This window comes from Fictibacillus terranigra (assembly GCF_030412265.1).
GTDB lineage: Bacteria > Bacillota > Bacilli > Bacillales > Fictibacillaceae > Fictibacillus_C > Fictibacillus_C terrinigri.
In genome coordinates, this window is record NZ_JAUHLN010000002.1 from 230,686 (window position 1) to 461,371 (window position 230,686).

Genomic DNA, 230,686 nt, shown 5'->3' on the forward strand with positions numbered 1-230,686 from the left:
CGAGGATAGCTTTTACATCCTCTCCTCTGTAGGGATCCGGAACCCCAATGACGACAGCTTCCTGAACGGCGGGGAATTCATAAAGGACTTCTTCGACCTCCCGGGGATAGATATTGTAGCCGCTTGCGATAATAAGATCTTTCTTGCGGTCCATAATATAGACATACCCTTCCTCATCCATTCGGGCGATGTCCCCGGTATACAGCCACCCGTCCCGAAGCGTATGTTCGGTCTCCTCCGGCATGTTCCAGTATCCTTTCATGACTTGGGGACCCTTGATGATCAACTCTCCCAGCTCACCGGTCTTCACATCTTCTGTTCCGGCTGCCAAGTCCACTATGCGGTAATCAGTGGATGGGAGCCCTATGCCGACGCTTCCTTCTTTTCGTTCCGAGAACATCGGATTGCAATGTGTGGTCGGTGATGCTTCAGATAAACCATAGCCTTCTAAAATCTTTGAACCTGTCTTTCTTTCAAACTCTTGAATCAGTTCCACAGGCATCGGAGCACTTCCGCTGTTGCACACTTTTATGCTGCCAATTCCGTATTTTTCCGCTTTCGGATGGTTGGTGATCGCCACATACATGGTTGGGACTCCTGGGAAAACGGTAGGCTGTTCTTTTTTTATGGTTTGAAGAACCTCATCGATATCAAACCTCGGCAGCATGATCGATTCCGATGCGGTATAGATGGCGAGGTTCATGCAGGACGTCATGCCAAACACATGAAAAAGGGGGATGACGGTTAAATACTTCTCCTTGCCAATCTCAATGTTGAACTTAAAAAATTCATACGACTGCAATACATTAGCGATGATATTTTTATGTGTAAGCATGGCGCCTTTGGAACGTCCGGTTGTACCTCCGGTATATTGAAGGACCGCGACATCCCGTTCCGAGACGATCCCTGCAGGATCAATCCGTCCGCTGCCCAACTGTAAAAATTGAGAAAAAGAAAAATCTTGTGAAAGATCCTTTTGTTGTCCGTTTGGCTCAAGACTAACAGTGATGATGCGTTTCAAAGCAGAAGCCGGCTGCAATTTTTTTATTTGTCCATAAAGGGGTTCATACACAACAATGGTATCCGCCCCGCTGTCTTCAAGGATATGCTGCAGCTCCCGCTCAACGAGCAACGGATTAACTTGGGTAACAACAGCCCCTGCCGACAGCACCCCATAATAAGCAATTACATATTGAGGGCAGTTCGGCAGCATGATGGCTACACGATCTCCAGCTTCCACACCCGTCTGCTGCAAAGCGGATGCAAAGCGGTTTACGAGATGTTGCAGTTCCTGGTATGTAGTCTTCTGGCCGTAAAATGAAAGGGCATTTAAATCTGGATACCGATCTGCTGTCTGTTGAAGCAGCTGCGGGATGGACATATCAGGAATCTGTAAATCTGGCTGAATGGTTTCAGGATAATGGCTTTTCCAAACTTTGTTTTCGCTCATCATTCACCCTCCAGATTAATAAAATTGATGAGTTGGCTTTTCGGCAGAATTAGCATTCAAAAGATCAATCCGCCTCCATCCACCGATAAAGTGGTACCTGTGATAAAAGATGCTTCTTCGGAGGCGAGAAACAGCACGGCTGTTGCTACTTCCTCCGGTGATCCGATTCTCCCGAGAGCATTTGCGGAAGAGATGATCGGCCACTTTCTTTCATTGTTCTTCCAGTCATCGATGATGCTCGTATCGATCACTCCTGGAGCAACAGCATTGACACGGATATTATGTCTGCCATACTCAAGCGCAGCGTTCTGAGTGAGAAGGACTACACCGCCCTTTGATGCATTATACGCGGATACGTATTTTTGCCCTTTTAACCCAAGCAGACTTGAAGTATTGATGATCACCCCCCCACCAGCTTTGATCAGTTCGGGAACGCCATGTTTGATGCCGAGGAAGACTCCTTTTAAATTAATGTCAACAATGCGGTCCCATTCGCTTTCGGCGAGATCTGTGCTCTTCACTTCAGGGTTACCGATGCCGGCATTATTGAACAAAATATCCAGAGCGCTAAATTCGCTAATCGCCGCGTCGATCATCTTTTTTACCTGGATGGAGTCTGTAACATCTGTTTTAACAAAGAACGCTGATCCATTTTGCTCTCTTATGAGATGGACCGTCTCTTCCCCAAGCTCTTCGTTGACATCAGCGACAACAATATTGGCTCCTTCTTTGGCAAAAAGAAGGGCTGTCGCTCTTCCAATGCCCCCTCCTCCACCGGTTATGATAGCTGTTTTCCCTTGCAGTCTCATACGTGCCCCCTTATTGGATTCTTTACATGGCGTGTGCCCCGCCGTCCACGATCAGGACGTCGCCGGTTACATAATTTGAAGCGTTGGAAGCAAGAAACAATGCCGCACCTTTAAGATCATCTTCACTTCCAAAACGGTTAAGCGGTGTTCCACCAAGAATGGCATCCTTACCGTGCTCAATCAGCACCTTGGACATTTTGGTCGGGAAAAACCCTGGCGCAATCGCGTTAACATTGATATTGTGCTGTCCCCATTTCACGGCGAGATCCTTGGTGAACGTAATGACCGCACCTTTGCTTGTGTTGTAGCCGATCGTATCCATAAAGCGAGGATCCGTGCCTCCCAGTCCGGCAACAGATGCAATATTGATGATTTTGCCGGATTTTTGTTCAATCATCACTTTTCCAGCAGCCTGGCTCATTAAGAATGTGCCCGTCACGTTAACGTCGATGACCTTTTTCCACGCTTCATAAGGCATTTCAGCAGCGGGTGCTCCCCATGTCGCTCCACTGTTGTTCACGAGAATATCAATCGCACCAAATTCCTTCAGTGTTTGATCGACCACAGCATGAACATCTTGCGGATTTGTAATATCGCACTTTAAAGCAAGTGTCTTCGCTCCAAGATTTTTTAATCCCTCTGCTGTTTCCTCACATGCCTCCACTTTCCTGGAGCAGAGCACGATGTTGGCGCCAGCTTCAGCGAACGCTTCGGCGATCTGCCGTCCTAATCCCCTGCCTCCGCCAGTTACAATCGCTGTTTTGCCTGTTAACTCAAACAGCTTGAGTACATTCATGGTTCGACTCTCCTTTGTTGCAGAAATTTAATGGACGAGTAATTCTTGAGGATATTTTTTCAGTTCAAGTCTTGCGAGCTGAGCACGGTGGACTTCATCAGGTCCATCAGCCAGTCTTAATGTTCTTGCATTCGCCCACTGGGCTGCAAGCGTAGAGTCGTCCGACACCCCTGCCCCTCCAAATGCTTGTATGGCACGGTCCAAAACACGGAGCGCCATGGACGGAGCAACGACCTTAATCATTGCAATCTCTTGTTTCGCTTCTTTATTGCCGACGGTGTCCATCATATAAGCCGCTTTTAATGTCAAAAGCCGTGCCTGCTCGATCTCGATCCTCGAGTCTGCAATCCATTCGCGGATGACGCCTTGATCGGCAATTGGTTTTCCGAAGGCTGTACGTTTTTGAACACGCTTACATAATTCTTCAAGCGCTCTCTCCGCTGCTCCGATCAGCCGCATACAATGATGGATTCTGCCTGGGCCGAGTCTTCCTTGAGCGATGGCAAAGCCTTTTCCTTCATCCCAAATCATATTTTCAGCGGGTACTCTGACATTTTCATAAGTAATCTCTCCATGTCCATGCGGGGCATGATCATAACCGAATACCGAAAGCATCCTTTCGACCTTCACGCCAGGAGTATCCAAAGGAACCAGGATCATGGATTGCTGCTCATGCCGGTTAGCGCCAGGGTTGGTCTTTCCCATCACAATCGCAATTTTGCAACGCGGGTCTCCAGCTCCCGACGACCACCATTTACGTCCATTGACGACATAATCATCTCCATCCCTCTCGATGCGTGCTTGGATATTTGTTGCATCTGAGGAAGCGATTTCGGGCTCTGTCATAGAAAAACAGGATCTGATCGAGCCTTCTAAAAGGGGTGTAAGCCACTTTTCTTTTTGTTGTTCTGTTCCGTAACGGACAAGAACCTCCATATTTCCGGTATCCGGCGCACTGCAGTTAAAGATTTCCGGCCCGATAAGGGAACGTCCCATGATTTCACAAAGCGGGGCATATTCCTGATTGGTTAGGCCGGCACCATATTCGCTTTCAGGCAGGAACAGGTTCCATAGACCTTCTTTTCTCGCTTTTTCCTTTAATTCTTCCATGATCGGCGGAACCGCACTCCATCTGTTCTTTTGTTCATTAAGCTGCTTTTCGTAAAGCGCCTCATTTGGATAGACATACTGTTCCATAAAGCGGGTGATCCGTTTCTGCAAATCTTTCACTTTTTCTGAATATGAAAAATTCATGACCTTCATCTCCTCTCAACTTACTAACCGGTCGGTATGTTAGATTAATTAAAAGTATACTCCATCCACTCAAATAATCAAGAAATATACTTATTATTCAAAAAATTAATAAAATAGTCCTCTATATAAATTCATGTGGGTATGGGAAATACTAATGCCGGAGGTGACAGCTTTGAGCAAAATAAAAAATGTCGTTCTATGGACCGCAGCGATCTTCTTTCTTTTTTTTGCCTGGTCGGATTATGTAAAAGGACAACTAACGCTTTCAAGGCTCGAAGGACGTGTGCTGGAAAAATCTTATTCAGAATTGGCAGTTGACAGGGGGACAAATTTTGTAAGCGTGCCCCGATATACCATCCGCCTTTCATCCGGCCAGGCTGTTACTGTTTCATCACCGGATTTTCACTCGATCAAACAGGGAGACCATGTCCTGTTTATTAAACAAAATGGAAGCATAAGTCTCTATAAAAGAGAAAGCCGATCATAAAGGATCGGCTTTTATACATGCTCTTTCATTTTTTGATGCCTCACAGAGCGCAATGATGAAGGCCATTGAACCGGCAGGATTACTCAAACCAATTTCGTCATAATAGCGGAGCGTTTTAACGGGTATGTTAAGAAGCTGTGCCATCTGGCCAATAGAGAATCTGTTTTTAATGAAAACACCTGCTTATTGCATGATGTACGTATCATTGCACCAACGGATCATAGGTTTACCCCCTTCATTCCGGCTTCAGGATACCGTTCTCCGAATGCAGCTCCCAGTGGTGCAGCATCATTGATCCGGTCGAGGTCTTCTTGTTTCAGTTCAACCTTTATGGCGTCTAAATTTTCTTCTAAGTAACCGGTTTTCTTTGTCCCGGGAATCGGAACAATATCATTGCCCTGGGCAAGCAGCCAAGCGATTGCGAGCTGTGAAGTACTGCAGTTCTTTTCCAGGGCGATCTCTTTTATTTTTTCGACAAGATCTAAATTCTTTTGAAAGTTTTCTCCTTGAAACCTTGGAGAAAACCGGCGGTAGTCATCCTCGGCCAAGTCTTCAAATCTTTTGATCTTACCTGTTAAGAAGCCTCTCCCAAGAGGGCTGTATGGAACAAAGCCGATGCCCAGCTCCCGGATCGCAGGTAAAATTTGCTCTTCCACATCCCGGCTCCATAAGGAATATTCTGTTTGAACGGCTGATATGGGGTGTACCTCATGTGCTCGCCGGATGGTTTCAGGAGAAGCTTCTGATAAGCCCAAATAGCGTATTTTTCCTTCTTGAACAAGTATGGACATTGCCCCCACCGTTTCTTCTATCGGAATGCCCGGGTCCACTCTGTGCTGATAGTAAAGATCAATATATTCGGTGCCAAGCCGTCTCAAACTGTTTTCACATGCTTCCTTCACATATTTCGGATGACCGTTTACACCTAAAAATGAACCGTCTTCCCCTCTGATATTACCAAATTTTGTAGCAAGAATGACTTCTTCCCTCCGGTCTCTTATAGCTGTTCCTACCAGTTCTTCATTCCTGCCAACGCCATACATGTCAGCCGTATCCAGAAAGTTTACTCCTAATTCAAGGGCATGGTGAATGGTTTTAAGTGACTCATGATCATCTTGTCCGCTATAAAAGTCTGACATGCCCATGCAGCCCAATCCAAGGGAAGACACTTCCAACCCCTCGTTTCCAAGCTTTCTTTTTTGCATATTGTTCATCCTCTCCAAATTAGTTAAACCCATTCCTGCAATGTACCTTTACCCTGTTTTCCACTATAAAAAAACGAAGAGAAAGTGTAAGATTCTCTTCGTGCTGTAATCGGCTATTTTAACCACTTGGTGAATTCATGAAAGGATTTTCTTTTGATGGCTGCAGGAGCTTTGATTGGATAGCCAAGATAGATGAAACCAGCCATTTCACCTTTGTCTGAGAGCTGAAAATAAGACCTTACTCTGTCGTCATAACAAATGGCGCCTGTGCGCCAAACCGCCCCAAGACCTAGTGCATGGGCAGCGAGCAGCATATTTTGGATAGAAGCACTGACAGCTGCTGTTTCCTCTTTATGAATCACTTTTTGAAGAACTCCAGGCTCTACACCTACCGCAATAATGACGGGTGCACGAAGGGGTTTTTTCTTTACATTCTCCAATTTTTGCTGATCCTCTTCGGACAATGGTTCATTCATTCCGGATTTCGTGATCGCTGCCAGCAGCTCTCCAAGCTTGTTTCTCCCTGATTCACTGATCACGAAAAATCTCCAAGGATTCGTACGGTAATGGTTTGGAGCAAATGTTCCCGCTTCTAAAATTTTTTCCACCAGATGTTCGGGAACAGGATCATCCTTTACCAAACCTATGCTTCTTCTTGTATTAATCGCTTCAAAAATATCCAACCTGCATCATCCTTTTTAACTACCTTATGCTTAGCTATAGCTCCATTATAACGCCGCTCTTTTCCAGGAGCCATTGATTGTTTCTCAGTGCTCCCAGCTTGATGGATCTTCAAGCAGCAATGATCCAAATATTTGTTAGGACAACACTTTCTTGATTTAAACATCTTTCTGCAAACGTTACTGATAAGGAACGACTTCCACTTTTCCCATCTTGTACCTCTTTTATCATTAAGTATACACCGTCATACATCCAAAAAACGAATGCCTTTTTTTATTTTCGGAAACCTTAATAGACGAGCAGCAGGTCTGCTCAATTCCATGCGGGGGTGTTGTACCATGGCAAGAAACAAACTATTGGTACCTGGTTCTGAGAATGCGTTAAATCAAATGAAAGAGGAAATCGCCAATGAGTTTGGAGTGAAGCTTGGTGCAGATACGACCGCACGGGCTAACGGATCTGTAGGCGGAGAGATGACTAAACGTCTCGTTGCGTATGCAGAACAGCAGCTTGGAAATCAACCCCGTTAGTGTTGATTTCAACAAAAGAGACCCTTTATCGGGTCTCTTTTTCTGTTGGCGGTTCATTCACATCCTGCTTGAACCGAGCTACCTAAGAAATCGATTCATGTTTCGTCCAAAATATATTTCTTCCATCTCCTCTGTAATTCTTTTCGTTATGTCCGCTTGCTCCTGTTCGGTCAAAGTATCCCTTGTATAACCGAATAAGTAGTTATTAAGGTCAAATTTTTTCAGCTTGCATTTTGTATGAAAAATATTTTCCTGATAGATGTTGGTGTCAATCATATCAAATTCATTTTTAAAATCTTCACGGATAAAATTTTGTATGGAAGAAATATCATGATCAATAAAAAGCTTTTGTCCATTTATATCTCTCGTGAACCCTCTCACCCGATAGTCCACCGTCATTATGTCTGTATCAAATGACTCAATGAGGTGGTTTAATGCTTTTAACGGAGAAATTTCCCCACAAGTTGAAACATCAATATCCGCTCTGAAGGTGCTGATTCCTTCGTCCGGATGATACTCGGGATACGTATGGACGGTCAAATGGCTTTTATCGAGCTGCATAACCACAGATTCCGGCATGGCGGCCGGCGTCTCTTCTATGTTTTCTGTCGGCACTTCCACAACAGGGCCTTCAGAAACTAATAATGTAACACTGGCACCTTGGGGAACATAATCCTGTTTGGCGATATTGAGCACATGCGCGCCAATCGTATCCGACACTTTCTGAAGAATCCCGGTTAATCGCTCCGCGCTGTACTCTTCATCAATATACGCGATATAGGCTTCCCGCTCTTTCCTTGTTTTCGTATAACAGATATCGTACATATTAAAGCTTAATGACTTGGTCAGATTATTAAAACCGTGCAATTGAATACGCTGCTTTTGTGTACCGCTCATGAATGATTTCCCCTTATTAGCAAAGTATGGTCATGAAAATTTTACTCCATCAAATATTGTTAAGATACCCTCCATTCGGCATAAAAAAACAGTCCTATTGTAAATAAGACTGTAAATAGATGATTTTAAAACATACTTAGATCGTATCGTTTAGACAGCATTTCCAGAATTTTAAGGCCGGCAATGCTGTTTCCTTTCTCATCCAGGGCTGCACCAAAGATCCCGATGCCGAAACGGTTGGGAACAGCACCCATTATCCCACCTGAAACACCGCTTTTTGCAGGTATTCCAACTCTTACGGCAAATTCACCCGAAGCATTGTACATGCCGCAAGTCACCATCAACGTCTTGCAGATCCTGGCGATCTGTGTGGGGATCAACCGTTTATTCGTTAAAGGTTCAACGCCGTCCAGAGCCAGGACAAGGCCTATTCTGGCTAAATCGAGGCAATTCATTTCGATGGCGCATTGCTTCGTATAGAGATCGATAAGCTCTTCTACGTCTTCATTGATGATGCCATGCTGTTTCATAAAATAACAAAGAGACCGGTTTAAATGAGCAGTTTCAAACTCTGATACAGCAACTTCTTCACAAAAAGTGATCAAAGGATTCCCGGCCAGCTTCCTGACAAATTGAAGAAGACGATTAAACCGGTCATCTGCAGAAACGCCTTTGATCATGTGAGTAACAACGAGTGCTCCTGCATTGATCATGGGATTAAGCGGTTTGGCAGGTTTGCTGATCTCCAGCTTTACAATGGAATTGAAGGGATCTCCAGTAGGCTCATACCCGATTTTGCAGAATACTTCTTCTTCGCCGCAGTCCAATAATGCAAGGGCGAGAGCCAGCACTTTTGAAATGCTTTGAAGCGTTATCTTCAATTTTACATCTCCCGCGGATAAACAAGTGCCATCCGGATGATAGATAGCGACAGATAAGTCATCAGGATCAGCTTTTTTTAATGCGGGGATGTAATCAGCTACTTTTCCGAACTTCGTATAGCCCTTGGCTTCTAATACTAATTGATTAAGCTCTTCACTCGAACGACAAGTCATGGCAGTTCTCCGGTTGTTCAACATATGGATAGTTTGAGCAATCCAATGCCGAATCATACTGATCATAGTTCTTCAAAAGAATTTATCGTGTTTGATTAACCTCTTGCTAATTCCATTAACGTACCAGAAGGATCTTTTACAAACAGAGATTCATCAAGCTGCTGTACACCGTATCCTAAATTTCTCAGCCGGGCGCCAGCTTCATCTCTTGCTTCTGATGAGGGATATACCACTGTAAACTGTTTCAGTCCGGCATGATGTTCATCAGGAGCAGGAGCCCCCTGGCCGTTCCAGATGTTTAATCCGAGATGGTGGTGATACCCGCCGGTTGAGATAAATAATGCATGGTTGCTGTAGCGGAGAACAACTTCGAAACCTAAACCTTCACAATAAAACATTTCCGCTTCCTGTAAATTAGAAACGTGCAAATGCAGGTGGCCCATGATGGTCTCTTTTGGGAGCCCGTCAAATGATGATCCTGCGCTCTCAACCAGCAACCCTTTAGAATCAAGCGGCTCTGTGGTCATCACCACTTGTCCATTCTCCCATTTCCATTCTTCTGCATCACGGTCGGCATATATTTCAATTCCGTTCCCATCGGGATCCGCCAAATATAATGCTTCACTAACAAGATGGTCTGATGCCCCCTGAAGCGGATAGCCAATACTAATGAAATGCCGCAGGACTTTGGCCAGCTCTTTTCGGTTTGGGACGAGCAGTGCAAAGTGATACAATCCTGACGTCCGCGGCTGTTTCGGTTTTGCATTCTCCGGCTGTACCACCGACAATATTGACTTTAGGCCATCCAATGTTAAGAAGACGGCTCCTTCTTCTTCCTTAAGTACTGAAAATCCTAATATGCCTTTGTAAAAAGACAGTGATCGATCCAGATCCTCGACGATCAATTGAACGTGAGTTACAAATGTATGGGGACGTGTATGAAAGTTCATTCTATATGCTCCTTTATGTTTTGTAAGTAACTATTATTATATAATTAAAAGGAAATATCAAGTGATAAATGGATTTTTCCACCATTAATATGCATTATTAAGAGATTCTTCATCCTCCGGATTATTAATCACTACTTTCACGGGGTACACCAGCATCAGGAATTTTCCCAATCCAAGTTTACGATAGGAAGGCAGGATACAAATATCAATAACATATAATGTTGTGCCGATCGGATCATGATTCCGAATATATCCATGACCTGTTACTTGTTCCACCTACAATATCACCATCCAGTTCAATCCATAGCGCACCTTCTCAAAAATCCCCTAATAACTTCTCCCTGTTCCACCAGAGCTCTTCAGGAAATGGAAAGCTTAAATGAAAATCACGCTAATTTTTGGTGATAGATGGAAATCCTCAACTCCCTTTTTAGATGTAAAAACGTCATATAAGACAATGAAGAATCGCTCTGGTACACTTGAACTACATTAAGCAAAATGGGAGGCTGTCATGAACGCACTTGTACATAAAGAGCAAAAAGGACTTACTGGACTTGTTTATACTCAATTCGATGAAGTCGCACCAAAACCTGGAGAAGTTAGAATTAAATTAGTAACTTCAGGATTGAATCACCGCGATCTGTTTGTGATGGAAAGACACCAGCCAACCGATCCTCCTTTAATCATCGGATCAGACGGAGCTGGAATTGTCGAAGCTCTTGGAGAAGGGGTAGACAATGTGAACGTGGGTGATGAGGTTATCATAAACCCGGGCCTTGGCTGGAAAGAAAAAAGCGACGGACCACCGGAAGGTTTTGAAATACTCGGTCTTCCCTTTCACGGAACGTTTGCTGAAAAAGTTACCGTTCCCGCTGAAAACGCCGTGCCAAAGCCGGCCTATTTATCCTGGGAAGAAGCAGGGGTAATGTCTTTAGCAGCCTTAACGGCATACAGGGCCCTTTTTACCCGGGGCAGACTGAAAGAACATCAAAAGGTGCTTATCCCTGGGATAGGCAGCGGTGTGGCTACCTTCCTTCTCCAATTTGCAAAAGCAGTTAACGCGGAAGTATATGTGACTTCCCGGTCGGCAGAAAAAGGACAAAGAGCAAAAGAGCTAGGGGCGGTACAGGCAATTAACAGCAATGACGACTGGAGCGCTCAGCTAAACAACCAAAAGATGGATCTTGTCATCGAAAGTGTAGGTGCGGCAACTTTTAATAAGTCATTGGATCAGCTGCGTACAGGAGGCACTATCGTCACATTCGGTGCATCGGCCGGTGACCGGATAGAGTTTGATTTAAGGAAGTTTTTCTACGGACAGTACAGCTTTTTCGGCAGTACCATGGGGAGCAGCGAAGAATTTACAGAAATGATCCAGTTTACTGAAAAACATCAAATCAGGCCGATCGTTGATAAAATGTTCGAGTTGCATCAATTTAAAGGCGCATTTGAACGGTTGAATAATGCGGAACAATTCGGAAAGATAGGATTTAGAATCAGCAGCGAATCACATTAAAAAAGAAGCTCCGGATTTTTCCGGGGCTTCTTTTTGTTAACCGTCTTCTATTGGAAACCTACCTGGTGTATTGATGGTGGCCTGCCAGAGAGGGTCAGGTATGATTCAGAGGCCCTTCCTTCTTCGATCTTTTGAACCCAATCAGGATCAATGATCAATTCTCTTCCCAACGCGATAAAAAGGCAAACCGATTTTATCGCTTTTAACGCTTCCTCTGCTGTATAAATGGATCCGACTCCAATCACAGAACCTGTTTACCGGCTCGTTCCTGGATGATCTCGATACGCGGCCGAATATCGTCTACTCCCCTTCGTGGCACAGACCAGAAATCCATGAATCGAGCTTCCTTTTAACGAGTTCATCCACTAAAACTAAAGTTTCGTCCATCGTAATCCCAGGTGTTTCAGGCTCATCAGGTGAAAATCTGTAGCCCACAAGGAACGGCTCCTTGGCATACATCTGGACAGCCTGTTTCACTTCATCGATGACTGCCATCGGGAAAGCCAGCCTTTTTCCACACTTCCCGCCATTGGTCCTCCCTTTGGTTAGAATGCGGTGAAAAGAACTGAATTAAATATCCGTTTGCTCCATGGATTTAAATTCCAACGAACCCTGCTTCAATCGCTCTTCTTGCGGATTCTTCAAAGTCCGGGATGATGTCTTTGATCCGGGCTGAACATACTTTACGAGGCACAGGCTGTTCACCAGTGGGTGTCTTTTGTTCCGGAGGGACAGCACTGGCACTCACTACTAAGCCTCTAATAATTTTTGTATTTGTCGTTCATTTTCCTGCTCTTTTTTGCTTCCTTTTCGCAGCTAGAATTACATGACTTTGTATGCCTTTCCTATTTCGTGAAATACTAAAAACGTTTTAAGAAAATCAACTAAAGATGAAAAGGAGAAGTCTCAGTGAGAAAAGTATTTCCAATAATGATGGCCTTCTTATTTATTCTTGTTTTCAGCAGCGGATGCAATAATATGAAGAAGAATGAGCTTGGCCAAGATCAACCGCATAAAAGAATGGCAAATAAAAATTTAATGAAGACAGGAAATGGATACCTGACAAAAGAAAACATACCCTACCAATCGAAAGCGGGGCACAAGAACGAAAAAGCCCAAAGACAAAACATTTCCTACAACAATCCGGATATGACCATGGACAACAACCCGAACCTTAATGGAACGGTGCCTCCGGCGGCCCCTCCTTCTGGAAATCAGGGATACAGCCAGGAGATGATCCAGAAAGTTGTAGATCTGACGAATCAGGAACGAAGAAAACATGGGCTTTCCGATTTAGAGTGGGACCCTTCATTAACCAACATGGCGCAAGTCAAAGCGAACGATATGGAGAAAAATGATTACTTCTCCCATAACAGTCCCACACATGGGTCCCCATTCGACCAAATGGAGAAAATGGATATTTCGTACAGTTCTGCCGGAGAGAATATTGCTGTCGGCCAGCAGTCCCCTGAACAAGTGGTCAATGACTGGATGAACAGCGAAGGACACCGGAAGAACATCCTGAATCCAGATTATACACATATAGGTATCGGTTACACGGATAATGAGGATTTTTGGACACAGGAGTTTATAAAAAAATAAATAAAAGAACAGCCCATCGGCTGTTCTTTTATTACGAAGACGTTTGGATTTTATCATCATGCCTGCACATTCTGGTGGGATAGCCTCGTTCATCTGTGCACCAGGACTGGGATAAGAAGGCAAGAAAGATCGCCGTCCACTGATCCTCGAATTGCAGGAACAATGAACCGTCGTGCCATGTTCCATTATCATCTGCCCAATCTCTCTCATTTGGCTTGTCTTCATTGCCCTGGTTCATGTGGATATTGTGCATCCCATTGGTCGGCTGAAAACCAAACACTTTATCAGGCTGTGATTCCGGGCCAAATTTGGATCCATAAACATAGATTAATGCTTTTTCAGAAATCGCTCTCTGAACGTATTTATCAAGCATATCATTTAAATCGTTGTCTGGTCCTGTTGCGTCGCTTGGCAGCGGTGTCATTAAAGAGGGTTCAAAGAGTCCGTCCCTGATGTAATCGATAGCTAGTTCCCTGTTTTCATCCCCCAAAGCCAAATAGCTTTCAGGAAGCTGGGCTAATTTTTCGGTAAGGGATGAAGCAAAGTTTTCATTAACCAGGTATAAAACTTCGGAGTCTTCTGAGCTGGACATGACGTTAACTGCAATCCGATAATGCACGCTGTTTTCGTCCACCACATGAATCTGATAATGAGGAGTATCCAAATCCCTCTCCATTCGGGACTCTATGACCTTTCCCTTCAGCAAGCCGTAATTTTTAACTGCCATTGAGAAACCTCCCGCCTCTTGGGCTGTAAATTTAGATCTTTTAATCCTTCGCCAATCTCCGTGCAATCCCTTTATTGATGAAACAAATGCCAGCCTTACACGTATGTGTACGGCTGGCTCTTTCCTTTTTATTGGATACGGCTGAATGCATCCGTTAAAACGGGAACGATCTGTTTCTTTCTGGATACTACACCTTTAAGTACCGCAGTATTATCTTGCAGGTTAACATTATAAGCTTCTTCGACAGCTCCAGCTTTGCTTCCGATAGCAAGTCCAGTTGAGTCGTTCGTTAAAATGTCAGTTACAACAAATAAGAACAGATCCAATCCTTTTTCTCGGACAACTTGGCTGATCTCATCTTCAATTTCTGCTTTGCGTTCGAATACTTCGGCTGTATCAACCGTATTTACTTGTGCGATTTCGACTTTGCTGTCACCCATCTGAAATTCCTTGGCATCCAGGGTGATAAGCTGGCTTACTGATTTGTCGCTTAAATCTGCACCAGCCTTTAGCATTTCCAAACCATAGCTTTCAGCATCTACGCCAGCGATCTCCGCAAGCTCCTTTGCTGCAGCAATATCTTGCTCTGTACAGGTTGGAGATTTAAATAGAAGGGAATCAGAAATAATGGCCGACAGCATAAGCCCGGCGATGTCTTTTTCCACAGGGATTCCATGCTCTTTGTACATTTTATTTAAGATGGTCGCTGTACAGCCTACAGGTTCAGCGCGGTAGTACAATGGATCACTAGTTTCAAAGTTTGCGATCCGGTGATGGTCAATGACTTCAAGCACGCGGACTTTATCGATATCAGATGCACTTTGCTGACGCTCATTGTGGTCGACAAGAATAACTTGGCTTGTTTCATTTGCTACGGTTTCTACCAGCCGAGGCTTGTCCGCTTTAAAATGCTCAAGCGCATACTGTGTTTCACCGTTTATTTCTCCTAAACGCACAGGTTCTGCATTCAATCCCAGCTTCGTTTTGAGATCAGCATAGACGATTGCTGAGCAAATGGTATCGGTATCCGGGTTTTTGTGTCCAAAAATCAAAACTTTTTCCATAATCCTTCTCCTTTATCAACAAAATAAGTCTTTCCTTTTTCGCTTTTTATTTTAGCATTTACTCGCGTTTGGGTAAAACAGAACTTGTATAGGAGTTTAGTAGTGTTTCAAAATAATTCTATAACAGTTGTTGACTATTTTTATCTGTTATAATACAATAAATTCAATTCAAAAACAGGAGGTAATGCTGAATGTTGACGTTGGAATTTTATCGTAATTTACCAAAGAAGCAATGCCGGGAATGCGGAAAAACGATTGAGGAACAGCATGAATCATATGTTTATGAATGTGAAAGATGTATGGGAAAACATGAAGCATAGGTGATCGTCAATGAATAATTTAAGCAACAACTAATACCCTGTTTGCCGTGATTAGGTGAACAGGGTATTATCTGTTATAAAACAGTTTCTTGACAACAAATTTGTTAGAGAAAAACCGTCTCCCTTATGAGGAGACGGCCTCTTAACCTGGATGAATTATACCAACACTGTGCTTCCCATTAAATATTTATCGACTTCACGGGCGGCCTCTCTGCCTTCCTGGATCGCCCAAACAATTAAGCTCTGCCCTCTTCTGGCATCGCCAGCGGCAAACACGCCATCAATATTGGTTCTATAATCTCCATGTTTGGCTGCAATTTTTTGGTTTTCGGTGTTGACGCCGAATTGCTGAAGCAGCGGCTGTTCAGGTCCTTCGAAACCAATCGCGATAAACACGAGCTGAGCTGGCCATACTTTTTCAGTGCCGGGAATTTCTTTCAGTTCGGGTTTTCCTTGTGCATTCACTGAATATTGCATTTGAACCGTATGAAGCTCTTTTAAATTCCCTTCCTCATCAGCCACGATTTTTTTCGTTTGAACCGTATATTGCCGTGGATCTTCACCGAATTTTGCCTGTGCTTCTTCATATGCATAATCCATTGTAAAAACGTTAGGGAGTTCCGGCCACATGTTATCAGGTGTTCTGGCTTCGGGTAGTTTAGGATACTTTCCGAACTGTACGATGCTTCTGCATTCTTGCCGGAGAGCTGTTGCAACACAGTCTGCACCTGTGTCGCCTCCTCCAATTACGATTACATCCTTGTCTCTTGCATCAATAAATTCTTCATCGGACGGATGCTGATTCAGGAGACGCTGTGTTGATTTTGTAAGATAGTCCATAGCGAAGTGGACACCATTCGCTTCGCGGCCTTCGAGATCCAGATCCCGTTGTTTTTGAGCACCGACACAAAGGATAACAGCATCATACTGATCTTTAAGTTCTTCGGAAGTGATGTCTTTTCCAATCTCCGTATTCAGCACAAAGTCAATTCCTTCTTGAGAGAGTAATTGAATTCGGCGTTCTACGATCTCTTTTTCAAGCTTCATATTTGGAATGCCATACGTCAGCAATCCTCCAGCGCGTTCTGCTCTTTCATAAATTGTGACAGAATGCCCGGCTTGGTTCAGCTGATCTGCGGCTGCCAAGCCTGCTGGGCCAGAGCCGACAACAGCAATCTTTTTGCCGGTTCGTTTGCCGGGGATCCGTGGTGTGATCCAGCCGTTCTCAAATCCTTTATCTATGATGGCCTGCTCGATGTTCTTAATGGTAACGGCAGGTGACGAAATCTCCACTGTACATGATCCCTCGCAAGGAGCAGGACAGACTCTTCCGGTAAATTCGGGGAAATTATTTGTTTTTAGTAGCCGGTCAAGAGCTTCTCTCCATCTGCCCCGGAAAACCAGGTCGTTCCATTCAGGAATAAGGTTATGGATGGGACAACCGGAGGTCATCCCTCCGATCTCCATCCCAATATGGCAAAACGGTGTTGCGCAATCCATGCACCTTGCACTTTGGCGGTGAAGAGTCTCCTCACTCATGGGTTCCGTGTGTTCTTTCCAATCTTTTAAGCGTGTGAGAGGATTCCGTTCTTTAGCTTCTTCTCTCGAGTATTCCATAAATCCTGTTGTTTTTCCCATTGGTCCTCTCCCCTTCCTAATTATGAATTAACTGAGTCTTCTTTTTGCGCGGGGTACTTTTTTTTACAGATGTTTTTTCTAAAAACGCAGTCATGACGGCCTCATCATGCTTTAAACCTGCCTCTTTTTGCTCGTCGATCCGATCGATCATCTCTTTATAATCTTTAGGGATTACTTTTACAAATTGAAGCCTGTATTCCGACCAGTTGCTAAGGATTAAAGCCGCTTTTGAGCTGAGTGTATAATGATAATGATTCAAAATCATCTTTTGGAGTTCTTTTTCCTCATGATCATCCTGCAAACTTTCAAGTTCAACACTGTCCTTGTTGCAAAGGGAAAGGAAGTGTTCTCTCTCACCGGCTAGAACGTAGGCAGTTCCTCCCGACATGCCAGCAGCGAAGTTCTTTCCGGTTTCCCCCAGAATTACGACTCGGCCTCCTGTCATATATTCGCACCCATGATCACCGATGCCCTCAACAACAATATCTGCCCCGCTGTTTCGGACAGCAAACCGCTCTCCGGCTGCTCCGTTAATATAGGCTTCACCGCTAGTTGCGCCATAAAAGGCAACATTACCGGCGATGACATTCGTGTCCGATAGAAAATCAGATTCCTTTGGCGCCGAAACTGTAATTTTACCTCCTGAAAGTCCTTTTCCTACATAATCATTTGCATCTCCTGTTAGGTAGAGAGACATTCCTCTTGGAATAAAGGCACCGAAGGATTGGCCCGCTGAACCGGTAAACTGCAGATTAATGGTATCTTCAGGAAGCCCCTCCTCTCCATATATCTTGGAGATTTCGCTTCCTGAAATGGTACCTGCTACACGGTTTGTATTATTTAAAGTAAAGGAGAGATTTACTTGCTCCTGATGCTCCAATGCCTGAGAAATGGCCGGAACTATTTCTCTCATATCCAAGGATTCACCGATCTTATGATTTTGCGGGGTCTGGAACGTTCTGACAGAACCCTCGACTGTATGGGTCAGATTGGCTAAGTTCAATTGTTTCGCTTTCCAATGGTTCTTCGTCCGTTCTGAAACTTTAAGGATTTCACTGTGTCCAATCATTTCATCCATCGTCCTGAAACCAAGTTCAGCCATGATCTCACGAACTTCCTGAGCTACAAAGCGCATGTAATTGACAACATGATCAGGATCACCCATGAATTTTTTTCGAAGCTCCGGATTTTGAGTCGCTACACCGACAGGACATGTATCCAGGTGGCAGGCACGCATCATAACACAACCGAGAACGACAAGAGGAGCTGTGGCAAAACCGTATTCTTCCGCTCCCAATAAAGCAGCCAGAACCACATCCTTCCCTGTCATCAGTTTGCCGTCAGTTTCAAGTACCACCCGGTCACGCAAACCATTCAGCATTAACGTCTGATGGGCTTCCGCCAAACCAAGCTCCCAGGGAAGCCCAGTATGCTTGATGCTTGTTTTTGGTGAAGCTCCAGTTCCTCCATCATAGCCGCTGATCACTATGACATCGGCAGCTCCTTTAGCCACACCGGCTGCAATCGTTCCTACCCCTGCTTTCGCAACGAGCTTAACTGAAATTCGCGCATGATGGTTGGCGTTCTTCAGATCGTGAATCAGCTGTGCCAAGTCTTCAATCGAATAGATATCATGATGCGGAGGCGGCGAAATCAAACCAACCCCTGGCGTTGATCCTCGAACATCTGCGACCCATGGGTATACTTTGTTCCCGGGCAGCTGTCCGCCTTCACCCGGTTTCGCTCCCTGAGCCATTTTGATCTGCAGTTCATCGGCGTTCACAAGGTAATGGCTTTTCACACCAAATCTTCCTGAGGCGATCTGTTTGATCGCACTTCGCCGTGAATCACCGTTCTTATCCAGTTTGTAGCGTTTTGGATCCTCTCCGCCTTCCCCGCTGTTGCTTTTGCCTCCTAGACGGTTCATAGCGATAGCCAATGCCTCGTGTGCTTCTTGGCTAAGTGAGCCGAACGACATCGCGCCCGTTTTAAACCGGCGGACAATGTTTTCAACAGACTCGACTTCTTCAATTGGCACTGCTTGCTCCCCAGATGGGAAAGAGAATAAATTTCTTAAAAAGTTAAGTCGTTCTTCATTTGCAGCTTGTGAATACTGTTTGAAAAGGCTGTAATCATTTTTTCGGCATGCCCATTGCAAAGTATGAATCGTTTTTGGGTTGAACGCATGATGTTCCCCCGTCTTGCGCCATTGAAAATCACTGCCGGATTCAAGTGTTTCATCAAGCGCCTCCTTAAACGCGTCCGAATGCCGCTGCCGAGCTTCAAGTGCAATGGTTTGAAGATCGATGCCATCAAGCTGTGATGCCGTTCCTGTAAAGTAACGGTCAATGACACCTTGGCCAATTCCGACGGCTTCAAAGATTTGAGCTCCACGATAGCTCTGGATCGTCGAGATACCCATCTTAGACATGACCTTAACAACACCGTCTGTTACTCCTTTAATATAGCCTTTAACCGCTTGATCATAAGAGACAGACAGATGACCATCCAGTATTGCCTGCTGGTATGTGGCAAATGCAAGGTACGGATGAACCGCGTCTGCTCCATAACTGATGAGCGCTGCAAAATGATGGACTTCTCTTGTTTCCCCTGAATCGGCGATTAGGCTTACTTTCGTCCGAAGACCTTTGCGAACAAGGTGATGATGGAGTGCACTCGTTGATAAAAGAACTGGCATCGGAATGTTTTTACCATTCATTTCACGGTCTGAAAGGATTAGCAGCGTGTGCCCTTCTTCAATCGCTCTTTCTGCTTCGCTAAACAGTTCATTTAAACTGCGTTCCAAATCTTCAGAAAAAAGAGTTTGCAAGGTCTTGCTGGAAAACTCAGGCCAGACATTTTGCTGTAATTGGTTGAATCTCCCGGTTGATAAAATTGGTGTATCCAGCTGAATGCGCCGGCAGCTTTCAGCATTTGCTTCAAGCAGATTCCCTTCTGCGCCTAAATAACTGATCGTTGAGGTGACGACCTGCTCGCGGATCGAATCGATCGGAGGATTCGTTACCTGCGCGAAAAGCTGCTTAAAATAGTTAAACAGTGATTGAGGACGGTCTGACAGCACAGCTAAAGGTGTATCATTTCCCATCGACCCCACCGGATCTTTTCCTTCGGTGATCATAGGAAGCAAATATTTATGAATATCCTCATGCGTATAGCCGTACGCCTTTTGCCGCAGTACCAGCTGATCGACTTTTTCAGCACTCTCATGATAAGACCCGTTGTCCAGATGGATCAGGTTTTCATCAAGCCATGAGCGATATGGCTTGGCATGTGAAAGCTCAGTTTTAATTTCTTTATCGGAAATGATTCTCCCCTTTTCTAAATCGATCAGGAGCATTTTCCCGGGGCTTAAACGATCCTTGTAAAGAATGTTCTCAGGCTCCACATCAATGACCCCAACCTCTGATGAGAAAATAATATAGTCATCCTTCGTTACATAATACCGTGCGGGCCGCAAGCCATTTCGGTCAAGGATGGCGCCGATTTGACGGCCGTTGGTGAAGGAAATGGCTGTTGGGCCATCCCACGGCTCCATGAGACAGCTATGATATTCATAAAATGCTCTTTTCTCTTCTGTCATATGGGGATTCTCTGACCAGGGTTCCGGAATCAGCATCATCGCTGCATGTGCCAGCTCCCTTCCTGCCAGTACAAAAAATTCAAGTGCGTTATCGAGAACAGCCGAATCACTGCCCTCAGTATCCAGAATAGGAAGAAGTTTATCCAAGTCGTCTCCGAATGCCTCTGAAGCAAATTGCTGTTCACGCGCTTTCATCCAATTAATATTTCCTCTCAGCGTATTAATCTCGCCATTATGGATGAGGTATCGGTTTGGATGAGCCCTTTCCCAGCTCGGAAATGTATTTGTGCTAAAACGGGAATGCACTAAAGCAAATGCCGAAACAAAAGAAACATCATTCAGGTCAACGTAAAAAGCATCGACTTGCTCAGGCGTCAATAGCCCTTTATAAACGATGGTAGATGAAGAAAGACTGGAGAAATAAAAGTCGATCTGATTTTCTTTTCCCCACTTCTCCGCTAGTTTCCGGATGATATACAATTTGCGCTCAAACGCCGGTTCATTCTCAATAGAATCAGAAGCTTTAATGAATACTTGATGGATGGAAGGGCAGCTTTCTTGCGCGAGTGTTCCGATTTTTCCGTCAATTACAGGTACACTTCTCCATCCTATGAGGCCTTGGCCTTCCTGTTCAATGAAATGCTTTAGTTTATTTTTCACGGATTGCTGTTCGTTTTCGTCTTTAGGAAGAAACATCATGCCGACCCCGTATCTTCCTTTGGCAGGCAGATCGAATTGAGGGCATGCTTTTTTAAAGAACTCGTGAGGAAGCTGCACCATTAGTCCAGCACCATCCCCGGTAAGCGGGTCGCTTCCCTGTCCTCCCCGGTGATCCAATTGGCAAAGCATGCGTAGACCTTTTTTTACAATATCATGGGTAGCTAATCCTTTTATATGGGCGTATAAGCCAATACCGCATGCATCATGTTCAAATTCGGGACGGTAGAGGCCCTGTGGTTTTGGTAATTGATTGAATGTCATTGTTCGCTCCCCCGTTTCAAATGTCTTTTTTATAGTGTAGGTTTTATAATTCATCCAAACAATATATAATTTAGATAAGATTAATCTATTTTTGAGATAATTATTGGAGGGATTCACCGTGGAGATACGTCAATTGCAATATTTTATCGAGGTTGCAGAGCGGGAACACGTGTCCGAGGCGGCGCAGCATCTGCATGTCGCACAATCTGCAGTCAGCAGGCAGATCGCCAACCTGGAGGCAGAGCTAAATGTGGAATTGTTTGAAAGAGAAGGAAGAAACGTAAAGCTGACTCCTGTCGGAAAACTATTTTTGACCCATGCATCATCCGCATTAAAAGCAATAGATTTTGCCAAAAAACAAATAGATGAATATTTGGACCCGGAACGCGGTACCATCAAAATCGGTTTTCCGACGAGCCTCGCCAGCCATCTTCTTCCGACCATCGTGTCAGCGTTTAAAGAAGAACATCCTAACATCGCCTTTCACCTCAGGCAAGGATCTTATCATTTTTTAATCGAAGCTGTGAAGACCGGCGATATCGATCTCGCATTTTTAGGGCCTGTTCCAGTCAATCAATCAGAAGTAGAAGGCCATATCCTCTTCACGGAAAGAATATCGGCGCTGTTACCCGCCAATCATCCACAGGCAGAGAAAGGGAGTTTGGTGTTAAGCGATTTAAGAAATGATCGATTTGTCCTGTTCCCTGAAGGTTATGTACTGCAGGAAGTAGTGATCAATGCCTGTAAAGAAGCTGGCTTTTCGCCGCTAGTCTCCTCGGAAGGAGAAGATTTAGATGCCATCAAAGGATTGGTTTCGGCAGGGATGGGTGTAACTTTATTACCCGATAGCTCATTCTATGAAACCACTCCCCGGTATACCGTAAGAAAACCGATAGACTTACCGATCGTCCAGCGCACAGTAGGTCTGATTACCCCTAAGAAGCGGGAGCTGGCACCTGCAGAAAACGTGTTTTACGATTTTGTCATTCATTTCTTTTCAAAGTTAGAACAATATCAATGAAAAAGCTGCATACAAGGCAGCTTTTTTTAACTCGCTCTCTGTTCTTTTTGAAGCAGGGCAACAGCGTACAAAAGCAAGTATCTCTCACGGGGAGTCAGTCTGAGCCAATCTTTTACTTTGTACTTCATGCCTTTACCTCCTCTTTCAGTAAATTGAAAATGCATTGCATCTATTAAACGACCATTATTGTTTAGTGTATCTATATATTACCACCGCTTGACATTCGCAAACGTATTCCAACTGTTAAATTTTCTCTTTTATTCTATCTAAATCTACAAAAAACAAAAAAGAATTCAAAATTCTTAACAAAAAAGAATAAAATTTCACACTAAGGAGGAAATAAAACAAAAGATTGTCGATAATTTATAGGTTTATCTTTATACTCGCAACTAAATAAGCATGCTGGACCGGATTGAGTCCGCATGCTTTCATGTTAATTTTCCAAACTTCCGGTCGGTGCTTTTAATGATTCTATACCTTGTTCCACATCGAGAGCGGTCGAGATGTTTTTCAAGGAGATTCCCATCTCGTTCAGCGTAATGGCTACAGGTGGCTGTACTCCCGTTAAAATGACCTTGGCTCCCATCAAATCAGACATATTAACGATATCAACTAGAATTTTAGCTATAAACGAATCGACGAGCTCCACTAATGACATATCGACCACAATCCCTGTCGCATTAGCGGATTGAATTTTGTTTAAAAGATCTTCCTGTAGCTGTAATGCCGACTGGCCGTCCAATACTTCCTGAATGGATACGAGCAAAGACTCGTTGATCTTTAGAATGGGGATACTCATTTGAAAAACCTCCTATAGTTTTAATGGAGCACCATTGTATTTTTTTGAGGTTCATATTCCAGCTCCACATTTCATGCACGTTCGTTCATCATCTTGCACCTCCTAGATCCTCACAAAGGAAACCTATTCTTCACACCTTTTATAGCAAAAGAGCGAGGAATCAAAATTCATCCTCGCTAATCAACGTGTAAAATGTTGTATTAATAAATTTATATTTGGTTTGAAATATTTAACAATTATAATAAAAACCAGCCCCTGTTGGACGGAACTGGATTCGTTTTTACGATGAGTCATTACCTTTTATCTTCGTATTGATAATTTGTGCCTACAAGGATTAAAATCTTGCCTGCTTCCAGTTCTGGTGCATAAGTCATGGCTTTGTTCTCTGGCAAACCTAAGCCTGCCAATTTGTTCTCAAAATTATTGGTATACGAGTCATTGGAAAATAAATTTTTTATTTTTTTCAAAAACGTTTCTTCTTGATTAACAATATCAACCGCAGCTCCGGTTTTGGTTTCAAGCTTACGTTTGAAACCTTCATGATTGATGACAAAAGAGATCTCATCGATATCATAACCATCTGACTTTAATTGCTCTACGGCACTTACCGCTTCTTCATCATAGTGATATACACCAAGGACATCCTTACCCATTCAAGACGCCTCCTTATAAAAGCTTTTGGGTCTTTACTTACCCGGGCACAAGCTTTATAAACGTATGACAAAGGGATATAATGAAAAATGGTCCTATGGTAGGGCTTTTAGCCATTCCAGACGATCTTTCCGGATTTGCTTTCTTCATCCAAATGAACAGAAAAACGGTGCTTTTCGTAAAAATGAACCAACCGGTTTACATGATCCCAGTCTCTAGGGGCGATGTCACCTCTAATATAGGGGATGTTCTGGTCCTTTGCTAATTCTTGTAAATATTGAATACATATTGAACCGTAGCCCCTATTGGCTGGGCCCCGTATGTCTCCTATAAAAATACTGTCACTGTCTTCATATATAGCATCGATGGAAAAATCCCAAATCCCTTGAAAAGAAGTGGAGCAGTCATTCAGCATGATTTTACATTGGTGCTTGTTTTCTAATTTGTAAACAATGGTCAAATGTTCATCTTTTGTCTGTTCGACACCAAGGATATCCCACTTTTTGGCGATTTCTTTTAAATCGTTTTGCATTCGAAGCACTTGAAATTCTAAGCTTTTTCGTCCTTTATCAGCTGAAAGAGATTTTCTTTCCATTACGTTCTGCATCATGACCCTCCTTTCTCTTCGGCCGATCCTCTTCACACAGTTTGCCATTTTACTAAGAATTACAATGTTTTTCAACCCAAATGACGCTGTAAATTTTGCCAATATAAAAAAACCCTGAACCAAGTTCAGGGAATCATCACATCACATTTTGTTTTTTTATCGCTTGCTCCAGCCTAGTCAAGCCTTCTTTTAATGTCTCCAGCGGACAGGCGATATTGATCCGTTCAAAGCCCTCTCCTTCTTTACCAAAGATATAACCTTCATCGAATGCCAGCCTTGCTTCATTTTGCATAAAGCTTTCCAGCTTTTTATGATCCATTTTCAAATGAGTGAAATCAAGCCACACTAAATATGTTCCTTCAGGCTCAATGATCTTGATTTCCGGGAGCTTCACTTTTACAAAATTTTTCAAATAGTCAAGGTTGTTCTCTAAATATTCCATTAACCTTTCCAGCCATTCCTCACCATGCTGATAGGCGGCTTCCGCGGCGATGATCCCTAATGAGCCCGGGGAAAAAAATCCGACCGTTGCTAAGTATTCATTAAATCGAGTTCTTAGCTTTTTATTTGGAATAATGATGGTCGAAAATTGGAGTCCTGCAAGGTTAAACGTTTTGCTAGGCGCTATACCGGTAATCGTTTTGTCCTGAATCTCCGGTGATAATGCAGAAAAAATCGTATGTTTATACTTCTTATAAATGAGATCAAAGTGTATATCATCAGAGAACACCAATACATCGTATTGAATACAAAGCTTCTCTAATTTTTCCAGCTCCTCTTTTGTCCAGACCCTGCCCACAGGATTATGCGGGTTGCATAGCAGCATCAGTTTAATGGAATTCTTCTGAAATTGACGCTCAAGATCTTCAAAATCCATTTCATATGTGCTTCCATTATACCGCAAAGAATTGTTGAATAATTTTCTATTGTTCTTTTTCACCATGTCACCAAAGGGATAATATACCGGACTTTGAATCAGTACTCCATCATTTACCTCAGTATAGGTGTGGATCGCTGCGGAAAGAGCAGGAACGACTCCTGGTGTAAAAACGATCCAATCGCTTTGGATATCCCAGTTATGCCTTCTCCTCAACCAATCCATGACAATTTGCTTTGTCTCTTGTGTAGCCATGGAATAGCCAAAAATCCCGTGATCGATTCTTTTTTTCATGGCATCAATGACCGGCTGAGGCGCTTTAAAGTCCATGTCCGCGACCCACATGGGCAAAAGATCTTCTTTACCAAATATCTCTGCCGCGTGATCCCACTTCACAGAGTGAGTGTTCATCCGGTCAATTTTTTCATCAAATGCTTTCATCCCTGCTGAGTTCCCCCTTTATTGTTGCGCTGCAGAACGAAGTCTTTTATGAATCCAAATTGCAGCCTGAACACCATCTCCCATGGCGATGGTGACCTGTTCGGAATGGGCGACCACATCACCGGCAGCCCACACATTTTCAATATTGGTTTCTTTTGTTCTTGCATTAACAACGATATGTTTCTTCTCCAACTGTACCCCTAGCCTTTCTGCGAGTTCAGAATGTACTCTGTTCCCTCCGAAGGCGACAAAACCACGTTCGCCCACTATTGTTTCTCCACCTTGCAACCGTACGCCCTTGAATATGGATTCGTCCTCCACTATAATTTCCCTGATGGGTTTGGGTATATGATTAATTCCCAATTCCTTAAGTTCCTGCAGTGTTGATTTGTCCAACTCTTTCTGTTCATGATTTATAAATATGATGTCTTTTGTCCAGTAATTCAGGGTGATCGCCATTCCGGCTCCTGCCTGACCTGAACCAATCACAATCACCTTTTTATCTTCAACCTCATAACCGTCACAATCCGGACAGATAAACATCGTTTCCCCAAGACAATTTTTTAAATTTGCGATATCTGCGGGCAGCCTGTCCATAACACCGGTCGCAATCAGTACAGTTTTTGCTTTCAGTCGTTCCTCTTGATCGGTTGTAATCACCAAAACACCGGCATTCTTATCCATCGACAAAGCCTTTTGCACCTTGAATGCAACACCTACTCGTTCAGCCTGCACTCTTCCGTTCCGCCTTAACGTTTCTCCGCTGACTCCTTCTGGCCAACCCAAAATGTTCCGATAATTTTTGCACAAATTGGATCTTCCGTTGTTGGAATCAAGAACGAGCGTTTTGTGTTTATACCGGCCGAGCTGAATCCCAGCTTGTAAACCTGCGATCCCGCCTCCAATAATAATGCAGTCATATATGTCTGCCATAGTATCCCCCGATCTTTTCCAAAAGATTTTGTTGTTCCATTTTTTTCACTGCACAAACCATGTTGAAACCTGATTAGCGATTTCTCTTCACATGATCATTAGTTTAACCTGATTTAAGGCAAAGCATAGGAGTCAACATCAATGTTTGGAGGAGGAAATCTTGAAAAATTACTTCTTAACATCTTCAGCCAGACGGATACCGCTGAACTGCCACCTTTTCTCCGGCTGAAAGAAATTTCGGTAGGATAGCCGAAAATGAGAGGAAGATGTAGCACAGGATCCCCCTCTTAACACCATTTGGTTACACATAAATTTAGCGTTGTATTCTCCAAGGGCTCCATCATACGGTTTGTTCCCAGGATAAGAAATGTACGGGCTTTTTGTCCACTCCCACACATCCCCGAATGCTTGATAAAAAGGACCTGCTTCCTTTAATCCGAAAGGTACCGGATGATAATTTCCATTGTCCGCAAAGTTGCCGTTTGTTTCTTGGCCCGCTAGGGCATGTTCCCATTCCTGTTCGGTAGGAAGGCGTTTCCCTGCCCACCTGGCATAAGCATCCGCTTCAAAATAGCTGACATGGCATACAGGTTCCTGCGGGTCAAGCATCTTCTCCCCTCCAAGTGTGTAAACATGCCATTCCTCATCCCGTTTAAACCAATATAACGGAGACTCCCATTGGTATTTACATACTGTATTCCATCCATCCGACAGCCAGTATTGCGGTTTTTTGTAGCCTCCATCATTCATGAACGCCAAATATTCTTTGTTGGTCACAAGATGTGAACAGAGTTTATAAGGCTCCAGCCACACTTTATGAAGTGGTGTCTCATTGTCAAAGCAAAACACTTCACCACTGTGTCCAATCTCTATGAGCCCGCCTTCTACAGGAACAAAAGAAGTAGTTCGAGGTGCAGGTATATTTTTCGTCAACGGTTCTCGATAAGACGGCAGAAATGGGTTTTGAGACAAATTATGCTTAATATCTGTCAACAGGAGTTCCTGATGCTGCTGCTCATGATGTAAACCTATTTCCAGAACGCTGACCAGCTCTTCTTTCTTATCTTCGAATACGCTGGATGCAAGAAGATCGGCCATATGTAAATCTACATGCCGGCGATATTCAAGGACTTCTTCAACGGAGGGGCGGGTGATCATCCCTCGTTGAATTCTTGGATGAAACGGGCCAATTGTTTCATAGTAAGAATTAAATAAATAATCAAACTGATCATTAAACCCCTTATAATCATCACCGAATGCCTTTAAAATAAATTTTTCATAAAACCAGGTGGTATGAGCGAGATGCCATTTAGGGGGACTCGCATCTTCCATCGATTGAATGTTAAAATCCTCCAGATTGAGCGGCTGTACCAGCTGTTCACTGAAAGCTCGAACCGTTCGATAGCTCTCAAGCATGTTGTTCGTTTTTGTGGTATCGATTTTCATTCCTATACCTCCTCATGACCTTTCGATGGTACATTCCCTTCCTGTAAAGAAAAATAACGTTTTTAAATGGACTCGGGTATAGGCTTGTCCATTTTTTCCACGGGGACAAAATATCTGCTTTTCCTGTAGGCTAGAGCTTCCATTGAAGCGATGAGCTCACCTTCACTTTCCACCTTGATGTTATACCAGGACGTTCTGTTATTTTTCTTTTCTTCCAACGCAACGGCTTTTAATTTACTGCCGGCTTTTCCTGCCGCCATAAAATTTACCGTGGTAGAAAGTCCGACTGATGTTTTGCCATATGAATTACAGGCAGCGGCGAACACGAAATCAGCCAATGCAAAAATGACAGCTCCATGAGCCGTGCCGTGGGAATTTAGCATGTGAGGCTGAACCTGTACCTCAGCAGCTGCTGTTCCTTCTCCAATGTCAGTTAACTTGATGCCTAAAAACTTCGCGTACGGTTCATTTTCGAAGATCTCAAAAATTTCTTTCCTAAACGTTTGGTGAATACGTTCGTCCGATATTTTCTGATCCATGATATCCTCCTTTAGTGTGTCTGCCTTTAGTATACAGAAAAGTCCGAATCGCATAAAAATTTTACGCACATCAAAAAACAGCCTGCTCTGCAAGAATCAGACTGTCTGCTTTATATTATCCTTTTACTGAACCTGCCAAGAGGCCTTTGACAAAAAACTTTCCAAGAAAAATATAGACAAGAAGCGTTGGCAGCGCTGCCAATAATGCGCCGGCCATCTGCACATTCCACTGTACAATCTGGCTCCCTGATAGATTTTGAAGGGCTACCATGATGGGCTGCTGCGAGGAAGTTGTAATGGTGACCGCAAACAGGAACTCGTTCCATATATTGGTGAACTGCCAGATCCCTACTACAACAAACCCAGTAATGGAGAGGGGCACAATGATGTGCTGATAAATCTTAAAAATGCCAGCTCCGTCAATCTTAGCGGATTCGATCATCTCCTCCGGTATGCTGGCGTAAAAATTTCGGAACATAAGTGTTGTAATCGGGATGCCGTATACGACATGAACAAAAATCAGACCAGGGATGGTGTTATAAAGACCCACCTCACGCAAAAATTGAATGAGAGGTATCAATATGCTCTGATAAGGAATAAACATCCCGAATAAAATGGCAGTGAAGATCCAGTCAGCTCCTTTAAACTTCCACTTAGAAAGCACATAGCCATTTAACGAGCCTAATAGTGCGGACAAAAGAGTGGCCGGAACGACCAGATAAATACTATTCATAAAATTGGGAGAAAGTCTTTCAAACGCCTGCTGATAGCTGCTGAAGTCAAGTGAATGCGGCAGTTCCCACATTTGGGACAACGTAATCTGGTCAAGCGGCTTCAGGCTCGTAATGAGCATGACATAAACGGGCATAAGATAGAAAAGACTTAAGATGATCAGCAGAGCGTAAAGCAGCGACCGGTAAACAGAACGTACTGCCATTATGATTCACCCTTTCTGCTTGAAATAAGGTAAGGCACGATAAAGACGGCGACGGTTACAAGCATGATGATGGAGATGGCAGCACCATTTGCATAATAATTGCCCCTGAAAGTGGTCTCAAACATATAGACACCAGGAACATCTGTCACAAAATTGGCTCCAGGCCCTGTCATGGCGTAAATCAGATCAAAGATCTTCAGCGAAATATGCGCCATAATGATGATTACACTTACAGTGATCGGTGCAACAATGGGAAAAATGATTTTACGATAGATCTGGAGTTCGGAGGCGCCGTCCATCCGTGCCGCTTCTCTGATTTCTTCAGGGATGGCTCTCAAACCTGCTAAATACATAGCCACTGAAAACCCGGTCATCTGCCATGCTGCGGCGATGACGACTGCGATAACCGCAACAGGTACACCAAACTGAATTTTCCCCCATTCGACTCCAGGAATAATTTTTACCGAAGTGTACCAGAGGGAATCGAGACCTAATTTCTTCAAATAGAGGTTGACCCCTGTGGCCGGATTGAGCAGCCACTGCCAGATGACACCAGTGACGACAAAAGATAAGGCCATCGGAAAAAAGAAAATATTTCGGAAGAGTCCTTCCCCGCGAATCTTTTGATCAAGGAATACAGCAAGCATCAATCCCATGACGAGAACAGCAATGATAAAAAATACCGTAAAGAACAGCGTATTCCTCAAATCGGCCTGAAACCGAAAGTCTTTAAATAGGAAGAGGTAGTTCTTAAAGCCTGCAAACGATAAATCTGGAACAAGAGAGTTCCAGTTGGTCAATGAAACATAGCCTGACCATGCGATGAATCCGTAGACAAACACTCCTATCGCTAAAATGGAAGGGAGAATAAAAACAATAGACATTAGCTGATCTGCATTTCTTCTTTTCCGTTTCTTTGCTGAAACGGCTAATGAAGAGCCTGATTGAAGAGAAGGCAATATTTTGGGTTCCATCCAACCGTTCCTCCTTAATTTTTAGTTGATATTAAGAAAAGAGGAAGGGATGTCCTCCTCCTCTTTTCTCTCATCCTTACTTTTTAAGTTCGCTGCTCGCTTGCTTGAACGAATCGATCAGCTGGTTGACGTTCTTTTGTGTGACAAAAATATTGACCGCCTGGTTCGCTTTTGTGACAAATCCTTCAGGAGCGGCTGAACCATGTGCCAGGCTGGCAGCCAGCTTGGCGGCTTTAAACTCTTTAATGGTCTGTTTTCCGTATTCATCATACTTGGAAACATCTGCGTCTGTTCTTGCAGGAATAGAACCTTTTAATGGATTAAAAGCATCCTGGCCATCAACTGACCCCAAAACAGACAGGAACTGTTTAACATCCTTAGCATTCCTGACACCTTTAGGCAGCCCGAACGTATCGGTGATGATCATAAACTGATTGTCTGTTCCAGGTGTCGGAACCCACCCGAAGTCTTCGTTCACTTTTAGCTTAAGATCATTCACAAAATAGCCTTTAGCCCAGTCTCCCATAATGTTCATCGCTGCATCACCTTTGGCGACCATTTGAGAAGCATCCTGCCAGTTTCTTGAACTGTGATCAGAATTAATGTAAGAAAGCATCTTTTTGAACGTTTCAGCCGCCTTCTTCACTTTAGGGTCGTCAAACTTCATTTCGCCTTTCCATAATTTCTGATAATCCTCATTTCCCAGCGTTCCAAGAAGGATGTTTTCATAAATCATAGTCGCTGTCCACGGCTCTTTATCCCCTAGTGCAAGAGGTGTGATACCTTTTTTCTTTAATTGGTCAGCCACCTTGAAAAACTCATCAAACGTTTTTGGAGCCTGAAGATTGTTATCAGCGAAGATTTTCTTGTTGTACCATAAAACGTTTCCGCGGTGGATGTCTACAGGTACAGAGTAGATTTTTCCGTCCTTGCTGACCATGTCGATCAGCTGTTTGGGAAACTTGTCATTCCATCCTTCTTTGTCATACAGATCATTCAAAGGCTCCATCTTGCCTGCTGCAACCCATCCGTCGTTCAGTTCAGAACCGCCATGCACCTGGAAAGTAGCAGGAGGATCATTCCCTTGCATTCGGCTTGCCAGTACGGCTTTAGCGTTCGTTCCTGCTCCACCGGCGACAGCCGCATTCTCGATAGGGATATCAGGATTTTTTTCTTCAAACAGCTTAATAAGAGCTTTTAATCCGTCCTCTTCACCGGCTCCTGTCCACCAGCTGAAGATCTCCAGCTTGCCTGAATTTTTCTTTTCGTCTGGCTGGCCAGAGCTTGATTGGCTGCAGGCTGACAGGATCAGACTGAGAGCCAGTACAGCATAAATCCATACTTTCTTTTTCAAGTGAACCTCCCCCTTCATTTGCGTTGATACCGCTTACATTATTAGTATAAAAAGGATCAGCGGGTTCTTGTTCGCCAATTTTCTGTACTTTTTTATCTTTATCTTCACTTTTTTATGATTTGCCCACATCTGCTTTTTGCCGGACATATTGCTTAGGGGAAAGAAGGTATTGCTTCTTGAATACACGGCTGAAATAGTTCGGATCTTTATAGCCGACCATGTAACTGATCTGCTTAAGGCTGTATTGATTTTGATTCAGCAGTTTCAGCGCTTTTCGAAGGCGGATCTCGGTAAGAAATTCTATGAACGTCATGTCGGTTTCTTCTTTAAACAATTTTGTAAAATAGGTCGGGCTCAATCCAGCCATTGCAGCTACCTGCTCTAAAGATATGGCCTCGTGGTAGTGATCATCGATATATTTCTTTGCCAGCTTCACCGGATCCTTTGCCTCTTTGTTGTCACTCCATTTTCTGCATGCGTTCCAGATCAGCTCCATCCACCCCTTTCTATTTTCAGGGTAGGAAAAATCACTGACATCGATTTCTTCCTGAGCCAATCTTTCCCTCAGTAAAATATATAAATCCAATGATTGTGAAGATGATATTTTTCCACCCAGCATGCTATTCGCTCCATTTGGATCGTTATTGCAGATTGCCTCAACGATTTCAGTGAGACCGGTATCTTTTGAAGGGTTAACCTGGGAAATATGAGCAAAGCGCCCGTTGTTCTGCTTTTTTAGAAAATAAACAGTCTTAGCCGCTTCCTCATAAGAGTGCCGAATCTCTTTCAAATCCGTATAAGGCTTCCCCACCCCCATCCATAATTTTCCAAATACTTCCGCTTGAATTCTCTTTGCCAGTTCCAAAGAATTGTTGATAGGGTTACTCACGTGGCTCATAAAAAGCAATACAAGCTGATTTCCATATGGCAGGGAAATAAATGGAAATGGAGATCTTTTATGAAGCAGAGAAATCACTTGCTCTGATGGCAGGCTCTCCTCACATTCCACGACAGAAATAAAGGAATTCTTCATATTTGGAAATAAGACAGCCAAAGGTTCAAGAACCGTATCGTTATGCTCATACTGCAGAATCTTTAATAGAATATTTTCTAAAACAATCTCTGTTGTAGCAGAATAGCGGTTTTGTTTATCCCGCTCTTCAGAAATGGACTGGCAAACTCTTTGAATCGCTTGGACCGTTTCTTTTGCAGTGCTGGGCTTTAGCAGGTACTCTCTTACCCCCTCCTTCATCGCTTCTTTTGCATATTGAAAAGATTCATAGGCCGTTACCATGATAAATTGCATCGCTGGATGCTGTCTTTTGATCGATTGAATGGCTTCTATTCCGTTCAAGCCGGGCATTTTAATATCCATCAGCATAAAATCAGGTTTGTGTTTTCTGGCCAATTCAACGGCTATTCTTCCATTGGAAGCTTCCCCTGCAATCGTGATATCGGGAAAGTGATCTTCGATTATCCTTCGTAACGCTTTCCGTTCCAGGCTTTCATCATCTGCTATGATTACTTTCAATAGAAGCACCGTCCTTCTTGGGAAATAGAAGTTTAACCGAAGTACCAGACCCGGGGCTGGAATGGATCTTTACAAGTTGATCGGCTTGATAGAAAAGCGCCATTCGTCTCATCACATTTTCCAGACCAATGCCGGTTGAATGGCCCACATGAACCGTTCCTGTCTGTTTCTTTAATGCACCGGCTGGCATTCCCGCTCCATTATCTTTTACTTCTGCTATGATTGTTTCTCCTTCATCATAAATGGACAAGCAGATCTCTCCCCCTTCCTCCATGCTCTCAACCCCATGGATAAACGCATTTTCAACAATGGGTTGGAGAATCAGCCTCGGAACTAAGATGTTCGTACACCCTTCATCAATGTCGGTGTGAAAGGCGATCCTGTCGGAAAACCTTGTCTGCTGAATATGAAAATACTCAATGACTACCTTTACTTCTTCACGCAAGAGAACAGATTGATTGATATCGTTTAGACTGTATCGGAGCAGCGTGGATACAGAATGAATGAGTCTCGACGTTTCGTCTGCCTGTTCAAAATAGGCCATCCTTGAGATGGTATTCAACGTATTGAATAAGAAATGAGGATTGACCTGATTCTGAAGATGTTTCAGCTCAAGCTCTTTAAGCAGGGAATCAAGCTCGGACTTTTCTTCCATCTCAGAGATGTACTGACGGATGTTTTTGCGCATCAGATTAAAGGTTTCACCGAGCAGCTTCAGCTCATCGTTGGACTGGATCAGTATGGGCTTCCCATCAAGCTTTCCGGCCGAGACTTCTGTAGCGGCTTTCGATAGAATTTGTACAGGTTTATTGATTCCTCTGGAGAACCAAAGGGCAAAAAAGATGGCAAGCAAGACCGTCGTATTAAATAGAAACAAAGTAAACCACTTGAAAGATTCACTTCTCTTTTCGAGGTCTGCATAAAATGATTGATAATCCGTCAGTTCAAGATCGATCAGTGACAAGGTGGTGTCTTGAAGATAAGAAGAAGTGTTCCTCGCTTCCTTTAAATGCAATGAATATTGATCGATGTCATCTTGAATAGCAAATCCGATCGATAACTCGCATTCTTGTATTAAGGTTTGCACCATATGGATATAGGTTTGCAGCTGAATACGGTCAAACCCTTTCTGATCCTGTTGGAGCAATCCTGTCTTTTCGTTTAATTTATATCGTAATTTGTGAAACTCATGGATTACTTTTTTGTTTCTTTCCACCACATACTGGTTGGCTTTATCATAGAGCTGATCTGAAGTCTGTGAGATTTCGTTCAGAAGGAGTAATTGCTTAAAGCGAGAATCATACTCCAACAAGAAGGATCTGCTGCTGAAAAAAACGGAGATGGAAACCACGTTAAAAAGAAGGACAAACACAAAAAAATAGAGTAATAGCTTGCTGCGGATCGTTTTCACCTTGAGTCCCCCCACAGCATTGCTGGTTTCGTTTTTTTAATGATATCGGTCTTAGTATATTGGAGCGGTTGAGGCAGCTTTCCTTTTTTCAGCGACAAAAGAGTTCGGACGGCCATTTCGCCCATTTGATAAGGATACTGCCCGACGGTTGAATTAATTTGTTCGGCACGGATAAGAGCCATGGTCCCGGGTAAAGTATCAAAGGATATAATGAATGGTTTTTTCTTGCTTTGATATTGTGAAGTGACCTGGCTGATCCCAATGCCATCCAAAGCGCTCGTCCCAAAAAAGGCAGTAATATCCGGATCATTCTTGAGTAATTCATAGGTAGCCTGCAGTGCCCCACTTTTTGTGATGTTCGATTCTTGAATCCCGACGACCTCTAATCTTTTATGTTTGGCAAGAACGTCTTCAAATCCTTTTACCCGCAGCTGCTGATTGGACGCGTCAAGCCGGCCCGTTACAATTCCAACCTTTTGTCTGCCGCGCGTATTTCTCACCAGTTCTTCTCCTGCAAGCTTGCCTGCCCTGTAATTGTCAGAACCTACATACACCTGGCGTTCACTCTCCGGGGCATCGGTATCAACCGTAAGGAGCGGGATTCCTTTTTGTACGGATTTATTAACGAGGTAGTTAAACTTTTCATTGGAGACACCCTGGGTCATAATACCATCGACCTTGCCTGCAATGGCTTTATCGATAAAGGTAAGCTGTTCTTCATTGTTCGCCTGCTTTGGCCCCAGATAGTCCAAGTGAATATGACGTTTTGCTGCTTCTGCTTTCGCTCCTTTTTCTACAAGCCGCCAATATTCATTATCTATTTCCTCGGATATGAGGACAAAATGATAAACATATTTTTGCGAGTGTGCAGCGGAGGGCTTTACCTGAAACGTTTCTCTTCCGAAAAAGAGCATATAGCCGGCGTTTAAACAGAATACGGCTGTAAATATGAATAGGCCTATTTTTTTCAATCCCATATAAAACCTCTCTTGGAAGCGTTTTATATTTATCATAATGGATTGCAAAAAGATTGGATAGACCGATTTCCGGAAAGTTTTACTGTACAGATTGATTCGGAGCCTGCTCCTTGTTACGTTGTTTCTTCCTAAACCATGCAATAAGAAGTAACAGAACTGGAATCAAAGTCATTAACAATGTCCCATAAAAAGGATAAATGGTTACGAGAAAATGGTTGAGTTCTTCGAAGTTAGGAGCAACCCACTGACAGCCAAGCACAGTCAAAAGAAAACCAAATGGAAATACGATTGGTCTGTAGTCGGAAAGGTTTAACCATTGGGACGTTCCTAGAACCAATGCATAATAGAACATTGATACTTTGATAAATATGCCCATAATCCATATGGCGATTGCGACTGATTCAAGGTGCTCAAAGAAGGTTGATACAGTGATGTACCGGATAGCGGTAAACAATGGAAAGGCATAGCCACTTGCAGATCCTCCAAATAAGAATATAGCTGTCAAATTGGTAATAACAAAGTTAACCATTATTCCTATCACCAAAATCATACTCCATTTCATTCCTTTATCACGATCAGATAAAAATGGAAGAATCAAAGTGATGAGGAAAGTCTCCCCAAACCATACCTGCGGTGCAGCTGCGCCCATAATCACAGGCAAAGAACCATGCTCCATAATGGGTAACATATGCTTTGGGTCGAAATCCTTCAAAAGGAGTATGGCTGTAATTAGCGGAAGAAGGAATACAATTGGAACGAACAGGTTTGCGGTTCTTCCAAGCACTTCAATTCCGCCGCTTACAGCAAAAGCACAGACCAAAATCATTCCTCCAATGATTACAAACGGCGGTGTTTTTTGCAGGAATGAAACACTAACAAATGTTGAATACTCTCTTAATATAATGCTGCCTAAATGGAGCAAAAAGAACAGATAGACAAAACCAAGTATCTTTCCAAAAAATCGACCGATAATAAGTTCAACATATTGAATGAGAGATTCCTTTGGATAGATCCTGTGTAACTGATACAGGATAAAAGCTGTAAAAAATCCATTAACGGATCCTAGAATAGGCGATATCCACATATCACGCTCTGCATAAGAACCTGTAATGCCAGGAACGGTCAGGAGAGCGGTTGCTGCAATCGTTGGATACATAATAAGTGCCATTTGAAAGGAGGAAATTTTACCTTTTTCAATCATTGATCTACCCCATTGCATTTTTTCTTTAGTATTTCCACACAACCATAAAAACAGACTTAATAGGTTCTAAGTCCTTCTATACCTTTTTCGAATTGCTGAAATGACCAATAAAATAAACGGTATGATGATCTGGAGTGGCACATGTAAAAATAAGGGGACCTTCTTCAGTCCAATTTCTACATGTTCCATAAAGGAAGTTGCAATGATAAGTGACAATGGTACGACGATCGCACCAAACAGAACAACCAGCGAACGGGCGCTTACCAATTTAAACAACTCAGCAGCTCCGATTGCAGCACCATAGATAAACGACCCAACTTTAAAAAATCCGCCTATGATCATCGTTATAATCACAACGGCATCAATTCTTTCAATGAAATTTCCTACCGATGCCAGCTTGACCACCGTAAGCAACGGATAGGTTCTGTCGCTTATCCATTTAGGTCCTATGACAGAAATAACGTTGATCATATTAACAGTCAATAGAATTCCTGAAACAAGAACAACCATCATTCCTAATTTTTTCACTTTCCTTAAATCATGTAACATTGGCCAAAACATCATAAAAAGCACCATCTCTCCAAATGGAAACGTAACAACTATGGGAAATGCGGCCCTCCAAACCGTTCCGATTCCTGTTTCAAATATAGGCGTGATCCGCGCTATATCAAAAATTTGTGAGCTGTAAACGATAATCCAACTTGCTATGGCTATGAGAAACAGAAAAGGAAGCAATATCTCCCCCGTACGCCCGAACACCTCGATTCCTCCGCTTAAACAATAAACAATAACAGCGATAAAACCACCGATCACAACAAGCATTGGGGTTTTTGGCAAAATAGTCCCGGCTACAAGTTCACCAAAATCTCTCGCCACTCGTGAGGCTAGATAGATAAAATAAAGAACATAGATGGCATTCAATGGGTAGCCAATATATCGGCCCACAATTTTTGGAATCATTTGGGTAAGGGTATGTCCTGGGTAGTGTTCAAACAACTTTGTATAAACCCACATTAAAACCAGGCCGCAAAACATCCCCGCCAGGATCGCTAACCATGCATCTTGTTTGGCTTCTGCCCCTAGACCGAAAATAACAGTGCTTCCAATTTCAAAACCCAACATGATATAAAAAAGCTGAATAAATCCTATCTTTTGCTGCATTGATCGATTGTCCCGTTTTTGATCATACTTTTTTTCTCCTTGTGATTGCTCCTAAACATGATCCTCCTATTTCTCAAGCAGCTTACCCAATGGACTGAAAAGGCTGTCGATCATCTGCGTAGGACCCGGTAAGTCCGGAAAAAAAAGAAGAAGAATGGCGAGAAGCCACCCCATTGCTGTAATGGTAACAAAAGCCTTTTTCTCCTTCTTCTGATGTTGATCCATTTTTGGCCATTCATAAAAAGTAAGCAGAACGACCACTATTGTTATCCCTATGATTGTCGGCCATTTCATTTCTCTTTTATCTCTTCTTTCTTTAACCCGGCCGGTGTGGTAGATAAGCCAGGCCGGCGTATCCGCATACGAATATCGGTATTGACGACCACTTTCGGAAGGACTTTATCCCAATGATCTTTCACTTTCTCCCATTCTTTCGGGTATTTGCGGTGAAAAGCCTCAGCAAAACCAAACACGTCTACATTCATTCCTTTCTGAACCTGGCTTAAGGACTCATTAATTCGCTGATTCAGTGCTTTATTTGCTTTATCTTCAATCTGTTTTACAACGTCAAGACTCATCGCATCAAGATGGGTTCCATTTTCTACAATTGTATTTTCTGAAGTGATCTTGGCCGTGATCGTCCACTTTCCATTCTTGATTTTAGGGACCAGTCTTGTTTTTTGCCGTATAGGATCCAGCGCTATGGTTTGTCTTCTCTTCGGATATACGGTGATCGACAACACTTTGATTTCATCTCTTAACCATAATAATCCTCGTGTTACCCTTGCATTGATTTGACCGATCATTTTATCTTTCTTAAAGATCGCAGTACCTGCGATGTATGCCGATGTTTCTTTTTTTTCTTCCCCATGCAACCGGGGCAGTATCTTAATCAGGGGCAAGATTGCCCCACCCGCATCGCCTGTTAACATCTCTTCAAATTCGTTAACTGTAACCGCAGCACCCGTACGCATCTGAGCTAGCCTTCGGAGTGCTTCTCCCTCGTATTGATCCAGTGGCGGCATTAATTCCATAACATCAGCTGCCTTCCCATCACTGACAAACAAATGGGCATTTTCCCGAGGCTCGGGATGACGCAATAAAAAATCAATCTCCGGATCAAGCCCACCCTGTTTAGCCAGCTTCTTCCCAAGAATAAAAATTTTGCAGTGTCCCCAGAAGATTTGACGTGATATTTTTGTCTGAAGCTTTGACGCTGCATCTGCCATATTTTTTCCAACCGCCGATCTCACTGAAATGATGGATCCCCGACCGCCAGTTCCCTGCTGTCCATTGCTCACGTTTCGGGGATTCAAAGTTTGGATGGTAAGCTCAATGCTGTTTTTCCCCTTGCTTTTATCGATGGCAGCTCCCAATACCATTGCCATATCATTGACCTCTTTTCTGTCCCAGCAACCCGTAAGAAGGAAACTAGATGAAAGTAAGAGAAGAGAAGTGAGCGTTATTATGAATTTTCGTGATAGAAAGAGATTCATTTCTTTGGTCCTTCCCTTTAGGTCTATACTCTATTTTTCCTCTTTACTCGGACTCGTTTTTTTCCAGGAGGCTTTCCGGTAAGTATCGAATTTGCCAGTTAAATGGGGCCGGGTGTTCATCATCCACCAAGGAGCACGGAAGAAGGTATCTTTCAATTCACGACCTTGCAAAGGGGCGATTGGTGTTAAGTATGGAAGCCCAAATGAACGCAAAGTACATAAATGGACGATGATCGTGATAATCCCCAGCATAATGCCAAGTAAACCAAGCGTAGCGGCGAGAAAAATCAACGGAAAGCGCAGGAGCCTCAATGCCAACCCTTGTGTATAGTGGGGCATCATAAAAGATGAAATACCCGTAATAGCAACAACAATGACCATCGGGGCTGAAACCAGACCGGCTGAGACAGCGGCCTCACCGATGACCAGCGCGCCTACAATACTGACAGCAGCCCCTATTTGTTTGGGAAGCCGCACCCCCGCTTCGCGCAACGCTTCAAAAGTAATTTCCATCAATAACGCTTCCACAAACGCAGGAAAGGGAACGGATTCTCTTGAAGCTGCTACACTAATCAGCAACGATGTGGGCACCATCTCCTGGTGGTAGGTAGTAACCCCTACATAGAGCGCAGGCAATACAAGAGATAGCCCCATAAACAGCATACGCAATAAGCGGATGCTTGAACTAACCAGGGCACGCTGATAATAGTCCTCTGGCGACTGGAGTAACGAAAAAAAGCCAATGGGGGCAATCAGGGCAAAAGGAGTACCGTCCACCAAAATCACTACCCGCCCCTCCAGGAGGTTAGCAGCGGCTGTATCTGGCCTTTCCGTATTAATAAGTTGAGGAAAAGGAGAACGAGGACTGTCTTCGATCAATTCCTCGATATATCCGCTTTCCAATACACTGTCAATATCAATGCGCTTCAATCGGTTTTCGACTTCTTTAATGAGGGATTGATCCGCCAGTCCTTCTACATATGCAATCACGATATCCGTACTGGTATAGCTTCCAATTTTCATTGATTTCATTTTGAGGTCAGGACTTTTGATTTTTCGCCGGAGCAAGGAGGTATTGACTCCCATCGTTTCAACAAAACCTTCCCTTGGCCCTCTTACAAGGCTCTCTGCAGTCGGTTCTTCCACCGATCTTTTTTCCCACTTGCCAAGCCCCAAGGCAAGACCTGTTTCCGCTTCATCCAACAAAAGTACAGGATTGCCGATTGAAATATTTTCTATACAATCCGCAAACGTCTTCACTTCATTCAGTTTTGAAATGGTCATTTTTTCCCGCAGAGCCGACTGTGGACTATCAATTTCCCCTTCTGTTTCTTCCATTAATGAGCCGAGTACATGGTCATTGAGTTCCTCAATATTGGATAAGCCCTCTATGTATACAAGAACTGCCTTTGTTTTTCCACCCATCAAAAGGGTCCGAAAGACCACATCGAAACAATCCTGATACATGGAGCGGAGAACCTGAAGATTGTCATTTAAATCTGAAGAAAGGACTTGTTGCTTCAATACCTGTTGCGTATTTAGATTGTCTAGCTTTTTAAACCTTTTTCTTCGAAACAACTTAAAAAGCTCCCTCCCTTAATTTCATAATCTGTTTATTTTATTATGACCATGAGCGGCGCTGAATATCTGTTTTTCAATCATTCGACTGCCTTTGTAATTGAAAACACAACTAATGTTCGGATAAGATCATATTAAGATCAAAAATGCTTGGCAAACTTATTCATGATAGGAGAATGTAAATCGATTAAACCCTATTTAATGTTTAACAGGGATTGCGAAGAGGCTTTTCATTTATATCAAAGAGCGTTTCAGGGAGAAATGGTTGCTATACAAAAATACGGTGAAATGCCTCCAAATCGTGAATTTCCTTTAGCTGAAGATGACAAAAAACTTGTATTGCATGCACAATTGAAATTAACGGAATCAGGATATGTGATGGGTTATGATGGGAATAGAGACATTCAAAACGGTGAAAAGGTCTGCATAAGTGTGGAGATTGACTCAGAGGATCGTGCTAGAAACGCATGGAATTTGCTTAAAGAAGGCGGAAGCATTCATATGGACCTTCAAGAAACCTTCTTCTCCAAACTTCACGGTTCCTTAAAGGATCGTTATGGAGTTACCTGGATGTTCACCGTAATGTAAATATAGAAAATCATATTCTAATGTCATGAAAAAGAGCTGAGTCCTCAGCTCTTTTTTTCAATCACATCCATTTAATTACGGTACATGAAATTATCAACCATGAAAAAACCGGCTCATAATTGAGCCGGTGATCTGCAGTGATCGTACTCTATTCTTGATCGGAAAGATACACGCGGTGATCTTTAAAAAACTCTCCAAGGTCTTTCCCGGTTTCTCTTTCCATGATGGTGACGAAATCTTTCGTCGTCGTCACACCAAACTTTTTCTCTTTAAAGTAGACTTTCATCGCTGAGTAGAATGCTTTGTCCCCTACTTTTAGACGGAGATCATTAAGAGTGCGGGAACCGTAGCCATAAATCATTTGATAGTAAGCGCTAATCCCTGAGTCTCCGTCCGCTGTAAATGTTGAGACTGGAGAGGAAAGATGATATTTACTATTTGATACGGCCGGTGTGGTGAGCTGATTTAACTCATTGTCATGTAAAGCTGCTGAATAGGTTGCAAAGGATTCATCCAGCCAAGGCTCATCATATTCGTTATCTCCAATAATCCCATAGAACCATTGATGCCCGATCTCGTGCGCGGTCACCGATCTTACCCATTCTTGAGAACGTTGTCCTGCTATACTGATCATGACGAGCTGAGGATATTCCATTCCGCCGAACCAGCCTTCCATTCCAACGATATCAAGTTCAGGCCATGGATAGGTGCCAAAATGATCGCTGAACAAATCGATGCTCTTCAGGCCGGACTTCAGCATGGAGTCGGCATAAGCGGCTTGTTCCGCTGTATAGTAAACATTGATTTTAACGTTGTTGACCAGCCCTTTTTTAACTTTGTAGGTGGGGTCCATCTCCATTGCAAAATCTCTGACATTATGGGCTTTATAACGGTGTACGGCCAAGTTTCCTATCGTCTGCGGTTTCCCTGCCTCAGTACCTGTGGCTGCGATGACTTGATTTTTGTCAGTGGTTACTGTAACATCATAGTCTCCTGTTAAAGAATAGAAGGATTCACCGGCATGGAAGTACGGGTCTACATTCCAGCCTTCATTGTCATAGACAGCAAGAATTGGGAACCAGTTTCCGAGCGATACCGTATTTTTGAACCAGCCGAAGCGGTCCTGCTGCTCAGGAACGTTCACCGTAAAATTCATGCTGACAGTGGCTGACTTATCTTTTTTAATTTTTACAGAGGGAATATGCAGCGCGGTTCCATCAACGTTGTAAACTGAACGTTTGCCATCTACTTTCACATTGCTGACGTCCATGCTGCCTCCATTTTCTGCAAACATGTCGGCGTTCCCCCAAAGATTGAAATAGAGCTCATCTAAGTTTTTCTTCAAATTGTTCTTAAACTTTACAGATAGCTTCCCTGAAATTTGATGCTTAGCTGTGTCATAGAACACGTTCATCTTGTAACTGGGTTTGGAAGGTCCCATCACATTTAAGCTGCTGCCTTGTTTTGCACGGTCCTGAAAAGGAGTTTTTGCTGTCTGACTCGATATTTGCATTGGATGGTAGCCGCCTTTCATTACATGCGGCGGAGTGATGGTTTGTTTACCTTGAGCAGCGGCTGCAGCAGACCCCGTAAATAAACCTGCTGCAAGCAAGGCAGCTGTTGTGATCGTCACGGCTTTTTTTGCTGGTTTTCTCATGATATATCCTCCTTTAGTTTACTCCCTTACCTATTTCTGGATACAAAAGTCCGTCTCCTTGCGACAAAAGGCTCAATCATTCGACACAGATGGAAAAATAAAGGGAATATTCTCATGGGTCGATTGGATGAAATTGTAAAATATCATAATTTTTTGAAAATATGTCGGGACTTCAAAGGATTACGAAAAGGGAATAATGGAAAGCGTGACGAAACTAGAAGGAATGATCGCATTCTATCTATAGGGGGACAAAATGAAGATTAAATCCAACTACATACCAAAAACGAAAGTAACGTACGTCACAGAGAACACATCCATCAGCGAGAGCAGAAGACAGCTCACTCAGTCCGGTTATCGATGTATTCCCGTTCTTGATGAAAAAGCAGAAAAGTTTCGTGGGCTGATCTATAAAGAAACAACGTCCGATTACATCATTGATGACGCAGGCTCTACATCTGATCCAGTAAGCAAACTGATACAGGATAAGGACAGCTTCGTTTTTGAGGACACTCCCTATTTTAAAGTCTTGTTTTCGATCCGGCGCCTTCCTTTCATGGCTGTTATTGATGACAACGGCTATTTTCAAGGAATTGTTACCCATTCAAAAGTGATGGATATTCTTGAAGATTCCTACGGCATCAAAAAAGGCGGATATTCGCTCACTGTTTCTACAACAGAAGGAAAAGGATCCTTGAAAAAGCTGTTTTCTTCCATAAATGATGATTATAACATTGAAGGAGTATTCACTCAGGATGCAGGCAAACAGTTCGTGCGCCGGATCATCATTACATTTAACCGCTCTGTGTCAAAAGATCAAGTGGAGCAGCTCGTTCACAAGATTGAAAACAGCGGGTTTAAAGTGGCAGAAATAGAAGATTTAAGAGAGTTTGAGAATGCTAATCTATAAGCAAGCCGAAAAAGACGCATAATATCAATCCATGCGTCTTTTTTATTGTTATGGGTCTTATTTTGATAACGTAATCACCAAAGGGGCATACTGCAAATACAAAGATAAAGGTGAAAGGATTTTCCTATGAACAAAGCCTTCCCGATCATCGTGATTCCAGTCTCAAGTGCCGATCATAATGGAACACACAGCAGTATTTTACACCAAAAATACAGTGAAGCCATTATTCAAGCGGGTGGTCTTCCCGTCTTGCTGCCATCTGTAGACAAAACGTTGACTGAACAAATGATCAAGCAGTGTGATGGGATTGTATTGCCTGGAGGAGATGACGTTGATCCCTTCTACTATCAGCAGCATCCCAAGCCAGAACTTGGCACCGTAAACAGGATGCAGGACGCATTCGAAATCCATGCTGTAAGGTTCGCTGAACAGAACAAAAAACCTCTGTTAGGCATATGCCGCGGAATGAACATCCTCAATGTTGCCTTTGGAGGGACACTGATTCAGCACATTCCCGCTGAGGCGCAACAGGCAATTAAACATAAACAGCAGGCGCCGCGAAATGTTCCCACACATGAAGTTGTGATCAAGAGTAATTCATTACTGTACGAACTGACAGGAACAACGACTGTTCAAGTGAACAGCTTCCACCATCAATCCATTAATTCTGCAGCTCCGCCTCTTCTTCCCTGTGCTTTTGCCCCGGATGGAATCGTGGAAGCCATTGAAGGCAGGAACAGGGACCATTTTATTCTCGGTGTTCAATGGCATCCTGAAGAGCTTACCGCTTCTCCTGAGATGCTGAACCTATTTCAAGCTTTTATTAATGCAGCAAAAAGTGGCTTCCAATAATATAAGGAGGCCACTTTTTTCTTTTTGATCTATTGATCCAGTTTCTCCAGCGGATCTTTTGCTGGACCTTCAACAACTTCTCCTTTATAAGAAAAACGTGATCCATGGCATGGACAATCCCATGAGCGTTCGGCATTGTTCCACTCAACTTCACAACCCATGTGAGTGCAGGTCGTATCAAGAACATAGAGCTTTCCTTCAGGATCCTTATAGGCGCCTGCCCTTTTACCATTAAAGGTCACTGCAGCCCCTTCATCCGGGCCCAAATCTGCTGGTGTTTTATCCGGCATTTCGAGTTTACCTTCAATAAGATGCTTCGCCACATCCGCATTTTCCCTTACTAGGGTTTTCAGGCTTGGATCAGCCTTAAATCTTGAAGGTGTAAAAACATCAGCATAAAGATTCCTTTTTTCTAAAATAATGTCTCTTAAAATGAGGGCCGCAGCGGTTCCGTTTGTCATCCCCCATTTTCTATAACCAGTCGCGACAAGGATGTTCTCACGATTTTCACTTATTTTCCCAACATAAGGGATTTTGTCCAAAGTGATTAAATCCTGTGCTGACCATCGGTACGGAATCTCAGATATTCCAATTACCTTTTCACTGAAATCATGCAGAGCTTCGTAATGTTTGCTTGTACAAAAGTCCTGTCCAGTCTGATGGCTTTCTCCTCCTACAATAATCAACTTTTCACCATTATCATCTGTATATCTTAGAGAACGAGTAGGACTGTCCGCACTCAAATACATGCCCCCTGGATATGGATGTACAGCCTTCACTCCTATGGCATACGACCTTTCAGGATGCATTCTTGCAAAATAAAATCCCGCACCGTCATAAAAAGGAAAGTGGGAGGCTACAACGGCGTATTTGCAGGAAATTTTATGTCCTTCCCTTGTAACTACCCGCAGCTGATTATTCGCCTCGATATCAACTGCTGTTGTTCCCTCAAAGATTTTGCCCCCATTCTTTGTAATTTCCTGTACGAGGGCCGTTAAATACTTAACCGGATGAAATTGCGCCTGGTTTTTCATCGCAACCGCTCCGTGTACAGCTAAATCCAATGCGATCCGATCTGAATATTCGCTTTTAATGTTGAGTTTTTGATAAGCTTCATATTCTTTTTGAACTTGGTTGAGATAGGATTCGGACTCTGCATAAATGATCGCATCTTCTTCCGAAAAGTCACAGTCGATCTGATGGTCTTCAATCATGGATCTTATAAATTTCAGACCATCATGATTCGCTTCATAGTAGAGCTTTGTTTGTTCAATTCCAAAATGCTGGATCAACTCGTCATAGATGACGCCGTGCTGGCATGTTATCTTTGCGGTCGTATGGCCGGTCGTTCCGTTTAGAAGTTTGCCGCCATCGATCAATACGGCTTTAACCCCTTCTTTAGCCAGGAGATAAGCAGTTGTAATTCCAGTAATCCCACCGCCTATTACCACAGCCTCTGCTTCCAAATCAGATGTTAAAGCTTCATATTCGGGTATCTGGCAGGAGTCTCTCCAATAAGACTCTGAAAAATCCGGCAGTTTACTTTTTTTCATAAAATAGGGATCCCTCCTCGTTACTTCCTATATTTCCCTCTTGTTCATTTTTCATGTGATATTGTGTTCCATCCATTACTTTTATACCCAAATAAGGATCAATTTAAATAAAAAAACCAGAACAACGAGTACGATGTTCTGGTTTTTCCGTTATTAGATTCTTTTAGCCCCTAGATACTTTGGTGCCCAATATGTATTGCTCATGGAAGCTATGCTTACTCCTTGTGAGGAAGTAGCTGAAATAAACTGGTTGTTTCCAATGTAGATACCGACATGTGAAGCTCCCGACTGATACGTTTGAAAGAATACCAAATCTCCAGCGCTTAATGCAGTCACCTTTGTACCTTCCTTATATATATCTGCCACTGTTCTTGGCAGTGTGATTCCCGCCGATTTTTTAAACACGTAATCGACATATCCGCTGCAGTCAAAGCCTGATGGTGTTGTACCTCCCCACACATATGGGGCGCCCAGGTAAGATTTGGCGGTGGAAACAAGTTGAGATTTGCTGTAGGACGGATAGATTCCAAGCGCCTTAAAAGTGGATGGCCCTGCAACTCCGTCAGCAGTCAACCCTTTTGCTTTTTGAAAGCTTTTCACAGCATTCAAAGTATAAGTACCAAAATAGGTTGTAGTCGTACTGTATGTAAAATAACCTTTCGTTTTTAACTTTGCCTGCAGATCTTTTACTTCTGTATGCGTCATTCCGTATTTTAACGTATGATCTCCCAGTGCTGCCTGTCCCACTACAGGATTAGCAGTTAAAATGCCTGCGATCCCCAACCCCATAAGTAATCTTTTCAAGTTGCTCTTTCCCCCTAAAATTTTCTTGCGATACCAATAAATTAATCATATAAAATATTTATAACAAAAGTATTTTAGGGAGATTACATTAATATTACAAAATACTATTTTATTCTTCTTTTTCTAACAAAAAACTGCGTTTGATAGATTAACCATTTGTGGATAGGACCGTTATTTTTTATTTACAGCAGGTTTTTCAGGATTGATGTATAATTAAGCTTTGTTCCGTTTTATTTGGAATGTTTCTACTCTTGTCTTTTGTTCAGAAAGGAGATCGTATGTTTAATCTAGCTCAACAAATTTTAGAAAGACACTTTGGCTATTCCTCTTTTAGACCAGGACAAGAACAAGTGATCAAAAGCATCTTTCAGCATCAAAACACGTTGGGAATTATGCCGACCGGTGGGGGTAAATCCATCTGTTATCAGGTCCCTGCAATGCTTCTCAATGGTGTGACCCTGGTCATCTCCCCTCTAATTTCATTAATGAAGGATCAGGTGGATTCTCTTGAAAATGCTGGTATTCCTTCTACATATATTAATAGTTCACTTTCTGATGATGTGATCCAGGACAGAATACAGCAAGCCGCAAACGGAGCCTATCAACTCATCTATGTTGCGCCTGAACGTTTAGAATCTCCAGCTTTTCGGCGTCTTCTTGCTAAAATGAATATTTCCATGATCGCCATCGACGAGGCTCATTGTATCTCTCAATGGGGCCACGACTTCCGTCCAAGTTATTTGCGCATCAAAGATATGCTTGCTTCCCTGTATCCTCGCCCCATCATCGTTGCGCTGACAGCCACAGCTACCAAGGAGGTAACCAAAGATATCTGCAGGCTGCTTGATATTCATCCGGAAAACACGTTTGTTACGGGTTTTGCAAGAGATAATTTAACCTTTTCTGTGATCAAAGATGAGGTTAAACGAGAATACCTGCTGCAATATGTAAAGAAAAACAGATCGAATTCTGGTATTATCTATGCTTCCACTAGAAATGAGGTTGATCAGCTGCATAGTTATTTAACAAAAAATGGATTCGCGGTGTCAAAATATCATGCAGGCCTGTCTGAGGAAGAAAGACGGGAATCTCAAAATCAATTTATCTTTGATGATACAGCGATCATGATTGCGACCAATGCTTTCGGCATGGGAATCAATAAAACGAATGTCCGTTATGTCATTCATTATAATCTTCCTCGCAACTTAGAAGCATATTACCAGGAAGCAGGACGTGCCGGCCGGGACGGTGAACCGAGCGAATGTATCCTTTTCTTCTCCGCACGGGATGTCCAGCTTCAGAAATTTTTAATCGAACAAGGAAATATGGATGAGACTAGAAAAGGGAATGAGTATAAGAAGCTTCAGTATATGACGGACTATTGCCACACCGAACAATGTCTGCAGCGTTTTATTGTAGAGTATTTTGGCGATGAATCATCAGCAGATTGCGGAAACTGCGGAAATTGTACCGATGAGCGTGAACAAACAGACATTACCACGCAAGCCCAGATGGTATTTTCCTGTGTAAAGCGCATGAATCAGCGATTTGGAAAAACAGTGGTAGCACAAGTACTGAATGGTTCTAAAACAAAGCGGATTCATGAACTGGGACTCACCTCTCTATCAACGTACGGTCTAATGAAAGACCGACCGCAGAAGGAGATCATGCAGCTGATTGATTATTTGACGGCAGAGGGGCACCTTCAGTTATCTGACAGCCAGTATCCTGTCCTCATGCTGGCCCCAAAAGCTCTATTCGTCTTAAAAGGAGAAGAGAAGGTATATCGAAAAGAGAAACGAAAAACGATTACCAGCTTTACTGAAAATAATGAACTGTTTGAACGTCTGAGGGACTTGCGCAAGGAACTCGCAGACAGGGAAAGTGTACCGCCCTATGTCGTCTTTGCGGATAGTGCATTGAAAGAAATGAGCGAAAAAATGCCGGGGAACGAAGAAGAAATGCTGGAGATCAAAGGAGTCGGAAAAGTAAAATTTGACCGTTACGGACAAATTTTCCTCGACACTTTAAAGGAGTTCAACTCTGCAGCCGCTCATTCAATGAAAAAGCAAGGGAACGCTGATTCTCCTCAGAAGGACAGCCATCTGGAATCTTACCAGCTGTTCAACGAAAACCAGAATATTTCTGAGATTGCCAAACAACGGAATTTATCGGTACAAACGGTTGAAAACCATCTCCTCCGTTGTGCAGAAGAGGGCATGCCGCTAAACTGGGATAGAATAATTCCAGAAGGGCAGGAAGCGATCGTCCTAAATGCAATTGAACTTCTTGGAAGTGAAAAATTAAAGCCACTAAAGGAAGAAGCAGGTGAAGAGATTTCCTACTTTACAATTAAAGCGGTCCTTCAAAAAAACAAGAGACAGCTCGTTCATAAGTAAATGGAAAGGCATAATCAAAGGACACTCTAGTCAGAGCGTCCTTTGATTTTTTCATATGCGCGGATATGTCCTGCAGCCTCCCGCAGATCAGCTGCCAGGAAGTCGGCTTCCCCTTGTTCACCACCGATTTTAACAGTAGTGACACCGGCTTTCCTTCCTGCTTCAACATCCGTTTCGCGGTCTCCGATCATAAAGCTGTTCGTCAGATCGATATTATACCGTTCCGCAAGATCCAATATCATTCCTGGGCTTGGTTTTCTGCAGGAGCACCCTTCATGCGGCTTATGGCAGCAATAGGCGATATCGTTTATCACCCCGCCCGCCTTTTCTGCTTCAAGCACCATCTTTTCGTGAATTTTCTTGAGCATCTTTTCCTGAAGAAATCCCAGACCGACTCCTCCTTGATTGGTTACAACGAATAAAGAAAAGCCCATTTCGGTAAGCTCCCTTAATCCTTCGAGAGCACCGTCCAGGAAATAAAAGCTGCTGGGATGATTTACATGCTTGACTCTTGATGTCATAACTTCGTTAATGACACCGTCCCGGTCAATGAAAACAGCTTTGGTCATTCTGTGCATCCCCTCTATTTCCCATCGGTTTAATTACCAGGATCCTGGAAGTACTCTTTATAAAATCCTCCAACTCTGCCTGAATTATCTACCACAAAATAGAATTCTTCTGTTTCGTTCTTTACTTCGTACGTTTTTCCTTCGGTGAGCACTCGGTCTACCATATACTTTGCTGCATTTGTATGGATACAAGTAACTGTCTTGATCGTTTTTTTGTCTTGCCAGGATTGGTGGATCATGATTTAGCCTCCTATTTTTGTTTATCTTTTATATTTTAAAGGAATCTTTCATTTTTTAAAAGAGACAAAAGAAAACCCTGATGATCAGAGTTTTCTTACTCAAAGTCATCCGGGTTAGCATCTTCTGTTCTTCTGTTTGACTTTTCAGGATCTCGCTGAGGATCAATATCTTCGTGTCTTTTTTCCTTTTCTTTTTGTTCCAAGGATTCATTGTTGCCTTCTTTTTGTTTGTTCATGAATATCCCTCCTTAATCCATAAATTACTGTTCCCTTTATTTCTTCATTTAAACAGGATGGCTCAGCAGACATGGCCCCATATAAAAAAGCGCCAACTTGGCGCTTTTATTATGCCGTTCTTCCCTGTGATTTTAGTTCAATATAGGCTTCCTCGCTTTTTTTCTCGTCAAATTCATTCTCACTCTTAGAAACTACGATCGTTGCGATTCCGTTGCCGATCAAATTGACGATCGCTCGTGCCTCACTCATGAAGCGGTCGACCCCAAGCAGCAAAGCCAGTCCCTCAACAGGGATGACCTGCATGGCAGAAAGCGTTGAGGCCAGTACTATAAATCCGCCGCCTGTGACAGCTGCTGCACCTTTTGACGTTAACATCAGGATGGCAATGATGGTTAGCTGCTGTGTAAGGCTTAAATCGATATTAAAAACTTGTGCGAGAAATACGACGGCCATGGAAAGGTAGATGGAAGTACCATCTAGATTAAAAGAATAGCCGGTAGGTATCACGAGTCCGACTACAGACTTTGAACATCCGAACCGCTCCATCTTATTCATCATCCTCGGAAGAACAGATTCGGAGGAGCTCGTTCCAAGAACAATAAGAATTTCATCTTTGATAAACTTCAAATATTTCCATAAACTGAAACCGTACATTTTACAGATGATGTTCAACACAATGATGACGAAAAGAAACATGGTCACATAGACGGAAATCATCAGCTTCCCTAAGGGCAGCAAGGATGAAAGCCCAAAGTTTCCAATGGTGAACGCCATTGCTCCAAAAGCTCCTAATGGCGCTGCTTTCATGATATACCCTACGACATTAAAAAAGATGTTCAGAAGCTTATCGAAAAATTCGATCACTGGTTTCCCTTTTACTCCCAGAGCCGTTAATCCCACTCCAAACAGGATAGAGAAAAACAGGACCTGCAGGATATCTCCCTTAGCGAATGCGTCAACCATATTCTCGGGAACAATATGAGTAACGAAGTCTACCCAGTTGATTCCTCCATCTCCACCGCCAGAGGTATATTGAGAAACATCCCCTTTTTGAAGCTTGTCAAAGTCCAGCCCTGCCCCAGGTTTAATGATATTGACAATGATCAACCCGATGATCAGAGCAAATGTCGTGACGATTTCAAAATAGATAAAAGCTTTTCCTCCAACCTTGCCTACTTTTTTCATATCCCCCATTTTAGCAATTCCGAGAACAATGGTAAGAAAAATAATAGGTGAGATGACCATCTTAACGGCATTAATGAACGTATCACCCAGCGGTTTCATGTTCTTTCCGGCTTCGGGCCATAGCAGCCCCACAGTGATACCCAGAATAATAGCAATGATGACTTGAAAGGTCAGGTTCTTAAACAGGGGTTTCATGTTCTTCCTCCTTTTATAGTGAATAACAAACTGAAAGCGCTATCACCCTTAGAATTGATGATAACGCTTTCTGAATATTTAGTGAATATTTAGGTTATATTGTCCTTTTTGGTCTTTTTGGTCTTTCCATTTGCCAGTTATCTTTAGTCGTTTTTCATAAGATACCGGTTAACTGGCCGTCCTACTCCTCCATACTGCATATCCAATTTGATTTCTCCCCTTTTTTCAAGATACTCTAAATACCTTCTTGCTGTCACACGGGCGATCCCGACCCCTTCAGCTACTTCCTCTGAAGATTTGCCGCAGGATTGCGCCCGAAGATAAGCCATAATCTGTTTCAGTGTGATTTGATTTAATCCTTTCGGGATTTCCTTTCGATCCTGTTCAAAATGCGGTGTATGTATTCCGGATAATAGCGTATCCACTTCCTTTTGTGACATTTCACCGTCTGGGGAAAATTGCGTGTAATAATCTTTATACCGTTCCAGTGCCTGCTTGATTCTATCAAATTTAAACGGTTTGATGATATAGTCCATGGCGCCCTGTTGGAGCATAGTCTGTATTGTGTCCCTATCATTGGCTGCAGATATGATGATCACATCAACTTTTATCTTGTTTTTTCTTATCTGATACAGTGTTTCAAGCCCATCCTGCTGGGGCATGAAAATATCGAGGATGACTAGATCTGGTTGGAGTTCCAGAATGGTTTTAACCCCTTCCACTCCATTGCCTGCGGTTCCGTTCACCTCAAAGCCGCTCACTTTTTCAATAAATGTTTTATTCACTTCCTGCACCATCGGATCGTCTTCGATTAAAACAACTGAAATGGTTTTTCGGTTCATGAATGTCTCCTTCCGTTCATTGGGAACGTGATGTAAAAGCTCGTCCCTCCATTGGGATAGGAAGATAGTTTTATGTCCCCTTTGCCTTTATCCACAATCTCTTTAACTAAATATAAACCAAGTCCCAGTCCTTTTTCCCCTTTCGTAGTGACACCCTTGTCAAAAATGTATGGTTTGATATGTTCAGGGATTCCTGGACCATTGTCTTCGACCAACAGAGCACAGATTTCACTGTCCTGTTCAATACTGATATCGATATGTTTGTCCGGTGAATCTGATTCGTTTAAGGCATGTATGGAATTTTCTATTAGATTCCCGAGGATCATTACGATGTCATGTTCATTCAGCGGATAGGGAAGCTCCTCCAAACGGCTCAGGCTGTCGATCACTACATTGATTTTCAATTCTTTTCCTCTGCTCACTTTGCTTATGAGCAGTCCGGCAATACTGTCATTTTTTATATTTTTTGTCACGAAACGCGTGAGACTTTTCTGTTGCTCCGAAATATCAAAAACATACTGAAGGGCCCGCTCGCCCTTGTCCAGCTGAATAAGTCCTGCTATTGTATGCAGCTTGTTCAAATGCTCGTGATTTTGAATGCGGAGAGCTTCTACGAACGCTTTTACCCCCGTTAGTTCTTCCGCCATTTTAGCAACCTTTGTCCGGTCCTGAAAGATCGCAACTGCTCCTATCACGTTATGATTATCTTTTATCGGAATTCGATTGCTCATAATGATCTTACCGCTTACATTAATCTCTTGATTGTAAACCGGCTTTCCAAACTGAATGATTTCAGGAAGCCTCGTGTCCGGGATGACCGATCTTATCGGTTTACCTGTAAGGCTGCCTTCCACCTGAAAAATTGATTTTGCCTTTTCGTTGAAGATAGTGATGTTCTCTTTCACATCGACAGCGATCACCCCTTCATGCATTGCATGGAAAGCAGCTGTACTCTCCTCATACATCCGCACGATCTCATGCGGTTCCAGCTGGAACATCTGCTGTTTAATATGCCTGGCCAGCATCCACGAACCAAGAAGGCCAAAGAGTAACGTTAAGAACATAATAAGGGCGGCCTGTGCTTTTAAACTTTGAAGAATTTCGAGGTACCCCGGAAGTATGTTTCCGACAATAACGACACCAACTTGTTCCAGTTGTGCATTCTTAACAGGCATAAAAGCACGGACAGCAATCCCAAGATCTCCTTTTGCCTTGGATATGTAGGTATGGTCTGCAAAGGCCGGTCCCTCGTCTTTTCCGGCTGATTTCGTTCCAATGAGCCCATAAACTGGATGAGAGTATCTGTAATGATCCATGTTCAATACAACGATGTAATCTGCATTATTAATGACTCTTATTTTTTCCACAATCGGATTGATGACATCAGCCCCATCCTTCTTTTGGATCTGCATCTGTACTTCAGGAAGCTCAGCCACCGTCCGGGCAGTAATCATGGCACGGTTGCCGAGTTCCTCTTCCCTCATATCCACAATTTTGCCAGTAATGATGATGCCTCCAATTAAAAGGGAGAAAAGAACGATTCCGAACGATAAAATGATGATTTTCCAGCGGATGGGCAATCTTATAAATTTCATCTGGCCAAGCCATTCCTTCCATTAAATTCTGTGTAATATTGTAACATGGTTTTTAAGTTATGCTAGACTTAATGGAAAAAGAGTACAAAAGAGGCTGAACATGAAACAAATCTTAGGAATATCCGTTTTTCTCATCACTGGTTTATTGCTTTCGTTTTATATAGGCTTTCATCTTAATCATAAAGAACAACAGATGGCTTTTGATGATGATCAATCAGGCATCCAAAAACAGATCGTCATTAAATTCAGCCATGTGGTGGCTGAGAACACACCTAAAGGACTTGCGGCACAAAAATTTGCCGATCTGGTGGAGCAAAAATCCGATCACAGAGTAAAGGTAGAGGTGTTTCCTAACGGCAGTCTGTATACCGATAAAGAAGAGCTGGATGCCTTAAAGAGTGGTAAGGTACAAATGATTGCTCCTGCTACATCAAAGCTGGGGGGAGTTTCATCAAAGTGGCAAGTTCTTGACCTGCCGTTCGCGTTTCCTACAGAATCAGCGATCAATGAGGGATTGAACGGAGACATCGGAAAATCATTGCTTGCATCTCTAGAGCAACAAAACATTAAAGGCCTTGGTTTTTGGGTGAACGGTTTAAAGCAAATCACCAATAAGGACCATGCAATAATCAAACCGAATGATTTTAAAGACGAAAAGTTTCGTATCATGTCCAGCGTGGTGCTGAAAAAACAGTTTGAACTTCTCGACGGGCAAAGCAAACCAATCGATTTTAATGAAACCTACCGAAACCTGGAATCAGGAAATGTAACTGGAGAAGAGAATACGATCTCTAACATCTATTCAAAAAAATATTACCGTGTTCAAGATTACATGACGATCAGCAACCATGGGTTTTTAGGATACGCCATATTGATGAATGAAGATTATTGGCATAGCCTGCCTTTGAAAGTCAGGGTGCTCATACAGAATTCCATTAATGAAACGGTCCAGTGGAACCAGGACCATTATCGAACCATGAACAAAGAACAGCTGCGTCTCATAAAAAAAGAATCAAATATACAGATACATGAGCTGACACCGTATGAAAAACAGAAATGGATTGAGAAGCTCAATCCTATGTATAAACAATATGAACCGATTGCGGGCAGAAAATTGATCTCCGATATAAGACATCTTCAACGAAAATATGAGAGACAATCGTTTCGCTAGCAGACACGGTTGTATAAAAGTAAAACGCCTCTAAGTCTAGAGGCGTTTTAGCTGGAAACCGGATGTTTTGCCGTTTTTAAAAATTGGATGGTTTGTTTATCGGTTGACGTAGGCAATTTAAAGGATTGTTTGTATGTTTCCTGCCCTTTTCCTGTAATGAACACCCAGTCGCCATCCTTTGCCTTATCCCATGCATGCTGAATCGCTTTGGTGCGGTCGGGTATAATCTCGGCGCTTCCGTCCGCAAATTCGTTGTTCAATTTTTTTAATTCATCTACCATTCTGTCCTTCGGGACTCCATTTAGGTCATCCAAGGTTAGTATGAGTTGAGAGCAAACATCTGAACAAAGGGAGACGATATCTTTTCTTTTGGCAGAATCCCTTTTTCCTCTGAACCCTAAAATATGAACTATTCTTTCAGCGTTCTCACGTTTTGCCGTTTGATAGCAATATTCGATGGCATCCTCTGTATGGGCATAATCCACAATAAATGTTGCTCCTTCTGGATGGCTGAACGTTTCAAAACGTCCGGGAACCCCTTTAAATGTTGATAGGTGACGGGCAGCTTCCTTTATTGATATCCCCATTTTTTCAACGGTCAAGAGTGCCCCAAGAGTGTTCCATACGTTATGCATGCCAGGCAGAGGCACCTGGATCTTTTGTGTTGATTTACCATGCCTCACTTTGATGACAGGAAAATACTCTGTACAAACGTTGATCAGCTGCATTTCGTCATCGGTTCGATTTCCGAATGTGAACACCTCTTGAGCGGAATCAGCTAATTTGTATTGCAGCTTCCGCCCCCATTCATTGTGGGAGGCAATAATTGAAGTTCCATGTTTTTTCATCCGTTTAAAAAGCCTGGACTTCACATTAAAATACGCTTCAATGCTTTCGTGATAATCCAGGTGATCATTGCCTAAATTCGTAAAAATGGCATAATCAAAGTATATGCCCTCAATCCGCTGCTGCTCAATTCCGTGTGAAGAAACTTCCATAATGACTACCTCGTCTAAGCTTTCTGCGAGTAGTGACTGTATTTCGAGCGGGTCCGGAGTCGTGTTTTTCGACTTGATCACCTGATTATTTATAATGTTATTTACCGTGCCGATCATTGAGCACGTTCTACCTGACTGCTCAATGATATGTTTCAATAAGTACGCGGTGGTTGTCTTTCCGTTTGTGCCCGTAACCCCAATCATAATATGTTTTTTACACGGATGGCCATAAAAGTTGCTTGCCATTCTTGCCAGCGCTTTCCTTGAATCTGAAGTTTGGTAATATGGTACCTCTAACCCCGCTATTGGCTGCTGACCGACGACCGCTATTGCTCCGTTTGCAATCGCTTGATCGATAAACCGATGTCCGTCTGCACTAAATCCATCAATGGCTACGAATAAATCCCCTGGCACAATTTTCCGGGAATTGAACTGAATCCCTGTAATCGGCAGCAAAGGGTCATGGTTTTCAGGTTTTGTAACTGTAATCCCGTTTAAAAGTTCATCCATTATCATGACAGCGTGCGCCCCTTTTTCATCAAATTGAGCTGTACACATATCATTTCGTAGGACGAAGCCATTTATCGTACTTCGATTCGACATAATTCGATAGTATTTTTTGTTATTAATTCACAGTGTTGAGGTCGATTAATTCGTATGTGATTTCTGTTGCTCCCTCTTTCCATGTCAGTTCGCAGATTTTGGCAATGGCCACAGGTTTTGTTTCCCTCGTCTTCCGAATTTCAAGCGGGATATCAAGAGGATACAGCCGGTAGCCATCTTTTCTTAATTTATAAAAGTTGGACGACTCCAAACGGGTTTCTTTGTTTTTTGTAACAATGATTGTATTTAATTCCAACGGCATTCCCATTTTTCTCAGCCCTTTCTTTTCTTTATCGTGATCCTCCCTTTATTTTAAAGGGAAACGATCAATTTGCCTACATCCCGGAATGGATTTAATCATAAAAAAACCAGGGAAATTCATTCCCTGGTTTTAAAGTAATTACCCTTGTAATAATAGTGATTCTGGGTCTTCAAGCATTTCTTTCACTTTAGCAAGGAAGCTCACGGCTTCACGTCCGTCAACGATACGGTGGTCATAAGAAAGGGCGATGTACATCATCGGACGATTTTCCATTCTTTCTGCATCGATGGCTATTGGGCGCATTTTAATGCCATGCATTCCAAGGATCCCTACTTGAGGCGCGTTTAAAATCGGTGTAGACATAAGGGAGCCAAAGATTCCGCCATTTGTGATCGTGAACGTTCCGCCTTGAAGCTCTGAAAGCGTCAATTTATTTTCTCTAGCTTTTTTGCCAAGGGACAGGATTTCTTTTTCAATACCGGCAAAGCTAAGCTTGTCAGCGTCTCTTACGACAGGAACAACTAAACCTTCTTCAGCTCCTACTGCAATTCCAATATCATAGAACTTTTTAAGAAGGACTTCGTCTCCCTGAATTTCAGCATTAAGCAGCGGGAATTGTTTGAGCGCTCCTACAACTGCTTTCGTAAAGAAAGACATATATCCAAGCTTTACGTCATTCTGCTGTAAAAACGCATCTTTTCGGCGTTTACGGATATCGTTGATCGCTGTCATATCCACTTCGTTGAACGTTGTAAGCATTGCTGCAGTCTGCTGGACTTCAACAAGGCGTTTAGCAATCGTCTGGCGGCGGCGCGAAAGTTTCATGCGTTCCACCGGCTTTCCTGGTACGTCCGCTGATCTTGGGGTGCTCTCTTGTTTTTTCTCAGGTGCTCTAGCAGCTTTCTGTTCAGGCTGGCTAGCTGGTTTTTCGGAAGCTGCTTTTACATCCTCTGGACGAACTCGGCCAAGGGGATCGCGCGCTTCTACTTTAGAAAGATCGATTCCAAGCTCACGGGCAAGTTTGCGTGCTGCAGGTGAAGCTAAAGGACGGTCAGTTTCTTTTCTTTGCTCTGATTCTGCAGCAGGTTTGTTTGGTGCGGCTGCCGGAGCTTCAGCAGCTGGCTGAGCAGCCTGTTGATGACTTACAGAAGGAGCTGGAGCTTCGCTTGGAACATCCCCTGCACCCTCACCATTCTCTTTAAGTACAGCGATAATATCCCCGACTTCTACTGTATCGCCTTCTTCACGGAGAACTTCTTGAATAATCCCATCGTAGTCCGCGCTGATTTCAATGTTTACTTTATCCGTTTCCAGTTCGACAATGTTATCGCCTTTTTTTACGTTGTCACCTACATTTTTAAGCCATTGTGCAATTGTGCCCTCTGAGATGGATTCAGCTAGTTCAGGTACTTTAATTTCAATCACGTTCATTGCCTCCCTCGGAAGTTATCGTTTTGGTCTGGTCTGCTCGCAGAGCGACAGATACAATACGTTCTTGTTCTTTTTTATGAATGTCAGGGTCTCCGCCTGATGGACTGGACCGGTCTGGACGTCCAATATATTTTACACTGGCACTTTCTGGAGAGACAGCGCGCAGCTTAGATTCGATAAAGGCCCATGATCCCATGTTTTTCGGCTCTTCTTGAACCCATGCCACTTCCTCTAAATGAGGGTAGCGGTCAAGAATCTCTTTAATCTCGTTTTTAGGGAAAGGATACAGCTGTTCGACGCGAAGGATATGAAGATGTTTCAACTCCTCCGTTTTTCCTTCAGCTTCAGCCGCTAAATCAATAGCAACTTTCCCTGTGCAAAGAACGACGCGTTTGATCTGTTCCGCATTTTTTCCTAACCCATCCTGCTCAAGAACCGGTTTGAATTCCCCTTCTCCAAGCATGTTTCCTGCTGAAGATGTTCTTGGATTCCTTAAGAGGCTCTTCGGCGTCATGATGACGAGCGGCCGAACTTCTTCCTTGTCCAGGATTGCTGCCTGGCGTCTTAATATATGGAAGTACTGTGCGGCGCTGGTAAGGTTAGCCACTGTCCAGTTATTCTCCGCAGCAAGCTGAAGGAATCTTTCAATTCGTCCGCTTGAATGCTCGGGACCTTGTCCTTCATAACCGTGTGGAAGAAGCATGACCAGACCAGATTTTTGACCCCATTTTGCCCGACCAGCAGAAATAAATTGATCAAAGATTACTTGTGCAGCATTTGCGAAGTCGCCATATTGTGCTTCCCAAAGAACAAGTGTCTCTGGTGCAAAAACATTGTATCCATATTCGAAACCTAGAACAGATGCTTCAGAGAGCGGACTGTTATGGATGCCGAAGGCTGCTTTTGCCTGCGGAATCTGATGGAGCGGTGAAAACAGCTTGCCATTTTGGCTGTCATGCAGGACAAGGTGTCTTTGAGCGAATGTCCCGCGCTCAACGTCCTGTCCGGTAATGCGGATCGGCGTGCCATCACCAAGGATGGTGGCAAACGCAAGCGTTTCAGCAAGTGCCCAGTCAACTTTGCTGCCCTCATCAAGAGCATTGGCTCTTCTTGCGAGGATTCTTTCCAGTTTAGGATAAACCGTAAAGCCTTCAGGTCTTTGTAGAAGAGCCTGGTTGATTTCTTTCAGCTCATCCAATGAAACAGATGTATCTACAGCAGGGAACCCTTTAACGTAGTCAGGAACCTCTACATCCTTTACTTCCCCGTCTTTAGTCACGCCTTTCACTTTTTCATATTCTTTCTGCAGCCTCTGCTGAACGTCCTTGTCCATTTCGTCCGCCTGTCCTCCTTTAATGACACCTTCAGCTTCCAGCTGTTTGGCAAACAATGCCCGTACCGTTGGATGGCTGTTTACTTTTTCATAAGTTGCAGGCTGTGTCACTGCAGGATCGTCCATTTCGTTGTGGCCAAAACGGCGATATCCGACCAAGTCGATCAAGAAGTCCTTTTGGAAACGCATACGGTATTGATATGCCAGTGTAATGGCAGCGATACACGCAATCGGATCATCTGCGTTTACGTGTACGATCGGAATTTCAAAACCTTTCGCAAGGTCACTGGAATATCTGGTGGATCGTGAATCAGAGCTTTCAGTCGTAAATCCGATCATGTTATTTGCGATAATGTGAACGGATCCGCCAGTCTGATATCCTTTCAAACGGCTGAGGTTAAGAGTCTCAGCAACAATTCCCTCGCCTGGGAAAGCCGCATCACCATGGATTGAAATCGCGAAGGATTTATTTACATCCTGCTGCGGATATCCAGGCTCTGTACGAACCTCTTGTGCAGCACGTGTATATCCCACGACTACGGGATTAACAAACTCAAGGTGAGACGGGTTATTAGCAAGTGTTAATGTCGCTCTAGCTGTGTTTTCTTCGATAGAACGGTCTGCTCCAAGGTGATATTTCACATCACCCGTCCAGCCAAAACTAATCCCTCTTGAACCTTCAGAAGGAATCAGCTCCTTGTTTGGCGAATGATGAAATTCAGCGAAAATTTTCTCGTAAGGTTTTCCTAAAGTATGAGCAAGTACATTCAGGCGACCACGGTGTGCCATGCCGATCATGACATTGCTTGTTCCCCCTTTAACGCTCTGGTGAATCATCTCATCGAGCATTGGAACAAGGATATCAAGACCTTCGATGGAGAAACGTTTCTGTCCGACAAATGTACGGTGCAGGAATTTTTCAAAGCCTTCAACTTCTGTCAGGCGCTGCAATAATGCGATCTTTTCTTCGTTTGTCATTTCAGGATAGATGTATCCTGACTCTACCATGTTATTCAGCCAGTTGTGTTCTTCTTCAACGTGGACATGGCTGAACTCATAGGCCATAGATTTGGTATAAATTTCTTTTAAGCGGTTAATCGCTTCCCATCCATTCTGGACATCTCTTGGCGCCTCAGCCCAAATCAAAGAGGCTGGAATCGTTTTCAAGTCCGCCTCGCTCAGCCCATAATGGGATGGATTCAGTAACTTAATGTCTTTTGACACTTTTTCAAGGGGATGAATTTCGGATGCCAAATGGCCGTAAGTACGGATGTTTTCGGCTAGGTTTGATGCAGCAACGATTTTTTGGACTGAAACTCCGGATGGAGTTTGCTGGGACAGACTGCTGCGAGCATCTTGATTTGCTTCATCAGAAGATGGTGGCGGACCCCACTCTTCAAACTGTTTTCTTAGTTCCTCGTCTACTGAATTGGGATCAGCTGAATACTGTTCGAACAATTCAATGACATAACCAAGGTTCGGTCCGTAAAATCCCTGCCATGGTGAATCCTGGCTTGGACGGTTTGTGCTCATTGGTTGATACCCCCTGCTGCGATTTAATAGCAAATATTAACAACTTAAATAGGAAGTTCTCAAAGTTCCTGTTTTTATAGCAAAAGCAAATTTATCATCATTGAAATACATGCCCTGAATGCTCAACAATAAAACGATTTTTTTGCAAATCACGGTAATTTCATTCTTTTGCAATAAAGCGAAAGCAGATCGGAACTTCTTAATTAAACGTTTTCATGGTTATTTTAGCACAGTATGGGCATAGGTCAAAAGTTAACTTTCAAGAAAATTGGCGATAAACGGCGATTTCCGGCGAAAAATACTTAAGTACCGTATGTTTTGTGCTTATTTTTAGGCTGTAACCGAGCCATCCACCTTGTTTTAGAAATTGAGAAGATTACCAGAGCCATCCAAATTAAAATAAAAGAAAAAAGACGGGTGTTTGAAAAATCTTCATGATAGAGGAAAACCCCTAATATGAGCATGATCGTTGGTGCGATGTATTGCAGAAATCCAATCATAGATAAAGAAATCCGCTTTGCGCCCTGTGCGAAGCATAATAAAGGAATGGCGGTGACTACCCCCGCTCCGACCAGCAGCAGGGTCACTGTGGTGTTTTGAGTGGCAAAGGCTTCTGTACCCTTCTGATGGGCAAAAACAACATAGATAAGGGCCAGAGGGGCTGCAAACATCGTTTCATAGGTCAGTCCAAGAATCGAATCATAGCTGCCCATTTTTTTTGTCAGCCCATACAAACCGAAGCTCAAAGCAAGGGATACCGCAATCCATGGGAATTTTCCATATTGGAAGGTTAACAGACCGACCCCGATGAGAGCTACCCCAAATGATGCGATCTGCCAAGAATTTAATTTTTCTTTCAGAACGATAATGCCCAACAACACGCTGACCAGCGGGTTAATGTAGTAGCCCAGACTGGCTTCAACCACATGATTATTATTTACTGCCCAAATATAAATGAGCCAGTTGGCGCTGATCAAGAGGGATGAGGCCAAAACAGCGAGAAAATTTTTCTTTTGAAAAAAAAGATTTCTAAGATTGCTGAAGAAATCTGAAGTCTTGTTCATCAAAAGAATCACGGCGATCATAAATTCGAAAGACCAAAGGATCCGATGAGCTAGGACATCACCCGATTCCACGGAATGAAGAGGTTTCCAGTATAGTGGAAGAAATCCCCACATCAAATACGATAGTGCTGCGTACCAGATTCCGATAGACTGTTCATTTTGTTTTCCCATCATTGTGTACCTCAATTCTCTCAGTGTTTCCTTTCTTAAGTCCATTATAAGGGGGGCCCAATTTATGACAAAATAGTTTGCCTGCACAACAAAGGAGAGCAGCTCTTCTTTGTTGAGCTGCTCCCTAAGCCATTCTTATAAAAGATTCTTAAGTTCCTCTTTTACGCTTTTATTGACTGATTCCCATAATGCTTGGTCAGTTGTCATCCGAGCTTTGAAATTTTTGTACATCTCTTTTTGTTTTTCATCAAACGAAGGGTCTTCCTTTGCTGGCAAAGTGCTTCGTTCACTCATGATCAGAGTCTGCACCTCTGGTGATCGAGGCCCCCAAACCGCTTTCTCATTTCCTTCCTGATCGATAAAAATGAATTTTGGAATAGCGCGGGCTGTACCGTTCGTTAGGTATTGGTCCATAAGTTCAAGATTTTCATCACGGACTAAAAAGCGCAGCTCGATCCCGGCATATTCTGCGATTCTCTGTATGATCGGAACACAAAGAAGTGCATCACCGCACCAGTCAGCCGTCAGAACCGCTGCTTTTAGTTCAAGAAGAGGAAACTGCTGATAAAAATCCCTGTCCTCATCAGAAAGTGTAAAGCTGTTGTAGATGGCCAGCAGCTCTTCCTTGTTGACTTGCATGCTTTCAAAGTATTCGTCTTTCGTTAACCCCTTTTGAAACCATTCGTTTAAATTTCCCACCCTGCTCACCTCTTTCAATCTATTGTAAAACGAAGCGCCTGGTTTTGAAAGCTTTGACTCTTAGCAAGTTAAAAAAACCGGCATCCACACTTAACGAATAAAGGTCTAAAAGTGAGAGTGTACGTTTTAATTTCTTTATGTAGACAGGCTCGCTTACCCGTGCTGCAGACGTTGAATACCCTCTTTCTTGAATGCATCGTTAATCTTTTGTGCAAAAGACAGAGCATGCTCCCCGTCACCATGGATACAAATGGTCTCTGCTTTAATTTCGATTTCTCCAGCTGGGGTGCCGACCTTGTTGTGCTTTACCATTTTTATCACTTGGCCGACGGCTTGGTGATCATCCGTCAGCAAGCTGTCGGGTTGGCTTCTCGGCGTCAGTGTGCCGTCTGGCTGATACGTCCTGTCTGCAAAAACTTCACTGCATGTTTGTAGGCCGGATGCTCTGCCTGCTTCTATCAACCGGCTCCCTGCCAAGCCATACAATATAATTTCTGGGTCTAGTTTATATATGGCTTCAGATATGCCCCGCGAAAGGTCTTTATTAATGGCCGCCATATTGTATAAAGCTCCATGAGGCTTGACATGACGCAGTCTTCCTCCTTCTGCGCGTACAAAAGCTGATAAGGCGCCGACCTGATAAAGCACGTAATCATATGCTTCTTCAGGGGTTATATTCATCATCCGGCGTCCGAACCCGGCCAGATCCGGCAGGCCTGGGTGAGCACCAATGGCGACCTGTCTTTCCAGTGCAAGTTTGACCGTATGTTTCATTATTGAAGGATCTCCTGCGTGAAAACCACAGGCGATATTGGCGGATGAAATATAATGCATCATCTGTTCATCATAGCCAATTTTATATCTGCCAAAACTTTCTCCCATATCACAATTGAGGTCTACGGAATACTTCATCGTTTAATCACTCCCTGTTCTTCAGTCTGATCCCGGCTTTCAGGTAGTCCAGCTCTATCTTTTGTATGATGTAGCTGATTTGTGCTTCCTCTTCCGTGATTTCTTGAAATACAATCGAGTCTCCGGGTTTTGCTTGTGCCAGCTTAGGCAAGTCAACATAAGCCACCTGTGCTATTTTCGGATATCCGCCTGTCGTTTGGCGGTCTGCCATCAGGATGATCGGTTTACCCTCTGACGGAACTTGAACGGTTCCAAACAGAACAGGTTCGGACAGGATCTCTTTTTGTTGTTGCAGCTTCAGTTCAGTTCCCTCTGCCCGGTAGCCCATTCTGTCCGATTGAGTAGATATTTTGAATTTTTCATTGAAGAAAGCCGTTTGGCTTTCCTTCGTAAAGAGGTCAAAATGCCTGCCTTTAACTGCACGGATGGTATTCATATCAAGATACATGGCTCTCGGTTCATGGCTGATAAACCAATTGAAAGACGTTGGATGAAAGCCGTTCCCGTCTGAATTCACCGGGAGTGTATCCCCTTCTTTCAAAGCTCTTCCTTGATAACCGCCCATTCCAGCTCGCAAATACGTGCTTTTGCTTCCCATCACACGGCCCGTATCATAACCCCCGGCTACAGCGATGTATGCTCTGCATCCCCACTTGCAATTGCCAAATTCCAGCACATCTCCTTTTCTTACAGAGATCGTTCTCCAGTTTTCAATCGCCTTTTCATTGAGTGACGGTGTGAGATCGGCACCGCAGATGGCAATAAACGTATCGATCCCAAACGTTAGTTTAGGACCGGTGAGTGTGACTTCAAGTGTAGCTTCTCCTTCTGAATTTCCAACTAAAAGATTGGCTGCAGTATGAGCAAAAGGATCCATTGACCCGCTTACAATCACCCCATACTGCTGATAGGTATAGCGGCCGAGATCCTGAAGGCTGGTCAGCATCCCCGGTTTGTTAATCATTATGGCCATGGTCAGCCTCCCAAGAATGGTATTCTTCTAATGTGATTTCGTAAAACTTAACTTGATCTCCTGCTTCTATCAGGGTCGGGGGATTCAGGGATGGCCTGAACAGTTCTAATGGTGTACGGCCGATCAATTGCCAGCCGCCTGGCGTTTCAATCGGATAGATCCCCGTCTGTTTGCCTGCTATTCCGACACTTCCCTTTGGAATGGATAGACGCGGGGAAGAAAGCCTCGGTGCGGAAATGCGAGAGGACATTCCACCTAAGAACGGAAACCCGGGAGCGAAGCCGAGCATATAAACATAGTAGGTGTTCTCGGTATGTATTTTTATTACTTCTTCCGGGGACAGACTATTCAATTTTGCTACGTTTTCCAGATCAGGGCCAAAGTCACTGCCGTAACATACAGGTATTTTAATGACATGTCGTGAGGAAGCTTCTTCTTTAGGCATGGATTCCATTCGCATTTTGACCCGATTTTTGGCGAGTTCAAAAGCTGATTTTTCAGGGTGTGCAAATTTCATAGGATCATAAAGGACTGTAAGTGTGTTGTATGCGGGAACCGTTTCGATGAACCCATCAAAGGGGTTTTCATTAAGCCATCTGGAGATATTATGGATTTGCTGATTCATGTCGACAGAAATCCCATCTCCAAATTCCAGTAAAATCCCTGCTTCCCCGAAGCGATAGTATTTAATCTCTTGGAACATTGCAGCTTCCTTTCTCATTAATATTATTCACACTATACAAAGAATCAATTGAAAAAACAAGGAAATCCAGACCATAATAAATTTTTCTACTATACTAGTGAATTCCTAAATATCAAGTATAGTACGATGACCTCAGAGGAATATGGACTATTTGTACCAGCAGACTAAAATTCAATGAGAGAAAGGAACGGAACATGTCCCTTTCAATCAACTGGCATGTTTGAGTCTCACTTTTTAGAGACAATAAAAAAAAAACGGCCTGCCCGGCCGTTTTTTTTATTGATACATTTTTTCTCTTTGTTTTTGAAGATCTTCGTTTTCAAGGAATTCATCATACGTCATTTGTTTATCAAGAAGACCGTTCGGTGTGATCTCAACAATTCGGTTGGCGATGGTTTGAACAAACTGATGGTCATGAGATGTAAACAGGATAGAGCCCTTATAGCTGATCAGTCCATTGTTTAGCGCCGTAATTGATTCTAGATCCAAGTGGTTTGTCGGGTCATCAAGCAGCAGCACATTGCTCCCGCTAAGCATCATTTTTGAGAGCATGCAGCGGACCTTTTCTCCTCCGGAAAGCACTTTAGATTTTTTAAGCACTTCTTCACCTGAAAACAGCATGCGCCCTAAGAAGCCGCGCAAAAAACTCTCTGATTGGTCGACCGGTGAGTATTGGCGCAGCCAGTCAACAAGGTTCAGATCGTTATTTTCAAAGTAGGAAGTATTATCTTTAGGGAAATAGGCCTGAGAAGTCGTAACTCCCCATTTAAAGCTGCCGCTGTCCGCTTCCATCTCACCCATCAAGATTTTAAAGAGAACCGTTACTGCGTTTTCATCTTTTCCGACAAACGCAATCTTGTCTCCTTTATTCATGGTAAAGCTCACGTTGTTTAACACTTTTTCACCGTCAATCGTTTTACTGAGGTCCTTCACCATAAGAAGGTCGTTGCCGATTTCACGGTCTATGGAAAAGTTAACGAAAGGATAGCGGCGTGTGGAAGGCCGGATATCATCGAGAGAAATCTTTTCAAGGAGCTTTTTCCTTGATGTTGCCTGTTTTGATTTGGAGGCATTCGCACTGAATCGGGCTACGAAGTTTTGAAGTTCCTTAATTTTTTCTTCTTTCTTCTTGTTTTGTTCCTGTGCCATTTTCAATGCAAGCTGGCTGGACTCATACCAGAAATCATAGTTTCCGACATAGAGCTGGATCTTTCCAAAATCCAAGTCAGCCATGTGAGTACAGACTTTATTTAAGAAATGACGGTCATGAGATACAACGATAACCGTGTTTTCAAAATTAATTAAAAACTCTTCAAGCCATTGGATCGCGCGCAAATCCAAGTGGTTCGTCGGCTCATCCAGGAGGAGGATATCCGGCTTGCCAAATAGGGCCTGAGCAAGCAAAACCTTTACTTTTTCCGATCCTGACAGGTCAGCCATCTTTTTATAATGAAGATCCTCTCCGATTCCTAATCCTTTCAAGAGGATAGCGGCCTCGGACTCTGCCTCCCACCCGTTCAGCTCCGCAAATTCACCTTCAAGCTCCGCAGCTTTAATGCCGTCTTCATCTGTGAAATCGGGCTTCATATAGATCGCGTCTTTTTCCTGCATGATCTGGTATAGACGGGCATGACCCATAATCACTGTTTGCAATACTTCATTTTCTTCATATTCAAAGTGATTCTGTTTTAAGACGGCCAGACGCTCGCCAGGGGTTATATGAACATCTCCGGTTTGCGGTTCGATTTCGCCGGACAAAATTTTAAGAAACGTGGATTTCCCAGCCCCGTTAGCGCCGATCAAGCCGTAGCAGTTACCTGGAGTGAACTTTATGTTCACATCTTCAAAGAGCTTACGATCGCCGTAGCGCAGACCTACATTTGTTACTGTAATCATAGTTTTATTTCTCCTTCGCTAGTTCCATAATCTCAATGATTGTATCATACCATATCAACAGTGCAAACGTGCATACAAGATTATGGAGAAGCCGTTCTTCTTTATTAAAAAAGCGGAGAGCCGGTTTGGCCTCTCCGCAGTTTATGCTGCATGTTAAATTTTTTCTACTTTATTGTGTGTACAAATTAAACACCGATGTTTTCGTTTTGAAGTTTTTCTAGCTCTCCAAAAAATCCAGGGTATGAAACGGAAACAGCATCACTGTTCAATAGTGTGGTTTCTCCTTCACCCAGGCAGGACGCAACGGCCAGCATCATTCCGATCCGATGATCTCCGTGGCTGTCAACCTCTGCTCCTTTGAGAGATGACGTTCCTTTTATGATCATACCATCAGAGGTTGCTTCAATTTCCACACCCATCTTTTGCAGTTCATGCACGACCGTATCAATTCTGTTTGTTTCTTTCACTTTTAGTTCTGCCGCGTCTTTAATCACCGTTGTCCCTGTGGCTTGCGTGGCAGCCAGCGCTATAATGGGGATCTCATCGATCAATCGTGGAATGATCGAGCCGCTGATCTCAATCCCATTCAGTCTGGAGGTCTTGACTGTAAGATCAGCGTATGGCTCCGCATCTTCTCCTTCAATATGAGAAACGGTGATGTCAGCGCCCATCTCTTTTAATACGTCGATGATACCCGTCCGGGTAGGATTCATTCCTACTTTTTTCAAAGTGATCTCGCTGTTGGGAATGATGGAGCCGGCTACAAGGAAGAAGGCAGCAGAGGAAATATCTCCGGGTACTTCAATGTGGGTCCCTGTTAATCCTTGACCGCCGTTTATGCTTGCTGTATTTCCGTCCACATCTACTTTGCATCCAAACGCTCCAAGCATGCGTTCTGTATGATCACGGGATTTGAAAGGCTCTGTAACGGAGGTTGTGCCTTCTGCAGATAGTCCTGCAAGCAAAATGGCTGACTTTACCTGTGCACTCGCGACGGGGGAATGATAATCGATCCCTTTGCATTGTCCTCCGCGTATGCTTAAAGGAACATAATTTCCTTGATCTCTGCCTTCAATGGCAGCCCCCATCTCCCGCAACGGGTTCGTTACCCTCTTCATTGGGCGTTTGGCAATGGATGAATCCCCAGTCATGCAAGAGTGAAACGGAGTGTTTGCAAGGATGCCGAGCATCAATCGGATCGTTGTACCTGAGTTTCCGGCATCGAGTATATCCATCGGTTCCTTCAGGCCCTTTAAACCTTTTCCTTCTATTATAACTGTATCTTTTTTCTGTTCGATGCTGACTCCCATTTTTCTGAAACAGTCTACGGTGCTTAAACAGTCATCTCCAGGTAAAAAACCCGTTACCGTTGTACGTCCGTCAGCGATGGAACCAAACATAACGGCCCTATGGGAGATGGATTTATCTCCGGGAATTTGAATGGTCCCGTGAAGACCGGAAACTGGCTTTAATCGTTTTGACATGAAATTGGCCCCCTTTGCTAAATGGCAATATATGTGGTGAATTGAAGGTCTTCAAGACTCTCTTTTGCGTTCTGGCGATCTTCTTCCGATTGGAAACTCACTCTCAGTACGCCGTAAATATCCTCTCTGGCCTCAATTACCCGGATATTTGTAATACTGATTCGTTTCTCAGCAAGTATAGAGGTAACACGTGAAATCACCCCAACATCATCTATGATGTCGACGTACAGGTCGTAAAAGGATGTGATGGCGCCTTTTGCTTTAATCGGCAGAGCATCCCGGTATTGCTTCGCACTGGAAAAGTACTCAAGGAGACCTTCGTCGCTTCCGCTTTTAACAAGATCCTTTACACTTTCCATTTCCATGATCCATTCATCGATAAAGGTTAAAATATTTTCCTGATTGTGCTTGATAATATCCTTCCACATGACGGGACTGCTTGATGCGATCCTTGTAATATCCTTAAATCCTCCGGCAGCAAGATCGTTGACTTGATTGTAGTTTTTGGAATAGTGCTGTACTTGGCGAACGAGGCTCGCTGCCACTACGTGTGGAAAATGGCTGACCACCCCTGTCAGGAGATCATGTTTTTCAGCCTCCATAACGATAAATTTTGCATGTGTCCCCTTCAGCCAATTTTTTAATTCTTCTATTCTTTGGTCCGGGGTTCCTGGTCCAGGTGTTATCATATAGAACGCATTTTCAAACAAATGGGCTTTGGCACTGCCGGGTCCTGACTTGTGGGAACCGGCCATCGGATGCCCTCCGATAAATGTAATGCCTTTTTCTCTTAAATAAGAAGCTTTCTCCATAATTTTTGATTTTGTGCTGCCTACATCTGTGATGAGGGCAGCCGGAGGCTGGGTAAGGGACGCAAACCAATCCAAAAGTCTTTCCGTTTCCTCCACCGGAGTAGCCAATACGATCAGATCCGCCATCTCAGTTTCCGTTTGGAGATCAGTACAGATTGAGTCAATGATGCGCAGCCGCATTGCTAGATTGGCATGATCGTCTGAAATATCATGTCCGATGATCGTGCAAGAATGTTCTTTTTTAATAGCCATTGCGATGGATCCGCCAATAAGGCCCAATCCAATCAGCAGTACCCGTTTATTCACTGTTTTGCTCCTTGTCTGCCATGATAAATTCTTCTAGAGAGTCCAATAGGAGGGTGTCATTCACTTCTTGAACACAGGCTTGCCCGATCTCCTGGAGCAGAACCATTTTCACATGGCCCATTGTCGACTTTTTATCTCTTTTCATTGTTTCAAGCAGCGCTTCTGCTTCAAGCTGAGGAGGTATTACAGGATAGCAAAACTTGCGAAACCATTTATTGATCGCAATATAATGAAGGTTTTTGCCGGAGATGGATTCGCTGAGCTTCAGTGCGAACCGCATTCCGATGGACACCGCGTCGCCGTGGGAGATTGCACCGTACCCTGCTTTGCTCTCTATCGCATGGCCAAGTGTATGCCCGAAATTTAAAATCGCCCGAAGTCCACTTTCCCGCTCATCCTGGGCTACTACTTGTGCCTTTATTGCTATCGCCGTCTTCAAGATATAGGCTAGTTTTTCATCCGGTATTTTTTGTATTTCGGTAACTTCATTTACTAACCAATGATAGAATGCCTCATCAGCAATAAGGGAATGCTTGATGACTTCTGCAAACCCTGATCTCCATTCTTCTTCTGCAAGAGATTTCAAAAAGGAAGTAGAATAAAACACAGCTTCAGGCTGATGGAAAACGCCGACCATGTTTTTCCCAAGTGGATGATTGATCCCTGTTTTACCGCCTACCGCACTGTCGTGAGCTAATAGAGTCGTCGGGAGCTGTATAAAACGGATGCCTCTCATATACGTTCCTGCTACAAAACCGGCCAGGTCCCCGATCATCCCCCCGCCTAGGGCAATAATCAGTGAATGTCTATCCAAGCCCCTCTCAAGGGCAAAAGTAAGACACTTATAATAATTATCAAATGATTTTTCCCTATCTCCGCTCGGTATCACGAAGGAATGAAGAGATCGGCTGATACTTTCAAGTTTCTCTGCTGTTCCTTGAAAATAAAGGCGGTTTACCGTCTCATCAGAAATGATTAAGATACTGGTCACTTTTGGAGACAGATCCTGTATAAATGGAGCCAGGCCATCGAGAACAGTATTTCCAATGAAAACGGGGTATTTCTTGGATTCCGTGTTAATCTGCAGTGTTTCCATTAGAACTCACGCGCCTGAAGGTTATGCCGTTGAATGTTTTCTTTGATTCTTTCCAGGTTATCTGCACCGAACTGTTCCACGATCGCTGCTGCAAGCTCCCAAGCCACTACAGCTTCAGCCACTACGCTGGCCGCAGGAACAGCACAGCTGTCTGATCGTTCAATACTGGCCTGGAACGGCTCCTTAGAATCGATGTCAATACTTTGAAGAGGCTTGTAAAGAGTTGGGATGGGTTTCATCACGCCTCTCACGACGATCGGCATCCCGGTCGTCATACCTCCCTCTAACCCGCCAGCGTTATTGGTTCGTCGTGTATAACCCTCTTCTTCATTCCAAAGGATTTCGTCATGGACGAGGCTTCCTGGTTTATGAGCGGCTTCAAAACCGATGCCGATCTCTGCACCTTTAAATGCGTTGATACTCATGATGGCCGCTGCAAGCTTCGCATCAAGCTTCCGATCATAATGAACATAGCTTCCAACCCCTATCGGCATGCCCTCTACGATCACTTCAACGATGCCTCCTATTGAGTCACCCTTCTCCTTCGCCTCGTCAATGGCAAGCATCATTTTCTTTCCAGCCGCTTCATCCAAACAGCGTACAGGAGATGCTTCAGTTCTTTCCTGAAGGTCTTTTATGGATTCAAAGGAAAGCTCCTCCGCCACGACTCCTCCAATTTCAATCACATGGCCGCCTACTTTTATCCCAAGCTCCCTCAGAAGCTGTTTTGCCACTGCCCCTGCTGCTACTCTCACTGTTGTTTCCCTGGCGGATGACCGTTCCAGGACATTCCTCATATCTCTATGGTTATACTTGATGGCCCCGTTGAGATCAGCATGCCCCGGTCTAGGCCTTGTGATCTGGCGTTTTACTTCATCACTGTCCTCTTCCAGAGGTTCAGCTCCCATGATCTTTGTCCAGTGTTTAAAATCCCGGTTCTCTACAGTCAGGGTAATCGGAGACCCGAGAGTATAGCCGTGCCGGACGCCGCTGTTAATAATCGCCTGGTCCTTTTCAATCTGCATCCTTCTTCCCCGTCCGTGGCCTTTCTGCCTGCGGGACAGTTCTTCGTTAATCTCTGCTGCTGTCAGCGGCAGTCCTGATGGAATGCCTTCTAGTATAGTTGTGAGTTGTGGTCCGTGTGATTCTCCGGCTGTTAAATACCTCATGATTGTGCCTCCTTAAATTCTTTAGAAATACAAAAAAGCCCCTGCTATTAATAGCAGGGACGAATTCATTCGCGGTACCACCCTCATTGCGGAACACATGGAACCTTCCGCCACTTCATTCATGGATAACGGTATAAAACCGTCCTTCTCTACTGATCCCGTTACCGGACCGTTCAACAAGGAAGCTCGAGGGTGTAATTCGCATTCTCCTTTGTACTGGTTCGCACCGTCCACCAGCTCTCTTAAAAACAGGGAGAAGAATACTACTGTTGCCTGTCATTGCGATCGTTTAATTGTATTATATCAATTTTTAACACGGTTAGAGCCGATTGTAAAGGGGGACGGACCAATTTTTTGAAAATTAACAAAGACTTTGAATAAATCTGAAAATAACCCCTTGACAAGATACACTATCGTGCTTTAAAGTAGCAAACAATACTCAAAAAATTATTCGGAAAAGGGGCCGGCGCCGCCCCGATGAAAGAAGCAATTTTGAAGGAGTAAACACATATGAATCATGAGGAGGAGCTTAGGATGTCAAAAGAACTGGTTGAGCTACGCAGTGAGATTGAAGCCGTCGATCAAAAGATTCTAGACCTGTTAAACGACCGTGCTTCCATCGTACAAGAGATTGGAAAATTAAAAGAAATGCAGGGTGTTAAGCGTTTTGACCCTGTTCGTGAACGCAAGCTTCTTGACTTGATTGCAGACCGTAATAAAGGGCCATTCGAAACGTCTACCCTTCAATATATTTTTAAACAAATCTTTAAAGCCAGCCTGGAGCTTCAGGAAGATGACCACCGTAAAGCGCTGCTGGTATCACGTAAGAAGAAACCGGATGATACGATTATTAACATAAAAGGCGAGCTTATCGGAACCGGTGAACAGCATTTTGTGATGGGGCCATGTGCGGTAGAAAGCTATGATCAAGTTAAACAAGTGGCGAAAGCAATAAAAGATCAAGGCTTGACCCTCATGCGCGGCGGAGCGTTCAAACCGCGTACTTCTCCTTATGATTTCCAAGGTCTTGGCATGGAAGGACTTAAAATTTTACGACAAGTAGCCAATGAGGAAAACCTGGCGGTCATCAGTGAAATTTTGAACCCGAACGATCTTGAGGAAGCTCTGGATTATGTGGATGTCGTCCAAATCGGTGCCCGTAATATGCAAAACTTCGAACTATTAAAAGCTGCAGGTGCCATCAACAAACCAGTATTATTGAAACGCGGCCTCTCAGCAACAATTGAAGAGTTCATGTATGCCGCCGAATACATCCTTGCTCAAGGAAATGACCAGATCATCCTCTGTGAGCGCGGAATTCGCACCTATGAAAAAGCGACGAGGAATACGCTTGATATTTCAGCCGTTCCGATTCTTAAAAAGGAAACCCACCTCCCCGTTATGGTGGATGTCACTCATTCTACTGGAAGAAGAGATCTATTGCTTCCTGCGGCAAAAGCAGCACTTGCGATCGGAGCTGACGGTGTAATGGCTGAAGTCCATCCAGACCCGGCTGTCGCTCTATCTGACTCTGCACAGCAAATGAATATTCCACAATTCCACGATTTTATGAACGAACTGAAGAAACACACAGCTGTTCATACTTCCTAACTCTATGAAGATGGTCCATTTGGGCCATCTTTTTTATTTATCCAACCATATCTTTCATCATTTGAAAATAAAATAACCTCGCTTCGTCGTCCATATGATATAATTTCCATTATTACAGATTTGGAAAAGGAATGCGATATGGAATATGGAACAAACTCAAACGATCCAGCAAAAATTCTTATTGTTTATAAAATTAGTGCTTCCTTTATTGGTTACACAGATCGGATTATATGCGATGAATTTTCTGGATACCGTGATGTCCGGGCATGCAGGCCCAAAACAGCTGGCTGGTGTGGCGATCGGCTCAAGCATCTGGGTCCCTGTTTTCACGGGATTAAGCGGGATATTAATGGCACTCACTCCCATCGTTTCCCAATTGAATGGTGCTGGAAAACGGGAAAAAGTACCCTACTCTGTTATCCAGAGCATCTATCTTGCGTTTGCACTGTCATTTGCAGTAGCCGCTATTGGATTCTTGCTGCTTCGCCCTATCTTAAATGCCATGGATTTGGATCCTCAAGTCAGAGAAGTCGCATATGGATACCTAAGAGCGCTTTCGTTCGGTATGATTCCTCTGTTTTTATATAACGTACTTCGCTGTTTTATTGACGCACTCGGCAGTACGCGGGTTTCCATGCTGATTACGTTAACGGCTCTTCCCATTAATGGAATATTCAACTATCTTTTCATTTTTGGAAAATTTGGATTTCCGGAATTGGGCGGTGTCGGTTCAGGCTATGCTTCTGCCTTGACGTATTGGTTCATTACATTCATGGCGATCTATATCATTCACAAAAAACAGCCTTTTTCTGAATATCAGGTTTTTGGAAAATTTTATCCACTCTCACTTGCAGCCTGGAAAAGCCAGTTGAAAATCGGTCTGCCCATCGGATTTTCCATCTTTTTTGAAACGAGTATCTTTGCAGCTGTAACATTGCTGATGAGTTCATTCAACACAGTGACGATCGCCGCACATCAATCAGCTTTGAATTTCGCTTCCTTTCTTTATATGCTGCCTTTGAGCATTTCCTTTGCCCTTACCATCGCAGTCGGGTTTGAGGTCGGGGCGAACCGCTACAAGGATGCTAAGCAATACAGCTATCTTGGTATTGGAACAGCAGTCATTCTTGCCTTGCTCTGTGCGGGGGCACTGCTGATTTTCCCTAGCCAAGTGGCCTTCATGTACTCCAACGATTCAGAGGTCATACATTTAACCAAGCATTTTCTCCTTTATGCGATCTTTTTTCAACTCTCCGATGCGATAGCTGCTCCCATCCAAGGAGCGCTGAGAGGATATAAGGATGTGAACGTTACTCTCGTATTGTCCTTAATCTCATATTGGGTGATCGGACTCCCGGTCGGCTATGTGCTGGCAAACCACACTTCGCTCGAAGCCTTTGGCTATTGGGTTGGATTGATTTCAGGCCTTGCGATGGGGGCGGTGACTCTTTACTTCAGGCTTGCACATATTCAGAAAAAACAAACCAAAACAGCCTCCAGCCAATAAAAAAATCCAGGAAAACCTGGATGCACCGTGATGCTTGAAATCTTATTTTCGAGTATGGGACGGGATAGCCGGCGCAACTATTTAGTGAACCAATGAAGAACCTTAAAAGCGTACGGAGATTAGCTCGCATATCCCCGTACGCTTTTCATTCGGCTCTTCAATCACATTTATGCAATTTTAAATAGCAGCTTGCGCAGGACAGGAACTAAATAACTGACAAGTTCTGCTGCGCTCGGCACGACAACTTGATGGCTGCCATATATATTTTTCATTAAGATTTGTGCTTCCTCCGTTACTTCTCCGTTAGAAATATACATACCAAGCGTATCGATTCCCATTTTCCGTGTGTTCACTACCGCTTCATACGTATCAAGGATGCCATGGCCCTCATAATCAAACGCAGCCGGTTCTCCATCCGAAAAAACAAGTAAAAACTTTTGTTTTTCCTTCCGTCGAAGCAGATCCTCTGCCGCTTTGCGGATGGAATAACCGTCCCGGTTATCCTCCTGTGGCTCCAACTGCAAAATTTCCGCTCCAGACTGATTTTTTAAAGAGCTTGTGAACGAGATCACTTCCTGAAAATAGTTTGGCTGACTGTCTTTTTTTGCATCAGAAGCATCTTCCCAAAAGCCTGTGATGGAATGTGGTATCCGCACCGCTTTCAAGGTCTCATGAAAAAGGACGATGGCCTTGTGTGTTTCTTCCATTTTGTCGAACATAGACGCCGAGCAATCGACGAGCAAAGTAAAGACGGCATCCAGCTCCTGAGGCGACTCCGCTTTTTTAAAGAACAGTCTTGGGTTTTTATCCGTTAAAAGACGTGTCAGCCTTTTGTTCAACCTGCCAAAATGAAGATCGTGGTTTGGCACGTTTTTTTTATGTTCAATGGTCTTCAAAAAGCTTTGCTTTAACAGGCTGACAGACGATTGAACAGCAGATTTAATCTGCTGATAATCCTGCATGTCCTGAAAGGAAGGGTTCTTTGGAAAAACTTTTTTTTCCACCGCAAAACGATTCATCTGTCCGTACGGATATAGACCTTGACCCGATCGCGGGGATGCATCGTCTACACCTGCACCGGTTTCCCCTTTAAAATCGTTGCCTTTTGAATCTTTTGCCCCAGCCTGTACGGCACCGAAAGCCTGGTCACCTTCTTCAGCTTTCCTTCCCCCTTCACCGAGCAAGTCGGTTGATGTACCTTGATCCAGGTCGAACTGAAGAAACGAATCAGACGGAGAAGACGTTTCGTTGTGCCAGCTTGGCATCTCCTCCCGTGCCGTTTCTTCGCTACTTTCATCTTCTGATCCGGTCATTGAATGAGGGGTTTTCGCTTCATTCTCTCTTGTTATGTCTTTGAAATGAAGGGAATCCGACTCATAGAACGAAAGATAGGAACTCGTCATGTCCCCTTCTTTAAAAGCTCTTAATGCTATTTTTATATCATGAATCTCTGCAATGATATGTGCTGTGCTCTCAGCAGTGTTTAATTTCACCAGGGAAGGGCGGAGTTCACCATACCATTCTTTGAGCGGTGTGTGAAGCTGAACGAGACGGTGGTTGGCCAATAAAAATATACTGCAGTAAAATGCGTCCATCCACCTTCTTTGCTGAATGTGCTGGCGATACTGCCTTTGAAAATGGGTGAGAAGAATTCTCTTCCTTTCTGAGAAAGCGGCCGACATCCCCGGCCGCTTGGATATACAAACTTTTTCGAGCCGGTAATCTTCAGAGAAAAGGAGCAGATGCTTAAGGAATTGAAAATGTTCTTCAATCTTTAACGATTGCATGGCCTCATGAAGCACGTCATGGTCAGAGAAAAAGAAATTTCCAAAGCTTCTTAAATACACTTCGCTTTTTAACCCATCCAGCTGAACAGAGCCGGGATAGGTCATCCAGAACTGGCTGACATGAAGCACATGGCCTGGTTTATTCAAATACGAATGAAATGAGAATTCCACATCCATCTTAGGATCTTTAGAAAGTGTCTTCGCTAGATCAATCAGCTGCATATGCAAAAAAGGATCGATTTTTGTATCTGCAAATGTTAGAAATTTCATCGGTCATGCCACCTCCCGGACATCCGCTTCTATACAAACAGCGTGTCGGCAATGTTATGGATTAATGTTTTTTCACGAGCATCTTCTAATTTATCCGCGACCGCCCGCTGTATGGCCCGCTTTGGAGGCATATATGCCGACAGGTCTGCAGCATCAAGCAAGGCACGGATGGAGGCAGCATCTTCCGATAGCTGCCCTGTCTTCGTCTGCTGGACCAGATCTGATGAAAATTGAACGAATTGATATAAAATATCGCTGTCTTTCTGCTCAGATTGGAATTGAAGCATCTTGAATAGTGTTTCTCCCTGAATATATGGAACTTCAATCACAACAAACCGGTTTTTTAATGCTTCGTTCAGTGGTACGGTTCCGATATATCCCTCATTGATCGCTGCGATGACACTGAAACCTGCTGCTGCTTTAACAATGTCACCTGTAAAAGGATTTGTCACGGTTCTTCGATAGTCTAAGATCCCGTTCAGAATCGGAAGTGTCTCAGGCTTTGACACATTGATTTCGTCAATGTACAAGAAATGGCCGAATGTTGCGGCCTTTGTCACGGGGCCTGGAATAAACTCAATTTCAGAATGCCCTTTTTCATAGGAGATTGTCTTGTGCCCCAATAACGCTTCCGCATCGAGATCGACGGAACAGTTGATGGAATGGAGAGGCTGCTGAAACAAAAATGACAAGTATTCAGCTAACTTCGTTTTCCCCGATCCTGTCGGCCCTTTCAGCAGTACGTTCTTTCCCATCAACAGAGCAATAACTGCATCTTTTACAATCTCAGGATCTCCTGCTGTATACCCTTCAGCACCAATAAGACCTTTAAACTCAGGTATTGTCGTTTCCTTCCGCCTGTTTCTTTCGTCATTTAATTTTTCAGCAAGTGCGTTCGGTAATCGCAATTGATCTATGGTCATATAAATATCCCTTTCATCATTAAAACTATAAAAATCTATTATATAGTATATCTCATCTTCTTTCCTTTCAACTGCCTGGTTTAGGGTCCTGCATTGACATTCGGAAGGAACCGCCTTAATATTAGGACCAGGTACTAAATGCAGAATGTGATAAAGGACGTGTTTTTGTTGACGAAAAAAGTAGCTCTGATAACAGGCGGTACAAGAGGCATCGGAAAAGCGATCGCTTCCAAATTTGCCTCCGAAGGTTATGACCTCGTGTTAAATTTCATGAGAAAAAAGAAAGATGCAGAATTGACAAAACAAGAATTTGAATCCCAATACGGAATCAAGGTTCATCTGGTGAAAGCAAATGTCGGTGACCTTGGCCAGATCAAAGCTTTATTTGCCGAAGTAAAAGAAACCTTTGGACGGCTTGATGTGTTTGTAAACAATGCGGCTTCTGGAGTTTTGCGGCCCGTGCTGGAGATTGAGGAAAGCCACTGGGATTGGACTCAGGACATCAACGCAAAAGCTTATCTGTTTGCCTCTCAGCAGGCAGCCATGCTTATGGCAGAAAAAGGATCAGGCGCTATCGTTGCCCTCTCCAGCCTCGGCTCGATCAGGGCGCTTCCAAATTATGTGGCCGTTGGCGTATCAAAGGCATCAGTTGAAGCCATCACCCGTTATCTTGCAGTAGAACTAGCATCTAAAGGAATTGTGGTGAATGCGGTGTCCGGTGGGGCAGTCGATACGGATGCACTTAAACATTTCCCGAACCGTGAGGAGTTGCTGAACGAGGCAAAACAAAAAAACCCGGCGGGACGTATTGTTGAGCCGAACGATATCGCTGAAACTGTATTTTTTCTATGCACACCAGCTGCCAGCATGATCAGAGGACAGACGATTATCGTAGACGGCGGTTTGTCATTGCTTGCTTAAATACAGTGAAAAAAACGCTCAAAAATATGAGCGTTTTTTTAAAATAAAAAGATTGACTGACTGGTCATATCAGTAATATAATGATTGAGTGTTATTTAGTTAATAAAGTTAAATAAACAGAATTTTCACTGGGGGATCATGCTGGGAAGGTGATTAAAACGAATCGTAAAAAGATAAAAATCATTGAAAGCGGACTAACTTTATTTGCAAAAAAAGGATATGAATTCACCTCGATACAGGAAATCGCCACAGAAAGCAATATTTCCAAAGGCGCCTTCTATCTTCATTTTAAATCCAAAGAAGAACTGCTCCTGTCGATCTTTAAATACAACCATGAAAACATGAAGGCTCAAATTACAGCAGTGGATAAATTGAACATGGACCCGAGGGAAAAATTCAAACAGCAGATTCTTGTACAACTGAAACAAATCGCAGAACATAAAGATTTTATAATTATGCATTTTCGGGAACAAGCCGTCGCCATGAATGAAGATATTCACCGCTACATGAGAAAGATGCAGATGGAAATGAAGACGTGGTATGAAGGTACCCTCATGGAGATTTACGGGTCTGAAGCTGCCCCTTACCTGTATGATCTCTCCCTATTGTTGGACGGAATACGAACGATCTTTGTGAAATTGATGATTGTCAGCCAAATACCATTGGATATCGAGCGGCTCCCTGCCTATATTCTCAAGCGGATGGATCATTTGGTGGACGGAATTCTGCTTGAGGGTGGTCCTCCTTTAATGGAAGAAACAATGGTGAAGGCTTACTTTTCCGACCATTCCAGCTGCGCTGATGATGTCTTGAGGGAAATCGTCGCTAACATGAAGGATCAGCTCGATATACTCGGAATGGATGAAGAGGATTACGACTTACACCTCAAAGCCATTGATTATTTAAAAAGATGCCTTGAACAGAAGGCACCCGATCGATTTTCCATTCAAGGAGTACTCGCCAATCTAAAACAAGTTTCTGAGTTGAAACCGTATTGTAAAGAAATAGCACAGCACTTAAAGATTCAAATAGTATAAAAAAGAACGGAGAAGAACTATCCTATGAAAATTGAACAACAGAAACCTATCAACCGTAATATGGTCTTATTAGGCCTAATTATCGGAATGTTTTTCAGTGCAATGGAACAGACGGTCGTCGGTACTGCGATGCCTACCATTATCGGCGAACTAAATGGTTTTTCCATTTTTGCCTGGGTAACAACCGCCTATTTAATCACTTCGACTACGATTATCCCGATCGTCGGGAAGCTTTCAGATCTATACGGGCGCCGTTCACTTTATTTAATCGGTACCATCATTTTCGTCATTGGTTCCGGCTTATGTGCAACGGCTGCCTCCATGGAACAATTGATCTTCTACCGAGGGTTGCAGGGTCTAGGCGGCGGAATGATCATGCCCCTTTCCCAAACCATCATAGGTGATATTTTCACAGCGGAACAGCGTGCAAAATGGCAGGGTGTTTTTGGAGCAATCTTTGGGTTAAGCTCCGTCATCGGTCCGTTCATCGGTGGATTTTTAGTCGACACGATCAGCTGGCACTGGATTTTCTTAATTAATGTACCGTTTGGTATCCTGTCTGCCATCCTTATCTTCGTTGGGATGAAAAATGAATTGGTAAGACCAAAAGACGAAGTCCATATCGATTATCTTGGAATCATCACACTGATTCCAGCCATCGTCCTGTTGCTGCTTGGGTTAACGTTTGGCGGAGATAAATTTGAATGGGTTTCAATGGAAAGCGGATTGATCTTCGGCTCTTCCATCGTTCTCATGATCGTTTTTGGATTTGTAGAAAAGAGAGCAAAAGAGCCTGTACTGGATCTCTCCTTATTTAAAAACCGTGTGTTCGCAACAACCAACGCTTTAGGTTTCTTGCTTGGTTTGGGGATGTTTGGCGCGATCATGTTCGTGCCGATGTTTATGCAGGGGATCCTGGGTGTCACACCAACACAAGCAGGCTCCACCATGACACCTATGATGATCTCTCTTATCCTCGCAAGCATCATCGGAGGAAGACTTCTATTGAAACTTCCTTACCGAACCGTACTGACGGTCGGTATGATTATTACAGCTGTCGGGTTCTACTTGATGAGTACGATGGGTGTAGATTCTAAGGAATTAACAGCCTATGCTTACATGATTGTTATGGGATTAGGAATGGGTCTCGTCATGCCGACCTTGATGATCGCTATTCAAAACGAATTTCCAAAATCAAAACTGGGAGCTGTAACGTCCGCTTCTACGTTCTTCCGTTCGATCGGAGGTACGATTGGTATTACTGTCTTAAACGTAGTAATGAACCACTCCTTAGAGACAAAAATGAATGATGTCGTAAGTGAACAATCGAACCCGATGCTTCAAGGGATCTTTCAAAAACTCGCAGGTAAAACGGATGCTCTGTTCAGCCTTTTAATCCATCCCGACCTTCTTAAACTGCCTGGCAGCATTAAAAATACGGTGATTCACTCCATACAGACTGCCTGGAGCAATTCATTCACCACCGTCTTTTTAACGGGCTTGATTTTTATTGGCGCGGGTATATTGGTCGCTTTATCTGTCGGTGGCGGGAGAATCAGCCGCCAGCGGCCAGAACAATCTGCACCGGCTGATAAGTCGATGGTTGTTGAAAAACCAGCTGTTGAATAAACCACTAAATAAAGACATGAGGAATTTACCTCATGTCTTTATTGTTTCTCTCATAAAATTCGCGAACAGGTTTCCCCACTTATCAAACTCGGTCAAAAACCCATCGTGGCCAAACATTGTATTTACCTCTTGAAAACGTGCTTCTTTATTTCCTGATTGGACCAAAAGAATAAACTCCTGCATCGAATCAACCGGGTAAAGCAGATCCCCGGAAAACCCAACACATAGCATAGGTACATTATAATTTTGTGAAGCGGCAGCTACTCCACCTCTTCCCCTGCCAATATCATGAGTATCCATCGCTTTTAATAAAGTGAGATAACAGTTCGCATCAAATCGGTCGGCTAATTTATCCGCCTGATAATGAAGATAAGATTCCACCGAAAACACAGCTTTCTCCTGTATGGTTTCCCAATTTCCGGTTTGTTTCCTCTGAAAACGGTGGTCGAATAAACGTCCTGAACGGTAGGTGAGCATACCGATCATGCGGGCAATGCCGAGCCCTTTTCTTGGCCCGCAATCAGGGCTGTATCTCCCGTTATTCCATAAAGGATCACTTATGATGGCCGATCTGCCGGCCGCGTTAAAGCCAATCGCATAATCACTTAGTGTCGGTGTCACGGCAATGGGAATTAAGCGCTCCATATAATCTGGATACAGCAAGCCCCACTCCAGTACCTGCATGCCTCCTAGCGATCCGCCGATTACAGCCTCCAATCGTCTGATCCTGAGAACATCTAAAAGTTTTTTTTGCGCATGCACCATATCTCTAATCGTGATGACAGGGAAATCCGGTCCGTACGGCACACCTGTGTCGGGATTGATGGAAAGTGCTCCTGTTGAGCCATCGCAGCCACCGAGCACATTTGTAGTAATCACCTGGTATCGGTCCAAATCAATATATTCCCCGCTTCCTAATAACCCTGTCCACCATCCTTCTCCTATCTCGCTGTCTAATGTATAGTGATTGCCTGTCAGTGCATGGCATACGAAGATCGCAGGCGCGTCCTCTGCACCAATCCGCTGGTAGGCGATATGTACATCGTTCAGCACCTTACCCGATTCTAATGTTAGTTCTCCTATTGCTGCTGTATGATTGACAGCAGGCAGCTTTGTATTTTCCAACAGATATCCCCCCAATTTATATAACAAAAAAGCACCTCTCTAAAAGATTCAGAGAGGTGCAATCAACCGTTTGGGCGTGACCTTCTCTTATCTCTCAAAGCTTTTTGCCTTGCAGGATTTGGCACCTGTTCAGAATAAAAATCTGCAGGTTGCCGGGTATCATCGGGCCAGTCCCTCCACCACTCTTGATAAGAGTTAATTATGAAATTTTCAAATAATAAATACTTTAATATGTTCCAAATTACCGTACTCTCCCACGTTTGTCAAATAAAATTTAAGGGAAAGAATTTATAAAGCATACGAAAAAGAGGGGGTTTTTATGCCATATTATAAGAGAATTCTTGTAGGTGTAGATGGATCTGAATCTTCAGAAGTAGCTTTTTACAGAGCGATTGAAATAACAAAGGAATATCATGCCCAGCTTTTGATTGTCCATATCTCTGAGGAGCGGATTCCTGCGGCTCCCATGGATTCAGGTACTGTGGATATTGAAAAGGGATCTGGCAAAAACCATGGTGGAACCCTACTCGAAGATTATGAACAAAAGGCCAGAAAACTTGGATTAAAACATGTGAAGACATTATCCAATTACGGTTCTCCCAAAACCGAAATCCTGTCATTTGCTTCGATGCATGACGCTGATTTAATTGTCTGCGGTGCAACAGGCTTAAACGCGATGGAGCGCATTTTTATTGGAAGTGTGTCACAATACATTACGAGGCATGCGACTTGTGATGTACTGATCGCCCGGAACAGCCATAAGATTGAGGTGTCGGGTCTTAGCATTAAAAGTACGAGTAAATTGTAAAACAGCCTCAATCCCTGCTGATGACAGGGATTGAGGCTGTTTTTCATTATTTGCTGAATGTGTGGTTTCCGATCACTTTATTCACTGGTTTACTGTCGAGCCAGCGGCTTACCGCTGTTGTTTTATTATAGAAGAAAAGCGAGCCATTTGTATTGTCATATCCCGCCAGTGCTTTTTCCACCGCTTTCTCAGATTGTGAAGAAGGCTTTTTCAGGTTGTTTTCCAATACCGGCTGAAACTGCCCTTTATCAAAAATGACGCCTTGAATCGAATCCGGAAAGCTGTCAGCCTCTACTCTGTTTAAAACAACAGCGGCGACTGCTGTTTTGCCTTCGAAACTTTCACCCATCGCTTCGGATTCAACGAGGGAAGCCAGCAGTCTTTTATCTGCGGAAGACGCTTTTGCCCGCTCCTGGCTAACCCCTTTAACAGCCGGTATATTTAATTGCTGACCAGGGCGGATGATATTTCCTTCCATGTTATTGTCCCTTTTAATATCCTCGTAGGAAACGTCATAAGACTGTCCAAGCTTCCATAACGTATCCCCTTCTTTAACCGTATGTGCGCTTGCAGATGTTCCTCCCGCGATCGAAAGCGCAATGGCTGTTATCCCTGTAATTAAACCGATCTTTTTATACATAAAATATTGTACCTCCTTGAATCGTTTCGTTTCGTCAAAAGCCTATGGACGATTCCTGTACACCCATTTTTTGCGGACTTGCTCAGCCCCTAAGGGTTATGTTTCGGGTTATTCATTTATTTTGTGACCATCCAATATACTGGTTATAGATCAATGACACCAGGAGGATGATAACGTGCCGTTCCTTAAAAGAATCGAGAAAATATTTTCTCCGCTCGTTTTTCCCTCTTCAGACGATTTGCTGGAGGCGATCCAAAAACTTCAGGCGGCTGAAACTGACGCCGCTCCTTTTGTGATGAATTCAGAAAATAAACCTTATGGCAGGAAATTAATTTTTAAGAGCGACTATGTAGAAATTCTGGTCATGGCCTGGTCTCAGACCTTGGATTGCTCACCGCATGACCACGGGCGGTCGTTTGGGTGGGTACAAGTGATATCTGGATCCTCAAACCACACGCTGTATAAATTGCAGCCAGGGGGATTGCCCGTGGCGGTAAAAAAGGAGATTGAAAAAAAGGGATCACTTTTGCATGTGGGAAGAGGCATGATCCATAAGATGGGTACTTATGAAAAGAAACCATTGATCACCTTGCATGTCTACTCTCCCCCCATTTCGGGTATGAAAGTATTTGACCTTGAAAAATGTGCAGCTTGCATTGTCTCCGAAGATTGTGGCGCATGGTGGCCGGATGAACAACGACAGCTGCTGAAGACGATTCTTCTTCCGCCAAAGCATGCCAAGCCATAATTTTTATTTTCGCAAATCCAGTGATTTAATAGGTTATTCTATAATTTCTTACAGCCTGTCCTATTTATCATCACTCATTCTCACTTTCTTAAGAGATTATTGCCTATAACGGACGATGTTCCATCAAAGGGTTGAAACCTCTTCTTAACATGTTAAGATAGGACCTTAAGTGAACTTAACACAGCAATAAGGAGAGGTTGCATGTTAAAAACAAAAAAAGTGCTTTTTATTGGAGCAGGTTCCATGGCCGAGGCGATTGCTGCCGGAATGGTCAATCAGGAAAAATTACCGCCCAGCAACATTGTGATGACAAACAAACAAAATGATCAGCGACGAATTGAACTAATGAAAAATTATAAAGTGGTTGCTCTTCCTTACAGTGAAGTCCAAGTACAAGAAGCAGATCTCATCATCTTGGCCATGAAGCCGAAAGACGCCGAAACAGCGCTCATTGAACTGAAACCGAAGGTAAAGGCTGATCAAATTGTAATGTCTGTTCTCGCTGGAATTTCGACGGGTTTCATGGAAGAAATTCTTCCTGAGGGACAGCCGGTCATCAGGATTATGCCGAACACCTCAAGTACCATTGGAGAATCCATCACAGCGATAACCGGCGGACAATCCGTTTCAATGGAACATATTGAACTGGCTAAAGAGTTATTTTCTGCGATCGGCCGTGTAAAAGTGATCGATGAAGAACAGATGGATGTGTTTACAGGAATAGCGGGCAGCGGTCCGGCTTACATTTACTATGTTTTGGAGCATATTGAAAAAACAGCCCAGGCTGAAGGATTCGATGAGGACCTTGCGAGGGAGATAGCAGCCCAAACGGTTTTTGGTGCCAGTAAAATGGTGTTGGATACTCAGGCTTCCCCTGAATCACTGAGGAAAAAAGTAACGTCGCCAAATGGTACGACCGCAGCAGGATTAAAAGCACTAAAAGAAAACAAAGCAGGCCAGGCTTTTGCCGAAGCCATTTTAAGTGCGAAAGAAAGATCGGCTGCCATCCGAAAAGAGTATGAAAAAGTGTCTGTATGATAAAAAAACATCGCCTTAAACGGGCGATGTTTTTTAAAATGCAACATAAGGTATAACAGCCATTTGTGTCTGTCATACTGATAAAAAGGCTGTTTGGGAGGAACATGGACGAATGGTAAAGCAACGTGCAGGATATCATGCATGTATATTAGCCATAACGGCTTCTGTATTGATTTGGTCGGCCGGCCGACCGCTCCGTATACTTGGATTCCTGAAGTGGCACCAGCGGTTCTACCGATTTTTAACCTCATATTTACTTATAAATATTTTCAGTTTACCACAGCTTTTGTTTTCGTGCCGTATGCATTTCTGTTTCTGCTCTTCCTCGTTCAACCTGCGGCAATATCCGTTTCTTTAAGAAATAAACGGTCCATGACGAAAAAACGCCATTTGGCTGGGGGAGGCTTCCGATGAAATTGTCTTGCTCTAAACCATACTTTTTAGGTACAGGGAAGCCATGAAGTGCGGCTAGTTTTTCTCCTAACATCCTTTCAGTGTCTTTCGTTTTCTCACCTTGAATCCACTCTGCCAGTAAATAGCCGGCTTCCCCTTCAGTCCTTCTGTCTTTATAAGCAAAAACTTCCGGAACATTGATGGTTTGAGTGTTCTTAATCTCATCCAGACCAGCAGCTTCACATTCGAAGAAACGTGCAGATGCTTGATGATTCACTTTTAAAAGATACGTCTGTTTCTTTGTTTGAACAGCATAAACCTTATTGATGCTGCCACCGGTTATTCCTCTGATGTAAAAAGAATCTGCCGGACATAAAACTGGTTCAGATGTTCTTTCATTTTTTTCAACAACCCTGTCTCTTGATCACTATTCATAATTTCCTTCACCTGCTTCATATAGTTTGGAGACGTGATGTATCGTTTCTTTCGCACTTTTCTATACGGGAGGGATAATTCCCCATGCTTGATTTAGGTAAGATTAAAATGGAGCTGGAACGCCGCAGTGATGAACTTTTGTCCTGCCAGCAGGCGGATGGATCGTTTCGATTTTGTTTTGAAAACCCAGTTACAACAGATGCGTACCTGCTTGTCCTTTTGATCATTTGGAAATGGAGGGATGAGCCTTTAAAGCGAAACCTGGTAAATCGCATTCTCTCAAAACAGGGAACGGATGGAACATGGAGAGTATACCCTGATGAGAAAGAAGGCAATCTTTCAGTTACTATTGAAGCTTATGTAGCGCTTTGTTATTCAAAGTCTGTTAATATGGAAGATCCGCTTATGACAAAGGCAAGAGAATATATAAGCGCAGAAGGTGGATTCAAAAAGGCCAATCTTTTAACACGCGCCTTTTTGTCTGTTAACGGAATTGTTCCGTGGCCCCGTACTCCTTTTGATCCGGGGATTCTGTTGGATCCACCAATCCTTTCACCCATCAAATTCTACGATATGAGCAGCTATGCAAGAACACATTTTGTACCGATCATTGCAGCCATGCGAAATGATTTTTACGTAAGCCATCCTTGTAACCAGTATCTCAGTCCTTTATCAGGTAACCGGGAATCCGGCCCATTTTGGCCAGAGTTCGAAAATGATACGGTTAGCCGGCTTTTCAGCGGTTTAGAGGCCGCCTCTTCTTCCCTTCCTGCAAAAATGGAAAGATACATGCTGGACAGAATTGAAAAAGACGGTACTCTTCTCAGTTATGCGAGCAGCACGTTTTTTATGGTTTATGGATTGCTTTCCTTAGGCTATTCTAAAAATTCTCCAGCGCTTATAAAAGCGATTGAAGGAATCATTTCGCTTCTATGTTCTAATGGAACTCATCTTTTCGTCCAAAATTCTCCTTCGGCCATATGGGACACCTCATTAATACTGTATTCTTTGTTAGAAGCTGGTGTTTCTCCTGAAAATCGCCAAATTCAACAGGGTATTCGATTTCTTCTCAATCATCAGCAGTCTAAAAAAGGCGATTGGACGGTTCATTGCGGACATACCGCTCCTGGGGGCTGGGGATTCTCTGAAAGCAACACACTCCATCCCGATACGGACGATACTCAAGCTGCTTTGCGGTCTATTTCCACATATGTACGCGTCTCTCCTACTTCCCTTCAGTCCTGGAACAAAGGAATCACTTGGCTGCTGGCCATGCAAAATGATGACGGAGGCTGGCCTGCATTTGAAAAAAATACGAACAAGGAATGGTTAGGATTGATCCCTGTAAAAAATGCAGCTGATGCATTAATCGATCCTTCTAATGCAGATATCACGGGAAGAGTGCTTGAATTTCTCGGCAGTTACACCGATCTGACGATAAACGATCACCCCGTTAAACAGGCGGTCAACTGGCTGAAATCCCATCAGGGGCCTGATGGTTCATGGTATGGAAGATGGGGTGTCTGCTATATTTATGGGACATGGGCTGCAGTAACCGGCCTGGCAACTGTTCGCGGATCGGTCATCCATGATCAAAGCCTTGAAACAGCAGGAAAGTGGCTTGAATCGATTCAAAACAAGGACGGAAGCTGGGGAGAATCATGTTTAAGTGATGATGCGAAGACGTATATACCGCTCGGGTATGGAACGGTTGTCCAAACGGCATGGGCGATCGATGCCCTCGCCTCCATCCATTCTCGCCCCACAAAACCCATCGCCGATGGAGTGAATTATTTGCTGTCTCCAAATCTCATGGCACCAGCCTTCGATTACCCTGCGGGATCTGGTTTACCTGGTGCATTTTATGTGTTGTACCATAGCTATACCCGCATTTGGCCCCTCACTGCACTAAGCCATGTTTACCGAAAATATGTTTAGTCAAAATGCGGGTATAGCGGACCGAAACCAGTACCGTAAACCGCTTGAGCGATCATTTTATGGCCAATGTTATTAGGGTGGATGCTGTCCCAGGATAACAGTTCTTTTTCTCTCCCGACGAATAAAGAGTAAATATCTGCCACCTTGACGTTTGGGTAATTCTCGAACGTCTGCATATGAGCGTTGAATAAGTTGACCCATTTATAGGAAAGATCCCATTTGTGATACGGATTGTAAATATTGGTCAAGCGGATAATATAACTTTTCCTTCCTTTTTCTTTCATACGAATGATGTTCTTTAAGATCGCAGAAATGTTTCTTTGACACGTTTTTAGCGTTTGAAGGAGTTCCACCTCTTCCTTTTTTAATAAATATCTCTTTCCGGCTTTGATCAAATCATTTCCACCTGCTGTAATGGTAATGATTTCTGAGTTCATCAATGATTTTCTGACGCTGGGCAGTTCGATGGAGGCTAATACATCATGTGTAGTAAAACCCTTCTTCGAGAAATTCGAGAGATGATAGGTCTTGTAAAGCGTATGTTCGAGGAGAATGGAATACCGCTGGACGAAGCTCCCACATGGATCAGAGGATCCAATTCCCACCGAAATGGAATCCCCTAAGGCGGTATAGTGAGAATTAATTTTCCATGATAAACCCATCGTACTCCCCACCTTTTACTCTCAGTTACAATATAAATATGAATACACTAAAAAAAGGGTACGAAAATGAGGAGAGATTAAATCCTTGCCAAATTTTTTTAGAGAGTGTTATATTCTATTTTATTGAGGGATGTACATGCCTTGAGCGCAGCGAGCCCGTTCGTCGTGAATCCTTTCATCCACTACATACGAATGAATGTGCAGCGAAATGCTGCTTTTTTTATGTCTTAGGGGGTATACTCTATAAGGGAACCATCTTGATTGTAAAGCATTTGTAAATGTTTTATTTCAAATCAAAAAAGCTGTTTATCTTTAGAATCATTAAAGTTATAATACGAATGGTTTGGGTTAGCAAAAAATTTAGGGGAAATTTACTTTTTCTTAACAAACGGAGGTTTTAGTATATGATATTTTCATCAAAAAAGGATTTGTTTTTGGATTTACTAACAAGCATCGCAGACAACGTCCGCGACTCCGCTCAATACTTTGTGGATTTTAAAATCAAATCCGATGAAGATTTAAAGGAATTTGCAAGAAAAATGAAGGAATATGAGAACAAGGGCGATAAATTCATTCATGAGCTGATTATCGGTTTGAACAAAACCTTTATTACTCCCCTAGAACGAGAAGACATTTTAGAGCTTGCCAATAAGATGGACGATATCCTGGATGGCATGGAACAATGTGCTTCCAGATTTGAAATGTATAACATTACAAAACCTGACCAATACATGGTTCAATTCGCTGGCCATATCCTGGAAGCCACTTATGAAGTTGCCGCATCTGCTAAATTGCTGCACAAGAAAAAGCTGATGGACATTCGTCCGCATGCAATTAGGCTAAACGATCTTGAATCTGTCGTTGATGACTTGCTTCGTACAAGCATCAAAAACTTATTCAGCGTTGAAAAAGATCCTATTAAAATCATGCAATTTAAAGAGCTTTATGAGCTTCTTGAGGCTATTTCTGACAGCACAGAAGATGTTGCCGATACTCTAGAAACCATTATCATGCGTAACGCATAAGGAGAGATTGGCAATGGATATTTTGTTTTTTCTTATCGTTTTAGTTGTTATCTTTGCTCTGGCGTTTGACTTTATCAATGGATTCCATGATACAGCCAACGCGATTGCGACTTCTGTGTCAACGAAAGCCCTTCCGCCAAAGGTTGCGATTGCGCTCGCGGCAACAATGAACTTTGTCGGAGCACTAACTTTTACCGGCGTAGCCAAAAGTGTTAGTAAAGATATCGTTGACCCGTTCCAATTCAATGACGAAAAGATAGGTTTGCTCATTGTATTGTCGGCTTTAATTGCCGGAATTGCTTGGAACCTGATCACGTGGTATTTCGGGATCCCTTCAAGTTCATCCCATGCCATTATCGGTTCAATCGCCGGTGCGGCCATTTCCGCAGCTGGATTTGGTGTCTTGAACTATGACGGTTTTCTAAAAATTATTCAGGCTTTAATCATTTCACCATTTGTTGCCCTAGCTGTTGGTTTTATTATCATGACACTTTTTGCAGCGATCTTTAAAAACTTCAACAAATCAAAAACAAATAAAGGTTTCCGTACGTTTCAAATTTTCACCGCTGCTCTGCAATCCTTCTCACACGGCACGAACGATGCACAAAAAGCGATGGGTATCATTACTCTCGCATTGATTGCAGGCGGATACCACGCCACAGAAGGCATCCCAATGTGGGTACGAGCCGCAGCAGCAGTTTCAATGGGAGTCGGGACTTCAGTTGGAGGCTGGAAGATCATTAAAACGGTCGGCGGTAAGATTATGAAACTTCAACCGGTTAACGGAGCAGCAGCGGATTTATCTTCTGCCCTGATTATCTTCACGTTTACTGCTTTAAAATTGCCAGTCAGTACCACTCATGTTATCTCTTCTGCGATCATGGGGGTAGGTTCTGCCAAGCGTGTGAAAGGTGTTAAATGGGGAGTTGCCCGGCGCATTGTTCTGACCTGGATCATTACACTGCCGATCTCCGCTATCATTGCAGCCATCATCTATCAAATTTTGCATCTGTTTGTATAAAAAACTCTCGGGAAGAAATTCCCGGGGGTTTTTTTGTGCGGTCTTTACTTTTCATGAAACAAAGACCCTTGTCTATACCTTTTTATAAAACAAGCATATACATATAGGGAAAAAAATTTGAGGTGAAAAATTTGTATAACACAAGGAAGAATAATGGTTCATTGCGTTATTTTCCGTACGGAGGCTATGATCCGTTTCATAAAGAATCCGTTTCGCATCATCCGGAAATGATTGAACATTCTCCTCCGCGTCCCCCGCTTCCTTCTTCTCCCCCATCAGGGAACCAGCAAGCTGGAGCAGCAAACCCGAACCCTTATTTCGCAGCGTATCCTCCCCCGCCGGGTCCTTTTATGAACCACTCTATGTTCCCTCCCCGCCCGCCGTATCCCTTTAATCCTTATTTAGGAGCTAAGGGAAACGGTAAATTTAATAAGCAAAAAAATAATCAGGCAGGCAATGGAATGTTCCCGAATCTGCAAAACGGTTTTCCATTCGGCCCCGGCGGCTTTCCCGGCGGGCAGCAATTCCCCTTTAACCAGCAGCCTTTTCAAAATCCCGGCAATCAGGGCAGTACGTTCAACTGGGGCAAAACAATAAGTGGGATCAACTCGGCTATGGGTATGATGCAGCAGTTAGGTTCTATCATATCTATCTTTAAATAACCATTGGTACAAAGAGAGCTCTTGCTTTACTGAGCTCTCTTTTTTTCATTTTCAGAAAAAAAGTTGTTTGGCAAGCACTGCTCCTTCCAAATGATGAAGATCGGTCCAATGTTCTCTTTCTATGAATAAAGGATTGCTGTTTAGTAAGAAACGAAAAGAATCAGGCAGCGTTATACCATCGTGCCAATCGCCCTGTTCCGGAACATCTGAATGGAATGCCCCCCAGCAGCCCATCAGTCTTGGACTGTAAAGCCGGACAGCCTTTTTTTTCATTCTAAACAAGCCGATCCTTTCCTTGTTATAATGCGGGGAATAAGCGGAGGAATCAGGAGTAAATACCTCTCTCCAATAATCGGATCGCGACCCCGTATGTGGCTGCTGATCGGCAAATCTTAAAATACCAGGATGCAGTCGCTCATGAAAGAGCTGCAAATAAAGGCTTTTGCCTGTTTCGATCCTGCTGGCTAAATCGTTGAAGCCTGAAACTGATATTCCAGCAAGTTTTGTTTGATTGAGGCGAACCGGAAAGAGAATTTTAGTGAGTTGAAGAAGATTTTGAAGTTGAAAGGGAATGCTGTATAAAGCCTTTGAGTAGTTGCTATTATGGATAAGCCGGTCTTGGATAAAGTTCTGCTCATTAATAATGAGAGCCATGGTCAGAATGCGGCTCTCTCGTTTTTCCCAGAAATGCTCCCAAACGGGTTTCATGAAAACGGATGTCTCCAATCCTTTCAGCAAGTGAAATAAACTGCTTCTCCTCCTCTTGCTCTCCTCATATAAAAGAAGCTGAGGGTAGACATCCTGAAAGATTAAACTGTTCGCTGTCTCCAATGTCCAATAAATTTGAAAAAGCTGCTCCTCATTGAGGAGTCTTGGTAAGAATTCTCCTTTTAGATCTGTCATATGATAGCCGGCATTCCTGGATACCATATGTGCAAGGAATGCCCAATGTACTTCACGGTGGTTTTTAAAGAAGTGATAGTACGCTTCTGTTCGAGTAATATTATTTTTGTTATGTATTTGAGTCTTCTCTTTGATAAAGCGGATCAAACTTTTTTCGCTTCCATAATAAAAAGAGGGTCCGCTATGTGAACTCTCATGATTCAATCGAGATCTGATCCATTTACGGTCTTGCTCCGGTATGGCCCATAATATGTTTTTCTTCGATGGAATGAGCTTGCGAAGGGTGCGGATAAAGAAGGCGGAGGGAATAATGACAGTCTTTGAAAAGGATCGATAACGTGTGTTCATCCAAGCACAGCCTCCTTAATCTATATTATTAAGAAGGTATGAGGGAGTATGAAAAAATAAACCTTTACCTGCGTCAAGTTGACCGGAGGTAAAGGTTATTCATAAGTTCCTATTTCGATGCCACACCGCCAGAGAGGATGAATTTCATGGCATCCTCGGGCTTAATGTCCAATACGGTTATGCTGCTTCGAGGAACTAAGAAGGTAAAACCGGCGATCTGAAACGTTTGCGGAATATAGACCGCTACATGATCCGTGAAATGATCCGAAAGGACTTCCGGATTCTCAGTCGTAATAAATCCGATGCTTTTTAAACCGGTCGCAGGCATTTCTACCAAGACTACTGTGGAAAACGATCGTTTCTCGCCCAGCAGTGACTGAAAGGTATCTTTAATGACAGAATAGAGAGTTTTAACGAGCGGAATTCTTTCCAAGGCAGAATCCAGCAAAGATATAAACCTGCCACTGATATATTGCGACGACAGCCAGCCTAAAATGGTTAAAAGAACAACAGTCGCTAATATGCCGATTCCCGGAATATAATCGTTTTTCATATAGTCCTTCAAGGTGTCGCCAAGAATGCTGTCTAAAAAATCAAACACCTTAATGAGGACATAAAAAACCAGAATGATGGGAAGCGCAGTTAAAATTCCATTAATAAAATATTTTGCAATAGCTTTCAAATCCAAACTCCTTATTTTAAAACGGTAGGCTTCTTTATTTTTTCTTTCAATTTTTTCTGAAGAAGACGCGTGACAGGCCCGATTGGAAATTCTCCTTCCTCATCACCTGTCACCGCAATGACGGGTGCGATCTCCATTGTCGTGCTGGAGAGGAACACTTCATCTGCATGGATGAGATCACGGGTTGAAAATGCTTCCTCGGCAATGTCAATCCCTTGTTCGTTTGCGATCTTCAAGATATGCTGTCGGGTAATGCCGTTTAAAATTAAATTCGTGGCCGGATGCGTGTACAATGTTCCTTTTTTAATGATAAACAAGTTGGAAGAGGAACCCTCTGTACATGTTCCTTCCCGATGCTGAAGCGCTTCGTGGCAGCCATGGTCTGCCGCTTTTCTCTTTGCCATTGTGTTGCCCAGCAGGTTAAGGGTCTTTATGTCACACCTGAGCCAGCGGATATCTTCTGTAAGATAGGTTTTTATTCCGTTTTCCTGAGCCTGCACGGGAGGATCCATTTTTCTGGCAAAGCCGGTGATCAAGCAAGCTGAATCCCTGTCATATAGATGATTCCTTGGAGATGCCCCTCTTGTCATCTGTATGTATACTATGCCATTATGAATCTTGTTGGCTTCAATCAGCTTAACCGTCAGATCATTTACTGTTTCGAGTGTATATGGCAGTTTCATCTCGAGTTTAGCAGCACTGTCAGCAAAACGCTTGAAATGCTCCTCCATTGAAAAAGGCTTACCGCCATAAATGTAAACCACCTCATAAATCCCGTCTCCGAAATTATAGCCTCTGTCTTCCAAGTCTATGGATGCATGTTCTCTTTCAACAATTTTGTCTCCATAGAGTACATATTGAATTTCCATTTTGATATCACCTCGTAATCGATTATATGACAGCACCGGACTATTTATCTACCCTCAAGAAGAGATTCCTGACAATGTCATAAAAAAACCGGGGGAAAACGTCTGTCTTTCTCAGATTAACGATTAGGCGGTTTGTTTTTGTTTCAAACGTTTTTCCTCAAGCGTTGGCAGGACTTTCAGAAAAAGGGTGATTCCGATGCAAGCCATTACCATAAATATAAGGGTCATACCCATCCGGGGGATAAAATGTCCAAGGGTGATGCTTACGGCGGCTATGGCCATTGCTCCCCGATATACCATTCCGCTAACGGCCATGTAAGAACTGCGGAGTTCTTCTGGAGGAATGTCGGCCAAGTAGGACTGTTCAATTGGAACAAACATTAATTCACCTACAGTTGCGATGACCATGACGGTTAGCAGAAGGATAGCATGGCTGCTGTAAGAAATGGTTAAGTAGCCAACCGCATATAAACCCAGACCTAGAAAGAACACTCGCTTATCCTTAAACCTGGCGGCGAGTTTGCTGACCAGAACCGCAAGCAGCACCACAAGCAGTGTGTTTTCAGTCCTTAAGATCCCCAGCATGTTGAAGCCATCCACTGAGAAGTGAAACAGCTTCTGGGCCGGCATATCCTGGCTCAGACGGACAGATACATAGTTTGATAAATGAAATTCAAGAGACAAGACCAAAAGATAGGCAACGATAAATAATATAAACGTCGTATCTTTAAACACCAATCGATAGCTGGATAGGATATCGGCCAGCACGTTTTTCTTAATTTCCTTTTTTACAGGGACATAGGTTTCCTGAATAAAAAATATAACAAGCATAGCGGAAATCAACGAAACAAACGATAGCCCCACAAGCAATTCGAAAAGATAGTCCTTAAATAAATAACCCCCCGCCAATCCCCCAAGCGCAATGGAAAGATTGTTTGTCCAATATGTGATGCCGTACATAAATTTTCGGTTTTCAGGAGTGCTCACATCGATCAGCATCGCACTGGCTGCAGGTCCGGCCAATCCCCAGCAGATGCTGTTGACCGTCATCATGGCTATGGTTATGTAGGCAGCAGCCAAATCAGAATGAATCCACGGTCCGTTTGCAAATGCCATAACGATTACACTTATAAACCTTAATGTTTCCGCGATCGCCATGATTTTCTTGCGTCCAATCGTATCTGAATAATATCCTCCGTAAAAACCAACGAGAAACCCAACGGCTATGTTGATGATCAGCAAAATACCAGTCAGTGATTCTCCCACTCTCTCTGCTAAATAAATGGCCATAAAAGGATAAATCATTGCACCGATCGAGCCGGAAAGCAATGATTCAAAGATGCGGATTTTTATATTGGGGTGAAAATCTTTAAAACGCATATTCACCCTCCTCTCTTTTTATTGGTTTAGTAAATAAAGTGTTTGAATATCAGCTTACTAACTATATGTAAAATAACATTTACTGTCAATATTTTTGGCGGAAAACATTAAGTTTTCTAAACTTTCTAACTTGCATTGTCTTAAAAAAAGACTTCCTTTTTAAAGGAAGCCTCTTTCTTAGGATTCTTTTTTAGATGATACCACTTTGTTGTTCTTCACCGTGACGATATACCGCTCTTTACCGACTTTTACTTTAAATTCATTATCGTACTGATTTTTCAAGTCTTCATCCAGCTCAAACTTTTTGTTGAAATAGCTGTTCAGTGCCTCAAGGTTGTCTTTCCTCTCATTTTCCCTTTGGATCGAGGAAAAGAGTACAAAAACAAAAACGATGGTACTGATGACAAATACAATTTTTGCTTTTTTGCTCACAGTTTGCTTCCTTTCTCAATTCATTCCAAAATAAGTATACATCATCTTTTCCATGAAAAAAAGCAGACTTTTGTCTGCTTTCCTTAGGATTCCTTATTTCCACCAAGTATCACCGGGAGCAGCAGGTAAATGGCGTTTATGCTCAGTGATTTGATACCTATGTTCGATTTTTTCCTTCACCTCGGAAGAAACTTCTTTTCCTTCCAAATAGTCGTCCAACTCTTCATAGGTGATTCCAAGAGCGGTCTCATCAGGCACCAGTGGTTTGTCATCTTCCAAATCAGCTGTAGGTACTTTCATGTACAATCTCTCTTCAGCGCCCAATTCTTTTAATAATTCTTTTCCTTGCCTTTTACTGAGGCCTGTAAGCGGAACTAGGTCACATGCCCCGTCGCCATACTTTGTAAAAAAGCCGGTGATGGCTTCAGCTGCGTGATCAGTACCGATAACAAGCGAACGATTGGAAGCTGCTATATCATATTGTACTTTCATGCGTTCTCTCGCTTTTATGTTTCCTTTCAGAAAATCAGTGATTTTCTGTCCTGTTGCCTCTTGAAAAGCCTGAGCAGAAGCATCTACCGCTCCCTTGATATTAACGGTAATCGTTTTATCCGGCTGGATAAATTTTAATGCGTGCTGGGCATCTTCCTCATCCTTTTGTACTCCATACGGAAGCCGGACGGCAATGAATTGATAGTTGTCATCGTTAGTTTCTTGTCTTAGTTCATTGATTGCAAGCTGTGCAAGCCTTCCGGCGAGTGATGAATCCTGGCCTCCGCTGATGCCAAGAACAAAACCTTGAAGACCGTTCCTTTTCAGGTATTCCTTCATAAAGCTTACACGGCTCTGAATTTCTTCCCGAGGATTAATTTCAGGTTTTACGTTCAGGTCTTGTATAATTTTTTGCTGTGTCTCATTCATCATGCATCCACCTTTATCAGAGTGATAACTATATATTACCCTTTATAATAACTTCAAAACTATGTCAGGTTTTATCACATCATATTATAACACTTGTTATTTTATCATGTACTCTTTTTTTAGATTTTCTAATCGTTCCAATGATTTTAAAGCCCACTCGTTATCTGTTCCTTTTAACTCGAGGAGGAGGTCCTCGTAAGCTGCTTTCAAAGAACCAGAATAGTCAGGGATATCTCCTGCATACGGTTTAACCGTGTGCAGCGGTGCCCACGTCTTTTCATGAAATGCCAATGCTTTTCGCTGATGAAAAAATGGGACCTCCGATTGGTTCGGGTTATGGAGATCGCCTTGTTTCGGATGTTTAAGCACAGAAAGAATACTGACGAGCACTTTTCCGTTTTTTATTTGTTCAGCTTGACCTATGTACTTTCCTGTTTTATAAAGAGCCGTCACTTTCATTCCCGCTTCAATCTGTTCCATGTTTTGCTCTCCTCTCCATTTCATTTGAAACCTCAAATGCCAGATCTTCATTACCGAACAGCGATAATACTCCAAGAACGGTGGAGTCTGGAATTTCTTCTGATTCCTGTTTAGGAACCGTTTGTTCAAGCATATGATTTAACAATTCATTTTCAGCCTGACCAGGGTATGCCCGGAAGTAGATCTCTTTCGGATCAATATCATGATTGATGCACCATTGGGCAAATACTAGAATCATCATTCCTTCATCTTGTTTATAATTTTGGATAATTTTATGCTCGATCTCTTTAGGATCCATCATAACCACTCCTTGTTACATCCTCTTCCCTATCATAGCATCACTTCGAAAAAAAGAAAAAAGCCATCCTTTTAAAGCTGGACGGCTTCCTTCTCTTACTGCTGAACAGGTTTTTTCCAGAACCCAACAAGTAATGCTGTGACAATGGCTCCAATTACGATGGCTAATGCGTAAAGGAGAGGATTTCCCTGAACAAATGGAATAACGAATACTCCTCCATGGGGGGCCCTCAGACCGATGCCGAACAGCATGGTCAGTGCTCCGGCTGTTGCAGAACCGGCAACGATGGATGGGATGACACGCCCCGGGTCAGCGGCAGCAAAAGGAATGGCACCTTCTGTTATGAAAGATAGACCCATTACATAACAGGTTTTTCCGGCTTCCCTTTCCTGCTTCGTAAACTTGGTTTTAAAGATGGTGGTTGCAATGGCTAGTCCGAGCGGAGGAACCATACCTCCTGCCATAATTGCGGCATGAGGAGCGAAGTTACCCGCATCAATCATCGCTATACCAAACGTAAAGGCTGCTTTATTGACCGGCCCGCCCATATCAATAGCCATCATTCCACCGAGCAATAAGCCCACTAAAATCGCATTTCCTTTCCCTAATCCTTGAAGCCAGTCAGAAAGCGCAACATTTAATGCGTGTACTGGGCCGTTAATGACAAAAATCATAATGAGCCCTGTAAATAGGATTCCGAAAACAGGATAAAGGAGCACAGGTTTAATGCCTTCAAGTGAGGAAGGCAGCCATGCCAGCAGTTTTTTCAATGCGAGGACGATGTACCCTGCCAGAAACCCTGCGATGAGACCTCCTAAAAATCCGCTTTGGCCGGTTGATGCCAAGAACCCTCCGACCATTCCCGGAGCAAATCCAGGGCTGTCAGCAATACTTCTTGCAATGAAACCCGCAAGTACTGCTACCATCAGTGCAAATGCCGTTTTCCCTCCAATGGTATCCAGAGCAGCAGCAAACTGGTTGTATGAAGGATCTTTAGGATCAGCAGAATGGATGCCGAACATAAATGAGATGGCGATGAGGATACCGCCGCCGACGACGAATGGAAGCATGTTGGAAACCCCATTCATGAGATGGCGGTAAAACGCTGATTTCTGCTTTCCATTCTCCTTACTTTCAGAATTCGAAGGTTTGCTCCCATGGCTGTAAACGGTTCCTTTTTTAGCCGCGGCATCGGTAAGAAGTCTTTCGGGGTTTCTGATGGCTTGCGCAACTGGAACCTGAATCACTGTTTTTCCGCTGAACCGGTCCATTTCCACCTGTTTATCTGCAGCCACGATGATCGCTGTCGCCTTTTCAATTTCAGATGATGTTAACCTGTTTTTCACACCGCTGGAACCATTGGTTTCCACTTTGAGGTTCATGCCCATTTCTGCAGCTTTTGCCTTTAAAGAATCTGCGGCCATATACGTATGGGCAATTCCTGTCGGGCAGGCGGTGACTGCCAGAATGAGAGGCTGGTCTTGTTCTGTTTTAACCGGGAATTTTTCCTCTTCTTCTTCTGCCTCAGCCTCTTCCTTCGCATTGATCATCGCAATGATTTCATCTTCATCCGCAGCACGAAGCAGGCCTTCACGGAACGCTGTATCCATTAAAAAAGTCGACAGCTTTGATAATGTTTCCAAATGCTCATTGTTAGCACCTTCACTCGCAGCAATCATAAAGAAGAGCTTGGAGGGCTGGCCATCCAGAGAGTCGTAATCAAGCCCATCCACACTTCTTCCAAACTCAATGGCAGGGGTTTTAACTGCAGCTGTCTTCGCATGGGGAATAGCGATGCCTTCTCCTATGCCTGTTGTGCTTTGTGATTCTCTGGCCATAATGGCTTCTTTATAATCTTCCTTGCTGTTCAATTTGCCCGCTTCATCCAGCTTCTGAACGAGTTCATCGATCACATCGGCTTTTTTCTTTGATTCGAGATGAAGTTTGATCGTTTCTTTTGTAATCAATTCTGTGATTTTCATCCTTACTCCCCCTTTATTGCTTGTACATGCACTTCAGGCAAGTATTTCTCTATTTCTGTTATGGTACAAAATCCAGTTGAAAACGCGGACGTGCTGCCTGCTGTGACCCCAAATTTAAAGGCTTCCAACAGGTTTCGGCTGCGTGTGTAATGGGCCAAAAATCCGGCAACCACGGAATCTCCTGCTCCGACAGAATTTTTAACAGTACCGGCGGGAACGTTAGCGTAAGCAGCTATGGTCTTTGAAATAAATACAGCGCCCTGCCCTGCCATGGAGACTATTACGTTTTCAGCTCCCTCATGGATCAGCTTCCGGCCATAAATGACCGCTTCTTCCGGTGTTTCAATTGCCGCGCCAACAAGTTCTCCGAGTTCATGATGATTCGGTTTGATCAAAAAAGGCTGATGCCTTAACGCTTTCTGTAGCGGTGTACCCTTTGTATCCAAAATGACATGTGCACCTTTAGCACGTAATCTTGATATGAGTTGACCATAAAACCCATCAGGTAAACTGGCTGGCAGACTTCCCGCTAGGACAACATAATCTGACGGATTTAATTGAGAAAGCAAGTTCTCTTCCAGTTGGCATAGGTCGGATTTCTTAAGGCCAGGAGAAATACCGTTAATCTCTGTTTCTTTTCCTGTATTCAATTTAACATTGATTCTGGTGTTATCCTCCACCCTGACAAAACGGGTCGCTATGTTCAAAGCATGAAGAGATCGCTCGATGAAATCACCGGTAAAGCCTCCGATAAAACCTGTGGCAATACTCTCAACACCGAGGTTTTTTAATACTTTTGACACATTGATTCCTTTTCCGCCTGCAACAATATTCTGTTCGGCTGCCAGGTTGATGGAGCCCTCTACTAATTGATTGACTGTAACAAAATAATCAATGGATGGATTTAAAGTAACTGTATAAATCACAATTCCACCGCCTTTACGATCGTCTTCTTTTCATAAGATGTCAGTTGAATATTGCTTTTCACTGTGATGATGGACGCTTCCTGCAGTGATGCCACTTTGGCAAACGTGCTCTTCCCAAATTTCGAAGGATCTGCCACCACAAATCTTTCCTGAGATAATTCGAGCACCTTCTGCTTTAATATCGATTCCTCGGGATCCGGGGTCGTATAACCCCACTCTTCGTGGATTCCGTTTATGCCGATAAAGCATTTATCAAACCTGTAATGTTCAAGGCTTTTTATGGCTCCGTTTCCGATCATGGCACCGGTTTTAGATTTGATGAGCCCTCCCAGGAGGTACGTCTGTATCCCTTTTTCAACAAGCGGACCAACGAGTTGAATGCCATTCGTCACCACAATTAGTTGAGATTGCTTTAAATGCGGGATCATCTGCAGTGTCGTTGTCCCTGCGTCTAAATAAATACATTCATGTTCATCGATAATGGAAGCTGCATATTGGGCAATGGCTTGCTTTTCTTCCATGTTCCTGAGCGTTTTCTCTTCGATTGAGGGCTCTTCGGATTTTTCTTCTATTCTCGACGCCCCACCATGTATGCGTTTAAGTTTCTTTGCTTTTTCAAGTCTGTCCAAATCCCTGCGAATGGTTGACTCAGAGGAACCGGTTTCCTGAACAAGTTCTTCTAATGAAACCACTTTTTGTTTTTCAATAAGTGAAAGAATGATTTCCTGACGCAATGTAAATAACATACCAGCCCTCCTTCATAAGACCGATTATAAAGTAAGCCCTTTCAAAAATCAATCAAAATCTTTCATAAACCTTCAAAAACATTTAAAAACATTTAAAAACCTTCATTATCCGTAATTTTCTGTCATTATCGTTCAAAACCAGGATGAAAGATTTTGAATGAAAAAGGCAGCCAGCGATAGCTGACTGCCTTTGGTTTCTTTATTGAACTTTTGATTCTTGCATTTGATTTTCGATCTCATAACGGTTTTTTGGATGCTCACGGCATTCATCCGAACAAGATCGTTTATATTTGGTCTCACATTCTTCACAGCAAACATGCTGTCTATTGCAATCCGGATTGGCACAGTTCACATAACGGTCTTCTGTTTTACCGCAATAGTAGCATTTAGCGATAACGACATCTTCTTCTGTACGGTTGACAGGTACGGAAATTCGTTCATCGAAGACATACATTTTACCGTCCCAGAAACGGCCTTTTGTTTCTTCGTCCTTTCCGTATGTCGTTATTCCCCCGTGAAGCTGATATACATCTTCAAATCCTTCCTTCAAAAGGAATCCTGAGAACTTCTCACAGCGGATACCGCCTGTGCAGTATGTGAGTACTTTTTTATCTTTAAACTGGTGGAGATTTTCTCGAACCCACTTCGGAAAATCACGGGACGCTTTAACATCGGGGCGGATGGCGTTTTTGAAATGACCGATCTCATATTCATAATCATTTCTGCCGTCTACGATGACAACATCATCTCTTTGGATCATTTCCATCCATTCTTTAGGGCTTAACCTCTTGCCTGTCAGTTCATTCGGGTTTACATCTTCTTCAAATCGCCAGGTTACCAGCTCTTTTTTAGGACGGACAAACATTTTCTTAAAAGCATGTCCATCCGCTTCGTCAATTTTAAATACCATGTCTGCAAAACGGGGATCGCTTTTAATATCCCTCATATATTGCTCCGTCTGTTCAACTGTTCCTGAAATGGTTCCATTGATGCCTTCTGGAGCAACGATAATTCTGCCGAGCACGCCTAATTCTTTACAATACTTTAGGTGTTTACGGGCAAAATATTCATGTTCCTCTACAGGGACATACTTGTAATACAATAAGATACGATAAGGCTTTTGCATTTCGTTTGACATTATGATCACCAACCTGCAACGTTGAATTTTTTTGTTTGAAATGCATATAAAAAACCACCGGAATGACCCCGTGGTATTTATAACGTTTAAATGGCGCGCCCACCAGGATTCGAACCCAGAATACGAGAGCCGAAATCTCGTGTGATATCCATTTCACTATAGGCGCTTGGTTACCGTCACGAGATATATCATAAACAATTTTCGAGAATAATACAAGCGTTTTTTGAAAAATAAATTTCAAAAGTTTTTTACCGTTTAATTTTTCAGTGATCTCCGATCATCATAACTCTCTTCTCTCCCATGGTAATGAGTAATCGCCGGTTCCCCCTGTCGCCAGCACAGCAGTACTTCCTCCTCACCGATAATCGCCGGGAAATCGACAAGACCGGTATGGATGTCTTTAAGTTCAGCTCCAAAAGAATGAATATTATGGATATACGATTGAGCTTCAATCTCCATAAAGTCCAGCTTGCTTTCGATGGTGAAAAACTCGTCATCAGGAGGGTTCTCTGACAGCCGCAATCTTTCTAATTCATCATAAAATTGAACAAACGAATGCTGTAGCTGCTGAAGGGCCTCTAACTCACGTGTAATGACCGGCAAAAGCTGATTCGCTTCTTCAACCGTAAAATATTTCATGCTTAAAACTCCTCTGGTGTAAATGTTCACTTTCATTATAGCAACACTTTGGAGGCTTGGCATTAATAATGTTCTCCAGCAAGGAAACAATTGGAATTGATCCGGCAGATTACGCCCGCACCACTTGTTTTCGAGGCCGTTTTAAATCCAAATAAAAATCTCTGATGATTTCATCTTCAAGCAGCTCTGAAAAATCTTTTCGATATTCCGAACTGATCAAAATGTGCGCGACAAGAGGACTTGCCTTCTTCATCAGCAGCCTTCTGAGCGTCATCCATTTTTCCCTCTTCGTTTTTAAATGGAATTTCGTGATAAAAAGCATGATTCTATCATCTGCACTAAAGTCTTTTGCATTTCTGCTATATAAAGTAAGACTAGTAAATCCTTTCATCGTCGCTCACCTTCCCCTTCGCGTTCTTTTTACCATTATTATTCAATATTTTCAGAAATATACTTGTCATGCAAAATAAAACTAGTTTACCTACCAAACTCAGTTAATAGAATGAAGATTGCTAACCTCACCCTTTTTTGTTTTAATTGAATTATCAAAAAATGGCAGCCCGGCAAAGGATAGGGTCTACTATCATCATCAAAATTAGAAAGCAGGAGTTTTTATGACTGAAGCGAAAGACGTTTCATTCGTTCTTGAAGAAACGACGATTGCAGATATTCAAAATGCATTTGATCGGGAACAATTGACATCCGAACAGCTTGTACGCCTTTATCTTCAACAAATTTCTCGTCACAACCTCCGGGGTTCGAAAATTAATGCAGTGATCGAAATGAATCCTGATGCTCTTCACATCGCAGAATCACTGGATGCTGAACGGTTATCAAAAGGCAAAAGAGGACCTCTCCACGGCATTCCTGTCCTGCTAAAGGACAATATCAATACAGGGGACGCGATGCATACGAGCGCCGGATCACTTGCCCTGGCCGATTCCTATGCCCTTGAGGATGCTGGAATAGCAGCAAAACTTCGGGTAGCCGGGGCTGTTATACTAGGTAAAACGAATATGACCGAGTGGGCAAACTTCATGACTGAAAACATGCCGAATGGGTTCAGTTCCCGTGGCGGACAAGTATTGAATCCGTATGGCCCAGGATCATTCGATGTCAGCGGTTCAAGCTCGGGTTCCGGAGCTGCTGTCGCTGCCAATTTTGCAGTGGCTGCCATCGGAACAGAAACGTCAGGGTCCATCCTGTGCCCTGCTTCCGCAAACGGCATCGTAGGCATAAAGCCGACTACAGGATTACTCTCCCGTTTTGGAATCATTCCTATTTCCACAAGCCAGGACACAGCCGGTCCTATGGCAAGAACAGTAACGGATGCGGCTATCTTGCTTGGGGCTATGACGGGAGTGGATGAACGTGATTCAGCGACAAACAAATCAGTCGGCTCCTTTGAAACGGACTATACCAAATATCTTCAAAACAAAGCGCTGGAAGGAGCGAGGATCGGTATTTGTTACGATTATTGTACGAAAGATCTCACTCCATCTGAAAAAGAGCGTTTTGATCATGCCATCGAAACCATTAAACAGCAGGGAGGACAGGTTATCCTCCTGGACTCCGTAACTCCTCTGGAAACTGAGGTTTGGGATTATAACGTACTTATATACGAGTTCAAATCAGGGATTAACCACTATTTAAAGCAGCATACGAGTCTGGCTTCCATTACTTCCTTACAAGATATCATTGCCTTTAATAAAGATCACTCGGCCGATTGCCTTCAGCATGGGCAGGTTCTTTTGGAGCAAAGCGAAAAAACATCGGGTACATTAACGGAACCGCAATACTTGGACAGCAGGCTGAACGACCTTCAAAAATCAAAAGCGCTGGGAATCGACAGGGCAATGAAAGAATCTCAGCTGGACGCCCTCCTTTACCCTGGGGAAACTGGCTATGGGTTTTCAGCGAAAGCAGGTTACCCATCGATCAGTGTACCGGCAGGCTATGACAGCGATGGCAGGCCGTTTGGCATCGTATTTACATCTTCCGCCTTTAAAGAACCGGACTTAATCAGGTTCGCCTATTCCTTTGAACAGGCCACCCTTCACAGAGTACCTCCAAAACTATAAGGAAAAAACCAATCCTGCTGGCCATGCAGGATTGGTTTTTTTTCGAGATTACAGGATTAGTGAAAAATTACCCTAGCGGATACAACTTTTGAAATCTTATCAATGGCCTGGCCAATCTCTTTAAGGGATACATCATAATGAGTAGTAAAACGGATCGTTTGCGGACCGAACGCAACAGCAAGCACCCCTTCTTCTTTCAGCAGCTGGAGAAAATGACTGGCCGAAAATCCAGTTTGCCCTATATTCACAAGGACAATGTTCGTCTCTACCCTGTTTTCAATAAAAAGGGAGGGCTGTTCCCCCAGGTGCTGCGCCAGCCTTTTTGCTTTTTCGTGGTCCTCAGGAAGACGGTCAGCCATCTTCTTCAAAGCAATCATTCCGGGAGCAGCCAGTACACCGCCTTGTCGAAGCCCTCCGCCAAGACGTTTTCTCCACTTCCTGGCATGCTGAATAAACGAAGCAGGACCTGCCAATATCGACCCGGCCGGGGCACCCAGGCCTTTCGATAAACAGATTTGTACGGTATCACTATAGATTGAGAGATTCTTAACCGGTACACCGATGGATGCAGCCGCATTAAAAAGTCTGGCCCCGTCAAGGTGGACAGGTATTTCATGGTGACGGCATATTCTATAAAGAGCGGCCATATCTTTTGGGGACGTAACCGCTCCTCCAGCCCGATTATGGGTGTTCTCAAGGCAAACAAGGCTTGTCTCAGGATGATGGATGTCTTCACCTCTGATCGCGTGCAATAAATCTTCGGTTTGTATGGTTCCCCTGACGCCTTTAACTGCCCTTGGCTGTACTCCGGCAAAGGCAGAAGCTGCAGCCGCTTCATACATAAAAATGTGTGAGTCGGCTTCCATAATGACTTCACTTCCTGAAACCGAATGGGTAAGAATGGCCCTTGATTTCCTTGGGTGCCGCTCGTAACAAACAAGGCATTTTCCTTTCCAAGAATTTCAGCGGCCGTCTCTTCTAATTCATTAATCGAAGGGTCTTCACCATACACATCGTCCCCTACCTCTGCTTCATACATCGCCCTGCGCATCTCTTCCGTCGGTTTTGTTACCGTATCGCTTCTCAGATCAATCATGGACAGCCCTCACATCTTTTTGTTTTTTTATCTATAGTAACACAATTATCTGACAATTAATAAGAAAAGCTCAAGCGCTCTGTTAAAGTCCGACAAGCGCTGGAGCTAGACAATTTCTCCAGGATCTTAGGTTTCGGTTAATGTTAGCGGCGGTCTGCGACCAATGCTCGGGGCTTTACATCATCCATAGGTATTGCATAATCGGCGGAGAGGTCCGCGTGTCTGTTCGTCTTTTGCACCTCAAGCATGATTTTCTGATAATTCAAGGAAAAGACTGCAAGGCTTCCAATTTGCGTACCTATCCTGATCCCTTCAACAGTGTCTATGCGGAAATGAACACCAGCCCATAATCGGGAAGCCGCCTCCTCTTCGGCTATTTGCTGCAATTTCTCTTTTTCATGAGGAAAGAAGTGAGAAAGTATTGTTTTTGCACAACCCGCAACTGCTGCATGACCAGAAACATATGCAGGATAGCTTGGAGTGTTGATCATGGTTTGTAATGCCGGATCCAACTGTACGGGTCTTGCCACATCCCAGACATATTTAAAATGCCACACAGCACAAAGGGTATCGGAAATGCCCTGCTGCAACACAGACAGCAATCTTGCAGCGAGCGGAGGCGACAGGTGATACGCTTCGATCAGTTTTCCGGCGATGAGAGACCAATTGGTTGTTGGAAGCCCCGCATAATATTTTGCTATTTTCTCTTGCTTGGCTGTCAGGTTATTCAATGCTGATCTGACGATGGCTAACTCTTTTCCGGAAAAATCAATTTCTGATGGGTCTTTGACCTTCCATTCAATTACTTCTCCCTTAAAATTGGTAAACTCTCCCCTTCTATTTCTTTTTAAGAAATGGGTCGGCCAATTCCCAGCCGTCGCTTCAACGCCTGCAGTTACTGATTTCGTTTGAACATGTGATGTCCAGGATGGATACAATCTGTGTTTAGCCATACATTCCTCCATAGGTGTTAAAATTAGTTCTATACGTTAACCATATGGAAGAAATGAAAAATATTTCTCGGAATTTTCAGAAACAATGACTTTTCTTTTTTAGGGTTTCCTTACATAATAAGAGAGAGTAAGAATACTAGGAGGTTGGAAAATGAATTATTATGCAGTACGTCTTCCGATTCTGGATGAAGAGAAAAGCCAAGTTTATCGCGAGGAACATCTGAATTACTTGGCTGCATTAGCAGATCAAGGGAACATCTTTACATATGGGCGATTCACAGACGGATCGGGCGGACTGGTTATATATAAAGCGAAGGACCTGGATGAAGCGACTTCTCTAGCCAAGAAGGACCCCTACGTAACGTCAGGGGCAAGAGATTTTGTTATTAATGAATGGGCGATGAATACAGACGTCCTTTCCCGATGATGGATACGAGAAACCCAGTAAACGGCTGTTTACTGGGTTTTTTCACGTATATAGCGGATGAAGCCCTCCTTGGAACCGTCATTTTCCAGCAGCTGCTTTACATAATAAACATCCTTTAGAGGACCTTTCTCTTCAAAAGAAGCCAATAACCAGGAAGACCTGGGATCTTCGGCCAATTCCTGATACCATCCCTGCTCTTTTAATTGTTTCAAATTGGCCTGCAGATCAGGATCTTTTATTCTAAAAATATGTTTTTTAATGAACCCTGCAATCCCAGCACCTGCTAAGAGAAGCAAAAGTAGTCCAGTTAACATAGAATCTCCTTATTCAGCCAGTTCAATAACTGCATAATGAAATTTGGATGACGGGCGCTTTATTACTGTAAATCCAAACTCCTCAAACCTGGAGCTCCTAAAATGGTCCTTTAATACAATTCTTTTCGTTGCCACACGTTTGGCTTCCTTTATCGTTTCTTCAGTCATTGGCACATAGGAAGCCATACCTTTTATGCCTTTCAGGCCCGGTGAGTCGATGGATTCCTCGAACATCGGATCAAAATACACGACATCAAAAGAATTGTCAGGCAGCCTTTTCAAATAGGAAAAATGATCTTCATTCAGAATGGTAATCCGGCGCATCGCGGCATCCATTTCCGGCAAGCCGCTTTCCCATGTGCAAAGGCCGCTTTCGACCAAAAAAGCGATATAGCGGTTCTTCTCGATACCAACGATCTTTCCCTCGCTGCCAACAGCCAAACTGCAAACAATGGCATCCGAAGCCAGTCCTGCTGTACAGTCCAGCAACGTCATTCCTTTATCAAGTGCAGCTGCTGAAAGTAAAGGATCCGCTTCACCCCGCAGGATTTGTTTTACCCGAAACATAGAAGAATTGGGATGAAAAAAAAGCGGCTCTGATTGACCCAATGGATGCAGCGTTAATTTTTCTTTTCCTACCATTAATATATGATCATTAAATTGGGTATGTAAGGAAGATATAGATTGGTTTTTTCTTGAAACCAGCCGTCCGTTCACCATTCGGCTGATCTTTTCGGCCTTTTCAATCAGTTGCTCATTAAATTTTCCAGCTGTAGTTACGATCATATCCGTTTCACCTGTTACTTTTTTATTTAATCTTATCATCTATATCACATTTATCAGCATAGGGCAATATTCTACTGGTCTGGCATCATCGAAAAGGAGGAATGAAATGAGAGACAAAGGCATCTTTCATAGAACTGGTAAGGGCGCTTTCAAATTCCGGAAGCTCATAATAGTTGTATGGGTAATAGCGGCCGCTGCTTTAAGTGTCCTTGCGTTCAGACTTCCAGATTCATTAAGCGGAAGCGGCTTTGAGATGGAAGGCACCTTCAAAAAAGTAGAAAATATCATGCAGGATGAGTTTCATCAACCAAAGTCTTCTGTCATGATATTGTTTCAATCCAGCCGTCATTCACCCAATAATCCCGAATACAGAAAGATTGTAGAAGAGACATTAATAAAATTAAAATCTGTGGATCATGCGGTAAGTGTAACATCACCCTATACCGCAGAGAAGATGATTAAAGGCAAAACAGCCTATGCCACCGTGAATTTTGACAGAAGCTTCGGAGAGTTGAAGGAATCCATAAAGCAGATCAGAAACAAGACGAAAAGCACAAAGGATATTAAGATCGGGATCACAGGAGGCCCTGTCATTGCAGAGGATATGAACACGGCCAGCCAAAAGGACCTGGCCCGCGCAGAAGCAATCGGACTCCCTGCGGCATTAATCATTTTGCTCTTGGCGTTTGGCGGTCTAATCGCAGCGGGTCTGCCCATTATTGTCGGCTTGGTCAGCGTGGTCTGCTCAATGGGAATTCTTTTTATTGTCGGGCAGGAATTTAGCTTAACCATTTTTATTCTCAATGTCGTGCCGATGATCGGGCTTGCTCTTGGAATTGATTTTGCACTTTTGCTCGTCAACCGGTTCAGAGAAGAGCTTGAGCACCAGAGCATCGAGGAAGCTGTCGTTATCTCTGTTCAGACTGCTGGAAGATCGATTGCCTTCTCTGGGTTTTGTGTGTTCTTGGGACTTTCAGGGATGCTGCTGATAGAGATTGATATCTTCAGGTCTGTTGCACTCGGCGGAATGGTCGTTGTCATTATTTCTGTTATTAATGCTCTGACTTTTCTTCCTGCCGTTTTGGGAGTGCTCGGTAAACGAATCAACTCACTCATGCTGTTGAAGAAAAGAAACGGCCGTTCCGGGTGGAGAAGCTTCGCCTCTTTCATCATGAAAAGGCCTTTGATCATGCTCATTTGCTCTGTAGCCATCCTAATCCTGGCTATCATGCCTGTCCATCATTTAAAGCTTTCCATTCCTGAGGCAGAATCACTTCCCCCTCATTATGAATCGAGGATCATGTTTGAGCGCTTTGAAGGTACTTTTGGCAAAAAGGAATTGTATCCAGTAACGATTGTAGCTGCCGCCCGCGGTAAGCTTCTGACCGAAAAGCAATTATCGAACGCCAGTCAACTCGTTGAACGGCTGGAAAAGGAAAAAATAATCGATCATGTGGACTCCCTTTTCTCGTACACTGGTCATCTTACACCTTCAGAAATTATTGCAGCCACTCGAACCGAACAAGGTAACGAAAAGTTAAAACCCGTGATTTACCGCTATGTAAATGATAACAAAACAGTAATCCGAGCTTACCTTTCGATTGGAGTCACATCAGAAGCAGCTAAAGAGTGGGTGGAAAAATGGCAAGGCGAAGAAAACGGATTAATACTTAGTCTCGGAGGGTCGACCAAGTTTAATCAGGAAATCTTTCATGAGATCGTGGACAAAACACCAGCCGGCCTTGCCATTGTACTTCTGTCGACGTTCGTTGTTCTCCTTATCGCCTTTCAATCCTTGTTTATCCCTTTAAAAGCGATTGTCATGAATGTGCTTAGCCTCTCAGCCACATTCGGCATTTTAGTATGGATCTTTCAAAGCGGATACTTAATGGATCCGGTCGGTATCGGTTTGATGATTCCCGTCTTTACGTTCGGCATTGTGTTTGGACTCAGTATGGATTATGAAGTTTTTCTCATATCAAGAATTCAGGAAGTCTATCAGGAAACCGGAAATAATGATCAGGCAACACTTGAAGGTTTAACTTCCACTTCTAAGATCATAACCTCTGCCGCTGCCATCATGATCGTGATTACCGGTTCGTTCGTTTTTACCGATGTAATGCCAGTAAAGCAAATCGGAATCGCTATTGCTCTCGCCATCTTCATTGACGCCACACTAGTCAGGATGATTCTCGTACCTTCTCTCATGAGATTGATGGGAAGCTGGAACTGGTGGCTGCCTTTCAAGAAGCAGAATAAGCAAAAGAACCATGCTCATTAGGGTGTCTTTGTCGTGCGTGATGATGCTTTTAGATGACAAATTTTGCAGAAAGACACCTGCAAAAAAAACATCTGTTGCCTGGAAACGATTGAATATATAATAAAAAGAAAACACAGGCAGAAGGTGAATCATTTGATACTGTTAATTTTGGTCTTATCCTATCTCATCGGTTCTGTTCCATTTGCTCTTATCATAGGAAAATGGAAATATGGAATTGATATCCGTGAGCACGGCAGCGGGAATTTGGGCGGCACAAACACCTTTCGGATTCTTGGAAAAAAAGCAGGGTTTATTGTAACGATCTCCGACATTCTTAAAGGAACACTTGCAGCATCTCTTCCGTGGCTGCTGAATACGGATCTGCATATTCTATTGGCTGGAATACCCGCAGTCATCGGACATTGTTATCCGATCTTTGCAAAGTTTAAGGGCGGAAAAGCAGTAGCAACCTCAGCAGGAATCCTGCTGTTCTATGCTCCGGTCATGTTTTTGCTGCTTGTTGCAGTTTTCTTCATCGTCCTATACCTCACGAAATATGTTTCTTTATCTTCCCTAGTCGCATGTACGGCGGCTGTGATCTATGGAGTCATCATCCGTGACATTCTGTTGATCATTGTTATGGCGGCTTTCCTTATATTTCTGCTCTATCGGCACAGGTCCAACATCGGAAGAATTATCGCTAAAACCGAACCGAAAATTAAATGGCTATAATAAGCGTTCCGGCAGGAATGCTTTTTTTATTTTCAAAAAATCCGCATTTGTCCGTTACCGAGCAGGGCGAACGTACATAGGCTGTATGGTGATATATACCTAATATTATTCAATGACGGAGGGACAATAATGGAAAATAAGAAAATAAATGCACCTATGGCACCGATGAATAAACCAGTAAACGCCCCGGTTAACGCACCTGTCAACATACCCATCAATAAATCACTGAACATGCCGGTTGCTCCAAGCAAGCCTGCGTTCGCGCATCATCATCACGGCGGTTATGATGGTTATGGTTATGGAACTGGCTACGGCTATGGAGCCGGATTGGGCTTTGGCGGAAGACACGGCTATACATTAATTATTGTTTTGTTTATCTTATTGATCATTATCGGCTGCTCCTGTTGGTCTGGTTTCTCAGGAGAAGAATGCTGCGAAAGCAGCAGTAGCAGCAGTTAAAAGGGGCATTAAAAAAAGAAAGCGGAGAACGATCCCCCCGCTTTCTTTTTCTTATTTCATTGTGACATAAAGATCCTCAAGCGTTTCAATCCCTTTTTCTTTACACAGCCGCAATAAGCTTCTCCATAGTTCAGCCATGATTAAGACATCTCCTTCAGCGGTATGCCTGTTCCTGCACTCGATGTTGAAATAAGAGGCTGCACTGTCCAATGTTTCAAAGGTTTCAGAACCTACTAACCTTTCTGTAATCAATGCCAGTTCAAGAGCCGGCTGTTTTAGAGAAGAACGGTATCTTTTCCACAAAAAGTGATTAATGAAAGCCAAATCATGCGAGATATGATACCCAATGATCATTCCTCCCGAGAGAAAGCGAAGGAATGCCTCTGATTTCTCATCCAATGTTGGTGCGTTCTTTACATCTTCTTCAAAAATTCCAGTAAGAATGCTAATTTCCTCTGGAATTTTGACACAAGGATTGATTAGCTGACTAAACTGGTCAACGACCTTGAAATTCTTTATTTTAGCTGCTGCTATCGAGAAAATCTGGTCGCCGTGTTCCGGTCGGAAACCTGTTGTCTCTGTATCCAAAATGATAAATAAAATATCCTCGAGCCTTGTTTTTAGATCCGCTCGTTTTGAAGCTTTCTCTTTCAGAATTTTTCTGATCCAGGCTTCATGCTGAAAGGAACCGGGGCTGCCGGCAGGAACTTCCTCCCTTTTCAACCCAAGGCTGAATAAACGGTTCATGATATACTTGAGATTTCTTTCAGATCCCGGTTGATTGTTCAAAACTAGGACCTCTCTTTTTTGTTTGTTTTTGGATGGCTTTAATCTGTTTCATGATACGTTTCAGCTCCTGGACATTTTTAGGCTCCATTTCAGATAGCCGTAAATGGTAATCGAGCCTGTCGTCCGTTTCCGCCAATCCAATCGAGTGCTTTAAACGCAATTCCAATAGGAAATCGTATACAGCCAAGTATTGCTCCGTTTCAGTAAGCGTTATAAATCCTTTCTCGTTCAATTCTAATATACGTTCCCTAGTCGACTGCGCCTCGTTCCCATACAAAACCGACAATATTTTTATGCTGTTGATGTAGGGAGCAAACACGCCCTGTTTCAAGTCGAACCGGCCTGAATATTTCCCCCACCTCTCCGTAAAGATCATCCCGAACATATTCATCGGAATTTCATGTGAGGTAACAAGCTCTCGCATTTTTTTTAGAATCATCGGCCGCTGGTGTAATTCATGGACAAACCATTTCCGCAAACGAAACAGAAGGGCAGGCACACCATAAACTTGCTTAGTATCGAGCATGATCATCATATACTTCAAATTTTCCTCTGATCCATTATTCAAATAGAATAATAGCTGTTCCCTCCAGTCTTCTTCATGATGTCTCCATCGACAGTTGGATGCCATCACATTACCCTGGCATAAGGGATAGCCTACTTCCGCTAAATATTGGACAGCGGTTCTGGAAAATTCTTCAGCAAATGCCCGGTATTCCACTTCATCTGCTCGAACCGTCTGATAGATGAGCCCATTATCTTGATCGGTCCAGACAGTTTGTTCATGGCGTGCACTGGATCCCATACTGAAAAAACAAAGTTTTCCACCAGGTGGTTCTCCAAACGTTTTTTTTGCCGCATCATAAGCAAGAGAAACGGCTCTGCGCGTCAGTACATCATGCATATTATTGAGCATATTGTACCGGTATTCAATCGAGTGGCCAGAAGCCGAAAGCCCTTGAATCATGGGGATGATCCGCATATGAATTTCTCTAAGTTCCTCAAGAGAACCAGCTTTTGCCAGACGTTCTTGCAAATCAGGCTCTTTTTTCGAGGTCTGTACATTCGGTTCATCAAAAGGATATTGCATAAGAATCAGTTAGCTTTCTGAGTGATGGCTGGGTCTAAATGTTCTGGATACCCGTATGAGCCGTGTTCACTGATATCCAATCCAGAAATTTCTTGCTCAGGTGTTACTCTTAAGCCGATCAGTTTTTTCAATGCGAAAAGGAGAATGAATGAAACGATGGCAACGTACCCTGCGGCTCCTATGACACCGATGGTTTGAACAAAAAGCTGTTGGAACCCACCTCCATACAAAAGCCCAGCCTTTCCAACGCCTGTTTGTTCCACAAGGCGAGGTGATGCGAAAATTCCAGTTGAGATGGTTCCTAAAATTCCAGCTATACCATGTACGGAAAAGGCATAAATCGGATCATCGATGCCTTTTCTCTCAAAATAAACAGAAGTCCAGAACGTAAATGCCCCAGCAAACGCTCCGATTACGATAGCCGCCCAGGCTTCCACAAAAGCACACGCTGCTGTAATGGCCACTAATGCAGCAAGTACGCCATTTACCATTGCCGGAATGTCCGCTTTTCCAGTCAGAAGCTTAGAAGTGAGTATGGCACCGATCGCCCCTGCAGCTGCAGCTAGATTGGTTGTCAAAGCAATGTAGCCAAAGAATCCATCTGCAGTTCCCATCGTGCTTCCAGCGTTGAATCCAAACCATCCGATCCATAGGATGATGCCGCCGAGAACCGTATATACTTGGTTATGTCCTGGAATGAGATTCGGTGTGCGGTCTTTATTGAACTTTCCAATACGGGGACCAAGAAGCAAAGTAGCGACAAGGGCAGCGATCGCTCCTTGAAGGTGAACGACAGTCGATCCTGCAAAATCCTGCATCCCCATTTTTCCAAGCCAGCCTCCGCCCCAGACCCAATGGCCGATAATCGGATAGATCAGCACAGTAAATACCGTTCCGAAGATGAAGTAGACTGATAGTTTTGCCCGCTCAGCAAACCCTCCCCACGCTATCGCCAAAGAGACCCCTACAAACGCCAGTTGGAATAAAAATTTTAGAGATAACGGAACGTTCGCCCAGGATAAGGAATCAAATGTTTTGCTGTCCCCATGCATGAGCCAGCCTGATGCGCCAAAAAAACTGTTGCCTTCACCGAATGTGATGCCGAACCCCGCTGCCCAAAAAGCGATGGTTGCAATGGCAAAGCTTAGAATTTGTTTACCTGCCACATGACCCGAGTTTTTCATACGGGTGGAACCTGCTTCCAAAAGTGCAAAACCAGCCTGCATGCCAATAACCAAGATCGCAGCCACCATTACCCATAGAGAATCCATAAACATCATTACCGTACTTTCCTTCATGTAATATCTCCACCCTTCTTATGTCATGTTTTCTAACATCATTAGTTATACTATATGACATAAGTGCTAAAATGGCAATTGTTTTCTGAATATTTTCTTAACAGGTGGGACCCGATAACTTTTTACACAAAAAAAAGAACTCTTATCGAGTTCTTCTTATCTGTTGTTTTTTTCGTAAGCGGTAATCAAATTCTCTACGATTTCTTCTGCGCTGTGGTTCTCAATATCATGACGATGGATGAAATGAACCACTTCTTTACCTTTTAATAAGGCCATTGAAGGTGAAGATGGCGGATAGCCATCAAAGTATTCTCTCATTCTTGCCGTCGCTTCTTTGTCCTGGCCAGCAAATACAGTAACAATGTTATCCGGCTTCGCTTCATGGTTTAACGAGTAAATTGCGGAAGGTCGTGCCAATCCAGCAGCACATCCGCATACAGAGTTTATAAAGACAAGAGAAGTACCTTCTGTACTTTCCATAAAACGATCCACTTCTTCTGATGTGGTCAATTCAGTGAACCCTGCATTTGTCAGCTCATTCCTCATTGGCTGAGCCATTTGTCTCATGTATTCTTCGTAAGCGTTCATTGTATCCCTCCATATAGGTATGTACAACCAATTATAGCGGATTCCTTTAAAGGAATAAACTCATTTATCTTTTATGATATGAGTGTCGAATAACCGTCCTTCACAACCTTTGCTCCAAGAACGTCTGTAAAATGCTTCAGCGCCCATTGGTGTCCTGCCGAGTTAAAACTCTGCACAGCATCCTCGTGAATTACAAGGTCATAACCTTTATTATAAGCCTCGATTGCCGTATGAAGGACACAGATGTCAGAGCACACTCCAACAAGATGAAGCTCTGTAATGCCTCGCTCCCTCAGTTTCATGTCCAGGTTGGTACCTGCAAACGCACTGTAGCGTGTCTTATCCATCCAAAAAATACTGTTTTTTTGTTGAACGGTAAGTGATTGAACAAGCTCACCAAGTTTTCCGTATTGCTCCCGGCCCTGTGATCCTCTGATGTTATGGGGCGGAAACAGACGAGCTTCAGGATGATGCGGGTCATCTTCTTCATGCAGGTCAACAGCGAAAACCACAAAATCATTTTGTTCGATAAAATGTTTGGTTATGGATGTCAACCTTCTTTCTATGGACTGGCCAGGAACTCCACAAGTCAGCTTTCCATCGTCTGCCACAAAATCATAAGTATAATCGATAATGATTAGTGCTTTCATTCACATGGCTCCTTTTACGAAGTTAGCTTAACGTCTCGATCTCTACGTTTTGAACTCCTTTTATCTCTTTAATATCATAATAAATGTCAGTTGTATATCTTTTTTCATAAATACTAAGAGTCAGCTCCATCTTGCTTGTTCCATTGTCCAGATCTTTCACCCGGACATTAAGGATCTTAAGCCCCTTCTTCCTAATCTCTTTCACCATTTCGGTCATGTTCCATCCATCAGGAACAATAATGCGCACACGGGCTTCTTTTTCTCTCAGTGTTTTGGGACCCATCCATTTCATAACCAGTGGAATTAATTCAACACTGATCAGAATCATGAGGGCTCCTGCTGCTGCCTCCATATAGAACCCAGCGCCAGAGGCAATCCCAAGACCAGATGCACCCCATATCATAGCGGCCGTCGTCAAACCGGAAATGACATCGTTGCTTCGGCGTAATATTACCCCCGCTCCCAGAAAACCGATTCCGCTTACAACCTGTGCCGCGAGACGCATAGGGTCCATCATCGTTCGTCCGGTTAAATCGGAGAAGCTTTTAGCAGATTCGATGGAAACAATCGTTAATAGACAGCTGCTTATTGAAATCACCAAACAGGTTTTTAAGCCGACCGGTTTACGCTTAAGTTCACGTTCGAGACCGATCACTAAACCGAGAAATGCAGAAATACCCAGCTTAACAAGAATCATGCTCATTGCTCCTCACCACCCTTCTTTCTTAGTAAATATCCTTAAAATACTATATCCGTAAGTGAACATCAACTAAATCTCCAAAAAGCTAGATATAAAACTACAATTTTTATATAATGAAAATGATAAAATTTTCAGAAAAAGGAGTGTTGCGCGTGTTCATCCATTTTATTGCTCAGGAGGGGATCAAGTGCTAGCAGAGAAAAGGTCTGATGAGAAGGATATTGACTATTCAAAGATTGCTTCTTCTGCGTCCTTTAAACAATTACTTCAGGAAAAAAAGAAATTTCTGCTTCCTATGTCCATTTTCTTCTTTGTTTTTTATTTTACTCTCCCCATCATGACCTCATACTCTACAATTCTTAATACATCTGCAATCGGTGATATTAGCTGGGCCTGGGTTTTTGCATTCTCACAATTTATTATGACATGGGTATTATGCAGCCTTTATTCTAAAAAAGCGGAGTCTTTTGATAAACAAGCTGATGAGATTGTACATCAGTCTTTAAAGGAGGCTGATAAAAAATGAATACAGCTTTTATTCTTTTTCTTGCGATTGTTGCCATTACCTTGGTCATTACTTATTTTGCAGCGAAACGAACGAATAATGCCAATGATTTCTATACAGCCAGCAGTGGGCTGACCGGCTGGCAGAACGGCTTTGCGATCGCCGGGGATTATATGTCAGCCGCTTCGTTCCTCGGCATTGCTGGATCGATAGCACTTTCTGGCTTTGATGGCTTTTTTTATTCCATTGGCTTTCTCGTAGCGTACCTTGTCGTCCTCTATCTTGTGGCTGAGCCATTGAGAAACCTGGGAAAATATACGATGGCCGATATGATTGCGGCAAGGTTTGATGATAAGAAAGTGCGTGGAGTTGCTGCGTTAAACACGATTACGATTTCTATTTTCTACATGATTGCCCAATTGGTCGGAGCTGGCGCACTGATTACCTTGCTGCTCGGTTTAAAGTATACCACTTCTGTTCTGATCGTTGGCGTGCTTATGACAGTCTATGTGGTGTTTGGCGGAATGATGGCGACAAGCTGGGTCCAAATCGTAAAAGCGGTACTGCTCATGGCCGGTACTTTCATTATCTCTCTGATGGTATTCGCCAAATTCGGCTACAGCATCACGGGAATGTTTGAACATATTAAAACAGCCACACCATTAGGCGAGAGTTTCCTGCATCCAGGAAACAAATACAAGGATCCGCTCGATACGATCTCTCTTAATCTGGCACTGGTTCTCGGTACTGCCGGGCTTCCCCACATCCTTATCCGTTTCTTTACAGTAAAGGATGCTCCTACTGCAAGGAAATCAGTTGTTTATGCGACCTGGATGATTGGAATCTTTTATATTATGACGATCTTTCTTGGTTTTGGAGCTGCTGCATTCGTAGGAACAGATTCGATCGTAAAAGCGAATGCCGCTGGAAATATGGCTGCTCCACTGCTGGCAAAAGCACTGGGAGGAGATTTTTTATTCGCTTTCGTATCTGCTGTCGCCTTCGCTACCATTCTTGCAGTAGTCGCCGGTCTTGTTCTTTCAGCGGCTTCCGCGTTCGCCCATGATTTTTACAGTCAAATCATACGAAAAGGCGAAGCCACTGAAAAAGAACAAATGAAAGCTGCCAGATGGTCCTCCATTGGTGTGGCCGTATTATCTATCATTCTCGCTTTATTCGCACAAAAATTAAATGTGGCCTTTCTCGTATCACTTGCTTTTGCTGTAGCCGCAAGCGCAAACCTTCCCATCTTATTATTCACCGTATTTTGGAAACGGTTTAATACAGCGGGTGCCGTGTCCGGAATGCTGGTTGGGCTTATAAGTTCTCTCGTTTTAGTAGCTATAAGCCCGAGCGTCTGGTCCCCAGAAGCCGGTGCGGCGATCTTGGTCGGCGAACCTCTCTTCCCATTGGCAAATCCGGGCATTGTTTCAATCCCGCTTGGATTTATTGGTGCAATAGCAGGTACGCTTCTTTCCTCCAAAAAATCTGATGCTCGCAAGTATGATGAAATCGTAGTCAAAGTAAATACCGGGATCGGCCTTCGAGACAATGCTTAAGATGAATTCCATAAAAAAGGACAGCTGCTATTCTAAAGCTGTCCTTTTTCTTTCTTCCAAAATTGCTTTCTTACCACCGGATAAAAAAAAGATTCCTGAAGCTAGAAGTGTCATGCAAAAATGAAAGGTTTTTATATCCGCGGTTCCTGATTTTATGACCATAAGGAGTACACCGCTGCAAATCGAGCGATGATGCCATCCTTTTCTGATGGTTCTCTCAGGTCTCGCCTAAAACGACCAATTTGATTTGATATTATGAAGCCATTACATATGGAACAAGAAAAGCCAGCGCAGCAACAAATATAACAAAGTCAAACGCTTCAGCCATAGATTCAGAAACCACTTCCCGAACCAGCCATATTTCCGACTACAAGGGCTGTTAAAACCCAAAGCCAAGATCTGCTAACCACCGTCAGACCAAAGGAAAAGCATGCAGACGAACGGATCTGCATGCTTTTGTTTAAATCTTAAGGAACGTCTTTCCGTCCTCTTGTTTGATTTTGTTTTCCTTCATCAATTTGCCAAGCGCGCGTTTAAATGCTGCTTTGCTTATATCAAATTCATTTTTTATGTCTTCCGGACTGGATTTATCCGTATAAGGCATCTGGCCTTTGTTTGCCTTGAGATAGCTGTAGATTTTTTCAGCATCCTCACTATACGCGTGTTCCTTCCTGGGTTTCATGGAAAGATTTACTCTGCCATCTTCCCTTACGAACGTCACGCGGCATTCTATCTTCTCACCGAGTCGGACCTGCTGGTTCATTTCATCCTGGTGTATAAACCCGATCAGGCTGTTCTCCGTAAAGATCAATGCGCCTGAATCATTCAGCTTGTACACATGTCCGGTAACCACCTGATTAAAATGGCTTTCATCCGCAGCTTCTGCCTGTTCAACGATCTCTTGTTCGCTCGCAAGATCTGCAAACAAGCGGCCTTTTTTATCAAGACGAAGCCCGCAATACAATTGGTCGCCGGCCTCTGGCCACAGCTCCAATGGGCCTGGCAGGTCATCGTTTGAAAGCAAAACATCCTTATGTATGCCAATATCCAGAAATACCCCCAACCTTTTTTGAGATCCCACGACTGTAAGCCATGCCAGTGAATCCAAACGGACCTTCGGCTGGGTCATGGTCGCTGCCAGACGACCCTCATGGTCCTGGTATAAAAACACTTCAACCGTTTCCCCTTCTTTAAGCTCTCTAGACGCCTCTCTTTTATGCAGCATTACTTCTTCAGTGCCAAGACTTAAAAAAAATCCGAAGTCGCTCAACCTCTCAACTTTTAATGTGAAGACCTCTCCGGCTCGTAACTTATTTTCCATAGCAGCTCAAATCCTTTGTTCTTTTTTATACTAGTATTGACTTTAACATTGAAAAATAGAAACCTACTTTCAACTTGTCAAAGTAGGTTTCTGTCGAATTATTCTTCCTTTTTGCTCTCTTCTTCCTCAGAAATTTCCATCAGTTTCTTTATTAAAATATGCTGAGGCATATGCATGATCTGTTCAAGTGGAACATTCAGCTTCTTGGACAGCATAAGAGCTGTTTCTGCTGAAATTTGTAAAGGTTTCATAATATCAGCCTCCCCTCCGCTAAGTATACCAAACCTGTTCAGCTTTTAAAACAGCCCTACTGCTTTCCCGTCAGGGGTTACATCCATGTTTAATGCAGCCGGAGATTTCGGAAGCCCAGGCATTGTCATTACATCGCCAGTTAATGCCACAATAAAGCCTGCTCCGATCGAAGCCTTCAGCTCACGGATCGTAATGATAAATTCTTCTGGGCGGCCCAGCAATTTCGGATCGTCAGAAAGAGAATACTGGGTTTTGGCCATACAAACAGGCAGGGTAGACCATCCTTGCATGTCAAACTCTTTCAACTGGCCCAGGGCTTTTTGTGAAAACTGAACACCGCTTGCGCCATAAACCTTTTCAGCGATCGTTATTATTTTTTCTTCCAGCGGCTGATCGAGCGTATATAAGGGCTGATATTTATTGGTCCCATTTTCAATAATATCGAGCACCGTCTTTGCCAAGTCCTCTCCGCCTTCTCCGCCTTTGAGCCAAACATCGGAAATCTCTACAGGAATGTTCCTTTCGCTGCACCACTTTAAGATGTACTGAATTTCCGAATCATGATCGGACACAAAACGGTTCACAGCGACAACAAACGGCACCCCAAATTCCTGGATGGTTTCAATATGTTTTTGAAGATTGGACATCCCATCTGCCAATGCCTGAAGGCCTTCTATCGATAACTCGCTTTTGCCCTGGCCGCCATGCATTTTTAAAGCACGTGCGGTAGCAACGATCACAACAGCACTCGGATTCAGATCAGCATAACGAGCCTTAATATTCAAGAATTTCTCCGCCCCTAGATCGGCACCAAATCCGGCCTCTGTTACTATATAATCTCCGAGTTTGCATGCTAATTTTGTTGCGATGATGGAGTTGCATCCATGGGCGATATTTGCGAACGGACCCCCATGTATAATAGCTGGCGTATTCTCCAAGGTTTGCACAAGGTTTGGTCTGATCGCATCTTTTAAAAGCAGGGTCAATGCACCTTCGACCTTTAAGTCAGCCACGGTTACCGGTTTATTTTCATACGTATACCCAACAACCATCCTCGCAAGCTTTTTCTTTAGGTCATCAAGATTCTTCGCCAGGCAAAAGATAGCCATCACTTCAGAAGCTACGGTAATATCGAAACCTTCCTCCCGAGGAACCCCCTGTACCGGACCGCCAAGACCAATCACAATTCGGCGGAGGGCTCTGTCGTTCATGTCAAGAACGCGCTTCCAGACGATTTTCCTGGGATCGATATTCAGTTCATTGCCTCTATGGATATGGTTATCAATGAAGGCTGCCAAAGCATTATTGGCAGTGGTTATCGCATGAATGTCTCCGGTAAAGTGAAGGTTAATATCTTCCATCGGTACGACTTGGGAGTACCCGCCTCCGGCTGCACCGCCTTTAAGACCCATACTTGGTCCAAGGGATGGTTCCCTCAATGCAATAATGGCTTTTTCACCGATCCGGTTCAGCGCCTGCCCGAGACCGACTGTTACCGTGGATTTCCCTTCGCCCGCAGGAGTTGGATTGATGGATGTTACGAGGACAACCTTCCCATCCTGTTTTGTTTTCAGTTTTTCGAACAGCCCGAGAGAAAGCTTAGCTTTATATCGGCCATACGGCTCCCAGTCCTCTTCTTCAATGTTCAATTGTGCTGCAATTTCTTCAATTCGAAGCATGTTCGCATCTTGTGCGATCTCAATGTCCGATTTATGCTTGACTTCCTTTGCCATGTATTAGATACCCCCTGTTATATATGTACCTGTTCTCATTCTACATAAAAACAATTATAAAATGTAAACATTCTTGTCGATTCACATGAATTTAGTTTATCCATAATTTTGTTTTTACCAAGATGCGTTTATCGTATAATAGAATAGATGATCTTGTAATCCTATAAAGGAGGAATCGAGTTTCATGGCAAAAATTACGGTACAGGGCTTTGGAGAGTATGAAATTGAAAATGGAAAGAAACTGGTAATCGGACTTGAAGACAATGGTGTGGACATCCTTCACCGCTGCGGGGGAAAAGCAAAATGTACGACCTGCCGGGTAGAGGTTGTTGCTGGAGATCTTGGCGAGATGAACGAGTTTGAACGGAACATCATTGAAACCAAAGGTTTAGGCGAAGGTATTCGTTTATCCTGTCAGGTAAGAGTGGGACACGATGCTGAGATCCGCCCTGCCATGACCGTTTCAAAAGACGGTCTTGATGCAGGCCCCCGTCCTGCTGAATAAAGATAGGAAGAAAGGCTCTCTTCTTTTTGGAAAGAGCCTTTTTCTTTTATTTTTTATTTGATCCCTTCCCATTCATGAAAGAATTCATCAAGGTACGTCTCCATCAGCTGATGCCTGGCTTCCGCTAATTTTTTTCCATGCTCTGTGTTCATGCGCCCTTTCAGGGTCAACAATTTCTCATAAAAATGATTGATGGCCGTCGATGGTCCATTTCGGTACTCGTCTTTTGTCATTTGGGACCGAACATGAATTTCCGGGTCATAAATCAATTGCCCGATATGTCCTGAATATGTGAATGCCCTTGCGATGCCGATCGCGCCTATGGCATCTAATCGGTCCGCATCCTGTACAACTTTTCCCTCTATCGTCTGCATCCCTTGGGAATTTCCGCCTTTAAATGACATGGATGAAATGATCTCAAGTATATGAATTTTATCAGTGGCTGTGATTTTATGGTCTGAAAGCCATGACGAAACCTTTTGCATTCCTGCTTCTTCAGAAGAATTAAGCTTTTCATCGGCGATATCATGGAGCAATGCTGCCATGCTGCAGATAAAGCGGTCCGCGCCTTCTTTTTCTGCGATGGTGATAGCCAGTTTATACACTCTGTAAATGTGCCACCAGTCATGGCCGCTGCCCTCCCCGCTTAACGTTTCTTTAACATATTGCTGGGCCTCTTCGATTATTTTACTTTCCATGGAATTTACCCTTTCTCATGATAATTGTTGGTTTCAATAGGCATACTAAAATAAAACAGGTAGGTGAATTGTATGTCAGAACCGTATAACGATCTGAAGCAAGTCGACATGTCCATTCAAAGTGCACAACGAATTATCGGCCATGCCACCATGAGTATGGACCCTGGTCAGCTTCATGCTGCGAAAGAGGCTTTGAATACTGCCAAACAGCAATACAATGAAATATTGAACCAGCAGACAGGGATGGATGGCATGTTCCTGGAGAATGCACGAGAAACCCTGGAGCAATGCGAGCAGCAGATCAACCAAGCCTTAAAACAATAAAAGCCGGTTATCCGGCTTTTTTTTAATCAATATGAAACAGTAATCTCTTCTTCAATAGCATTCACATATGTATACGCGTTGCGTTTTGTCTTTATCTCATTCTGTTTAAATTCCTCTAGAAGAGCAATATAGTAGCTCCCATCAAACTCTCTTTGGACCTTCAGCGTAATTTCTATGGCGACGCTGACCATATAATCACTCATTCCAGTGAAGTGCTTACCAAATTCAATGAATGCCGTATCACTTTCTTTTAATTTAATCCCCTTTGAAGCCAGGTACTGGAAGTATTCCTCGATTGAAAACTGAGACAATTGCAACCCATCCTATTCTTTGAAGATTCAAGTAAATTGTATCAGTCAAAAATGCCTTTAATCAATGATTTCTTTTTTCCCATGGATCGTGTTTCCGTGAAGTGCCTGCGTTGCTAGGGAATCTGCCTCTTTATTTTCTTTTCTGTCGATGAGCTCATAGGAAGGTTTAATTCCAAGTCTCTTTAGTTTCTCTTCAATTTTGTCCATCCATTTTTGCAGTACTTCTTCATAGCAAGGCCATTCTCCGCTCATTTGATGGATCACCACCATGGAATCCCCTCTTACCGTGACGGGGGTCCTCTGTACACCCAGCCGTTCGAGTTCATTGACAAGCAGCCAAAGAGCAGCATACTCTGATTCATTATTCGATTCAATCATATGGTAGGAGGCATTGGAGCGTACTCTGTATTTCTTGTCCGATTGTTTATAATACACCGCTGTTCCCTGCCCTGATAACCGCTCGTCTTTTTGGAACCCCCCATCGAAAAACGCGATGATCTCAGATGGTTCCGTTTCAATGACAGCCACCATCTTCTGAAGTTCTTTTTTTGACCAATAAACACCCGTTTCATCAAGAAAAGTAAGATTTCCCAGGCGGCCGGTTCTTTCAATATCAGCAGCGAGCTGCACCGCTTCAGCCACCGTCACGGGATCTGAAACAAACCGTATCATACTTTTTGATCTTGAGGGCTTATATTCCCATTCCAACGTAACCTTCATCACAGGTCCTCCCTGAATTTGTATTTCACATTTCTTATTGTATCCCAATTCGCTATAATAGAAAAAACAGGAGGGGATCGGATTGATCGAAGTGTATATTGACGGAGCTAGCGCAGGTGATCCGGGGCCTTCGGGAGCAGGTATATTTATAAAACTTGGAAATGGAACGGTTGAAAAACACAGCGTTCCACTCGGAAGCATATCGAATCATGAGGCAGAATTCCGCAGCCTGCTGCTAGCTTTATCGATCTGTATAGAAAAGAACTATGACCCGGTTTCATTCAGAACCGATTCTCAAGCCGTGGAAAGAGCGGTAGAAAAGCGGTTTGCTAAAGATAAACGCTTTGACAGCATACTCCAGGAAGCATTACTGATGATCGATCAGCTTCAGCTGTTCTTCCTCAAATGGATACCGAGTAAACAGAATAAGGTGGCGGACGACTTAGCCCGAAAAGCTGTCCATCTCAATAACGCACGATGAAAAGAAAAGCAGCTGATTCTGGCCTTCTTCTCGTTGCATTGGTGTGGGGAACCACATTTGTCATTGTTCAAAACGCGGTTGCCTTCCTCCCTCCGTTCGCATTTAACAGCATCCGTTTTTTTCTGGCTGCCCTCATCTTGGGGGTCTGGACCGTTTTTTCACGTCATCAAAAAAAGGGACAAAAAAGAAATGAACGGATCTGGCACAAAGGAATCTCTCTCGGCTTCTGGCTTTACCTGGGATATGGTTTTCAAACTGTCGGTTTAGTTTATACGACATCCTCTAAGACTGCGTTTATCACCGGATTGAGTGTGGTGGTTGTTCCTGTAATGGCTGCGTTTTTATTAAAACAGAGGCTGACTGTTTCCTCGGCAGCGAGTGTTATCATGGCAGCAGCAGGTTTGTATCTGTTAACCGGCGGCAGCAGCTTGGCCATGAACAAAGGGGACTTTTTCGTCCTTCTCTGCGCATTTTCATTCGGGATGCACATTGTAATGACTGCAAAATTCGCTTCCGGTGCTCCCGTTTTATGGTTGACGCTCATACAACTGGCAGCCGTCTCCGTTTTAAGCATGATCACATCTCTTTTCCTTGAAAACTTCAGAGCTGTTTTCATATGGGAAGTCGTGCTTCAGAAGGAAGTTGTTATAGCTCTAATCGTTACCGCTATTTTTGCCACTGCTCTCGCCTTTTTGGCACAAACTTATTTTCAAGCCTACACAACGCCTGCGCGAGTGGCTCTCATTTTTGCTCTCGAACCCGTTTTCGGTGCTCTGACCGCGTATTTATGGGCAAATGAAACCCTTGGTGCGAAAGGGATCACAGGGTGCATCCTTATTCTCGCCGGAATGGTCGCTGCCGAATTTCCGTTCGCAAAAATAGTAAAGAAAAGAAAAACAAAAGAGTGGGTTAATTCTTAACCCACTCCGGTTAATTCTTAACCCACTCCGGTTAATGCCTAACCCACTCTTACGTGTATCTCAAGCTCAGAAAGCTCGTCCAGCAGTTTAGATCGATCTACTTTAATCTGTATGTCATCAAAATTCAAATCTAGAATATCCGGAACATCGGTATATATCTTGCAAAGATCCTTGCTCAAAAACGCCATTTCTCTTCCTAACTGGAGTTTTTTAAAATACCTTTTATATTTCTCGTCCAGTTCATCTACCTTGTTATAGATTCCTTCAACATTTCCATATTGCTGGATAAGAGGAAGTGCCGCTTTTTCACCTACACCGGCCACACCGGGAATATTATCACTCTTATCTCCCAAAAGTGCTTTTACATCCACCCATTGCGATGGTTCTATGCCATAATCAGCCTGAAAATGAGTGAGTGTGTACTTTATTTCCCCTTTTTTTGCAGCGATCAGCTGAGAAGTTTTGCCGCAGAGTAATTGAAGCAAGTCTCTGTCATTGCTGTAAATCATGCATTCTCCGCCTTTTTCTTCCCTCCATTTTTGTACGAATGTGCCAATAATATCATCCGCTTCATATTTTGGAATAGTAAACTGAGGAATGCCTAAGTTATTAAAGAAAGAAACGGCTGTTTCATATTGCTGGATCAAAGGCTCCGGCAATTCATTTCTCGTTCCCTTGTAATCCTGGAATTTTTCTTTGCGAAGCGTTTCGTTTCTCTTCACATCCCAAGCGATGGCCAAGTGAGTCGGCGTGTGGATTCTCACCAGCTGAAGCAGTTTTTGAATCTTGGCCCGAAGACCATTGATGAATAAGCCTTTGGAGTTGCGTTGCAGCTGATGCAGCTCCTTTCCGTATGCCGTAGCGAAGTAACATCGGCTCAATAAATTAAACCCGTCAATAAGCAATAGTTTTTCTTGTTTTTCTTCCAACTTTTTCCCACCATTCCCCATGCCTTATTAAAAAACCCAAGTTTTTTTATTTATTCAAGATTAATGATTTTTTTGTTTTTTCAAAATAACAAAACTACAAAAAAACTTATTTTACGTGTAGTAAAATAAGCTGTTTATGTATGTCCGCTTTGCCGTAACTCATCCTGTCTTAAAAACCCGTTCTCACAGGTGGGTATCCGCAGCTGTATTTTCATCTTCCTCTTACGAATGGAGAGGCACGATGTAATCAACAGACATGTAGGATTCCCTTAATACACATATCGGTTTAAGACAAAATAAGAGCTACTAACATCGCAGACTGTTATTATAACGCGATATTATTCATTTGTAAATACATTTACTTCGTTTTTTTCCCGTGGCGATGGCCCTTGCTTTTGGATTCTTCCATTGAAGCAAACTCAGTATCACTTCGCTGTTCCATCTGTTTGGCATTGTTATTGCGCTGGGCATTGGCATTCCCTTTTTTCTGTTTTCCCAATGTATCTCAGCTCCTATTATCTAGAGTAAACCTATTGTTTCCTATCGTCAAAAAATAAATGTGTTACATAATTTTCCTGACCGCGGAAACCATAAAGAACAGGAGGTTGATGCAGAATGTCAAATGCTTATTTATGCCCAAACTGTAAAACTAACCGTACCAGGTTTAATCTGATTGCACAAGTTCCGCAGTCTGTGAAATTAGATCCGGCTACAGGCTCAGTCGTTAATCAGTACGAAAATGCTGAAGACTTGGACCCTTTTCATATGCCTTATAACGGTGCTAATCGGCTGGTTCAATGTGCAACATGCGGTGTGATCGGAGAAGAAACAACTTTTATAAAACGAGCGCAGAACAACCCTCTTTAAAAGATGAACATCATCGTTCATCTTTTTTTTGCCTGAAAAAGGAATTCAGCCCCACGCGGCGAAATGTACCATGAAAACCAAAGGAGGAATGAAACGATTGCAGGTAAAAAATAGTAAATCCCATCTTTTTAAAATCCCGAGGTGCAATATTCATAATGATGAATTTCAAATTGTTTCCCAGTATTATGAAAGTGAATATCTGGCGTATCGAACGTTTATCGTGTCCAAAGCAGGTACACCCTATCTCCTCTATGAACTCGGCATTACCTACGGTGCGGCATACGAGCTGAATCAACATTATCCACTTCATGTCCCCGCTTTTCTTCTTCCTCTTGGCTTGAATTTTGTTTATGAAATGCTGAAAGTCCCCTGTCCACCTCATTTTTCGTCCTTAATCATGAAACAGCACATCCATTCTTTATCCATCCATTGGAGCAAGCTCCCTCCGATCACAGATCATTTCACGACTCATTCATTCCACAGTTAAAGAAAACTTTTCATGGATCTTTCTTGACGAGAAGCTCAGTTTGGGTTCCGGATCCAACTTCGCCGCACCAGTCCATTATCGTCAAAGTGATGATTACAGCCGCCTGAAAGATTTTATCCAATTCAATATGTTCGTTCGGATAATGAGCCACAGAAGTAACACCAGGACCGAATACAATGCTCGGTGTGCTGCCGACAGCGGTTAACAATCCTCCGTCTGTTCCCCATGGCGAAGCTTCGATCACGGGCTCATTCTGACATATTTCAGTAAACCGGCGGGTCAGCAGCTTCATGAGATCATGGTCTTGATCAATGCTGCCCGGAAGCCACTGAGCTCCAAACCATTCTACTGTCGGGGGATGCTCCTGAAGCCATTCATCGTTCAGGCTTGCGAGACGATCTTCAAGCTCGTGCTTCACATCCTCAAGCGTTTCACTTGGAGCTACTCCTATTCTCCCTTCAATCACAATATGGTCAGGAACAGATGACGGCCACTCACCGCCTGATATTTTCCCTAAGTTAATCGGTACAGGAATAGGTACACTTTCATAGAGCGGATCTGTAATCCTCTCATTTCTCGCTCTTTCAAGCTCCTGCAGTTCCTTAACAACAATCATCGTCTTTTCAAGTGCACTGACCCCTTCGTATCTTGTACCGCCATGAGCTGAGCGGCCGTACACGTTGACCCTGAACCACATGGATCCTTGCTGGCTCGGAAAAATCTTCATGTTCGTCGGTTCCGGAATGATGGCTGCATCGGCAGTATAACCCCTGAGGATGGCAGCCAAAGTTCCCGCACCACCGCTCTCCTCCTCCATTACACTGTGAAAAATAACATCTCCCTTCAACGGAACATTTAATTCCTTTAAACACTGAAGGGCGAGCAGGAGACATAGGTTTCCGCCTTTCATATCCGTTGCACCCCTGCCGTACAGCTTGCCATCCTTGATTTCACCGCTGTAAGGATCGTTTTCCCATTGAGTGAGATCACCCGGAGGCACAACATCGACATGTCCGTTTAAAACGACGGAGCGTCCCCCGCCGCTTCCTTTTAGGACAGCAGCTACATTTGGGCTGGCGGAAAAATCTGTTCTCGTCGCACAAAAATAAGGATGCTGTAAAAATTCAGCTTCATCGGGATGCCAAACATCTACTTCCAGACCTATGCTTTCAAGTTTTTTTGCAATCAGCATCTGCACTTCTTTTTCTTTTCCCTGCTCGCTCTTTGACCGAACCATTTCCTGTAAAAATGCAATCGCCTCTGGTTTCTGTCTGTCCATCCAGTCTTGAACTTTCTTCTTCATGTTCTCCCTCCTGACACTATTTATTGAAAGGTTTCAATCTGATCGAGAATTTCCAATGGAGCGCCTGTTGATTTCTCCACTTCCTCAATTGTATAAGGATGCATTACTTCTCTTAAGACAAGCTTCTCATCCTTCACATCTATGACGGCTTTTTCAGTGATAATCATATTCGCTCCCTTTTGCACGGTCAGCGGTAATTTGCATTGCTTTACAATCTTTGGATTGCCTTCTTTGTCTGTATGGTTCATAAGTACGATGACTTTTTTTGATTTTTGAGCGAGATCAATCGCTCCTCCCATGCCCGGCACCCGCTTTCCAGGTACGATCCAATTGGCGATGTCCCCTTTTTCACTGACTTCCAAAGCTCCAAGAACGGTAATGTCCAAAAGCCCGCGCCGGATGATGCCAAACGCTGTCGCACTGTCGAAATAGGAGGCTCCTGAGATCAAGGTGACCGGATATCCCCCTGCGTTGGAGAGGTTGCCGTCTTCTTTTCCCTTTTCCGGAGATCCTCCCATGCCAAGAATTCCGTTCTCAGTATGAAGCATCACTCCATGGTCATTGGGAATGTAATCAGCAACCAGCGTCGGAATGCCGATGCCTAAGTTGACGATCATTCCTTTACCGATCTCAAGTGCAGCTCTGCGTGCTATTTGTTGTCTTGTTTCAATTCCCAAACCCATTTCCAGTCCACCCCCTTGCTTTGAACGATATGATCTACGAATACTCCGGGAGTTATGACACATTCCGGGTCCAGTTCACCTGCGGGTACGATTTCATCGACTTCTGCAATCGTAATGTTGCCGGCCATTGCGATGAGAGGATTCGTATTCCGCGCGCTTTTATCGTAGACTAAATTTCCATACGTATCGGCTTTTTGTGCATAAACGATGGAAACATCTGCTGTCAGCGCGGGCTCAACCATATAAGTGGCTGAGTTAATTTCTACTTTTTGCTTACCGGATTCAACGACCGTACCCAGGCCTACATCCACTAAAATACCTCCAATCCCCATACCTCCGGCCCTGATCTTTTCAGCTAAAGTGCCCTGTGGAATAAACTCCACAGTCAGCTCCCCGTCGTGCATCTGTTTGCCTGCTTCAGGATTTGAGCCAATGTGTGAGGCGATAAGGCGGCTGATCCGCTTTTCGGTAATGAGCTTTCCCGGGCCGATCCAAGGGAATCCGGTATCGTTGCTGATCATGAAAATGTTTTTAATATTGCGGTCTAGAATCGCATTAATTAAGCCAGGAGGCGCTCCGACTCCTCCAAACCCTCCAACCATCAGGGACATGCCATCAAAAAAAAGAGCAGCGGCTTCTTCCATCGTTATGAGTTTTGTTTTTGATGAAGTTTCATTGGTGCTGTACAGCATGGATTACCTCTCCTTCCCTAGCTCGTTGCTTTATGAATCAGAATTCCCGATGATACAAGATGGTTCATTAGTTCCTTCAAACTCTCATCCAATATTCTTATTAACTCATAGACTTGAAACGACGTGATGACTAAAGGAGGCGAGATTAAGACTGAATCGCCTTCGTAGCCTGTAACCCCTCCGAATGCTGGATAAATGATCAGACCTTTGTCGAAGCAAATGGAAATCAGCTTCTCCCCCACACGATGGATGAAAGAAAATGGCGTATGATTCACGGCATCATTGACAAGTTCCAGTCCGCATAACAGGCCTTTGCCGCGCACATTGCCGACAAAAGGATATTTTTGTTCCAGTTCTTTCAACCCATTTAATAAACGTTCTCCCTGTTCCCCGGCATTCTGAACAAGATTTTGCTGATCCATATATTCCATGACTGAACAGCATGCGGCTGCAGATAGAGGGTTGGCGCTGAAGGTGTGGCCGCTCATTACCACTTTGGATCCTTTTCGTATCACATTGATGATCCGGTCGGACACCACAGTAGCCGCCATTGGGGTATATCCAGCACTGAGCCCTTTGCCGAGGGTCATGATGTCGGGTTCAATTCCCCAGTGGTCAATCGCAAACATTTTTCCTGTCCGGCCCATTCCTGTCATGACTTCATCGGCGATGGTTAAAATTTGATATTTGTCACAGATCTCTTTCACCTTTTCATAGTAGCCTGGAGGTGGTACAATCGCGCCGCCTGCCGCGCCGATGATCGGCTCAAAAATAAACGCAGCGATGTTCTCAGGCCCCTCCTGCTCGATCGCACGCTCCAGTTCGCCAGCACATTCCAATCCGCACCCGGGGTATGTATTTTTTAATGGACATTGGTAGCAATATGGAGCCGGAGCGGCAGGGAAATCTTCAAGCAATGCCGAGAATCGTTCTCTTCTCTTATGGTGGCCGGACATTGACAGTGCCCCGAGCGTTATCCCATGGTAGCTGGTCCAGCGGGAAAGTATTTTCGTTTTCGTGTGAATTCCTTGTTCCTGAAAGTACTGAATGGCAACTTTTAAAGCTGTTTCTGTTGCCTCGGACCCGCTGTTTACAAAAAATGTCCAGTTTAAATCGCCAGGAGTGATACGGGCAAGCTTCTTTGCCAGCTTCTCTGCCGGCAGACTTGTAAAGTGTGAACGGTAAACAAAGGCAACCTGCATCGCCTGTTCATGCATCGCATCTGCAATTTCATCTACCCCGTGGCCTATATTCGCGGTTACGGCACCGGAGGAACCATCGATGTACCGCTTGCCGTTTTCATCATATAAATAGATTCCTTTTCCATGGCTGATCATGGGATAATTGGCATCCAGCACCGGTTTAATAATTCCTGTTTTATCCATGATGGGCACTCCTTCCATTCATGATGGAAAAGCAACGGAAATCCGCTGCTTTTCAATGTTGTGTATTTAAAAGGATTTAAAGTAATTTTTCTTTAAGAACCTTTCTTGTGCCATCAATTCTTTGAACGTCAAAACCTGGTTCAGCTTTTTTGTATCAATCAACATCAGCTGATCTTCGATTTCTTCTACGATCTCATCCTCATGATATTCCATACCGCAGGACTCACAATACACCGCCGGGATTTCTTTAATTTGAAGTGCCCGGGTGCCGTCGTGCAGTTCCCAGTATCCTGTTTTGGTAATGTCCTTCGCTGAGTGATCATTGCACCACTTGCATTCCTTCATGAGCGGGCCTCCTATGCTTCTTTTACTGTGCCATCTTCTTGATTGGCTGTTTCTTTTTTCTGTTCATGTTTATATTTCTTTTCCTTCATTTCATCCCGTTTTTCCCGTTTGTCTTTCAATGTGGTATGCTGAGGGTTCGTTTCGTATGTTTTTCTTCGGTCTAACCGGTTTAAGCCTTCAGGAACGATATTGAATTTCTCATCTTTCATAAGCGCAGTAATCCCAATTGCTGCCGGCTGTTCTTTGATGCCCATGGTCTCGTTGAAATACTCATCCGCCAGCCCTGCTTTATAGTTTTGAGGTTCGGGATAGGATGTAATAACTCCTTCAAAGTTTCGTAAAATTACTTTGTCAGGACTCTGTGAAATCAAATAATTAGGCTGAAGAGAGATTTTTCCTCCTCCACCCGGTGCATCAACAACAAAAGTCGGGACAGCATATCCTGACGTGTGCCCGCGCAATGCTTCAATGATCTCCAGCCCTTTTGAGACAGGAGCGCGGAAATGCCCGATACCTTCCGATAAGTCACATTGATAAATATAATAAGGGCGCACCCGAATTTTTACGAGATCGTGCATCAGTTTTTTCATTATATGCGTGCTGTCGTTGATTCCTGCAAGGATAACAGACTGATTGCCTACCGGTACACCGGCATTCGCCAGCATTTCACACGCCTTTTTGGATTCCTCTGTTATTTCAATGGATGTATTAAAATGGGTGTTGAGCCAAACCGGATGATATTTCTTTAAGATATCGCAAAGGTTTTCAGTTATCCTCTGAGGGAATACGACAGGCGCCCGAGTCCCGATCCGAATGATCTCCAAATGAGGGATTTCTCTTAGCCTCTTTAAGATATATTCAAGGATGTTGTCATTGATTAATAAACCGTCACCTCCAGAAATCAGGCAATCTCTGACCTGTGGAGTCGCAGCAATGTAATCAATGGCTGCGTCAAGCTGCTTTTTAGGTACACCCATGCCGATCTGTCCTGAAAAACGTCTTCGTGTACAATATCGGCAATACATCGAGCATTGGTTGGTCACAAGGAAAAGCACCCTGTCCGGATAACGGTGTGTCAGTCCAGGAACCGGAGAATCTTCATCCTCATGCAGAGGATCTTCAAGATCATATTTGGTTTTCAGGATTTCCTTTCCGATCGGTACGGACTGCATCCGGATCGGACAGCGCGGATCATCCTGGTCCATCAGCCATGCATAATAAGGTGTAATATTTAAAGGAATCGTCATGGTGGATATCCGAACGCCTTCTTCTTCTTCAGGCGTTAAGTTCACGACCTTCTTTAAGTCTTGCAGATTTCTTACCGTATGCGTCAGCTGCCAGAGCCAGTCATTCCATTGCTCATCTGTCACGTCTTTCCATAACTCAATTTCTTTCCAATGTCTTTTTGGCTGGTACAATCCATTCACGATAGGCATTTTGTTCCCTCCTTGTATACTTACCTCGCTCATTAACAGATGCAAGTTCCGTGCCAAAAACAAAGAAACTGATAAAAGCACTTAGATCCGTGGATTTTCTGATATTGGTAATGTATGCGCCCATTGCTTAATTTGGCAAAATAAACAAACCGCCGAAAATCCGGCGGTTTAGTTCCCTTTTATTTTTAGTTTGTATTGGAGAGTCTGTCTAGGTATTTTCAGGAGCTGTGCTGCTTTTTGAATATTTCCATCCGCAGCAGTTAGTGCCTTGGATATCAGTTCACGTTCCCGGTGAGCAAGAGCCTCCCGAAGAGGAGGAATAGCGGGGTTCTCAATAGAACCGGCAAGAGCAGGAGTTGCCTGGAGATGATGAGGCAAATCTTCAACTTTTATCTCCTCATGATCATCCGCCATATTCATGGCATATTCAATGACATGTTTCAGCTCCCGGACATTCCCTGGCCATTGATATTGCTGAAAAAGATGGAACGCTTCTTCTGAAAGTCCCTTGATTTGTCTTTTGAATTGAGCATTATATTGTGAAATAAAGTGCTGGCCAAGCAGGTGGATATCTGAAATCCTCTGCCTTAAAGGAGGGATTTCAAAGAAAATGACGTTCAGCCTGTAGTATAAATCTTCTCTAAGCTTATTGCATTTCACACATTCTGAAGGATGTTCATTTAATGCTGCCATAATCCTTACATTGACCAATTTGCCTTGAACAGCCCCTATTCTGCGGACAACCCCATCTTGAAGAACCCTAAGTAGTTTAGCCTGTATGTCTAACGGCATCGAATTGATCTCATCCAGAAAAAGGGTTCCTCCATCTGCCAGTTCAAAAAGGCCTGGCCTGTCGACCGCACCCGTAAAGCTTCCCTTGACGGTCCCGAAGAGAATACTCTCCAGGAGCTGTGAAGGAATAGCCGCACAATTCTGGGCGATAAATGGTTTATTCTTTCGCGATGAATGATTATGTATTCCTTGAATAAGAACCTCTTTGCCGGTCCCTGTCTCCCCGAATATAAGAACGGGTGAAGAAGTTTCAGATACCTTCCTCGACAGTGACTTTAACTGGCCGATCTGAGGATCATCTGATATAAAATCTTCTAACTGATAAGATGCATAATGGCCATTTTTGATGGTAACGGAACGGTTCTTATGAAATTGCGCCTGCATATCAAGAAGCTTCTCAGACAACTGTTTTATTTTTGTGAGGTCCTTTGATATTTCAATCGCTCCGATCAGTTCGCCGTCAACGATGAGCGGCAGCGTCGTGTTGACCGTATCGACCCGCTTGCCGTTTACGTTTGTATAGGATTGATGCTGATTAATGATCGGCTTTCCTGTTTTGATAACGTTTAGCAATGTACTGGTTTGCTGATTTAATGAAGGAAAAGAATCTAATACATGCCGGTTTAGTACTTGAGAAACGTTTAAACCATCAAGGCTTGCGGCGACTTCATTATAAAAAATGGTCATCCCCCTTGCATCCACCGCATGAATTCCTTCATCAATCGTTTTTAAAATCGCTTTAAGCATCTCAATCGTTTCAACCGAGTCTTTAAACATAGGCACCTCCAGTCTGGATCAAAAACAAGCTGCTCAATTTTCATCCGTAGTGCCGAAAATCCGGCAATAGTTTTCTGATAGATCTCTCATCCAGAGGTTCATGTCCTCGTATTTATCAAAAATCAGGCAATTTTTCGTAAATCTCCCATGATATTTATAGCCTCTTTGAAAAAAGACGGCATTCATTCCAAAGGACAAAGATCGTGCAATTGAATAGGCACAAAATATTTTACGATTCTTCAATTCCATTTCGAGTTTTTCAATCAAGATTTTCATCAGACCAAATTTTCGGTGTTGAGGCAATGTGGCACAGTCCGTAAGTTCTGCATTATGATATTGCAGGTTAATATCCGCTGATGCAGCACTTACAACTTCTTTGCAATGTTCGATTACATAATAGATGGTTCCGTGCTCCATCGTCTTTTTAATATACTCAGGATCGTTCATTGGAGTAGGGTAAACTTGGAACACCTCCCCATATAAGGCGGCCAGCCCTTCTGCATCGTTTAGATCAGCTAATCGGATCAGGTAATTCTCCGGCAGAGAATATCCGCCGGATTTTATATGGGGCAGTTCAAGAATCTGATCGATAATTTTATCTTCCTCTACCCAAAAGTCACTTCGCTTCCTCTCGTTCGTGTAAAAACGGCACATCGCAACAGCATCACTCCCATTGAAATACTGGCTGAATACCGCTTCCGGCAAATATCCCAATGCCAGAAAGGCTCCGACATGTTCTGATCTCGCCTTAATGATCACTTTTGAGAAGTCATGCTGAACTGCCAGTTCATGAACCTCAGCTGCAAGGGCAGCAATATTCCCTCTATAGTCATCCACTCTCAATCGCTCACTAAAGTAATCCAGAAATATTTTTGCTGTTACGTCTCCCTTATTAATTTCTGTTTGTTTATAAAACGTATCAGTTTGCATTAGTTGAATACCCCCATTTCTACTTTGTTTATTCCATAGCGATCTGTTTATTCCTTTAAAAATTTCAAATGGAAGGCAAAAGAAAAAGAACTGCCAGCTGGCAGTTTAACGGTATTTTTTTGAAAAGCTTTTTAACCTTTCTACTGTTTTTAGGTCAGAGTACCGATTACCAAGCTCCCCGTGAAAAACTGTTCCGTTGCGAATTCCATGATAATCACTTCCTCCCGTTGGAATTAACTGATAGCGCTCGGCAAGGTGTCGATAATGAGCTTCCTGCTCAGCTGAATGATCCGAATGGTAGACCTCGAGCCCTGCCAAACCTTGTTCCTTCAGCATAGGTATCAGTTCGTCCTGGTCATATAAACCCGGGTGAGCCAGAACGGGAACACCCCCGGCATCAAAAATAATCTTAATGGCCTCAGCCGGTGAAATTCTCTCAGTGACGGCGTAAGCAGCCTTTCCTTTCCCTAAATACTTTTCAAATGCTTCCCTCAAAGAGCTGATAATTCCTTTCTCCATCAGTACTTCTGCGATGTGGGGACGGCCAATATTGCCGCTGGACGACTTCTTTTTTGCTGCAACTTCTTCCATGGTGATCGAGAACCCAAGTTTCTGAAGGTTTTTTACGATCTTTTCATTTCTCTTATTTCTGACAGTTCGCAGCTGCTCCAGCTTCGAAAGGAACTCTGCATTCTCATGGTCAATGAAATAACCAAGAACATGGATATCCTGTCCGTTGGCGAGCGTACTGATTTCAATTCCCGGGATACATATAAAGTTCGAATAATTGTCCGCCTCGCACAGTGCCTCAGAAACGCCTGAAACCGTGTCATGATCAGTTACAGCCAGCCCGCCCATCCCTTTTTCTGCCGCAAGCCTGATGTTCAGAGCGGGCGAGTTCACTCCGTCTGACGCCGTAGAATGAGTATGCATATCGATGTTTGCTGCCATAGTTTGTTCCTTTCAAAATTATTATTAATACGGTACGTGAAATTATCTTTTGGCTAATCAATCTTATTTTCCGGATAAGAAATCCAGTCGCTCCAGCTTCCCGGATATAACTTTATATTCTCGATGCCTGCTTCGTCCATACCAAGCACATTGGCGCAGGCCGTCACTCCCGATCCGCAATATACGATGACTTCTTGTTTTTCTTTTAAGGGTTGATGAAGCTTCTTCAGCTCATCTTGATCCAGCCACTTGCTTCCTTCTGTGAGATTCTTCAGCCATGGAGCATTCACCGCTCCCGGAATATGTCCCGCTTTCTTGTCGATGGGCTCATGCTTGCCTTTATAACGGTCAGGATCCCTTGAATCAACAATGATGGTTCCCTTATCACCTTTTAAAGATGCTTTTCTGACTTCTTCCATTCCGGCTGTTGTCCATTTACTTTTCTGAGGAGTAAAAACCGCCGGCGGCAGAACAGTATTCTCAGAAGTTACTGGGTACCCTTTTCTTTCCCAGGCAGAAAACCCTTCTTGCAGGATAAAAACTTTCTCTGCGCCCAAACGTTTCAGCATCCACCATAATCGGGCAGCATACGAGCCTCCCTGATCATCATAAGCAATTACCGTTTTGTTTTCATTCATTCCTAAGCGTCCAAACACTAACGACATTTCTTTTATTGACGGGAGGGGATGGCGTCCTCCGTGCGCTGTCACAGGGTTTGACAGGTCTTTTTCAAGATCAACATAAATCGCACCTTGAATGTGCCCCGAATCATACTGTTTTCTTCCGGCTTCCGGGTCGGAGAGGCTGAACCTGCAGTCACATATCACGAGCTCTGAGCGCGATAAATGAGACTCCAGCCATTCTTGTGTTACAATATTTTTCATGAGGCGACTCCTTTCGATAAATAATTAACGTTATTTTCATGAAACATAGGGGAAACTGATGTCATACGCAATATTAGCAAAGTGAGGATTGATATTATGAACAACCATATTCCAGAGGCCTGTATCGTACTTTTTGGTGCGACAGGGGATCTGGCTCACCGTAAACTGTACCCTGCACTCTTTCAATTGTACCAAAAGCAAAAGCTGAACGAAAAGTTTGCTGTCATCGGTGTCGGAAGAAAAGCATTTTCTCATGAAAAATTTCAGGAAGATGTGAAGCTTTCGATTTCCAAGAAGAAAAACATCCAAAATGACAAAGTGGATGAGTTCATCTCCCATTTTTATTTCCTGCCAATGGATGTAACAAACGAAAAAAGCTATCAGGATTTAAAGGTCCTTGCCGATGAACTTGACGGCAAATACAGCCTTGGTGGAAACCGCATGTATTATCTTGCGATGGCGCCGCAATTTTTCGGTACCATTCCTTCCTTCTTAAAATCAGAAGGGCTGACAGAGACGGAAGGCTGGCAGCGCCTGGTCATTGAAAAACCTTTTGGCCACGATCTTCAATCAGCGACTGAACTGAATGAGCAGCTGCAGAAGAGTTTCCCTGAGGAAAGCATCTACCGCATCGACCACTATTTAGGCAAAGAGATGGTCCAGAACATTCAAGTCATCCGCTTCGGAAATGCGATCTTCGAATCGATATGGAACAATAAGTACATATCCTCTGTTCAGATCACCTCCAGCGAAACTCTTGGCGTTGAGGACCGTGCATCGTATTACGAAAAATCCGGTGCGATATTGGATATGCTTCAAAATCATATGCTTCAAATGGCAATGATGGTCGCCATGGAGCCTCCCGGCGGACTGGATCCTAAATTGATCCGCGATGAAAAAGTTAAAGTTCTTCGAGCCCTTCGTTTCTACAATGAAGATGAGGTGGCTAAGAACGTCATCCGCGCTCAGTATAAAGAAGGCACAATGAACGGAAAAACTGTTCCTGCCTATGTGGATGAAGAGAATGTCGATCCCGCTTCAAAAACAGACACATTTGTCGCAGCCCGCGTATTTATTGATAATTTCCGCTGGGCCGGTGTCCCGTTCTACCTCCGTACCGGTAAACGGATGGCGACCAAGGCAACCGAAATCGTCGTGCAGTTTAAGAACGGGCCGATGGCGCTTTATCATGAGCATGATGACCACTATCAGCCAAACCTTTTAAGGATTCATATTCAGCCGGATGAAGGGTTAAGCCTCTCGCTGAACGCGAAGCCTCAAGGGGACTTCCCTGCTCTGCTTCCGATCAATATGAGCTACTGCAACAACTGCCAAAATGAATTGAACAGTCCGGAGGCCTATGAAAAGCTGATGCACGATTGCCTTCTAGGTAATTCGACTTATTTTACCCGCTGGGACGAAGTGGCTCTTTCTTGGGAATTCATCGATGGAATCACGAACACATGGAAAAATGGAGATGTACCTCTCTACAAATACTCTTCAGGTACCATGGGGCCGCTTGAAGCGGAACAACTGTTGAACGAAGACGGTTATACGTGGTGGCCGCCCACCAACGTTAGAACAGATCGCGATAACTAGTAGGAACAAAAAAAGCTCACGGTTTCTGCCGTGAGCTTTTTAATGCAATGCAGGATTTAAAGGATTGGTCGGAGCTTCTTCTTTTTTACCTTTTTCACCTTTTTCCTTTTCAGGCTTTATTGCAAAAAAGGCAAGAATTGCCGCGAGCAGGCTGACACCTGCTGATGTGTAAAACACGATGGAATGATCAGACTTCATGATGATCGCGTACACCGGAGGACCGAGAGCGACACCCACAAAGCGCATGGAACTGTACAGGGATGTCATGGTTCCCCTCTCTTCCTTCTCGATTCCCTCTGTAATTAACGCGTCAAGACATGGCAGAGCTGATCCGATGCCAATCCCGCTGACAAAAAGAATCCCAAGCAGGAAATAAAGTCCGTCTGTAAAAGTTACGCACAGAATGGAAACGGCGAGAAGCATGATTCCCCCAAATGTGAGCCATTTCATAAGAGTCTTGCTCTGACCGATTTTCTTTCCGGCAATATACGAAGAAATGGATAAAGCCAGAAGAGGAATGGCTAAAACGAATCCTTTTTTGATCCCGTTGATCCCGTATTCTTCTTCGAGAGTCGTTGATAAATAAAATAAGACGCCAAACAGCACGAACATGATGATTCCGCCGATGGCAAAGATGGCCATCAGCCATTTAGCATTGCTCTTGAACGTTTTCTTGAACGATCGAAAAAACTCCTTGAAAGCCGGCTGTGTCTTTTCCTCTTCTTTCTTCGGTACCTTAACTAAAAAAAACACTAGGCCGATGGAAATCAAGCAGAAAATCGGGATGAACCAGAATGGAAGATGCCAGATGAAGGTGGCCAAAGCTGCGCCGACGATCGGGCTCATCACTTTACCGAACGTATTGCTCGTTTCGATAAGTCCAAGCCCAGAGCTCACATCCTTTTCATCTTCAAACATGTCCCCTACTAATGGGAGTACAACGGGGGCCGCCCCTGCTGATCCGATGCCCTGCAACAGCCTTCCAATAAGAATGATGTAGTACGGATCATTCATTTTCCATGAAGCCCAGCCTGTTACTAGCCCCCCGATCCCCGCTATGATCAAGCTTGGAATAATGACTTTTTTTCTGCCCAGCCGATCCGACAGATAGCCGGCGATTGGAATAAGGATGATTGCCACAATCGAATATACCGTAATGATCATTGAGACTTGAAAAGACGATATATGTAGTTTTTTTTCAATCGAAGGCAGTACAGGGATCAGCATTGAATTTCCCAGGGTCATAACGAGCGGGATTGATGCAAGTGAAATAAGGTCCAGCTTTTTTTTCGATTCCATATTCTCCTCCATATAGCATACACGCTTTCTCTTAGTATGGTTTTCAAGGCTTTTTACATACAAGAAAATCAAACCATTGACTCTAAAAGCCATTTAAAGCTAAACTTAACAACAAACCACATCCCTTAATGAAAGTAAACGGATGAAGAAAGGAAGAATAAGTTGGAACATTTACTGAACCCCGCGGTCAGACATATTCAGATTTCGGGAATCCGAACCTTTTATAACCTTGTCAGCGAATATCCGGACGCCATATCTTTCACCCTTGGCCTTCCTGATTTCCCCACTCCAGAGCATATTAAAGAGGCAGCCAAAAAAGCCATTGATGAAAATAAAACGGTGTATTCTCACAATGCTGGCTATATTGACTTGAGAAAAGCAGCCGCTGCCTATCTCAGCGAAAAATATGGAATGGAGTATGAACCTGAAAATGAAGTGATTGTTACGAACGGCGCCAGCGAAGCTATTGACATCTCCCTTCGAACGATACTGGATGAAGGTTGTGATGTGCTGCTCCCTGGACCAGTATACCCCGGTTATGCGCCTGTCATTGAATTGTGCAAAGCGAATCCGGTATATGTGGATACCACCAAAAATGGATTTAAACTGAGTGCGGAACTGATAAAAAAACATTTAACACCCAACACACGGTGTGTAATATTGCCGTACCCTTCCAACCCGACAGGCTGTGTTTTAACCCCGGATGAACTGAACGATATTGCAGCATTATTAAAAGATAAAGATATCTTTGTTCTATCCGATGAAATCTACAGCGAGCTGACGTATGGGCATACACATTGCTCCATCGCTTCAATGCCGGGAATGAAGAAAAAAACGATCGTCATTAATGGCCTTTCAAAATCCCATTCGATGACCGGTTGGCGGATCGGCCTCGTTTTCGCTCCTGCAGAAATTGCAAGACATCTGTTGAAAGTCCATCAATACAATGCCACGTGTGCTTCCACCATATCACAGATGGCAGCCATCGAAGCATTGACAGACGGCAAGGATGATGCTCTGCCGATGAAAGAGGAATATGAAAAACGACTGGAATATGTCATCAGGAGGCTGCAAGAGATGGGGCTGCATGCTGAAAAGCCAGGAGGAGCTTTTTACATTTTTCCAGACATCTCACCTTTTAGGATGACTTCACTCGAATTCGCCACAAATCTTCTAGAAAAAGAACGAGTCGCCGTGGTGCCTGGTTCCGCTTTTTCAAAACTGGGAGAGGGTTATATCAGGATCTCTTATGCGGCATCCATGGACGAGCTTACTAACGGTTTAGACCGACTCGAATCCTTTATTAAGACGTTACCCAATTATAATGAATAGTTTACATAATAATATTATGTGCATTATAAAAAACCAGGCCTTCCAACTTTAAAAATTGGAGGCCTGGTTTTTCATTTGCACAAACTCTTCTACCATTTGTTCAGTAATCAGTTTACGCTGAGGAACGATTCCTTTTTTTGCGAGATGATTCATTTGCCTGCTCACTTCATTTATTTCAGCAACATCAAAAGGCTGCCCTTTTGTACAATGATCTACGGCAATATCAATCAATTCTTCTCTTCTTTTCTCCAGCTTCAGAAATTCAGAGACGACCGCATGCTGTCTGCTGGAATGTTTGCTGATCTCATGATGTACACTCATCCATTTATCCTCCTCTGACTTTACCTTCATTTAGTATAACATGGGATACTCCAACATTCACTTTTCTAAACATTCAAATGATTTATCATTTTACAACTGACTGAAAACATAATAAACTAGATTCTGCCGGCAAATTTCAAGAAAATTACATATTAAGGGATTTTTTGTGATATGGAGAAAATTATGGGTGTTGCAGCTGCGCTTTTGCTCGTGTTCGGCGTAGGCTGCACCCAGGAAAAAGAAGCAAAAGGACAGGATCATCCTAAATCCGAAGCTTCATCTGACAAAAATAAAGAAAAACCTGCGGTATTGGATTTTGAAGTAGAGTTAGGTGCAAAGCTGCGTGGATATCATGGTCCGTTCAATGCTTATACAGCTGCACTTGATCCAGAAAAGAAAACTCCAAAAACTGATCTGGAAAAATTAGCGGCTGCAGCCAAGGAGTCCGGAGAAAAAGCAGCGAAGGAAATTCCTGAGTTGAACGTTCCTTCTTCCCTGTCCAAAGAAAATCAAAACACTTTCAAATCCGCTTTTAAAGATCTTAGCCAGTCATATAAGACAAGAACTGAAGGCATCGGAAAAGAAGAAGTTACCGCTAAAGCTGATCAACAGTTCACTGCTTTCAATGATAAAGTCAATTCGATTCACAAAAAACTAGGCTTAATTGAAGCAAACTTTGCAAGCGAAATACAATAATCATAAAAAAGGAAACCGCTTTCCGGTTTCCTTTTTATTTATAGCGAGTTCAGTTTCTGCAAGCTTTCCTTCATCTTTTCAAGGAGTTCAGGAGTATCCAGTGCTTTTTGAAGCCCTTCGAAATACACTTCAGTCTCCGTTTTCCTCCGGTTGATTTCTAAATGCGCGAATTTCTTTAATGTGGACTCGTAATATCCGTTGAAAGTGAGGGCACTTTCATTCACAAAAGTCTCTACCGGATTTTCCATCAGGGCATACATTTTATCCATGAAGGATTTTTTTCCGCCTTCTTCGAAGAAATGGCGGGCATTTTTAAAATCCTTAAACACCGATTGAGATCCTTCAGCTTCTTTAAGCTTCGTTTCTATTTCAAGAGTTTTAAACTGAATCCCCTCGTTTTGCATGAGGTACTGTGGAGTGTTCAAGCTTTTCAGCTTCAGATCCATTTCTTCGTTCATCTCATTCAGCAGATGAAGGATAAATTTTTCAATTCGGAGCACTGTCGCCCGAGATTCCTGCTGCAGATCAAATTGAATCCGCTGATGCAGTTCCTTGAAGCTTTCAGGCAAAGCGTTTTTTTGTTCCTTTGCAGATCCTGTAATGACAGAGGAATTAAAAGCCTCGTTGAAAAATTCCGTAAACCGTAGCATCACTCTCTGTTTAACATAAAACAAAAGTTCATGAATTTCTTTTTGCAGCATTTCTTGTTTCTGCTCCAAAGAAAAGCTGTCCATCTTCTGCAGCGCGAGTCTGCACATATTCTTAAGTTCTTCCGTTCTTCGTTCGCGATCCTTTTGGCTGGCCTCTGTTTCATTGATCAACCGTTCAAGCAACACCTTCGACTGTTCATATTGGTTGATGGCTGAATTGACCATCACTGAAGCAAGATCATCTTTTAAGAATGACATAAAGGCCGTTAAGAAGCTCATGTAGCCGGTCTGCTGCAGAAGTTCATCCTTTTGCAGCTCTCCATACTTTCTGTTCAGTTTGTTGAGTTCTTCCTGAGACAGTTCATTTCTATCCTTTTGTCCCAGAAGTGAAAAATAGCTCGACATTGGAAACAGCTTTGGATGCCTGATTCCGAAGCGGCGGAGATTGCCCCCCACATGATCGATCACATCCATAAGCTCTTCTTGCCCCTTTGCCAGATCTGAGGCGTTGATCACGAAAAACATTTTATCCAGTTCAAACGTATCTTTAACACGTCCCAGCTGGATGAGAAACTCACGGTCAGCTGCAGAGAACGCATGGTTATAATAGGTTACATACAGAATGGCATCCGATTTCTTGATAAATTCAAATGCAACATTCGTATGTCTCGCATTGATGGAGTCAGCCCCCGGTGTATCCACCAGTGTCACTCCCATCATGGTCAGTGCACACTCATAATAAACAGTCACGCTTTCTGTAAAACAAGCTTTTTCCTCATCTGCCACAAACGCCTTAAACTCCTCAACAGATACGGACATCTCCGTGCCAAGCTGGTGTTTAATGGAGGTGAACCCTTTATGGACCGCCATTAAAAATTGAAGATGGGGACGAAGCTTATCTGAGCTTTTGCGGGTGTCGATCTCCCCTGCTTCCTGTATGGCCTCGAAAATGGACTCAGCCTGCTTCCCAAAATGAGAAAGTGATTGGTTGATCTCAGCTAGAAGATCTTGTTCTTTTTTAAAATGAATAAGAGCTGTGCCATGCTGATGATCCTGATCTGGCGGTGCAATCCGGTTGATCGTCGCTGTCGTTGGATTCGGAGAAACCGGCAGAAGATCTTCCCCGATCAGCGCGTTGGCGAATGATGACTTTCCGGCTGAGAAAGCACCAAACAATGAGACGGTGAAATCCCGGTTCAACAGCCTCTCTGAAAACTGTTTCATCGTATCCGCCTGGTTTTTCATCATTTCCAATCCCGACAGAACGGCGGCCGCAGAATGAAGTTTTTTGGCTTGATTCTCTAACGTGGACACATCCCCTGTCTTCTCATCGTTCACTGCTGTTTCTTCAGCCAAATCCTTTTCATGGATCTGGATCTCGGTTACTTGTCCAGTATTCCGGCTTCCCTCTCCTTCATCAGCGGGCAGTAAACAAGCCTCAGCCTCCTGTGCCGCAAGGGCATGATCGGCTTCTGCAAACGCGTCAGCCTGGTTATCACCCCTGTACAAGCTGTCTAAAAGTTCCCGTTCGGTGCGGTGCCATTTTTGTTTCACTTCTTTTGTTTTTCTATGTGCCGCCAAAAGCTTTTCCTGCTCTATGATGAGCGCCTCATACTTTTGAACCTCTGCTTCAGCGTCCCTGTCTATCACATTCGTGATTTGGTCAAGTTCTGGCCTGTAATGTGACAAAAAAGTGCGCTTAATATCTTCCACTACATCATTGCAGTATTGCAGAACATAATTGCCGTTTAAGGAAGCCCCAGGCTTGATCAATGCTGCCAGACGTTCTGTAGAAAGTGCAGGTTCTTCTTTCATTCCAGCGGACATGGCATGAAAGTAATCTTTAAGATGCCAGCTGATCTGTGTCTTTATGTTCTCCTGAACGGATTCAAAGAAGGATTGAAGACGTGCATTCCGTTCAGCTTCCGTTTTTTTGGAGGTAAACAAAACGCCGACTTTAAAGCTGTCCTGCCGGCTCTCGATGTAGTTTTTAGCCAGTTCTCTCGTATGGAAAGGCATGAGAATGGCGTTGTCGAGAATGTCCTTGAACCGTTTGGCTACATCCGCCTTTTTTTGTCCTGCCTCATTTTCGATCGTTTCCTTTTTCACGAGAAGATGAGCCTTTTTTTGCTCTTCCTTGCTTTCGTCCGACCCTTCAGCTCGTTCAAACGCGTCACGGTTAAGGTCTTCATCGTGGTCAAGGTGCGTTTGCACCGCGGTTCTGATCAAGCGCTCAGTTTCGCTTAACGCGTTTTCCTGAATCCATTCATCCTTCGCCAAATAGAACTTCTGAAAAAGGGTTTTAATGTCTTGCAGCTCATTGCCGTTATGGCTCCTGTCCATGATCGATGTGAAAAAAATCTCTTCCGGCTCAATATCCCAGCTCTTGAATCCGCTTTTAATCTTTTCTGCGAACGCTTGAAAAGAAAGTTCTTTTTCATTGTGTTTATCGATCTGGTTTACGATAAGGTAAACTTTTTTCCCCTGTTCCTTCAGCAGCCGTATAAACGTAAAATTCAGCTGTGACAGTACATGGTTATAGTCCATGATATAAAAGACAACATCTGCCATATGGAGGGCAGATTCCGTTGCGATCTTATGAGCATCATCGGTAGAATCGATGCCAGGGGTATCATAGATCGCAATTCGGTCAGGCAAAAGCCCCTGATCCACATTGATTTCAATACTTTCAATCTCTTCCCCGTTTTTGGCCCATCTTTTAATTTCCGCCATATTTACAGGCGGGTTGATCTGAATGATCCCCTTGTTTCTCATTTTCACTCTTGCCGAAGGGTTCCCGCATTGTACCTTTACAACATTCGCGCTCGTAGGAATAGGACTGGAAGGGAGAATGTTTTCCCCGATCAGTTCATTGATCATGCTTGATTTACCGGCCGAAAAATGTCCGCAAAATGCAATGGCAAACTGCTGATTCTTCACTTTCTCAAAAAGCTCCAGCACCGCTTCTGCTTCGGTATGTGAACCAAGTTTCGTTAATTCCAGATAAGCTGCAGCAATCGAGGCAGCTGTACTGCTTACTTGTTGATCTCTAGTTTCAGTCATTCGTGCTTTATCCATTGAACTCTCCAATTTTAGTCGTTGTCCTCTACACTTTACCATATTTATGTATGATTCTCTATGAAATAAGAAACGGTTTTGTGCAAAGTCAAATTTTAATCGGAGAAGATTTCTAGTCGCTGCTCAAAAAGTACGCCATCCACCATTCATCCTGCAATTCCTCATTGATTTTTACTTGTCCCTTCTGAATCCCTTCTACAACAAAACCCGCTTTTTCATAAAGGCGAATGGCAATTTTGTTTTCTGAAAAAACCGTAAGAGAAATTTTATACAGTCCGTTCGTTTTTGCCCAGCGTATCGAGTAATCCATTACTTCTTTTCCAATCCCAAGTCCTTGTCCCTTTGAGTTGATCCAAGTTCTGAACATGCCGGTATGTTTTTTCATCGTTAAGTCGCCTTTCAGGATGCGGGCGATGCCAATGACCGTTCCTTGTTTTTCAATCGCGGTGTACATGTTGCCTTTCTCCTGGCAGTCCTTGATAAAGGCTTCCTCCTCATCCAGGGTGCGTGGTCTTTCCTTTTGCAAAAATTCTCCAGCTTCCACGATTTCTTGCACCGCATCGATAATCTGGTGCGCGTCCTCCAGCTTGACTGGCCGAAGTGTGATTTCTTCACCGTTTTTAGCTATGAATGTATAAGTTGAACCTTGAATCTCCATCGTAATCCCTCCTACCCGGTAGTATGCCAAAATCCTGACGCAGAAACACATAAAAAAGGAACCCGTTCGCCATCTTGGCGTTTGCAGGTTCCTTTTTAAATTTCTTCTATAGTGGCTTATCTCGCTTTTTTATCTTCTCTCATGCGCTTTGGAGCACGATATGACATATCGCGGTTTCCTCCGCCGCCTTGGCGCTGCTTATCTCCGCGCCCGCCGTTTCTTCTCTTGTCCCTTGATTCATTGTTGCCGCCGCGCTGAGGGCGTCTGCGATCACCAAATCGGTTGTCCCGGCGTTTTTTGGTTGCCAAAGGCGGTTCGAACGTCAACTCAATCGGAGTGGTATCCGGTTCTTTTGTTAAAAGCTTGAGTGCAGCAGATAAAAGAGATACAGAATCATGCTCTTCAAGCATCTCCATCGCTGTCTGTTTGTAAACTTGGATGTCGCCGTCTTCAATTACGTTCAGCAGCTTATCTAGCGCCATGCGCTGTTGGCCTTCAATTGCCTCAGTGAGTGATGGAACAGGACGTTTAACCATTTTACGCTTCGTAATTTTTTCAATGGTATATAGATGATCGATCTCACGAGGTGTGATAAACGTTACCGCATAACCCGTTCTCCCTGCACGTCCAGTACGTCCGATACGGTGAACGTAGCTTTCAGGATCTTGTGGAATGTCAAAGTTATATACGTGAGAAACCCCGCTGATATCAAGGCCACGCGCTGCAACGTCAGTCGCGACAAGCACTTCGATCGTGTTGTTCTTGAACGCGCGGAGAACCATGTCACGTTTTGATTGCGGAAGGTCACCGTGAATACCTTCAGCTGAATAACCTCGTTTGTTCAAGGCTTCAGTCAATTCATCTACACGTCTTTTGGTACGCCCGAAAACGATAGCAAGCTCTGGCGATTGAATATCGAGCAAACGTGTAAGTGCATCGAATTTTTGTTTTTCTTTTACTTCAACATATTCTTGTTCAATGCTTTTTACCGTCATCTCACTTGCTTTTACACGAATGATCAGAACATCTTTCATGAAACGCTCTGCAAGCTTCTGAATTTGTTTCGGCATCGTTGCCGAGAAGAGCATCGTATGCCGCTCAGTAGGCACGTTCTCAAGGATGGTCTCTATATCCTCGATGAAGCCCATGTTCAGCATTTCATCCGCTTCGTCCAGAACAACGGTATGAACGTCTTCAAGCTTCAATGTTTTACGATTGATATGGTCGATGACACGGCCCGGGGTACCAACGATGATATGCGGGTTGTTTTTAAGCGCTTTGATCTGTCTAACGATCGATTGTCCGCCATAGATCGGCAATGTCTTAATCCCTTTAAATTGGCCGATCTTGTTTAATTCTTCCCCCACCTGTACCGCGAGCTCACGGGTCGGAGCAAGCACGATCCCCTGGATTTTACGCGCTCTTACGTCGATCTTCTCGATCAACGGAATACCGAAAGCTGCTGTTTTACCTGTTCCGGTCTGTGCTTGTCCAATAAGATCCGTTCCTTTTAGAGCGGTTGGAATCGTATCACGCTGGATCGGTGTGGCCTCTTCAAAACCCATATTATTAATGGATTTTAGCAATTCGGGACTTAAACCTAATTCACTAAATGTTGTCAATGTGTAACTGTCTCCTTTTTCGTCAAAACCATTTCCTTATACTTCCAAATAAATCTCCTGAAATCATCTTTTACAATCTTAAATATCACTGGTTTAGTGTTCAAAATAAAGATCATTAAATAATGTAGGCCTTAAAAAAAGGCACATATTTAGATATAATATGCCCCTATACAGAAGTATATATAAACAGTTTTGCCTTACAATTTATTATCGAACATAACCTTAACATGGCAGAAGAAATAATGCAACCTTTACATGCTGACCCTTCTGACGCATGCATCATATTGTATGCCGCTACGGCACTGTTGGCGCTTCCTGATCTGCCAAGAATAATTTCCCTTTAGCATCACATGATAATGATTAGTCAATATAGATGAAGCGGAGGGCATTATGAAGCAGACTTGGCTTTCAATCATACCTTTTCTTGTTGTTATTCCTATAGCTGTCAAAACGAGGCAGGTATTGCCTGGTTTATTTATCGGCTTTCTTGCAGGCTGTTACTTATTGGAGCCCACTCTTATCGGCGGTCTGAAGAAAATGATCGTTTTTGTCATTGAAGGCTTAACCGATAAAAGCAACCTGAAAATACTGCTGTTTTTGTACGCATTTTCGGGACTGGTCGGAATTATAAAACTTTCTGGCGGAATCCGGGGATTCGTTGAAGCAGCTTCTTCCAGAATCCAGTCAAAAAAAGGGGCACTGTTCTTAACCTACATTTCAACGATCGGTACGTTCAGCGCGCCAAGCTTTCGTTTTGTAACCATCGCCCCCATCATGAGGTCCTTGTTGAAAAAAGTAAAAATGTCTACACAGGAATTGGGATTTGTCATCGAGACAACAGCGACACCCATCATCGTTCTCATTCCGATTGCCACTGCCTTCGTCGGTTACATGACGTCCATAGTGGATATGGCTTTGGAAAATGAAAAAATAAAGGGTGATGCCTATTCACTATTCATCCAAAGCATCCCCTTTAACTTCTTTTCGTTTGTTATGATCATCCTTGGGATCTATTTGAGCTTTTTCCATCACTCCAGCTCACAGCCAATGAGCGGCAGTGAATCCATCGAGAAGGAAGAGGATGACTGGCATAACTGTGATCCTGCTGTGTCAACCGAACTGCCCATCAAACCCTGGAACTTGCTCATCCCGTTGGCCATTGCGGTTTTCCTCACGCTATTCCTCACCTGGTGGGACGGGAGCAGGAAAGCTCATGGATTTCTTGACGCCTTTATTAAAGCAGATGTGCTGGATGCCATGGTCATGGCGCTTGTCATAACCATTTTGTTCTCATTCATCTACTACCGCATTCAAGGGATTAAAACGGGGCCCCTTCTCAATGGCTTCATTTCTGGAGGAAACGAGCTGATGTCGGTTATCGTTCTGCTCACGGTCGTTTGGGGGCTTTCCTCGGTTACCGATAAGCTGGGTTTCTCGCGTTTTATCACCGATCATTCAGGCTGGATCCCCTCCGCTTTTGTTACACCGGCACTGTTTATCTTCGGTGCAGCGGTCTCTTATTTTATCGGTTCGGCCTGGGGGACATGGGGCATTTTGATGCCGCTTGGAATCTCTATGTCACAAGCAGCCGGCATCTCTCTTCCTCTTGTCATCGGAGCTGTATTCGCGAGCGGTACATTCGGTGCCTTTGCATCTCCGCTCAGCGATGATACGAATACCATCGCCAGGATATTGAATCTGCCGGTGATCGATTATGCAAAATATAAACTAAAACCCGCGCTGATCGCCGCGGGAATTACCGCCGTGCTTTACGGCGCGAGCATGCTCTTTTTCTTTTAGCTCTTTCTATACCTCTGCTACGGCTTCAACGACCTCAGTGATCTGTCCGCGATACCGTTCCTTGGCCCAAGAATTATAGGAAGGATGAGGCACATCGTTTACGACTCTCCACTTGGAAGAATGAACATCAGCAAGCCTGAATTGCTTCTGCGCGAACCGTCCGCAAGGTACGATGACCAATGGCTGGTTGAGGAGCACTTTTAATCTCTGTTTAAAGTCTTGAAGCATCGTTTCCTGAAATGCATTCCACGTTTCGTTCCTGTAAACATCCTTTTCATTGCCTACACGTACTTTTTCGGCTGCCTGTACAAATTCAGCATGATCTTCTCTCCATTTCCTGTCTGGAATGGCTGCAGCCTGAAGGGGAAAGGAGCAAACATTTAAGATGCCGAGACGGCAGTATGGTTCTTCATCTCTGTTTTCTTTCAGGAGCAAGCCTAACGGCGTATTTTGCTGTCCGTCAAATAAAACTTTACTTACCGACCTGCCTGAAGAACCAGCCAGGGGAGTATGATGTTTGATCTCCTCTCGATGCGGTGACTCTAAAATCAAAAGGATCTTCACGTCAGGGAAAATCAAATCAGCGACTGAAAATTGTTCTTTCGCCTGCTGGTATGCGTGTTGGATCGTTAAAAGGTCCATGATCTCTTCCTTCCTATGATTTTTTATTCCACTGTCTCTCTATACCCGATTTCACAGAATGCAAAAAAGCCCGCTGCTAACGGGCTGGAATCTTCCCTATTTTTTGTCCCATCTTTACAGCTGTACCTGGCTTGATCGATGGATCGATGTCTATTTGTCCGTTCTGAAAGAGTAAGATGACCGTGGAACCAAATTCAAAGTGTCCGATTTCTGACCCTTTCTTAAAATGTTCAGCACGTATCGCCGTTTTAAGCACCTTTCTTCTTGCCCGTTTGTACGGTTCGCTATAGACCACTTTTACACTTCCGACTATAAAAGCTCCTACCTTGACGATCGCGACTTCCCCGGCATCAGTGTCAGCGTACGTGATAAGCCTTTCGTTCTTCGTAAAAAGCCCTTTGACATGATTGACACCGATATCGTTAACAGGAAACAGCCGGCCGGGTATATAGGTGCTCGACGTGATCTCGCCGTCGAGAGGCATATGAATGCGGTGATAATCTTTAGGACTTAGATAAATGGTGATGAAGCTCCCTTCATCAAAGTCCTTTTTAGCCTCCCCCAATAAGGAATGAACGGAATAATCAATTCCTTTAGCCTGAATGAGCGTTCCTCTTTGAATCCTTCCCATCTGGGACACGACTCCGTCAACCGGGGAGATGATGGAGGCAGGCGATTGTTCGATCGGCCGTGCATTGATTTTTAATCTTCGTGAAAAAAATTCCGTAAGATGTTTATAGTCCTGTATGGGTTTTTCTATCTCTGATACGTTGATATCATACATTTTGGCATAGGGCTTCACATACCATCTGCTCATTTTTGATCGCCCAAAGGAACCGGCAATCCGAGAGATTCCGTTCTGCGGAAGCATGGATATAAAAAGCTTTGCGACTCGATGTTTCACTCTATTGTCTCCTTACAAGTTACCTGTATTTCTCTCCGCTGTACATCTTTCTTATTATAACATGTTTCAATTAAAACAAAATTCTTTATTTGGTGCGGTGCTTCCGCTATAGTAAACAATGATGAAGGACGAAACTTAACCAACAATCAGGCTTTCAAGGAGGTTTTTCTCAAGAATGAAATTGACCATTACCAAACCAGCTGTTGATTGGTATAAAAATGAAATGGAGATAAAATCAGGGGACTTTGTGCGTTTTTATGTCAGACTCGGGGGCTGCAGTACAGTTCAGAGCGGTTTTTCACTTGGGGTTGACAAAGAGCAGCCAAAAGAATCAGGCGTTAAAGTCATGGACGATGGGATCACCTTCTACGTCGAAAGCGAAGACATGTGGTATTTTGATGGTCATGACCTGGCGATCGATTTGGACGAAGACGGAGAAACAGTTTTATTTAAATATGAATAAAGGCAAAAAAGGAATCGGCATCTACCGATTCCTTTTTTCCGCTTTCATCAAAAGCTTTTCCAGCTGATGGATCAACTTCTCCGACTGAAGGATCTCTCTTTGTTTCTGACCCATCAGATCAAAGTGTGGATAGCCGTGCCGATGGTGTACCCATTCCTTCTTTAAACCATATTTCTTTCCCCAATCTTCCAAGGTGTGCAGATTAGAACAGCCCACTTTTGTGACCGTCTTTACATCAGGAAACCGGGGGTCATACCAAAAATGTGTGATAAAAGCGACCTCACCGTCCGATGCCTTTTTCTTCCACTCGTTCAGCTCTTGTCTAGTTAAACCAAATGCCATGTTTATCCCTGCTTTTGTTTTTTCTGTGCTTCATATGCCAGATGCCAATCAGGAAAATATTTTTTGATAGAAATGGGACGAAATGTTGCTTTTCTAACACAAACATGTGTCGAATAACCTGTTACACACAGCTCGTCTTCAGAATTTTTGATCTCATAACCATAGGTGACCTTCAGTCCTGAATATTCCTCGACCCACGTGAAAATTTTTGCTTGATCGCCATAGGTGAGAGGCTTTTTATAATTGGCATGGATCTCAGTCACCGGGGACAAGATCCCATCCTTCTCCATCTGCGCATAGCTAAAGCCAAGATTTTCAATAAAAGCGGTCCGGCCGATCTCAAACCACACTAAGTAATTCGCATGATAGACGACGCCCATCTGATCCGTTTCTGCGTACCTGACATCCACTTTTGCTTCTGATATTAACATGTTACGTCATCACCTGTCTTAATATTTCCTTTATTCGCCATTCCAATCAAGTGTACCACAGAGGAAGACCGGAGCTCTAACAAAAAGCAAACCCCCTATTGTAACATGAGTTACAGCAGGGGGCTGTTTGCATTTATTGGTTATTGCGGTAAGCTTCCTCGTCCTCAATCTCGTTCTTGAACGATTGGATGCTCTCTTCTCTTCTTTCGTTCTTGTTCTTGATCTGTTCTTGCTGCTCTGAAGTCATATCTGTATTCTGAAGAGATTCATTTGCTTCCTGAATGTTATGCTGCGTGTTTTCTGCCATCTGCTGCAAACGTTCAACGTTGTTGCTTCTGTCGTCTGGTTTAGCCATCGCGATCTTCCTCCTCTAAATTTGAATCAAACATAGTTTGTATCAAAGAGGAAAAAGATATTCCGCGCTAATTTCTATTCATGATCACAGGTGAATGGTGTTCAATACTGAGTTCACACAGTTCTTTAAAGGCACTCCAGCAATCCACCACTTCCTGGTCTTCATAATTCTGCATCGTGATTTTAAGCCAGTTCAGCTCTTCAGCCAGCCGGACCGACGAACCGATCCAGATCTTTTTATTCTTTACTGTAATGAAAAATGGCTCTTCAAATCGGAATGGGAGATAAAATCCCTCCGTGTTTGGATGCAGTATAATGTGCTGATATACGGTACCTTTTGTTAATTTTGCGTAAAGCAAAAGAACGCCATCACTTTTGGCGGCTGCTTTTTTTAGTTTATTTATGATCGAGTCTGACCCTATCTCAACCGTACCTATTTCTTTTCCCCAATTCAATTCTTCTCGAAAAGGAACCAGATGACCGAGACGCTGCATCTGCAATTCAAGCTCTCGGTATAAAACGTCCTGATCTTCTTTCTTGGTTGAGACGGGCAATGGTTTCACTTCAGCAGTTATCAACCGTACCCCTCCTATTTCTCATCTAATAAATAATTCGCTTCGTGTCGATTTATATGGTGGTAGTGAACAAAACAAGCAGGAAATCCCAGCGCTTTCATTCAAAAAATGGCGAAGAAAGGAAAAGAAACACGAAAAAAGGCCGTACCGCTCAAAAATCATAAGCGATACGGCCTCCAGATTCGAACGTTTGTCCTCAGCCTTTTGGAGGCACGTAATCCGGATGCTCATTGCCTTTATTCGCCATTTGTTTTCCCTTGTTTCCCTTTCCTTCTCTTGGCTGTGTCCCAAGGTGGCTGGGTACAAAGGCTTGCGGATGCCTTTTTGGATTGCTCATTCAATATCTCCTCCTTCTTCAATAATATTTGCTCTAAATAAAAAAAAGAAACAGGTACTTCCTGTCTCCATTAGGCTCTTTTTGTATGCTTTTCTTCGAGTTTCTTCTCGATTCTCTCCATGGCTTCCTGATCTCCCAACAGCTGCCTTTTGTTCTCTTTCACAAGATCCTTAAACGATAGATGACGGTTTTTTCTCATTTTCATCACTCCAATAACCATATTCTGTTATTGTTATGGACACAAAAATGCTCTTATATTCAAATTTCTGAAATTTTTAGCAATCAAAAAAAGCCCTCCCGAAGGAGAGCTTTTTCTATGGTTTAGTTTTGAGGCTGTTTGTTTGAAATTTTGTTGCGAAGTACCATTGGAAGAATTCCTCCATGGCGGTAGTAATCGATTTCTACTTCGCTGTCGAAGCGTGCGATGACTTCAAACTCAGTTTTTGTACCATCTTCAGATACTGCCGTAACTTTAATTACGTCACGCGGCTTAACATTTTCGTCAACTTCAACGGTGAACGCTTCTTTGCCAGTAAGACCGAATGTCTCTGCATTTTCGCCTTCTTTAAATTGAAGTGGAAGAACTCCCATCAACACGAGGTTGCTGCGGTGGATACGCTCAAAGCTTTCCGCAAGAACGGTTTGGATGCCAAGAAGGTTTGTACCTTTAGCTGCCCAGTCACGGGAGCTGCCCATTCCATAATCCTTGCCAGCGATAACCATCAAGCCAGTGTTGTTTTCTTTGTACTTCATGGCAGCTTTATAGATGCTCATCACTTCATTTTTCGGCCAGTACGTTGTCCATCCGCCTTCTGTACCTGGTGCGATCTGGTTGCGGATGCGAATATTGGCGAACGTTCCGCGCATCATTACTTCGTGGTTACCGCGGCGGGAACCGTAAGAGTTAAATTCGCGAGGCTCTACACCATTTCTGATCAAGTATTTCCCAGCCGGAGAATCTTTAGCAATCGCACCTGCTGGAGAGATGTGGTCAGTTGTTACTGAATCACCAAACTTAGCGATCAGGCGAAGATCTTTCAACGGCTGGATCTCTTTTAAATCAGCAGAAAGTTCTTCGAAGAATGGCGGGTTCTGAATATAAGTGGAGCTTTCATCAAAGCTGTAAAGCTTTTCAGCAGATGTTTTCAATTCGTTCCATCGTGCGTTCTCATCAAAGACACTTTCGTATTCTTTTTTGAACACTTCCGGTGTAACTGCTTGGTTCATCGCTTCTTTGATCTCTGCAGATGAAGGCCAAATGTCTTTGAAGTAAACGTCATTGCCCTCACTGTCTTTTCCGAAAGAATCATTTTGAAGGTCGATGTTTACAGTTCCTGCCAGCGCATATGCCACTACTAGCGGAGGAGAAGCGAGATAATTCGCTTTAACGAGCGGATGGATACGTCCTTCAAAGTTACGGTTTCCTGAAAGAACTGATGCAACGGTTAAATCGTTTTTAGCAATTCCTTGTTCTACTTCTAGAGATAGAGGACCGGAGTTACCGATACATGTTGTACAGCCGTAGCCGACGAGGTTAAAGCCTAATTGATCAAGATAAGGCATAAGTCCTGCTTTTTCCAAATACCCTGTTACTACTTTTGATCCAGGAGCAAGAGAAGTTTTCACGTATGCTGGAACTTTAAGGCCTTTTTCGATCGCCTTTTTCGCAAGCAGACCTGCACCGAGCATCACATAAGGGTTGGATGTGTTCGTACAGCTGGTGATCGCTGCGATTGCGATAGCACCTGTCTTCATGACAGAAGTCTCTCCGCTTGGATGCTTCACTTTTACTTCTTTATTGATCTCTTCTTCTGTTAGACCAAAGCCTGCATTTCCTTGTGGAGAAACAAGCGCTTTGTTGAAGGCTTCTTTCATCCTGGAAAGCGGAATCAAATCTTGTGGACGTTTCGGACCAGAAAGGTTGGATTCGATCTGAGCTAAATCGATTTCAACTACGTCTGTAAAGATTGGGTCTTCTGAACCTGCAGTGTAGAACAATCCGTTCGCTTTGCTGTACTCTTCCACAAGCTTGATTTGTTCTTCACTTCGGCCAGTGAGGCGAAGATAGTTGAGCGCTTCTTCATCAACCGGGAAGAAACCGCAGGTCGCACCGTATTCAGGAGCCATGTTGGAAATCGTCGCACGGTCTGCGAGCGGCATTTCGGCAAGGCCAGGTCCGAAGAACTCAACAAATTTACCGACTACTTTCTTCTCGCGAAGGACTTGAGTCACTTTTAACGCAAGGTCAGTCGCTGTTGCACCGTCTGGAAGTTCACCGATAAGCTTCACACCGATTACTTCAGGCACAGGGAAATAAGAAGGCTGTCCGAGCATTCCAGCTTCGGCTTCGATACCACCAACACCCCAGCCCAGAACACCAAGACCGTTGATCATCGTAGTATGGGAATCCGTTCCGACTAGTGAGTCTGGGAAAGCTTCAAGCTCTCCTTCTACTTCGTGGCTTTGCACGACAGAAGCAAGATACTCGAGGTTAACCTGGTGAACAATCCCTGTAGCAGGCGGTACTGCACGATAGTTATCGAACGCCGACTGAGCCCAGCTTAACAGCTTATAACGCTCTTCGTTTCGTTCAAACTCCAGGTTCATGTTTACATTTAATGAATCAGCTGTTCCATATTTATCAACCTGTACAGAGTGGTCAACTACAAGGTCGACCGGAATGTCAGGGTTAATTTGTGCAGGATCTCCGCCCATGTCCTTCATGGCTTTTCTTAAAGAAGCCAAGTCAACGACGGCTGGTACTCCTGTAAAGTCCTGCAGGATAACACGTGAAGGCTTGAAAGGAACATCAATATTCTTAAGTTCAGGAGTTCCCCATTTGGCAAGGTTTTCAATATGTTCTTTTAAAATAACTCTTCCGTCATGCTGCCTTAAAACGGATTCAAGCAAAATTTTAACGGAATAAGGCAATCTGGAAACGTTGCCGACACCCGCTTCTTCGAGTGCTTTCAGTCGATAGTAGTTATACGTTTTTCCATTGGCGCTAAATGTGGAACGCGCATTAAAAATGTCATTTTGTTGTTTAGTCATTACTCCACTCTCCTCCTTCAAACCAATCATACACCAAACTAGAGAAAAATTGTCGAAAAATTGCACGTACCCTGCAAAATTCTCTTTTTATCGCTCTACAATTTTTTTCCCTTATTTATCATACGAAAGTGCTTTCAATAAGTAAATGACAGATTTGTTATTAAACAGTATAAGAAAATGTTATGTTCAGTGCCTAACACCAAAAATTGACGTTTTCGTATGATATATAGACTTAATTTAATTTTTCTTTCAGAAAGGAGCTGAGGCACATGGCTATTCTAAAACAGCTGGCTACACTTCTTGTTGTTATCGGAGCATTGAGCTGGGGTCTGATTGGTTTATTTGATTTTAATGTAGTCACCGCCATCTTTGGAAGCGGTTCCACTTTAACGCAGATTATCTATGTATTGGTCGGTTTAAGCGGTCTATGGCAGCTTGTCGATTGGTTAAAGAGTAAGTAGAGGTCTTTTTAAAAGAAGCACTCCAGAAATAGGGAGTGCTTTTTTTTTATTGTTCTGCGCAAACTAAAGGGACAAGGGGGTGGATCTAATGGCAAAAGCTAAAGGAAAAGCAAATCATGTGCGGCCTGGAATGAATGCGGCCAAAGCACAGGGCGGAGGCGCAGGGTACAACACTGAATTTGGAAATGAACAGCTGCTCGCTTCAAACGAACCTTTAACCGAGGCTCAAAAACAAAACAACAAAAAAACAAAAAAACGAAAATGACTCAGCTGTTATATTGCGAAATATAGCCTTGAAGCTCTGAACGGTACTGCTCAAGCTGCTGTCTTTGATGTTCGGAGGATACTTCAAGCGCGTTATCGATCTGCTGAAGTGCTTCTTCCGCTTCCTTCTTCAGTTCTTTAACCCTTGTGCCGTAATCGGCAGCCTGGTCCTGAATGAGCTGGTGTGCTGTGACCGCTTGGGAATATCCTTTTTCAGCATCCTGAAAAGCTTGTTGTTTATCTTTTTGATAAGGCATCACTCGTTCTCCTTTGCTAGATGTCATGATGTCCTTACTATGCCAAAACAAAGAAAAATTTATGCAATAATGGAGGGTCTTATGACAGAACATAATGCATTTCATGATATGCGCAAAAATGCTCCTAAAGGCGAAAATCCAGGACAGCCGGAGCCGTTGAGCGGATCCAAAAAAGTAAAGAACAGAAACCATACCCGCCAAAAGCATGGCGGTAAAATGTAGCTACCAAGCCAACCTCTGTGTTGGCTTTTGTTACACACTCAAAAACGCAGACACAAGATCTCTTTCATCTTTTTCATCCAATGTTCGAGGATCGATGACACAGCTGTTGTTTTTTACGTTTACAATGACAGGGATTCTCTGCCTTCTTAACTCTTTCGCGAGTGCAGAAGGCGAGAGTTTCGGGGCTGTTACTTCTATTATATAGGTCGGCAAGAGTACGTCCGGCATGGTACCGCCTCCTGGCAGAGAAGTTCCCTCTCTCACATGGCAGCAGTACATTCTTTCTAACTGTTCAGCGATCCGATCTGCCTGAGTCTTCAGTTCCTCCGGAGTTTTCAGCATGTCGCGGATGGCTGGGATCTCTTTGGATCTCTCCTCATTATGATAAGCGAGTAACGTAGCTTCCAGTGCAGACAGAGTAAGTTTGTCCACACGAAGCACCCTTGCGAGCTGATGCTTTTTCAACGTGTTTATAAGTTCTTTTTTTCCTGCAATGATGCCGGCCTGTGGGCCGCCGAGCAATTTATCACCTGAAAATGAAATAAGGTCAATTCCCGACTGAATGGCTGGCTTGATTTCTGGTTCATCACCGATCTTATAATTTGAAAAAGGAAAGAGCGAACCGCTTCCCATGTCTTCATAAATCAAAAGTTCGGGATGCTGCTTTTTCAGCGCCGTCAGCTCCGCTGCAGAAATGCTCTTCGTAAAACCCCTCATTGTGAAATTGCTGCTGTGGACTTTCATGATCATGGCCGTTTCACTCGAGAGGCCTTGTTCATAGTCGGACATATGCGTCTTATTCGTCGTGCCTACTTCCATCAGATGGGCACCGCTTTCCTTCATGATGGATGACACCCGAAAGGAACCGCCGATCTCGACAAGCTCTCCCCTTGAAACAATGACTTCCTTCTCTTTGGCAAATACACTCAAGATAAAATAGACCGCTGCAGCGTTGTTGTTCACAACCATCGCTGCCTCACTGCCTGTTATGGCAGTGATCTGATGTTCAATGACTGCATGCCGTGAGCCTCTCTCACCATCTTCAAGATTAAATTCAAGGTTCGTATAAGAAGCGGCTGCTTTTGCCACACGTTCTGCTGCAGCTTGGCTCAGCCTTGCTCTCCCCAAATTCGTATGGAGAACAACACCTGTAGCATTAATGACCCTTCTCAACAGATAAGGGCCGTCTTCGGCCAGCCTGCGATTGACAGCCTCACATACCTGCGTCAATAGTTCAGATTGTTCGGTACCTCCGTTATAGCTTCCAACTTGCATGGCATGGCGAATAGCGGCTATCTCTTCCTGAATCCATTTCGTGATGACTTCTGCAGGAACCTCAGATGTTCCTTTTTGCCAATCCTGTGCCTGTATGACAGTATTTACAGCAGGCAGTCTCCTTAATTTGTCCTTCACATTCCTGCTCCTTTCCAAGCATTTTCTTTCAGCTTTTATTCAAAATGTTTATACTAATCTAAGGAGGTGTAATATATGACGAGCCAGGATAAAATCCGTTTAACTCAATTTTCAACCAAAGGCGGCTGAGGCTGCAAAATCGGTCCCGAGGACCTGGCACAAGTTTTGTGCCATTTACCAGAAAGAGAAGCCGACCCTAACCTGATCGTCGGCATGGAAACGTCCGATGATGCTGGCGTATATAAGCTGAATGAAGAAACAGCAATGATTCAAACTGTCGATTTCTTTACACCCATTGTAGATGATCCGTACAGGTTTGGACAAATTGCTGCAGCGAATGCTTTAAGTGACGTTTATGCAATGGGCGGCATACCGAAAACCGTATTAAATATCGTCGCTTTTCCGCTGAAAAAATTAGGCCATGAAGTATTAGCGGAAATTCTAAGGGGTGCTGCCGACAAAGTGAAAGAAGCCGGAGCCTTGATTATCGGAGGTCATTCCATTGATGATCAGGAGCCGAAATTCGGTTTATCTGTCACAGGGCTTGCACACCCTGATCACATCTACCAAAATGTAGGATCAAAGCCCGGCGACGCTCTTGTTCTTACAAAACCGATCGGAATCGGCATTCAGACGACGGCCATCAAACAGAATCGGTTAGATGAAGGACAGGTTCGGTATGTATCGGACATCATGGCTTCATTGAACAAAACCGCGGCAGAATGTTTGGCAAACTACGAACCCAATGCCGTCACCGATGTGACAGGATTCGGATTGCTCGGACATGCCAGTGAGATGGCGAGAGGAAGTGAATCGGTTTCTATCTCTATCTCTTATTCCCAAACACCGATCGTCGAAGGAACAGATGCACTCGCCGAGCTGGGAGTCGTCCCCGGCGGCACGAAAGCGAACCATCGCTGGATTAAAGACTTGATCGCATACGATGAGTCGTTGACGGAAACACAGCAATGGATATTATGTGATGCTGTTACTTCCGGCGGTTTACTCGTCAGTCTGCCGGAGGACCAGGCTGATGCTTACCTGCGTGATCTGCACGATGCAGGATTGAAACAAGCGGCAAAGATCGGCAGAGTGACTGAACGAAAAGAAAAATTAATCAACATTGAACCCTAAAAAACTCCGGTTACTCCGGAGTTTTTTTCCATCTTCTCTGACCATCTGCACGTTCGGTAAACCCCAACTGATCCAGCAATTCTAGAAAAGGAATAAGGAATTTCCTTGAGGTATTCAAGACCGTTTTTGCTTCCTGTATGGAAAATGATGATGGGCAACCTTCTTTTAATGTCCTCAAATGTGTTTTAAGGGCTTTACTATGGATCAGCCTGTTTTCACCCACTTGGACGGCCTGGCCGGAGCGGCGCATATAGGACAGGATGTCCAGATGAAGACACTTGGGGAGCCCCGTTAGTGCGTAAAGCCGGTCAAAAGGCTCTGATTCCATTCCTTGTTGATATAGTTTTTTTTCCAATTGCCGATACCGGCCTCTCCATTGTTCTGGAATTCCGGGCTTGAAATCGACTCTTGCAATCATGTTCTGTTTTTGCCGCAATCCACCTTCATGGATGAGTTGTTTTAAAACAAACTCATTCAGCAAGACAGGATATCCTTGGAACCGCTGCAGAAGTTCTGCTTTATCCATTCCTTCCCGCAAAGGAGAATGCCGGTGAAACTGATCTGCTTCTTCTACCATCTTGTTTTTAATTTCTGTGACACTTTCAACAAGTGTGTATTGTTCAGGAGAAACCTCAACGATCTGGTTTTCAGCCAACAAACGCTGAAGATGATGAGACAGTGCGGCAGGAATTCCTGTTAATTTAGCCATCTCCTCTGCATGCAGCAATTGATAAGACCGCAGGTGGCGAAGGATCCATTCTTCAGGTGAACCCTCCTTTTTCTCTCTGAGAAAGGCAACTGTATCCTCACCAAACCGGTATTTTTCACCGTTTGGATCGATCACTTCTCCGCCGCCGACCGTCTCTTCTGGAGATGGCCTCCTCACAATGAAACGGTCCCCGCGCTTGGCAGTGACCGGGTGGATTAACCGAATCTGGCAATAGGCTTCACTCTCTTTTTCCGTAGAATCGTTTCTGTCAAAGAATACAATCCTCCCCATCACCTCTGTTGTCCCTATGTAAAATTTAATCCACTGCCGCTGCTTGATCTTCCTATGATTCCTGGAAAAACGGAGCATGATGTCCAGCGTATCCGTAACGTGATACGCTCCCGGAGAAAAAAGGACATGGCCTCTTTTAACGTCATTCAGCTTGATTCCCGCAATGTTTAATGCTGCCCTTTGTCCTGCTTGGGCATGATCCACTTGTTCGTTGTGTATTTGCAGCTGCCTTACCTTGACAAAAGCTCCGCCCGGCTCCAGTTGCAGGGAATCACCTGCTGAGACTGAACCTTCCAAGACCGTTCCTCTTACAACCGTTCCCTGTCCGGGTATAGTGAAAGCGTGGTCGATCGGAAGCCGGAACGGACCGCGTTCGTTCTTGGCAGATACGTTTTCCGCCATTTCGAGGAGTTTCAGCCGCAATTCCTCCATCCCAGTTCGTGACAAACTGTCAGTAAATAGAACTGAACGGTCATGGAAAGAAAAGCGGTTCAACATCTCAATGATTTCATCCGATAGCATTGCCTTCCATTCTTCGTCGACCTTATCTGCCTTGGATACGGCACAGACCAGATTCGTTATCCCCAAAAATTGCAGGATTTCCAAATGCTCAACGGTTTGCGGCATCACTCCTTCATCTGCGGCGATCACAAGGATGACCATATCGATCCCCGCTGAGCCTGCAATCATCTGGCGGATAAACCGTTCATGCCCTGGAACGTCGATGATTACGGCCCGTACACCGTTACCAAGGTGAAAAGGGGCGATGCCTGGTTCAATGGTCATGCCTCGTTCTTTTTCCTCTTTTAACGTGTCCGTGTCCATGCCGCTTAACGCCTTGGTCAACGCCGTTTTCCCATGGTCAATATGGCCGGCAACCCCTATCGTGATATGCTGTGCACCGATTACAGACACCTCCTTTTTTTCCTTTTTATATCGTATCATTTTTTTGGGCAATCCGGCAGTACCTCTCAAGCTTTATTCGGGTGACGCTATCTATTCGATCACAAATGTGTTATACTTATTAAAAGTGAGGTGGCGTTTTTGAACGTTTATAAGCCTAAAAAAAGTAATCTGAAGTCATTAATTGCTAATAAGAACATGAAGCTTCAAGGTCTTTCAAAAAAGACCAATATCTCTGTTGACCAGTTAAAGGATTACCAATCTAAAAAAGTAATGAGTCTAAGCAATGCGATGACCATTGCCAAGGAATTGGATTGCCAGATTGAAGATCTTTATGACTGGAAGATAGTAAAAGAGTGAAACTTTCACTCTTTTTCCTTTTTGTTAGTCGCATTGGATGAACAATATTTCATTACGAATTAGGGAGAGAACCAAGCTGAAAAATAATCTTTTTGCCGCCGGTGAATCCGTAACGATAAAAGCTACAGATGAAACGGTAACGGTAATGCGATGCAAGTTCATTAAGAACATGAAACGTTATTCTTATATCGTGAAGGAAAACCCTTCAACCTTTTATTTTGAAGAAGAGCTTGTTAAGAAATAATTCCTTACACGGGGCCAGAAGTGATGCTGGTGCTCGCCTGGGTCTTCAAAACCTTTTGGGAGGCGCGTGCCGTCTCCGGTGGGTTCGATTCCCACGTGGTCCCGCCAATGAAAAAGAAGAATGGACATAAAATAAAGGGAGACGGCAGATGCCGCCTTCTTTTTTATTGTTCTTTTATTCTGCCAGTTCATCCGCAAATGCTTTCACATAGGGCGGAAGGTCCGGGGGACGGCGGCTTGAAACTAAATGTCCATCAACGACTACAGCCTCATCCAGCCATTCAGCTCCGGCGTTCTCCATGTCATCCTTAATTCCCGGTGTACTCGTTACTTTTTTACCTTGAAGGATCTTAGCGGAAATCAGAACCCAGCCGGCATGGCAAATCTGCCCGATGGGCTTTTTATGGTTGTCCATGTGCTTGACTATCTCGATGACGTTTGGTAAACGTCTCAGTTTGTCTGGTGCCCATCCGCCGGGTACGAGCAGAGCATCATAGTCCGAAGGATTGATCTCATCAAATGAGTAATCCGCTTCGGCTGGCACCCCGTATTTTCCCTTATAAATTTCTCCCTTTGTTTCTCCGGCCAGATCGACCTGGGCTCCTTCCTCCCGCAACCGCAGGATCGGATACCACAATTCCAGATCTTCGAACTCATGATGTACCAAACTTAAGACCTTTTTGTTCGCTAACCTCATGTACGGCACCTCCAAAATATTCGTGTAGTCTTTGTCCGATAATGTACCGTGAGCCATAAGGTGAAGTCAAGCCATCCCACTTGCTGTCATGATCAATATTTCCCAGCGGCCATAAACGGTAGGGAGGTATACCTCCTAGACTTCGCTGGACCAAGCGTTTATGCACCAATGAATATTTATGCATGCGTAGTTATCCCAGGTTTATCCACAGCTCGAGTTATTCACAGTTATCCACAGCCAGTCCTGTTATAGTGTTTATAACCTTCTGTACCACTGGAACAACTGTTATACCCCGGTTTTTGATCTGTTATAATCTGCGGCGAATGTCGGTTTTTGTCGCACGGATTATTTCCCATACAGGTGCTGCCCTCCTCCCTCTTCAGGCATTTCCAGATGTTTTATTGATTCGACTTGTTTCTCAAGATATAATTGTTAGAGAATACATAATAATTGAACGGGGTGGACAACATGTCTGCAGGTTTTTTTCTATTCATTGCAGCCTGGACTATATTTTTAATCTCATTGTTTGCGATCGGCGGTTATTTTATGTTCCGAAAGTTTTTGAAACGGCTGCCGAAAGAAGACGGAAAATCAATTTTGGATTGGCAGGATTACTATATCCGTGAGACGATTCATCTATGGACTCCCCAGCAAAAGGCGTTTTTGGAGGAACTGGTCTCGCCTGTTCCCGAACTTTTCCGTGATGTTGCCCGTGAAAAGATTGCAGGAAAAATCGGCGAGCTCGCCATTCAGGAAAAAGCATCCGCGATGACACAAGATCTGATTGTACGCGGCTATATCATCGCCACACCAAAAAGAGACCATAAATGGCTCATCAAAAAATTAAACGAAAAACATATTGACCTCTCCCCCTACAGGACCCTTCTAGGATAAAAAAACCCGATCACCAAATGGTGATCGAGTTTTTTTATGATTTCAGCGCTTTTTGATATCCGAAATACATCGCGATTCTCCATGGGAGAATCATCCCGAAGGCGACGATAAAAAACAAACCGCTCGTTTCTGTATAGGTGATCTGATGGCCAAGATACGTCTTCATGGCCATCCGGATGAGGAAGAGCGAAATTAAAATCGCCACAAACGCTTTTGACCGGATGAGATAGATCTCCCCTCCCCTCTTTTCGAACTTGCTTGTTTTTATGAGAAAAATGGAAAAGAGACAGCCGACAAGAAACGCCTCTCCCGCCTCCCACCAGGCCATGCGGAATTCAGGGAACAGAAACATCAGAAAACCAGTGGACATGAAAAAAGGAGGAAGTATAATTTTCTTAAGTGAGGCAGGTTTTTTCGTCGCTTTCAAACGTACAAAAATGACTGTGACAGCCATGACTGCTGCCAGGATACTGCTTGCAATAAAAAACAAAAGCTTTTCCTTCTTTCTTGATCAGATCTATCCCCATCATCCTTTGAATCAGTAAATTATAGCACCTTAAAATCCCTGAAATCCGCCAAAAACCCGATTCACAAGGAACGAAGTGAACTTGGTCATCCAGTCAAAATATAACACTACCCCCATAGCCACCATGAGAAAACCGCCGGATTTCATAATTTGAACGTTGTATTTTTTTATACTGCTCAGTTTGTCTAAGAAGAAACTCAAAAAGAAAAATGGCACCGCAAAGCCGAGAACGTAGCAGGCCATATACAGCATACCTGCCCCGGGATTGGACACAGCCAAGGCAATCACTGTACCAAGAATGGGACCTGTGCAAGGCGTCCATCCTGCAGAAAAACCGATGCCAATCAAAATGGAACCCATATACCCTGCCGGTCTGTTCCTGAACGTTAATTTTCTGTCCTTCATTAAGAATGCCGGCTTAAACACGCCGAGGATCAGCAAGCCAAAAATGACAATAATGATTGCACCGAGTTGGCGCAGAAAATCTTTATACTGTGAAAAGAAGGTGCCGATAAACGAAGAAGATAATCCTAAGACAATAAAAACAATTGAAAAACCGAGCAGAAAAAATGCCGTATGCAGCATTGCCTGCTTTCGTTTCATTCCTTTATCTTCCTTGATCTCCCTGACTGATATACCTGTTATGTAAGAAAGAAACGCCGGATAAAGCGGCAGGCAGCACGGGGAGATAAAAGACAGGAGACCGGCTCCAAAAGCCAGCCAGATATTCAAGTCTGCCATCATGTCTACTCCTCTTAATGTATTACTTTTAGTTTATAGATTTGAGACCGCTTGTTCAATGCAAAAAAAGAAATTTCTGCATCTAAATCAGCTGACATCATAGGTAAGCTTTCCCTTTTGCTGAAGCGCATACATTTTATGATACAACCCTTCTGCCTGCACCATTTCCTGATGTGTTCCCCTTTCCACGATCTCTCCCTGATGCAGAACGAGGATCTGATCAGCATCCGAATGGCGGACAAACGGTGAGCGATAGCGATCGTTGTTCTTCCCGCTCTCATTTTCATTAATGCCCTTTGGATAGAATCTTCTGTCTTTGTATCAACGTTAGAGTCGCTTCATCCAATCAAAATCCTCGGTGAGAAGGCCATGCGTTCGTGCAAAAGAGATGAGCTGGCGCTGTGCGCTTGAAAAAGCCGCGCCCCTTTCCCCTATCTCCTGGCTGCAGCCTTCAGGCAGGTTCTCAATAAACTCATCTGCCTGGACAAATTGTGCAGCTCTCCTGATGTCTTCATCGGAGATGCCATCATTAATCAGCCTGATATTATGCGCGATATTACCGGTGAACCGGAAGGAGTCCTGTAGGACTAGACCCGTCTTTTTCCTGAGTTCATTGTCCGGATAATACTGGATTGGAAAGGCGGAAGAGCAATCCCAAGTAGCTGGTAAAGGAAAAGAGCTGGCCACAATAAAACGATAAAAACGTTCAACCCATCTTCTCCCTCCTATAAAAGGAAACATACCTATTTTACCAAATAATGAAAATTAAAAAAATGTTTCAGCATTTTTTCATAAAAAAATAAACTGTTCAACAGAACAGTTTATGATTTATTTGTATAAAAAAAGCACCCACGAAAATGAGCGCTCGTCCACCTTACTTCATCTGGTTGTTCATTGCTTTCATCATCTGGTTGATTTTCTTTTGGGACGGCTTCTGACCCATTTGCATCATCATCACCCGCAGCATGTTTTCGTTGATTGGTGGATTCTTTTGTAAGTAATTCATCATGTATTTGCGGGCAATGAAAAATCCGATGGCTACTCCTGCAAGAAGTGCCAAGATACCCACAAGGATATAATAAAACATAGTAAAACTTCCTCCTTCGTGTTGTCTAGCACTAGTTTACTATAAAAAGCCAACGGGATACAAGATACAGTCCAAAATATTTATGACCCATAGCCTGTCCGTGCTTTTAGCGGATTGAGCCAGCCATAACGATAATATTTAAAATCCATCGCAAAAAAACAGCGTTCATACTTTCGGATGTTTTCAAAAATAGCGGTTTCCGCTTCAAAGCTGCCTACACTTTGAAGGATCATGTAACGTTCGGAAAAACTGAGCCGTGCAGAGCTTTTTTCACACTCCAAAAGAAAGGAATGGGCTTCGGCTTGAAATCCTTTCGAAGACAAGAGCATCTGTTTGATAAAGGATTGAAGAGGACTCGGCTGAAGTGGAGAGGTGATGTAATGAATCTGTTTTAGCAGAATGTCTTTTTGCACAGTAAAGGTTTTGTATTCTTCCAAAAAAAGCTGAAAGAGCTTGATTTCTTTCCCGAAATATTCCTCTGCGACATCTTCGTTGATCTTATAGATGAAATACTCTCTCAAGACCGCCACCCCTCTCCTTTTTTACATCAAGTATAAAGGATTCTTTACAAAATACTTGTCTTATGCTGGAGCATGCGTCCACTTCTTTTGTCGAAAACAGAAAAACCCGGAGAGCATCTCCGGGTTTCAATCCATTATTTATTTAATAAAGCTTTTACTTTGTTTGAAACATTTTCTACGGTGAAGCCATACTCAGCAATGATTTTATTCCCGGGTGCTGAAGCTCCGAACTTGTCGATTGCAAGGGTATCGCCATCTAAACCTACATATTTGTGAAGCCCTTGAGAGGCTGCCATTTCAATCCCGAGTCTCGCTCTTACAGATGAAGGAAGAACGCTCTCTTTGTATTCTGCAGATTGCTGCTCGAAACGATCCCAAGAGGGCATAGAAACAACGGAAGTTTCAATTCCATCTTGTTTCAATTGTTTTTGTGCTTCAATGGCCAGACTCACTTCAGACCCAGAAGCGAGCAATAGTGCTTGAGGAGTCCCTTCAGCTTCAGAAATCACATAAGCACCTTTTTTAACGTTCTCATAAGCACTTTCTTTCGTTCCGTTCAGGATCGGAAGATTTTGTCTCGTAAGAACAAGCGCTGTTGGCTGATCCACGCTTTCAAGTGCAAGCTTCCATGCAGCAACTGACTCATAAGCATCTGCAGGACGAATGACAGAAAGACCAGGCATTGCACGCAATGATGCAAGCTGTTCGACCGGTTCATGGGTAGGGCCGTCTTCACCTACAGCTACACTGTCATGTGTAAACACATACGTTACAGGCAGCTTCATGATGGAAGCAAGACGGATGGCCGGACGCAAGTAATCAGAGAAAACGAAGAACGTTGCACCGAATACTTTTAGTCCTCCATGAAGGGCCATACCATTGACAGCTGCACCCATCGCAAATTCTCTTACTCCAAACCAGATGTTTCGTCCGCTATAATCTTCACGGCTGAAGTTTGTTTCACCGGTAAGCATCGTGTTGTTGGAACCTGCAAGGTCAGCAGATCCTCCGAATAGCCATGGAATGTTTTGCGCAAATGCATTCAATGCTTTACCAGAAGAAGCCCTCGTCGCGATCGGTTTATCGAATTCCGGAAGGTTTGTGTCAAAGTTTTCAGGAAGCTTGTTGTCAATTGACATTTTCAGCTGTGCAGCAGCTTCGCTGTGCTCTTTTTCATATCGGGCAAACAATTCGTTCCATTCTTCTTCTTTCTTTTTGCTCTCTTCTTTAATGGAAGCAAAATGTTCTCTTACTTCTTTAGGCACGAAGAAGTCTTCTTCAAATACCCAGTTATACGCTTCTTTAGTCAACTTTACTTCATCAGATCCAAGAGGCGCACCGTGTGATGCGGACTTACCGGACTTGTTAGGAGAACCATAACCGATCACGGTTTTAACTTCGATCAGTGTCGGATGTGCTGTATCTTTCTTTGCTTGAGCAATTGCATTCTCGATCTCTTCCAGGTTTGTTCCGTCTTCTACTCTAAGTACTTGCCATCCATAAGCTTTAAAACGGTCTTCCACACTCTCGGAGAAAGAAAGATGCAGATCCCCGTCCAGTGAGATGTCATTTGAATCGTATAGGACTACGAGTTTGCCCAGACCAAGATGGCCAGCCAAAGAAGCAGCCTCAGCGGATACACCTTCCATCAAATCTCCGTCTCCACAGATGGAAAACGTATGGTGGTCAACAACCTCAAAGCCGTCTTTGTTGTATGTTGCAGCAAGGTGGCGTTCTGCCATTGCCATACCTACAGCCATCGCGATCCCTTGTCCAAGCGGTCCCGTTGTTGCATCCACTCCAGCTGTATGCTTGTACTCAGGATGCCCAGGAGTTTTGCTTCCCCACTGACGGAATTGCTTTAAGTCTTCCATGGAAAGGTCATAGCCTGAAAGGTGAAGCAAGCTGTATAGGAGCATGGATCCGTGCCCTGCAGATAACACGAAACGGTCACGGTTAAACCATTCAGGATTTTCTGGATTGTGGTTCATGAATTTCGTCCAAAGACTGTAAGCCATCGGCGCGGCACCCATCGGCATGCCCGGGTGTCCCGATTTGGCTTTCTCAATGCTATCTATAGCCAAAGTACGGATAGTGTTGATAGATAATTGGTCAATTGAAGCAGTAGACATTATTTAATCATCCCTTCATCTACATATGTAAAAGATTTCTCGATACCATCATAAACATATTGAACATTTTATACAAGCACAATGCCCATCAATAGTGTCCCATAAAATGAATCTTTGATACAAACAAAGAAACCTGTATTATAACTTTTTTGTTATAATACAGGTTTACATTAGTTTAACGCCGGAAACTCACAATAGAAGATATCTTCTCCTTCGTCATAATCCAGTTTCATATCATCTACCAGCCACTGGTCATCCGGCTTCACAAAAAATTTCAATCCGCTTACTTCCTGTATTCGATCCCCATCTCCAGGCTGTGCAGGGCTGATTCCCAAGGCGTATCCTCCATTGCTTGCACTGCCGGCGTACCGTGCGTATAACCGGAGTGCCTCACCCTCATTCAAGTCGATCTCACTATATAATCTGATAACAGAATCCGTTAGTGAAAAGGCCAATTTGTTCTCCCCTTTCATCGTTGTTATATAACAGTATATACGATATTCAGAATTTTGCAACAACAAAAAAGCCTGATTTCATATTACAGAAATCAGGCTCTTCTCTTAATGTTTGATATTATTCTGGCTTTTTTTGCTTTCTTTCAGCTTTTGCGGGGTCACATCATTGCCTTCAGGGTCAATAATTTTAAGTGAGTGCAATCTATTTTGAAAAGAAGATCTGACGTTTTTCAGATACTCCTCCCTTAGTTGCTTTTGTTCTTGGGCTTCTTCTGTCGACAAACCTTCTTGCTTTGACTTTTTAGCAAGAAAATTTATACGTTCCAGTTTATCTGGTGTAAGCATGGAGCACCTCTCCTTTTTCTTCGATATGCCTATCGTAACGAATATTAAGTAGAGTTTCCAGTCGGAGCACTTTCTAAATACTCCTTATACCTTCTGTGAACGGTTGCTTTCGAGGCTTCATAACCGAACCCCTTTAATGTTACAGCAATTTCGGAAAATGTAAGATCCATATGTCTGAGACGTATGATTTCTTCAATCGGAAGCTGTTTCCGTTCTCTTCCCCCATGATGGATATTCTTTAAGTTATGTTGCGGTTTATAGCCTCTCTGAACGGCCTTTTTCATCCCTCTTTTAATTTTCAAATTATGAAGCTTGCGCTGATATTCTTCTACGACAGCTACGATTTCAAGCACCATGGATTCTGCTTCAGAGAGCTGGTATTCCCCCTGGGTGCTGTATGTATATACCTTAATGTTTCTTTTTTGAAGTTCATGAAGGAGTACGATTTTAGCGTTCCCTCTGCCCAAGCGGGTATCATCGGTTATGAGGAGAACGTCAAATTCTTCAGCCTGCGCCCGCTCGATCATCTCATAGAGACCCTCTCTCTCTAAGCTGTATCCGCTTTCTCTTTCCTTGATGACTGACACAATTTCAAATCCATGCCCTACTGCAAGTTGTCTCAATTCCTCTTCCTGTCGGGATAAGGAGGCAGTCTGCTCCTCGTTATCCGTGCTTACTCTGCAATAAATGATCGATCTCAATTTTATTTCACCTGTCTTTATCTGCTTTGATCGGTATCGTTAATTTCTGGCCAGGAGTGATCGTCCCTGCCTGAATCGCATTGTTCTTTTCAACCCATTCTACAAATTCCCAATTTGAGCCTTTGTTCTTGGTGTATTCCTCTGCAATCTCCCATAGTGAATCTCCTTTTTCCACTGTGATCTCCATATATTCTTTGGATCCTTCTGCATGTGATTGATAAGCGAACATAATAAACCCTGCTGCAACAATAGATATTAGTATAAATACTGGTGAAAATCCCTTCAACTTCAATCCCCCTTGCGAATGTGTGTTCTTATTAATTGTTATTATAATAGGAACACCTGTTCTTTACAAGAGTTTTTTTCGAACTTATGTTTGTATATCTTGTTCCTGCATGCTATACTTTTTTCAAGAGTATTCAGTGAATGAGGTGTAATCATGACAAAACTTTCCAGAAGGCAGATTGATATACTGGAATTTATTAAAGAAGAAGTGAATGCAAAGGGTTATCCCCCATCAGTACGGGAAATCGGAGAAGCGGTTGGACTGGCATCCAGCTCCACTGTCCACGGCCATCTATCCAGACTTGAAAAAAAAGGGCTCATCAGGCGAGACCCTACCAAACCGAGAGCGATTGAAGTACTAGGCCTCGACTCCGAACAGATCATAACGAAAACGCGTTCCGTGAATGTACCGATCATCGGTAAAGTTACCGCAGGTTCCCCGATAACAGCCATTGAAAATGTGGATGAGTATTTTTCATTGCCCGAACATGTAGTTGGCGACGATAATGTTTTTATGTTAACTGTCGAAGGAGACAGTATGATCGAAGCCGGTATCTATGACCGGGACCTCGTCGTCGTCAAACAGCAGCCCACTGCTGAAAACGGTGACATTATCGTAGCGATGACGGAAGAAAACGAAGCAACCGTTAAACGGTTCTTTAAAGAAAAAGATCACATCCGCCTTCAACCGGAGAATTCAGCGCTTGCTCCGATTCTGCTTCCAAACGTCACCATCCTGGGAAAAGTAATTGGGGTCTACCGTACCCTTCAATAAGAAACAACTTAAGCACCACTGGCGATCTCGCCTGCGGTGCTCATTTTGTTCACCCGTTTTCTTTTCACTTACCGTTCCGGTTACATCTAAAGGGCAGCTAAGAACCAGATCTTTCGGAAATACTTTGAGCTTATTGCTAACAAAAACCTCTAAAATATAGATGGTGCTCTATCATCTCTCTATTCTCTCGCAAGGGGCTATGTTCACTAGAAAAAAGTAAGATTATTGCGATTCTCGGAAGTGCCGGCGGTTTCGATCCGCTCACTTATCGACTTCTCCGCAAGTCCATACCCGTCCATAGTCTGCCTGCGGTGTCCTATAAGCGTGAAGGACAGACTACCTGCTAATAGTCCAGTCATTATGCCTCTTTTACGAAAGAGGCTCCAACATTCTTGCCATCCGGCCAATCATTTGGTGAATGGGAGAATTGGTTGGAGATCCTGTGATTGGTGCCTCCATGTTAATCGAAAAAAAAACGATTTTAATTAAAGAATCGCGCCGAGCCGTTAAAGAAGGAATCATTATCGCTCTCCAGGCTTCAATGACAGAAACCATGTTCTAACGATTACCTTCGGATGAAAAGCAGCACATTTGAACTTTCAAAAACAATCCGAAAATTATTTCTTAAAAGACAACTTTCGGCATGAACGACATCTTCCCCTCTTCGCAGAAACTCCCTGCATGGCCCTGCACTTCCGATGACCGCAAAATCAACAATTCGAAATCGTCTTGTTGTTGAAGCGCTCTCGAACACAATAACGACTACATCCCTTGTTCGAGGTGACAATAGTTTACCTCCTTGTAGATAGTTGATACTCTATAGGATGCAATGACCTATCGATGCGCAATGGACAAAGATGGAGTTTAATCAATTTTTGTCCTGTTCCCTCTTTCCTAAGGCAAATATTCATCAAGTCTTACACAGTACTCACTATTTTTGGATGCTCTCAAAAAAGACCATACGATTTCCGAATGGGTCATTCATGCACAGCTCTTGAGTGTTCCATGGCGTAGTTTGGATTCCAGGACGAGCATACTTGTATTTCTTCGCAAGCAGATGAGAAGTAATAACCTGATATTTTCGACTTCGATTCTGAGTGCAGCTTTTAAATAGTTATAGTCGATTTAAAAACAATACACAAGATTAGCGTTAGCCAGATCATGATGATGAGAATAGCAACAAACCAATTTTTAGGTCTGTTATCTTCGTTAAAATCATTTGTTTTAATTTCACATTCGTTAAGGACATCTTCGGGAATCATCTTTAAGGCTAACATTATTCCCAACGGTACTATAATTACATCATCTAAATAACCTAAAACCGGAATAAAATCAGGTATTAAATCAATCGGACTGAATGCATAAGCTACTACACATGCAGTAAATACTTTAGCATACCAAGGTACTCTATTATCCCTGCAGGCCAAATATAGAGTTAATAGTTGTTGTTTTAGCTTTCTTGCCCAAGCCTTTATTGTCTTCATTTGCCCTCCTTATAAAATCGACAGGCGGGATTTGATAAGAATTTCATCTAAATTGTCAGGCTGGAATTCGTCTGATGAATCTTCATCTCAACCGGTTATCAAAAGAGTTGTTTGAAATGGCGGTCAGTGGGCTAATCCCACGAATGACTGGATTACTAAAACTAAATATATCATACTATGGAATGAACTGCTTCAGCTGCAATATTTTAATCGGCAGCTTAGTTTATCAATTCATTTAACAAATTTATAAGTGGATAAATCAAAAAAGAAGGCCTGAAGCATTTAACTGCTGCCAGGCCTTTTTTGATGCTATAGAAGAAAAAGGACATTTAAATATACCCAAACGCTCTAAAAAGCAATTAGAAAGCAAGTTACTTATACCTCATTTTCTCTTTGCTGATCAGTGGAGAAAGATGCCGTTTCACCCTCATTGCCCGGTTCTTTTTGAAAACCCTTATCGAGCTGACCAGCATTTTCAATATCTCCCGAAGCCCGGTATCCTGCTACTTCCTCATTGCTGGTTGTTCCATATAGACCCATGCCACCGAGCTGTGCTCGTACGTTTTCCTCAATTTTATCTTTTTTATCGGCCATTTTGTTCACCTCCGCTTGTTGTTAATGTAACCAACAATTAGTAAGGTATGTAAGAAATAATAAGGTTTCGGCTCAAATTATGATCCCTTTTCATGCACTGATTAGAATACGAATGAAACCACTTTATTGAAGTATAGTTTTATTTTTTTTTGTAACTATATTAAATGGAGGTGGTTTGAAAATGAAAAAAAATGGAGATTCTCCAAATACAATCAAATATAGTATATGGAATACACGGACGGATGAAAATCAACCTGGAAATAAAGAAAAGTATACTGAGTCAATGGACAGATCTAACCTAGAATCAAAAACAGCTGACAATCAAGAATAACAATCACGCCCGGCTCGTGGGACGTACTGTTGAATAAGCCGATCTTGTTTAAGCAATGTATCGGATAAAATAAAAATGAAGTTAGTGTAAAACACAAAAACAATCACCCCGGTATCAGGGGTTTTGAATCTTAATTGTTCACGTTCCCAAGGATGAACTAGTGTGCGGAACATATCCTGTATTCACAAGTTCTGTCGAACGATTAAGAAATTCCTTATTAATAAGGATTTACTTTATCATTCATTGATTATAAGGGATAAAGCAGTCAAGAAGATGACCCACCACTTTCCCAGTGGTTGTTATAGTGAAGTGCTTATATGAGGGACAGCATGGAAAAACAAAATAGAAAGATCTTAAAATAGGTAACGGGGAGCCATCCCTCTACCTATTGTTTTCGAAAGTTTTCCCCAACATTCTGGCCCTTTAATGAAAATAAGCGCTAGTCCTTGTTGCAGGAAAGCGCCCGATCGGAAGGATTGTAGAATAAGACCCTATAAAGTAACATCCCCATTATGTTTCAAGCAATGAAAATGCTAAAAGCACTGCGATTTGCAGTGCTTTTTTTATTGCTAATTAATATGCTATTGCTGTTGTTTTTTTACTTTTTGTACTCCAAAAGAGAATCCGTTACCTAGATGCCCCCCATCTTTTTTGAAACGATTGTTGATAATATAACCCTTAACCAGGTACCCAGGTATGTATTCTTTAGGGTTAGATAAAAATAGAAAATATCAAATCCTTACAGATATTGGAGGAAAATATGATTTATATTTATAATGATTATGGCGGAACACATACTACTTCTTTAGCTGCTGCATATCACTTGAAAGAATTACAAAGCAATAAGCCCCTTACAACCGAAGATATCTTAAGTGTCCGTTATTTTAATAAACTTAATACATCAGACATGGGTACAATTATATTTCATGGTTTGGATGAAGAAGGAGATTCAGTTTATACAATTGGTCGAGGAAATTCAAAAGTGTTAGTTCCGAGCCTAGAAAATTTAAGCTTATTGTTACAGGAAAAATTTAATCAAGATGAAAAGATAATCTTTTCAAATACATCCCCAACTGTACCCTTTGCCATGACAATTGGAGGTTTATTATCCAGAAGGCTAAAAATGGATTCACTGGGTGTTCCTTTACTTGTTAAAGGTGCTAAGCAGGCAAAAGGCGAAATTATTAGATTAGTTCAACATACAAAAGAAAAAGCTCGTTCTACCCACGAAAAGGTACTCGTGTTAGAAAACACCCATATTCAATAGTTTTTTTGGGTGCAAGGTTTAAAGTTTACGGCCTGCCTGTGGAATGCTTTCCAACAAACCTTTGCTCTATGCCACATGACTGACCGGTGTGGAACTTGTGGCAATAAACGTTATAATCTGTTAAATATTCCGATTCGGAGCACATGTATCTCTCCTCAATAAGAAGCGGTTCCATCTTCGGCAGTAGGCGCATCGCCGCTTGCACTGAACAAATTAAGAACAGCATAAAAAACCCCTCCATACCAATGGTATCAAAGGGTTTCTTTATTTTAATAAATGCACATAGATTGGTCGAGATTTTGGTCCATCATATTACCTTACATTCTGATAATCCGTACATGTTCAATTGACCTTAAACGTTCTAGGACCACCTTTAGTTTTCGGCGTCCAAAATTAATGGATCTCCATCAGTAAGTAGGACGTTATAAATTTCAGGTGTTCTTTCAGGATAATCCAATCTTCACTTACATCAGACATGGCATCTTTTATATCTCAGCGAAATAGGCCATATTGTGAGAATCATGTGAAATGTTCGTTTAACCATAAGGTCGATGCTGCTATAAATTTTTCGGCAGCTGGCGGAAGATTTTTGAAGGATATCGAACCGATGCCGATGGACGAAATTGCTCGATCATCTGAAAGGGGTATTTTCCTTACTCCATCAGGAAGATTATGTAAAGCAATGTCTGGCAGGATCGCTACACCAAGGGAGTTTTTTGCCATAGAGATAACAGCCTGTTCATCATCTAAACGAAAAGCAATTTCAGGAGAAAGTTTATTTGATTTCAACATATCATGGATGATTTTAAGGGTAGAATTTTGGAGAATCAGCTTCTCTTCATTCAGTGCATTTGGCTTTATAGAATTTTCGGCACCAAGATGGTGGGTTTCCGGCACAACACAGCAAAACGCTTCTCGCTTTAAATGGAGAACCTCCAAATCGGCAGCAGGCAGCATTAAAAAACCGAAATCAACAATCCCCTGAGAAATCCACAGAGAGATTTCCTCCTGTTTCCCCTCCACAATGTCTACTTTTATATGCGGATATAGATCCATGAATTTTTTCAATATTCCAGGAAGCCATACAGCAGAAATAGATGAAAATGTGCCGATCCTAACAGTCCCTATTTCTAGTCCAATTATTTCCCCGGCCTCCTGAAGCATCTTTTCATTTAAATATAGAATTTCCCTAATATATAACAACATTCGCTCACCGTTTACAGTTAGCCTGATGCCTGCTTTATTACGGGTCAATAAGGAAAACCCCAGCTCTTTTTCCAAGCTGGAAATGGCATGACTTACCCCTGATTGAGATATATTTAATGATTCACTTGCTTTTGTTAAGCTGCCAAGTTCTACTACTGTATGAAATATTTCATATTTGCCTATCGACAAATTCATCCCTCTTTATATTAATTTTACTCATAATATAACATAAAAAATGAATTTTATTCATCATATTCCGACAAAAAAGGAGACTGTTTGGCAGTCTCCCTCTTGAACTATAATCATATACTCTTCAGCACTCATAAAGTAATCCCGGTCAGTATCTTTAGCCACTGCTGTGATTCTTTCCATTAAAGGGTCAGATTGTTGATTACTATAAATCCAATCATTTCGACATAGAACTCTCTCTGTACAGCTTTGAAAAAAATAAAAAGGAATGAAATTTTATATCATATCCCTTCTATAAAAATAGGAAGATTTTTGGTATTGAAATAACGTTGTATCAGGAAATTTTAAAAAGTCGAGAGGCTTTCAAGAGAAACAAAGACATAAGTTGCCACGAAAGGTATAGGACTAAACAAATTAATGAGAAAGGATTAAGCAATGAGGATTTTATATTTAGATGCATTAAGAGTGTTTGCAACTATAGCAGTTGTTGTTTTGCACACAGCAGCCCCGTTTTTATATGAAATGAACAATATCGGTGAGCATCAATGGATGGTAATGAATGTTTTTGATTCATTCACGAGATGGTGCGTGCCAATCTTTATCATTATTAGCGGGGCGTTGTTATTAAACGGAAAATCTGAGCCACTTAATACCTTTTTTAAAAAAAGGTCGTCCAAAGTGGTTATACCATTTATCGGCTGGAGCGTCTTTTATTATGTGTATCAGGTTTATCAAAATAAAGCGGAGTTATCCGGGACATCGTTTATTATAGCGTTTCTGGAGAACGACGTTTTTTATCATCTCTGGTTTCTTTATATGCTGCTCGGTCTTTATTTAATTGTCCCTATCCTGAAAATTTATGTACAAAACGCCAGCAATAAAAATCTTGCTTATTTTATTGTATTATGGTTTATTGGTGCAAGTGGTTATGCCGCTGTCAAAAAGTTTTTAGGGATATCCATAGGAATTGATATTCCAGTGGTTGTCGGTTACGTTGGTTATTTTGTACTTGGTTATTATTTAACCAAAGTAAATGTGAACAATCTATTCCGTAAATCGCTCTATATTATGGCGATTGTTGCGTTAATTGGGACCGTAGCCGGAACTTTCTATGTAACCCATCTTAGAAACGGCCAGTTTTTTGATTACTTTTATAGTTACCTTGCTCCCAATATTATCGTTTTGTCGATAGCACTTTTCATATTTTTTAAGCATAATTATGTAAAGATGGATCAGGCGATTCCTAGCCCCATCATTAAAGAAATCAGCAAAGCAAGTCTTGGCATTTACCTACTGCATCCTTTTATTCTTAAAATTTTACCGATTGATGCGATGTTTATACACCCTTTAGTTGGAATGTTGTTTACAAGCATGCTTGCCTTGGCTATTTCCTATTGCATTGTACGGATTTTGCAGTCCATTCCACATGTTAAAGCGCTGGTTCCATAAACGCGCGAGGCTTAAGACAAAAAAAACTTCCAAAGTGATACTATTATAAGTACAGAATGGCTCGCAGCGTATACAATGAAAGTGAATAATTGGAATCACTATAAAGGCTATCCTTTCGAAGAGGTAGCCTTTTCTACATTTGTAATGCCAAAACCCCTGTAAGACAGTACAAAATTTTTCGATCCTTTGAGTATTTGAGTCCAAACCTGTCACAGGTATCCTAAATCATCCGACTTTGGTTTAAAATAGGGCCATGGAAAGATCAGCGACTTTTGGGTTTTCCTACCAAAGACATTTAAGAAGCCATCTACAACTCCTTCCCCCATATTCTGACCCATCTTACATTGACCTCCATAATGATTGAGAGCTGTAAAAGAGGCTCTGGCATAATCAGCAAGATGGGTCATCAGGATTTGCCAACGGATAAAAGTTAAAAAACCGCCCATCTGCTGATGGAGCGGTTCATTTTACTTTTAATTATTTTCGTTCTTTTGTTGAACCTGAGGTGCAAATTTATATCCATTAAAGGAATATGTGATAAATTCATCTAGTCTTTGTAATTCCGTGTCATATTCTTATACCAGTCACCATCAGGATAAACAACTGCCGCTGGACCATCTTGGCATCGGCCATTACATAGTGTCAGTGTGGTATGAATTTCGTTTGTTAACCCCAGCCCTTTTGATTCACTTCTAATCGCTTTCGTGGTTTCTTCAGCCCCGTTGCATAATAATACTTGTTTAGTCACACCTGACCGTGAATGTTTTCCTTCACTTCAATAACAAAAGGATATACATTGACCTTGCCATTGAATTTAAATTCCGCCCAGATTTTATACACGCCTGGTTGATCAAATTGGGTCTCAAATTTTGTTTCCTTCTCTGAAACAGGATGTACATGAACGTATTTATCTCCTTTTTCATCTAAGATGACCACATGGCCAAGCGCCCCTAAATAAGGTTGTGGGGTGCCTTTATTAAACGAGAAGCTCAATGTGACGGGTTCTTTTGCTTTAAACGTGTCTGGTGTCATGGTGACCGTATGATCGCCTATTGTTTTCGCAAAGGTTGTTTCTGGTTTTAAGGTTGCATCTTTATCATGCGCATGATTCGTTCCTACTTCTATCGGTAATGGCTTCACCATGTATTCTTTATTTTTCGGTTTAATGTCGATAAACGCTTTGTAAGTACCGTCCGACAGTTTCTTCGCCACCTGGAATTGCCCTTTTCCTATTTTCTCTGGATGCAAATGGTAATACTGTTTTAAATCCTCACTAACGATAATCAAATGCATGTTTTTCTCATGGTTCACTTCTAGTTGGTCAACGGGTTCCCCGACCTTATCTTTTAACTCAATACGCATCTTTCCATCTGCATGAACAATCATAGGGTCTACTTCACTTTCTGTTTGCATCCCATCGTTATGTTCTTCATGGCTTCCATGTTCACCCGGTTCTTTTGAAGAATTGTGTTCGGTATGATTGTCTGTTGGATTACCAGCTAATGATGCGTAAACAGAATATCCTCCGATCACTAGTGCAAGGATGATAACAGCCGATAATGCCCAACGTATGACGAAATTATTTTGCACTGCTGAAAGCCCCCTTTACAATTTCACTTTTTGTAATCTTAATGCGTTTAGTACAACCGAAACGGAGCTAAAGGCCATCGCTGCTCCCGCAAGCCATGGTGCTAAAAATCCAAGAGCTGCAACAGGTATACCCAACACGTTGTAGCCAAACGCCCAGAACAGATTTTGTTTGATGTTTCGAATCGTTTTCTTACTCATATAAATGGCATCCGCTATACTGTTCAGATCGCCCCTTATTAACGTGACATCGGCAGCTTCCATCGCCACATCGGTCCCGGTTCCGATGGCCATTCCGATATCTGCAAGGGCAAGAGCCGGCGCATCATTAATGCCGTCTCCTACCATAGCCACCGTTTTGCCTTGTTGCTGCAGCTTTTTCACTTCTTCCGCTTTTCCTTCCGGTAAAATTTCAGCAATGACATGGTGTATTCCCACCTCTTGTGCAATAGCGTCCGCTGTCTGTTGATTGTCACCAGTAATCATGATGACCTTGAGACCCATACTCTTCAAACGAGAAACAGCTCGCTGAGAAGTATCTTTGATGGTATCAGCTACAGCGATAATCCCCGCATAGTTGTTTTCAATTGCAATCATCATCGCCGTTTTTCCATTCCGCTCGAGTTCTTCCATGGCCGTATCTGCGTCGTGAATGGTGATGTTGTTTTCTTTCATCAATTTACGTGTACCGATGAATATCTTTTTATCGTCAACAACAGCTTGAATGCCATATCCTGGGATCGCATCGAATTCACTGGATGAAGGCAGTTGTATTCCTTTCTCCTGAATTCCTTGTACGATGGCTTGAGCCAGAGGATGTTCTGAATTTTTCTCTGCAGCACCCACTAATTTTAGGACTTCTTCTTCTGTAAACGGCTGCATTAGGATAACATCGGTTAATTCTGGTGTCCCATTGGTCACGGTTCCTGTTTTATCTAATATGATCGTATCAATCCTGTGAGTTGTTTCTAAATGTTCCCCGCCCTTAAACAATATCCCATATTCGGCCGAACGACCTGATCCGGCCATTATGGATGTTGGCGTAGCTAAACCCAAGGCACAAGGACAAGCAATAACGAGTACGGCTATAAGTTTTTCAAGAGCTGCAGCAAAATCCCCTGGGCTTACCCATAGGTACCAAATCAAGAAAGTTAAAACAGCAATTCCCACCACGATGGGTACGAAAACCCCTGAGATCTTATCCGCTAAGCGTTGAATCGGCGCTTTTGACCCCTGAGCCTCTTCTACCACCTTGATAATTTGGGCCAATGCTGTATCGCGGCCCACTTTGATAGCTTTGATTTTTAAGAAACCGTTCTTATTGATAGTGGCCCCATTCACGGAATCTCCCACCGTTTTATCGATCGGTACACTTTCACCTGTGAGCATTGATTCATCCAAAGCTGAACGTCCCTCAATAATTTCACCATCCACAGGAACTTTTTCGCCGGGTTTGATATAAACCACATCACCCACTTCTACTTCTTCAATGGGAATTTCTTTTTCTTCCCCGTTTCGAACGACAATCGCTGTTTTAGCCTGTAAACCCATTAACTTTTTGATGGCTTCAGACGATCGTCCTTTTGCTTTTGCTTCAAAGAGCTTTCCGAGTAAAATTAGCGTGATTAACACAGCAGAAGTTTCAAAATAGAGCTCAACCATTACTCCATTGGAACCCATTGAGAGAACGGAGAGATACAGACTATAAAAATAGGCGGCTGAAGTGCCTAATGCTACAAGCACATCCATATTGGCACTTTTATTTCTTAACGCTTTATACGCTCCAATATAAAATTGTTTACCGACAACAAATTGTACAGGAGTTGCCAGTGCCAGCTGGACCCATGGATTCATAAACATCTCAGGCATGTAGATAAAGGATGTAAATTCAAAGTGAGAGACCATCGCCCAAAGTAAAGGGATCGATAATATAAGAGAGAATATGAACTTCCCTTTTTGTTTTTCAATCTCTAGTGCACGATGATCCCCTTGTTCCTGATCATTTTCCTTTTTAAGGCTTGCATCGTAACCTAAATTTTGAACCTTTTTCACCATGTCAGCAATCGACACTTCACCCGGATTGTATTCAACCGCTGCGGTTTCCAAAGCTAAATTCACATTCGCTCTGTTTACACCGGGAAGCTTATTTAATCCTTTCTCGATTCGGGTGGAGCATGCTGCGCACGTCATTCCAGAGATATTAAATTCTGTTTTCTCTGAGACCGTCCCGTAACCTAAATCCTCTATCTTTTTTTGCAAGTCGGATACTGTAATAACCGTTGGATCATAAGAGACGGTCGATTTTTCTAGTGCAAGATTCACATTAGCTTGGTTAACACCCTCTAGTTTATTCAACCCTTTTTCAATACGAATCGCACAAGCAGCACAGGTCATACCCGTGATTTGCAAGTTGGTTTCTTTTGATTTTGCAGATTCCATTCCTTTACCTCCTATATACCTATATAGGGTATATTTAGATTCAAAAGATAGCGTGCTAAACAGCACGCAAGTTTATCTTAGGCCACATCGTATCCTTGGTCATCGATTGTTTCTTTAATTTTTTCTAAGGAAACTTTATTTGAATCGAACGTAACATCTACTTTTCCTTCGCTTAAGTTAACCTTTACTTCGGTTACACCAGCCAGTTTACCCACGTTTCCTTCAATAGCATTCACACAATGATTGCAAGACATCCCTTTAACCTTCAACGTTTTCTTTTCCATTTTATTTACCTCACTTTTCTTATTTCATTAATTTTTTAACCGTGACAAGAAACTCATCCAGCACTGCATCATCGCCTTCTTGAATTCGCTCTAACACACAACTTTTCAGATGACCTTCTAGCAATATTTTTCCGACACTATTTAGCGCAGATTGTATAGCAGATAATTGAGTAAGTACGTCATCACAATAGGTGTCACGCTCAATTAACCCTTTTACGCCGCGAATCTGTCCTTCAATACGATTTAAGCGTGTTGTTAAATTATTTTTTACTTTATCAGAATGATGACTTTTACGTTCTTCATGGGCACAACAGCTTTCTTCTAGTTCTTCTGAAGTGTTAAGTTCCATGGGGTGTCACCTCCTTTTTTACATAATACTATACCCCCCTACCCTATGTAAAGCCCAGCAGTTTCACTCAAAGTGCCATTGGCACGCAAAGTAAAACATATGAAAACAAAAACCCCTTAACACCAATGGTGTCAAGGGGTTTTTTTAGTCTTAATACATGGACATATATTGTTCACGTTCCCAAGGGTGAACTTGTGTGCGGAACATATACTGCGTGTCTTTCTATGCTTGATGATGACTAAAACCCGCATGAAATCAACACTATTGCAAAGTAAGCACATATTTAAATACATTAAAGTTGAAGCTCAGGTGGTCAAAAAGTGGTCAGTTTGGTGGTCAATTTTTCATCCTTTAACTGAACCATTCCACCACTTTCATATAATACAGCTCCTTTTCAACAGAGAAATAGTGCATAGTAGTATATTTTTGACCCAATAATCATGTTTCACAGAACCTGAAACCAATATTTTTACCATCTCTTCTCTCAATAGAAATTCTCCATAATTAATGCCTCCATTTGTTGCGAGTAAAATAATAGGTAAATAGGAAGCTAATCAATATAAACGGAAAGATAAAGAATCCTAGAGTAGCCTATATGTTTTCACTAATTGAAATTCTTCAGTAACCTTGTTTTCATTTACCACATAAACATAAACCAAATGCTCAATCTCAGTGTAATCATCGTAACGAATGGCTTGCAAAATGTCTGCTGGTGAATTTGTCACAATAATAAACCTTACAGCATCGTTGGCCAATACGATGAATCCGACCCATCCGTTGTTCCAGCCGATTTGGATTCCAAGGAATATCTTAATTAATCATTTGGTTGCAAATAGATCATCTATGTCTATGTTGCGATTCACCGCTGTTTAAACGGGAGAAGATATCGTGATCGACTTAGCTAAAAACATTGAATGTTCCTTTCCTTGCCAAATTATGATGAAACACAAAATTTTTGTATTCGGTATCAGCACTATTGCCTTTTGTTTCAACGTCAGCAATCAACGCTAGTACATTTTCGGATTTTAATCACTTTCTCATCCTGTACAAACCAATAGTACTTGATATACCTGACATTAAAAAAGACACCCGCTAAGGAATCCTTATGTATTCATTCATTTGGATCACATCAGTTATTTAAGAAGAGTAAAAGATAAATAACAAAGAAATTTTTACTTTGGAATGTCTAATAACGATTCCAATTCCCAAGCATAACACAGTAAAAAGAGCAAAGCCTACACCTTGTAATTTCCCTATTTACTTGCTGCCCCCTTTTTTTCTCTAAGTAAATATCCGCCCGTAAAACGGGAAACTCCTCCAGCTGCCAAAGAGGAAGAAGGGAAGAAAAAAGGTTGTTAACATCGCTTTAAAAGCGATTTATCAAGTATTTGCTTGTTTAATCCTCCCTACACTCAAAACAGGAGATGTTTACATTTTTATGGTTAATGAAAACAGCTCCTGTTGGTTGTTCCTATTCGATACGGTTTTTAGGAACTAGCCCTTTCGGAATATTAGCCCTATTGATTTTTTTATTTTTAACAAACCTTTCTATCCTATTTAATCCTTCTTCTAACTGTTGAAGAGAATTGGCAAAAGAGATTCGGATGAAACCTTCTCCGAAAGGTGTAAATGCATCACCAGGCACCACCCCCACTCCCTCAGATCGAAGCAACTGCATGGCGAAATCAAACGATTTCATGTTCCACTTTTTAATAGAAGGAAAGAGGTAAAAGGCACCGTCTGGTTTAACGACATCAAACCCCATATTAACCAGCCGCTCATACATGTAATCTCTCCGCTTTTTGTATTCCTTTCTCATTTCCAATGGATCGTTCGTTCCATTAGTTAACGCTTCAATGGCAGCGTATTGACTAATAGAACTAGCACAAACGGAATTATACATATGAACTTTCAACATTTCCTCCGCCAGGTACGAGGGTGCACAGACGTAGCCGATTCGCCAACCGGTCATGGAATGAGATTTGGATATACCGTTCACTACAATGGTTTTGGCACGTAAACTAGAATACGAAGCAATGGAATGATGGCTTCCGTCATAAACCAGTTCGCTGTAGATTTCATCTGAAATGACAAAAATTTCTTTTTCGATAAGAAGCCTCGCGATCTTTTCGAGCTCTCCCTCACCTATTAATTTCCCTGTGGGGTTTGATGGATAGGTTAACACGATACATCGGGTTTTCTTTGTTATATGTTTTTCTATCATCTCTGCAGTCAGTAAAAATCCGTTTCTACTCGTATCTAGATAAACGGGTACGGCCCCACAAAGTTCGATTAACGGCTCATATCCTGGATAACTCGGCGCAGGCAAGATGACTTCACAGCCTTCTTCTAGTATGGTACGGAAAGCCGTATCGATCGCCTCACTCGCTCCATTCGTTATAATGATCTCGTTTTCAGGGTTGTAGGCTAGCCTGTACTTATCATACATCATATTACTTACGGCTGTTCTCAGCTCAAGCAATCCGGCGTTCAATGTATAATCCGTTTTATTTTCGATAATGGCGGATATTCCTATGTTCTTAATATGGTCTGGTGTATGAAAGTCTGGCTGTCCAAGCGTTAAATTAATGGCTTCGGGGTAATCCACTAACATGTTCGAAAATTTTCGTATACCTGTGACCTCTAACTTTTTTACCCTTTTATTCACCAGATGTTTCATGCCGAACCTCCAACTTAACTCAGTGTAAAGAGGAAGCTTGATACCCTCTTATCCTGTTTTCAACGTTCTGGATATGTGTTTTCATCGCTCTACCCGCTTCCTCTGGATTTCCTTTTTGAAGAGCCTTTAAAATGGATACATGTTCTTCGTATGCCGTTTTGGAACCATACTCCAATGTTTTTGACAGTATTAGATACCGGCGATGGAGGTTATTGTTCAGTTGTTCAATAAATTGCTGGAGTTTTTGATTTGGATTCAGCTTCGCTAATGAAAGGTGAAATTCGGCATCTAGCTGAATAAATTGGTACAAATCGTTATCTTCAATGGCTTTTTTCTGTTCTTCCACCAATTCAACAAGCTCGCTCATCTTCTCCTCCGAGATTGGTATTCTCACAATCTGTTCAACATTGAAGGGCTCCAACAGCACACGCAGCTGCAGAAAGTTTTCGATATCATTGGGGGTGTACTCCGCCACTCGAGCGATCTTTCCGGAGCGCAAATCTACTAAACCTTCATATGATAGTTTTTCAATGGCTTTTTTTAGAGGAGTCCTGCTAATACCTAACATCGAAGCGATCGCTTCCTCGGGTAAATGTTCACCTGGAGAAAACCTCCCTTCGATGATGGCCTGCTTGATTTCACGATATGCCTGTTCTGCCAATGTTTCTGATTGAGTTAATTTTTTCAGCATATTGTCTCACTCCTGTCCTTCCCTGCTTATCGTCAGTCGACTTCAACACTTGTAATTACCCTGCACCTAGATAAACCTCTTTGATTTTCTCTAATTCGTTATCATTCATTTCTTGGGATTCATAAACCATTCTTCCCATATCCATGACATAAAGCCGATCAATTACATTTAAAGCTGCCACAGCATTTTGCTCCACCAATAATATCGTAGTCCCGTCTTGTGCAATTTTCTTTACCGCGTTAAATACGGATCTGACAATGATAGGAGCTAAGCCCATCGACGGTTCATCTAGGATCAACAAGCTGGGTTTTGTCACGAGTGCTCGCGCGATCGCCAGCATCTGCTGCTCTCCCCCGCTTAACGTTCCACCGAGTTGATTCCATCGTTCCTTAAGCTTAGGAAATAACGCTAAGGCATAATCCAGCTGTTCTTGCGGGTTGACTCTTTTTTTTACATTGTCCAAACCGACGTGAAGATTCTCGGCCACTGTCATCTTAGAGAAAATGTTCCTTCCCTGAGGAACATGGGCAATCCCAAGATTGAGCAGTTTAGATGGCGGGACATGCGTTAAGTTTTTTCCCTGATAGTTTATCGTTCCGGCGCGTGTTTTTATTAAATTGGAAATGGTTTTTAATAAGGTGGTTTTACCCACCCCATTAGCTCCTAAAATCCCCACGATTTCCCCTGAGTTTACATTCAAGCTAACACCCTGCAACACAGTAATATCGCCATAACCGCTCCGTAATCCTTGGATCTCAAGCATGGTCTTCCCCTCCTAAATAAGCCCGAATGACCAACTCATCTTCAGAAATCTCCTTCGGTGTGCCATCTGCAATTTTTTGTCCGTGGTCGAGCACGATGATTCGATCAGCTAATGACATAATGACCTTCATATTGTGTTCAACGAGAACAACAGAGATCCCACGATTTCGAATGGAGAGAATAAGTTCGCATAATTGATCGGATTCCTGCGGACTAAATCCTGCGCCCGGTTCATCGAGCAAAAGAACTTTCGGGCGGGTCATAAGAGCCCTCGCAATCTCAACCCTTCTTCTCTCCTCCAAGGAAAGGGCACTTATTTCTTCCTGCGCTTTATGCCCAATCCCCAGCAGCTGCAGAAGTTCCATTGCTTTATTGGTGATTTGCTGTTCCGTTTTTCTCCATCGAACCGTCCTACCCAAAACGTCAAGTAATCCCCGTTTCGTATATAAATGGCCTCCGATTAATAAATTTTCGATCACTGTCAATTCGTTGAGAAGACGAATGGTTTGAAAACTGCGGCCGATCCCCATTTTCACCATTTGCCAGGCGTCCTTCTTGGAAACATATCCGTTATCTATTTGGATCTGTCCCGCCGATGGCCGCTGCAGGCCAGTCAATACATTCAACAATGTGGACTTCCCTGCTCCGTTGGGACCGATAATTCCTAGAATCTCACCCGCTTTTACGTCCACATCCACTTTTTTAACCGCCCAGAGTCCACCAAATTTTACAGATACCTGTTCAGCTTTGACTAAAATCTTGCTCATCCAATTCCCTCCTACGGTCCTTTAACTTTAGTTGGGACGCAATACCCCTTTTTCTCAATTTCTTACTGATAAAGGGATAGATTCCTTCTGGAAGGAAAACGATAACAGTTACAAGAATCGCTCTGTATATGATGAGGCGAAGTTCGTTTAAAGCCCTCAGAGATTCACTAAGAACGGTCAATACCCCTGCTCCCACTAATGGACCAAACAACGTACCTGGCCCCCCGAGAATGGCCGTCGTGATAATGGTAATGGATTGGTTTAAATCAAACGTTTCCGGACTGATAAAGGTCATGAATCCCGCATAAAGACCGCCTGCTATCCCAGCAATCCCCCCACTTAAGGAAAACGCCATGAGTTTATAACCGTAAACATTGATCCCGCTCACTTGTGCAGATATTTCATCGTGCCGAATACATTTCCACGCTCTCCCGATGGCTGAATTAACCACGAGATGAACCATTAACACAACCACCATTAAACAAAAAAGGGAAAAACCTAAAAAGTAGTTCTCATACTGTAATGAAATACCGAACAACTCCGGTGGAGCTATTCCTCTTATTCCGTTGGGTCCACCCGTTAACGATGTCCAGTTGTTAAAAATCACATTGACAATAATCCCAAAACCAAGTGTTGCTATCCCCAGGAAGTGCCCTTTAAGCTGCGTGGTAGGCAATCCTAGAATTAACCCGGTAAGACTTGTCAAAATGAAAGCAGCTAACAAGGCCAGCCAAAAGGACCAGTGCCATTGTGTGGTCAAAAGGCCGACCGTGTAAGCACCTATGCCATAAAACCCAGCTTGTCCGAGTGAGACCTGACCTGTATAACCCACCAGAAGGTTCACACTTACCGCTAGCATGGCCGCAATGACTGCAAAAACCGCTACGCGCAAAATATAAAGGTTTTGCAAATACAAGCTAGATAGGATACAGATCATTCCTACAAGAATACACGTCCAAAACAGGATCCGGTTTCGATTCATACCTTCTCCCCCTGCACTTTGGTAAGAATCCCTTGAGGTTTTAAAATTAGGACTACAAATAAAACCGTAAACACGATGGCATCCTGAAAACCGGTCGAAATGTAGCCCCCGGCAAAGCTCTCAATCAGCCCTACAATAACTCCTCCGGCGATCGCACCTGAGACATTTCCCATCCCTCCAAGAACCACTACCACGAATGCCTTTAAAGTAAGGGAAATTCCCATGGTGGGATACACATTATAAACAGGAGCAAGCAATGCGCCGGCGATGCCCGTCAACGCCACTCCCAATATGAAGGTCATGAAGGATATTCGTTTCGTTGGGACCCCATAAAGTGTCGCTGTATCAGGATCAAGAGAAGCGGCTTGAACGGAACGCCCGAATTTTGTATGTTTTAACAATAGGAACGTTGCCAAACACAGAATAAAGCTAATAACCACAATTAAAACCCGCTGCTGCGAAATAAAGATGCCTCCCAGGTTAAAGCTTTCTCCAGATAAAGGGCTTTTTACGACCTGAGGGTTAGGGGAGAATAGATATTGGGCAAGATTGACCAGGAAAAGAGAAACCCCTAATGAACTAAGCATCATATTAATATGATTGCTTTGCCGCAGTGGATAAAACGCTAAAAGATGTACGAGCAGTCCTATGATTCCTGCCACTGCAAAACCGATGACTACGGCCAGCGGATAGGACACACCTTCTTGAACAAGGAAAAAAGCGCTAAATCCTCCTATCATCGCAAATTCCCCTTGCGCAAAATTGGCTAATCCCATCACTCCATAAATCAATGTTAATCCCAATGCAACCAGTGAATACAAGGCTCCTAAAACGAGCCCATTAACAAGAGTCTGCGCAAATTCAACCATCCTTGCCTCCTGTAAAAGTAATTTATTCTGGACGGAAAATAACCGTTTGTGCACCATCTTTGATTTGTGCCATCCAAACTTTTGTGGTGGCTTGTCCGTCTTCCTGGAACGAGATGCTTCCCATGACACCCTGATAATTACTGATGGAGTGAAGTGCGTCATTCACTTTTTTGTTATCTAATGTCTTTGCCTTTTTAACTCCTTCTGCATATAGGTTTACCGCATCATAAGTTGCAGCGGAATAATAAGCATCGGGTTTGTCACCAAATTTGGTTTTATAAGCATTTACAAACGTCTCAATCTTTTTGTCCCCTTTAATGGGCGTGAAATACTCGGTATGAATCATACCGTCTGCCGCTTTTCCGGCTAACTTAATAGGCGCCGCTCCACTAAAACCACCAAAGCTATACCACTGGGTTTTCATACCCAAATCCTGGGCCTGTTTTAAAACAAGAGCACCTTCGGCGACAAGTCCACTGATGACAATCCCGTCTGGTTTCTCGCCCTTAATTTTTGTCAATTGGTCGTTAAATTCCTTTTGCCCAACGTTGTAATATTCAACGTTAACGATTTCCCCGCCACCTTTTTCAAAGAAGCTTTTAAAATCTTCAGACAGCCCTCTTCCGTAATCTGTATTTTCAGCAATGATGGCAAGCTTTTTATGCGGCTGTTTCTTTAATATGTAGTCTACGAACATCTTGGCCTGCATGGAGTTGTTGGCTACATTTCGGTAGACGTTGGTATAGTCTGATTCTGTTATGGAGTTTGCAACCGCCACAGGGACAAAACTAGGAATGTCTTGTTTGGAGGTAATTCCGATATCCGTTAAGGTATCCGAACTCTTCAGGGTTCCAATCCATGCATTAATGCGATCCTCTGTCACTAACCGTTGGGTCACCTTTACGGATTCACTTGGATTGGCCTGATCATCCTGGATAATGAGCTTTATTTTTTTCCCCAAAATGCCTCCCTTCTTATTAATCTCATCCACTGCTAACTTGGCCCCATTTTCCATTTGTTTCCCGTACAATGCCCCGCCGCCAGAAAGCTGTGAAACGAAGCCAATTTTAATCTCCTCTTTTGAACCGGATGATTTACTCGATGATGCTTGATCCGCGCCTTTTGGTGGAGCACAGGCATTGAGTAAACTCAATACTAAGATTGCTGTTCCACACATTCCCACCGTTTTCAATCGCCATTTGTTCAAGTTCATTCCTCCTCATCCATTTTAAGTTCTGTATACCAAATCCTGTATACAGAAAATTATATAGTGTGCTACTATAGGTGTAAACAGAATTTTCAGTATATTCACAAATTTACTTTTGCGTATCAATCCACTAAAGGAGGGCTGGGAATGATTCTTGCAGAGGAGCTAACCAAGATTCTTTCTTCTGATCAAGTCACACAGAACCTGACGATTCTTCAACAACATAGCCAAGATGAGTCTTTCCATGAACCGCATCTTCCGGATGTTGTGGTTTTCCCCAAAAGCTCTAACGACGTTAGCCGAATTCTATCGTTTGCAAATGAACACAGAATTCCTGTTGTTCCATTTGGAGCAGGGTCTGGACTGGAAGGGCACGCCATCCCCGTTCAGGGAGGAATCACCCTGGATTTTGCTTTAATGAATCGAATCTTAGAGATTTATCCTTCTGATTTTTGTGTGAAAGTACAACCGGGAGTGACCCGGTTGCAGTTAAATAAAGAACTGAAAAAATATGGCTTATTCTTTTCTGTAGATCCTGGAGCTGATGCAACCTTAGGAGGAATGGCTGCCACAAACGCGAGCGGTACAACGGCCGTACGCTATGGGATCATGCGTGACCAGGTACGAGATCTAGAGGTTGTTTTAGCGGATGGGCGTACAATTCATACTGGAGGCCAAGCTGTAAAATCTTCGTCTGGTTACCATTTGAATGGGCTGTTTACGGGATCAGAGGGAACGTTAGGCGTATTTACGGAACTCACATTGAAAGTTTATGGTATTCCAGAATGTGTGATGGCGGCCAGAGCCGCCTTTCCTACTGTAAAACAAGCCCTAAATACTGCAACCTCCATATTAACTGCTGGCATTCCCATTGCTAAAATGGAATTGGTCGATTCACGCTCCATCTTACAGATGAATCGATTTCAAGAGACAGACTATCCAGTCATGCCCACTCTTTTCTTAGAATTTCATGGTAACGACAACGGATTAGAGCAGGAAACAGCGTTTACCAGACTTATAGCGGAAGAACAAGCATGTGTGGATTTTATTTACGAGTCAGACTCTAAAGAAAGAAAAAAACTGTGGAAGGCACGACATCACCTATCCTATGCATTTCGGCATGGATCTCCTGGGAAGCATATTGAAGGAACGGATGTCTGTGTTCCTCTCTCATGCCTTGCAGATTCCATTGAACATGCCAGAAAGAAAATGGAAGAGGCCGATATAGATGGTGCAGTTATTGGCCACATCGGAGATGGAAATTACCATACGCTTCTAGTTATCGATCCTGATGACCCCAATGATAGGAAGAAAGCACATGAGATCAACAAGGCTATCGTAGAATTCGCCTTACAACATGGAGGCACATGTACAGGGGAACACGGTGTAGGTCTAGGAAAAATAAGGTATCAGCGGACAGAGCATGGAAATGCTCTCGATGTAATGATGGACCTAAAAAGATTACTAGATCCAAACCATATCTTGAATCCAGGAAAACTGTTTCCAATGAGTTCGCCATCTACACTTAATATTAATTGAACAGGAGAAAGAGTGCATGTTAATGATTAGTGGAAAACAGGTTTTTTGGCCTGCTTGTTTTCAAAATAATGCGAATAATAAAGGAAGAAACCAGATTAATGGTCGCTATCTTTAGAAAAGACAAAACTAAAACGATATTCTATTTGAAATTGCTATATCTACAAATGAAATATTATATGTGCATACACATAAAAAAAATTAAAACCATTTTAATTGAAGAAACCAATCTAGAAAGAATGACAACGGTGGATTCTACAGCTGAGGAACTTTCTGATAAATATGGCCTGAAAGATGCACCTACAGAAAATATACCCGAAGATGTTACAGGTATTAAATTTGATTCAGAAGAAGAACTTGCAATTTTCCTAGAGAACGTCTACCCAACAACTTCAACAAATTCAGCAACTTGCTCAACAGTGTGCACAACAGCTTCAACAACAACACAATTTTTAATCTTCAGATTAAACCACACGTTAAGGTGTGGTTTTTTTTGGAAATAAGAAGAAGTGTTCCCAAAAATGATGCTAATTAAGGATTTGCAGGGTTTGCTGATGTAATAGTCCTTTTATTTGTTTCATTTGTTCAGCTGTCATTGAACGGGGTCTTGTCTTCAATTCGGAAGTAAACAAGTGGGCTAATTCCTCTTTATAGGTCAGCCGCCTTGCTTCCCCCTCTTAAACTATCGCCATCTCCTGCTTCTGCATATACATTCCCCTCTTCAGGAGCAAGACTAGGATATCACTTTAGCTACCTAAAATGGAATCCCGCCTGTCCAAAAGATTAATTTGGAAAAAGGTAAGCCTAAAATACTTCCCACCTAGAATCAATAGAGGAATTTGAAGTTCTTGAACAGAATAATTATGAGGTAATAAATTTGTACACATACGAGGAGATAAAACTATGGCAAAAAACAAATTACTAAGAATGGACAATGTCGGGATCGTTGTAAAATCCCTTGATGACGCAATCCCTTTCTTCGAGGAGATTGGCTTGAAGCTCGAAGGGCGAGCCACTGTAGAAGGTGAATGGGCTGGTCGCGTAACCGGACTGGGTTCTCAGTGTGTAGAGATTGCTATGATGGTTACCCCAGATGGCCACAGCCGACTTGAACTTTCGCGATTTCTCACCCCACCTACTATATCAGATCACCGGACTGCTCCTGTAAACGCCCTCGGTTATCTACGCGTCATGTTCACCGTTGAAGACATTGACGAAATGGTATCTAGACTTACTAAGTATGGTGCTCAGCTCGTTGGCGAAGTGGTTCAGTACGAGGACTCGTATCGGCTCTGCTACATTCGTGGAACCGAAGGACTTTTAATCGGTTTGGCGGAACAACTCGGTAACAAATAAGTAACTGACGTTTTATAAGTAAGCATATAACAGCCCCCACCTATTAACAAGATGAGGACTGAAGTATACTAGTTTTTATTTGGAACTCTACAATGAACGAGTAGTGTCGTCGACCAGGGAAGTAAACGGTCTATGATGTCTGGATCCTGTGTTTCTACATAAGGAAGTTGTTCAAACAGATAACTGAGATAAGGGAAAGGGTTTAGCCCATTTTCTTTAGCGGATTCAATTATTGCACTAACTTTAGCACCAACGTGATGTATTGGCGAAGAGCCAATTTTTCCGACCAATTACAAAGGGTTTAATCAAACGTTCACTGCGATTATTATCTATTTCCAAACGCCCATCCAACAAAAACGCCTCTAGCTTATCCCACTGGTTGCGGCAATACGTAATCTCCTGTCCAACAGCGCTTTTTGGCAGAACACGCTTCTGCTGCGTAGATAGCCATTTTGTAGAAACGATGGGAACTATATGCCAAAATCGAGTTTATTTAATTCCTTTTCACGTATATTGAAGAGAGCGAGTATTGATCCCCTCCCTATTCACTCAACGAGACATACACACGCCTTCCTCTTACTGGAAGCCGGAGCAGATATGAAATACGTACAGGAACGATTAGGCCATGGTAGTATTCAGGTTACTTCAGTTGTATATGCACATATATCTAAGAAAATCGAACAAGACACTATGGGTAAGTTCGAGGATCACATGAAACGTGTTCTCGAATAATTTTTTTGAATTTATTGTGGGTGTTTTGTGGATGAAGATCTTTATCAAGGTATGAATTAAATTTCACCCACAAAACAAAAACCCCTTAACACCAATGGTGTCAAGGGGTTTGGCTTTTAATACATGCTCATGTATTGTTCACGTTCCCAAGGATGAACTTGTGTACGGAACATATCCCTCCCCTTTTTTTATTTCAAAATATGTAAAAAATGCTGTTATATCAGCTTTTTTAATTTATTGCTTTTCAAGATATTTATTATCATTTTAAATTATTTTGGTCCAATTTTGGTCGGAATTTTGGTCCAACTTAACTAAGGGATCAGATCTATAAATTATTTTTCTTGTTGATCCTTCACAATTGCACCCTTTTGTTGAATAAGAATGGGGTTGTTATCACAATCACCTTTATGTACATTACTTTTCAAAGACTCCATACCCCCAAAACTTGGAGAATTATAAATCCTGTTTTATACACAATTCCATACTCTAAGTATATCATTAAAAGTGTTAAAGCCTCTCCCCAACCACTGTACATCCAATACAGGCTCTTAAATTTTTTCTGAATTTGTATAGCCCGTCTCATTAAGAACTACTAATGTACCGTCTTTATAAGGCTCAAGTTTAAAAGTTACTGTTGAATTTTGTTCTCCTGGTGACCATTGAAAGACAAATTTTTTGTCTGGAGTTGCCTCAGGTATTTTTCCCCCATCTTCAATATTTACATTTTCACTACCGAAATTTGTCCACCTCAATCGTATTTCACCAGTTCCATCTGGGTTTATCTCTAAAGATGTGTCATCTGTAAACCAAGCATTCCAACCTTAGGATGTTGAAAATATAAACCTCTATTTCAATCGTTGTGTTTATTTGTATTACTTGAAAAGTCTATAGATAACATCTAATGAAAAAATTAATAATGTTATTTCAAAAGAAAAATGGCGACGATTACGTTGCGATTTTTGGTGTTATTTACTACGTTTTCATCGAAAAGCAAACCAGATGATTTCATAGATAGGTTCGAAAAGAACAATACTCACTATCTAAAAAGAATTTTTCATATGACGCTGTAAGCTTTGTGAATCACTAGCTCTAGATTTTCGAGTCTATTTTGATATTGCTTCTTTTCTCCGATTTGCCTTTCCCCGTCCATTAACTCGTGTCTTTTTTGAAGATATTCCACATACTCCATTTCAATGTTCTCCCCAACGCATGTTTATTTCGTTCTAAACCCTTCGCAAATGATGCTTGTATCTCCTCTTTCAGCTGCTGAGATCAGCTGGTGTTTATAAACATTATTTTTCTGCTCGATGTATGGTTCGCGGTCCCGTTGTTTATACACATATTTCCTCTTTAACACTCGTTTTTTCTGATTGTAATAGAGAACAAATCGCTGAACCGGCATTTCGGGATTCACATTGAACCAACGAATTTTAAAAGCTGAGGTCTCCTCCCACTCCTCTACTGCAAGCATTTCCGCTAATATATTTAGTTGTTTATGGTGAAATTCAGGTGTAAGTTTAACTTCTCTTTCAAGGCAAAGATCTGGTTCATCCACCAATGGAATTTTCTTGACCGTGATATCCATACTTCTAATTTTACTAACAAGCTGTTCAAAACTAAGTAATGGAAACATTTTATGAAAGGATTGCTCGTACGCTTCTTTATCCATATCTATTCCAAACTTTCGTTGCAGTAAAAGGCTGATTTGTATCGAGTAATTGTGAATATTCTTACCAATCGGATGAATTTGTTTATGTATATTCTTTAATAACTGCCCTAATTTCTTCTTTTCGTTTCTTAGAATATGGTAGTTATCCTCTGTCTTTTCGAGTATATATCCTTCGGCAGCAATGGTCCCTAAAGTGTGGATAAGCAGCATTTGCATGTCTTCTCTCGACATATCTAATATATTGTTTTGGCTATAATGTTCGAGCGCTTTTACCACTTCAAAACATTCCAATACCAGCTCGTTTTTTGTGAGAAAGTGTTCCCCTAACTTCTGCTCTAACAGATTTAAAAATCCCAGGTAGATCGTCATATTTTTAATCATGATGTCAGGTTCAATGTTTTCTAAGTAACGTTCAGAGTTTATTCCCTTATTGTATTTGGTCATAAAGTTCTTCATGCGTTTTTGGAGCTTTTCGCGTAAATCTTTTGGTATATCTACAGTCTGTAGTTTTTCAAGGTTAGAATCAAACTTCTCACTTGTACTTTTAATCGTTTCAGCTGATTCTTCGTAAAAGCCTTTTAACAATATCCGGATCAAATTTCCGATTACATCTACATTTCCAATTGAACCATAAGCAACGTCGGTTTCTTCTAATGTATAGTAATCATCTGGATTGCTGCTGACGTATTCCTCAACTTGACTTAATTCTGCCTGTGCATGAATAGACTTCATTCGGGTGTTTGTTTGTTCAGTTTCGTCTATATCCCGCTCTGTTAATATCAAACGATTCTGCAAGTCATCCAAAAGCGCGACAATATTATGATAGTCTTCTAAATAGGGGTCATTAGGCAGTTGAAAATGAACAGATTTCTTCATATTATGAAACGTGTTTTGTAAAGAAACCGTATCGTGATACCAGCCCATAAAAGAGATAGATCGTTCTTTCGTATATCCTATTAATGAAAGAACTGGACTTAACGGCTCAGTTTTCGTATTAAAGACATAGGTAAATACATTCCCATTTGTTTCAGCTAAAACACCTTCTATTGAGTCCTCCAATAAAATGGACTTCAGCAAAAGATCTGTTTTTAACGTAATAAACAGCTGCTGATCTCGCAGGATTCCATCAATAAAATAAATTCGGAATGGTTCTTTTTCTATTTCTCCCTGTACATCCTCTTCTATTGTTCGAAAATCCTCTGGCAAGGGGATTGGAAGAGGGGTAAGTGTTATGCACTTCTCAAAAATATGATCAAACTCTCCCTTTTCACCTACCTCAACCACAATTGCCTCTGAGTTTCCGTCAAATTGGGAATTTAACAAGAAAGCTTGTCGGCTGCAGTTTCCGCTGCCGTAGATAATCACTTCCGTACTCTCTCCTATAAAACGGAACACTTTTCCATGGTATCGCTTATGAGATTCCTCTAAAAAATCAGCCTGATACAGTGAAATATTGGATTCAAGAAGCAGATGACGTGGAAAATTCGTGTGTTTATTCTGCAAATAAATTTTGATTTGTTCTGGCTGATATCTTTCGTTCCACTCCTTAATCAGGGATAAGGATTGATCAAAATAAGGAACAAAACATTCAATTTCTTTAATCCCGTTTGGAATAAATTGATTTAATTGTTCCTGCATCGATTGTTCTTGATTGGTGAGTAGAGAACTTTCTCGAGCCGTATCTTGCATTAGGTATGAAAATTCCTTTGTTTTTGAAAATAATTCTTGCCACATCTTGTTGTTATGTTCTTTGTTGAATGATTGAAACAATTGAAAAGCTGCTTGAATTTCAGCAAGGTATTCATATTCTCTTCCAACTGTATCGATAGTAAACCTATTAAAAACTTCATGATTCGTAATGAAGCCAGCAGGTGTTAAATTGCCGCTCCCAATGAGTACTTTTGCTTTATGCTCACCCAATAGCAAATACACTTTTGGATGAAAGGCATGGTTCGTTTCCATACCTTTTATGATGTAGCTTTTCCCTAATTCTGAAATATTCGGTTTCGTAATCGACTCAAATAGACACTTTTGATCAACGAATAAGCCTAAGTATGTACAGTTTTGCTCAATGAAATGACGGAGAATCATTTTTTCAAAGAATAAGAGGTCGGTAGAATAAGATGTAACTAATGCCACTTTATATCCTGGCTCCTTTAACTCCTCTATTAAATCAATTCTTTTCATCAAGCTTCACCCTCCCTGCCGCTGTGACTTGATATACTCCTTTTTCTGCCTCAACCATTCCTAAATCGACTAATATGGATAACCCTTGCATGACTCGAAAAACATTAAATGAAGGCTGATCATCACTAAGAAAATATAGCTTGCCATCATTTTCCACGAAATGATAGGTTTCATTTCCGGTGGTAATCATCTTATTTAAAGCAACCTTCTGATGCTGCTCCAAAATATAAAAGCGTAATATATAGCTAAGGAATTCTTTTAAAGGTTTATCCCGATAAGATTGAACAAAGTCCATCCATATTGTAAAGGAAATGTCGTCTCTTCCTCCTAGCTTTAACAGCTCCTGGTGAGAAGTGTCAAAATCATCTCGATTTAGGAGACGATTGTATACATACAACATCATAAGCATAGGCTGCCATATATGATTCTCTGCATTAATTTCTTTTTTTCTCAGTTTTCCAAAAGTGGCTTTCCTGAAATCCTGATTCAAAGGGATGGATTCGTTTAAACTTTTTATATCCTCTGAAAGATCATGTCTATTGTTCTCTAGCTCTTCTACAACAGCAGCAATTAATTCACTCATCGAAACAACTTTTTTAGACATTTGATGAAGCAAATACGACCACATCGTATCCAGGCTATAGGTGAAAAGTTGGCGTACTTGATAAATTTCCCAACCTTTTGCCACATTTTGAAGATGACTAGGAACCGTAGTCTGGTTGTCATACAATCCATCTAACATCATGTCCTGCAAATAAGAGAATGTGATCTTACTCCCCCTCGATTGATGAATAATATGCATATAGTACAGCAAAGATTGCTTACGCAGTATTTGCCTGGAGTTTCGAGGTTCTTCAGGCATAAATATATTTGAAACAATCGGATAGTCTTTTGAATTAGGATCTTTTAACCGGTCAAGTGCAGCCACTCTTCCAAAATCAAGCAATACTCCTCTTGGTACAGGAGTATCTTCTAGCCGATTATCACGATAATAGGCAGTATGCTTAATCGTCTGTTCAAAAGCTTCAGCAAGCATTTTACCAACTGGTGTCAGACGATCAATATGTACACCTTTAGCCTCCTCCCCTATCTTCGTTATCCCTAGGATCTTCATAACATTCCGGTATGTACCGTAGCCACCAAAGCTGTCTTGTACATAATTTGATTTCTGCTCAAAGGCATCTTGTGGTTTTCTCCATTCTTCTATAGCTTTTTGTATACCGATTACATCATGAGTAATGGCACCCCGCTCAAGAGCTTCCGCATAATTAGCTAAAATAAAATACCATTCTTGTTTTTTTAAAAAGCTCTTAAAGTTTTTTATGGTTTTTTCTTCGGGTACATTTTGAATAAAATCGTATAACACCCAAGCAAAAAAAGACCAGTACCTTGCCCTAGGAGTGATACTTGTAACCCCTGATTGAAGGTAATCTGCAATCAAAATACCCACATTCCGAATACCAAGATGATCTTGCCCAATAATAGTTTTTACACTAGACGTCGTATATTTCGGTCCTTTACTTACAGGAATCAGTAACATATTATCGCTCCTTAAGTTCAGTTTAAACAACTCGTTAACTTTTTTTGCGCAAGACTTCTACTATCATTACTTTCTAAACCCATTAAAAAAACCCTTCTAAAACATAAGGGTTCATTAATTAATGGACATTTTTAGCTAGCACTGCCGAAATTATTATCTTGTTGGAGTTTTTTTCTTTTATTGTTTTAATCTTTTTTTCATGATGCTCTATCCTATTTAATAATTTCTCTTTAAGGTCTTCATTTTAACAACTGTTTAATAGTGTTAGATTATACATCAATAAAAATTTGTGATAGTTCAACTTTAACTGCGACATAGTGGCACCACCAGTATATTAACGTATTTTCTTTTATTTTCGACTTTTTTGTTTCTGGGGGACTAATACCATCCCCATCTTTGTTTTAAGCTTTTGATATGATAGTTGATAATAAAATACTTATGCAAACTAAGATAAAGAAAAAAAGATCCAGTTAATGCCAGCGTTTAATCTCCTCATTGCGCTTAACAATTACATGGTAAACGATCTTGCTTGAAGAGCTATAGGTGTATGTCTCATCTGGATCAATTGGTAGTTCAGCATATACACCTTCCCAAAAATCTTTCCGCAACTTTTTTGTATACATCATTAATATTTCAAATTATAATATGATTAGGAAGGATGTGGTAAATGGTGAAGAGGAAAAGCATATTGTCTTTAGCAACAGTTGTTGCAATATTTTGTGGCTCAACCCAGGTTTTTGCCGATGTTCATGTGAGTGGTTACTTCAGAAAAGATGGGACATACGTGCAGCCCCATTTTCGGAGTGATCCGGACGGCAATTTTTCAAACAATTTTTCAACTTATGGTAACATGAATCCCTATACGGGAGAATTAGGAACAAAACGGTTCCCACAGTACAATAGCTATTCTTCCAATACTTTTCCTTCGTTTCTTTACTCATATGTTGGTGATAATGTTTACGACCCAGAAGATGATACAGGTTATGATAATGACTATTCCACAGATGATGATATAGGTTATGATGATCAAGAAGATACAACACTTACTGAAGGTTATTCAGTGCCTGCAGCAACCGAGGAAATTAATGAAATAGATCCTGAAAGTTACATTTCTGGTTTAGAATCTAGTGATGAACTTAAAGTAAAGAAGGTTATTGTTCAATATCTAAATGAAATTAATAGTCGTAATTATAAAGGTGCTTATAATTTATGGGATAAGCATTGGAAATCTCAACATTCGTATCAAGAGTTTGAGGATGGATATATTGATGTGATTAATTTCATTGATTTCTTAGACACCTCTTCTACTGATCAAGGGGTTACCGCACATCTTCAGCTCTCAACCTTGGAAGGCTGGGATGAAACCGAACACAGTTATGACATCACTTACAGCGTAAAAAAAGTTGATGGGCAATGGAAGATTATCCATGGGAAAATTAAAAAAACAGAATGAAATAAGGGGCTGTCCAATAAGTCCCTAAAATAAAAGCAGGATGTAAAAACGACCCGTTTATCCATCCTGCTTTTTTAGCTGCTCTTTTTTGGCTGAAAGTAGCCAGGCGGATGCCTGCTACTTTCAGTAGATTGTATGCTAATGCCACAATCCCAGACTCCACATGTACTCGGTCTAACCCCAGCTGCGACCGTTAATAACAATTGTGTAAATATTTTTGTAAAGTATATGTATATAAAGCATTTTGCGTTATAAAAGCATGCTGTTGTTGCATATAGTACATCCAAACATTTTGATCTTATCTAAATCTGGAGCAAAAGAGGGGAATACCGATGCGAAGAACTGCCGAAATGGTATTGGGGCTTATTGGTAGTAGTATTGGAACAATTATTTATTTGATGGTTTTTATTACTATTGCAATCAATCCCCCTATTGATTTTCTATTTACAATTGGGGTCTTTATTATGATGTTGCTTCAAGTCATTGCATTAGTTTTAAGCTGTTTAGTAAATAAAATAAATCACATTGCATATGGCATCTCCATAATAGTAATAGGGGTTCTAACTTTCATATTTTTTTTCGACAATGTATATATATTAGTCGGCACAGCTATCCTTTATATTGTTGCTGGAGCAATTGCGTGTTTCAGATCAAAACTAGGGTAGAGTATGCAGATGGTTACTGCAGGGGCCTGACAAAGTACATGTCCAAGTTTGGAAATGCAATCTACTGAAAGTAACAGGCATCCGCTGGCTACTTTTATGACTTATTGGACAGCACTCTTTTTTTATACTGATACCCGCATCAATGACGTATATATCAAACGAATTTCATAATTTTGAAACTGGTCCGGTCTAAACAGGGGACCTTTCCCGATCATCTTAATTATCACGAATATAGCGAATCGCTTCAATTTGCCTTCTATTTCTTACCCCATATCTGCACTCTATCTTTTAAGAAGCTATATTTTTTGTACAAGACCTTCTATGCCTAAACGCCCCATCGTTTTTTAATAATACTCATCGTACCTGTCTAAAAAAAAGGATTATTTAACACTACTACCGACTTTTTTGGCATACTGATCTCTGAAATTCTATTTTAATAAGGCCACCTCCTCATTTAAATTTTGCCTACGTTTTTAACAGCCCCACCATCCACAATCGGATCGGTTTTATCCAGGCAGACATTTTTCCCCTGTAAGATCGATTTATTCATGCCAGCTGCACCAGCAGGCTCTGCCCCAATGACCTTGGTTTTTGGTGAAACGCTTTGCATGTACGTTCCGATCCGGATTCGAAAAGCACGGATAGGGAAGAAAAATCAAAGTAATAACCAACAGCAAGTTTATTATTTTGATATTGAAAAATGTAAAATATGTCCGTTACGCGAAGGATGTAATAAGGAAGGGGCAAAAAGTAAAACGTATTCTGTTTCAATCAAATCCACAGAACATAAGGAACAGGAAGCATTCCAAAACAGTGAAGATTTTAGAGAAATCGCACGTAAAAAATAGTGAATTAAAACATGGACACGGGTATGATACGGCATCATCTGCGGGTCTATTTGGTATGGAAATACAAGGTGCAACAACAATATTCGCCGTCAATTTGAAGCGAATCATTACGCTTTTAAAAGAAAAATAATAGTAAAAGTAAATGAAAATAGGCACTATCTTAGGACGAAAACGTTCAAGAAGGTGCCTATTTTTTTATGAAGTGACATAATTAATTAAAAACGTAAGTTTTTCAATGCCCTCGTCAAACGGGGTTTCTTCTTACCAAAACAAAATTTCTCTCCAAGGGTCGCGGCAATGGCAACTTCTCTTTCTTCTATTTCTGCAGTTTCTGCATCCTATCAAATGAAGAGGAAGAAGAAGATTCACATTTGAAATGCTTTCTTTTCTACGATCACATCTGGAACACATAATATACGTCACCTCACTAAGTGATACCTTAATTAAACAATCATGTGAAAAAGTGAGACAAGTTGTGATAATGAGTAAGGATTAACACGGGTTGTAGTAAATAGTTCTTATAGTAGGCATATTTGCAAAAACCATTTGAGTTTGTCATACAGGACCTGTATTATTTATATCCTTTATAAAGAAGAATTGATTATGGTGGTTATAAAGGAGCAAAAATATGATTCTCTCTAAATTTGTAGACGAACTTCCTATCCTCCCTATTTTAAAACCTCGATGGACAGATCCATTTCAGACTTATTATGAAGTGAAAATGACGGAATTTAAGCAATCACTCCATAGTGAGTTAAATGATACAACTGTTTGGGGTTATGAAGGCAGCTATCCAGGTCCTACAATTGAAGTAGAGAGTGGAGAAAGAGTGTTTATTAAATGGATCAACAATCTTCCTGATAAACACCTTTTGCCAATAGATTATACTGTGCATGGTGCCCATACGGATGTACCGGATACACGAACAGTAGTACACGTTCATGGCGCTAGTGTTGAACCGGATAGCGATGGCTATCCTGATGCATGGTTCACCAATGGATTCGCAAAAGTTGGTCCAAAATTTAAAAAGGAAGTATATCAATACGATAATAACCAGAGATCTGTTACTCAATGGTACCATGACCATACGATTGGGATTACTAGACTCAATATATATGCGGGTTTGGCAGGTTTTTATCTTATAAGAGATCAAAAGGAACGTTTATTGAATTTACCTAGCGGTAAATATGATATCCCTCTTATGATCCAAGACAGATCTTTTCATACAGACGGTTCCTTGTATTATCCAAACCAGCCACCAAAACCGATCAAAAGATTAAAAACATCCATTATCCATGAATTTTTTGGAAACACCATCCTTGTTAATGGAAAAGTATGGCCCTATTTAAATGTGGAACCACGAAAATACCGGTTCCGTCTTTTAAATGGATCTAATACCCGTTTTTACAGGATAAAACTTGATTCAGGACAACGCATTTATCAAATCGGGACGGATAGCGGATTAAAGGAATATCCAGTAGGGATCAAAGAAATCTTACTAGCTCCTGCAGAAAGAACAGATGTTATCATTGACTTTACGAATCTTGAAGGAAAGAACATTATCATGACAAATGATGCCCCCGCACCTTTTCCAGATGGAGATTCTGCAAATGTAGTAAAGATAATTATGCAATTTAGAGTCTCAATTCCACTCTCAAGTATTGATACGAGTGTTATTCCGCAGGACATGGAACCCATTCAAAAGCTAAGTGAACAGACGGCTTCAAATGTAAGATACCTCACCTTAAATGATAATATGGATCAATATGGACGGGAATTCATGCTTTTGGATAATAAACAATGGGATGCCCCCATAACCGAAAATCCAAAATTAGGATCAACCGAAATTTGGTATCTCATTAACTTAACGACGGATACACATCCCATTCACATCCACTTGATTGGTTTCCAAATACTAGACCGAAGACCTTTTGATGTTGACAAATATAATAAAGAAGGGGTCATCCATTATACCGGCCCAATTATTCCCCCCGACCCACAAGAACAAGGAGAAAAAGACACAGTAAGGGCTAATCCAAAACAAGTAACGCGAATTATCATGAAGTTTGGACCGTATACAGGGTTGTACGTTTGGCACTGTCATATCTTAGAGCACGAGGATTACGAGATGATGAGACCGTATATGGTTATAAGATAATAAAAGAAAAGCCCAGTTGCTTTTGCAACTGGGTTTTTCAAATGGAGAATTACCAAAAACCATGTCCTCCAAAACCTCCGAAGCCTGGAAAAACACGATCGGACTGGGTGTTCCTGTTCTGCATCTGCATGATGAGGTACATATTGTCGTTATCATAACTGTGTATCTTTCCCTGATAGACATTACCATCAGCCATTTCAACCTCACAATTTCGTCTACATTTTGTTGGCAGAGGTTCATGAATTATCCTCCGTTTGATAATTGTCAGTGGGCATATGATACCCCGAGTGTATATTGTCTATACCGTATTGCAAGAAAAAGCTTCCTAGAGTTTATTCAATACCATAATATTCACTAGGACAGCTTTTTACTAATAAAAATAAAGAGCGTAAAGAAAAGAGCCTCCCTTAAAGCAAACTTGATTAATTGTGGCTTTCAAACTGTTTTAAGTAACCCTTAAAACCCTGTTAAATCAACGTTTTTCCAATCTTCATTTCATATTATTTCATAGTTTTTCAATCTATGTCGGCACCAAATCGGCACGAACTTTAATTTAACTAAATAATAATTCAATGGTATTTGATTTGAGAGAATTGAGTATTTTGCACCTTAAGAAAGCTTTCATATAAGTGATGTCATACATTAGTAACCTTTTAAACTGCTATTAGCTTGTAGACAAAACCTCTTGTCTACAAGCTTTTTTTGTTTGATGTTTGAGGGGAGTCAAATCGGTTTCGGCTGTTGAATGACCATATTTTTCTTTGCGGATTCTTCCATTCGCGCTGCCAGCGTTTGAATATAAGAATCCGCAAGCTTGGATGGATAGTAGCCCACTCGCTCGCGAACCAGGTTTTCTATTACAAAACATTTTCGCGTTGCCCGTTCGTATTCTAAAAATGCGTATTGCTCAGCTTCCATAAATTCGTCCGCTCCCTCTTTCATCGCTTGAATGAATACATACCTCTGCTGATAGATGTCTGCCCGTTCTTTTCTGGCAAACTTTAAAAGAAATAACAGTTCAACCGTAGAAAAATTCATTATCTCCGCCGTACTTTTATTGAGATCTGATAGAGAAGGCTGGGAAGCCGGCAGGAAGTTTTTTCGCTTTCCATAATCCTGAAGATCCCCCCTTCTGATTTGCATTTCACAAAATGAACAATAAGAAGAGAGAGGGGTAAAAGCCACTTCCGTTCCACAATAAGGACAAGTTTTCAATTTCTTCATCCTTTCCATTTGTTATTTTGATTTTGATCGTTGACCTTCTTTTTTTGTTTTCCCTTTTGACTTACTAAACGAAGTCGTTCCCAAAAGGGGAGGATTTTTCCCCTTTTGCAAGTAGAACGAACAAGGAGTATAGAGAGGGGGTCAAGGGCGATTTGAGCAATAAAGTTTTTTATGTTGCGCAGCGTTTTTAATAAAAAAGTTTTTTGCCCCTTGACCAACTCGCTCTCCGACATAGCGTTCAGCAGATGGTGGGCGAAGCCTAGGAGGCTCCGGCTGCTCAAAGGTTAGTTCGGATTACGTGATTGTACGATTCGGAAGGCAAAAGGGAAAAAGACCAATCAAAGCAGGCGTTAGCCTGGTTCCCTTTTTTCTTTCCTCTTGTTTAAATGTCGGGCCGCTTAAAGATACATCTATGGGACGTTTTTTTACATACTTTACTGGCTGTTGCCGAGTTAGAAAGAAACATGATCGTCGAGCGTACTCAAGAAAGAAAAGCTGTAGCGAAGCAAAGAGAAGATTTCCGAGAGGGTAGGCCAAAAAAGTACGGCATAAAACAAGTTGAGCACTCCCTTCAGCTTCTCCACCATCATTCCTATAAGCAAGTAGAAGAAATCACCGGAATTAGCAAAAGCACACTGATACGAGCAAAAAAAAAATCTAAATAAATCTCTTTGAACAGAACCTATTTCTCAAGAAAATAAAGTCGCCTAAAGGCGAATTAAAATTAGACAAAAAAAGAAGAAAAGTATCTCCGGCTACTTTTCTTCAAATATAGTAAGTCTAATCTTACCTTAGTCTAATAAGCAGTGCGAATTTACATCGGAACTAGAGCATCATCGCACCCACCACCATGAATTTGATACGACCATTATACAGAAAAAAAGGTATGATTCCTCACCAAATTGAGAAATCATACCTTTTTTAAGTTAAGAGGACTTTTCAGTGCCCTCCGTCTGTTTGGGGGGTTTTTTTATTTACTTAAGTTATACAGACAATTAAAAAAGCCGTAATATTTTCTTTATAATGGACTGTTAGTCTAACGCTGTACAACAAAGAAGGGAGCAACCCAATGAAAATTTGGAAAACTATCATAGGAATAATTACCATGGCATCGGTCGCGTTTCCTGTCACCCAGGCACATGCTCTAACCAGTGTAGACAAGCAAGACGGTGGGATCGGAAATACCACCCATTATATGGATAAGAATCCTGACATTGCAGCTGATCCAAAAGTTAAAAATATTATTTATCCGTTAATGGCAACACCTGCAATTAAGAAAAAGGGCTCTGAATTAACCATCCAGGTCGATACGAAAGGAAAAGACCCTTCTGGATGGATTGTAAAGCTAAATGAAAACTCGAATTCCAAGGTGGAAGGTCAATATTCACTTCCTGTAACAAAGGCAGAAAAAGGTTCTTCGTATTGGAAGAACAGCAGCTTCATTTATAACGTGACCGTCTCTATTCCTAATGATGTCACAGAAAAGCTATATGACCTCGATGTGTCATATACAGCTGACGGAGCTCAAGTAAAAGATGAAGAACCTAACTCGGTTAAGGTCGTTAATGACTTTAAAAAAGATTTCCGATTTATTCATTTAACAGATATCCACGTAGGATCTCCTAGGAATATACAAGATCCTGCCAATGCAACTGAAGCTGGGATGTGGAATCCTGATGAATCAAAACGCTGGTTGTATCTGCTAAAAACCATTAAACAGGTGAATCTTTTAAAGCCGGATTTTGTTGTTTTGACAGGTGATTTAATGTTCGGCCAAATGAATCCTAAAGAATATATCTATGAATATGAAGAGACATACCGCATGTTAAAGAAGTTTGACGTGCCCGTCTATATTATCCCGGGTAACCATGATTTTTATGCCCAGGACGCGACATTGACAGACGGAGCAAAATATTGGGGAGAATACTTCGGTCCAGAATATTATTCCTTTAATTACGGTCCATATGCCCATATGGTTGGAGCTAATTCCATGGATTGGGACAAATTTGACAGGCAAGGACATGGGAGCCTTTCTGTTCCGACTTGGGGCGGTCAAATTCGACAAGCACAAATGAATTGGATAAAGAAAGATTTGGAGCAAAATGATCAGACAGCTAATGCCAATCAGGTAAAGGGTTTGTTTTCCCACAATAATCCAGTCAAACGCGACAGGGAAATATGGCCTTCATCTGACCCTGATGTTCAGGAATACTGGAAGGAATATGACGCACAACACAATCCGCAAAATCTCAGCACATTGTTCAAAGCAGAGGAACTTGGACAAAAGTATGATCAGCTTTGGCATGGTGAAGGGGCTCAGGAATTAGTTGATGTTATGAAGCAGCATGGCGTGAGTTTTTCACTTCACGGCCATACACATACTGATAATATAACCCAACAGAATGGAATTCTATATACCACTACCGCCTCCATTGAATTGTCTGCAACACCATGGGAAGGCTATCGTACATTCCAGAAAGACCCTGATAGTAAAAACTTTAATTCCTACATTTATGAAGGAACTGACCGCTCAATTCCAGTTTATGAGAATGGTAATTCAGCTGCAGGAACGGTTTCTTTTGAGGCAAACTTAGCGCAACCCAATGACGGTACACAGGGAGCACAGACTGCTACCGTGACGAATCGTCTGAAAAAAGAGGTCACCATCACTGTTCCTTTATATATGAAACCAGGAACCTATAAACCAACAGACGGAGAAATCACCGAAAATAAATTATATGGAACAAAGCAATGGATGGAATTAAAAGTGACGGTGCCAGCTAACTCCACAAAAGAAATAAAAATCCAGCCATAAAAGCTGTTAAACAGAAAATCAAAAACGGATTAAAAAGACGTGCGAGATTACCGAGGCCACTGAAAAACTTGCGTTTTTTTAGAAGAAAATAACTAGCTTCATAAAAAAGACGACTCACATTCAATTATCGAATTGATCTGAACCCAAAAAGTTAGACAAAAATATTAAACGGCTTCTTGGGCCTGAGTCCGGTATTGAACCGGACTCAGGCCTTTTAATTTCGCCTTCATTCGTTTGTGGGTTGTAATAATGGATATACTTTTCTAATTCCTGTTTAAAATGCCGGTCTTATTCGTAGAGTGCACGGTGGTGCACTTAGCATTGTGAATGATAAGATAGATTTTAAAACCAGAGTTGATTACAATATTTGAGTTAAAGAGCATCTTGCTGAAATTGCAATACCAATATTAGAAAATGTTTCTGTTATCTTTATTGATGGAGGGAGGACCAATTTAAAATTGCAGAAAAAATCCCTCTTACGTATATAGGAAGAGTAATCACTAATAGCCCTTCTGTCGCACTAGCTTTATGTAATCTCCCTCATGTACAAATCATTTCTATAGGTGGTGAATTCGATAAAAAGAAGCGTGTTAATAAGGGATCATTTACTATCAAAGAGATTGAGAAGATTCATATTGAGTTTTGCTTGCTTGGTATTTCCTCCATTGATTCAAACTTAGGGATAACAGTACCATCATATGTTTATATACTGAATCTAACGTATGGCAGTAAAATAATGGTTAAATTTTATTTATGTACCCAAAATAAATACATTAATAGACTCCCTCCCGAATTATTATTCGGAGGAAATGATAAGATCTCTTTTAAAACAAAAGCAAAAAAAAGAAGGGCAAAGCCTTTCCTTAGATTTAAACGTATCCTTTTTCTTTCAGGCTAGTGTAATCTGCCTTCGCATTAATGATTAGATGATCTAAAACTTCGATACCGATTAGCTTTCCAGCAGCTACGAGACGTCCTGTAACTTCGATATCTTCACGGGAAGGCATTATGTCCTGGCTCGGATGCTGATGATAGACGAGTATGGAAGAGGCATTATTCAAGATCGCTGATTTAAATAGCCCATCTTTTAGAAGAGTGCATACTTTTGAGTTGTCACCTCAGTAAAAACTATAGAGAATCCACTACTAGCTCAACCTTGAGGAAGGGAGCTATTTTTTATTTTATTGTTCCTTGATCCGGGTAACTCCTTAGCTCCACTAAAAGTGGGGTTCTGTAGTAAAATTTTTAAAAAAAAATATGAGGTAGATTCTCTGGAGGTTAAACTCCCGGGGTGAACTCCAAAAGCGGGTTCTGTAAAATCACCTCATCTAAAAATGTCTACATGCGGGAGAGACCATCTCCCTACCCCTTATGATTTTTTAGTGTTTGCTTTTCAGGTAGGCTTCAAAGCCCTCTCAGGAGTAAATACAATGATTTGTATGAGCCAGCTTACTTCAAAATCTTATTCCAGAGCCTTTAACTTGAGCTTAATACCGTCTGTGTAGGGCTCATGAGGTGAGAGCTACTGAACTGGTACTCTGAAGGTGACTTATGAGCATATCGAGGGGGCTGTAGGATGTATTAAAAATTCACTAAAGAGTTGTCATCTTCATTTTCTTTTATGTCTTTTACTTTTTCAATTTCCTTTTCTAGGTCCTCAATTACCTTTTGAAAATCTTCAGTTACTTTATCTTCCAATGCTTTCTTCCATGCTCTTTCCTTTAAGTCCTCAATAGTTGATTTTTCGTCGTTTATTTTGTTCGCTTCATAGTTTAAATTGCTATTTGTGTACCCATTCATATCAATGTGATCGACTTGCTCTTTCACTATTTCGTCTATGCGATTATCTAAGGGAATAGTATCTGAGTTTAATGCAGTCGAAAATTCCTTATAAAATTGAAAACATTTAATTAAGTTAATATGTAGGTTAATGTCACTAATGTTTTCTAACAACTTAAAATGCTCATCATCAAATATTTCCATTTTATACTGCATTCCATTAAGCTCATATTCCGATATACCCTCTTCATCATCATTCTCAAAAGTGCATATGCCTCCGTGTGCACGAATTAAGCTCTCCCTGTGTTCTTTGACCCTTATAATTTCGGAATAATACTTTTTAAGCTCAATTTCTATTCTAAGTAAAGAAGGAAGTTGCCCTATAATTTCTTTTCTTCTATCGAGGATTCTTTGGTTTCTGATTTGTAATTTAGCCACTATATACGCGACTACTGCACTAAGAATACCTCCTGTGTAGTTACCCCAAAACGATAGCCAGTTATCCGAACTACCAAACACCTAGAAAGACAATATAGTTAACTGCAACTGGTGCTGCTAAAAACAGAGCAATTAATGATAAAATACTTATTAAATTTTTCTTTATAAAACTGATTATCTGTTTAATATTCACCTGTTTTTTCTTCCTGTTATCCATGATGCAGGTCTCCTATGTCTAAAATTGCATTCAAAATTTTCTCTTTTTTTAAGAGTTTTTTCAACCATTTCAGTAACTTTTTGACGTTTAATCTTTTTAAATTCCTCTAAAATATCATCAGGCAACAAATCTGAGTAGTACTCCAAATCAATATGCATAAAATTTGTGACAAAATCGGGATTTCTTTTATAAGTTTCCACATACAAAGCTAGTATTGTGTAGGAATGATGGGGATATTATGCCAAAATCAACTTTATTCAACGCCTTTGAACGAATTTTGAAACGCGCCGATCTTCCCAAAGTGCCAATCCATTCATTACGTCATACACATGCTGTTTTGCTTTTGGAAGCAGGAGCTGATATGAAGTATGTTCAGGAGCGTTTAGGTCATGGCAGCATTCAAATTACATCAGATGTTTATGCCCATATCTCCAAAAAGATAGAAACAGATACTATGGGTAAATATAAAGAATATATGAAAAATGTCTTAAAGTAATAATTTTTTGGTCCATTTTTGGTCCTGCATTAATTATTAATGAAATTAACCTTTATGACCAAAAAGCAAAAACCCCTTAACACCAATGGTGTCAAGGGTTTTCGGATCTTAATACATGGACATATATTGTTCGCGTTCCCAAGGGTGAACCTGTGTACGGAACATATCCCACTCGATTTCTTTTGCTTCCACAAAGTGTTCTGCTGCGTGCTCACCAAGCGCTTTAAGAAGGACTTCGCTATTCTTTAAACGATCGATCGCTTCTTTTAGAGTCGCTGGCAGATCCTTGATTCCTTCTGCTTCGCGCTCTTCTTTGTCCATTACATAAATGTTACGGTCGATCGGCGCAGGGGTTTCAAGCTTATTCTTGATACCGTCCAGGCCGGATGCAAGCAGCACAGCCATTGCTAGGTAAGGGTTTGCTGTTGGATCCACGCTACGAACCTCAACACGTGTGCTGAGTCCGCGGGAAGCAGGGATACGGATAAGCGGGCTTCGGTTTTGCATGGACCATGCAACATAGCAAGGTGCTTCATATCCAGGAACCAAACGCTTATAAGAGTTTACAGTTGGATTTGTGATGGCTGTAAAGTCTTGTGCATGCTTAAGGATTCCAGCAAGGAACTCCATGGCAGTCTCACTGAGCCCTGTTGCATTGGATGGGTTGTAGAATGCGTTTTCTCCATCTTTAAATAGCGACATGTTCGCATGCATACCGGATCCATTCACACCGAATAGCGGTTTTGCCATAAATGTTGCATGAAGTCCGTGTTTACGGGCAATTGTTTTTACGACGAGTTTAAACGTTTGAATGTTGTCACATGTTGTGATCGCATCTGCATATTTAAAATCAATTTCATGCTGTCCCGGAGCTACTTCATGGTGAGATGCTTCAATTTCAAAGCCCATGTCCTCCAGCTCAAGAACGATGTCACGGCGGCAGTTTTCACCAAGGTCCGTTGGCGCAAGGTCAAAATACCCGCCTTTATCGTTTAGCTCGAGTGTTGGCTCGCCTTTTTCATCATTTTTGAAGAGGAAGAATTCCGGCTCTGGCCCGATGTTAAAGTCAGTGAAACCAAGGTCTTCCATTTCCTTCAATACTTTTTTAAGGATTCCGCGAGGGTCCCCGGCAAATGGAGTGCCATCTGGATTGTAGATATCACAGATCAATCTTGCTACTTTTCCTTTTTCGGAAGTCCAAGGGAAAACAACCCAAGTGTCCAGATCAGGGTAAAGAAGCATGTCAGATTCCTCGATGCGCACAAATCCTTCGATAGAAGAACCGTCAAACATCATCTTATTGTCTAATGCTTTTTCCAATTGTCCTACAGGAATTTCTACGTTTTTTATGACCCCTAATAGATCGGTAAACTGAAGGCGGATGAAACGTACATTTTCATCTTTAGCGATTTGCATGATGTTGTCTTTTGTAAATTTAGCCACTTGTTACTCCTCCTTAGTAATTGAATACAGCATTCACTGTTAAGATTAGTGGAAAAAGCGGGATAATTCCCCTTGAATCAATGAAGTTTTGCCAAATCGACCTGCATGCATGAGCTCACGCTTTAAACGGCGGTGAATTGCAGACTCAGACATTTGTTCATTCTTAACCTCATTTTTCAAAAGGTTAACTGCTTGCTGGTTCAATTCAAACACACGCTTGATGCCGGCAAGGTTAACTCCTTGTTCAATCAGAGATTTAATTTCCAGCAATTTATCCACATCGTTGAAAGAAAACATTCTCCGGTTTCCGTCAGTGCGTGCCGGATGAATTAATTCATGTTCTTCATAATATCGAATTTGCCGGGCAGATAATTCAGTCAGCTTCATAACAATACTAATCGGAAATAAAGGTTGATTCCGTCTTGTATCATCATTCATCATCATAAGCCCTCCTTCCAACTACTTTTATCTTATGTTACAAAACCTCACATGTCAACCTTATGTAAGAAAAAATAACATAAAAAATTAATTAGATCAGTTTCTCCTGAATCAGTCGGTCTGCAGCCGTTAGAATCGCAATTTTCACATGCTCATACGTTAAACCGCCCTGCACAAATGCAATGTAAGGAGGACGGATCGGTCCGTCTGCTGTCAGTTCGATGCTTGCTCCCTGGATAAATGTTCCTGCCGCCATGATCACATCATTTTCATATCCTGGCATGTACCCCGGATAGGGAACAGCATGGGCATTTACAGGAGAGACAAGCTGAATCGCCTGGCAAAAAGCGATCATCCTTTTTTCATCTTCTAATTTAACGGATTGGATCAGATCTGTCCGTTTAGCATCCCACGATGGATTGGTTGACATACCGAGCCTTTCAAGAAAAGCAGCTGTAAACACTGCCCCTTTTAACGCCTGTGCTGTAACGTGCGGCGCCAGGAAGAAGCCCTGGTACATTTCTAGCAGACTATAGAGGGAAGCTCCTGCTTCACCACCGATTCCTGGGGAAGTCAGCCGGTAGGAGCAACGTTCAACGAGTTCTTTCCTGCCTGCGATATAACCGCCTGTTTTCGCAAGACCTCCTCCAGGATTTTTGATAAGTGATCCAGCGATCAGGTCAGCACCGACTTCGCATGGTTCTTTTTCTTCTACAAACTCTCCATAGCAATTATCAACAAACACGATCACATCCGGTTTGATCTCTTTTACAAAGGCGATCATTTCACCGATTTCTTCTATTGTAAAGGAAGGTCTGTCTGCGTAACCTTTTGAGCGCTGGATGCCGATCATTTTTGTATGGCTTTTTATGGATTTTGAGATGGCGTTGAAATCAGGTCTTCCCTCTGGTGTAAGTTCTGTATGGGCATAGGTAATGCTATACTCCTTAAGGGACCCTGTTCCTTTTCCTCTAATCCCCACGATTTCCTCGAGTGTATCGTAAGGTTTCCCTGTGATGTACAGCAGCTCATCACCAGGAAGAAGCACACCGAACAACGAGAGAGAAATGGCATGTGTTCCTGATATAATCTGAGGCCTTACAAGGGCCGCTTCCGCACCAAACACTTGTGCATATACTTTTTCAAGTGTGTCTCGGCCGGCATCATCATAACCGTAACCTGTAGACGGGGTGAAGTGAAAGTCACTTACTTGATGATCACGAAAGCTGTTTAACACTTTTAACTGATTAAATTCTGCTCTCTGCTGAATGCCGTTATGCTGGGACCGGATTTTTTCCTCTGTCTCAATGGCTAATCTTTGCAGTCGATCTCCGTTTTGAAACTGTGAAAACATAGGGTACTCCTTTTATTGTAATTTCATGGATGGCAGGGCATAACCCCTGCACTCGTAGCTTTGTGTATCTTCGATGAAGACCTGTTCAAGCAAGATAGTGCTGTTTTTCAGCATCGACAGCTTTCTGCCTTCCTCCGCAGGGACAAAAATATGATAGTATTCCAGCTGCTTCTTCACCTCATTTTCAATTACATCTTTTAAAAGAAGCAGATCATCTTTTTGAAAGGCCGAGATGGATACAGATGACGTGTCCGGAATAAAGCCTTCATTAAACTTGTCTTTTTTATTGTAGACTGTAATCATCGGAATGGAGGAAGCATCAAGATCCTTCAAGATAGAAAGTACGGTCGATTCATGCTGATCACGGTCTTCACTGGAGCCATCGATCACATGGATCAGGACGTCTGCTTCCTTTACTTCTTCTAACGTGGAGCGGAAAGCAGCAATGAGGGATGTCGGAAGGTCCTGAATAAAACCGACCGTATCCGTCACAAGCACCTGGAGGCCAGCTGGAAGCCTCATTTTTCTTGTCAGCGGATCCAGTGTGGCAAACAATAAATTCTCTTCATAGCTGTCTGCAGCAGTAAGCCCGTTGAAAATGGTGGATTTTCCGGCATTGGTATAACCGACCAGCGATGCCTGGATCGCTTGATTCTCTTTTCTTCTTTCTCTGTAACGACCTCGATGGCTTACGATATCTTCAAGCTGGCGTCTGATCTCAGTAATCCTGGAACGGATATGCCTTCTGTCTTTTTCGAGCTTGGTTTCTCCAGGCCCTCTCGTACCGATTCCCCCGCCGAGACGTGATAAGGAAACACCAACACCTGCAAGTCTTGGCAGGATATATTGCAGCTGAGCGAGTTCAACCTGCAGCTTACCTTCCCTGGAACGTGCACGTGTTGCAAAAATATCCAGGATCAGCTGAGTGCGGTCGATCACCCTTGCTTCAAAAAAGCGGGAGAGATTTCGGTTTTGGGCAGGCGTCAGTTCGTCATTAAAGATGATTAAATCCGGCTCCAGTTCTTCCTCAAGCGCCAAGATCTCTTCAATTTTCCCTTTCCCTATAAAGGTTGATGCATCATAGCGCTCACGCTTTTGGGTCACAGATACTACAGCTTGTCCCTGAGCCGTTTTTGTCAACGACTCCAATTCTTCCATTGAATAAAAAAATTGCTCGTCGGTTTGCCCTGGCAACTGGCAGCCAACGAGGATGGCTTTCTCTAGATGAGAATGCTTGATTTCTTCCAAATAACCTACCTGCTTTCCTATTCATAATAAAACTATCATATCAAATTCCATGTTTTTCTTCCAGATGAAGGTCATCTGCCGTCAGCGTCATCAACGACTTCTTATCTGTTTTTTCTTCTCTCAGCAAACGGACGGATTGTTTCCTTACCGCCTTCTCGATGATGTTGCGGATATACCTGCCGTTGCTGAACGATTTTTCTCCAGCTGCACATACCCGCTGCAGATGATGGCGCAATTTCCATTCTGAATCTTTTGCCATGATATATTGCCGCTCAGCCACCATCTTTCTGGAGATCTCCATCAGTTCATCTACAGAGTAGTCCGGAAAAGAGACCATGATCGGAAATCTTGAGGGAAGGCCGGGGTTCAGTTTTAAAAATCGGTCCATTTCTCCAGAATACCCCGCAAGGATCAGGATAAAGTCATGCTGCTGGTCCTCCATTGCTTTGACCAGCGTGTCGATGGCTTCCTTGCCAAAATCTTTTTCCCCCCCGCGTGCCAGTGAATATGCTTCATCAATAAACAGAATGCCCCCCATGGCTTTCTTTAGCAGCTCGCGTGTTTTTTGTGCTGTGTGCCCGATATATTCTCCCACGAGGTCAGCCCGTTCTACTTCAATCAGATGTCCCTTCGACAATACGTTCATTTCATGAAAAAGGTTTCCCAGCATCCGTGCGACCGTTGTTTTCCCTGTGCCCGGATTCCCTTTAAACATCATATGAAGCACTTGTTTTTCCACTTTAAGTCCTTGTTCCGCTCTGCATTTATTCACATAAAGCCAGGCATAGATCTCTTTAATAAAGCCCTTTAACTCTTCCATTCCAACGAGTGATGCCATTTCTTGTTCCATCTTCTTTAATGGAAGGTGTTTTTCAAGCTGTCTTTCTTTCACAGATGGACTCGCTGCTTCTTCCACGCGTTCCCTTTCATTGTTTTGGTTCAGGATAATATTAATTTGCGTTTTCTTTTTAAATGTCATGGAATCATGCAAGAGATTCACCTCTCTTTAGCTGTCTAAGATTATTATACTCATGACATTGTTTTATGGTGACAAATGCCCATCGGTTAGCCCTCATTCTAATGTATTCTGAAGAGTTTCAATTATACGGGCTTACTGACCGGTTTGAAATTTGATTATCATACATAATTGTGAATAATTATTCTATTAAATTGTCTAAATCACCTAATAATGTATATTTTCAGAATATTTTATGTATTTTTAAGCAAAATTATGTATTGACTATTTTTTCTTGCTGCCTTATTGTTAAAATTAGCTGCATACTAAAGGAACGATGAATATGTATTTTATGAAAAAAGCGCTTTTAGTTCTCATGGGGTTGTTCTTAACCGCAATCGGAACGAAGATTCTTACCGTCTCCCACCTGACTTTTGGGGGAACTGCAGGAATTTCCACGCTGCTGACGTTCTCGACGGGTATTTCATGGGGGATCTGGTTTTTTGTGATCAATCTTCCTTTTTTTATTTTATCTGTCAAAAGGCTGGGGATCTCCTTTTCCGTGTATACCCTTCTATGTATCTCACTGATCTCCTTGATCAATGAATTTCTTAAGATTTCTCCCTCTCCCGCTCTGCATCCGCTGATCATTGCAATTGCATCAGGACTTATAATCGGTACAGGAGTAGTCCTCGTCCTGAATAATGGCGCCTCTCTCGGCGGTATTCATATATTAGCTGTCTATATGGATCAGCACCTTTCGATCAACCGAGGCAAAACTCTTTTTCTAACTGATTTCATCATCGTTATATCTGCAACCTTGATGGTAGGATTTCTACATGCACTCTATTCCATCGTTACTATTACGATCGCAAGTTACCTTGCCGGCAAGTTCAAACCGCATTCACCGAAAAACGATGATGAAAATGATCTTACGCTCGAAGCTCAGGCATAAATAACGCTAAAACCACTCCATTTAACCTATGGGTGGTTTTTTTATGCTTTTTTTGTCAATTCTTGCGCTTATCCGGGAAATAATCTATTCGTAGACCTGCCGCCCCCTATGATTTTGCTTTGTCCGGTCCATATCCTTCTGATAAATCCGTTTTGCCTGATTGGAGACAGGAGTGATTTTGCCGATCAATATTCCTAATTTGTTATAAGCATCATCCGTATAGAGATTGTCACCAGCATTGATCTTTTGTTGAATTCCTCTCATCTCCTTGATGAGCGAAGGATCCGTCGTGATGGCCGCGTTTTTCCCATGTTCATTCCCTTTGATCGTATGATACACCCTTAATCTGAGATGATCGCTCTTCCCCTGTGTAAGCTTATGCGTCGGTGTGATTCCTACGACTGTATAAATACCGCTCACAATGACATCGGCATGCTTAACCCCTGGAACGGTTTGTGCAAGGCTGGAAATTTCTTTAGCATTTTTTGATTCATAATTTTTTTCGTTGATGTTCGGTGCATCATTCTGCGAGTTGGGCAGGTTTTTCATGTTTACTTTCGTTGGTGCTTTGTAATTCTTTTCTTTATCAAGATCCAGTTCATTTTGTGAACATCCGGACACACAAAGGACAGCTGCTGCAGCCAGTACATATCGTTTCATGGAAGTAACCCTCTCTTTTTTCATTCGATAGGATTAGTGTTCAAACTTCTCTGCCCAAATATTCATTTCGTTTTAAAAGTGCTTCCCTTCGAACATGTTGGTATAATTAAACAAAAACGCCAAACGGAGGTAACTCATGTATCCGCTAATCGATTCCTTGCCCCGCTATTCGGCTGTATATTTAGAGACCTTGGAGAAGAAAGGAAGACAGGAAAGTACCATCAGGCGCTATTTTTATGATCTGAATGACTTTTTGGCATGGATGAGGGCGGTCAAAAAAGAGGACAGCTTCTCTGCCTTTCAATCGCTTCGAACAGAAGACTATCAGTCCTATTTTGACTTTTTAATCCGCGAAAGAAACTATTCGCTTCGTACGCTGCGGAGAGTATTGACGGTATTAAAACAGCTCGTACAGTTTCAGATTACCCTTGGGAAACTGGCGTATAATCCGGTCAATGGGGTGGATCTTGGCATTGGAGAAGAAACGGCTTTCAGCGAAGAGGATTTCATCTCCCCTGTGGAATTGGAAAGGCTGAACGAGATCATCAAATCGTACGAAGGACTGACAGAGAATCAGCAAAAATACCGCTATCTCTTGATCAGCCGCAACTTTTCAATCGTGGTTCTCCTTTCCCGGTATGGTCTGTCTTTGCTCGAAGTCACATCTTTGAAAATGAAGCATATCAACTTTACGAAGGGAATCATTCAAGTTCCTTCCGAGACGAGCCTTTCCAGAAAAATCAAGTTGGAAAAAGAGGATCAAGCGGTTCTTTATTCCTATTATCAAACGATACCTGCTGCGGTACGCCCAGCCTGGTATTCCAATGACTGCTTCTTCGCTGCTTTTGATTATCAGCGGGGAACCTACCGCTGGGTCTATAAAACAAATTCCCCTAAACCTCTGACCGAGATTGCTGTTCAGAAAATGATCCGCATGGAGGTCGAGCGTTCAGGATTGCGCAAAGGCATATCAGCGCAGCACATGAGACGGACGTGCATCCTTAATGAAATTCAAACAGGAAAAGAACCGGAACAGATCAAAAAGAAGTTCGGTTTTAAATCGTCTTTAAGCCTGGAACGCTATTATAAGTATTTGCAATCCTTGCCAAAAGAACGAGAAAAAAACCTTGCTGAATGAAACCAGCAAGGCTTTTCTTATTCCCAACAAACCTATGTATTAATTTTCAGCCGGCAGCTCTACCGGGCGATGAGGCGTAAAAGTTGAGATGGCATGCTTGTATATTAAATGCTGCTTTCCTTCTGATTCCAGGATGACCGTAAAATTATCGAACCCTTTCACCAGTCCTTTTAGTTGGAAGCCATTCAGTAAATATACAGTCACATAGATGTTTTCACGTCGTAATTGGTTTAAATACTGATCCTGGATATTGATCGCTTGCTTCATGTATACAGTCCTCCTCATTAGCCATTAAAATAGTCATTCGACAGGTTCTTTAATTTTCCTTCTACAAATAATCTGATTTCCATAAAATTCTCGTAAAAGTTTAGTGAGGACATATCAAACCAGTCGATCTCCATCTGGTTTCTGAACCATGTGTACTGCCGCTTGGCATACCTTCTTGAGTTCCGTTTAAGTAGTTCAACTGCCTCTTCCAACGACATTCTGCCCTCAAGGTATTCATATATTTCTTTATAGCCTATAGCCTGTACAGACTGACAGTCTCTGACTCCTTCATCATACAATCGTTTAGCTTCCTCCACCAGACCGGAAGCGACCATTTCGTCGACCCTCTCGTTGATCCGCTCATAAAGGAGTCCCCGATCCATTAATAATCCGATAAAAACAAGTTCATAGAGGGATTCATCCGGTGTTTGCTGTTCTGCCAAAGTCTCGGACATGGTCTTGCCAGTACTGTGAAAGATCTCCAGAGCTCGGATCACTCTTCTTACATTGTTGGGGTGTATTCTTTTTGCACTTTCAGGATCATTCATTTGAAGAAGTGAATGAACGTGCAGCTCCCCTTTTTCCCTTGCGAGGTCTTCAAGTCTTTTGCGGTAGCTCTCATCTTGGGGGGCTGCTGAGAATTCGTACTGGTGTGTGACCGATCGTATGTATAAACCGGTGCCTCCCACGATGATCGGTACTTTTCCTCGCTGGTTGATCTCAGATATGCTTTTTCTGGCCAGCACCTGAAACTCAGCGGCAGAAAATGAATCACAAGGTTCTTTAATATCGATCAGGTGATGCGGAATACCTTCCATTTCTTCTTTAGTAATTTTCGCCGTACCTATGTCCATGCCTCGATAGATCTGCATGGAGTCACCACTAATGATCTCGCCATCGAGCGCTTTGGCAAGTTCTATTCCTGTTTTCGTTTTGCCGACAGCCGTCGGACCGACAATCACAATCAACCGTTCTTTCATAAAAACTCCTATCACAGCGTTTCTTTTTTTCTATTGATATCATCATCATAACGCGAACAAAGTGAAAAATCCAAACATGGCCAAAAAAAAACGGCCTGTTTAAAGGCAGCGTTTTTTTTCATTACATGACTCTCTTAAACATCTTTTCCATCTCATACGTGGAAAAATGGATGATGATCGGCCTGCCATGGGGGCAGGTATAAGGATCTTCGCTTTGTCTCAGTGTTTCTAACAGCATGAAGATCTCATCGTTTCGCAAATGATGGTTCGCTTTAATCGAACCCTTGCACGACATCATAATGGCAGCTTTTTCTCTCAGCTTTTTTATATCAGCCTGTTTGTCTTTTAACACCTGCTCGATGATCTCTTCAATGCTTTCTTTCTCAAATCCTGCGGGAAACCATTGAGGATGGGCTTTTACGATATAGGTTGACCGGCCGAAAGGTTCGAGGAAAACTCCCACCTTCTCAAGGACCTCCAGGTGATCATTAATAACTAGGGCTTCTTTATTGGTAAACTGAAACGTAAGCGGAACGATGAGCTCCTGCAGCTCTGACGCCACTTGTCCTACTTTTTCCCTGAAGAACTCGTATTTGATCCTTTCCTGTGCCGCATGCTGATCGATGAGATACATGCCTTCTTCATTTTGGGCGATGATATACGTTCCGTGCATCTGGCCGATCGGATACATGGCCGGAATCTTGCTCATATTCTCACTTTCTGCGGGCTCCTGTTGTTCAGGAACTTGGTTAGGAACGTAAGAAAAAGAATCTTCCTCCGTGAGCTGCTGAACCTCTTTTACTTGTTCGGGAAATTTTTCTTCCTCATTCCTAATATGCTCAGTAAACAAAGGTTGATCTGCTTCTTTTTCTGTTCGGGCCGATGGCTTTATCTCGTGTTCAAACGTAAAACTATGCTGTTCTGACAGATCCTTCTCAGGTTTACTAACTGTTAATGAAGAGGAAGGTTCAGGTATCAATCTCAGCTTGCGCAGCACCTTTCTCACTTCTTCCTCCACCAATGAATTGAGTTCCGGTTCCTTGCTCAGCCTCGCTTCAAGTTTGGAAGGATGAACATTGACGTCGATAATGGAAGGATCCATCGTGATCGAAAGGACCACAAGCGGATATCTGCCTATGGGAAGGAGTGTATGGTATGCCTGCAGAACAGCTCGCTGGACGGCGTAGTTCCTGATATACCTTCCGTTCATGAACAATGACACATAAGTTCTAGAAGCTCTCGTGATCTCCGGTTTTGCAATATAGCCTTCGATTACATAATCAAGAGACCGCGCGGACACAGGAACCATATTTCTTGCCACATTCATACCGTATACAGCCGCAATTACGTTCAGCACGTTGCCGCTTCCATTCGTGTTCAATAGATCCCGTCCGTTGTGCCTGAGCCGGAACGAGATCTCTGGATGGCCAAGCGCCAGCCTGTTAATAACGTCAGAAATATTACCCAGTTCGGTATTGATCGTTTTCATATGCTTCAATCTTGCAGGTGTATTATAAAACAAGTGGCGGACGGTAATATCCGTTCCTTTTCTTGCATTGGTCGAAGATACGGATTGAATCTGCCCGTTCATGATGGACAATGCCGTTCCTGCACCTGTGCCCGTACCGGTTTTCATTTCCATCTGAGAAACCGAAGCGATCGAAGGAAGCGCCTCTCCCCGGAAACCCATCGTCCGGATTTGAAATAAATCTTGTTCCTCTTTTATTTTACTGGTCGCATGGCGGCTGAATGCCAATTCACAATCTTCAGGTTCGATCCCATCCCCATTATCAATGATCCGGATCAGGGACAGACCCCCTTCTTCAAGCTCGATTTCAATACGGCTGGAATGGGCATCAATAGAATTTTCAACCAGCTCTTTTACGACAGATGCCGGCCGTTCGACTACCTCGCCAGCAGCGATCTTATTGGATAGGTGATCGTCCAGTTGGATTATCTTTCCCACTTGATCGTCTCCTTTTATTTCACTTTCTTTTGCAGATTGAACAATGTGGTCATCGCATCAAGCGGTGTCATTTCCAGAAGGTTCATCGTCCTTAGAAACTCTTCCACTTCTGATTTCTCTTGTTTCTTTTTCGATAATTTCTCTGTATTGTTTTCTTCCATAAACAAGCTTAGTTGGGTGTCAGGCTCAATCTGTGCTTTTTTTTGAGAACGGTCGTCCGACTCAAAATCTTCTAAAATAGATTTTGCCCTCTCGATTACAGCCGAAGGCAGCTCTGCCAGCTGTGCAACATGGATTCCAAAACTCTTGTCAGCCTGTCCGTCGATCACTTTATGTAGAAAGACGAGCCGCCCTTGTTCTTCGACCGCTGATACATAAACATTTTTCAGCGATCTGAGCTGCTTTTCAAGGACCGTTAACTCATGATAGTGCGTAGAGAAGAGGGTCTTAGCGCCGATATGGTCATGGATGAATTCTACAATGGATTGGGCAAGCGCCATCCCGTCATACGTGGATGTTCCCCTTCCGATCTCATCGAGCAGAATTAAACTTTGGCTGGTCGCTTTACTTAAAGCGTATCTTGTTTCAAGCATCTCCACCATAAATGTACTCTGCCCGCCAACAAGGTCATCGGCTGCGCCAATCCTTGTAAAGATCTGGTCAAACAGCGGCAGCTCCGCGTGATCCGCTGGCACGAAACAGCCGATCTGCAACATGACAGCAGTAAGCGCAAGCTGTCTCATGTAAGTGCTCTTACCGGCCATGTTCGGCCCTGTAATCAAGAGCATCGAGCGGTCATCGTTCAAATAGATATCATTCGGTACATATTCCTGAGCATCCATCACCTTCTCCACTACAGGATGCCGCCCGTTGGAAATGGACACGGAGTTAGTCGAAGAGATGAGAGGCTTTACATATCTTTGTTCTTCGCTGACCGCAGCAAACGCCTGCAATACATCGATTTCACTCAACTGCTTCGCCAGCAGCTGCAGAGATTGGATATAGCTTTTCACATGTTCTCTCACTTGCAGGAAGAGTTCGTACTCCAATGAGACCATCTTCTCTTCCGCTTCAAGGATCAGTCTCTCCTTCTCTTTGAGATCCGGAGTTACAAACCGCTCAGCATTCGCAAGTGTTTGTTTTCTTTCATAACGCCCTTCTGGAATGAGAGACAGGTTTGAACGAGTCACTTCTATAAAATAGCCAAATATCCGGTTATAGCCGATTTTGAGTGATTTGATGCCGGTTTCGCTTCTCTCCTTCTGTTCGAGAGATGCGATCCATGCTTTTCCATTTACACTGGCATCCCTGTATGTATCCAGCTCTTTATGATAGCCGTCTTTGATCAATCCGCCCTCTTTTAATGATAATGGAGGATCGTCATGCAGAGAAGATTCAAGATAGTTGTACAGCTCTTCATGGCTGTCCATCTGTTCCGCCAATCCTCTGCTGTATGGATTGGACAATTGTAAGAGCGCCTGCTTAATGCCTGGAACGCTGCCCAGCGTTTGTTTCAACTGAATGAGGTCACGCGCTGTAATATTGCCAAACGATACTTTCCCCGCAAGCCTCTCTAGGTCATATACCTGTTTGAGTTTATCACGCAGCTCTTCACGGACAAAAAACTCCTGAATGAGTTCTTCCACCACATCCAGCCGTTGCTGAATAAGATCAGGAACGAGCAGGGGTTGTTCGATCCATTGCTTCAGTCTCCTGCTTCCCATCCCGGTAACCGTACGGTCAAGCAGCCATAGAAGCGATCCCTTTTTTCCTTTTGAACGGTTCGTTTC

225 protein-coding genes, 2 tRNA genes, 1 other RNA gene, 14 pseudogenes, 1 riboswitch and 1 other annotated feature (2 of these 244 running past the window's edge) are annotated in these 230,686 nt (G+C 42.7%); of the genes and pseudogenes, 68 read left to right on the forward strand and 174 right to left on the reverse strand.

Translation table 11 applies throughout. The features are described 5' to 3' along the window. The 4 genes in view from QYF49_RS08965 to QYF49_RS08980 are tightly spaced (at most 56 nt apart) and all read right to left on the reverse strand, a layout consistent with a single transcriptional unit that may run on beyond the window. Nucleotides 1-1,450, reverse strand: partial view of a long-chain-fatty-acid--CoA ligase gene (locus tag QYF49_RS08965; RefSeq protein WP_290399280.1) — the 5' portion only. Its footprint begins 176 nt before the window's first position; 1,450 of the gene's 1,626 nt are visible here — the first part of the coding sequence; its start codon is at nucleotides 1,448-1,450; its stop codon lies beyond the left edge, outside the window. 56 nt (nucleotides 1,451-1,506) lie between these two features. After that, the gene (locus tag QYF49_RS08970; protein ID WP_290399281.1) at nucleotides 1,507-2,259 is read right to left on the reverse strand and encodes an SDR family NAD(P)-dependent oxidoreductase; all 753 of its coding nucleotides are present in this window, start codon (nucleotides 2,257-2,259) and stop codon (nucleotides 1,507-1,509) included. A gap of 22 nt (nucleotides 2,260-2,281) precedes the next feature. Next, entirely contained in the window at nucleotides 2,282-3,055 is a 774-nt protein-coding gene (locus QYF49_RS08975) for an SDR family oxidoreductase (protein ID WP_290399282.1), read from the reverse strand. Between the two features lie 27 nt (nucleotides 3,056-3,082). Next, nucleotides 3,083-4,309: an acyl-CoA dehydrogenase gene (locus QYF49_RS08980; protein ID WP_290399283.1), complete on the reverse strand. Its 1,227-nt coding sequence runs from the start codon at nucleotides 4,307-4,309 to the stop codon at nucleotides 3,083-3,085. A gap of 172 nt (nucleotides 4,310-4,481) precedes the next feature. Here QYF49_RS08980 and QYF49_RS08985 point away from each other — a divergent pair, with 172 nt between their 5' ends. After that, a complete protein-coding gene (locus tag QYF49_RS08985) occupies nucleotides 4,482-4,796 on the forward strand; it encodes a hypothetical protein (RefSeq protein WP_290399284.1) in 315 nt (104 codons plus the stop codon). Nucleotides 4,797-4,871: 75 nt separating this feature from the next. Here the strand turns inward: QYF49_RS08985 and QYF49_RS08990 are convergent. From QYF49_RS08990 to QYF49_RS09000, 3 genes and pseudogenes are all read right to left on the reverse strand, one after another. After that, a pseudogene (locus QYF49_RS08990) lies at nucleotides 4,872-4,967 on the reverse strand (MerR family DNA-binding transcriptional regulator); the annotation flags it as partial. A gap of 47 nt (nucleotides 4,968-5,014) precedes the next feature. Continuing rightward, nucleotides 5,015-6,001, reverse strand: coding sequence for an aldo/keto reductase (locus QYF49_RS08995; protein ID WP_290399285.1), 987 nt, complete (start codon nucleotides 5,999-6,001; stop codon nucleotides 5,015-5,017). A 113-nt stretch (nucleotides 6,002-6,114) separates the two neighbouring features. Then, nucleotides 6,115-6,684: a nitroreductase family protein gene (locus QYF49_RS09000; RefSeq protein WP_290399286.1), complete on the reverse strand. Its 570-nt coding sequence runs from the start codon at nucleotides 6,682-6,684 to the stop codon at nucleotides 6,115-6,117. Nucleotides 6,685-7,020: 336 nt separating this feature from the next. Between QYF49_RS09000 and QYF49_RS09005 the strand changes: the two genes are divergently transcribed. Then, nucleotides 7,021-7,212, forward strand: coding sequence for an alpha/beta-type small acid-soluble spore protein (locus QYF49_RS09005; protein ID WP_290399287.1), 192 nt, complete (start codon nucleotides 7,021-7,023; stop codon nucleotides 7,210-7,212). Nucleotides 7,213-7,290: 78 nt separating this feature from the next. On the opposite strand, the gene speD is transcribed toward QYF49_RS09005, so the two are convergent. From speD to QYF49_RS25995, 4 genes and pseudogenes are all read right to left on the reverse strand, one after another. Next, nucleotides 7,291-8,109 carry an adenosylmethionine decarboxylase gene (gene speD / locus QYF49_RS09010; protein WP_290399288.1) on the reverse strand — a complete coding sequence of 273 codons (819 nt, stop codon included), beginning with the start codon at nucleotides 8,107-8,109 and terminating at the stop codon, nucleotides 7,291-7,293. 125 nt (nucleotides 8,110-8,234) lie between these two features. Beyond that, on the reverse strand, nucleotides 8,235-9,164 hold the full coding sequence (gene glsA / locus QYF49_RS09015; RefSeq protein WP_290399289.1) for a glutaminase A: 930 nt from the start codon (nucleotides 9,162-9,164) through the stop codon (nucleotides 8,235-8,237). 95 nt (nucleotides 9,165-9,259) lie between these two features. Then, nucleotides 9,260-10,114: a VOC family protein gene (locus tag QYF49_RS09020; RefSeq protein WP_290399290.1), complete on the reverse strand. Its 855-nt coding sequence runs from the start codon at nucleotides 10,112-10,114 to the stop codon at nucleotides 9,260-9,262. Between the two features lie 153 nt (nucleotides 10,115-10,267). Then, a pseudogene (locus tag QYF49_RS25995) lies at nucleotides 10,268-10,484 on the reverse strand (GNAT family N-acetyltransferase); the annotation flags it as partial. Nucleotides 10,485-10,625: 141 nt separating this feature from the next. On the opposite strand from QYF49_RS25995, the gene QYF49_RS09030 reads away from it, so the two are divergent. Beyond that, nucleotides 10,626-11,630, forward strand: a complete 1,005-nt coding sequence (locus QYF49_RS09030) for a zinc-binding dehydrogenase (protein ID WP_290399291.1) — start codon at nucleotides 10,626-10,628, stop codon at nucleotides 11,628-11,630. A 36-nt stretch (nucleotides 11,631-11,666) separates the two neighbouring features. Here the strand turns inward: QYF49_RS09030 and QYF49_RS09035 are convergent. Then, a pseudogene (locus QYF49_RS09035) lies at nucleotides 11,667-12,387 on the reverse strand (oxidoreductase); the annotation flags it as partial. A gap of 152 nt (nucleotides 12,388-12,539) precedes the next feature. Here QYF49_RS09035 and QYF49_RS09040 point away from each other — a divergent pair. Continuing rightward, a complete protein-coding gene (locus QYF49_RS09040) occupies nucleotides 12,540-13,232 on the forward strand; it encodes a CAP domain-containing protein (protein ID WP_290399292.1) in 693 nt (230 codons plus the stop codon). 31 nt (nucleotides 13,233-13,263) lie between these two features. Here QYF49_RS09040 and QYF49_RS09045 read toward each other — a convergent pair whose 3' ends face one another. Together QYF49_RS09045 and QYF49_RS09050 are read right to left on the reverse strand one after the other, a co-directional pair. Further along, nucleotides 13,264-13,959: a YukJ family protein gene (locus QYF49_RS09045; RefSeq protein ID WP_290399293.1), complete on the reverse strand. Its 696-nt coding sequence runs from the start codon at nucleotides 13,957-13,959 to the stop codon at nucleotides 13,264-13,266. Nucleotides 13,960-14,087: 128 nt separating this feature from the next. Further along, nucleotides 14,088-15,023: a manganese-dependent inorganic pyrophosphatase gene (locus QYF49_RS09050; RefSeq protein ID WP_290399294.1), complete on the reverse strand. Its 936-nt coding sequence runs from the start codon at nucleotides 15,021-15,023 to the stop codon at nucleotides 14,088-14,090. Between the two features lie 191 nt (nucleotides 15,024-15,214). On the opposite strand from QYF49_RS09050, the gene yhfH reads away from it, so the two are divergent. Then, nucleotides 15,215-15,343 carry a protein YhfH gene (yhfH, locus tag QYF49_RS09055; RefSeq protein ID WP_290399295.1) on the forward strand — a complete coding sequence of 43 codons (129 nt, stop codon included), beginning with the start codon at nucleotides 15,215-15,217 and terminating at the stop codon, nucleotides 15,341-15,343. Between the two features lie 156 nt (nucleotides 15,344-15,499). Here the strand turns inward: yhfH and gltD are convergent, their stop codons facing one another. Both gltD and gltB read right to left on the reverse strand, forming a co-directional pair. Next, complete coding sequence (gene gltD / locus QYF49_RS09060) at nucleotides 15,500-16,981, reverse strand: glutamate synthase small subunit (RefSeq protein ID WP_290399296.1); 1,482 nt, start codon at nucleotides 16,979-16,981, stop codon at nucleotides 15,500-15,502. Between the two features lie 16 nt (nucleotides 16,982-16,997). Next, nucleotides 16,998-21,563 (reverse strand): glutamate synthase large subunit, encoded by a 4,566-nt coding sequence (gene gltB / locus QYF49_RS09065; RefSeq protein WP_290399297.1) that lies wholly within the window; start codon nucleotides 21,561-21,563, stop codon nucleotides 16,998-17,000. A 118-nt stretch (nucleotides 21,564-21,681) separates the two neighbouring features. Here gltB and gltC point away from each other — a divergent pair, with 118 nt between their 5' ends. Next, nucleotides 21,682-22,584 (forward strand): glutamate biosynthesis transcriptional regulator GltC, encoded by a 903-nt coding sequence (gene gltC / locus QYF49_RS09070; RefSeq protein ID WP_290399298.1) that lies wholly within the window; start codon nucleotides 21,682-21,684, stop codon nucleotides 22,582-22,584. A gap of 433 nt (nucleotides 22,585-23,017) precedes the next feature. Here the strand turns inward: gltC and QYF49_RS09075 are convergent, their stop codons facing one another. From QYF49_RS09075 to QYF49_RS09160, 18 genes are all read right to left on the reverse strand, one after another. Further along, on the reverse strand, nucleotides 23,018-23,383 hold the full coding sequence (locus QYF49_RS09075; protein ID WP_290399299.1) for an STAS domain-containing protein: 366 nt from the start codon (nucleotides 23,381-23,383) through the stop codon (nucleotides 23,018-23,020). A gap of 293 nt (nucleotides 23,384-23,676) precedes the next feature. Further along, complete coding sequence (locus QYF49_RS09080) at nucleotides 23,677-24,036, reverse strand: YflT domain-containing protein (RefSeq protein WP_290399300.1); 360 nt, start codon at nucleotides 24,034-24,036, stop codon at nucleotides 23,677-23,679. A gap of 107 nt (nucleotides 24,037-24,143) precedes the next feature. Next, nucleotides 24,144-24,644, reverse strand: coding sequence for a hypothetical protein (locus QYF49_RS09085; RefSeq protein WP_290399301.1), 501 nt, complete (start codon nucleotides 24,642-24,644; stop codon nucleotides 24,144-24,146). A gap of 133 nt (nucleotides 24,645-24,777) precedes the next feature. Next, complete coding sequence (locus QYF49_RS09090; RefSeq protein ID WP_290399302.1) at nucleotides 24,778-25,959, reverse strand: MalY/PatB family protein; 1,182 nt, start codon at nucleotides 25,957-25,959, stop codon at nucleotides 24,778-24,780. Nucleotides 25,960-25,977: 18 nt separating this feature from the next. After that, on the reverse strand, nucleotides 25,978-26,892 hold the full coding sequence (locus tag QYF49_RS09095; RefSeq protein ID WP_290399303.1) for an NAD(P)/FAD-dependent oxidoreductase: 915 nt from the start codon (nucleotides 26,890-26,892) through the stop codon (nucleotides 25,978-25,980). A gap of 168 nt (nucleotides 26,893-27,060) precedes the next feature. Continuing rightward, nucleotides 27,061-28,338 carry an ergothioneine biosynthesis protein EgtB gene (gene egtB, locus QYF49_RS09100; RefSeq protein ID WP_290399304.1) on the reverse strand — a complete coding sequence of 426 codons (1,278 nt, stop codon included), beginning with the start codon at nucleotides 28,336-28,338 and terminating at the stop codon, nucleotides 27,061-27,063. Nucleotides 28,339-28,400: 62 nt separating this feature from the next. Beyond that, nucleotides 28,401-28,877, reverse strand: coding sequence for a hotdog fold thioesterase (locus QYF49_RS09105; RefSeq protein WP_290399305.1), 477 nt, complete (start codon nucleotides 28,875-28,877; stop codon nucleotides 28,401-28,403). A gap of 115 nt (nucleotides 28,878-28,992) precedes the next feature. Continuing rightward, on the reverse strand, nucleotides 28,993-29,814 hold the full coding sequence (locus QYF49_RS09110) for a carbohydrate ABC transporter permease (protein ID WP_290399306.1): 822 nt from the start codon (nucleotides 29,812-29,814) through the stop codon (nucleotides 28,993-28,995). Continuing rightward, on the reverse strand, nucleotides 29,814-30,698 hold the full coding sequence (locus QYF49_RS09115; RefSeq protein ID WP_425589582.1) for a carbohydrate ABC transporter permease: 885 nt from the start codon (nucleotides 30,696-30,698) through the stop codon (nucleotides 29,814-29,816). Before QYF49_RS09115 ends, QYF49_RS09110 begins: the two co-directional genes overlap by 1 nt. A 166-nt stretch (nucleotides 30,699-30,864) precedes the next feature. Continuing rightward, nucleotides 30,865-32,160 (reverse strand): ABC transporter substrate-binding protein, encoded by a 1,296-nt coding sequence (locus tag QYF49_RS09120; protein ID WP_425589561.1) that lies wholly within the window; start codon nucleotides 32,158-32,160, stop codon nucleotides 30,865-30,867. Nucleotides 32,161-32,254: 94 nt separating this feature from the next. Further along, a complete protein-coding gene (locus QYF49_RS09125) occupies nucleotides 32,255-33,673 on the reverse strand; it encodes a response regulator (protein ID WP_290399309.1) in 1,419 nt (472 codons plus the stop codon). Further along, a complete protein-coding gene (locus QYF49_RS09130) occupies nucleotides 33,651-35,084 on the reverse strand; it encodes a sensor histidine kinase (RefSeq protein ID WP_290399310.1) in 1,434 nt (477 codons plus the stop codon). Before QYF49_RS09130 ends, QYF49_RS09125 begins: the two co-directional genes overlap by 23 nt. Continuing rightward, complete coding sequence (locus QYF49_RS09135; RefSeq protein ID WP_290399311.1) at nucleotides 35,081-36,061, reverse strand: sugar-binding protein; 981 nt, start codon at nucleotides 36,059-36,061, stop codon at nucleotides 35,081-35,083. The genes QYF49_RS09130 and QYF49_RS09135 overlap by 4 nt, the downstream gene beginning before the upstream one ends. Nucleotides 36,062-36,140: 79 nt before the next feature. Beyond that, nucleotides 36,141-37,262: a GerAB/ArcD/ProY family transporter gene (locus tag QYF49_RS09140; protein WP_290399312.1), complete on the reverse strand. Its 1,122-nt coding sequence runs from the start codon at nucleotides 37,260-37,262 to the stop codon at nucleotides 36,141-36,143. Nucleotides 37,263-37,328: 66 nt separating this feature from the next. Beyond that, nucleotides 37,329-38,423, reverse strand: a complete 1,095-nt coding sequence (locus QYF49_RS09145) for a GerAB/ArcD/ProY family transporter (RefSeq protein ID WP_290399313.1) — start codon at nucleotides 38,421-38,423, stop codon at nucleotides 37,329-37,331. 66 nt (nucleotides 38,424-38,489) lie between these two features. Continuing rightward, on the reverse strand, nucleotides 38,490-38,717 hold the full coding sequence (locus tag QYF49_RS09150; RefSeq protein WP_290399314.1) for a hypothetical protein: 228 nt from the start codon (nucleotides 38,715-38,717) through the stop codon (nucleotides 38,490-38,492). Beyond that, nucleotides 38,714-39,919 carry a Ger(x)C family spore germination protein gene (locus tag QYF49_RS09155; protein WP_290399315.1) on the reverse strand — a complete coding sequence of 402 codons (1,206 nt, stop codon included), beginning with the start codon at nucleotides 39,917-39,919 and terminating at the stop codon, nucleotides 38,714-38,716. Before QYF49_RS09155 ends, QYF49_RS09150 begins: the two co-directional genes overlap by 4 nt. A gap of 30 nt (nucleotides 39,920-39,949) precedes the next feature. After that, nucleotides 39,950-41,497, reverse strand: a complete 1,548-nt coding sequence (locus QYF49_RS09160; protein ID WP_290399316.1) for a spore germination protein — start codon at nucleotides 41,495-41,497, stop codon at nucleotides 39,950-39,952. A gap of 165 nt (nucleotides 41,498-41,662) precedes the next feature. On the opposite strand from QYF49_RS09160, the gene QYF49_RS09165 reads away from it, so the two are divergent. Continuing rightward, nucleotides 41,663-42,085 (forward strand): VOC family protein, encoded by a 423-nt coding sequence (locus tag QYF49_RS09165; protein ID WP_290399317.1) that lies wholly within the window; start codon nucleotides 41,663-41,665, stop codon nucleotides 42,083-42,085. A 148-nt stretch (nucleotides 42,086-42,233) separates the two neighbouring features. Here the strand turns inward: QYF49_RS09165 and QYF49_RS09170 are convergent, their stop codons facing one another. After that, nucleotides 42,234-43,742 carry a M1 family metallopeptidase gene (locus tag QYF49_RS09170; protein ID WP_290399318.1) on the reverse strand — a complete coding sequence of 503 codons (1,509 nt, stop codon included), beginning with the start codon at nucleotides 43,740-43,742 and terminating at the stop codon, nucleotides 42,234-42,236. Nucleotides 43,743-43,995: 253 nt separating this feature from the next. Here QYF49_RS09170 and cbpA point away from each other — a divergent pair, with 253 nt between their 5' ends. Both cbpA and QYF49_RS09180 read left to right on the forward strand, forming a co-directional pair. Beyond that, nucleotides 43,996-44,649 carry a cyclic di-AMP binding protein CbpA gene (gene cbpA, locus QYF49_RS09175; RefSeq protein ID WP_290399319.1) on the forward strand — a complete coding sequence of 218 codons (654 nt, stop codon included), beginning with the start codon at nucleotides 43,996-43,998 and terminating at the stop codon, nucleotides 44,647-44,649. A 126-nt stretch (nucleotides 44,650-44,775) separates the two neighbouring features. After that, nucleotides 44,776-45,501 carry a gamma-glutamyl-gamma-aminobutyrate hydrolase family protein gene (locus tag QYF49_RS09180; protein WP_290399320.1) on the forward strand — a complete coding sequence of 242 codons (726 nt, stop codon included), beginning with the start codon at nucleotides 44,776-44,778 and terminating at the stop codon, nucleotides 45,499-45,501. Nucleotides 45,502-45,530: 29 nt separating this feature from the next. Here the strand turns inward: QYF49_RS09180 and QYF49_RS09185 are convergent, their stop codons facing one another. Together QYF49_RS09185 and QYF49_RS09190 are read right to left on the reverse strand one after the other, a co-directional pair. After that, a complete protein-coding gene (locus QYF49_RS09185) occupies nucleotides 45,531-47,054 on the reverse strand; it encodes an FAD-dependent oxidoreductase (protein WP_290399321.1) in 1,524 nt (507 codons plus the stop codon). Between the two features lie 153 nt (nucleotides 47,055-47,207). Beyond that, complete coding sequence (locus tag QYF49_RS09190; RefSeq protein WP_290399322.1) at nucleotides 47,208-47,858, reverse strand: C40 family peptidase; 651 nt, start codon at nucleotides 47,856-47,858, stop codon at nucleotides 47,208-47,210. A 278-nt stretch (nucleotides 47,859-48,136) separates the two neighbouring features. Between QYF49_RS09190 and recQ the strand changes: the two genes are divergently transcribed. Next, nucleotides 48,137-50,257 carry a DNA helicase RecQ gene (recQ, locus tag QYF49_RS09195; RefSeq protein ID WP_290399323.1) on the forward strand — a complete coding sequence of 707 codons (2,121 nt, stop codon included), beginning with the start codon at nucleotides 48,137-48,139 and terminating at the stop codon, nucleotides 50,255-50,257. Between the two features lie 26 nt (nucleotides 50,258-50,283). Here the strand turns inward: recQ and QYF49_RS09200 are convergent, their stop codons facing one another. The 6 genes from QYF49_RS09200 to QYF49_RS09225 all read right to left on the reverse strand — a co-directional run bounded on the left by QYF49_RS09200 (nucleotide 50,284) and on the right by QYF49_RS09225 (nucleotide 55,119). Continuing rightward, a complete protein-coding gene (locus QYF49_RS09200) occupies nucleotides 50,284-50,826 on the reverse strand; it encodes a D-glycero-alpha-D-manno-heptose-1,7-bisphosphate 7-phosphatase (protein WP_290399324.1) in 543 nt (180 codons plus the stop codon). 29 nt (nucleotides 50,827-50,855) lie between these two features. After that, entirely contained in the window at nucleotides 50,856-51,065 is a 210-nt protein-coding gene (locus QYF49_RS09205; protein ID WP_290399325.1) for a DUF6501 family protein, read from the reverse strand. A 95-nt stretch (nucleotides 51,066-51,160) separates the two neighbouring features. Next, nucleotides 51,161-51,301 carry a hypothetical protein gene (locus QYF49_RS09210; RefSeq protein WP_290399326.1) on the reverse strand — a complete coding sequence of 47 codons (141 nt, stop codon included), beginning with the start codon at nucleotides 51,299-51,301 and terminating at the stop codon, nucleotides 51,161-51,163. A gap of 109 nt (nucleotides 51,302-51,410) precedes the next feature. After that, entirely contained in the window at nucleotides 51,411-52,682 is a 1,272-nt protein-coding gene (dctP, locus tag QYF49_RS09215; protein ID WP_290399327.1) for a C4-dicarboxylate transporter DctP, read from the reverse strand. 143 nt (nucleotides 52,683-52,825) lie between these two features. Beyond that, complete coding sequence (locus QYF49_RS09220; RefSeq protein WP_290399328.1) at nucleotides 52,826-53,524, reverse strand: response regulator; 699 nt, start codon at nucleotides 53,522-53,524, stop codon at nucleotides 52,826-52,828. Further along, on the reverse strand, nucleotides 53,521-55,119 hold the full coding sequence (locus QYF49_RS09225) for an ATP-binding protein (RefSeq protein WP_290399329.1): 1,599 nt from the start codon (nucleotides 55,117-55,119) through the stop codon (nucleotides 53,521-53,523). Before QYF49_RS09225 ends, QYF49_RS09220 begins: the two co-directional genes overlap by 4 nt. A 100-nt stretch (nucleotides 55,120-55,219) precedes the next feature. On the opposite strand from QYF49_RS09225, the gene QYF49_RS09230 reads away from it, so the two are divergent. After that, complete coding sequence (locus tag QYF49_RS09230) at nucleotides 55,220-56,290, forward strand: DctP family TRAP transporter solute-binding subunit (RefSeq protein WP_290399330.1); 1,071 nt, start codon at nucleotides 55,220-55,222, stop codon at nucleotides 56,288-56,290. A gap of 47 nt (nucleotides 56,291-56,337) precedes the next feature. Here QYF49_RS09230 and QYF49_RS09235 read toward each other — a convergent pair whose 3' ends face one another. The 14 genes from QYF49_RS09235 to aroC form a co-directional block, all read right to left on the reverse strand. Continuing rightward, nucleotides 56,338-57,804 carry a UDP-N-acetylmuramoyl-L-alanyl-D-glutamate--2,6-diaminopimelate ligase gene (locus QYF49_RS09235; RefSeq protein ID WP_290399331.1) on the reverse strand — a complete coding sequence of 489 codons (1,467 nt, stop codon included), beginning with the start codon at nucleotides 57,802-57,804 and terminating at the stop codon, nucleotides 56,338-56,340. A 109-nt stretch (nucleotides 57,805-57,913) separates the two neighbouring features. Further along, nucleotides 57,914-58,159, reverse strand: a complete 246-nt coding sequence (locus QYF49_RS09240) for a DUF2584 domain-containing protein (protein ID WP_290399332.1) — start codon at nucleotides 58,157-58,159, stop codon at nucleotides 57,914-57,916. 132 nt (nucleotides 58,160-58,291) lie between these two features. Further along, entirely contained in the window at nucleotides 58,292-59,578 is a 1,287-nt protein-coding gene (gene odhB / locus QYF49_RS09245; protein WP_290399333.1) for a 2-oxoglutarate dehydrogenase complex dihydrolipoyllysine-residue succinyltransferase, read from the reverse strand. Then, nucleotides 59,571-62,450, reverse strand: coding sequence for a 2-oxoglutarate dehydrogenase E1 component (locus QYF49_RS09250; RefSeq protein WP_290399334.1), 2,880 nt, complete (start codon nucleotides 62,448-62,450; stop codon nucleotides 59,571-59,573). Before QYF49_RS09250 ends, odhB begins: the two co-directional genes overlap by 8 nt. 302 nt (nucleotides 62,451-62,752) lie before the next feature. Next, nucleotides 62,753-63,685 (reverse strand): EamA family transporter RarD, encoded by a 933-nt coding sequence (gene rarD / locus QYF49_RS09255; RefSeq protein WP_425589583.1) that lies wholly within the window; start codon nucleotides 63,683-63,685, stop codon nucleotides 62,753-62,755. A gap of 135 nt (nucleotides 63,686-63,820) precedes the next feature. Then, nucleotides 63,821-64,393 (reverse strand): thioredoxin family protein, encoded by a 573-nt coding sequence (locus QYF49_RS09260; RefSeq protein WP_290399336.1) that lies wholly within the window; start codon nucleotides 64,391-64,393, stop codon nucleotides 63,821-63,823. A 144-nt stretch (nucleotides 64,394-64,537) separates the two neighbouring features. Then, complete coding sequence (locus tag QYF49_RS09265) at nucleotides 64,538-65,296, reverse strand: LamB/YcsF family protein (RefSeq protein WP_290399337.1); 759 nt, start codon at nucleotides 65,294-65,296, stop codon at nucleotides 64,538-64,540. Nucleotides 65,297-65,303: 7 nt separating this feature from the next. Next, entirely contained in the window at nucleotides 65,304-66,269 is a 966-nt protein-coding gene (locus QYF49_RS09270) for a 5-oxoprolinase subunit C family protein (protein ID WP_290399338.1), read from the reverse strand. Further along, nucleotides 66,253-66,972, reverse strand: a complete 720-nt coding sequence (gene pxpB / locus QYF49_RS09275) for a 5-oxoprolinase subunit PxpB (RefSeq protein WP_290399339.1) — start codon at nucleotides 66,970-66,972, stop codon at nucleotides 66,253-66,255. The genes QYF49_RS09270 and pxpB overlap by 17 nt, the downstream gene beginning before the upstream one ends. A gap of 276 nt (nucleotides 66,973-67,248) precedes the next feature. Beyond that, nucleotides 67,249-68,868: an ABC-F family ATP-binding cassette domain-containing protein gene (locus tag QYF49_RS09280; RefSeq protein ID WP_290399340.1), complete on the reverse strand. Its 1,620-nt coding sequence runs from the start codon at nucleotides 68,866-68,868 to the stop codon at nucleotides 67,249-67,251. 185 nt (nucleotides 68,869-69,053) lie between these two features. Beyond that, on the reverse strand, nucleotides 69,054-70,352 hold the full coding sequence (gene aroA, locus QYF49_RS09285) for a 3-phosphoshikimate 1-carboxyvinyltransferase (RefSeq protein ID WP_290399341.1): 1,299 nt from the start codon (nucleotides 70,350-70,352) through the stop codon (nucleotides 69,054-69,056). A gap of 17 nt (nucleotides 70,353-70,369) precedes the next feature. After that, complete coding sequence (locus QYF49_RS09290) at nucleotides 70,370-71,470, reverse strand: prephenate dehydrogenase (RefSeq protein WP_290399342.1); 1,101 nt, start codon at nucleotides 71,468-71,470, stop codon at nucleotides 70,370-70,372. Then, nucleotides 71,463-72,566 (reverse strand): 3-dehydroquinate synthase, encoded by a 1,104-nt coding sequence (gene aroB, locus QYF49_RS09295; RefSeq protein WP_290399343.1) that lies wholly within the window; start codon nucleotides 72,564-72,566, stop codon nucleotides 71,463-71,465. Before aroB ends, QYF49_RS09290 begins: the two co-directional genes overlap by 8 nt. Beyond that, nucleotides 72,566-73,735 carry a chorismate synthase gene (gene aroC / locus QYF49_RS09300; RefSeq protein ID WP_290399344.1) on the reverse strand — a complete coding sequence of 390 codons (1,170 nt, stop codon included), beginning with the start codon at nucleotides 73,733-73,735 and terminating at the stop codon, nucleotides 72,566-72,568. The genes aroB and aroC overlap by 1 nt, the downstream gene beginning before the upstream one ends. A 52-nt stretch (nucleotides 73,736-73,787) precedes the next feature. Beyond that, nucleotides 73,788-74,024, reverse strand: a binding site (T-box leader). Nucleotides 74,025-74,269: 245 nt separating this feature from the next. Between aroC and QYF49_RS09305 the strand changes: the two genes are divergently transcribed. Continuing rightward, nucleotides 74,270-75,346: a bifunctional 3-deoxy-7-phosphoheptulonate synthase/chorismate mutase gene (locus QYF49_RS09305; RefSeq protein WP_290399345.1), complete on the forward strand. Its 1,077-nt coding sequence runs from the start codon at nucleotides 74,270-74,272 to the stop codon at nucleotides 75,344-75,346. Nucleotides 75,347-75,491: 145 nt separating this feature from the next. Then, nucleotides 75,492-76,853, forward strand: a complete 1,362-nt coding sequence (locus QYF49_RS09310) for an MATE family efflux transporter (RefSeq protein WP_290399346.1) — start codon at nucleotides 75,492-75,494, stop codon at nucleotides 76,851-76,853. Nucleotides 76,854-77,020: 167 nt separating this feature from the next. Here the strand turns inward: QYF49_RS09310 and QYF49_RS09315 are convergent, their stop codons facing one another. Beyond that, entirely contained in the window at nucleotides 77,021-78,910 is a 1,890-nt protein-coding gene (locus QYF49_RS09315; RefSeq protein WP_290399347.1) for a vWA domain-containing protein, read from the reverse strand. Nucleotides 78,911-78,939: 29 nt separating this feature from the next. Further along, nucleotides 78,940-79,833: an ATP-binding protein gene (locus tag QYF49_RS09320; RefSeq protein WP_290399348.1), complete on the reverse strand. Its 894-nt coding sequence runs from the start codon at nucleotides 79,831-79,833 to the stop codon at nucleotides 78,940-78,942. 168 nt (nucleotides 79,834-80,001) lie between these two features. Between QYF49_RS09320 and fabL the strand changes: the two genes are divergently transcribed. The 3 genes from fabL to QYF49_RS09335 all read left to right on the forward strand — a co-directional run bounded on the left by fabL (nucleotide 80,002) and on the right by QYF49_RS09335 (nucleotide 83,420). Next, nucleotides 80,002-80,754 carry an enoyl-[acyl-carrier-protein] reductase FabL gene (gene fabL / locus QYF49_RS09325; protein WP_290399349.1) on the forward strand — a complete coding sequence of 251 codons (753 nt, stop codon included), beginning with the start codon at nucleotides 80,002-80,004 and terminating at the stop codon, nucleotides 80,752-80,754. A gap of 149 nt (nucleotides 80,755-80,903) precedes the next feature. After that, entirely contained in the window at nucleotides 80,904-81,791 is an 888-nt protein-coding gene (locus tag QYF49_RS09330; RefSeq protein WP_290399350.1) for a TetR/AcrR family transcriptional regulator, read from the forward strand. Between the two features lie 24 nt (nucleotides 81,792-81,815). Beyond that, nucleotides 81,816-83,420, forward strand: coding sequence for an MDR family MFS transporter (locus QYF49_RS09335; protein WP_290399351.1), 1,605 nt, complete (start codon nucleotides 81,816-81,818; stop codon nucleotides 83,418-83,420). 30 nt (nucleotides 83,421-83,450) lie between these two features. On the opposite strand, the gene metX is transcribed toward QYF49_RS09335, so the two are convergent. Next, the gene (metX, locus tag QYF49_RS09340; protein WP_290399352.1) at nucleotides 83,451-84,545 is read right to left on the reverse strand and encodes a homoserine O-acetyltransferase MetX; all 1,095 of its coding nucleotides are present in this window, start codon (nucleotides 84,543-84,545) and stop codon (nucleotides 83,451-83,453) included. Between the two features lie 84 nt (nucleotides 84,546-84,629). After that, nucleotides 84,630-84,740: riboswitch (SAM riboswitch) on the reverse strand. 124 nt (nucleotides 84,741-84,864) lie between these two features. Between metX and QYF49_RS09345 the strand changes: the two genes are divergently transcribed. Further along, nucleotides 84,865-85,353, forward strand: coding sequence for a universal stress protein (locus tag QYF49_RS09345; protein ID WP_290399353.1), 489 nt, complete (start codon nucleotides 84,865-84,867; stop codon nucleotides 85,351-85,353). 46 nt (nucleotides 85,354-85,399) lie between these two features. Here QYF49_RS09345 and QYF49_RS09350 read toward each other — a convergent pair whose 3' ends face one another. Beyond that, nucleotides 85,400-85,993 (reverse strand): cell wall hydrolase, encoded by a 594-nt coding sequence (locus QYF49_RS09350; protein WP_290399354.1) that lies wholly within the window; start codon nucleotides 85,991-85,993, stop codon nucleotides 85,400-85,402. Nucleotides 85,994-86,168: 175 nt separating this feature from the next. Here QYF49_RS09350 and QYF49_RS09355 point away from each other — a divergent pair, with 175 nt between their 5' ends. Together QYF49_RS09355 and proC are read left to right on the forward strand one after the other, a co-directional pair. Continuing rightward, nucleotides 86,169-86,741 carry a cysteine dioxygenase gene (locus QYF49_RS09355; protein ID WP_290399355.1) on the forward strand — a complete coding sequence of 191 codons (573 nt, stop codon included), beginning with the start codon at nucleotides 86,169-86,171 and terminating at the stop codon, nucleotides 86,739-86,741. Between the two features lie 201 nt (nucleotides 86,742-86,942). After that, a complete protein-coding gene (proC, locus tag QYF49_RS09360; RefSeq protein ID WP_290399356.1) occupies nucleotides 86,943-87,779 on the forward strand; it encodes a pyrroline-5-carboxylate reductase in 837 nt (278 codons plus the stop codon). A 274-nt stretch (nucleotides 87,780-88,053) separates the two neighbouring features. Here proC and QYF49_RS09365 read toward each other — a convergent pair whose 3' ends face one another. Then, entirely contained in the window at nucleotides 88,054-88,524 is a 471-nt protein-coding gene (locus QYF49_RS09365; protein ID WP_354005833.1) for a fructosamine kinase family protein, read from the reverse strand. Nucleotides 88,525-88,691: 167 nt separating this feature from the next. Here QYF49_RS09365 and QYF49_RS09370 point away from each other — a divergent pair, with 167 nt between their 5' ends. Beyond that, the gene (locus QYF49_RS09370; RefSeq protein ID WP_290399357.1) at nucleotides 88,692-90,545 is read left to right on the forward strand and encodes a terpene cyclase/mutase family protein; all 1,854 of its coding nucleotides are present in this window, start codon (nucleotides 88,692-88,694) and stop codon (nucleotides 90,543-90,545) included. Here QYF49_RS09370 and QYF49_RS09375 read toward each other — a convergent pair. Further along, nucleotides 90,542-91,207 (reverse strand): GDSL-type esterase/lipase family protein, encoded by a 666-nt coding sequence (locus tag QYF49_RS09375; protein WP_290399358.1) that lies wholly within the window; start codon nucleotides 91,205-91,207, stop codon nucleotides 90,542-90,544. The two genes, QYF49_RS09370 and QYF49_RS09375, sit on opposite strands and share 4 nt — an antisense overlap. Nucleotides 91,208-91,611: 404 nt before the next feature. On the opposite strand from QYF49_RS09375, the gene QYF49_RS09380 reads away from it, so the two are divergent. From QYF49_RS09380 to QYF49_RS09390, 3 genes are all read left to right on the forward strand, one after another. Further along, nucleotides 91,612-92,232 carry a DUF47 domain-containing protein gene (locus QYF49_RS09380; RefSeq protein ID WP_290399359.1) on the forward strand — a complete coding sequence of 207 codons (621 nt, stop codon included), beginning with the start codon at nucleotides 91,612-91,614 and terminating at the stop codon, nucleotides 92,230-92,232. A 13-nt stretch (nucleotides 92,233-92,245) separates the two neighbouring features. Further along, on the forward strand, nucleotides 92,246-93,253 hold the full coding sequence (locus QYF49_RS09385; protein WP_290399360.1) for an inorganic phosphate transporter: 1,008 nt from the start codon (nucleotides 92,246-92,248) through the stop codon (nucleotides 93,251-93,253). 131 nt (nucleotides 93,254-93,384) lie between these two features. Then, nucleotides 93,385-93,915 (forward strand): hypothetical protein, encoded by a 531-nt coding sequence (locus QYF49_RS09390; RefSeq protein ID WP_290399361.1) that lies wholly within the window; start codon nucleotides 93,385-93,387, stop codon nucleotides 93,913-93,915. Nucleotides 93,916-93,966: 51 nt separating this feature from the next. Here QYF49_RS09390 and QYF49_RS09395 read toward each other — a convergent pair whose 3' ends face one another. The 15 genes from QYF49_RS09395 to QYF49_RS09465 all read right to left on the reverse strand — a co-directional run bounded on the left by QYF49_RS09395 (nucleotide 93,967) and on the right by QYF49_RS09465 (nucleotide 106,050). Further along, on the reverse strand, nucleotides 93,967-95,166 hold the full coding sequence (locus QYF49_RS09395; RefSeq protein WP_290399362.1) for a DUF2515 family protein: 1,200 nt from the start codon (nucleotides 95,164-95,166) through the stop codon (nucleotides 93,967-93,969). Nucleotides 95,167-95,275: 109 nt separating this feature from the next. Further along, on the reverse strand, nucleotides 95,276-95,848 hold the full coding sequence (locus QYF49_RS09400) for a DUF502 domain-containing protein (protein WP_290399363.1): 573 nt from the start codon (nucleotides 95,846-95,848) through the stop codon (nucleotides 95,276-95,278). Between the two features lie 11 nt (nucleotides 95,849-95,859). Then, on the reverse strand, nucleotides 95,860-96,717 hold the full coding sequence (gene dat, locus QYF49_RS09405; RefSeq protein ID WP_354005819.1) for a D-amino-acid transaminase: 858 nt from the start codon (nucleotides 96,715-96,717) through the stop codon (nucleotides 95,860-95,862). 123 nt (nucleotides 96,718-96,840) lie between these two features. Further along, nucleotides 96,841-98,097 (reverse strand): MFS transporter, encoded by a 1,257-nt coding sequence (locus QYF49_RS09410; protein WP_290399364.1) that lies wholly within the window; start codon nucleotides 98,095-98,097, stop codon nucleotides 96,841-96,843. Between the two features lie 177 nt (nucleotides 98,098-98,274). Further along, nucleotides 98,275-98,529 (reverse strand): hypothetical protein, encoded by a 255-nt coding sequence (locus QYF49_RS09415; RefSeq protein WP_290399365.1) that lies wholly within the window; start codon nucleotides 98,527-98,529, stop codon nucleotides 98,275-98,277. A gap of 93 nt (nucleotides 98,530-98,622) precedes the next feature. Then, on the reverse strand, nucleotides 98,623-99,450 hold the full coding sequence (gene nadE / locus QYF49_RS09420; RefSeq protein WP_290400407.1) for an ammonia-dependent NAD(+) synthetase: 828 nt from the start codon (nucleotides 99,448-99,450) through the stop codon (nucleotides 98,623-98,625). Between the two features lie 96 nt (nucleotides 99,451-99,546). After that, a complete protein-coding gene (gene kapB / locus QYF49_RS09425; RefSeq protein WP_290399366.1) occupies nucleotides 99,547-99,930 on the reverse strand; it encodes a kinase-associated lipoprotein KapB in 384 nt (127 codons plus the stop codon). Further along, entirely contained in the window at nucleotides 99,917-100,228 is a 312-nt protein-coding gene (locus tag QYF49_RS09430) for a hypothetical protein (protein WP_290400408.1), read from the reverse strand. The genes kapB and QYF49_RS09430 overlap by 14 nt, the downstream gene beginning before the upstream one ends. A gap of 95 nt (nucleotides 100,229-100,323) precedes the next feature. Beyond that, complete coding sequence (locus QYF49_RS09435; RefSeq protein WP_290399367.1) at nucleotides 100,324-102,210, reverse strand: PTS fructose transporter subunit IIABC; 1,887 nt, start codon at nucleotides 102,208-102,210, stop codon at nucleotides 100,324-100,326. A gap of 2 nt (nucleotides 102,211-102,212) precedes the next feature. Continuing rightward, nucleotides 102,213-103,136: a 1-phosphofructokinase gene (gene pfkB, locus QYF49_RS09440; RefSeq protein WP_290399368.1), complete on the reverse strand. Its 924-nt coding sequence runs from the start codon at nucleotides 103,134-103,136 to the stop codon at nucleotides 102,213-102,215. Beyond that, entirely contained in the window at nucleotides 103,133-103,882 is a 750-nt protein-coding gene (locus QYF49_RS09445) for a DeoR/GlpR family DNA-binding transcription regulator (protein WP_290399369.1), read from the reverse strand. Before QYF49_RS09445 ends, pfkB begins: the two co-directional genes overlap by 4 nt. Nucleotides 103,883-104,081: 199 nt before the next feature. Further along, nucleotides 104,082-105,020, reverse strand: coding sequence for an oxygen-dependent tRNA uridine(34) hydroxylase TrhO (gene trhO / locus QYF49_RS09450; protein WP_290399370.1), 939 nt, complete (start codon nucleotides 105,018-105,020; stop codon nucleotides 104,082-104,084). Nucleotides 105,021-105,111: 91 nt separating this feature from the next. After that, a tRNA-Arg gene (locus QYF49_RS09455) sits at nucleotides 105,112-105,186 on the reverse strand. A gap of 89 nt (nucleotides 105,187-105,275) precedes the next feature. Continuing rightward, a complete protein-coding gene (locus QYF49_RS09460) occupies nucleotides 105,276-105,659 on the reverse strand; it encodes a DUF2203 domain-containing protein (protein WP_290399371.1) in 384 nt (127 codons plus the stop codon). Between the two features lie 109 nt (nucleotides 105,660-105,768). Next, nucleotides 105,769-106,050, reverse strand: coding sequence for a hypothetical protein (locus tag QYF49_RS09465; protein WP_290399372.1), 282 nt, complete (start codon nucleotides 106,048-106,050; stop codon nucleotides 105,769-105,771). Nucleotides 106,051-106,273: 223 nt separating this feature from the next. On the opposite strand from QYF49_RS09465, the gene QYF49_RS09470 reads away from it, so the two are divergent. Beyond that, nucleotides 106,274-107,740 carry an amidase family protein gene (locus QYF49_RS09470; RefSeq protein ID WP_290399373.1) on the forward strand — a complete coding sequence of 489 codons (1,467 nt, stop codon included), beginning with the start codon at nucleotides 106,274-106,276 and terminating at the stop codon, nucleotides 107,738-107,740. A 56-nt stretch (nucleotides 107,741-107,796) separates the two neighbouring features. On the opposite strand, the pseudogene QYF49_RS09475 reads toward QYF49_RS09470, so the two are convergent. Further along, nucleotides 107,797-108,836, reverse strand: a pseudogene (locus QYF49_RS09475) (threonine aldolase family protein). A 143-nt stretch (nucleotides 108,837-108,979) separates the two neighbouring features. Further along, nucleotides 108,980-109,789 (reverse strand): vanadium-dependent haloperoxidase, encoded by an 810-nt coding sequence (locus QYF49_RS09480; RefSeq protein WP_290399374.1) that lies wholly within the window; start codon nucleotides 109,787-109,789, stop codon nucleotides 108,980-108,982. Nucleotides 109,790-109,940: 151 nt separating this feature from the next. Here QYF49_RS09480 and QYF49_RS09485 point away from each other — a divergent pair, with 151 nt between their 5' ends. Continuing rightward, nucleotides 109,941-110,216 carry a YciI family protein gene (locus tag QYF49_RS09485; protein ID WP_290399375.1) on the forward strand — a complete coding sequence of 92 codons (276 nt, stop codon included), beginning with the start codon at nucleotides 109,941-109,943 and terminating at the stop codon, nucleotides 110,214-110,216. Nucleotides 110,217-110,245: 29 nt separating this feature from the next. Here QYF49_RS09485 and QYF49_RS09490 read toward each other — a convergent pair whose 3' ends face one another. Both QYF49_RS09490 and QYF49_RS09495 read right to left on the reverse strand, forming a co-directional pair. Next, the gene (locus tag QYF49_RS09490) at nucleotides 110,246-110,530 is read right to left on the reverse strand and encodes a hypothetical protein (protein ID WP_290399376.1); all 285 of its coding nucleotides are present in this window, start codon (nucleotides 110,528-110,530) and stop codon (nucleotides 110,246-110,248) included. A gap of 9 nt (nucleotides 110,531-110,539) precedes the next feature. Beyond that, nucleotides 110,540-111,316, reverse strand: a complete 777-nt coding sequence (locus tag QYF49_RS09495; protein WP_290399377.1) for a class I SAM-dependent methyltransferase — start codon at nucleotides 111,314-111,316, stop codon at nucleotides 110,540-110,542. Nucleotides 111,317-111,422: 106 nt separating this feature from the next. Here QYF49_RS09495 and QYF49_RS09500 point away from each other — a divergent pair, with 106 nt between their 5' ends. The 3 genes from QYF49_RS09500 (at nucleotide 111,423) to yjcZ (ending at nucleotide 114,767) form a co-directional block, all read left to right on the forward strand. Then, nucleotides 111,423-113,597, forward strand: a complete 2,175-nt coding sequence (locus tag QYF49_RS09500) for an MMPL family transporter (RefSeq protein ID WP_290399378.1) — start codon at nucleotides 111,423-111,425, stop codon at nucleotides 113,595-113,597. A 132-nt stretch (nucleotides 113,598-113,729) separates the two neighbouring features. Continuing rightward, a complete protein-coding gene (gene plsY / locus QYF49_RS09505; RefSeq protein WP_290399379.1) occupies nucleotides 113,730-114,308 on the forward strand; it encodes a glycerol-3-phosphate 1-O-acyltransferase PlsY in 579 nt (192 codons plus the stop codon). A gap of 129 nt (nucleotides 114,309-114,437) precedes the next feature. Next, entirely contained in the window at nucleotides 114,438-114,767 is a 330-nt protein-coding gene (gene yjcZ, locus QYF49_RS26000; RefSeq protein WP_425589562.1) for a sporulation protein YjcZ, read from the forward strand. A 51-nt stretch (nucleotides 114,768-114,818) separates the two neighbouring features. Here the strand turns inward: yjcZ and QYF49_RS09515 are convergent, their stop codons facing one another. The 6 genes from QYF49_RS09515 to QYF49_RS09540 form a co-directional block, all read right to left on the reverse strand. Next, nucleotides 114,819-115,556 carry an exonuclease domain-containing protein gene (locus QYF49_RS09515; RefSeq protein WP_290399380.1) on the reverse strand — a complete coding sequence of 246 codons (738 nt, stop codon included), beginning with the start codon at nucleotides 115,554-115,556 and terminating at the stop codon, nucleotides 114,819-114,821. Next, nucleotides 115,534-116,646 carry a DUF294 nucleotidyltransferase-like domain-containing protein gene (locus QYF49_RS09520; protein WP_290399381.1) on the reverse strand — a complete coding sequence of 371 codons (1,113 nt, stop codon included), beginning with the start codon at nucleotides 116,644-116,646 and terminating at the stop codon, nucleotides 115,534-115,536. Before QYF49_RS09520 ends, QYF49_RS09515 begins: the two co-directional genes overlap by 23 nt. A 5-nt stretch (nucleotides 116,647-116,651) precedes the next feature. After that, nucleotides 116,652-117,944 (reverse strand): ammonium transporter, encoded by a 1,293-nt coding sequence (locus QYF49_RS09525; RefSeq protein WP_290399382.1) that lies wholly within the window; start codon nucleotides 117,942-117,944, stop codon nucleotides 116,652-116,654. Nucleotides 117,945-118,100: 156 nt separating this feature from the next. After that, the gene (locus QYF49_RS09530; RefSeq protein ID WP_290399383.1) at nucleotides 118,101-118,532 is read right to left on the reverse strand and encodes a BrxA/BrxB family bacilliredoxin; all 432 of its coding nucleotides are present in this window, start codon (nucleotides 118,530-118,532) and stop codon (nucleotides 118,101-118,103) included. A 71-nt stretch (nucleotides 118,533-118,603) separates the two neighbouring features. Beyond that, nucleotides 118,604-119,182 carry a cysteine hydrolase family protein gene (locus tag QYF49_RS09535; RefSeq protein WP_290399384.1) on the reverse strand — a complete coding sequence of 193 codons (579 nt, stop codon included), beginning with the start codon at nucleotides 119,180-119,182 and terminating at the stop codon, nucleotides 118,604-118,606. A 22-nt stretch (nucleotides 119,183-119,204) separates the two neighbouring features. Beyond that, nucleotides 119,205-119,885 carry an MgtC/SapB family protein gene (locus QYF49_RS09540; protein ID WP_290399385.1) on the reverse strand — a complete coding sequence of 227 codons (681 nt, stop codon included), beginning with the start codon at nucleotides 119,883-119,885 and terminating at the stop codon, nucleotides 119,205-119,207. Between the two features lie 184 nt (nucleotides 119,886-120,069). Between QYF49_RS09540 and QYF49_RS09545 the strand changes: the two genes are divergently transcribed. Next, nucleotides 120,070-120,408, forward strand: coding sequence for a DUF485 domain-containing protein (locus QYF49_RS09545; protein WP_290399386.1), 339 nt, complete (start codon nucleotides 120,070-120,072; stop codon nucleotides 120,406-120,408). Next, nucleotides 120,405-121,946: a solute symporter family protein gene (locus tag QYF49_RS09550; protein WP_290399387.1), complete on the forward strand. Its 1,542-nt coding sequence runs from the start codon at nucleotides 120,405-120,407 to the stop codon at nucleotides 121,944-121,946. The genes QYF49_RS09545 and QYF49_RS09550 overlap by 4 nt, the downstream gene beginning before the upstream one ends. A gap of 460 nt (nucleotides 121,947-122,406) precedes the next feature. Here QYF49_RS09550 and QYF49_RS09555 read toward each other — a convergent pair whose 3' ends face one another. From QYF49_RS09555 to QYF49_RS09565, 3 genes are all read right to left on the reverse strand, one after another. Next, nucleotides 122,407-123,267, reverse strand: coding sequence for a CvfB family protein (locus QYF49_RS09555; RefSeq protein WP_290399388.1), 861 nt, complete (start codon nucleotides 123,265-123,267; stop codon nucleotides 122,407-122,409). Between the two features lie 98 nt (nucleotides 123,268-123,365). Next, nucleotides 123,366-123,518 carry a YycC family protein gene (locus tag QYF49_RS09560; protein ID WP_290399389.1) on the reverse strand — a complete coding sequence of 51 codons (153 nt, stop codon included), beginning with the start codon at nucleotides 123,516-123,518 and terminating at the stop codon, nucleotides 123,366-123,368. A 45-nt stretch (nucleotides 123,519-123,563) separates the two neighbouring features. Further along, complete coding sequence (locus QYF49_RS09565; protein WP_290399390.1) at nucleotides 123,564-125,252, reverse strand: formate--tetrahydrofolate ligase; 1,689 nt, start codon at nucleotides 125,250-125,252, stop codon at nucleotides 123,564-123,566. Nucleotides 125,253-125,436: 184 nt separating this feature from the next. Between QYF49_RS09565 and QYF49_RS09570 the strand changes: the two genes are divergently transcribed. Next, nucleotides 125,437-125,757: a 2Fe-2S iron-sulfur cluster-binding protein gene (locus QYF49_RS09570; protein WP_290399391.1), complete on the forward strand. Its 321-nt coding sequence runs from the start codon at nucleotides 125,437-125,439 to the stop codon at nucleotides 125,755-125,757. A 53-nt stretch (nucleotides 125,758-125,810) separates the two neighbouring features. Here the strand turns inward: QYF49_RS09570 and QYF49_RS09575 are convergent, their stop codons facing one another. Further along, nucleotides 125,811-126,455: an HD domain-containing protein gene (locus QYF49_RS09575; RefSeq protein WP_290399392.1), complete on the reverse strand. Its 645-nt coding sequence runs from the start codon at nucleotides 126,453-126,455 to the stop codon at nucleotides 125,811-125,813. Between the two features lie 72 nt (nucleotides 126,456-126,527). Here QYF49_RS09575 and QYF49_RS09580 point away from each other — a divergent pair, with 72 nt between their 5' ends. Then, entirely contained in the window at nucleotides 126,528-126,779 is a 252-nt protein-coding gene (locus QYF49_RS09580; protein WP_290399393.1) for a DUF2564 family protein, read from the forward strand. A gap of 26 nt (nucleotides 126,780-126,805) precedes the next feature. On the opposite strand, the gene QYF49_RS09585 is transcribed toward QYF49_RS09580, so the two are convergent. Both QYF49_RS09585 and QYF49_RS09590 read right to left on the reverse strand, forming a co-directional pair. Then, nucleotides 126,806-127,090, reverse strand: a complete 285-nt coding sequence (locus tag QYF49_RS09585; RefSeq protein ID WP_290399394.1) for a DUF6123 family protein — start codon at nucleotides 127,088-127,090, stop codon at nucleotides 126,806-126,808. Nucleotides 127,091-127,147: 57 nt separating this feature from the next. After that, nucleotides 127,148-127,810, reverse strand: a complete 663-nt coding sequence (locus tag QYF49_RS09590) for a reverse transcriptase-like protein (protein WP_290399395.1) — start codon at nucleotides 127,808-127,810, stop codon at nucleotides 127,148-127,150. Between the two features lie 82 nt (nucleotides 127,811-127,892). Between QYF49_RS09590 and QYF49_RS09595 the strand changes: the two genes are divergently transcribed. Further along, nucleotides 127,893-128,291: a reverse transcriptase-like protein gene (locus QYF49_RS09595; protein ID WP_290399396.1), complete on the forward strand. Its 399-nt coding sequence runs from the start codon at nucleotides 127,893-127,895 to the stop codon at nucleotides 128,289-128,291. Further along, nucleotides 128,288-129,211: a DMT family transporter gene (locus QYF49_RS09600; protein ID WP_290399397.1), complete on the forward strand. Its 924-nt coding sequence runs from the start codon at nucleotides 128,288-128,290 to the stop codon at nucleotides 129,209-129,211. The genes QYF49_RS09595 and QYF49_RS09600 overlap by 4 nt, the downstream gene beginning before the upstream one ends. 38 nt (nucleotides 129,212-129,249) lie before the next feature. On the opposite strand, the gene QYF49_RS09605 is transcribed toward QYF49_RS09600, so the two are convergent. The 3 genes from QYF49_RS09605 to QYF49_RS09615 form a co-directional block, all read right to left on the reverse strand. Further along, on the reverse strand, nucleotides 129,250-130,140 hold the full coding sequence (locus QYF49_RS09605) for a 5'-3' exonuclease (RefSeq protein WP_290399398.1): 891 nt from the start codon (nucleotides 130,138-130,140) through the stop codon (nucleotides 129,250-129,252). A 137-nt stretch (nucleotides 130,141-130,277) separates the two neighbouring features. Next, a non-coding RNA gene (ssrS, locus tag QYF49_RS09610) (6S RNA) lies at nucleotides 130,278-130,464 on the reverse strand. A 34-nt stretch (nucleotides 130,465-130,498) separates the two neighbouring features. Continuing rightward, nucleotides 130,499-130,639 (reverse strand): hypothetical protein, encoded by a 141-nt coding sequence (locus QYF49_RS09615; RefSeq protein ID WP_290399399.1) that lies wholly within the window; start codon nucleotides 130,637-130,639, stop codon nucleotides 130,499-130,501. Nucleotides 130,640-130,755: 116 nt separating this feature from the next. Between QYF49_RS09615 and QYF49_RS09620 the strand changes: the two genes are divergently transcribed. Continuing rightward, entirely contained in the window at nucleotides 130,756-131,007 is a 252-nt protein-coding gene (locus tag QYF49_RS09620) for a DNA alkylation repair protein (RefSeq protein WP_290399400.1), read from the forward strand. Between the two features lie 88 nt (nucleotides 131,008-131,095). Further along, a complete protein-coding gene (locus QYF49_RS09625; RefSeq protein ID WP_290399401.1) occupies nucleotides 131,096-131,494 on the forward strand; it encodes a hypothetical protein in 399 nt (132 codons plus the stop codon). Nucleotides 131,495-131,504: 10 nt separating this feature from the next. Here the strand turns inward: QYF49_RS09625 and QYF49_RS09630 are convergent, their stop codons facing one another. The 10 genes from QYF49_RS09630 to QYF49_RS09675 all read right to left on the reverse strand — a co-directional run bounded on the left by QYF49_RS09630 (nucleotide 131,505) and on the right by QYF49_RS09675 (nucleotide 141,672). Further along, nucleotides 131,505-132,797, reverse strand: coding sequence for a peptidase (locus tag QYF49_RS09630; RefSeq protein WP_290399402.1), 1,293 nt, complete (start codon nucleotides 132,795-132,797; stop codon nucleotides 131,505-131,507). A gap of 20 nt (nucleotides 132,798-132,817) precedes the next feature. Continuing rightward, entirely contained in the window at nucleotides 132,818-133,480 is a 663-nt protein-coding gene (locus QYF49_RS09635; protein WP_290399403.1) for a 3-oxoacid CoA-transferase subunit B, read from the reverse strand. Beyond that, the gene (locus QYF49_RS09640) at nucleotides 133,447-134,172 is read right to left on the reverse strand and encodes a CoA transferase subunit A (protein ID WP_290399404.1); all 726 of its coding nucleotides are present in this window, start codon (nucleotides 134,170-134,172) and stop codon (nucleotides 133,447-133,449) included. The genes QYF49_RS09635 and QYF49_RS09640 overlap by 34 nt, the downstream gene beginning before the upstream one ends. 17 nt (nucleotides 134,173-134,189) lie before the next feature. Beyond that, nucleotides 134,190-135,557: an aspartate aminotransferase family protein gene (locus tag QYF49_RS09645; protein WP_290399405.1), complete on the reverse strand. Its 1,368-nt coding sequence runs from the start codon at nucleotides 135,555-135,557 to the stop codon at nucleotides 134,190-134,192. Between the two features lie 66 nt (nucleotides 135,558-135,623). Beyond that, nucleotides 135,624-135,902 carry a YokU family protein gene (locus QYF49_RS09650; RefSeq protein ID WP_290399406.1) on the reverse strand — a complete coding sequence of 93 codons (279 nt, stop codon included), beginning with the start codon at nucleotides 135,900-135,902 and terminating at the stop codon, nucleotides 135,624-135,626. Nucleotides 135,903-135,913: 11 nt separating this feature from the next. Then, the gene (kamA, locus tag QYF49_RS09655) at nucleotides 135,914-137,332 is read right to left on the reverse strand and encodes a lysine 2,3-aminomutase (protein ID WP_290400409.1); all 1,419 of its coding nucleotides are present in this window, start codon (nucleotides 137,330-137,332) and stop codon (nucleotides 135,914-135,916) included. Between the two features lie 174 nt (nucleotides 137,333-137,506). Further along, nucleotides 137,507-138,907 (reverse strand): sigma-54 interaction domain-containing protein, encoded by a 1,401-nt coding sequence (locus QYF49_RS09660; RefSeq protein WP_290399407.1) that lies wholly within the window; start codon nucleotides 138,905-138,907, stop codon nucleotides 137,507-137,509. A 33-nt stretch (nucleotides 138,908-138,940) separates the two neighbouring features. Then, entirely contained in the window at nucleotides 138,941-139,837 is an 897-nt protein-coding gene (gene ablB, locus QYF49_RS09665; protein WP_290399408.1) for a putative beta-lysine N-acetyltransferase, read from the reverse strand. Between the two features lie 105 nt (nucleotides 139,838-139,942). After that, nucleotides 139,943-140,788, reverse strand: a complete 846-nt coding sequence (locus QYF49_RS09670) for a PHP domain-containing protein (RefSeq protein ID WP_290399409.1) — start codon at nucleotides 140,786-140,788, stop codon at nucleotides 139,943-139,945. A gap of 53 nt (nucleotides 140,789-140,841) precedes the next feature. Further along, nucleotides 140,842-141,672, reverse strand: coding sequence for a sulfurtransferase (locus QYF49_RS09675; RefSeq protein ID WP_290399410.1), 831 nt, complete (start codon nucleotides 141,670-141,672; stop codon nucleotides 140,842-140,844). Nucleotides 141,673-141,765: 93 nt separating this feature from the next. Here QYF49_RS09675 and zwf point away from each other — a divergent pair, with 93 nt between their 5' ends. Further along, nucleotides 141,766-143,271: a glucose-6-phosphate dehydrogenase gene (zwf, locus tag QYF49_RS09680; protein WP_425589584.1), complete on the forward strand. Its 1,506-nt coding sequence runs from the start codon at nucleotides 141,766-141,768 to the stop codon at nucleotides 143,269-143,271. A gap of 39 nt (nucleotides 143,272-143,310) precedes the next feature. Here zwf and bcbE read toward each other — a convergent pair whose 3' ends face one another. After that, nucleotides 143,311-144,582, reverse strand: coding sequence for a bacillibactin exporter BcbE (gene bcbE / locus QYF49_RS09685; protein WP_354005820.1), 1,272 nt, complete (start codon nucleotides 144,580-144,582; stop codon nucleotides 143,311-143,313). Between the two features lie 150 nt (nucleotides 144,583-144,732). On the opposite strand from bcbE, the gene QYF49_RS09690 reads away from it, so the two are divergent. Then, nucleotides 144,733-145,902 carry an aminotransferase A gene (locus QYF49_RS09690; RefSeq protein ID WP_290399413.1) on the forward strand — a complete coding sequence of 390 codons (1,170 nt, stop codon included), beginning with the start codon at nucleotides 144,733-144,735 and terminating at the stop codon, nucleotides 145,900-145,902. A 48-nt stretch (nucleotides 145,903-145,950) separates the two neighbouring features. Here QYF49_RS09690 and QYF49_RS09695 read toward each other — a convergent pair whose 3' ends face one another. Continuing rightward, the gene (locus tag QYF49_RS09695; RefSeq protein ID WP_290399414.1) at nucleotides 145,951-146,223 is read right to left on the reverse strand and encodes a DUF2533 family protein; all 273 of its coding nucleotides are present in this window, start codon (nucleotides 146,221-146,223) and stop codon (nucleotides 145,951-145,953) included. 171 nt (nucleotides 146,224-146,394) lie between these two features. Between QYF49_RS09695 and QYF49_RS09700 the strand changes: the two genes are divergently transcribed. Further along, nucleotides 146,395-146,919, forward strand: a complete 525-nt coding sequence (locus QYF49_RS09700; protein ID WP_290399415.1) for a hypothetical protein — start codon at nucleotides 146,395-146,397, stop codon at nucleotides 146,917-146,919. Nucleotides 146,920-146,957: 38 nt separating this feature from the next. On the opposite strand, the gene QYF49_RS09705 is transcribed toward QYF49_RS09700, so the two are convergent. The 3 genes from QYF49_RS09705 to cshA all read right to left on the reverse strand — a co-directional run bounded on the left by QYF49_RS09705 (nucleotide 146,958) and on the right by cshA (nucleotide 152,927). Then, entirely contained in the window at nucleotides 146,958-150,647 is a 3,690-nt protein-coding gene (locus QYF49_RS09705) for a dynamin family protein (protein WP_290399416.1), read from the reverse strand. A 112-nt stretch (nucleotides 150,648-150,759) separates the two neighbouring features. After that, on the reverse strand, nucleotides 150,760-151,305 hold the full coding sequence (locus tag QYF49_RS09710; RefSeq protein WP_290399417.1) for a GNAT family N-acetyltransferase: 546 nt from the start codon (nucleotides 151,303-151,305) through the stop codon (nucleotides 150,760-150,762). A 116-nt stretch (nucleotides 151,306-151,421) separates the two neighbouring features. Beyond that, nucleotides 151,422-152,927, reverse strand: coding sequence for a degradosome RNA helicase CshA (gene cshA, locus QYF49_RS09715; RefSeq protein ID WP_290399418.1), 1,506 nt, complete (start codon nucleotides 152,925-152,927; stop codon nucleotides 151,422-151,424). A 390-nt stretch (nucleotides 152,928-153,317) separates the two neighbouring features. On the opposite strand from cshA, the gene QYF49_RS09720 reads away from it, so the two are divergent. Further along, nucleotides 153,318-154,727, forward strand: a complete 1,410-nt coding sequence (locus QYF49_RS09720) for a Na+/H+ antiporter NhaC family protein (protein WP_290399419.1) — start codon at nucleotides 153,318-153,320, stop codon at nucleotides 154,725-154,727. A 6-nt stretch (nucleotides 154,728-154,733) separates the two neighbouring features. On the opposite strand, the gene QYF49_RS09725 is transcribed toward QYF49_RS09720, so the two are convergent. Together QYF49_RS09725 and asd are read right to left on the reverse strand one after the other, a co-directional pair. Then, nucleotides 154,734-155,369 carry a uracil-DNA glycosylase family protein gene (locus tag QYF49_RS09725; RefSeq protein WP_290399420.1) on the reverse strand — a complete coding sequence of 212 codons (636 nt, stop codon included), beginning with the start codon at nucleotides 155,367-155,369 and terminating at the stop codon, nucleotides 154,734-154,736. A gap of 76 nt (nucleotides 155,370-155,445) precedes the next feature. Then, nucleotides 155,446-156,273 carry an archaetidylserine decarboxylase gene (gene asd / locus QYF49_RS09730; RefSeq protein ID WP_290399421.1) on the reverse strand — a complete coding sequence of 276 codons (828 nt, stop codon included), beginning with the start codon at nucleotides 156,271-156,273 and terminating at the stop codon, nucleotides 155,446-155,448. Nucleotides 156,274-156,448: 175 nt separating this feature from the next. On the opposite strand from asd, the gene QYF49_RS09735 reads away from it, so the two are divergent. Further along, complete coding sequence (locus QYF49_RS09735; protein WP_290399422.1) at nucleotides 156,449-156,736, forward strand: HesB/YadR/YfhF family protein; 288 nt, start codon at nucleotides 156,449-156,451, stop codon at nucleotides 156,734-156,736. A gap of 21 nt (nucleotides 156,737-156,757) precedes the next feature. On the opposite strand, the gene QYF49_RS09740 is transcribed toward QYF49_RS09735, so the two are convergent. From QYF49_RS09740 to acnA, 7 genes are all read right to left on the reverse strand, one after another. Further along, nucleotides 156,758-157,078, reverse strand: coding sequence for a hypothetical protein (locus QYF49_RS09740; protein ID WP_290399423.1), 321 nt, complete (start codon nucleotides 157,076-157,078; stop codon nucleotides 156,758-156,760). A gap of 2 nt (nucleotides 157,079-157,080) precedes the next feature. After that, nucleotides 157,081-157,509 (reverse strand): acyl-CoA thioesterase, encoded by a 429-nt coding sequence (locus QYF49_RS09745; protein ID WP_290399424.1) that lies wholly within the window; start codon nucleotides 157,507-157,509, stop codon nucleotides 157,081-157,083. Between the two features lie 133 nt (nucleotides 157,510-157,642). Beyond that, entirely contained in the window at nucleotides 157,643-157,864 is a 222-nt protein-coding gene (gene tlp, locus QYF49_RS09750) for a small acid-soluble spore protein Tlp (protein WP_290399425.1), read from the reverse strand. A 67-nt stretch (nucleotides 157,865-157,931) separates the two neighbouring features. Next, the gene (locus QYF49_RS09755; RefSeq protein WP_290399426.1) at nucleotides 157,932-158,441 is read right to left on the reverse strand and encodes a hypothetical protein; all 510 of its coding nucleotides are present in this window, start codon (nucleotides 158,439-158,441) and stop codon (nucleotides 157,932-157,934) included. A 193-nt stretch (nucleotides 158,442-158,634) separates the two neighbouring features. Then, on the reverse strand, nucleotides 158,635-158,775 hold the full coding sequence (locus QYF49_RS09760; RefSeq protein WP_283894963.1) for an acid-soluble spore protein N: 141 nt from the start codon (nucleotides 158,773-158,775) through the stop codon (nucleotides 158,635-158,637). A 70-nt stretch (nucleotides 158,776-158,845) separates the two neighbouring features. Further along, nucleotides 158,846-158,974, reverse strand: a complete 129-nt coding sequence (locus tag QYF49_RS09765) for an FbpB family small basic protein (RefSeq protein WP_290399427.1) — start codon at nucleotides 158,972-158,974, stop codon at nucleotides 158,846-158,848. 122 nt (nucleotides 158,975-159,096) lie between these two features. After that, nucleotides 159,097-161,826, reverse strand: coding sequence for an aconitate hydratase AcnA (gene acnA, locus QYF49_RS09770; protein WP_290399428.1), 2,730 nt, complete (start codon nucleotides 161,824-161,826; stop codon nucleotides 159,097-159,099). A 269-nt stretch (nucleotides 161,827-162,095) separates the two neighbouring features. Between acnA and QYF49_RS09775 the strand changes: the two genes are divergently transcribed. Both QYF49_RS09775 and sspO read left to right on the forward strand, forming a co-directional pair. Continuing rightward, nucleotides 162,096-162,287, forward strand: coding sequence for a DUF378 domain-containing protein (locus QYF49_RS09775; protein WP_290399429.1), 192 nt, complete (start codon nucleotides 162,096-162,098; stop codon nucleotides 162,285-162,287). Nucleotides 162,288-162,375: 88 nt separating this feature from the next. Continuing rightward, the gene (gene sspO / locus QYF49_RS09780) at nucleotides 162,376-162,552 is read left to right on the forward strand and encodes a small acid-soluble spore protein SspO (protein ID WP_290399430.1); all 177 of its coding nucleotides are present in this window, start codon (nucleotides 162,376-162,378) and stop codon (nucleotides 162,550-162,552) included. Nucleotide 162,553: 1 nt separating this feature from the next. Here sspO and QYF49_RS09785 read toward each other — a convergent pair whose 3' ends face one another. Beyond that, nucleotides 162,554-162,808, reverse strand: a complete 255-nt coding sequence (locus QYF49_RS09785) for a hypothetical protein (protein ID WP_290399431.1) — start codon at nucleotides 162,806-162,808, stop codon at nucleotides 162,554-162,556. Nucleotides 162,809-162,889: 81 nt separating this feature from the next. Between QYF49_RS09785 and QYF49_RS09790 the strand changes: the two genes are divergently transcribed. Next, entirely contained in the window at nucleotides 162,890-163,030 is a 141-nt protein-coding gene (locus QYF49_RS09790) for a small acid-soluble spore protein P (protein ID WP_290399432.1), read from the forward strand. 30 nt (nucleotides 163,031-163,060) lie between these two features. Here QYF49_RS09790 and selA read toward each other — a convergent pair whose 3' ends face one another. Further along, nucleotides 163,061-164,443: an L-seryl-tRNA(Sec) selenium transferase gene (gene selA / locus QYF49_RS09795; protein ID WP_290399433.1), complete on the reverse strand. Its 1,383-nt coding sequence runs from the start codon at nucleotides 164,441-164,443 to the stop codon at nucleotides 163,061-163,063. 75 nt (nucleotides 164,444-164,518) lie between these two features. On the opposite strand from selA, the gene selD reads away from it, so the two are divergent. Then, nucleotides 164,519-165,577: a selenide, water dikinase SelD gene (gene selD / locus QYF49_RS09800; protein ID WP_290399434.1), complete on the forward strand. Its 1,059-nt coding sequence runs from the start codon at nucleotides 164,519-164,521 to the stop codon at nucleotides 165,575-165,577. Between the two features lie 10 nt (nucleotides 165,578-165,587). Here selD and selB read toward each other — a convergent pair whose 3' ends face one another. Then, on the reverse strand, nucleotides 165,588-167,492 hold the full coding sequence (gene selB, locus QYF49_RS09805; protein WP_290399435.1) for a selenocysteine-specific translation elongation factor: 1,905 nt from the start codon (nucleotides 167,490-167,492) through the stop codon (nucleotides 165,588-165,590). 129 nt (nucleotides 167,493-167,621) lie between these two features. Here selB and QYF49_RS09810 point away from each other — a divergent pair, with 129 nt between their 5' ends. From QYF49_RS09810 to QYF49_RS09820, 3 genes are all read left to right on the forward strand, one after another. Continuing rightward, nucleotides 167,622-167,840, forward strand: a complete 219-nt coding sequence (locus tag QYF49_RS09810; protein ID WP_290399436.1) for a helix-turn-helix domain-containing protein — start codon at nucleotides 167,622-167,624, stop codon at nucleotides 167,838-167,840. 37 nt (nucleotides 167,841-167,877) lie between these two features. Beyond that, the gene (locus QYF49_RS09815; protein ID WP_290399437.1) at nucleotides 167,878-168,084 is read left to right on the forward strand and encodes a hypothetical protein; all 207 of its coding nucleotides are present in this window, start codon (nucleotides 167,878-167,880) and stop codon (nucleotides 168,082-168,084) included. Nucleotides 168,085-168,094: 10 nt separating this feature from the next. After that, nucleotides 168,095-168,191 (forward strand) — tRNA-Sec (locus tag QYF49_RS09820). A gap of 67 nt (nucleotides 168,192-168,258) precedes the next feature. Here the strand turns inward: QYF49_RS09820 and QYF49_RS09825 are convergent. Further along, complete coding sequence (locus tag QYF49_RS09825; protein ID WP_290399438.1) at nucleotides 168,259-168,780, reverse strand: type 1 glutamine amidotransferase domain-containing protein; 522 nt, start codon at nucleotides 168,778-168,780, stop codon at nucleotides 168,259-168,261. 468 nt (nucleotides 168,781-169,248) lie between these two features. Here QYF49_RS09825 and QYF49_RS09830 point away from each other — a divergent pair, with 468 nt between their 5' ends. Further along, nucleotides 169,249-169,674 carry a DUF2621 domain-containing protein gene (locus QYF49_RS09830; RefSeq protein WP_290399439.1) on the forward strand — a complete coding sequence of 142 codons (426 nt, stop codon included), beginning with the start codon at nucleotides 169,249-169,251 and terminating at the stop codon, nucleotides 169,672-169,674. A 34-nt stretch (nucleotides 169,675-169,708) separates the two neighbouring features. Here QYF49_RS09830 and QYF49_RS09835 read toward each other — a convergent pair whose 3' ends face one another. The 10 genes and pseudogenes from QYF49_RS09835 to yneA form a co-directional block, all read right to left on the reverse strand. Next, nucleotides 169,709-170,164 (reverse strand): CcdC family protein, encoded by a 456-nt coding sequence (locus tag QYF49_RS09835; protein WP_290399440.1) that lies wholly within the window; start codon nucleotides 170,162-170,164, stop codon nucleotides 169,709-169,711. Nucleotides 170,165-170,230: 66 nt separating this feature from the next. After that, nucleotides 170,231-170,941 (reverse strand): cytochrome c biogenesis CcdA family protein, encoded by a 711-nt coding sequence (locus QYF49_RS09840; protein ID WP_290400410.1) that lies wholly within the window; start codon nucleotides 170,939-170,941, stop codon nucleotides 170,231-170,233. An 87-nt stretch (nucleotides 170,942-171,028) separates the two neighbouring features. Continuing rightward, a pseudogene (locus QYF49_RS09845) lies at nucleotides 171,029-171,574 on the reverse strand (ATP-binding cassette domain-containing protein); the annotation flags it as partial. 241 nt (nucleotides 171,575-171,815) lie between these two features. Then, the gene (locus QYF49_RS09850) at nucleotides 171,816-172,028 is read right to left on the reverse strand and encodes a YneF family protein (protein WP_053354387.1); all 213 of its coding nucleotides are present in this window, start codon (nucleotides 172,026-172,028) and stop codon (nucleotides 171,816-171,818) included. A gap of 80 nt (nucleotides 172,029-172,108) precedes the next feature. Then, on the reverse strand, nucleotides 172,109-172,549 hold the full coding sequence (gene sirA, locus QYF49_RS09855; protein WP_290399441.1) for a sporulation inhibitor of replication protein SirA: 441 nt from the start codon (nucleotides 172,547-172,549) through the stop codon (nucleotides 172,109-172,111). Between the two features lie 134 nt (nucleotides 172,550-172,683). Beyond that, entirely contained in the window at nucleotides 172,684-174,681 is a 1,998-nt protein-coding gene (gene tkt / locus QYF49_RS09860) for a transketolase (protein WP_290399442.1), read from the reverse strand. Nucleotides 174,682-174,851: 170 nt separating this feature from the next. Beyond that, complete coding sequence (locus tag QYF49_RS09865) at nucleotides 174,852-175,136, reverse strand: iron-sulfur cluster biosynthesis family protein (RefSeq protein WP_290399443.1); 285 nt, start codon at nucleotides 175,134-175,136, stop codon at nucleotides 174,852-174,854. Between the two features lie 105 nt (nucleotides 175,137-175,241). Next, nucleotides 175,242-175,481: a DUF896 domain-containing protein gene (locus tag QYF49_RS09870; RefSeq protein WP_290399444.1), complete on the reverse strand. Its 240-nt coding sequence runs from the start codon at nucleotides 175,479-175,481 to the stop codon at nucleotides 175,242-175,244. A gap of 44 nt (nucleotides 175,482-175,525) precedes the next feature. Continuing rightward, nucleotides 175,526-176,182, reverse strand: coding sequence for a YneB family resolvase-like protein (locus tag QYF49_RS09875; RefSeq protein ID WP_290399445.1), 657 nt, complete (start codon nucleotides 176,180-176,182; stop codon nucleotides 175,526-175,528). A 7-nt stretch (nucleotides 176,183-176,189) separates the two neighbouring features. Continuing rightward, entirely contained in the window at nucleotides 176,190-176,468 is a 279-nt protein-coding gene (gene yneA, locus QYF49_RS09880; RefSeq protein ID WP_290399446.1) for a cell division suppressor protein YneA, read from the reverse strand. 153 nt (nucleotides 176,469-176,621) lie between these two features. Between yneA and lexA the strand changes: the two genes are divergently transcribed. Beyond that, nucleotides 176,622-177,242, forward strand: coding sequence for a transcriptional repressor LexA (lexA, locus tag QYF49_RS09885; RefSeq protein WP_290399447.1), 621 nt, complete (start codon nucleotides 176,622-176,624; stop codon nucleotides 177,240-177,242). Between the two features lie 418 nt (nucleotides 177,243-177,660). Then, on the forward strand, nucleotides 177,661-177,804 hold the full coding sequence (locus QYF49_RS09890) for a hypothetical protein (RefSeq protein ID WP_290399448.1): 144 nt from the start codon (nucleotides 177,661-177,663) through the stop codon (nucleotides 177,802-177,804). Nucleotides 177,805-177,807: 3 nt separating this feature from the next. On the opposite strand, the gene QYF49_RS09895 is transcribed toward QYF49_RS09890, so the two are convergent. The 4 genes from QYF49_RS09895 to QYF49_RS09910 form a co-directional block, all read right to left on the reverse strand. Further along, complete coding sequence (locus QYF49_RS09895) at nucleotides 177,808-178,029, reverse strand: hypothetical protein (RefSeq protein ID WP_290399449.1); 222 nt, start codon at nucleotides 178,027-178,029, stop codon at nucleotides 177,808-177,810. A 144-nt stretch (nucleotides 178,030-178,173) separates the two neighbouring features. Beyond that, nucleotides 178,174-178,311 carry a glyoxalase superfamily protein gene (locus QYF49_RS09900; protein ID WP_354005834.1) on the reverse strand — a complete coding sequence of 46 codons (138 nt, stop codon included), beginning with the start codon at nucleotides 178,309-178,311 and terminating at the stop codon, nucleotides 178,174-178,176. Nucleotides 178,312-178,348: 37 nt separating this feature from the next. Beyond that, on the reverse strand, nucleotides 178,349-178,726 hold the full coding sequence (locus QYF49_RS09905) for a YkvA family protein (protein ID WP_290399450.1): 378 nt from the start codon (nucleotides 178,724-178,726) through the stop codon (nucleotides 178,349-178,351). Nucleotides 178,727-179,101: 375 nt separating this feature from the next. Beyond that, nucleotides 179,102-179,320: a hypothetical protein gene (locus tag QYF49_RS09910; RefSeq protein ID WP_290399451.1), complete on the reverse strand. Its 219-nt coding sequence runs from the start codon at nucleotides 179,318-179,320 to the stop codon at nucleotides 179,102-179,104. 181 nt (nucleotides 179,321-179,501) lie between these two features. Between QYF49_RS09910 and QYF49_RS09915 the strand changes: the two genes are divergently transcribed. Both QYF49_RS09915 and QYF49_RS09920 read left to right on the forward strand, forming a co-directional pair. Beyond that, nucleotides 179,502-179,651, forward strand: coding sequence for a hypothetical protein (locus QYF49_RS09915; protein ID WP_290399452.1), 150 nt, complete (start codon nucleotides 179,502-179,504; stop codon nucleotides 179,649-179,651). Nucleotides 179,652-180,411: 760 nt separating this feature from the next. After that, nucleotides 180,412-180,918: a DUF3189 family protein gene (locus tag QYF49_RS09920; protein WP_290399453.1), complete on the forward strand. Its 507-nt coding sequence runs from the start codon at nucleotides 180,412-180,414 to the stop codon at nucleotides 180,916-180,918. A 519-nt stretch (nucleotides 180,919-181,437) separates the two neighbouring features. Here the strand turns inward: QYF49_RS09920 and QYF49_RS09925 are convergent. Next, entirely contained in the window at nucleotides 181,438-182,313 is an 876-nt protein-coding gene (locus QYF49_RS09925) for a LysR family transcriptional regulator (RefSeq protein WP_290399454.1), read from the reverse strand. 435 nt (nucleotides 182,314-182,748) lie between these two features. On the opposite strand from QYF49_RS09925, the gene QYF49_RS09930 reads away from it, so the two are divergent. Next, nucleotides 182,749-183,762, forward strand: coding sequence for an acyltransferase (locus tag QYF49_RS09930; RefSeq protein WP_290399455.1), 1,014 nt, complete (start codon nucleotides 182,749-182,751; stop codon nucleotides 183,760-183,762). A gap of 209 nt (nucleotides 183,763-183,971) precedes the next feature. On the opposite strand, the gene QYF49_RS25745 is transcribed toward QYF49_RS09930, so the two are convergent. From QYF49_RS25745 to QYF49_RS09985, 13 genes and pseudogenes are all read right to left on the reverse strand, one after another. Continuing rightward, on the reverse strand, nucleotides 183,972-184,208 hold the full coding sequence (locus QYF49_RS25745; RefSeq protein WP_354005821.1) for a GMC oxidoreductase: 237 nt from the start codon (nucleotides 184,206-184,208) through the stop codon (nucleotides 183,972-183,974). Between the two features lie 298 nt (nucleotides 184,209-184,506). Then, nucleotides 184,507-185,352 (reverse strand): hypothetical protein, encoded by an 846-nt coding sequence (locus QYF49_RS09935; protein WP_290399456.1) that lies wholly within the window; start codon nucleotides 185,350-185,352, stop codon nucleotides 184,507-184,509. Nucleotides 185,353-185,367: 15 nt separating this feature from the next. Continuing rightward, the gene (locus QYF49_RS09940; protein WP_290399457.1) at nucleotides 185,368-187,788 is read right to left on the reverse strand and encodes a heavy metal translocating P-type ATPase; all 2,421 of its coding nucleotides are present in this window, start codon (nucleotides 187,786-187,788) and stop codon (nucleotides 185,368-185,370) included. Between the two features lie 77 nt (nucleotides 187,789-187,865). Beyond that, entirely contained in the window at nucleotides 187,866-188,072 is a 207-nt protein-coding gene (gene copZ / locus QYF49_RS09945) for a copper chaperone CopZ (RefSeq protein WP_290399458.1), read from the reverse strand. Nucleotides 188,073-188,091: 19 nt separating this feature from the next. Beyond that, nucleotides 188,092-188,421, reverse strand: a complete 330-nt coding sequence (locus QYF49_RS09950) for a metal-sensitive transcriptional regulator (protein WP_290399459.1) — start codon at nucleotides 188,419-188,421, stop codon at nucleotides 188,092-188,094. A 744-nt stretch (nucleotides 188,422-189,165) separates the two neighbouring features. Continuing rightward, a pseudogene (locus QYF49_RS26005) lies at nucleotides 189,166-189,252 on the reverse strand (helicase-related protein); the annotation flags it as partial. Nucleotides 189,253-189,892: 640 nt separating this feature from the next. Next, a complete protein-coding gene (locus QYF49_RS09955; RefSeq protein WP_290399460.1) occupies nucleotides 189,893-191,101 on the reverse strand; it encodes an aminotransferase A in 1,209 nt (402 codons plus the stop codon). A 19-nt stretch (nucleotides 191,102-191,120) separates the two neighbouring features. Continuing rightward, nucleotides 191,121-191,792 (reverse strand): GntR family transcriptional regulator, encoded by a 672-nt coding sequence (locus QYF49_RS09960; protein WP_256227341.1) that lies wholly within the window; start codon nucleotides 191,790-191,792, stop codon nucleotides 191,121-191,123. A 55-nt stretch (nucleotides 191,793-191,847) separates the two neighbouring features. Then, nucleotides 191,848-192,555, reverse strand: coding sequence for an ABC transporter ATP-binding protein (locus QYF49_RS09965; RefSeq protein WP_290399461.1), 708 nt, complete (start codon nucleotides 192,553-192,555; stop codon nucleotides 191,848-191,850). After that, nucleotides 192,548-193,321: an ABC transporter ATP-binding protein gene (locus tag QYF49_RS09970; protein WP_290399462.1), complete on the reverse strand. Its 774-nt coding sequence runs from the start codon at nucleotides 193,319-193,321 to the stop codon at nucleotides 192,548-192,550. The genes QYF49_RS09965 and QYF49_RS09970 overlap by 8 nt, the downstream gene beginning before the upstream one ends. Beyond that, nucleotides 193,296-194,303 (reverse strand): branched-chain amino acid ABC transporter permease, encoded by a 1,008-nt coding sequence (locus tag QYF49_RS09975; protein ID WP_290399463.1) that lies wholly within the window; start codon nucleotides 194,301-194,303, stop codon nucleotides 193,296-193,298. Before QYF49_RS09975 ends, QYF49_RS09970 begins: the two co-directional genes overlap by 26 nt. Further along, the gene (locus QYF49_RS09980) at nucleotides 194,300-195,172 is read right to left on the reverse strand and encodes a branched-chain amino acid ABC transporter permease (protein WP_290399464.1); all 873 of its coding nucleotides are present in this window, start codon (nucleotides 195,170-195,172) and stop codon (nucleotides 194,300-194,302) included. Before QYF49_RS09980 ends, QYF49_RS09975 begins: the two co-directional genes overlap by 4 nt. Before the next feature lie 22 nt (nucleotides 195,173-195,194). Then, nucleotides 195,195-196,379 (reverse strand): ABC transporter substrate-binding protein, encoded by a 1,185-nt coding sequence (locus QYF49_RS09985; RefSeq protein WP_290399465.1) that lies wholly within the window; start codon nucleotides 196,377-196,379, stop codon nucleotides 195,195-195,197. Nucleotides 196,380-196,526: 147 nt separating this feature from the next. Between QYF49_RS09985 and QYF49_RS09990 the strand changes: the two genes are divergently transcribed. The 3 genes from QYF49_RS09990 (at nucleotide 196,527) to QYF49_RS10000 (ending at nucleotide 199,271) form a co-directional block, all read left to right on the forward strand. Continuing rightward, complete coding sequence (locus tag QYF49_RS09990; protein ID WP_290399466.1) at nucleotides 196,527-197,918, forward strand: FAD-binding oxidoreductase; 1,392 nt, start codon at nucleotides 196,527-196,529, stop codon at nucleotides 197,916-197,918. 98 nt (nucleotides 197,919-198,016) lie between these two features. Continuing rightward, nucleotides 198,017-198,418, forward strand: coding sequence for a hypothetical protein (locus tag QYF49_RS09995; RefSeq protein WP_290399467.1), 402 nt, complete (start codon nucleotides 198,017-198,019; stop codon nucleotides 198,416-198,418). 400 nt (nucleotides 198,419-198,818) lie between these two features. Then, nucleotides 198,819-199,271 (forward strand): VOC family protein, encoded by a 453-nt coding sequence (locus QYF49_RS10000; protein WP_290399468.1) that lies wholly within the window; start codon nucleotides 198,819-198,821, stop codon nucleotides 199,269-199,271. A gap of 68 nt (nucleotides 199,272-199,339) precedes the next feature. Here QYF49_RS10000 and QYF49_RS10005 read toward each other — a convergent pair. Beyond that, nucleotides 199,340-199,721, reverse strand: a pseudogene (locus QYF49_RS10005) (IS66 family transposase); the annotation flags it as partial. Between QYF49_RS10005 and QYF49_RS10010 the strand changes: the two are divergent. Next, nucleotides 199,722-200,003 (forward strand): annotated as a pseudogene (locus tag QYF49_RS10010) (tyrosine-type recombinase/integrase); the annotation flags it as partial. A gap of 548 nt (nucleotides 200,004-200,551) precedes the next feature. On the opposite strand, the pseudogene QYF49_RS10020 reads toward QYF49_RS10010, so the two are convergent. The 4 genes and pseudogenes from QYF49_RS10020 to QYF49_RS10035 form a co-directional block, all read right to left on the reverse strand. Beyond that, nucleotides 200,552-200,809 (reverse strand): annotated as a pseudogene (locus tag QYF49_RS10020) (SRPBCC domain-containing protein); the annotation flags it as partial. A gap of 248 nt (nucleotides 200,810-201,057) precedes the next feature. Beyond that, nucleotides 201,058-201,192: a hypothetical protein gene (locus QYF49_RS10025; protein ID WP_290399469.1), complete on the reverse strand. Its 135-nt coding sequence runs from the start codon at nucleotides 201,190-201,192 to the stop codon at nucleotides 201,058-201,060. 24 nt (nucleotides 201,193-201,216) lie between these two features. Continuing rightward, complete coding sequence (locus QYF49_RS10030; protein ID WP_290399470.1) at nucleotides 201,217-203,862, reverse strand: phospholipase D family protein; 2,646 nt, start codon at nucleotides 203,860-203,862, stop codon at nucleotides 201,217-201,219. Next, nucleotides 203,846-205,399 (reverse strand): hypothetical protein, encoded by a 1,554-nt coding sequence (locus tag QYF49_RS10035; protein WP_290399471.1) that lies wholly within the window; start codon nucleotides 205,397-205,399, stop codon nucleotides 203,846-203,848. The genes QYF49_RS10030 and QYF49_RS10035 overlap by 17 nt, the downstream gene beginning before the upstream one ends. A gap of 688 nt (nucleotides 205,400-206,087) precedes the next feature. On the opposite strand from QYF49_RS10035, the gene QYF49_RS10040 reads away from it, so the two are divergent. From QYF49_RS10040 to QYF49_RS10060, 4 genes and pseudogenes are all read left to right on the forward strand, one after another. Beyond that, entirely contained in the window at nucleotides 206,088-206,852 is a 765-nt protein-coding gene (locus tag QYF49_RS10040; protein ID WP_290399472.1) for a hypothetical protein, read from the forward strand. Between the two features lie 332 nt (nucleotides 206,853-207,184). Beyond that, complete coding sequence (locus QYF49_RS10045; RefSeq protein WP_290399000.1) at nucleotides 207,185-207,517, forward strand: hypothetical protein; 333 nt, start codon at nucleotides 207,185-207,187, stop codon at nucleotides 207,515-207,517. Nucleotides 207,518-208,110: 593 nt separating this feature from the next. Beyond that, nucleotides 208,111-208,495, forward strand: a pseudogene (locus QYF49_RS10055) (transposase); the annotation flags it as partial. A gap of 498 nt (nucleotides 208,496-208,993) precedes the next feature. After that, nucleotides 208,994-210,523, forward strand: a complete 1,530-nt coding sequence (locus tag QYF49_RS10060) for a multicopper oxidase family protein (RefSeq protein WP_290399473.1) — start codon at nucleotides 208,994-208,996, stop codon at nucleotides 210,521-210,523. Nucleotides 210,524-210,572: 49 nt separating this feature from the next. On the opposite strand, the gene QYF49_RS10065 is transcribed toward QYF49_RS10060, so the two are convergent. Both QYF49_RS10065 and QYF49_RS10070 read right to left on the reverse strand, forming a co-directional pair. Continuing rightward, nucleotides 210,573-210,719 (reverse strand): hypothetical protein, encoded by a 147-nt coding sequence (locus tag QYF49_RS10065; protein WP_290399474.1) that lies wholly within the window; start codon nucleotides 210,717-210,719, stop codon nucleotides 210,573-210,575. Between the two features lie 527 nt (nucleotides 210,720-211,246). Further along, nucleotides 211,247-211,738, reverse strand: coding sequence for a hypothetical protein (locus QYF49_RS10070; RefSeq protein WP_290399475.1), 492 nt, complete (start codon nucleotides 211,736-211,738; stop codon nucleotides 211,247-211,249). Nucleotides 211,739-212,129: 391 nt separating this feature from the next. Between QYF49_RS10070 and QYF49_RS10075 the strand changes: the two are divergent. Further along, nucleotides 212,130-212,412, forward strand: a pseudogene (locus QYF49_RS10075) (recombinase family protein); the annotation flags it as partial. Between the two features lie 404 nt (nucleotides 212,413-212,816). After that, the gene (locus tag QYF49_RS10080) at nucleotides 212,817-214,562 is read left to right on the forward strand and encodes a metallophosphoesterase family protein (protein ID WP_290399476.1); all 1,746 of its coding nucleotides are present in this window, start codon (nucleotides 212,817-212,819) and stop codon (nucleotides 214,560-214,562) included. A 164-nt stretch (nucleotides 214,563-214,726) separates the two neighbouring features. Here QYF49_RS10080 and QYF49_RS10085 read toward each other — a convergent pair. Beyond that, nucleotides 214,727-214,829 (reverse strand): annotated as a pseudogene (locus QYF49_RS10085) (IS3 family transposase); the annotation flags it as partial. Nucleotides 214,830-215,058: 229 nt separating this feature from the next. Here QYF49_RS10085 and QYF49_RS25750 point away from each other — a divergent pair. Continuing rightward, a complete protein-coding gene (locus QYF49_RS25750) occupies nucleotides 215,059-215,460 on the forward strand; it encodes a DeoR/GlpR family DNA-binding transcription regulator (protein WP_354005835.1) in 402 nt (133 codons plus the stop codon). Here QYF49_RS25750 and QYF49_RS10090 read toward each other — a convergent pair. From QYF49_RS10090 to QYF49_RS10100, 3 genes and pseudogenes are all read right to left on the reverse strand, one after another. After that, a pseudogene (locus QYF49_RS10090) lies at nucleotides 215,432-215,641 on the reverse strand (JAB domain-containing protein); the annotation flags it as partial. The gene QYF49_RS25750 and the pseudogene QYF49_RS10090 overlap by 29 nt on opposite strands. Nucleotides 215,642-216,143: 502 nt before the next feature. Next, nucleotides 216,144-216,779 (reverse strand): hypothetical protein, encoded by a 636-nt coding sequence (locus QYF49_RS10095; protein WP_290399477.1) that lies wholly within the window; start codon nucleotides 216,777-216,779, stop codon nucleotides 216,144-216,146. A gap of 70 nt (nucleotides 216,780-216,849) precedes the next feature. Beyond that, nucleotides 216,850-216,996: a hypothetical protein gene (locus QYF49_RS10100; protein WP_290399478.1), complete on the reverse strand. Its 147-nt coding sequence runs from the start codon at nucleotides 216,994-216,996 to the stop codon at nucleotides 216,850-216,852. A 169-nt stretch (nucleotides 216,997-217,165) separates the two neighbouring features. Between QYF49_RS10100 and QYF49_RS10105 the strand changes: the two are divergent. Beyond that, nucleotides 217,166-217,492 (forward strand): annotated as a pseudogene (locus tag QYF49_RS10105) (tyrosine-type recombinase/integrase); the annotation flags it as partial. Nucleotides 217,493-217,600: 108 nt separating this feature from the next. Here the strand turns inward: QYF49_RS10105 and glnA are convergent. The 5 genes from glnA to spoVK form a co-directional block, all read right to left on the reverse strand. After that, on the reverse strand, nucleotides 217,601-218,935 hold the full coding sequence (glnA, locus tag QYF49_RS10110; RefSeq protein WP_290399479.1) for a type I glutamate--ammonia ligase: 1,335 nt from the start codon (nucleotides 218,933-218,935) through the stop codon (nucleotides 217,601-217,603). Nucleotides 218,936-218,980: 45 nt separating this feature from the next. Beyond that, nucleotides 218,981-219,373 carry a MerR family transcriptional regulator gene (locus QYF49_RS10115; RefSeq protein ID WP_290400412.1) on the reverse strand — a complete coding sequence of 131 codons (393 nt, stop codon included), beginning with the start codon at nucleotides 219,371-219,373 and terminating at the stop codon, nucleotides 218,981-218,983. A 91-nt stretch (nucleotides 219,374-219,464) separates the two neighbouring features. Beyond that, nucleotides 219,465-220,727, reverse strand: a complete 1,263-nt coding sequence (locus QYF49_RS10120; protein WP_290399480.1) for a methionine gamma-lyase family protein — start codon at nucleotides 220,725-220,727, stop codon at nucleotides 219,465-219,467. A gap of 12 nt (nucleotides 220,728-220,739) precedes the next feature. Beyond that, on the reverse strand, nucleotides 220,740-221,975 hold the full coding sequence (hflX, locus tag QYF49_RS10125) for a GTPase HflX (RefSeq protein ID WP_290399481.1): 1,236 nt from the start codon (nucleotides 221,973-221,975) through the stop codon (nucleotides 220,740-220,742). Between the two features lie 40 nt (nucleotides 221,976-222,015). Beyond that, on the reverse strand, nucleotides 222,016-222,954 hold the full coding sequence (spoVK, locus tag QYF49_RS10130) for a stage V sporulation protein K (protein ID WP_290400413.1): 939 nt from the start codon (nucleotides 222,952-222,954) through the stop codon (nucleotides 222,016-222,018). Nucleotides 222,955-223,273: 319 nt separating this feature from the next. On the opposite strand from spoVK, the gene QYF49_RS10135 reads away from it, so the two are divergent. After that, nucleotides 223,274-223,885, forward strand: coding sequence for a YitT family protein (locus tag QYF49_RS10135; RefSeq protein WP_290399482.1), 612 nt, complete (start codon nucleotides 223,274-223,276; stop codon nucleotides 223,883-223,885). A gap of 84 nt (nucleotides 223,886-223,969) precedes the next feature. On the opposite strand, the gene QYF49_RS10140 is transcribed toward QYF49_RS10135, so the two are convergent. After that, a complete protein-coding gene (locus QYF49_RS10140) occupies nucleotides 223,970-224,545 on the reverse strand; it encodes a YhcN/YlaJ family sporulation lipoprotein (protein WP_290399483.1) in 576 nt (191 codons plus the stop codon). A gap of 136 nt (nucleotides 224,546-224,681) precedes the next feature. Here QYF49_RS10140 and QYF49_RS10145 point away from each other — a divergent pair, with 136 nt between their 5' ends. Beyond that, the gene (locus tag QYF49_RS10145) at nucleotides 224,682-225,683 is read left to right on the forward strand and encodes a tyrosine-type recombinase/integrase (RefSeq protein WP_290399484.1); all 1,002 of its coding nucleotides are present in this window, start codon (nucleotides 224,682-224,684) and stop codon (nucleotides 225,681-225,683) included. Nucleotides 225,684-225,722: 39 nt separating this feature from the next. Here QYF49_RS10145 and hfq read toward each other — a convergent pair whose 3' ends face one another. The 4 genes from hfq to mutS all read right to left on the reverse strand — a co-directional run. Further along, nucleotides 225,723-225,950, reverse strand: coding sequence for an RNA chaperone Hfq (gene hfq, locus QYF49_RS10150; protein WP_061969616.1), 228 nt, complete (start codon nucleotides 225,948-225,950; stop codon nucleotides 225,723-225,725). A 17-nt stretch (nucleotides 225,951-225,967) separates the two neighbouring features. Next, nucleotides 225,968-226,930, reverse strand: a complete 963-nt coding sequence (miaA, locus tag QYF49_RS10155; RefSeq protein ID WP_290399485.1) for a tRNA (adenosine(37)-N6)-dimethylallyltransferase MiaA — start codon at nucleotides 226,928-226,930, stop codon at nucleotides 225,968-225,970. Between the two features lie 121 nt (nucleotides 226,931-227,051). Next, nucleotides 227,052-228,896 carry a DNA mismatch repair endonuclease MutL gene (gene mutL / locus QYF49_RS10160; protein ID WP_290399486.1) on the reverse strand — a complete coding sequence of 615 codons (1,845 nt, stop codon included), beginning with the start codon at nucleotides 228,894-228,896 and terminating at the stop codon, nucleotides 227,052-227,054. 14 nt (nucleotides 228,897-228,910) lie between these two features. Further along, nucleotides 228,911-230,686, reverse strand: the 3' portion of a protein-coding gene (gene mutS, locus QYF49_RS10165) for a DNA mismatch repair protein MutS (RefSeq protein WP_290399487.1). It continues 798 nt past the right edge of the window; the window shows 1,776 of its 2,574 coding nt (coding positions 799-2,574); its start codon lies beyond the right edge, outside the window; it ends in the stop codon at nucleotides 228,911-228,913.

Bases quoted from the DNA above. Each gene is read 5' to 3' on its own strand.
- QYF49_RS08970 (WP_290399281.1), bottom strand. From the start codon at position 2,259: ATGAGACTGCAAGGGAAAACAGCTATCATAACCGGTGGAGGAGGGGGC.
- QYF49_RS08975 (WP_290399282.1), bottom strand. From the start codon at position 3,055: ATGAATGTACTCAAGCTGTTTGAGTTAACAGGCAAAACAGCGATTGTA.
- QYF49_RS08980 (WP_290399283.1), bottom strand. From the start codon at position 4,309: ATGAATTTTTCATATTCAGAAAAAGTGAAAGATTTGCAGAAACGGATC.
- QYF49_RS08995 (WP_290399285.1), bottom strand. From the start codon at position 6,001: ATGCAAAAAAGAAAGCTTGGAAACGAGGGGTTGGAAGTGTCTTCCCTT.
- QYF49_RS09005 (WP_290399287.1), top strand. From the start codon at position 7,021: ATGGCAAGAAACAAACTATTGGTACCTGGTTCTGAGAATGCGTTAAAT.
- speD (WP_290399288.1), bottom strand. From the start codon at position 8,109: ATGAGCGGTACACAAAAGCAGCGTATTCAATTGCACGGTTTTAATAAT.
- glsA (WP_290399289.1), bottom strand. From the start codon at position 9,164: ATGACTTGTCGTTCGAGTGAAGAGCTTAATCAATTAGTATTAGAAGCC.
- QYF49_RS09020 (WP_290399290.1), bottom strand. From the start codon at position 10,114: ATGAACTTTCATACACGTCCCCATACATTTGTAACTCACGTTCAATTG.
- QYF49_RS09030 (WP_290399291.1), top strand. From the start codon at position 10,626: ATGAACGCACTTGTACATAAAGAGCAAAAAGGACTTACTGGACTTGTT.
- QYF49_RS09045 (WP_290399293.1), bottom strand. From the start codon at position 13,959: ATGGCAGTTAAAAATTACGGCTTGCTGAAGGGAAAGGTCATAGAGTCC.
- QYF49_RS09050 (WP_290399294.1), bottom strand. From the start codon at position 15,023: ATGGAAAAAGTTTTGATTTTTGGACACAAAAACCCGGATACCGATACC.
- yhfH (WP_290399295.1), top strand. From the start codon at position 15,215: ATGTTGACGTTGGAATTTTATCGTAATTTACCAAAGAAGCAATGCCGG.
- gltD (WP_290399296.1), bottom strand. From the start codon at position 16,981: ATGGGAAAAACAACAGGATTTATGGAATACTCGAGAGAAGAAGCTAAA.
- gltB (WP_290399297.1), bottom strand. From the start codon at position 21,563: ATGACATTCAATCAATTACCAAAACCACAGGGCCTCTACCGTCCCGAA.
- QYF49_RS09075 (WP_290399299.1), bottom strand. From the start codon at position 23,383: ATGAGTATCCCCATTCTAAAGATCAACGAGTCTTTGCTCGTATCCATT.
- QYF49_RS09080 (WP_290399300.1), bottom strand. From the start codon at position 24,036: ATGGGTAAGGATGTCCTTGGTGTATATCACTATGATGAAGAAGCGGTA.
- QYF49_RS09085 (WP_290399301.1), bottom strand. From the start codon at position 24,644: ATGATGCAGAACGTAATGGAAAGAAAATCTCTTTCAGCTGATAAAGGA.
- QYF49_RS09090 (WP_290399302.1), bottom strand. From the start codon at position 25,959: ATGAAAGCATTTGATGAAAAAATTGACCGGATGAACACTCACTCTGTG.
- QYF49_RS09095 (WP_290399303.1), bottom strand. From the start codon at position 26,892: ATGGCAGACATATATGACTGCATTATTATTGGAGGCGGGATCGCAGGT.
- egtB (WP_290399304.1), bottom strand. From the start codon at position 28,338: ATGAAAATCGATACCACAAAAACGAACAACATGCTTGAGAGCTATCGA.
- QYF49_RS09105 (WP_290399305.1), bottom strand. From the start codon at position 28,877: ATGGATCAGAAAATATCGGACGAACGTATTCACCAAACGTTTAGGAAA.
- QYF49_RS09110 (WP_290399306.1), bottom strand. From the start codon at position 29,814: ATGGCAGTACGTTCTGTTTACCGGTCGCTGCTTTACGCTCTGCTGATC.
- QYF49_RS09115 (WP_425589582.1), bottom strand. From the start codon at position 30,698: ATGTCTATTGTTTTTATTCTCCCTTCCATTTTAGCGATAGGAGTGTTT.
- QYF49_RS09120 (WP_425589561.1), bottom strand. From the start codon at position 32,160: ATGAAGGGGGAGGTTCACTTGAAAAAGAAAGTATGGATTTATGCTGTA.
- QYF49_RS09135 (WP_290399311.1), bottom strand. From the start codon at position 36,061: ATGGGATTGAAAAAAATAGGCCTATTCATATTTACAGCCGTATTCTGT.
- QYF49_RS09140 (WP_290399312.1), bottom strand. From the start codon at position 37,262: ATGATTGAAAAAGGTAAAATTTCCTCCTTTCAAATGGCACTTATTATG.
- QYF49_RS09145 (WP_290399313.1), bottom strand. From the start codon at position 38,423: ATGCAGCAAAAGATAGGATTTATTCAGCTTTTTTATATCATGTTGGGT.
- QYF49_RS09150 (WP_290399314.1), bottom strand. From the start codon at position 38,717: ATGAAATGGCCGACAATCATAGGGATAACAATAGTGGTCGTTCTGCTT.
- QYF49_RS09155 (WP_290399315.1), bottom strand. From the start codon at position 39,919: ATGAATCTCTTTCTATCACGAAAATTCATAATAACGCTCACTTCTCTT.
- QYF49_RS09165 (WP_290399317.1), top strand. From the start codon at position 41,663: ATGATAGGAGAATGTAAATCGATTAAACCCTATTTAATGTTTAACAGG.
- QYF49_RS09170 (WP_290399318.1), bottom strand. From the start codon at position 43,742: ATGAGAAAACCAGCAAAAAAAGCCGTGACGATCACAACAGCTGCCTTG.
- cbpA (WP_290399319.1), top strand. From the start codon at position 43,996: ATGAAGATTAAATCCAACTACATACCAAAAACGAAAGTAACGTACGTC.
- QYF49_RS09180 (WP_290399320.1), top strand. From the start codon at position 44,776: ATGAACAAAGCCTTCCCGATCATCGTGATTCCAGTCTCAAGTGCCGAT.
- QYF49_RS09185 (WP_290399321.1), bottom strand. From the start codon at position 47,054: ATGAAAAAAAGTAAACTGCCGGATTTTTCAGAGTCTTATTGGAGAGAC.
- recQ (WP_290399323.1), top strand. From the start codon at position 48,137: ATGTTTAATCTAGCTCAACAAATTTTAGAAAGACACTTTGGCTATTCC.
- QYF49_RS09200 (WP_290399324.1), bottom strand. From the start codon at position 50,826: ATGACCAAAGCTGTTTTCATTGACCGGGACGGTGTCATTAACGAAGTT.
- QYF49_RS09205 (WP_290399325.1), bottom strand. From the start codon at position 51,065: ATGATCCACCAATCCTGGCAAGACAAAAAAACGATCAAGACAGTTACT.
- QYF49_RS09210 (WP_290399326.1), bottom strand. From the start codon at position 51,301: ATGAACAAACAAAAAGAAGGCAACAATGAATCCTTGGAACAAAAAGAA.
- dctP (WP_290399327.1), bottom strand. From the start codon at position 52,682: ATGAAACCCCTGTTTAAGAACCTGACCTTTCAAGTCATCATTGCTATT.
- QYF49_RS09220 (WP_290399328.1), bottom strand. From the start codon at position 53,524: ATGAACCGAAAAACCATTTCAGTTGTTTTAATCGAAGACGATCCGATG.
- QYF49_RS09225 (WP_290399329.1), bottom strand. From the start codon at position 55,119: ATGAAATTTATAAGATTGCCCATCCGCTGGAAAATCATCATTTTATCG.
- QYF49_RS09230 (WP_290399330.1), top strand. From the start codon at position 55,220: ATGAAACAAATCTTAGGAATATCCGTTTTTCTCATCACTGGTTTATTG.
- QYF49_RS09235 (WP_290399331.1), bottom strand. From the start codon at position 57,804: ATGATAATGGATGAACTTTTAAACGGGATTACAGTTACAAAACCTGAA.
- QYF49_RS09240 (WP_290399332.1), bottom strand. From the start codon at position 58,159: ATGGGAATGCCGTTGGAATTAAATACAATCATTGTTACAAAAAACAAA.
- QYF49_RS09250 (WP_290399334.1), bottom strand. From the start codon at position 62,450: ATGAGCACAAACCGTCCAAGCCAGGATTCACCATGGCAGGGATTTTAC.
- rarD (WP_425589583.1), bottom strand. From the start codon at position 63,685: ATGGGAAAACAAAATGAACAGTCTATCGGAATCTGGTACGCAGCACTA.
- QYF49_RS09265 (WP_290399337.1), bottom strand. From the start codon at position 65,296: ATGAAGTATTCCGTAGACCTCAATTGTGATATGGGAGAAAGTTTTGGC.
- QYF49_RS09270 (WP_290399338.1), bottom strand. From the start codon at position 66,269: ATGGCCATAATGATTAACAAACCGGGGATGCTGACCAGCCTTCAGGAT.
- pxpB (WP_290399339.1), bottom strand. From the start codon at position 66,972: ATGTTCCAAGAGATTAAATACTATCGCTTCGGGGAAGCAGGGATTTTA.
- QYF49_RS09280 (WP_290399340.1), bottom strand. From the start codon at position 68,868: ATGATTACAGTAACAAATGTAGGTCTGCGCTACGGCGATCGTAAGCTC.
- aroA (WP_290399341.1), bottom strand. From the start codon at position 70,352: ATGTCAAAACGATTAAAGCCAGTTTCCGGTCTTCACGGGACCATTCAA.
- aroB (WP_290399343.1), bottom strand. From the start codon at position 72,566: ATGGAAACACTGCAGATTAACACGGAATCCAAGAAATACCCCGTTTTC.
- aroC (WP_290399344.1), bottom strand. From the start codon at position 73,735: ATGAGGTATTTAACAGCCGGAGAATCACACGGACCACAACTCACAACT.
- QYF49_RS09305 (WP_290399345.1), top strand. From the start codon at position 74,270: ATGTCAAAAGAACTGGTTGAGCTACGCAGTGAGATTGAAGCCGTCGAT.
- QYF49_RS09310 (WP_290399346.1), top strand. From the start codon at position 75,492: ATGGAACAAACTCAAACGATCCAGCAAAAATTCTTATTGTTTATAAAA.
- QYF49_RS09315 (WP_290399347.1), bottom strand. From the start codon at position 78,910: ATGAAATTTCTAACATTTGCAGATACAAAAATCGATCCTTTTTTGCAT.
- QYF49_RS09320 (WP_290399348.1), bottom strand. From the start codon at position 79,833: ATGACCATAGATCAATTGCGATTACCGAACGCACTTGCTGAAAAATTA.
- QYF49_RS09335 (WP_290399351.1), top strand. From the start codon at position 81,816: ATGAAAATTGAACAACAGAAACCTATCAACCGTAATATGGTCTTATTA.
- QYF49_RS09345 (WP_290399353.1), top strand. From the start codon at position 84,865: ATGCCATATTATAAGAGAATTCTTGTAGGTGTAGATGGATCTGAATCT.
- QYF49_RS09350 (WP_290399354.1), bottom strand. From the start codon at position 85,993: ATGTATAAAAAGATCGGTTTAATTACAGGGATAACAGCCATTGCGCTT.
- proC (WP_290399356.1), top strand. From the start codon at position 86,943: ATGTTAAAAACAAAAAAAGTGCTTTTTATTGGAGCAGGTTCCATGGCC.
- QYF49_RS09370 (WP_290399357.1), top strand. From the start codon at position 88,692: ATGCTTGATTTAGGTAAGATTAAAATGGAGCTGGAACGCCGCAGTGAT.
- QYF49_RS09375 (WP_290399358.1), bottom strand. From the start codon at position 91,207: ATGGGTTTATCATGGAAAATTAATTCTCACTATACCGCCTTAGGGGAT.
- QYF49_RS09380 (WP_290399359.1), top strand. From the start codon at position 91,612: ATGATATTTTCATCAAAAAAGGATTTGTTTTTGGATTTACTAACAAGC.
- QYF49_RS09385 (WP_290399360.1), top strand. From the start codon at position 92,246: ATGGATATTTTGTTTTTTCTTATCGTTTTAGTTGTTATCTTTGCTCTG.
- QYF49_RS09395 (WP_290399362.1), bottom strand. From the start codon at position 95,166: ATGAACACACGTTATCGATCCTTTTCAAAGACTGTCATTATTCCCTCC.
- dat (WP_354005819.1), bottom strand. From the start codon at position 96,717: ATGGAAATTCAATATGTACTCTATGGAGACAAAATTGTTGAAAGAGAA.
- QYF49_RS09410 (WP_290399364.1), bottom strand. From the start codon at position 98,097: ATGCGTTTTAAAGATTTTCACCCCAATATAAAAATCCGCATCTTTGAA.
- nadE (WP_290400407.1), bottom strand. From the start codon at position 99,450: ATGAATGAGACACAGCAAAAAATTATACAAGACCTGAACGTAAAACCT.
- kapB (WP_290399366.1), bottom strand. From the start codon at position 99,930: ATGGAACAGATTGAAGCGGGAATGAAAGTGACGGCTCTTTATAAAACA.
- QYF49_RS09430 (WP_290400408.1), bottom strand. From the start codon at position 100,228: ATGGATCCTAAAGAGATCGAGCATAAAATTATCCAAAATTATAAACAA.
- QYF49_RS09435 (WP_290399367.1), bottom strand. From the start codon at position 102,210: ATGAAAATCACAGAATTGATTACAAAAGAAACGATCAAACTTCATCTC.
- QYF49_RS09445 (WP_290399369.1), bottom strand. From the start codon at position 103,882: ATGTTATTTACATTGCGTCAGGAAATCATTCTTTCACTTATTGAAAAA.
- trhO (WP_290399370.1), bottom strand. From the start codon at position 105,020: ATGTCAAACGAAATGCAAAAGCCTTATCGTATCTTATTGTATTACAAG.
- QYF49_RS09460 (WP_290399371.1), bottom strand. From the start codon at position 105,659: ATGAAATATTTTACGGTTGAAGAAGCGAATCAGCTTTTGCCGGTCATT.
- QYF49_RS09465 (WP_290399372.1), bottom strand. From the start codon at position 106,050: ATGAAAGGATTTACTAGTCTTACTTTATATAGCAGAAATGCAAAAGAC.
- QYF49_RS09470 (WP_290399373.1), top strand. From the start codon at position 106,274: ATGACTGAAGCGAAAGACGTTTCATTCGTTCTTGAAGAAACGACGATT.
- QYF49_RS09480 (WP_290399374.1), bottom strand. From the start codon at position 109,789: ATGGCTAAACACAGATTGTATCCATCCTGGACATCACATGTTCAAACG.
- QYF49_RS09485 (WP_290399375.1), top strand. From the start codon at position 109,941: ATGAATTATTATGCAGTACGTCTTCCGATTCTGGATGAAGAGAAAAGC.
- QYF49_RS09490 (WP_290399376.1), bottom strand. From the start codon at position 110,530: ATGTTAACTGGACTACTTTTGCTTCTCTTAGCAGGTGCTGGGATTGCA.
- QYF49_RS09495 (WP_290399377.1), bottom strand. From the start codon at position 111,316: ATGATCGTAACTACAGCTGGAAAATTTAATGAGCAACTGATTGAAAAG.
- QYF49_RS09500 (WP_290399378.1), top strand. From the start codon at position 111,423: ATGAGAGACAAAGGCATCTTTCATAGAACTGGTAAGGGCGCTTTCAAA.
- yjcZ (WP_425589562.1), top strand. From the start codon at position 114,438: ATGGAAAATAAGAAAATAAATGCACCTATGGCACCGATGAATAAACCA.
- QYF49_RS09520 (WP_290399381.1), bottom strand. From the start codon at position 116,646: ATGCAATATCCTTTTGATGAACCGAATGTACAGACCTCGAAAAAAGAG.
- QYF49_RS09525 (WP_290399382.1), bottom strand. From the start codon at position 117,944: ATGAAGGAAAGTACGGTAATGATGTTTATGGATTCTCTATGGGTAATG.
- QYF49_RS09530 (WP_290399383.1), bottom strand. From the start codon at position 118,532: ATGAACGCTTACGAAGAATACATGAGACAAATGGCTCAGCCAATGAGG.
- QYF49_RS09535 (WP_290399384.1), bottom strand. From the start codon at position 119,182: ATGAAAGCACTAATCATTATCGATTATACTTATGATTTTGTGGCAGAC.
- QYF49_RS09540 (WP_290399385.1), bottom strand. From the start codon at position 119,885: ATGAGCATGATTCTTGTTAAGCTGGGTATTTCTGCATTTCTCGGTTTA.
- QYF49_RS09550 (WP_290399387.1), top strand. From the start codon at position 120,405: ATGAATACAGCTTTTATTCTTTTTCTTGCGATTGTTGCCATTACCTTG.
- QYF49_RS09555 (WP_290399388.1), bottom strand. From the start codon at position 123,267: ATGGAAAATAAGTTACGAGCCGGAGAGGTCTTCACATTAAAAGTTGAG.
- QYF49_RS09560 (WP_290399389.1), bottom strand. From the start codon at position 123,518: ATGAAACCTTTACAAATTTCAGCAGAAACAGCTCTTATGCTGTCCAAG.
- QYF49_RS09565 (WP_290399390.1), bottom strand. From the start codon at position 125,252: ATGGCAAAGGAAGTCAAGCATAAATCGGACATTGAGATCGCACAAGAT.
- QYF49_RS09570 (WP_290399391.1), top strand. From the start codon at position 125,437: ATGGCAAAAATTACGGTACAGGGCTTTGGAGAGTATGAAATTGAAAAT.
- QYF49_RS09575 (WP_290399392.1), bottom strand. From the start codon at position 126,455: ATGGAAAGTAAAATAATCGAAGAGGCCCAGCAATATGTTAAAGAAACG.
- QYF49_RS09580 (WP_290399393.1), top strand. From the start codon at position 126,528: ATGTCAGAACCGTATAACGATCTGAAGCAAGTCGACATGTCCATTCAA.
- QYF49_RS09590 (WP_290399395.1), bottom strand. From the start codon at position 127,810: ATGAAGGTTACGTTGGAATGGGAATATAAGCCCTCAAGATCAAAAAGT.
- QYF49_RS09600 (WP_290399397.1), top strand. From the start codon at position 128,288: ATGAAAAGAAAAGCAGCTGATTCTGGCCTTCTTCTCGTTGCATTGGTG.
- QYF49_RS09620 (WP_290399400.1), top strand. From the start codon at position 130,756: ATGTCAAATGCTTATTTATGCCCAAACTGTAAAACTAACCGTACCAGG.
- QYF49_RS09625 (WP_290399401.1), top strand. From the start codon at position 131,096: ATGAAACGATTGCAGGTAAAAAATAGTAAATCCCATCTTTTTAAAATC.
- QYF49_RS09630 (WP_290399402.1), bottom strand. From the start codon at position 132,797: ATGAAGAAGAAAGTTCAAGACTGGATGGACAGACAGAAACCAGAGGCG.
- QYF49_RS09635 (WP_290399403.1), bottom strand. From the start codon at position 133,480: ATGGGTTTGGGAATTGAAACAAGACAACAAATAGCACGCAGAGCTGCA.
- QYF49_RS09640 (WP_290399404.1), bottom strand. From the start codon at position 134,172: ATGCTGTACAGCACCAATGAAACTTCATCAAAAACAAAACTCATAACG.
- QYF49_RS09645 (WP_290399405.1), bottom strand. From the start codon at position 135,557: ATGGATAAAACAGGAATTATTAAACCGGTGCTGGATGCCAATTATCCC.
- QYF49_RS09650 (WP_290399406.1), bottom strand. From the start codon at position 135,902: ATGAAGGAATGCAAGTGGTGCAATGATCACTCAGCGAAGGACATTACC.
- QYF49_RS09660 (WP_290399407.1), bottom strand. From the start codon at position 138,907: ATGTTTAAAGACTCGGTTGAAACGATTGAGATGCTTAAAGCGATTTTA.
- ablB (WP_290399408.1), bottom strand. From the start codon at position 139,837: ATGCAAACTGATACGTTTTATAAACAAACAGAAATTAATAAGGGAGAC.
- QYF49_RS09670 (WP_290399409.1), bottom strand. From the start codon at position 140,788: ATGGCAGCAAACATCGATATGCATACTCATTCTACGGCGTCAGACGGA.
- QYF49_RS09675 (WP_290399410.1), bottom strand. From the start codon at position 141,672: ATGAAAAATATTGTAACACAAGAATGGCTGGAGTCTCATTTATCGCGC.
- bcbE (WP_354005820.1), bottom strand. From the start codon at position 144,582: ATGGAGGAGAATATGGAATCGAAAAAAAAGCTGGACCTTATTTCACTT.
- QYF49_RS09695 (WP_290399414.1), bottom strand. From the start codon at position 146,223: ATGAGTGTACATCATGAGATCAGCAAACATTCCAGCAGACAGCATGCG.
- QYF49_RS09700 (WP_290399415.1), top strand. From the start codon at position 146,395: ATGGAGAAAATTATGGGTGTTGCAGCTGCGCTTTTGCTCGTGTTCGGC.
- QYF49_RS09705 (WP_290399416.1), bottom strand. From the start codon at position 150,647: ATGGATAAAGCACGAATGACTGAAACTAGAGATCAACAAGTAAGCAGT.
- QYF49_RS09710 (WP_290399417.1), bottom strand. From the start codon at position 151,305: ATGGAGATTCAAGGTTCAACTTATACATTCATAGCTAAAAACGGTGAA.
- QYF49_RS09720 (WP_290399419.1), top strand. From the start codon at position 153,318: ATGAAGCAGACTTGGCTTTCAATCATACCTTTTCTTGTTGTTATTCCT.
- QYF49_RS09725 (WP_290399420.1), bottom strand. From the start codon at position 155,369: ATGGACCTTTTAACGATCCAACACGCATACCAGCAGGCGAAAGAACAA.
- QYF49_RS09735 (WP_290399422.1), top strand. From the start codon at position 156,449: ATGAAATTGACCATTACCAAACCAGCTGTTGATTGGTATAAAAATGAA.
- QYF49_RS09740 (WP_290399423.1), bottom strand. From the start codon at position 157,078: ATGGCATTTGGTTTAACTAGACAAGAGCTGAACGAGTGGAAGAAAAAG.
- QYF49_RS09745 (WP_290399424.1), bottom strand. From the start codon at position 157,509: ATGTTAATATCAGAAGCAAAAGTGGATGTCAGGTACGCAGAAACGGAT.
- tlp (WP_290399425.1), bottom strand. From the start codon at position 157,864: ATGGCTAAACCAGACGACAGAAGCAACAACGTTGAACGTTTGCAGCAG.
- QYF49_RS09760 (WP_283894963.1), bottom strand. From the start codon at position 158,775: ATGAGCAATCCAAAAAGGCATCCGCAAGCCTTTGTACCCAGCCACCTT.
- QYF49_RS09765 (WP_290399427.1), bottom strand. From the start codon at position 158,974: ATGAGAAAAAACCGTCATCTATCGTTTAAGGATCTTGTGAAAGAGAAC.
- acnA (WP_290399428.1), bottom strand. From the start codon at position 161,826: ATGACTAAACAACAAAATGACATTTTTAATGCGCGTTCCACATTTAGC.
- QYF49_RS09775 (WP_290399429.1), top strand. From the start codon at position 162,096: ATGGCTATTCTAAAACAGCTGGCTACACTTCTTGTTGTTATCGGAGCA.
- sspO (WP_290399430.1), top strand. From the start codon at position 162,376: ATGGCAAAAGCTAAAGGAAAAGCAAATCATGTGCGGCCTGGAATGAAT.
- QYF49_RS09785 (WP_290399431.1), bottom strand. From the start codon at position 162,808: ATGCCTTATCAAAAAGATAAACAACAAGCTTTTCAGGATGCTGAAAAA.
- QYF49_RS09790 (WP_290399432.1), top strand. From the start codon at position 162,890: ATGACAGAACATAATGCATTTCATGATATGCGCAAAAATGCTCCTAAA.
- QYF49_RS09815 (WP_290399437.1), top strand. From the start codon at position 167,878: ATGAACAATATTTCATTACGAATTAGGGAGAGAACCAAGCTGAAAAAT.
- QYF49_RS09825 (WP_290399438.1), bottom strand. From the start codon at position 168,780: ATGAGGTTAGCGAACAAAAAGGTCTTAAGTTTGGTACATCATGAGTTC.
- QYF49_RS09830 (WP_290399439.1), top strand. From the start codon at position 169,249: ATGTCTGCAGGTTTTTTTCTATTCATTGCAGCCTGGACTATATTTTTA.
- QYF49_RS09840 (WP_290400410.1), bottom strand. From the start codon at position 170,941: ATGGCAGACTTGAATATCTGGCTGGCTTTTGGAGCCGGTCTCCTGTCT.
- QYF49_RS09850 (WP_053354387.1), bottom strand. From the start codon at position 172,028: ATGTTTTATTATATCCTTGTGGGTATCTTGGCACTTCTTGCAGGAGTA.
- tkt (WP_290399442.1), bottom strand. From the start codon at position 174,681: ATGTCTACTGCTTCAATTGACCAATTATCTATCAACACTATCCGTACT.
- QYF49_RS09870 (WP_290399444.1), bottom strand. From the start codon at position 175,481: ATGCTTACACCAGATAAACTGGAACGTATAAATTTTCTTGCTAAAAAG.
- lexA (WP_290399447.1), top strand. From the start codon at position 176,622: ATGACAAAACTTTCCAGAAGGCAGATTGATATACTGGAATTTATTAAA.
- QYF49_RS09890 (WP_290399448.1), top strand. From the start codon at position 177,661: ATGGGAGAATTGGTTGGAGATCCTGTGATTGGTGCCTCCATGTTAATC.
- QYF49_RS09905 (WP_290399450.1), bottom strand. From the start codon at position 178,726: ATGAAGACAATAAAGGCTTGGGCAAGAAAGCTAAAACAACAACTATTA.
- QYF49_RS09910 (WP_290399451.1), bottom strand. From the start codon at position 179,320: ATGGCCGATAAAAAAGATAAAATTGAGGAAAACGTACGAGCACAGCTC.
- QYF49_RS09915 (WP_290399452.1), top strand. From the start codon at position 179,502: ATGAAAAAAAATGGAGATTCTCCAAATACAATCAAATATAGTATATGG.
- QYF49_RS09920 (WP_290399453.1), top strand. From the start codon at position 180,412: ATGATTTATATTTATAATGATTATGGCGGAACACATACTACTTCTTTA.
- QYF49_RS09930 (WP_290399455.1), top strand. From the start codon at position 182,749: ATGAGGATTTTATATTTAGATGCATTAAGAGTGTTTGCAACTATAGCA.
- QYF49_RS25745 (WP_354005821.1), bottom strand. From the start codon at position 184,208: ATGGGCGGTTTTTTAACTTTTATCCGTTGGCAAATCCTGATGACCCAT.
- QYF49_RS09940 (WP_290399457.1), bottom strand. From the start codon at position 187,788: ATGGAATCTGCAAAATCAAAAGAAACCAACTTGCAAATCACGGGTATG.
- copZ (WP_290399458.1), bottom strand. From the start codon at position 188,072: ATGGAAAAGAAAACGTTGAAGGTTAAAGGGATGTCTTGCAATCATTGT.
- QYF49_RS09950 (WP_290399459.1), bottom strand. From the start codon at position 188,421: ATGGAACTTAACACTTCAGAAGAACTAGAAGAAAGCTGTTGTGCCCAT.
- QYF49_RS09955 (WP_290399460.1), bottom strand. From the start codon at position 191,101: ATGAAACATCTGGTGAATAAAAGGGTAAAAAAGTTAGAGGTCACAGGT.
- QYF49_RS09960 (WP_256227341.1), bottom strand. From the start codon at position 191,792: ATGCTGAAAAAATTAACTCAATCAGAAACATTGGCAGAACAGGCATAT.
- QYF49_RS09965 (WP_290399461.1), bottom strand. From the start codon at position 192,555: ATGCTTGAGATCCAAGGATTACGGAGCGGTTATGGCGATATTACTGTG.
- QYF49_RS09970 (WP_290399462.1), bottom strand. From the start codon at position 193,321: ATGAGCAAGATTTTAGTCAAAGCTGAACAGGTATCTGTAAAATTTGGT.
- QYF49_RS09975 (WP_290399463.1), bottom strand. From the start codon at position 194,303: ATGAATCGAAACCGGATCCTGTTTTGGACGTGTATTCTTGTAGGAATG.
- QYF49_RS09980 (WP_290399464.1), bottom strand. From the start codon at position 195,172: ATGGTTGAATTTGCGCAGACTCTTGTTAATGGGCTCGTTTTAGGAGCC.
- QYF49_RS09990 (WP_290399466.1), top strand. From the start codon at position 196,527: ATGATTCTTGCAGAGGAGCTAACCAAGATTCTTTCTTCTGATCAAGTC.
- QYF49_RS09995 (WP_290399467.1), top strand. From the start codon at position 198,017: ATGGTCGCTATCTTTAGAAAAGACAAAACTAAAACGATATTCTATTTG.
- QYF49_RS10000 (WP_290399468.1), top strand. From the start codon at position 198,819: ATGGCAAAAAACAAATTACTAAGAATGGACAATGTCGGGATCGTTGTA.
- QYF49_RS10025 (WP_290399469.1), bottom strand. From the start codon at position 201,192: ATGGAGTATGTGGAATATCTTCAAAAAAGACACGAGTTAATGGACGGG.
- QYF49_RS10035 (WP_290399471.1), bottom strand. From the start codon at position 205,399: ATGTTACTGATTCCTGTAAGTAAAGGACCGAAATATACGACGTCTAGT.
- QYF49_RS10045 (WP_290399000.1), top strand. From the start codon at position 207,185: ATGCGAAGAACTGCCGAAATGGTATTGGGGCTTATTGGTAGTAGTATT.
- QYF49_RS10060 (WP_290399473.1), top strand. From the start codon at position 208,994: ATGATTCTCTCTAAATTTGTAGACGAACTTCCTATCCTCCCTATTTTA.
- QYF49_RS10065 (WP_290399474.1), bottom strand. From the start codon at position 210,719: ATGGCTGATGGTAATGTCTATCAGGGAAAGATACACAGTTATGATAAC.
- QYF49_RS10080 (WP_290399476.1), top strand. From the start codon at position 212,817: ATGAAAATTTGGAAAACTATCATAGGAATAATTACCATGGCATCGGTC.
- QYF49_RS10100 (WP_290399478.1), bottom strand. From the start codon at position 216,996: ATGGATAACAGGAAGAAAAAACAGGTGAATATTAAACAGATAATCAGT.
- QYF49_RS10115 (WP_290400412.1), bottom strand. From the start codon at position 219,373: ATGAATGATGATACAAGACGGAATCAACCTTTATTTCCGATTAGTATT.
- QYF49_RS10120 (WP_290399480.1), bottom strand. From the start codon at position 220,727: ATGTTTTCACAGTTTCAAAACGGAGATCGACTGCAAAGATTAGCCATT.
- spoVK (WP_290400413.1), bottom strand. From the start codon at position 222,954: ATGACATTTAAAAAGAAAACGCAAATTAATATTATCCTGAACCAAAAC.
- QYF49_RS10135 (WP_290399482.1), top strand. From the start codon at position 223,274: ATGTATTTTATGAAAAAAGCGCTTTTAGTTCTCATGGGGTTGTTCTTA.
- QYF49_RS10140 (WP_290399483.1), bottom strand. From the start codon at position 224,545: ATGAAACGATATGTACTGGCTGCAGCAGCTGTCCTTTGTGTGTCCGGA.
- QYF49_RS10145 (WP_290399484.1), top strand. From the start codon at position 224,682: ATGTATCCGCTAATCGATTCCTTGCCCCGCTATTCGGCTGTATATTTA.
- hfq (WP_061969616.1), bottom strand. From the start codon at position 225,950: ATGAAGCAAGCGATCAATATCCAGGATCAGTATTTAAACCAATTACGA.
- miaA (WP_290399485.1), bottom strand. From the start codon at position 226,930: ATGAAAGAACGGTTGATTGTGATTGTCGGTCCGACGGCTGTCGGCAAA.